The sequence below is a fragment of the Desertivirga arenae genome, from assembly GCF_017355785.1.
In the GTDB taxonomy this organism is placed as follows: Bacteria; Bacteroidota; Bacteroidia; order Sphingobacteriales; family Sphingobacteriaceae; genus Desertivirga; species Desertivirga arenae.
On the sequence record NZ_JAFEWE010000003.1, the window covers coordinates 173,014 to 403,699 of the forward strand.

214 protein-coding genes, 1 tRNA gene, 1 other RNA gene and 2 riboswitches are annotated in these 230,686 nt (G+C 40.0%); of the genes, 111 read left to right on the forward strand and 105 right to left on the reverse strand.

Features of this window, described 5'->3' with window-relative positions; translation table 11 throughout:
- Positions 1-82 precede the first annotated feature (82 nt).
- Genes J4N24_RS07725 through ligD form a run of 3 tightly spaced genes read left to right on the forward strand, consistent with a single transcriptional unit; the run spans position 83 to position 3,879 of the window.
- Positions 83-574, forward strand: a complete 492-nt coding sequence (locus J4N24_RS07725) for a PA2169 family four-helix-bundle protein (protein ID WP_207533099.1) — start codon at positions 83-85, stop codon at positions 572-574.
- The gene (gene ku / locus J4N24_RS07730; RefSeq protein ID WP_207533100.1) at positions 571-1,344 is read left to right on the forward strand and encodes a non-homologous end joining protein Ku; all 774 of its coding nucleotides are present in this window, start codon (positions 571-573) and stop codon (positions 1,342-1,344) included. The genes J4N24_RS07725 and ku overlap by 4 nt, the downstream gene beginning before the upstream one ends.
- Complete coding sequence (ligD, locus tag J4N24_RS07735; protein WP_207533101.1) at positions 1,345-3,879, forward strand: DNA ligase D; 2,535 nt, start codon at positions 1,345-1,347, stop codon at positions 3,877-3,879.
- 43 nt (positions 3,880-3,922) lie between these two features.
- Here the strand turns inward: ligD and J4N24_RS07740 are convergent, their stop codons facing one another.
- Together J4N24_RS07740 and J4N24_RS07745 are read right to left on the reverse strand one after the other, a co-directional pair.
- Complete coding sequence (locus tag J4N24_RS07740) at positions 3,923-5,197, reverse strand: M16 family metallopeptidase (protein WP_207533102.1); 1,275 nt, start codon at positions 5,195-5,197, stop codon at positions 3,923-3,925.
- Positions 5,197-6,432 (reverse strand): M16 family metallopeptidase, encoded by a 1,236-nt coding sequence (locus J4N24_RS07745; protein WP_207533103.1) that lies wholly within the window; start codon positions 6,430-6,432, stop codon positions 5,197-5,199. Before J4N24_RS07745 ends, J4N24_RS07740 begins: the two co-directional genes overlap by 1 nt.
- A gap of 273 nt (positions 6,433-6,705) precedes the next feature.
- Here J4N24_RS07745 and pyrG point away from each other — a divergent pair, with 273 nt between their 5' ends.
- The 3 genes from pyrG (at position 6,706) to J4N24_RS07760 (ending at position 10,516) form a co-directional block, all read left to right on the forward strand.
- Entirely contained in the window at positions 6,706-8,316 is a 1,611-nt protein-coding gene (pyrG, locus tag J4N24_RS07750) for a CTP synthase (RefSeq protein WP_207533104.1), read from the forward strand.
- Between the two features lie 39 nt (positions 8,317-8,355).
- Positions 8,356-10,158: a membrane protein insertase YidC gene (gene yidC, locus J4N24_RS07755; RefSeq protein ID WP_207533105.1), complete on the forward strand. Its 1,803-nt coding sequence runs from the start codon at positions 8,356-8,358 to the stop codon at positions 10,156-10,158.
- Positions 10,159-10,282: 124 nt separating this feature from the next.
- Complete coding sequence (locus J4N24_RS07760) at positions 10,283-10,516, forward strand: hypothetical protein (RefSeq protein ID WP_207533106.1); 234 nt, start codon at positions 10,283-10,285, stop codon at positions 10,514-10,516.
- Between the two features lie 36 nt (positions 10,517-10,552).
- Here the strand turns inward: J4N24_RS07760 and J4N24_RS07765 are convergent, their stop codons facing one another.
- The 6 genes from J4N24_RS07765 to J4N24_RS07790 all read right to left on the reverse strand — a co-directional run bounded on the left by J4N24_RS07765 (position 10,553) and on the right by J4N24_RS07790 (position 16,505).
- Positions 10,553-11,413, reverse strand: coding sequence for an ROK family protein (locus J4N24_RS07765; protein ID WP_207533107.1), 861 nt, complete (start codon positions 11,411-11,413; stop codon positions 10,553-10,555).
- Between the two features lie 208 nt (positions 11,414-11,621).
- Positions 11,622-12,503, reverse strand: coding sequence for a type IX secretion system ring subunit PorN/GldN (gene porN, locus J4N24_RS07770; protein ID WP_207533108.1), 882 nt, complete (start codon positions 12,501-12,503; stop codon positions 11,622-11,624).
- Between the two features lie 29 nt (positions 12,504-12,532).
- A complete protein-coding gene (porK, locus tag J4N24_RS07775) occupies positions 12,533-14,032 on the reverse strand; it encodes a T9SS ring complex lipoprotein PorK/GldK (RefSeq protein WP_207533109.1) in 1,500 nt (499 codons plus the stop codon).
- Positions 14,033-14,383: 351 nt separating this feature from the next.
- The gene (locus J4N24_RS07780) at positions 14,384-14,941 is read right to left on the reverse strand and encodes an acyl-CoA thioesterase (protein ID WP_207533110.1); all 558 of its coding nucleotides are present in this window, start codon (positions 14,939-14,941) and stop codon (positions 14,384-14,386) included.
- An 18-nt stretch (positions 14,942-14,959) separates the two neighbouring features.
- Complete coding sequence (locus J4N24_RS07785; protein WP_207533111.1) at positions 14,960-15,907, reverse strand: D-2-hydroxyacid dehydrogenase; 948 nt, start codon at positions 15,905-15,907, stop codon at positions 14,960-14,962.
- A gap of 157 nt (positions 15,908-16,064) precedes the next feature.
- Positions 16,065-16,505, reverse strand: coding sequence for a nuclear transport factor 2 family protein (locus J4N24_RS07790; protein WP_207533112.1), 441 nt, complete (start codon positions 16,503-16,505; stop codon positions 16,065-16,067).
- Positions 16,506-16,716: 211 nt separating this feature from the next.
- On the opposite strand from J4N24_RS07790, the gene J4N24_RS07795 reads away from it, so the two are divergent.
- Entirely contained in the window at positions 16,717-17,526 is an 810-nt protein-coding gene (locus J4N24_RS07795) for a glycosyltransferase family 2 protein (RefSeq protein WP_207533113.1), read from the forward strand.
- Between the two features lie 11 nt (positions 17,527-17,537).
- A complete protein-coding gene (pncA, locus tag J4N24_RS07800) occupies positions 17,538-18,143 on the forward strand; it encodes a bifunctional nicotinamidase/pyrazinamidase (protein ID WP_207533114.1) in 606 nt (201 codons plus the stop codon).
- An 18-nt stretch (positions 18,144-18,161) separates the two neighbouring features.
- On the opposite strand, the gene J4N24_RS25850 is transcribed toward pncA, so the two are convergent.
- The gene (locus J4N24_RS25850) at positions 18,162-19,040 is read right to left on the reverse strand and encodes a M23 family metallopeptidase (RefSeq protein WP_207533115.1); all 879 of its coding nucleotides are present in this window, start codon (positions 19,038-19,040) and stop codon (positions 18,162-18,164) included.
- 217 nt (positions 19,041-19,257) lie between these two features.
- Here J4N24_RS25850 and J4N24_RS07810 point away from each other — a divergent pair, with 217 nt between their 5' ends.
- The 4 genes from J4N24_RS07810 (at position 19,258) to J4N24_RS07825 (ending at position 23,383) form a co-directional block, all read left to right on the forward strand.
- Positions 19,258-20,631 (forward strand): DUF4142 domain-containing protein, encoded by a 1,374-nt coding sequence (locus J4N24_RS07810; RefSeq protein WP_207533116.1) that lies wholly within the window; start codon positions 19,258-19,260, stop codon positions 20,629-20,631.
- A 199-nt stretch (positions 20,632-20,830) separates the two neighbouring features.
- A complete protein-coding gene (locus J4N24_RS07815) occupies positions 20,831-21,625 on the forward strand; it encodes an MlaE family ABC transporter permease (protein ID WP_207533117.1) in 795 nt (264 codons plus the stop codon).
- Positions 21,626-21,634: 9 nt separating this feature from the next.
- On the forward strand, positions 21,635-22,396 hold the full coding sequence (locus J4N24_RS07820; protein WP_207533118.1) for an ABC transporter ATP-binding protein: 762 nt from the start codon (positions 21,635-21,637) through the stop codon (positions 22,394-22,396).
- Between the two features lie 3 nt (positions 22,397-22,399).
- The gene (locus J4N24_RS07825; protein ID WP_207533119.1) at positions 22,400-23,383 is read left to right on the forward strand and encodes an MlaD family protein; all 984 of its coding nucleotides are present in this window, start codon (positions 22,400-22,402) and stop codon (positions 23,381-23,383) included.
- Between the two features lie 249 nt (positions 23,384-23,632).
- On the opposite strand, the gene J4N24_RS07830 is transcribed toward J4N24_RS07825, so the two are convergent.
- The 3 genes from J4N24_RS07830 to J4N24_RS07840 all read right to left on the reverse strand — a co-directional run bounded on the left by J4N24_RS07830 (position 23,633) and on the right by J4N24_RS07840 (position 25,379).
- Positions 23,633-24,211 (reverse strand): helix-turn-helix domain-containing protein, encoded by a 579-nt coding sequence (locus J4N24_RS07830; RefSeq protein ID WP_207533120.1) that lies wholly within the window; start codon positions 24,209-24,211, stop codon positions 23,633-23,635.
- 91 nt (positions 24,212-24,302) lie between these two features.
- Complete coding sequence (locus J4N24_RS07835) at positions 24,303-24,773, reverse strand: DUF6252 domain-containing protein (RefSeq protein ID WP_207533121.1); 471 nt, start codon at positions 24,771-24,773, stop codon at positions 24,303-24,305.
- Between the two features lie 192 nt (positions 24,774-24,965).
- Positions 24,966-25,379, reverse strand: coding sequence for an EVE domain-containing protein (locus J4N24_RS07840; protein WP_207533122.1), 414 nt, complete (start codon positions 25,377-25,379; stop codon positions 24,966-24,968).
- 188 nt (positions 25,380-25,567) lie between these two features.
- Between J4N24_RS07840 and J4N24_RS07845 the strand changes: the two genes are divergently transcribed.
- A complete protein-coding gene (locus J4N24_RS07845) occupies positions 25,568-25,771 on the forward strand; it encodes a hypothetical protein (RefSeq protein WP_207533123.1) in 204 nt (67 codons plus the stop codon).
- Here J4N24_RS07845 and J4N24_RS25855 read toward each other — a convergent pair.
- On the reverse strand, positions 25,768-26,649 hold the full coding sequence (locus tag J4N24_RS25855) for a DMT family transporter (protein WP_207533124.1): 882 nt from the start codon (positions 26,647-26,649) through the stop codon (positions 25,768-25,770). The two genes, J4N24_RS07845 and J4N24_RS25855, sit on opposite strands and share 4 nt — an antisense overlap.
- A 119-nt stretch (positions 26,650-26,768) precedes the next feature.
- Between J4N24_RS25855 and J4N24_RS07855 the strand changes: the two genes are divergently transcribed.
- Positions 26,769-27,845, forward strand: a complete 1,077-nt coding sequence (locus J4N24_RS07855) for a PKD domain-containing protein (protein WP_207533125.1) — start codon at positions 26,769-26,771, stop codon at positions 27,843-27,845.
- Here J4N24_RS07855 and J4N24_RS07860 read toward each other — a convergent pair.
- The 13 genes from J4N24_RS07860 to porK (J4N24_RS07920) form a co-directional block, all read right to left on the reverse strand.
- Complete coding sequence (locus J4N24_RS07860; RefSeq protein WP_242691559.1) at positions 27,838-28,968, reverse strand: metallophosphoesterase family protein; 1,131 nt, start codon at positions 28,966-28,968, stop codon at positions 27,838-27,840. The two genes, J4N24_RS07855 and J4N24_RS07860, sit on opposite strands and share 8 nt — an antisense overlap.
- Positions 28,969-29,045: 77 nt before the next feature.
- The gene (locus tag J4N24_RS07865) at positions 29,046-30,887 is read right to left on the reverse strand and encodes a sialate O-acetylesterase (protein ID WP_242691560.1); all 1,842 of its coding nucleotides are present in this window, start codon (positions 30,885-30,887) and stop codon (positions 29,046-29,048) included.
- Between the two features lie 122 nt (positions 30,888-31,009).
- Complete coding sequence (locus J4N24_RS07870) at positions 31,010-33,868, reverse strand: glycosyl hydrolase 115 family protein (RefSeq protein WP_207533127.1); 2,859 nt, start codon at positions 33,866-33,868, stop codon at positions 31,010-31,012.
- Positions 33,868-34,968: an endo-1,4-beta-xylanase gene (locus tag J4N24_RS07875; RefSeq protein WP_207533128.1), complete on the reverse strand. Its 1,101-nt coding sequence runs from the start codon at positions 34,966-34,968 to the stop codon at positions 33,868-33,870. The genes J4N24_RS07870 and J4N24_RS07875 overlap by 1 nt, the downstream gene beginning before the upstream one ends.
- Positions 34,969-35,238: 270 nt before the next feature.
- The gene (locus J4N24_RS07880; protein WP_207533129.1) at positions 35,239-37,338 is read right to left on the reverse strand and encodes an alpha-glucuronidase; all 2,100 of its coding nucleotides are present in this window, start codon (positions 37,336-37,338) and stop codon (positions 35,239-35,241) included.
- The gene (locus tag J4N24_RS07885) at positions 37,335-39,953 is read right to left on the reverse strand and encodes a glycoside hydrolase family 3 C-terminal domain-containing protein (protein ID WP_207533130.1); all 2,619 of its coding nucleotides are present in this window, start codon (positions 39,951-39,953) and stop codon (positions 37,335-37,337) included. Before J4N24_RS07885 ends, J4N24_RS07880 begins: the two co-directional genes overlap by 4 nt.
- Before the next feature lie 30 nt (positions 39,954-39,983).
- Complete coding sequence (locus J4N24_RS07890; RefSeq protein ID WP_207533131.1) at positions 39,984-41,108, reverse strand: glycoside hydrolase family 43 protein; 1,125 nt, start codon at positions 41,106-41,108, stop codon at positions 39,984-39,986.
- A 613-nt stretch (positions 41,109-41,721) separates the two neighbouring features.
- The gene (locus J4N24_RS07895; RefSeq protein WP_207533132.1) at positions 41,722-44,115 is read right to left on the reverse strand and encodes a ribonucleoside-diphosphate reductase subunit alpha; all 2,394 of its coding nucleotides are present in this window, start codon (positions 44,113-44,115) and stop codon (positions 41,722-41,724) included.
- 39 nt (positions 44,116-44,154) lie between these two features.
- Positions 44,155-45,123 (reverse strand): ribonucleoside-diphosphate reductase small subunit, encoded by a 969-nt coding sequence (locus J4N24_RS07900; protein ID WP_207533133.1) that lies wholly within the window; start codon positions 45,121-45,123, stop codon positions 44,155-44,157.
- Positions 45,124-45,222: 99 nt separating this feature from the next.
- A riboswitch (cobalamin riboswitch) is annotated at positions 45,223-45,357 on the reverse strand.
- Between the two features lie 164 nt (positions 45,358-45,521).
- Positions 45,522-46,136, reverse strand: a complete 615-nt coding sequence (locus J4N24_RS07905) for a DUF305 domain-containing protein (protein ID WP_207533134.1) — start codon at positions 46,134-46,136, stop codon at positions 45,522-45,524.
- A gap of 115 nt (positions 46,137-46,251) precedes the next feature.
- Positions 46,252-47,175, reverse strand: a complete 924-nt coding sequence (locus tag J4N24_RS07910) for an alpha/beta hydrolase (RefSeq protein WP_207533135.1) — start codon at positions 47,173-47,175, stop codon at positions 46,252-46,254.
- A gap of 174 nt (positions 47,176-47,349) precedes the next feature.
- Positions 47,350-48,315, reverse strand: a complete 966-nt coding sequence (gene porN, locus J4N24_RS07915; protein ID WP_207533136.1) for a type IX secretion system ring subunit PorN/GldN — start codon at positions 48,313-48,315, stop codon at positions 47,350-47,352.
- Positions 48,316-48,341: 26 nt separating this feature from the next.
- Positions 48,342-49,760: a T9SS ring complex lipoprotein PorK/GldK gene (gene porK / locus J4N24_RS07920; RefSeq protein WP_207533137.1), complete on the reverse strand. Its 1,419-nt coding sequence runs from the start codon at positions 49,758-49,760 to the stop codon at positions 48,342-48,344.
- Positions 49,761-50,184: 424 nt separating this feature from the next.
- Between porK (J4N24_RS07920) and J4N24_RS07925 the strand changes: the two genes are divergently transcribed.
- The 4 genes from J4N24_RS07925 (at position 50,185) to mscL (ending at position 54,430) form a co-directional block, all read left to right on the forward strand.
- Positions 50,185-50,412 (forward strand): hypothetical protein, encoded by a 228-nt coding sequence (locus J4N24_RS07925; RefSeq protein WP_207533138.1) that lies wholly within the window; start codon positions 50,185-50,187, stop codon positions 50,410-50,412.
- Positions 50,413-50,760: 348 nt separating this feature from the next.
- Positions 50,761-52,497: a phospho-sugar mutase gene (locus J4N24_RS07930; protein WP_207533139.1), complete on the forward strand. Its 1,737-nt coding sequence runs from the start codon at positions 50,761-50,763 to the stop codon at positions 52,495-52,497.
- A 259-nt stretch (positions 52,498-52,756) separates the two neighbouring features.
- The gene (gene ruvB, locus J4N24_RS07935; RefSeq protein WP_207533469.1) at positions 52,757-53,779 is read left to right on the forward strand and encodes a Holliday junction branch migration DNA helicase RuvB; all 1,023 of its coding nucleotides are present in this window, start codon (positions 52,757-52,759) and stop codon (positions 53,777-53,779) included.
- A gap of 228 nt (positions 53,780-54,007) precedes the next feature.
- Positions 54,008-54,430 (forward strand): large-conductance mechanosensitive channel protein MscL, encoded by a 423-nt coding sequence (gene mscL / locus J4N24_RS07940; protein WP_207533140.1) that lies wholly within the window; start codon positions 54,008-54,010, stop codon positions 54,428-54,430.
- Here the strand turns inward: mscL and J4N24_RS07945 are convergent.
- Positions 54,427-55,329, reverse strand: coding sequence for a TIGR02757 family protein (locus J4N24_RS07945; RefSeq protein ID WP_207533141.1), 903 nt, complete (start codon positions 55,327-55,329; stop codon positions 54,427-54,429). The genes mscL and J4N24_RS07945 overlap by 4 nt on opposite strands.
- Positions 55,330-55,336: 7 nt before the next feature.
- Positions 55,337-56,476, reverse strand: coding sequence for a cystathionine gamma-synthase (locus J4N24_RS07950; protein WP_207533142.1), 1,140 nt, complete (start codon positions 56,474-56,476; stop codon positions 55,337-55,339).
- A gap of 105 nt (positions 56,477-56,581) precedes the next feature.
- On the opposite strand from J4N24_RS07950, the gene egtB reads away from it, so the two are divergent.
- The 18 genes from egtB (at position 56,582) to J4N24_RS08040 (ending at position 77,345) form a co-directional block, all read left to right on the forward strand.
- Positions 56,582-57,736 carry an ergothioneine biosynthesis protein EgtB gene (egtB, locus tag J4N24_RS07955; RefSeq protein WP_207533143.1) on the forward strand — a complete coding sequence of 385 codons (1,155 nt, stop codon included), beginning with the start codon at positions 56,582-56,584 and terminating at the stop codon, positions 57,734-57,736.
- A gap of 7 nt (positions 57,737-57,743) precedes the next feature.
- The gene (locus J4N24_RS07960) at positions 57,744-58,712 is read left to right on the forward strand and encodes an L-histidine N(alpha)-methyltransferase (RefSeq protein WP_207533144.1); all 969 of its coding nucleotides are present in this window, start codon (positions 57,744-57,746) and stop codon (positions 58,710-58,712) included.
- Positions 58,713-59,063: 351 nt separating this feature from the next.
- Complete coding sequence (locus J4N24_RS07965; RefSeq protein ID WP_207533145.1) at positions 59,064-59,654, forward strand: thermonuclease family protein; 591 nt, start codon at positions 59,064-59,066, stop codon at positions 59,652-59,654.
- A 228-nt stretch (positions 59,655-59,882) separates the two neighbouring features.
- Complete coding sequence (locus J4N24_RS07970) at positions 59,883-61,028, forward strand: hypothetical protein (RefSeq protein WP_207533146.1); 1,146 nt, start codon at positions 59,883-59,885, stop codon at positions 61,026-61,028.
- A gap of 264 nt (positions 61,029-61,292) precedes the next feature.
- Entirely contained in the window at positions 61,293-63,404 is a 2,112-nt protein-coding gene (locus tag J4N24_RS07975; protein ID WP_207533147.1) for a tail fiber domain-containing protein, read from the forward strand.
- A 169-nt stretch (positions 63,405-63,573) separates the two neighbouring features.
- Complete coding sequence (locus J4N24_RS07980) at positions 63,574-64,755, forward strand: XdhC family protein (protein ID WP_207533148.1); 1,182 nt, start codon at positions 63,574-63,576, stop codon at positions 64,753-64,755.
- Positions 64,745-65,350 carry a nucleotidyltransferase family protein gene (locus tag J4N24_RS07985; RefSeq protein ID WP_207533149.1) on the forward strand — a complete coding sequence of 202 codons (606 nt, stop codon included), beginning with the start codon at positions 64,745-64,747 and terminating at the stop codon, positions 65,348-65,350. Before J4N24_RS07980 ends, J4N24_RS07985 begins: the two co-directional genes overlap by 11 nt.
- A 9-nt stretch (positions 65,351-65,359) precedes the next feature.
- Positions 65,360-65,818, forward strand: coding sequence for a (2Fe-2S)-binding protein (locus tag J4N24_RS07990; RefSeq protein WP_242691561.1), 459 nt, complete (start codon positions 65,360-65,362; stop codon positions 65,816-65,818).
- 4 nt (positions 65,819-65,822) lie between these two features.
- The gene (locus J4N24_RS07995; protein WP_207533150.1) at positions 65,823-67,967 is read left to right on the forward strand and encodes a xanthine dehydrogenase family protein molybdopterin-binding subunit; all 2,145 of its coding nucleotides are present in this window, start codon (positions 65,823-65,825) and stop codon (positions 67,965-67,967) included.
- A gap of 151 nt (positions 67,968-68,118) precedes the next feature.
- The gene (lysS, locus tag J4N24_RS08000; RefSeq protein ID WP_207533151.1) at positions 68,119-69,840 is read left to right on the forward strand and encodes a lysine--tRNA ligase; all 1,722 of its coding nucleotides are present in this window, start codon (positions 68,119-68,121) and stop codon (positions 69,838-69,840) included.
- 180 nt (positions 69,841-70,020) lie between these two features.
- Positions 70,021-70,872, forward strand: coding sequence for a sigma-70 family RNA polymerase sigma factor (locus tag J4N24_RS08005; protein ID WP_207533152.1), 852 nt, complete (start codon positions 70,021-70,023; stop codon positions 70,870-70,872).
- 36 nt (positions 70,873-70,908) lie between these two features.
- Complete coding sequence (locus J4N24_RS08010) at positions 70,909-71,373, forward strand: carboxymuconolactone decarboxylase family protein (protein WP_207533153.1); 465 nt, start codon at positions 70,909-70,911, stop codon at positions 71,371-71,373.
- 251 nt (positions 71,374-71,624) lie between these two features.
- Positions 71,625-72,836 carry an IscS subfamily cysteine desulfurase gene (locus J4N24_RS08015; protein WP_207533154.1) on the forward strand — a complete coding sequence of 404 codons (1,212 nt, stop codon included), beginning with the start codon at positions 71,625-71,627 and terminating at the stop codon, positions 72,834-72,836.
- A 97-nt stretch (positions 72,837-72,933) separates the two neighbouring features.
- Positions 72,934-73,347: a Fe-S cluster assembly scaffold IscU gene (iscU, locus tag J4N24_RS08020; RefSeq protein WP_207420536.1), complete on the forward strand. Its 414-nt coding sequence runs from the start codon at positions 72,934-72,936 to the stop codon at positions 73,345-73,347.
- A 58-nt stretch (positions 73,348-73,405) separates the two neighbouring features.
- Entirely contained in the window at positions 73,406-73,732 is a 327-nt protein-coding gene (locus J4N24_RS08025) for a HesB/IscA family protein (protein ID WP_207533155.1), read from the forward strand.
- 92 nt (positions 73,733-73,824) lie between these two features.
- A complete protein-coding gene (locus J4N24_RS08030) occupies positions 73,825-75,738 on the forward strand; it encodes an AMP-dependent synthetase/ligase (RefSeq protein WP_207533471.1) in 1,914 nt (637 codons plus the stop codon).
- Between the two features lie 50 nt (positions 75,739-75,788).
- The gene (locus J4N24_RS08035) at positions 75,789-76,388 is read left to right on the forward strand and encodes a TMEM175 family protein (protein WP_207533156.1); all 600 of its coding nucleotides are present in this window, start codon (positions 75,789-75,791) and stop codon (positions 76,386-76,388) included.
- A gap of 81 nt (positions 76,389-76,469) precedes the next feature.
- Positions 76,470-77,345, forward strand: a complete 876-nt coding sequence (locus J4N24_RS08040) for a polyphosphate kinase 2 family protein (protein WP_207533157.1) — start codon at positions 76,470-76,472, stop codon at positions 77,343-77,345.
- Positions 77,346-77,416: 71 nt separating this feature from the next.
- On the opposite strand, the gene J4N24_RS08045 is transcribed toward J4N24_RS08040, so the two are convergent.
- The 9 genes from J4N24_RS08045 to J4N24_RS08085 form a co-directional block, all read right to left on the reverse strand.
- On the reverse strand, positions 77,417-78,313 hold the full coding sequence (locus J4N24_RS08045) for a polysaccharide deacetylase family protein (RefSeq protein WP_207533158.1): 897 nt from the start codon (positions 78,311-78,313) through the stop codon (positions 77,417-77,419).
- Between the two features lie 60 nt (positions 78,314-78,373).
- Entirely contained in the window at positions 78,374-79,201 is an 828-nt protein-coding gene (gene murI / locus J4N24_RS08050) for a glutamate racemase (RefSeq protein WP_207533159.1), read from the reverse strand.
- A gap of 129 nt (positions 79,202-79,330) precedes the next feature.
- The gene (prfH, locus tag J4N24_RS08055) at positions 79,331-79,945 is read right to left on the reverse strand and encodes a peptide chain release factor H (protein ID WP_207533160.1); all 615 of its coding nucleotides are present in this window, start codon (positions 79,943-79,945) and stop codon (positions 79,331-79,333) included.
- 5 nt (positions 79,946-79,950) lie between these two features.
- Complete coding sequence (locus tag J4N24_RS08060) at positions 79,951-81,354, reverse strand: RtcB family protein (protein WP_207533161.1); 1,404 nt, start codon at positions 81,352-81,354, stop codon at positions 79,951-79,953.
- Between the two features lie 287 nt (positions 81,355-81,641).
- Positions 81,642-82,364 (reverse strand): DUF3307 domain-containing protein, encoded by a 723-nt coding sequence (locus J4N24_RS08065; protein WP_207533162.1) that lies wholly within the window; start codon positions 82,362-82,364, stop codon positions 81,642-81,644.
- The gene (locus J4N24_RS08070; RefSeq protein ID WP_207533163.1) at positions 82,345-82,968 is read right to left on the reverse strand and encodes a hypothetical protein; all 624 of its coding nucleotides are present in this window, start codon (positions 82,966-82,968) and stop codon (positions 82,345-82,347) included. The genes J4N24_RS08065 and J4N24_RS08070 overlap by 20 nt, the downstream gene beginning before the upstream one ends.
- Before the next feature lie 87 nt (positions 82,969-83,055).
- Positions 83,056-84,525 (reverse strand): IMP dehydrogenase, encoded by a 1,470-nt coding sequence (guaB, locus tag J4N24_RS08075; RefSeq protein ID WP_207533164.1) that lies wholly within the window; start codon positions 84,523-84,525, stop codon positions 83,056-83,058.
- A 194-nt stretch (positions 84,526-84,719) separates the two neighbouring features.
- A complete protein-coding gene (locus tag J4N24_RS08080) occupies positions 84,720-85,199 on the reverse strand; it encodes a Dps family protein (RefSeq protein ID WP_207533165.1) in 480 nt (159 codons plus the stop codon).
- 49 nt (positions 85,200-85,248) lie between these two features.
- Positions 85,249-86,586, reverse strand: a complete 1,338-nt coding sequence (locus tag J4N24_RS08085; protein ID WP_207533166.1) for an NfeD family protein — start codon at positions 86,584-86,586, stop codon at positions 85,249-85,251.
- Here J4N24_RS08085 and J4N24_RS08090 point away from each other — a divergent pair.
- Genes J4N24_RS08090 through J4N24_RS08100 form a run of 3 tightly spaced genes read left to right on the forward strand, consistent with a single transcriptional unit; the run spans position 86,585 to position 88,983 of the window.
- Positions 86,585-87,376, forward strand: a complete 792-nt coding sequence (locus J4N24_RS08090; RefSeq protein ID WP_207533167.1) for a DUF4905 domain-containing protein — start codon at positions 86,585-86,587, stop codon at positions 87,374-87,376. The two genes, J4N24_RS08085 and J4N24_RS08090, sit on opposite strands and share 2 nt — an antisense overlap.
- 28 nt (positions 87,377-87,404) lie before the next feature.
- Positions 87,405-88,352 carry a septal ring lytic transglycosylase RlpA family protein gene (locus tag J4N24_RS08095; RefSeq protein ID WP_207533168.1) on the forward strand — a complete coding sequence of 316 codons (948 nt, stop codon included), beginning with the start codon at positions 87,405-87,407 and terminating at the stop codon, positions 88,350-88,352.
- A complete protein-coding gene (locus J4N24_RS08100) occupies positions 88,345-88,983 on the forward strand; it encodes a uridine kinase family protein (protein ID WP_242691563.1) in 639 nt (212 codons plus the stop codon). The genes J4N24_RS08095 and J4N24_RS08100 overlap by 8 nt, the downstream gene beginning before the upstream one ends.
- A 269-nt stretch (positions 88,984-89,252) precedes the next feature.
- Here J4N24_RS08100 and J4N24_RS08105 read toward each other — a convergent pair whose 3' ends face one another.
- The gene (locus tag J4N24_RS08105) at positions 89,253-90,050 is read right to left on the reverse strand and encodes a TIGR00266 family protein (protein ID WP_207533170.1); all 798 of its coding nucleotides are present in this window, start codon (positions 90,048-90,050) and stop codon (positions 89,253-89,255) included.
- Between the two features lie 233 nt (positions 90,051-90,283).
- On the opposite strand from J4N24_RS08105, the gene J4N24_RS08110 reads away from it, so the two are divergent.
- Both J4N24_RS08110 and J4N24_RS08115 read left to right on the forward strand, forming a co-directional pair.
- Positions 90,284-90,499 carry a hypothetical protein gene (locus J4N24_RS08110; protein WP_207420551.1) on the forward strand — a complete coding sequence of 72 codons (216 nt, stop codon included), beginning with the start codon at positions 90,284-90,286 and terminating at the stop codon, positions 90,497-90,499.
- A gap of 257 nt (positions 90,500-90,756) precedes the next feature.
- Positions 90,757-91,101 (forward strand): RNA recognition motif domain-containing protein, encoded by a 345-nt coding sequence (locus J4N24_RS08115; protein ID WP_207533171.1) that lies wholly within the window; start codon positions 90,757-90,759, stop codon positions 91,099-91,101.
- 102 nt (positions 91,102-91,203) lie between these two features.
- Here J4N24_RS08115 and J4N24_RS08120 read toward each other — a convergent pair whose 3' ends face one another.
- Positions 91,204-91,455 carry a hypothetical protein gene (locus J4N24_RS08120; protein ID WP_207533172.1) on the reverse strand — a complete coding sequence of 84 codons (252 nt, stop codon included), beginning with the start codon at positions 91,453-91,455 and terminating at the stop codon, positions 91,204-91,206.
- A gap of 337 nt (positions 91,456-91,792) precedes the next feature.
- Here J4N24_RS08120 and J4N24_RS08125 point away from each other — a divergent pair, with 337 nt between their 5' ends.
- Positions 91,793-92,536: an SRPBCC family protein gene (locus J4N24_RS08125; protein WP_207533173.1), complete on the forward strand. Its 744-nt coding sequence runs from the start codon at positions 91,793-91,795 to the stop codon at positions 92,534-92,536.
- 94 nt (positions 92,537-92,630) lie between these two features.
- Here the strand turns inward: J4N24_RS08125 and J4N24_RS08130 are convergent, their stop codons facing one another.
- The gene (locus J4N24_RS08130) at positions 92,631-94,103 is read right to left on the reverse strand and encodes a glutamate synthase subunit beta (RefSeq protein ID WP_207533174.1); all 1,473 of its coding nucleotides are present in this window, start codon (positions 94,101-94,103) and stop codon (positions 92,631-92,633) included.
- A 6-nt stretch (positions 94,104-94,109) separates the two neighbouring features.
- The gene (gene gltB / locus J4N24_RS08135) at positions 94,110-98,624 is read right to left on the reverse strand and encodes a glutamate synthase large subunit (protein ID WP_207533175.1); all 4,515 of its coding nucleotides are present in this window, start codon (positions 98,622-98,624) and stop codon (positions 94,110-94,112) included.
- 1,003 nt (positions 98,625-99,627) lie between these two features.
- Here gltB and ffs point away from each other — a divergent pair.
- From ffs to J4N24_RS08155, 4 genes are all read left to right on the forward strand, one after another.
- Positions 99,628-99,721: signal recognition particle sRNA small type (gene ffs, locus J4N24_RS08140), an RNA gene on the forward strand.
- An 87-nt stretch (positions 99,722-99,808) separates the two neighbouring features.
- The gene (gene fsa / locus J4N24_RS08145; RefSeq protein WP_207533176.1) at positions 99,809-100,468 is read left to right on the forward strand and encodes a fructose-6-phosphate aldolase; all 660 of its coding nucleotides are present in this window, start codon (positions 99,809-99,811) and stop codon (positions 100,466-100,468) included.
- A gap of 82 nt (positions 100,469-100,550) precedes the next feature.
- Positions 100,551-101,537 (forward strand): YpdA family putative bacillithiol disulfide reductase, encoded by a 987-nt coding sequence (locus J4N24_RS08150; RefSeq protein ID WP_207533177.1) that lies wholly within the window; start codon positions 100,551-100,553, stop codon positions 101,535-101,537.
- Positions 101,538-101,579: 42 nt separating this feature from the next.
- Positions 101,580-102,122, forward strand: a complete 543-nt coding sequence (locus J4N24_RS08155) for a DinB family protein (RefSeq protein WP_207533178.1) — start codon at positions 101,580-101,582, stop codon at positions 102,120-102,122.
- Positions 102,123-102,162: 40 nt separating this feature from the next.
- Here the strand turns inward: J4N24_RS08155 and J4N24_RS08160 are convergent, their stop codons facing one another.
- Positions 102,163-102,696 (reverse strand): hypothetical protein, encoded by a 534-nt coding sequence (locus tag J4N24_RS08160; protein ID WP_207533179.1) that lies wholly within the window; start codon positions 102,694-102,696, stop codon positions 102,163-102,165.
- A gap of 142 nt (positions 102,697-102,838) precedes the next feature.
- Between J4N24_RS08160 and J4N24_RS08165 the strand changes: the two genes are divergently transcribed.
- From J4N24_RS08165 to J4N24_RS08195, 7 genes are all read left to right on the forward strand, one after another.
- The gene (locus J4N24_RS08165) at positions 102,839-103,618 is read left to right on the forward strand and encodes an RMD1 family protein (protein WP_207533180.1); all 780 of its coding nucleotides are present in this window, start codon (positions 102,839-102,841) and stop codon (positions 103,616-103,618) included.
- A 91-nt stretch (positions 103,619-103,709) separates the two neighbouring features.
- Complete coding sequence (gene mqnC, locus J4N24_RS08170; protein WP_207533181.1) at positions 103,710-104,834, forward strand: cyclic dehypoxanthinyl futalosine synthase; 1,125 nt, start codon at positions 103,710-103,712, stop codon at positions 104,832-104,834.
- A gap of 59 nt (positions 104,835-104,893) precedes the next feature.
- A complete protein-coding gene (locus J4N24_RS08175) occupies positions 104,894-105,655 on the forward strand; it encodes a LytR/AlgR family response regulator transcription factor (RefSeq protein ID WP_207533182.1) in 762 nt (253 codons plus the stop codon).
- Between the two features lie 4 nt (positions 105,656-105,659).
- Entirely contained in the window at positions 105,660-108,548 is a 2,889-nt protein-coding gene (locus tag J4N24_RS08180) for a ligand-binding sensor domain-containing protein (protein ID WP_207533183.1), read from the forward strand.
- A gap of 250 nt (positions 108,549-108,798) precedes the next feature.
- Entirely contained in the window at positions 108,799-109,359 is a 561-nt protein-coding gene (gene scpB / locus J4N24_RS08185) for an SMC-Scp complex subunit ScpB (protein WP_256439363.1), read from the forward strand.
- A gap of 127 nt (positions 109,360-109,486) precedes the next feature.
- Positions 109,487-109,675 carry a hypothetical protein gene (locus tag J4N24_RS08190; RefSeq protein ID WP_207533184.1) on the forward strand — a complete coding sequence of 63 codons (189 nt, stop codon included), beginning with the start codon at positions 109,487-109,489 and terminating at the stop codon, positions 109,673-109,675.
- A gap of 64 nt (positions 109,676-109,739) precedes the next feature.
- A complete protein-coding gene (locus J4N24_RS08195) occupies positions 109,740-110,858 on the forward strand; it encodes a GNAT family N-acetyltransferase (protein ID WP_207533185.1) in 1,119 nt (372 codons plus the stop codon).
- 43 nt (positions 110,859-110,901) lie between these two features.
- Here J4N24_RS08195 and J4N24_RS08200 read toward each other — a convergent pair whose 3' ends face one another.
- The 6 genes from J4N24_RS08200 to J4N24_RS08225 form a co-directional block, all read right to left on the reverse strand.
- Positions 110,902-111,243, reverse strand: coding sequence for a helix-turn-helix domain-containing protein (locus tag J4N24_RS08200; RefSeq protein WP_207533186.1), 342 nt, complete (start codon positions 111,241-111,243; stop codon positions 110,902-110,904).
- Between the two features lie 13 nt (positions 111,244-111,256).
- Complete coding sequence (locus tag J4N24_RS08205) at positions 111,257-112,627, reverse strand: UDP-N-acetylmuramate--L-alanine ligase (RefSeq protein ID WP_207533187.1); 1,371 nt, start codon at positions 112,625-112,627, stop codon at positions 111,257-111,259.
- A 46-nt stretch (positions 112,628-112,673) separates the two neighbouring features.
- Complete coding sequence (prmA, locus tag J4N24_RS08210; protein ID WP_207533188.1) at positions 112,674-113,519, reverse strand: 50S ribosomal protein L11 methyltransferase; 846 nt, start codon at positions 113,517-113,519, stop codon at positions 112,674-112,676.
- A gap of 2 nt (positions 113,520-113,521) precedes the next feature.
- Positions 113,522-114,289, reverse strand: a complete 768-nt coding sequence (gene tpiA, locus J4N24_RS08215) for a triose-phosphate isomerase (protein ID WP_207533189.1) — start codon at positions 114,287-114,289, stop codon at positions 113,522-113,524.
- 13 nt (positions 114,290-114,302) lie between these two features.
- A complete protein-coding gene (locus J4N24_RS08220; RefSeq protein ID WP_207533190.1) occupies positions 114,303-115,475 on the reverse strand; it encodes a GlmU family protein in 1,173 nt (390 codons plus the stop codon).
- 69 nt (positions 115,476-115,544) lie between these two features.
- A complete protein-coding gene (locus tag J4N24_RS08225) occupies positions 115,545-115,793 on the reverse strand; it encodes a type B 50S ribosomal protein L31 (RefSeq protein WP_207533191.1) in 249 nt (82 codons plus the stop codon).
- A gap of 341 nt (positions 115,794-116,134) precedes the next feature.
- Here J4N24_RS08225 and allB point away from each other — a divergent pair, with 341 nt between their 5' ends.
- A complete protein-coding gene (allB, locus tag J4N24_RS08230; RefSeq protein ID WP_207533192.1) occupies positions 116,135-117,481 on the forward strand; it encodes an allantoinase AllB in 1,347 nt (448 codons plus the stop codon).
- A gap of 387 nt (positions 117,482-117,868) precedes the next feature.
- Here allB and J4N24_RS08235 read toward each other — a convergent pair whose 3' ends face one another.
- From J4N24_RS08235 to J4N24_RS08265, 7 genes are all read right to left on the reverse strand, one after another.
- Positions 117,869-119,002, reverse strand: a complete 1,134-nt coding sequence (locus J4N24_RS08235) for a glycosyltransferase family 9 protein (RefSeq protein ID WP_207533193.1) — start codon at positions 119,000-119,002, stop codon at positions 117,869-117,871.
- Positions 119,003-119,007: 5 nt separating this feature from the next.
- The gene (gene rfaE2 / locus J4N24_RS08240; protein WP_207533194.1) at positions 119,008-120,492 is read right to left on the reverse strand and encodes a D-glycero-beta-D-manno-heptose 1-phosphate adenylyltransferase; all 1,485 of its coding nucleotides are present in this window, start codon (positions 120,490-120,492) and stop codon (positions 119,008-119,010) included.
- 7 nt (positions 120,493-120,499) lie between these two features.
- A complete protein-coding gene (locus J4N24_RS08245; RefSeq protein WP_207533195.1) occupies positions 120,500-121,069 on the reverse strand; it encodes a D-glycero-alpha-D-manno-heptose-1,7-bisphosphate 7-phosphatase in 570 nt (189 codons plus the stop codon).
- An 8-nt stretch (positions 121,070-121,077) separates the two neighbouring features.
- Positions 121,078-121,806: an SDR family oxidoreductase gene (locus J4N24_RS08250; protein WP_207533196.1), complete on the reverse strand. Its 729-nt coding sequence runs from the start codon at positions 121,804-121,806 to the stop codon at positions 121,078-121,080.
- Positions 121,807-121,916: 110 nt separating this feature from the next.
- Positions 121,917-123,212, reverse strand: a complete 1,296-nt coding sequence (locus tag J4N24_RS08255; RefSeq protein ID WP_207533197.1) for a glycosyltransferase family 4 protein — start codon at positions 123,210-123,212, stop codon at positions 121,917-121,919.
- Between the two features lie 34 nt (positions 123,213-123,246).
- A complete protein-coding gene (locus J4N24_RS08260; RefSeq protein WP_207533198.1) occupies positions 123,247-124,260 on the reverse strand; it encodes a glycosyltransferase family 4 protein in 1,014 nt (337 codons plus the stop codon).
- Positions 124,261-124,439: 179 nt separating this feature from the next.
- The gene (locus J4N24_RS08265) at positions 124,440-126,251 is read right to left on the reverse strand and encodes a MutS-related protein (protein ID WP_207533199.1); all 1,812 of its coding nucleotides are present in this window, start codon (positions 126,249-126,251) and stop codon (positions 124,440-124,442) included.
- A gap of 132 nt (positions 126,252-126,383) precedes the next feature.
- Here J4N24_RS08265 and J4N24_RS08270 point away from each other — a divergent pair, with 132 nt between their 5' ends.
- Both J4N24_RS08270 and J4N24_RS08275 read left to right on the forward strand, forming a co-directional pair.
- Positions 126,384-127,328, forward strand: a complete 945-nt coding sequence (locus J4N24_RS08270; RefSeq protein WP_207533200.1) for a Smr/MutS family protein — start codon at positions 126,384-126,386, stop codon at positions 127,326-127,328.
- 92 nt (positions 127,329-127,420) lie between these two features.
- The gene (locus tag J4N24_RS08275) at positions 127,421-128,479 is read left to right on the forward strand and encodes a dipeptide epimerase (RefSeq protein ID WP_242691564.1); all 1,059 of its coding nucleotides are present in this window, start codon (positions 127,421-127,423) and stop codon (positions 128,477-128,479) included.
- A 4-nt stretch (positions 128,480-128,483) separates the two neighbouring features.
- On the opposite strand, the gene J4N24_RS08280 is transcribed toward J4N24_RS08275, so the two are convergent.
- Together J4N24_RS08280 and J4N24_RS08285 are read right to left on the reverse strand one after the other, a co-directional pair.
- Positions 128,484-128,714, reverse strand: a complete 231-nt coding sequence (locus tag J4N24_RS08280) for a hypothetical protein (protein WP_207533202.1) — start codon at positions 128,712-128,714, stop codon at positions 128,484-128,486.
- A gap of 151 nt (positions 128,715-128,865) precedes the next feature.
- On the reverse strand, positions 128,866-129,849 hold the full coding sequence (locus J4N24_RS08285) for a D-alanine--D-alanine ligase (protein ID WP_207533203.1): 984 nt from the start codon (positions 129,847-129,849) through the stop codon (positions 128,866-128,868).
- A 152-nt stretch (positions 129,850-130,001) separates the two neighbouring features.
- Between J4N24_RS08285 and J4N24_RS08290 the strand changes: the two genes are divergently transcribed.
- The 5 genes from J4N24_RS08290 (at position 130,002) to J4N24_RS08310 (ending at position 133,732) form a co-directional block, all read left to right on the forward strand.
- On the forward strand, positions 130,002-130,589 hold the full coding sequence (locus J4N24_RS08290) for an NADH-quinone oxidoreductase subunit A (protein WP_207533204.1): 588 nt from the start codon (positions 130,002-130,004) through the stop codon (positions 130,587-130,589).
- A gap of 4 nt (positions 130,590-130,593) precedes the next feature.
- Positions 130,594-131,079 carry an NADH-quinone oxidoreductase subunit B gene (locus J4N24_RS08295; RefSeq protein WP_207533205.1) on the forward strand — a complete coding sequence of 162 codons (486 nt, stop codon included), beginning with the start codon at positions 130,594-130,596 and terminating at the stop codon, positions 131,077-131,079.
- A gap of 57 nt (positions 131,080-131,136) precedes the next feature.
- Entirely contained in the window at positions 131,137-132,276 is a 1,140-nt protein-coding gene (locus J4N24_RS08300; protein WP_207533206.1) for a 5-(carboxyamino)imidazole ribonucleotide synthase, read from the forward strand.
- A gap of 18 nt (positions 132,277-132,294) precedes the next feature.
- The gene (purE, locus tag J4N24_RS08305; RefSeq protein ID WP_207533207.1) at positions 132,295-132,786 is read left to right on the forward strand and encodes a 5-(carboxyamino)imidazole ribonucleotide mutase; all 492 of its coding nucleotides are present in this window, start codon (positions 132,295-132,297) and stop codon (positions 132,784-132,786) included.
- Between the two features lie 253 nt (positions 132,787-133,039).
- Positions 133,040-133,732, forward strand: coding sequence for a DsbA family oxidoreductase (locus tag J4N24_RS08310; RefSeq protein WP_207533208.1), 693 nt, complete (start codon positions 133,040-133,042; stop codon positions 133,730-133,732).
- 66 nt (positions 133,733-133,798) lie between these two features.
- Here the strand turns inward: J4N24_RS08310 and J4N24_RS08315 are convergent, their stop codons facing one another.
- Positions 133,799-134,266 (reverse strand): XRE family transcriptional regulator, encoded by a 468-nt coding sequence (locus J4N24_RS08315; RefSeq protein ID WP_207533209.1) that lies wholly within the window; start codon positions 134,264-134,266, stop codon positions 133,799-133,801.
- Between the two features lie 216 nt (positions 134,267-134,482).
- Between J4N24_RS08315 and J4N24_RS08320 the strand changes: the two genes are divergently transcribed.
- Positions 134,483-136,921, forward strand: coding sequence for a PIG-L family deacetylase (locus J4N24_RS08320; RefSeq protein ID WP_207533210.1), 2,439 nt, complete (start codon positions 134,483-134,485; stop codon positions 136,919-136,921).
- Between the two features lie 120 nt (positions 136,922-137,041).
- The gene (locus J4N24_RS08325; RefSeq protein ID WP_207533211.1) at positions 137,042-138,712 is read left to right on the forward strand and encodes a sodium:solute symporter family protein; all 1,671 of its coding nucleotides are present in this window, start codon (positions 137,042-137,044) and stop codon (positions 138,710-138,712) included.
- Positions 138,713-138,740: 28 nt separating this feature from the next.
- On the opposite strand, the gene J4N24_RS08330 is transcribed toward J4N24_RS08325, so the two are convergent.
- The 4 genes from J4N24_RS08330 to J4N24_RS08345 all read right to left on the reverse strand — a co-directional run bounded on the left by J4N24_RS08330 (position 138,741) and on the right by J4N24_RS08345 (position 142,013).
- Entirely contained in the window at positions 138,741-139,586 is an 846-nt protein-coding gene (locus J4N24_RS08330) for a DUF2911 domain-containing protein (protein ID WP_207533212.1), read from the reverse strand.
- A 99-nt stretch (positions 139,587-139,685) separates the two neighbouring features.
- The gene (locus J4N24_RS08335; RefSeq protein WP_207533213.1) at positions 139,686-140,540 is read right to left on the reverse strand and encodes a CvfB family protein; all 855 of its coding nucleotides are present in this window, start codon (positions 140,538-140,540) and stop codon (positions 139,686-139,688) included.
- A gap of 80 nt (positions 140,541-140,620) precedes the next feature.
- Positions 140,621-140,851: a hypothetical protein gene (locus J4N24_RS08340; RefSeq protein WP_207533214.1), complete on the reverse strand. Its 231-nt coding sequence runs from the start codon at positions 140,849-140,851 to the stop codon at positions 140,621-140,623.
- Between the two features lie 64 nt (positions 140,852-140,915).
- Entirely contained in the window at positions 140,916-142,013 is a 1,098-nt protein-coding gene (locus J4N24_RS08345; RefSeq protein ID WP_207533215.1) for a spore photoproduct lyase family protein, read from the reverse strand.
- Positions 142,014-142,201: 188 nt separating this feature from the next.
- Here J4N24_RS08345 and J4N24_RS08350 point away from each other — a divergent pair, with 188 nt between their 5' ends.
- Positions 142,202-143,029: a universal stress protein gene (locus tag J4N24_RS08350; RefSeq protein ID WP_207533216.1), complete on the forward strand. Its 828-nt coding sequence runs from the start codon at positions 142,202-142,204 to the stop codon at positions 143,027-143,029.
- A gap of 69 nt (positions 143,030-143,098) precedes the next feature.
- On the opposite strand, the gene J4N24_RS08355 is transcribed toward J4N24_RS08350, so the two are convergent.
- The 5 genes from J4N24_RS08355 to J4N24_RS08375 all read right to left on the reverse strand — a co-directional run bounded on the left by J4N24_RS08355 (position 143,099) and on the right by J4N24_RS08375 (position 150,559).
- Complete coding sequence (locus J4N24_RS08355) at positions 143,099-145,771, reverse strand: carboxypeptidase-like regulatory domain-containing protein (protein WP_207533217.1); 2,673 nt, start codon at positions 145,769-145,771, stop codon at positions 143,099-143,101.
- A 343-nt stretch (positions 145,772-146,114) separates the two neighbouring features.
- A complete protein-coding gene (locus J4N24_RS08360; RefSeq protein WP_207533218.1) occupies positions 146,115-148,754 on the reverse strand; it encodes an outer membrane beta-barrel protein in 2,640 nt (879 codons plus the stop codon).
- Between the two features lie 203 nt (positions 148,755-148,957).
- Entirely contained in the window at positions 148,958-149,668 is a 711-nt protein-coding gene (locus J4N24_RS08365) for an ATP-dependent Clp protease proteolytic subunit (protein ID WP_207533219.1), read from the reverse strand.
- A 92-nt stretch (positions 149,669-149,760) separates the two neighbouring features.
- A complete protein-coding gene (locus J4N24_RS08370; RefSeq protein ID WP_207533220.1) occupies positions 149,761-150,033 on the reverse strand; it encodes a hypothetical protein in 273 nt (90 codons plus the stop codon).
- The gene (locus J4N24_RS08375; protein WP_207533221.1) at positions 150,014-150,559 is read right to left on the reverse strand and encodes an RNA polymerase sigma factor; all 546 of its coding nucleotides are present in this window, start codon (positions 150,557-150,559) and stop codon (positions 150,014-150,016) included. The genes J4N24_RS08370 and J4N24_RS08375 overlap by 20 nt, the downstream gene beginning before the upstream one ends.
- A 213-nt stretch (positions 150,560-150,772) precedes the next feature.
- Between J4N24_RS08375 and J4N24_RS08380 the strand changes: the two genes are divergently transcribed.
- The 4 genes from J4N24_RS08380 (at position 150,773) to J4N24_RS08395 (ending at position 153,286) form a co-directional block, all read left to right on the forward strand.
- Positions 150,773-151,084, forward strand: coding sequence for a hypothetical protein (locus J4N24_RS08380; protein ID WP_207533222.1), 312 nt, complete (start codon positions 150,773-150,775; stop codon positions 151,082-151,084).
- A gap of 133 nt (positions 151,085-151,217) precedes the next feature.
- Complete coding sequence (locus J4N24_RS08385; protein ID WP_207533223.1) at positions 151,218-151,721, forward strand: GNAT family N-acetyltransferase; 504 nt, start codon at positions 151,218-151,220, stop codon at positions 151,719-151,721.
- A 188-nt stretch (positions 151,722-151,909) separates the two neighbouring features.
- Complete coding sequence (locus J4N24_RS08390) at positions 151,910-152,278, forward strand: response regulator transcription factor (RefSeq protein WP_207533224.1); 369 nt, start codon at positions 151,910-151,912, stop codon at positions 152,276-152,278.
- Positions 152,279-152,377: 99 nt separating this feature from the next.
- On the forward strand, positions 152,378-153,286 hold the full coding sequence (locus J4N24_RS08395) for a DMT family transporter (protein WP_207533225.1): 909 nt from the start codon (positions 152,378-152,380) through the stop codon (positions 153,284-153,286).
- 70 nt (positions 153,287-153,356) lie between these two features.
- On the opposite strand, the gene J4N24_RS08400 is transcribed toward J4N24_RS08395, so the two are convergent.
- Positions 153,357-154,136 (reverse strand): PRC-barrel domain-containing protein, encoded by a 780-nt coding sequence (locus J4N24_RS08400; protein WP_207533226.1) that lies wholly within the window; start codon positions 154,134-154,136, stop codon positions 153,357-153,359.
- Between the two features lie 384 nt (positions 154,137-154,520).
- On the opposite strand from J4N24_RS08400, the gene J4N24_RS08405 reads away from it, so the two are divergent.
- The gene (locus J4N24_RS08405) at positions 154,521-154,748 is read left to right on the forward strand and encodes a DUF3072 domain-containing protein (RefSeq protein ID WP_207533227.1); all 228 of its coding nucleotides are present in this window, start codon (positions 154,521-154,523) and stop codon (positions 154,746-154,748) included.
- A 2-nt stretch (positions 154,749-154,750) separates the two neighbouring features.
- Here J4N24_RS08405 and J4N24_RS08410 read toward each other — a convergent pair whose 3' ends face one another.
- The gene (locus tag J4N24_RS08410; RefSeq protein ID WP_207533228.1) at positions 154,751-155,599 is read right to left on the reverse strand and encodes a hypothetical protein; all 849 of its coding nucleotides are present in this window, start codon (positions 155,597-155,599) and stop codon (positions 154,751-154,753) included.
- A 170-nt stretch (positions 155,600-155,769) separates the two neighbouring features.
- Here J4N24_RS08410 and J4N24_RS08415 point away from each other — a divergent pair, with 170 nt between their 5' ends.
- Positions 155,770-155,958, forward strand: a complete 189-nt coding sequence (locus tag J4N24_RS08415) for a hypothetical protein (RefSeq protein WP_242691565.1) — start codon at positions 155,770-155,772, stop codon at positions 155,956-155,958.
- A gap of 73 nt (positions 155,959-156,031) precedes the next feature.
- Here the strand turns inward: J4N24_RS08415 and J4N24_RS08420 are convergent, their stop codons facing one another.
- From J4N24_RS08420 to J4N24_RS08430, 3 genes are all read right to left on the reverse strand, one after another.
- The gene (locus tag J4N24_RS08420; protein ID WP_207533229.1) at positions 156,032-156,484 is read right to left on the reverse strand and encodes a carboxymuconolactone decarboxylase family protein; all 453 of its coding nucleotides are present in this window, start codon (positions 156,482-156,484) and stop codon (positions 156,032-156,034) included.
- A 66-nt stretch (positions 156,485-156,550) separates the two neighbouring features.
- On the reverse strand, positions 156,551-157,126 hold the full coding sequence (locus J4N24_RS08425; protein WP_207533230.1) for a Crp/Fnr family transcriptional regulator: 576 nt from the start codon (positions 157,124-157,126) through the stop codon (positions 156,551-156,553).
- A 179-nt stretch (positions 157,127-157,305) separates the two neighbouring features.
- Positions 157,306-157,881: an O-methyltransferase gene (locus tag J4N24_RS08430; RefSeq protein WP_207533231.1), complete on the reverse strand. Its 576-nt coding sequence runs from the start codon at positions 157,879-157,881 to the stop codon at positions 157,306-157,308.
- A gap of 272 nt (positions 157,882-158,153) precedes the next feature.
- On the opposite strand from J4N24_RS08430, the gene J4N24_RS08435 reads away from it, so the two are divergent.
- The 7 genes from J4N24_RS08435 (at position 158,154) to J4N24_RS08465 (ending at position 162,214) form a co-directional block, all read left to right on the forward strand.
- Positions 158,154-158,663 (forward strand): HPP family protein, encoded by a 510-nt coding sequence (locus J4N24_RS08435; protein ID WP_207533232.1) that lies wholly within the window; start codon positions 158,154-158,156, stop codon positions 158,661-158,663.
- Complete coding sequence (locus J4N24_RS08440) at positions 158,654-159,046, forward strand: DUF1801 domain-containing protein (RefSeq protein WP_242691566.1); 393 nt, start codon at positions 158,654-158,656, stop codon at positions 159,044-159,046. The genes J4N24_RS08435 and J4N24_RS08440 overlap by 10 nt, the downstream gene beginning before the upstream one ends.
- 185 nt (positions 159,047-159,231) lie before the next feature.
- Positions 159,232-159,744, forward strand: coding sequence for a hypothetical protein (locus J4N24_RS08445; protein ID WP_207533233.1), 513 nt, complete (start codon positions 159,232-159,234; stop codon positions 159,742-159,744).
- A 59-nt stretch (positions 159,745-159,803) separates the two neighbouring features.
- On the forward strand, positions 159,804-160,145 hold the full coding sequence (locus J4N24_RS08450) for a VOC family protein (protein ID WP_207533234.1): 342 nt from the start codon (positions 159,804-159,806) through the stop codon (positions 160,143-160,145).
- Between the two features lie 63 nt (positions 160,146-160,208).
- Positions 160,209-160,940: a YqjF family protein gene (locus J4N24_RS08455; protein WP_207533235.1), complete on the forward strand. Its 732-nt coding sequence runs from the start codon at positions 160,209-160,211 to the stop codon at positions 160,938-160,940.
- 109 nt (positions 160,941-161,049) lie between these two features.
- Complete coding sequence (locus tag J4N24_RS08460) at positions 161,050-161,457, forward strand: hypothetical protein (RefSeq protein ID WP_207533236.1); 408 nt, start codon at positions 161,050-161,052, stop codon at positions 161,455-161,457.
- Between the two features lie 232 nt (positions 161,458-161,689).
- Positions 161,690-162,214: a DUF4269 domain-containing protein gene (locus tag J4N24_RS08465; RefSeq protein WP_207533237.1), complete on the forward strand. Its 525-nt coding sequence runs from the start codon at positions 161,690-161,692 to the stop codon at positions 162,212-162,214.
- Between the two features lie 63 nt (positions 162,215-162,277).
- Here the strand turns inward: J4N24_RS08465 and J4N24_RS08470 are convergent, their stop codons facing one another.
- The 3 genes from J4N24_RS08470 to J4N24_RS08480 form a co-directional block, all read right to left on the reverse strand.
- A complete protein-coding gene (locus tag J4N24_RS08470) occupies positions 162,278-163,258 on the reverse strand; it encodes a BtrH N-terminal domain-containing protein (RefSeq protein WP_242691567.1) in 981 nt (326 codons plus the stop codon).
- A 77-nt stretch (positions 163,259-163,335) separates the two neighbouring features.
- The gene (locus J4N24_RS08475) at positions 163,336-164,082 is read right to left on the reverse strand and encodes an AAA family ATPase (protein ID WP_207533238.1); all 747 of its coding nucleotides are present in this window, start codon (positions 164,080-164,082) and stop codon (positions 163,336-163,338) included.
- Positions 164,083-164,192: 110 nt separating this feature from the next.
- Positions 164,193-165,866: a S8 family peptidase gene (locus tag J4N24_RS08480; protein WP_207533239.1), complete on the reverse strand. Its 1,674-nt coding sequence runs from the start codon at positions 165,864-165,866 to the stop codon at positions 164,193-164,195.
- 289 nt (positions 165,867-166,155) lie between these two features.
- Between J4N24_RS08480 and J4N24_RS08485 the strand changes: the two genes are divergently transcribed.
- The 3 genes from J4N24_RS08485 (at position 166,156) to J4N24_RS08495 (ending at position 169,850) form a co-directional block, all read left to right on the forward strand.
- Positions 166,156-166,419: a DUF2024 family protein gene (locus J4N24_RS08485; protein WP_207533240.1), complete on the forward strand. Its 264-nt coding sequence runs from the start codon at positions 166,156-166,158 to the stop codon at positions 166,417-166,419.
- Between the two features lie 102 nt (positions 166,420-166,521).
- Positions 166,522-167,118: a short chain dehydrogenase gene (locus J4N24_RS08490; protein ID WP_207533241.1), complete on the forward strand. Its 597-nt coding sequence runs from the start codon at positions 166,522-166,524 to the stop codon at positions 167,116-167,118.
- Positions 167,119-167,414: 296 nt separating this feature from the next.
- Complete coding sequence (locus J4N24_RS08495) at positions 167,415-169,850, forward strand: bifunctional YncE family protein/alkaline phosphatase family protein (RefSeq protein WP_207533242.1); 2,436 nt, start codon at positions 167,415-167,417, stop codon at positions 169,848-169,850.
- Positions 169,851-169,949: 99 nt separating this feature from the next.
- Here the strand turns inward: J4N24_RS08495 and J4N24_RS08500 are convergent, their stop codons facing one another.
- From J4N24_RS08500 to J4N24_RS08535, 8 genes are all read right to left on the reverse strand, one after another.
- Positions 169,950-170,570, reverse strand: a complete 621-nt coding sequence (locus J4N24_RS08500) for a hypothetical protein (RefSeq protein WP_207533243.1) — start codon at positions 170,568-170,570, stop codon at positions 169,950-169,952.
- A 205-nt stretch (positions 170,571-170,775) separates the two neighbouring features.
- On the reverse strand, positions 170,776-172,086 hold the full coding sequence (locus J4N24_RS08505) for a sensor histidine kinase (RefSeq protein ID WP_207533244.1): 1,311 nt from the start codon (positions 172,084-172,086) through the stop codon (positions 170,776-170,778).
- Entirely contained in the window at positions 172,070-173,446 is a 1,377-nt protein-coding gene (locus tag J4N24_RS08510; RefSeq protein ID WP_207533245.1) for a sigma-54-dependent transcriptional regulator, read from the reverse strand. The genes J4N24_RS08505 and J4N24_RS08510 overlap by 17 nt, the downstream gene beginning before the upstream one ends.
- A 5-nt stretch (positions 173,447-173,451) precedes the next feature.
- Complete coding sequence (locus tag J4N24_RS08515; protein WP_207533246.1) at positions 173,452-174,597, reverse strand: ABC transporter permease; 1,146 nt, start codon at positions 174,595-174,597, stop codon at positions 173,452-173,454.
- Between the two features lie 13 nt (positions 174,598-174,610).
- Complete coding sequence (locus tag J4N24_RS08520; protein ID WP_207533247.1) at positions 174,611-175,867, reverse strand: ABC transporter permease; 1,257 nt, start codon at positions 175,865-175,867, stop codon at positions 174,611-174,613.
- 15 nt (positions 175,868-175,882) lie between these two features.
- The gene (locus tag J4N24_RS08525) at positions 175,883-176,608 is read right to left on the reverse strand and encodes an ABC transporter ATP-binding protein (RefSeq protein ID WP_440131496.1); all 726 of its coding nucleotides are present in this window, start codon (positions 176,606-176,608) and stop codon (positions 175,883-175,885) included.
- Between the two features lie 14 nt (positions 176,609-176,622).
- Positions 176,623-178,095: a TolC family protein gene (locus J4N24_RS08530; protein ID WP_207533248.1), complete on the reverse strand. Its 1,473-nt coding sequence runs from the start codon at positions 178,093-178,095 to the stop codon at positions 176,623-176,625.
- 26 nt (positions 178,096-178,121) lie between these two features.
- Entirely contained in the window at positions 178,122-179,366 is a 1,245-nt protein-coding gene (locus J4N24_RS08535; RefSeq protein WP_207533249.1) for an efflux RND transporter periplasmic adaptor subunit, read from the reverse strand.
- Between the two features lie 227 nt (positions 179,367-179,593).
- Here J4N24_RS08535 and J4N24_RS08540 point away from each other — a divergent pair, with 227 nt between their 5' ends.
- Together J4N24_RS08540 and J4N24_RS08545 are read left to right on the forward strand one after the other, a co-directional pair.
- Entirely contained in the window at positions 179,594-180,004 is a 411-nt protein-coding gene (locus J4N24_RS08540; protein ID WP_207533250.1) for a hypothetical protein, read from the forward strand.
- A 153-nt stretch (positions 180,005-180,157) separates the two neighbouring features.
- Entirely contained in the window at positions 180,158-181,897 is a 1,740-nt protein-coding gene (locus J4N24_RS08545) for a DUF885 domain-containing protein (RefSeq protein WP_207533251.1), read from the forward strand.
- Here the strand turns inward: J4N24_RS08545 and J4N24_RS08550 are convergent.
- On the reverse strand, positions 181,863-182,846 hold the full coding sequence (locus J4N24_RS08550) for a hypothetical protein (protein ID WP_207533252.1): 984 nt from the start codon (positions 182,844-182,846) through the stop codon (positions 181,863-181,865). The genes J4N24_RS08545 and J4N24_RS08550 overlap by 35 nt on opposite strands.
- Before the next feature lie 419 nt (positions 182,847-183,265).
- Between J4N24_RS08550 and J4N24_RS08555 the strand changes: the two genes are divergently transcribed.
- Positions 183,266-183,508 carry a hypothetical protein gene (locus J4N24_RS08555; protein ID WP_207533253.1) on the forward strand — a complete coding sequence of 81 codons (243 nt, stop codon included), beginning with the start codon at positions 183,266-183,268 and terminating at the stop codon, positions 183,506-183,508.
- 79 nt (positions 183,509-183,587) lie between these two features.
- Here J4N24_RS08555 and J4N24_RS08560 read toward each other — a convergent pair whose 3' ends face one another.
- Positions 183,588-184,100 (reverse strand): hypothetical protein, encoded by a 513-nt coding sequence (locus J4N24_RS08560; protein WP_207533254.1) that lies wholly within the window; start codon positions 184,098-184,100, stop codon positions 183,588-183,590.
- Positions 184,101-184,203: 103 nt separating this feature from the next.
- Entirely contained in the window at positions 184,204-184,995 is a 792-nt protein-coding gene (locus tag J4N24_RS08565; protein ID WP_207533255.1) for an AraC family transcriptional regulator, read from the reverse strand.
- A 57-nt stretch (positions 184,996-185,052) separates the two neighbouring features.
- Between J4N24_RS08565 and J4N24_RS08570 the strand changes: the two genes are divergently transcribed.
- The 4 genes from J4N24_RS08570 to J4N24_RS08585 all read left to right on the forward strand — a co-directional run bounded on the left by J4N24_RS08570 (position 185,053) and on the right by J4N24_RS08585 (position 188,107).
- Positions 185,053-185,835 carry a class I SAM-dependent methyltransferase gene (locus tag J4N24_RS08570; RefSeq protein WP_207533256.1) on the forward strand — a complete coding sequence of 261 codons (783 nt, stop codon included), beginning with the start codon at positions 185,053-185,055 and terminating at the stop codon, positions 185,833-185,835.
- Between the two features lie 5 nt (positions 185,836-185,840).
- On the forward strand, positions 185,841-186,233 hold the full coding sequence (locus J4N24_RS08575) for a YybH family protein (protein ID WP_207533257.1): 393 nt from the start codon (positions 185,841-185,843) through the stop codon (positions 186,231-186,233).
- Positions 186,234-186,345: 112 nt separating this feature from the next.
- A complete protein-coding gene (locus J4N24_RS08580; protein WP_207533258.1) occupies positions 186,346-187,113 on the forward strand; it encodes an SDR family NAD(P)-dependent oxidoreductase in 768 nt (255 codons plus the stop codon).
- A gap of 76 nt (positions 187,114-187,189) precedes the next feature.
- Positions 187,190-188,107, forward strand: coding sequence for a helix-turn-helix domain-containing protein (locus J4N24_RS08585; RefSeq protein ID WP_207533259.1), 918 nt, complete (start codon positions 187,190-187,192; stop codon positions 188,105-188,107).
- A gap of 25 nt (positions 188,108-188,132) precedes the next feature.
- On the opposite strand, the gene J4N24_RS08590 is transcribed toward J4N24_RS08585, so the two are convergent.
- From J4N24_RS08590 to J4N24_RS08625, 8 genes are all read right to left on the reverse strand, one after another.
- The gene (locus J4N24_RS08590; protein ID WP_207533260.1) at positions 188,133-188,651 is read right to left on the reverse strand and encodes a hypothetical protein; all 519 of its coding nucleotides are present in this window, start codon (positions 188,649-188,651) and stop codon (positions 188,133-188,135) included.
- A 93-nt stretch (positions 188,652-188,744) separates the two neighbouring features.
- Positions 188,745-188,963 carry a DUF4287 domain-containing protein gene (locus J4N24_RS08595; protein ID WP_207533261.1) on the reverse strand — a complete coding sequence of 73 codons (219 nt, stop codon included), beginning with the start codon at positions 188,961-188,963 and terminating at the stop codon, positions 188,745-188,747.
- A gap of 159 nt (positions 188,964-189,122) precedes the next feature.
- On the reverse strand, positions 189,123-190,484 hold the full coding sequence (locus J4N24_RS08600) for a serine hydrolase domain-containing protein (RefSeq protein WP_207533262.1): 1,362 nt from the start codon (positions 190,482-190,484) through the stop codon (positions 189,123-189,125).
- Between the two features lie 69 nt (positions 190,485-190,553).
- Positions 190,554-192,794, reverse strand: coding sequence for a xanthine dehydrogenase family protein molybdopterin-binding subunit (locus tag J4N24_RS08605; RefSeq protein ID WP_207533263.1), 2,241 nt, complete (start codon positions 192,792-192,794; stop codon positions 190,554-190,556).
- A gap of 16 nt (positions 192,795-192,810) precedes the next feature.
- Entirely contained in the window at positions 192,811-193,830 is a 1,020-nt protein-coding gene (locus J4N24_RS08610; RefSeq protein WP_207533264.1) for an FAD binding domain-containing protein, read from the reverse strand.
- Positions 193,823-194,323 (reverse strand): (2Fe-2S)-binding protein, encoded by a 501-nt coding sequence (locus J4N24_RS08615; RefSeq protein WP_207533265.1) that lies wholly within the window; start codon positions 194,321-194,323, stop codon positions 193,823-193,825. Before J4N24_RS08615 ends, J4N24_RS08610 begins: the two co-directional genes overlap by 8 nt.
- A 68-nt stretch (positions 194,324-194,391) precedes the next feature.
- On the reverse strand, positions 194,392-195,981 hold the full coding sequence (locus tag J4N24_RS08620; RefSeq protein ID WP_207533266.1) for an ABC-F family ATP-binding cassette domain-containing protein: 1,590 nt from the start codon (positions 195,979-195,981) through the stop codon (positions 194,392-194,394).
- 276 nt (positions 195,982-196,257) lie between these two features.
- A tRNA-Pro gene (locus J4N24_RS08625) sits at positions 196,258-196,331 on the reverse strand.
- A 283-nt stretch (positions 196,332-196,614) separates the two neighbouring features.
- Between J4N24_RS08625 and J4N24_RS08630 the strand changes: the two genes are divergently transcribed.
- The 3 genes from J4N24_RS08630 (at position 196,615) to J4N24_RS25860 (ending at position 199,965) form a co-directional block, all read left to right on the forward strand.
- Positions 196,615-196,902: a hypothetical protein gene (locus J4N24_RS08630; RefSeq protein WP_207533267.1), complete on the forward strand. Its 288-nt coding sequence runs from the start codon at positions 196,615-196,617 to the stop codon at positions 196,900-196,902.
- Positions 196,868-198,055 (forward strand): App1 family protein phosphatidate phosphatase, encoded by a 1,188-nt coding sequence (locus tag J4N24_RS08635; protein ID WP_207533268.1) that lies wholly within the window; start codon positions 196,868-196,870, stop codon positions 198,053-198,055. Before J4N24_RS08630 ends, J4N24_RS08635 begins: the two co-directional genes overlap by 35 nt.
- 71 nt (positions 198,056-198,126) lie before the next feature.
- Positions 198,127-199,965, forward strand: coding sequence for an ATP-binding protein (locus J4N24_RS25860; RefSeq protein WP_369806207.1), 1,839 nt, complete (start codon positions 198,127-198,129; stop codon positions 199,963-199,965).
- Between the two features lie 54 nt (positions 199,966-200,019).
- Here J4N24_RS25860 and J4N24_RS08645 read toward each other — a convergent pair whose 3' ends face one another.
- From J4N24_RS08645 to J4N24_RS08655, 3 genes are all read right to left on the reverse strand, one after another.
- Positions 200,020-200,676 (reverse strand): hypothetical protein, encoded by a 657-nt coding sequence (locus J4N24_RS08645; RefSeq protein ID WP_207533270.1) that lies wholly within the window; start codon positions 200,674-200,676, stop codon positions 200,020-200,022.
- Positions 200,677-200,844: 168 nt separating this feature from the next.
- Positions 200,845-201,438, reverse strand: a complete 594-nt coding sequence (locus tag J4N24_RS08650; protein WP_207533271.1) for a DUF4230 domain-containing protein — start codon at positions 201,436-201,438, stop codon at positions 200,845-200,847.
- A gap of 61 nt (positions 201,439-201,499) precedes the next feature.
- Positions 201,500-202,084, reverse strand: a complete 585-nt coding sequence (locus tag J4N24_RS08655; RefSeq protein WP_207533272.1) for a riboflavin synthase — start codon at positions 202,082-202,084, stop codon at positions 201,500-201,502.
- A gap of 347 nt (positions 202,085-202,431) precedes the next feature.
- Here J4N24_RS08655 and rpoN point away from each other — a divergent pair, with 347 nt between their 5' ends.
- Positions 202,432-203,910 (forward strand): RNA polymerase factor sigma-54, encoded by a 1,479-nt coding sequence (gene rpoN, locus J4N24_RS08660; RefSeq protein ID WP_207533273.1) that lies wholly within the window; start codon positions 202,432-202,434, stop codon positions 203,908-203,910.
- Positions 203,911-204,036: 126 nt separating this feature from the next.
- Here rpoN and J4N24_RS08665 read toward each other — a convergent pair whose 3' ends face one another.
- The gene (locus J4N24_RS08665) at positions 204,037-204,501 is read right to left on the reverse strand and encodes a MaoC family dehydratase (RefSeq protein ID WP_207533274.1); all 465 of its coding nucleotides are present in this window, start codon (positions 204,499-204,501) and stop codon (positions 204,037-204,039) included.
- A gap of 183 nt (positions 204,502-204,684) precedes the next feature.
- Here J4N24_RS08665 and J4N24_RS08670 point away from each other — a divergent pair, with 183 nt between their 5' ends.
- Positions 204,685-204,882, forward strand: coding sequence for a hypothetical protein (locus J4N24_RS08670; protein WP_207533275.1), 198 nt, complete (start codon positions 204,685-204,687; stop codon positions 204,880-204,882).
- A 90-nt stretch (positions 204,883-204,972) separates the two neighbouring features.
- On the opposite strand, the gene J4N24_RS08675 is transcribed toward J4N24_RS08670, so the two are convergent.
- Positions 204,973-205,737: a dienelactone hydrolase family protein gene (locus J4N24_RS08675; protein ID WP_207533276.1), complete on the reverse strand. Its 765-nt coding sequence runs from the start codon at positions 205,735-205,737 to the stop codon at positions 204,973-204,975.
- Between the two features lie 266 nt (positions 205,738-206,003).
- Here J4N24_RS08675 and sufB point away from each other — a divergent pair, with 266 nt between their 5' ends.
- The 6 genes from sufB to J4N24_RS08705 are packed head-to-tail and all read left to right on the forward strand — an operon-like array spanning position 206,004 to position 211,650.
- Complete coding sequence (sufB, locus tag J4N24_RS08680; protein WP_207533277.1) at positions 206,004-207,446, forward strand: Fe-S cluster assembly protein SufB; 1,443 nt, start codon at positions 206,004-206,006, stop codon at positions 207,444-207,446.
- A 43-nt stretch (positions 207,447-207,489) separates the two neighbouring features.
- Positions 207,490-208,245, forward strand: coding sequence for a Fe-S cluster assembly ATPase SufC (gene sufC, locus J4N24_RS08685; protein WP_207533278.1), 756 nt, complete (start codon positions 207,490-207,492; stop codon positions 208,243-208,245).
- A gap of 39 nt (positions 208,246-208,284) precedes the next feature.
- On the forward strand, positions 208,285-209,607 hold the full coding sequence (gene sufD / locus J4N24_RS08690) for a Fe-S cluster assembly protein SufD (protein WP_207533279.1): 1,323 nt from the start codon (positions 208,285-208,287) through the stop codon (positions 209,605-209,607).
- A gap of 15 nt (positions 209,608-209,622) precedes the next feature.
- Positions 209,623-210,876, forward strand: a complete 1,254-nt coding sequence (locus tag J4N24_RS08695; RefSeq protein ID WP_207533280.1) for an aminotransferase class V-fold PLP-dependent enzyme — start codon at positions 209,623-209,625, stop codon at positions 210,874-210,876.
- 25 nt (positions 210,877-210,901) lie between these two features.
- Positions 210,902-211,333, forward strand: a complete 432-nt coding sequence (locus J4N24_RS08700) for a SufE family protein (RefSeq protein WP_207533281.1) — start codon at positions 210,902-210,904, stop codon at positions 211,331-211,333.
- Complete coding sequence (locus J4N24_RS08705; protein ID WP_207533282.1) at positions 211,330-211,650, forward strand: metal-sulfur cluster assembly factor; 321 nt, start codon at positions 211,330-211,332, stop codon at positions 211,648-211,650. The genes J4N24_RS08700 and J4N24_RS08705 overlap by 4 nt, the downstream gene beginning before the upstream one ends.
- A 7-nt stretch (positions 211,651-211,657) precedes the next feature.
- Here the strand turns inward: J4N24_RS08705 and J4N24_RS08710 are convergent, their stop codons facing one another.
- On the reverse strand, positions 211,658-212,386 hold the full coding sequence (locus tag J4N24_RS08710; RefSeq protein ID WP_207533283.1) for a (Fe-S)-binding protein: 729 nt from the start codon (positions 212,384-212,386) through the stop codon (positions 211,658-211,660).
- Between the two features lie 42 nt (positions 212,387-212,428).
- Positions 212,429-213,760 carry an MFS transporter gene (locus J4N24_RS08715; protein ID WP_207533284.1) on the reverse strand — a complete coding sequence of 444 codons (1,332 nt, stop codon included), beginning with the start codon at positions 213,758-213,760 and terminating at the stop codon, positions 212,429-212,431.
- Positions 213,761-213,868: 108 nt separating this feature from the next.
- Here J4N24_RS08715 and J4N24_RS08720 point away from each other — a divergent pair, with 108 nt between their 5' ends.
- Positions 213,869-214,411 (forward strand): DUF2059 domain-containing protein, encoded by a 543-nt coding sequence (locus J4N24_RS08720; RefSeq protein ID WP_207533285.1) that lies wholly within the window; start codon positions 213,869-213,871, stop codon positions 214,409-214,411.
- A gap of 8 nt (positions 214,412-214,419) precedes the next feature.
- Here J4N24_RS08720 and J4N24_RS08725 read toward each other — a convergent pair whose 3' ends face one another.
- Together J4N24_RS08725 and J4N24_RS08730 are read right to left on the reverse strand one after the other, a co-directional pair.
- A complete protein-coding gene (locus J4N24_RS08725) occupies positions 214,420-214,632 on the reverse strand; it encodes a DUF3820 family protein (RefSeq protein ID WP_207533286.1) in 213 nt (70 codons plus the stop codon).
- Positions 214,633-214,764: 132 nt separating this feature from the next.
- Positions 214,765-217,182 (reverse strand): glycosyl hydrolase family 28-related protein, encoded by a 2,418-nt coding sequence (locus J4N24_RS08730; RefSeq protein WP_207533287.1) that lies wholly within the window; start codon positions 217,180-217,182, stop codon positions 214,765-214,767.
- Between the two features lie 312 nt (positions 217,183-217,494).
- Positions 217,495-217,588: riboswitch (TPP riboswitch) on the forward strand.
- A 58-nt stretch (positions 217,589-217,646) separates the two neighbouring features.
- Here J4N24_RS08730 and thiS point away from each other — a divergent pair.
- From thiS to moeB, 8 genes are all read left to right on the forward strand, one after another.
- Complete coding sequence (gene thiS / locus J4N24_RS08735) at positions 217,647-217,850, forward strand: sulfur carrier protein ThiS (protein ID WP_207533288.1); 204 nt, start codon at positions 217,647-217,649, stop codon at positions 217,848-217,850.
- 89 nt (positions 217,851-217,939) lie between these two features.
- The gene (thiC, locus tag J4N24_RS08740) at positions 217,940-219,823 is read left to right on the forward strand and encodes a phosphomethylpyrimidine synthase ThiC (RefSeq protein ID WP_207533289.1); all 1,884 of its coding nucleotides are present in this window, start codon (positions 217,940-217,942) and stop codon (positions 219,821-219,823) included.
- Between the two features lie 3 nt (positions 219,824-219,826).
- Positions 219,827-220,426, forward strand: a complete 600-nt coding sequence (locus J4N24_RS08745; protein WP_207533290.1) for a thiamine phosphate synthase — start codon at positions 219,827-219,829, stop codon at positions 220,424-220,426.
- Entirely contained in the window at positions 220,416-221,153 is a 738-nt protein-coding gene (locus J4N24_RS08750) for a hydroxymethylpyrimidine/phosphomethylpyrimidine kinase (RefSeq protein WP_207533291.1), read from the forward strand. The genes J4N24_RS08745 and J4N24_RS08750 overlap by 11 nt, the downstream gene beginning before the upstream one ends.
- Entirely contained in the window at positions 221,150-221,788 is a 639-nt protein-coding gene (locus J4N24_RS08755; protein ID WP_207533292.1) for a thiamine phosphate synthase, read from the forward strand. The genes J4N24_RS08750 and J4N24_RS08755 overlap by 4 nt, the downstream gene beginning before the upstream one ends.
- A gap of 43 nt (positions 221,789-221,831) precedes the next feature.
- A complete protein-coding gene (locus tag J4N24_RS08760) occupies positions 221,832-222,596 on the forward strand; it encodes a thiazole synthase (protein ID WP_207533293.1) in 765 nt (254 codons plus the stop codon).
- On the forward strand, positions 222,589-223,701 hold the full coding sequence (gene thiH, locus J4N24_RS08765; protein ID WP_207533294.1) for a 2-iminoacetate synthase ThiH: 1,113 nt from the start codon (positions 222,589-222,591) through the stop codon (positions 223,699-223,701). Before J4N24_RS08760 ends, thiH begins: the two co-directional genes overlap by 8 nt.
- A 44-nt stretch (positions 223,702-223,745) precedes the next feature.
- Entirely contained in the window at positions 223,746-224,807 is a 1,062-nt protein-coding gene (gene moeB / locus J4N24_RS08770) for a HesA/MoeB/ThiF family protein (RefSeq protein ID WP_207533295.1), read from the forward strand.
- A gap of 62 nt (positions 224,808-224,869) precedes the next feature.
- Here the strand turns inward: moeB and pnp are convergent, their stop codons facing one another.
- Both pnp and rpsO read right to left on the reverse strand, forming a co-directional pair.
- A complete protein-coding gene (gene pnp, locus J4N24_RS08775) occupies positions 224,870-227,050 on the reverse strand; it encodes a polyribonucleotide nucleotidyltransferase (protein WP_207533296.1) in 2,181 nt (726 codons plus the stop codon).
- Between the two features lie 207 nt (positions 227,051-227,257).
- Positions 227,258-227,536: a 30S ribosomal protein S15 gene (rpsO, locus tag J4N24_RS08780; RefSeq protein ID WP_207533297.1), complete on the reverse strand. Its 279-nt coding sequence runs from the start codon at positions 227,534-227,536 to the stop codon at positions 227,258-227,260.
- Positions 227,537-227,678: 142 nt separating this feature from the next.
- On the opposite strand from rpsO, the gene J4N24_RS08785 reads away from it, so the two are divergent.
- From J4N24_RS08785 to J4N24_RS08800, 4 genes are all read left to right on the forward strand, one after another.
- Entirely contained in the window at positions 227,679-228,101 is a 423-nt protein-coding gene (locus tag J4N24_RS08785; protein ID WP_207533298.1) for an acyl-CoA thioesterase, read from the forward strand.
- A gap of 35 nt (positions 228,102-228,136) precedes the next feature.
- A complete protein-coding gene (locus tag J4N24_RS08790; protein ID WP_207533299.1) occupies positions 228,137-228,751 on the forward strand; it encodes a YigZ family protein in 615 nt (204 codons plus the stop codon).
- Positions 228,748-229,620 (forward strand): nucleoside phosphorylase, encoded by an 873-nt coding sequence (locus J4N24_RS08795; RefSeq protein ID WP_207533300.1) that lies wholly within the window; start codon positions 228,748-228,750, stop codon positions 229,618-229,620. Before J4N24_RS08790 ends, J4N24_RS08795 begins: the two co-directional genes overlap by 4 nt.
- 72 nt (positions 229,621-229,692) lie before the next feature.
- Complete coding sequence (locus tag J4N24_RS08800) at positions 229,693-230,679, forward strand: c-type cytochrome (protein ID WP_207533301.1); 987 nt, start codon at positions 229,693-229,695, stop codon at positions 230,677-230,679.
- The last annotated feature ends 7 nt before the right edge of the window (positions 230,680-230,686 follow it).

The following is a 230,686-nucleotide window of genomic DNA, read 5'->3' on the forward strand; positions in this document are numbered from 1 at the left end:
AACTTTATTGGGGGAAGTGCTTAAATAAAAACCATTTATATCCATAGGCGTTTTAAACTATATCAAGCTTGAATTTAAACCTATGAAAACTACAACATATCCGGAAAACCATACCAGGCAACTGCAGCGCTTGTTAGGTTTAGTTTCAGACAGTCGCAAGCATTTTCAGGAAGCTATTGAAAAAGTTAAAGATACAAATTTTAAAAATTTTCTTAATCAACTGCTAATTGAACGTGAAGCTCTGCAGATCGAACTTAAGAATAGAATTATAAGATTAGGTGGAAATCCGGATGCGAATAACGTGGGATTTCTCTCCAATCTTGAACGTTCTTGGCAGATAATCAAAGCCAAGGCTTCAGGAAGTGGTGATCAGGAAATAATAGAAAGCTGTAGAAATGCTGAGCAGATTGTCCTTGATGGTTATGATGACGTCTTGCAAGGTACAATTCTAGAAGATGAAGAACTTAAATATTTCATTACCTCTCAGCGTTTTACCATTAATCAATCTTTTCTCGAACTAGATCAGATGTACTTTAACATGTTCAAAACTGACAATACAATTGATGGCTTATGAGATCTATCTGGAAAGGTTCTATTGGCTTTGGATTGGTTAATATACCAATCAAATTATATTCTGCGGTACAAAATAGTTCATTGGGACTTGATATGCTCGATGGACGGGATCATTCCAGAATACGATTCCAGCGCATAAATGAAAAAACCAGAAAGGAAGTTCCTTACGACCAAATTGTTAAAGGGTATCCCTACAATGAGAACTATGTAATTCTTGAAGATAAGGATTTTGAAGAAGCTGCACCGGAGAAGAGCAAAATGATTGAGATTGAGAACTTTGTTAATATGGATGAAGTAAATCCAATCTATTACGAAACTGCCTACTACGCAGAACCTGAGACACAAGGAAGAAAAGCTTATGCTTTGTTACATAAAGCTCTACAAAAATCGAAGAAGGCTGGATTAGGACGTTTTGTACTTCGCACGAGTGAGAACCTATGTATCCTCCACCCTCTTGAAAAAGTAATTGTTATCTCCAAGATTCGCTTTGCAGAAGAAGTTCGTTCATCTGAAGAGATATTAACTCCCGATAATGTTGAAGTTAGCAAAAAGGAATTAGATATGGGATTAGCTCTCATCAACCAGTATAGTTCCAAGTTGGAGATTGAGAAATTCAAGGACGAATATCACCATGAGCTTCTCAGGATTATAGAGTTAAAAGCAAAAGGAAAACAACCTACAATTAAAAAATTAAAACCTAAAAAAGCATCAGACGATAATTTGTATGATATGCTGATGCAAAGCCTTGACACATCCCGGAAAGGAGCATAAATGGGATTACAAGAATATAAAAAGAAAAGAAATTTCAATGAAACCACAGAGCCTGACAGTGGCACAAAATCTTCAACGGACACGCTAAAGTTCGTAGTCCAACGGCACCATGCGTCGAGGCTTCACTACGATTTTAGACTTGAGTTAGAGGGCGTTCTAAAAAGTTGGGCGGTACCTAAAGGCCCTTCTCTTAATCCCAAAGACAAGCGCCTCGCTATGATGGTTGAGGATCACCCCTACGACTACCGAACATTCGAAGGTGTAATTCCTGAAGGAAATTATGGCGCCGGAGTAGTTAGTATCTTCGACGAAGGTACCTATGAGGCACTGGAAGGAACAGGCGAAGGTGAATTAAAAAAAGGCCTGTATAATGGAAATTTAAAGTTTAGGCTGCAAGGAAAAATCCTTAAAGGAGAGTTCGCCCTAGTAAAAATTAAAAATAGTGAAGATAATTCCTGGCTACTTATTAAGCACAAAGACGAGTTTGCGGTGACTGAAAAGTTCGATGCGGAAGATCTGATACCCGAGCGGGAGAAGAAACGAGGTGAAGATCGGAAAAAGCTCGCGAAGGCCGAGAAGGCAAATGCAAAGCCAAAGGTGAAGCAAAAATCTGCTGAAAAAAAACTTGAGATAGAAAACTTTAAACCCATGTTAGCTAAATTGGAAGCTGAAGTTTTTGACGATGAAAAATGGATCTACGAAAGGAAACTAGACGGTTATAGGATATTGGCTTCAACGGGTAAAGAAGTAAAATTACTTTCAAGAAACGGGCTAGATTATACAACAAAATATAAAACGGTTACGAAGGCGCTTGCTTCTATCAAAGACCTGGCTATCATTGATGGGGAGCTTGTAGTTGAGGATAAAAATGGAAGAGCTATATTTCAAAAATTGCAAAATTACGACCCGAAGGATAAAGAAACTCAGTTAAAATTTTATGCCTTTGACCTGCTTGCTTTGAATGGACATGACATTAGACAGCTGGAGCTTATGAAGAGAAAAGAGCTCCTGGCGGCCTTGTTAAGAAATAGCGTAGAAAATTCGTTGATCTTTAGCAGGCATAATATGGGCAAAGGCAAGAAACTATTTGCAGAGGCTGTAGAAAATGGTTGGGAAGGAATTATTGCAAAAGATAGTTCGAGCAGATATGAAAGTGATAAAAGAACAGGTAAATGGCTAAAATTTAAGGTCCAAAATTCACAAGAGGCTGTAATAGTCGGGTTTACTAGACCCCAAGGAAGCAGAGCGTATTTTGGATCACTGGTTTTAGGAATGATCGATCAGGGAGAATTGAAGTATATTGGAAATGTAGGCACCGGTTTTAATGAAGAAGGACTTAGATCTTTGTACGACCTACTGTTGCCATTGATAGATAAAAAAAAACCAGTTTCAGCAAAAGTAAAACAGGAAAAAAGTGTAACGTGGGTTAAACCTGAATTGGTTTGTGAAGTGACTTTTTCTGAGTGGACAGATGACAATATGTTAAGGCATCCAGTATTCAAAGGCTTGAGAGAGGATAAAGCTGCAAAAGAAGTTGCAGCAGAGTATACCGATAAAAAAAATGAGAGCTCCTCTCCTGCCGCTAACTTAAAAAAAGGTGGCATCAACTTGGTAACTGAATCAGCAAATGAACAAGAGGAAAGATTTGGAAAAAAGGAACTTAAGTTAACTAACCTCAACAAAATTTACTGGCCAGACGAAGGTATTACAAAAGGAAATTTAATAGCGTATTACAGAAGTATAAGCGATTATATCCTTCCCTATCTAAAAGACCGACCACTTTCTTTAAATCGTCATCCTAATGGTATCAAAGGAAGCAATTTTTTCCAAAAAGACCTGGATACAGATCAGATACCATCTTGGATAAAATCGCAACCAATACATTCTGAAAGTAACGATAAGAACATAGACTATTTGATATGCAATGATCTCCCTACTCTTTTATGGATGGCAAATTTGGGATGCATAGAGATTAATCCATGGCTCAGTACCTATAAAAAACCTGAAAATCCAATCTTTGCTGTAATGGACCTAGATCCTAATGACGTTGACGATTTTACAGAAGTTGTACGCGTTGCCCAAACAACCAAAGAAATCCTGGATCAAATGAAAGTACGTTCTTTTATTAAAACTTCGGGATCAAGAGGTCTTCACATCTTTATTCATGTAGGTGCAAAGTATGATTATGACATAATCAAGAACTTTGTGCAATACCTGGGAAAGCTAATTTTAGAACAGCATCCAGATACAACCAGTCTTGAAAGAAGTCCCTCCAAACGAAAAAAGAAGATATACCTTGATTTTTTACAGAATAGGCGCGGGCAAACCATTGCTGCTCCATACTCTGTAAGACCTAAACCCGGAGCAACAGTTTCAACACCTTTATTATGGGAAGAAGTAAATGAAGATCTTGACATAAAGGCCTTTACCATTTTTAATACCCTTGATAGAATTAAGGAAAAAGGTGATCTATGGCAAGATATAACAAAGGAATCTACAGATCTTAAAGCAGCACTAGAAAGGCTGAATGAATAAGAGCAAGCGCCGGACAAACCTCAAACGCTTGCTCTTAAATAAACTATTTTTTACCAACTATTACTTTTTCGAAGGAATCGAAATTGAAGTAGAATTGTGCTAATTCAAGAAGCTTGTCTGAAGTGATCGATTTTACAGTCTCTATATAGTTTGAATAGTAGCTATAGTCGAGCCCTGAGAAGTATATATTTTTGAACTTGTCGGCATGTGAAAACGCATTTTCCAACCCACCAAGGAAAGAACCAAGCATGTAGTTTTTTACCAGTGATAATTCTCCTTCGGAAATCCGTTCTGTTCTAAGTAAGTCTATCTCCTTTTTGATCTCCTCTACAGCTGAGGTACAAACATCAGCACCTACTTCCGACGCTATAAAGAAATACCCCATGTTTTTAAATGATACCAGGGCTGACCCTATACCATACGTATATCCTTTATCCTCACGAATATTTGCCATCAAACGTGAGCCGAAGTAGCCTCCAAGAACTGTATTTAATACCTGTAGAGCAGCAAAATCTGGATGATTTCGGTTGATAGACAAATTTCCGATCCTTATAGCTGATTGTAAAGCGCCTTCCCGCTCAAAATAGTTCTCTGAACCACTTCTTACCGGAATGGTAAATGTATTCTGATGCAAGCTAACTCCTTTATCCCAATCTCTACCAAAATGATCATTAATTGAAGATATCGTTGCTTCATCTACTTTTCCAGAGACCACTATGGTGCAATTACCAGGCCGGTAAGCAAGGTTGAAATACTCAACAAGTTGATCTCTATCTAATTTATCATAATCTTCTGAAGTAGAACTAAAACCGTAAATAGTGTTACCAAATAGTGCCTTATTAAAAATGCGACGACTCAGGAAATCATTTTTCTCGAGATTAATACTTAACTTCTGCTTCTGATTCCGTTTAAACGTTGCGAGTTCCTCTTCAGGGAATACAGAGTCAGTAAGGATCTGTTTCACTACAGGCAAAGTTGAATTGAGGTGCTTAGTTAAGGTATAAAGCGTGACAATGGATTGGTCATAATTATAATCCGTTTGAAGAAATGCCCCGTAATAGTCTATTTCCTCGGCTATTTCGTGAGAACGAAGGGTTCTAGTCCCCTCGACCAGCATCGAATTTACTACATAAGCCTGTAAAGGCTTTTCGGGGTTCCAATTCACGTTATTGAATATAAGTTCAATACGTACTAAGTCCTGCGATCCTGCATTTATTGAGAATAGGTTGATACCATTGTCAAGACTGTATGATTCAGCCTTTATAAGTTCTATATTTTCAACCTGTCTGAATGCAGGTGCTTGTGTTCTTTCTATCATTAATTAGCTAAATATAGAAGGGTTGATGAATTCTGTTTGGTAAATACTTTGTTAGCCACGTTTTGCAGATCCTGCTGGGTGACTAAAAGGTATTTTTGAGTTTCGTTGTTTAGTTCGGCTGCATTTCCCATCAATTCAAAAAATGCCAGATTCATAGCTTTATCAAGAAGGCTCATCTCGGCGAAAACCATTGTAGATTCTACCTTATTTTTAACCTTAGTTAGTTCCCGCTCAGGAATTAGTTCATTTTTCAAAATATCTATTTCATTCCAAATAGCTGCTTCTGCTAATTGCGGATCAATACCCTCTGTTAATTTTCCTTCGATTACAAATAGGCCGGGGTCGGAACTTGAAGTTATATAAGCGCTAATCTCAGAAAACAGCTTTTGCTCTTTAACAAGGCTCATATACAATCGAGAAGCATTTCCTCTAGAGAGGATATCTGAAATAAGATCGCACTCGTAATAACCATTATCCTGTCTACCTGGCATATGGAAGGCCATGTAAATAGCGTTCAATGGAACATCAGCTGTTACCACTTCCCTTCTGGCCTCCAATTGTACTGGTTCTTTGGGTAAATTCCTTATGGGCTTTTCTCCCCTTGGAATCGATCCAAACCATTTCTCTGCCAATTCTTTTACTTGGGATGTATAAACAGATCCTCCAACCACCAAAATGGCATTAGAAGGATTGTAGTGCTTAGCAAAGAATCCCTTTACATCACCTATTGTAGCTTCCTCTATGTGAGACAATTCCTTTCCTATTGTTGCCCATCGATATGGATGTTCTTTATACGCCAGCGGACGCAATTTCAACCAAACATCTCCATAAGGTTGGTTCAAGTATCTCTGTTTAAATTCCTCACTAACAACGTTTTTCTGAACTTCCAAACTTTTCTGAGAAAATGCAAGACTTAACATCCTGTCGCTCTCTAACCAAAAGGCCGTTTCAAGATTTGCAGCAGGAAGGGTAATGTAATAATTCGTTATATCATTGCTGGTGAATGCATTGTTTTCTCCTCCTACGCGTTGAAGAGGCTCATCGTAAGAAGGAACATTAATAGACCCACCAAACATAAGATGTTCGAAAAGATGTGCGAATCCTGTTTTCTCAGGGTCTTCATCTCTTGCTCCCACATCGTATAAAACATTAACAACAGCCATTGGATTAGTGAAGTCTTCATGTACTAATACCTTAAGTCCGTTGCTTAAAACAAATCGATTGAAATCTACCATTTTTTCAAAGTATAAATTCAAAGTTAAAATCCAAAATGAGAAACATTAACACCCACTTCTGTGGAATAATTTCAACTTTTAATGAAGGTCAAATGTAAATGTTTTTTAATTGGTCAAAACACCCTGTCCAACTACAATTTGAGATAAACTCTTATCAACATAATTCTGTTTTCAACAATCTGGCAGGAGTCGATTATTTTCGTAACTTTGCATCCCGTACAAAAACAATTGATTTCAATAAAAAAGAGGAAGTCGATTAAAAAATCTTGTTAAATGACCAAATATATTTTTGTTACGGGTGGCGTTACCTCGTCTTTAGGAAAAGGTATTATTTCCGCATCTTTAGCTAAGCTTCTTCAGGCCCGCGACTATCGCGTAACCATTCAAAAATTTGACCCCTACATCAACATTGACCCGGGAACTTTAAATCCCTATGAGCATGGTGAGTGTTTTGTTACTGAAGATGGTGCTGAAACGGATCTAGACCTTGGTCATTACGAACGTTTTCTAAATGTCCCAACATCTCAATCAAATAACGTTACCACCGGCCGTATTTACCAAAATGTTATTAATAAGGAACGCGAAGGGGCTTACCTTGGTAAAACAGTTCAAGTAGTACCTCACATTACGGATGAAATTAAAAGGAACATCCGTATTCTCGGCGAAAGCGGAGAGTACGATATCGTAATCACAGAATTAGGGGGTACAGTGGGTGACATAGAGTCGTTACCGTTTATTGAAGCCGTTCGCCAGTTCCGTTGGGAGGTTGGGTACAGTAACTCTCTGGTGATCCATCTTACACTAATTCCTTTCCTTGCAGCAGCTAAAGAGCTAAAAACAAAGCCAACTCAGCACTCTGTAAAGATGTTACTAGAATACGGTATTCAACCCGATGTATTAGTTTGCCGCACTGAACATCATATTACTCAAGATATACGTCGTAAGATTGCCCAATTCTGTAACGTCAATATAAATGCAGTAATTGAATCAATTGATGCATCTACAATTTACGACGTTCCATTGTTGATGCTTAAAGAACAGCTGGATAAAACAGTTTTAACTAAGCTTAAACTTCCACTAAAACATGAACCTAATCTTGAAAGCTGGAAAGACTTCCTTGGCAGATTGAAAAATCCAACAGCTGAAGTTAATATAGGTCTTATAGGTAAATACGTCGAATTACAGGACGCTTACAAATCCATTATTGAATCTTTTATTCATGCCGGTGCAAGAAACGAATGCAAAGTTGAAATACATTCAATACACTCTGAAAGCATTACCGAAGAAAACGTAGCTGAAAAACTAGCGGGACTTGATGGTGTTTTAGTGGCACCTGGTTTTGGCAGCCGCGGAATTGAAGGAAAAATTTCTGCAATTAAATACGTACGTGAGAAACATATTCCGTTTTTTGGAATCTGTTTAGGTATGCAATGTGCAGTTATTGAATTTGGACGTAATGTTCTTGGCCTTGAGGATGCTCATAGTACTGAGATGAACGAGGATACGCATAACGCGGTGATCTCAATGATGGAAGAGCAAAAGAGGATCAAGAACAAAGGTGGTACTATGCGTTTAGGGTCTTATATATGTGATTTGAAGAAAGGAACTAAAGCTGCAGCCATCTATGGTAAAACACGTATTACAGAACGTCACAGACACCGCTACGAGTTCAATAACGAGTATTTAACGAAATACGAAGAAGCTGGTATGTTAGCATCAGGAATTAATCCGGACAACAACCTTGTTGAAATAGTTGAATTGAAAAACCATCCGTTTTTTGTAGGTGGTCAGTTCCACCCTGAATTAAAATCAACAGTTGCCAATCCACATCCTCTTTTTGTTAGCTTTGTCGCAGCCGCACTTGCAAGTAAAAGAAAAAAATAACATTAATAATAAAGCAAAAAGATAAGGAAATATCACATAATGGATAGAAATACATTCACGGGATTTTTTCTGATTTTAGTTATCCTTTTTGGGGCCACTTATTTAATGAAGCCTTCTGAAGAAGAAATTAAAAGAGAAAAGATTGTTCAGGATTCTATAAAACATGCTCAGGAAACGAAATTAGGCCGGGCAAAACCAGTCCAAGCCGCCACTGCACCGGCAGTAGTAGACTCCAATCTGTTAAAAGGTCCTTTCGGAAGTGCCAGAGTGGGAAAGGCACAAACTGTAGTACTTGAAAACGAAGATTTAAAAGTAAATATCAGTACCAAAGGAGGAAGAGTTGAAAGTGTTGAATTAAAAAAATTCAAAACCTACGATCAAAAACCCCTTGTTCTTTTTACCGGGGAGGAAAGCAATTTCAATCTTGCACTAAAAGTTAATGGCTCAACTGTAAACACCAGAGACTTATTCTTTACTCCATCCTCTCCTGCTTTAAAAGTTACTCAAAAGGATTCATCTTCTGTAACCTTTACAGCAAACTACGGCGCTAATCAGGCTCTTCAATATGTGTATTCGCTTAAAGGGGAAGGTTTTAAACTTGGATTCGACATAATATCCAACGGGCTTGACCAGGCATTCACTGCAGCACCTGTTTTGAATTGGGACGCGGTTTTAAGGCAAAAAGAGAAGGACATTAAGAGTGAACACAGGTATTCAGGCGCTTACTACCAATTGGGAGAAGAAGTTGAACGAATCGGACTGACAAAAGATGAGAAGAAAGACCTTGGAGAAGAGGAAAAAGTTAAATGGGTGTCTTTTAAACAACACTTTTTCTCTAATGTACTGATAGCAAAAGATGGTTTTGATAAGGCTTCTCTAGCGGTAACTACTTCGGCTGAACCTGGTGTTGTGAAGTCATTCACAGCTACCCTTACGCTCCCAGCAAAAAGGACATCTTATCCCATGGAGTTTTATTTCGGACCTAACAGATATAACACGCTAAAGGTTCAGGGCAACAATCTCGAGAAATTGATTGATTTAGGTTGGGGGCCATTAAAGTGGGTCAATCGGTTTGCTGTAATACCAATTTTTAATACGCTTGAGAAATTTAACTGGGGTTATGGATTAATCATTTTGGTGCTTACCTTAATTTTGAAATTAGTTCTGTCTCCCCTAACCTATAAATCATATTTATCCATGGCTAAAATGCGTGTTTTAAAGCCTGAAATGGATGAAATTAAGACAAAAGTTGGAGAAGATAATCCTACATTATTACAGCAGGAATACCTTAAACTATACAAGAAAGCTGGCGTAAACCCATTGGGTGGCTGCATCCCGATGCTATTGCAGATGCCTATTGTAATGGCATTCTTTTTCTTCTTCCCTAATCTTTTTGAATTAAGAGGTGAAAGCTTTTTATGGATGAAGGATCTTTCGACTTACGATTCTTTCATAAATTTCGGATTTGAAATTCCATTCCTGGGAGATCACTTGAGTTTAATGTGTATTTTAATGACTATTTCTACGTTAATCTACACTTACTTTAATAATCAAACTTCAGGAGCTACCGGGCAGATGAAATATATCGGTTACATTACCCCTATAATATTTCTGGGTGTTTTGAACAGCTATCCTGCAGGGTTGAACTATTATTATTTCCTGGCAAATATGTTAACTTTCGGACAACAGTTCCTAATCAGACAATTTGTAAACGACAATAAGATCCACGCGCAAATTCAGGAGAATAAAAAGAAACCTGAAGGTGAGAAGAAACAGTCTAGCTTCCAACGACGCATGGAAGAATATATGCGTCAACAACAGGCTAAGCAGCCAAAGAAGTAAAAATAAAAAATATCACAAAACGGCCCATCAAGGGCCGTTTTTATTTCTACCTTATACATCCCACCCTATCCTTTCAATTCAAACAAAAGGAGGCTTTATTTGATATATCTTCAAAAGCTAGTCTATGCAAACAATCGAGATAAAACTATTTATAAATAACGTTGAACAAACGCTACAAGCACAGGAAGACAAAGTTCCAGGCAATTTTGTGATCACACAAAATTTGAAATTTATAGCAAGGATTTTTAAAGATGTAGATGGAAGGTGGAAGTCAGTGGAAATTTCAGATTTGTCCCCATCCGTCATTGATTCTATCGGGACTGAAATCGAAGCAACTGGAATAACAGGTAATTCCTGAAAGAAGAAAAGCGCCTGAGGCGCTTTTTCCTTTTATCTAATCCCAAAGTGCTGCGGCTCCTATCAAGGTAGCAGAAGGCCCTAAAATGGCCGACACAATGGGGATCTTTATATCCTTGTCCCCGAGACGATCGCTCACATGTCCTATAAAAAGTTCCCAGGCATTGTTGTGACCACCAATAAGTAGGGCATCCGGATTGAAAGATCCAATATATTGAAGCAAGAACTTAACAAAGTTTTCGCCATACTCATTGAAAACCAAGTGGCCAATGCCTTCATCCTCGGATGCTAAGTCTGTGAGTTCTGCAACATCCTTAGCCCGAATTCCGGTAAAATCCTCATAACGCTGGATCAACCAACCTATCCCAATGTAGTCCTCTGCTATTCCATCTTTAAATGGCTTATTCCACATGTTAGCATCTTCGGAAACTCCATCTACAACTCTTGCTGATCCGAGACCATAATTCAGAGTAAATCCAAGTATGTTATTATAACCTTTTACAGCCCCTACCATTTGCTCAGCTTTTACTAAACGTGGAGCTGGATTGTCCATACGAATATTCAATGGAGAAATTCCTAATCTTTCCGCAAGTAAGTTCTTCACGTTCTGTTGATACAAGGACTCAAACTTCTTCTGGTTATGCATTAATGATATACCGTTTTCGTAATCAAATGGGCCAGGAATAGTTATAGCAAATTTAGAGATTGGTATCCCTCTCATAGAATGAACATGTGTAATAACGTGTGTCCATCTGTCTAAAAAATTTTCTAACGTCTCATCAGCGTCTATTTCTTCAAAAAACTCAGTACCCGGCACTACTGTCCTGGTTTCGTTGTCCACAATTGCCGCTCTTATGCCTGGGATATTAATATCGACGGCTACGATCTGATTGCTCATAATGTTTGGTTGGTAACCTAGGTTTTAATTGTTTGCAGGCCAAATTAAAGCTTAAAATTTCAAAATGACAATTATTTCTGACGTAATAATTGTATTACTCCTGTATTTTAAGAACTTAGGATAAAAGCTTGTTTAAATATACTACCAGCAGAAAACAAAAAAGGGCAACCTGAAAGATTGCCCTTTAAAATATCCCTATGGATAACTATTATTCTTTGACTTTTGCTGTTTCCTTTGACTTGTCAGGAGGTGTAACAGACCAAATTCGCTTTTTGTAATCCTGAATACCTTGCTCTATTCTTTGAGCCTCTTTCTGCTGCGCTTCTGCATCTTTTGCATAGTCAGCAATACGAAGGCCTGCAGGATTAGAATCTCTGATGATAATACTAGAGAATTTCCTTTGAACAAAATAATCATCTAAACTCATTTCCTGGATTCCGTTATCCGGATCTGAAATATCTTTTGAAGCGATAAGGTAACGGCAATGAGGAAAATAAAGCCAGAAAGCAGGTACCGTTTGATTTGAATCAAGACCGGCAACATCTAAACGCATCAGAGGTGCAATACCAACTATACGTGTCTCTACTTTCGAACGTTGCTTATCATAGAAAACATCTTCCTTGATTCTGAACTTAATAATCTTATCAGGATTGAAATCATTAACCATTTTGGTCCATTCTATAGCGTTACCCTGATCATCAAATTTAGTAGGAACGGTTACGCTATCTCCTTTAAGTCTCTTCTCACCTTCTTCGCTAGAAAGTCTTTTCTTAAAGGCATCGTCAGATGGATCATATACTCCAATTTTACGCGCCTTGATTCCAGTTAATAACAAATTGATCAATTCCGAGCCAGGTGTCGCAAGCACTTTGTTCTCAGGTAATCTAAGATCAATATCTCTCCAAATCCTTTTGTAAAATTTAACGTTAGCCGGATCAACTTTCGGATAATCAAAAGGAACAGCCTTTTCCAGAATACTGATACCTTGAAATCCGTCCATAACCGGAGGCAAAGAATCAACAGGCTCTTGCGCTTTCACAGAAGCCGCTCCCATAACAACAAAAAGCAGTGGTAAAAATTTCTTTATCATAGTAATTTCTTTATCTGTGCTCAGCCCAATTAAGCTGATTTTTTATCTGAAGACCCTTTTTTAGACTTTTTAGGCTCTGAGGATTTTGAATCTTTAGAACCTTTCTTACTCTTTTCTACCAACTCTTTCGTCTTACGGGTTCTTACCTGATCGGTTATTACCTCTACAGCTGGCATCACACATCTAAAGCCAATGTAAGAGTGTGATCTGTCTTGTAACTCGTAGTTTCTAGATTCAATATCTAATGTCTGTCCACTGTCTTTCCAGGAACCACCCCTAACCACCTTTCTTTTCATAGCCGCAGGAGCTTTATCGTCTGCATCATATTGAAGAACAGGATTTAAGTCGTGCACAAATTCGATAGCCGAAGGACTGAATGCATCTAGAGTCCACTCAGCAACGTTTCCGTTCATATTATACAACCCAAATGAGTTAGGAGCATAAGATTTAACAGGTAAAGTGAAGGTTGAACCATCATCAGTATAATTGCCTTCACCCTGCTTATAATTTACAAGCAATTTTTCTTTCTTAGACTTTTTGTCTTTGTAAGTAAGAAGGGTATTCTTTCTTATTGCTTCCTTATCTGTTGGATCAACCCCACCAGTAGCGGCATACTGCCATTGTGATTCTGTTGGTAAACTGAAGTTAAGGGCAGAATTACGTAAAGAATTATTTGTTTTATTAACTAATAAAGCAGAAGTTTTTGTTCTCCAATTGGAATATGCTCTGGCTTGCATCCAACTTACCCCAACTACCGGATAATGATCAAAAGCTTTTGTTTGATAGTAGTTTTCAGTCATCAATTCCACCTGAGAGTTAGGAAAATCATTAATCCAAACGTCAGTTTCTGGAACAACACTGATATTTTCTTTTACATATTTATCAGCATTTGGCCCGGCAGCATGGCGGAAAAAGTAGCCATACTTCACCATCTCCTTATTAAGGCTGTTCCTTCCGTTGATTTCGACAACTAGCTTAGCCTCTTGTAATTTCGACTGAATTTCAGCATCGCGATTCTGCCATAAAGGAGTTTTGCTTCCATGAGGTCTAACTTTATCCCAATCGATAGACTTGATTAAGGCAACAGATGAAGAAGATGTTGATGCTCCTTTACCTTTTTTTGACTTAACTGCCGGTTTAGATTTTTTGGAAGAAATGAAATACTTTTCGTCCTTAAGGATGTCGACAACTGCAATTGAATCTGCCACCCAGTTCACAAATTCGCGATACTGGTAATTTGTAACTTCAGTTGCATCCATAAAAAATGGACTTAAACTCACTTTTCTGTCCCCCTCAGCGGAACTCTTGTAGATAACAGTACCAGCAGGTACATAAACCATTCCCGGAGGAGGAAAAACTGTTTTTCCTCTTGAACTGTAAACCGGTTTAGCTTCATAAAAATCTACAGATTTACAGGAAGTAATCGTCTCTGCGATTAATAATGCCGCCAAAACTGAAATTTTTGAAATTAATTTCGTTCTCGACACCCCGTTCCTCTTCGATTTCAACGATAGATCGAACTCATTCATACTTTAAAATATACCAAACTTTACTGAAAATTTCCCAAACCCTTTTCTTGCAGAGAATCTGCCGTGTAAAAGTATTTAATTTATTACAAACTAAAAAAATATCTGTAAATATTAATAATATGGCAATAATAAGATTAAAAAATAGAAAATCGAAAAAAAGTAACCAATAAAATAACGTTTTTTCAAAAATGCCTATTTACAAAAACAATTCTTTTATTGTCCATCCCCTTGAATTGTGATATTAAAAAAACATAAGGTTAAAACATGCGCAAAACTATAAAAATACATTTATGTTCAGGTATGTGTTCTATAATTTATTCGAAAGTTTTTTCTACTGCATTTTCGTTGGAACTAAAATGAGATTTTACAACGCTCGTCGGTAAGTAGAATCTTATCCGCTTCACATTGTACCGAGGTAAGAACTTGCTTTACAACTTCCTTGTGCTGAATCTTTAGTTCCTTCCGGCGTTTCCCCTCAACAAATCGCCTTAACTGTTCTTCGTTTTCAAGTATTAAACCTGGAACTTTTAAAGGTCTATGATCCTCATCGATGGCAACCATTGTAAAGTAACTTGTATTGGTATGCTTTACTGTATGATTTTTAACGTTCTCAGAAATCACCCTGATACCAACAACCATCGAGCTGGAGCCGACGTAATTTACAGATGCCATTAGTGTTACTAATTCCCCTACTTCAACAGGTTGCCTAAAATCAACTGTGTCTATAGATGCTGTGACACAGTAGGCAGAAGCATGTTTTGTTGCGCATACATAAGCAACTTTATCCATTAGTGAAAGAATGAGTCCTCCGTGGATCTTTCCACCGAAATTAGCATAGGATGGGATCATCAACTCAGCCAGAACTGTTTCAGAATGTTTAACAGGAAGATAATCAGAGAGAGAATTCATTAATTTAATTATATAAGTTTAACTTACTACATTGATAGGTTCATTAGCAACAAAAGAACGTATATTCCTATAGGTTGTCTCCATTATACGCTCACGCGCCTCCCTACTCATCCAGGCGTTATGAGGTGTTATAAAGCAATTTTTAGCGCTGAGCAATGGGTTATTTGGTGGAGGTGGCTCTACTGAAAGCACATCTATTCCAGCACCTGCTATTCTATCTGAATTTAGAGCATCTGCCAGGTCTTGTTCATTTACTAAAGGTCCTCTGGCTGTATTAATGAAGAAGGCATTTCTCTTCATTCTTGAGATAAGATCGCCGTTTACAAATCCTTTGTTATCAGCCTTTAATGGTAAATGAAGAGAAATAAAATCGCTCTCCGAAAAAAGCTCTTCTAAACCAACGTGTCGGGCATAAGCTGTATCTTTAATTGTTGGGGTGTGATATAATACTTCCATCCCAAAAGCCTGTGCTATTTCGGCAACTTTACGCCCTATGTTGCCAAATCCTACCAAACCTAATGTTTTGCCAGCTATTTCAAAAATTGGGGATAAAGAGTAGCTGAAATCCGCACAGTTACTCCAATCACCTTTATGGACCGACGCTGAATGTAAACCAACCTGAGTTGCAAATTCAAGAATAAACGCAAAGGTATGTTGAGCTACAGACAAAGAACTATAATCCGGAACATTACATACAATGATACCTCTTTCTGCAGCAGCCTTAGTGTCGATAATATTATATCCGGTAGCTAGCACACATATAAGCCGTAGCTTTGGAAGCTGGTTCAGGATCTCGCTGGGAAAAGCTACTTTATTTGTAAGAATGATCTCAGCAGAGGAACATCTGGAAATTATTTCTTCAGGCCCTGTCCTGTCAAAAACCTTTAGATCTCCAAGATTATGTATCTCGTCCCAATTTAAATCCCCAGGGTTAAGGGCAAAGCCATCAGTTGCAACAATCTTCATAAAGAGTAGGAATTGCAGCAAAGCTATTAATCTTTCTTCAACTTCATATGACAAAAGTTGTAAAGCCGTGATCAGTAGCAGGAGAAATGTTAGATTAAAAATACCGAGCACAAAAAAACCCGCGGCAGCGGGTTTAAATTTACTATAATAAAGGTCATTAGGATGCTGCCGGAGGTCTGACAGCTTGCCTTGCTAACAGTTTCCATTTTCCATGCTCCTTAGCGAAAACAAGCAGGATTGATAGATTAACGCTACCAGGCTTGCCACTATCATTAGTTTGTGCATTCAATTTGTGACGTACAATAGCAGTCTTGCCCGAAATTTTAATAGTTTGTTCGGTAAGGTCTATAGTCACAAAATCAGATTTTCCGCTTGAAATTGCCTCTACGAATGCTGTTTTATCCTCTACCTTACCACCCGAATGTCCGTAACTTAGATATTCTGAAGCTATAGCCTCCAGGTCTTCCTTTTTTCCATCAACCATCGCCTTTTTTAGCTGCTCCACAGCAGATGCCACCTGCTTTTCTGCTTTTGTTTGTGCTTTTGCATTTAACACTAAAAGGCTCAACATTAGAACCGAATAAAAAAGTTTTTTCATTTCTTTTAAAACTAATTGGTTTCTTTCCGTAAACAGGAATAATTCTTTTGGCTAAGGTATTAATAACACAGCAAAATAGAAATGCTTTAAAACTGATAATTCTAAAGCAGAATTATTCAGGAAGGTAAAGTTTAAACTATATTAGCAGACCTTATTCGATAAGATTTAGAAAATATTAAGAACCACCATTTAATCGAACTACGAAATTTTAATGAGGCCTGTCTCCATCCCCGCTTACGTTCTAAAATATTGGAACGCAAATAAAAACTCCTCTCAAGTATTTGAAGAAACGAGAAACGCTTACACTCGACTTAATAAAGGCATTGAGCCCGAAGTATCAATTGTAATGCCTGCATATAACGAAGAGGATAATATTGTTCAAACCCTTGCCTCTCTTTGTAACAATAAGACAACAAGGGCGGTTGAAATTATCGTAGTTAATAATAATTCTAAAGACAAAACAGAGGAATTAGTTAAAAAATGCGGCGTTAATTGTGTGCTTCAATCGGTTCAAGGCATCACCCCTGCCAGGAACATGGGCCTCTCTGTAGCAAAAGGAAAATATATTTTAAATGCAGACGCGGATACAATATATCCTGAAGATTGGATCGAAGAGATGGTCAAGCCACTTGATAATAGCAATGTTGCTGCTGTATATGGTCGTTTCTCTTTTATTCCTATTGGAAGTACCGGGCGAATGACCTATTTTTTCTATGAATATTTTGCTGATCTTACCCGGAAACTAAACAAATACGTTAAGGATGAAGCCGTAAATGTTTATGGTTTCAATTCGGGTTTCCGAAGATTGCAAGGATTAGAGGTAGACAGCTTTAATCATCCTCCTGGCACTAATGAAGACGGATGGATGGCTTTGAAACTCCGGAATAGGGGATTTGGAAAACTTTATTATGTAAATAACATTAAGGCTTTAGTATGGACTACTGACCGGCGGATTCAAATAGACGGAGGTCTTTGGAAAGGAACTGTTAAACGACTTAAGCGGGTAGTATTAAGAAACTAAACTATATACCTATGAAGGCTCTCCTGATCATCGACGTTCAAAATGATTTTCTTCCCGGGGGAGCACTTGCTGTTCCTTTTGGCAACGAAATTATTCCGATTATCAATAGTATTCAGGACAAATTTGATCTCGTAGTTGCTACTCAGGACTGGCATCCTTTGAATCATAAAAGTTTCGCCTCTAATCATGATCAAAAAACACCTTTTGACGTGATAGAGCTTAATGGAATACAACAAGAGTTATGGCCAGACCACTGTATTCAAACTACTTTTGGAGCCCAGCTTTCCTCTGAAATGGATTGGAGAAGATCAGAAGCAATTATTCGAAAAGGTACCAATCCTGACATAGATAGTTACAGCGCTTTCTATGATAACGGACACCTTAAGCCTACAGGTTTAACAGGCTTGCTTAGAAATAGAAGTGTAACGGAGGTTTATGTTGCAGGTTTAGCTGCCGACTACTGCGTTTACTTTACTGCTCTTGATGCAATTACAGAAGGTTTTCGTACGTATTATATTCAAGATGCTACCAGGGCAATTAATCAACAAGGCTTTGAAAAGGCAAAGAAGCAGTTAAGTGATCAAGGATGTGAAGTTATTAACAGTATTGATCTTTAAGCTATTACAGTGTGTTAACTACGGCTTCCTACTTAGTACGCTGAATAATGAATTCTGTTTTTGCTCCCAGTTAAAACTTATTGCCTTATTCTTATCTGTATCGATAGTTGGTTGAATAATTTCGAAATGCAAGTGGGGACCATTTGAAAATCCAGTGTTTCCTGAATATCCAATTATCTGCCCCTTTTTAACTAGTTGCCCTTCTTTTACTACAGATCCATCTTTGTTCAAATGGATATAATTAGCTATAGTTCCATCAGCATGATATATCGAAATAAAATTGGCCTCATCAATAAACTCTTTACCAGGACCGCCAATACCTGAATCTGTCTTTACTGAAGCAACTATCCCATCGCGTGCTGCCGTAATTGGAGTACCTATAGGCATAACGAAATCATAAGCGAACAAATCCTGATGACTAAATACTCCACCGGGGCCCTGAGAAATTTTATAAGATCTTTCTTTTGCATAAGGTAAAGCATACAAATAACCCTGGTCTGGTCTTTTATTTACGTCGCCTAATACTACTTTCCAGCGGTAGTAGCACTGATATTCCCTGGTGGGATCTTTACGTTTGAAAACGCTTAAATTAAAACCGACGGCCTTTGCTGGAACAACAGCGAATATTTCGCGTTTAAGAGGAGCCTGGAGATTTTCAAGTTCTACAGATAATTTAATTGTGACGGGTACTTCAAAGTCATTGTCAAATTTTAATAGCAATGAGTCTGCCCCAGCTTCTTTCATGTAAATCTTGGTACGTTCCTTTATTTTATAGGGGGACGCATTAACAAAAACGCCAAAAAAGAAGAATTGGAATACAAGACAAATTAAAGTCTTTACACTTACACCATAATTTCCAAATGAATTCCCCTCATTGGAAAGCTTAACTTTTTTCACTCTAAAACTCACCAATTAATTAAACGTACTGCAGAAGCGAAAGATACATTTTTTTTGATTTTTCACCACCAAATTTTAGACGGGTAATTAACTCATTTCCAGCTCACAGTAATACTGTTTATTCATTTCTGCAATCATAAGGTACTGGAACATTATTTGCAGCAGTAAGATCAATGAAAACATGAAACTAAAAACTTAACATCTAACATCAAAACCTATGAAAACATTAAAAAATCTAACGTTAGCAATCTTAGCTGCTGGAACGTTGGCTGCTTGTTCAACAACACGAACCGGAACCGGATCTGGCGGTTCTTCTGGAACTACCGGAACAGGAACAGACAGTGCGTCAACAGGAACAAGCGGTACATCGGGGACTGGATCTGGTGGTTCAACAACTAGTAGTACTGGCACAACGGGTGTTGACAATAGTATCTCTGGCTCCACTAATCCAGGTAGTTCCTTAGGAAATTATTCTAACAATTCGGGAGTATCAGGTACCTCAACAACATCAACGGTAAATTCCTCGGGCTCGGTTACATCAACCGGCAATACTAACGGAACGATGACCGGAGCAACAGGAGTTTCGGGTACTCAGGGAGCCGGAGCAGGAAGTTCAAGCACCTTATCAGGGAGTGGTACTAATTCAATCAGTGGAAACGGTATTTCTACTGACAAATCCTTAAGCAACCGTAACAGTAGTAGCCCCTCTACTTACGGAAGCAATATCGGTAACGGAATTACTTCTAGCTACGGAACAAACAAAACCTTAGGATCCACTAAAAATACTTCTTGGAATTCATCTGCAGCGGACACAACTTCAGCCAGCAGTTTTATTTCAACTGCAGCACAATCTGGAATGAAAGAAATAGAGCTTAGCCGTCTTGCTCAAACCAAAGCAACCAATCCTGAGGTCAGGTCGTTCGCAATGATGATGGTAAAAGATCACTCTATGCACCACCAACAATTAGCATCACTAGCCAGAACAAAAGGAGTATCAGTTTCGGGAGGAATGACAGCAGTTGGAGCAGGGTCAAACAATATGGGAAGTATGTCAGGATCCGGAACGCTTAGTGGTCAGAAAACAGGGGTTTCTAGTGGTAGTTTAAATACAAACGGTAGCACTACCGGCAGTATTTCAGGAACAACAGGGAATCAGGGCTCAGGAAGTACAGTAAACATAACAACAGGTTCAGGTATTACAGGTAGTCAAACTCCTGGAAATACAAGTTCAAGTACCAGCAATACTGGTAATACCAATACTACTAATAACTCTGTTAACAACATGGGAACAACGGGTAATAACATGGAAACCTCCGGGGTTCATGACATGAGCACTCAGGGTGCAGTTGGTTCAACAGTTAGCAGTAATTATTCAGCAGATGCAAACGGCCTTCAGAACCTTTCAGGGAATGAGTTCGACAGAAAATACATGCAGATGATGGTTCAGGATCATGAGCAAGCTGTTAGCTTGTTTACCAGTGCTTCCCAGTCGCGCGACCCGCAGGTTAAAGCATTCGCAATTAAAAGCCTACCAAAATTAAGAGCACATCTTTATGATGCCAGGCAAATAAGTAACAGATTGACTATGTAGAACATGTTTTCTGTTTTAGAAGCGGCTGGAATTATATTCCGGCCGTTTTTGTTATAAGCTTTCTTACTCAACCTAATTCCCCTGTAAATTATGCGTTTTTGAATCACCGACAACATTTAGAGTGTTACGTGGTTTAATGTGCAGTATTTCAGTTAGCGATCTCTGCAATACAACCCTTAAGATTCTTTCAAGCGCATTAATGGAAAAAAACACTTCTAGTAAAACAAACGGTCCGGGAAAGATAAGCCGCATGTTTTTAACGTTATATGATGTAGGTGCATTTGTGACCCGCTTCTTTAAAGAAGCTTTTCTCCCACCCTACGAGATAAAAGAGCTCGTTAATCAATGCTATAATATCGGGTATCAGTCCTTAATACTTATATCTACCACTGGTTTTATAACAGGTGTTGTCTTCACTAAACAATCCAGACCGTCCCTGGCTGAATTTGGAGCTACATCATGGCTTCCCTCCCTCGTGGCCATTGCATTATTACGAACTTTAGCTCCCCTTCTTACTGCCCTTATAGCGGCAGGTAAGGTGGGTTCAAGCATCGGTGCAGAACTTGGGTCTATGCGTGTTACCGAACAGATCGATGCCATGGAGGTGTCCGCAACTAATCCCTTTAAATTTTTAGTTTCTACCCGAGTTATGGCAACTACTATAACCATTCCCATATTATCCTTCTATACAGCTTTAGTAGGAATGCTTGGAGCATTGCTGAATGTCTCGCTTAGTGAAGGTACAAGTGCGAAGGCCTTTTTCTTATCAGCCCTTGAATCCATAACCTTTCTTGATATAACAGCCTCCACTATCCGATCCATAATCTATGGCTTTACAATAGGTATTGTTGGATGTTATCAGGGCTATAACTCTTCAAAGGGTACTGAAGGTGTGGGTAAAGCCGCCAACTCCGCAGTTGTTATTGGAATGTTTTTAGTTTTTCTTGAAGAAGTAATAACGGTCCAATTCTTTTCATTATTCAGAACGGTATAAAGGGGAATCATGGAAAATATTAAATCAAAAGAAAAGGTTATTGAAATAAGAGGGCTAAGTAAATCTTTTGGTAAACTGGATGTTCTAAAGGAAGCTAATCTAGATCTTTACCGGGGAGAAAACCTGGTGGTGTTGGGCAAGTCGGGAACAGGAAAGTCCGTATTGATTAAAATTATAGTTGGCTTATTAAAGCCCGACCAGGGCTCTGTTCGCGTTCTCGGAAATATTGTAGATCAGATCACTTATAAAGAACTATTAGCCCTTCGGTTGAAGGTGGGCTTTTCCTTTCAAAATAGTGCACTCTATGATAGCATGACGGTACGTCAAAATCTTGAATTTCCTTTGGTAAGGAATCAAAGAAGACTCACCAAGGGCGAAGTTAACAGAGCAGTTGAAGAAGTGCTTGATGCGGTAGGCCTAATGCAGACAATAGATCAGATGCCCTCTGAACTTTCAGGTGGCCAAAGAAAACGCATCGGGATAGCCAGAACCTTGATCCTTCAACCTGAGATAATGCTGTATGACGAACCCACGGCGGGTTTAGATCCAATTACTTCAGAAGATATTAATGATTTAATAAAAGAGGTACAGGAAAAATATCATACAAGTTCCATTGTCATTACTCACGACTTGACTTGTGCTAAAGCAGTAAGCGACAGGGTCACCATTCTGCTTGACGGCAAATTTGAAAGGCAAGGCACATTTAATGAAGTTTTCGATACAACAGATACACGGGTAAGACCTTTTTACGATTACAATTTTATTCAATAAGAAATGGAAGCAACAGACACTCGACGTAAGATAACAGTTGGTATATTTATATTTATTGGACTACTCATATTTGTTCTGGGTGTTTTTACCTTGGGTAGCCAAAAAAAGGCATTCGTTAAAAGCTTTTTAGTGAAAGTAGTTTTTGATGATATCCAAGGTTTAAAAGCGGGTGACAATGTCTGGTTTTCCGGAGTGAAGATAGGCACAATTAAAAAAATTCAATTCTATGGAACTTCTCAGGTAGAGGTGACCATGAATATTGAAGAAAATGCACACCAATACATCCGAAAGGATGCTGCTGCCAGTATTGGTTCAGACGGACTTATAGGAAATAAAATAATAGTGATAGATGGAGGAAACCCAAAAGTTCCAGCAATAGAAGATGGAGATCGTATTCGCGTAAATAAAACGCTTTCTACTGATGAAATGATGAAGACCTTGCAGGTGAACAACCGGAACCTGGTTGATATTACTACTGATTTCAAGACGATCTCTTCTAACCTGGCATCCGGTAAAGGAACTGCTGGCGCACTTCTTTCCGACGAAGAAATGGCTGGAAATATAAAGAGCATTGTAGCTAATCTTCAAAGTACAACTATTGCTACCAATAAGATGGCTGCAGAGCTCAGAACATTTAGCCACTCATTAAATAATAAACAGGGCCTTGTAAATAATCTTGTAAGCGATACGGTGATCTTCAACCGTCTTAAAAGCTCATCCTATGATTTTCAGCGGGCAGCTCAGTCAGCTAATGCTATAACCGCAAACTTAAATACAGCCTCCGCTAAATTAAATGACACGAACGCTCCAGCAGGATTGTTGTTAAATGATCAGCAAACAACGGAGCAATTACGAAGAATAATTGAAAATCTTGAAAGCAGCAGCTACAATTTAAATGAAGATCTGAAGGCCCTGCAAAGCAATTTCTTGTTCAGAGGTTATTTTAAGAGGAAAGCACGGGAAGCCGGAGATCAGAATAAAAAATAGGTACAAATTGCCGAAAATTTCTACAGGCAGAATGGGTCGTTAAAGCTTGAGTGTTAAAGCCGTATACAGGAAATACATCAATTACTACAAAAAAACGAATGTGGCATCAGATTTCTAGATAGTTATCCGGGTGCGATGAGTATAGAACCTTGGAAAGCAAGAAAGAATCTATGTTTAAAGTGTATTTGTAATTTAGATTTGATGTATGCCCTGTTCGATCTCATATTGATCAGGGCTTTTTTACCTCCCCTAATCATTGACAGAATCAAGAGGCTTCCGCTGTAAATTAGCAGTTGTTGATGATTTAAATTTGGAAGGCGTTTGGCCTGTAACCTGTTTAAATTGCGTAGAAAGATATTGTACACTACTATAACCCAAATTAAATGCTATTTCACTCAAGGTAAGCTCATTGTATAAAAGTAACTCCTTAGCCTTTTCAACTCGCTGACGGATAATAAAATGCTCGATTGTAAATCCTTCTACAGAGGAAAACAAGGCGCTGAGATAATTATAGTCAAGATGTAATTCATTAGATATTATCTGCGACCAATTTACCTTTAGATCCAGTGGCCCGGTGTGATGAACTCTTGATATGATAGTATTTTTGATTCTTTCTATCAATCGGGATTTAGCCGAGTCAAGCAACTCGAAACCAAGCTCCCCCAGTCTCATGTTAAGTGCTTCCAATTTTTCAGGAGAAAGCTCCTTCTCCCTGAGCTTCACGATCCCAAGCTCTATAGACAAGGAATGCAGACCCTGCTCAGACAACACTTGTTCAACTGTTATCACGCAGCGCCTGCATACCATGTTTTTTATGTAAAGTTCCATTCACTTCGCTTAGTTAGCAAAAATACAGTGGAACTGCTTTATGGCTGTCATCTGCTTGTAATGACAACAATAGCTAATTGAAATTCTTGGATTACTGAATCTCTGCTTCGAAAGCCCCTTGAGTAATGTTCTTTATAGAACCACCAGAGCTGGCACTATTAAACTCGAAGGTTCCTTTAAGGCCATTCTTTTGATAAGTAGTTATCTTGATAGTTCCCGAGCTTGCAGAGTGATTATTTGCGGAAGGAATCATTCCATTGATGTAGGTAGCCTCTGCACTTCCTGGTATCGGAAACTGGCCTTTTCCTCTTATTCCTGGGATCACTAAGGTAACAATTTCGTTTGTAGCTTTAAGCTGGGCTGTAATAGTCAAGGTATTCACCTCTCCCATTTTGGCATAGACATTATCCGCACCAACAGCAGATTTGGCTGTACCATTTACAAGGAAACTTATACTTGGATTCTGGACTTCCAGCTGCTCTTCTTTTTTGCAAGAAACAAGGCCAAAAAAGATTAGGAAAAGAAATTTTACAGAGGCCGATTGTGTATTGTGTGTTCTCATAAAAATTAGGTTTATTTAACTATAGAAGGCTTTTTTCACACATTTTGTTCAGAAAAAGCACAATTTCACACTGGTCTAAATAGTCCCTGAGCTGAAGTCTGAATAAGGGTTATTTAGATCAAACCGGCGCCTAGATTGAGGCACAGAGGTGGTCTGGTTAACCGATAAAAATATGAGGACAAAGCCCTCATATTAAGCCTGTTTACTAGACAACTCCAAAATACGGTCAAATTCTTCTTTTTTCATTGTCATCACAGAAAGCCTGCCTTGTTTTACAAGACCGATGTTGGCAAGCCTTTCGTCTGCCTTGATTTCCTCCAGGGTGACCGGCCGGTTTAAGGTCTCCACAGGTGCAAGATCTACAACCACCCAATTCGGATCCTCAGTAGTTGGGTCCTGATAAAATTCTTTTACTACCTTAGCCACTCCCACTACAGCCTTACCTTCATTACTATGGTAAAATAATACCAGATCGCCTTCTTTCATTGCTTTCAAGTTATTTCTGGCCTGGTAGTTCCTCACCCCATCCCAAAAGGTACGACCATCTTCATTAAATTTTTCCCAGCTATATTTGAAGGGCTCTGACTTGACTAAGAAGTAGTTCATTTGATCTTTTATTAGTAGAGGTTTTTCAAATCCTCTTTATAGTATTTTAATATAAACGACGCAAAACTAATAAATCAGAAATAATTAGCTCTTCTTCCCATAACCAAAAGTAATCTCGCATCAGAATTAGTGATTTGAACCGCCCTTAGCTTATTCTCAAATTTGCCTTAACTCAAAAGACATCAAAAATGGGACTACTAAATAGAATTTTCATCAGAACTAATAAAAGCAAGTCAGATCCTTTAACTATTACTGGCAATTATAGTACCGGTAGCGACATCAGGCATTCAAAAAACATTACCAGGAGAAGCAGATGTTTTCTTCCTCAACTACCGTTTTTGGGATTCAATTTGAATAATGTTCCTGAAGAGTACTTTCACCTCTTTATTTAGCTGGATTTTTTCTTCCATCCACTTCTTTGTCCCAAATACAAGCTTAGAATGACAAGAAAGGTACCGGCAATTGTAAAAACGGTTATGGGTTCGTGCATAAGCCACCATGCGTAAAAGAAGCCAAACACCGGGCAAAGGAATAACCATAGCGAGGCTTTAACCGTATCTATGCGAAGCAGATGGAACCAGCATATTAAGCCGACTATAGAGACTGCAATACTTAGCCACAGTATTGATGACAAAAAGTTATAATCGAGACGCACGGTCGAAAAGTCGCTCAAGCCGAGGGTAAAAGGAAGTAATAATATACCGGCAATAAAGACCTGCCAACCGTTTATCAATAGATTGGGTAATTTCCATTTTACAGTAGCATAATAAACACTGGCAACAGACACTGCAATCATACTGGAAATGAGAAGAACCAGACCACCAAGGGTTGTATGGCTGTCCTGTAATAAAGGATAGGAAGCTATTCCTATTCCGGTCATACCTAATAGGACACAAAACACTTCAGTTCCTGATGGTTTCCTCCCAAGCCATAAGGCAGAGAAGACAACGATCAGTAAGGGGTTGGTAGATACAGCAAGACTTCCTATTCCAGCGGCAGTATACTTCATCGCAAAAACGTATAAACTCAGGTATAGCGTTGTGTTTAAAAAACCAAATAGAGTAAGCTGCTTAAACTCTTCTTTTGTTGGTATCCGATATTCTTCACCGCGACTAAAAGAATAGGTTAAACCGAGGAGGATTATTCCAGCTATAAAAAAACGAACATTGGCCAAAACCAGGGGTGGTGCAGATAAAACACCAAATTTGGTTGCAACAGATGCAGAGGCCCAGAGCATGGCAAATAATAAGCCTATTAATACCTTTTTCACGCATGCAAAGCTAAAAATACCCTCGCTAAGTTTATTCTAAATTAAATAATAGCCAGACACTACAGGACGCATAATAGTAAGCGTTTTCATAATTTGGCAAAACCAATTCTATAAAGCTAATGCAAATTAAAAACATTCTGACCATCTGCATTGCAGGTCTTATCGGCCTTGTTGCCAGTGCACAGGAAGACCGGGGCTATAAGATCTATCAGTTTCCTCCCAACATGATTCCTAAGATTGATGGTAAGACTGATGATTGGGATTCGTTTCCGAAAGAATATATTGTTGGTACTGACCAACTTTGGGATGATTCGGGCCGGTACCCGAAGGTGGATCCCAAAAACCTAGACGTCAAAGTAAAGGTTGCCTGGGTTAAAGGATTAAATCGCTTATACTTCTTGTATGAAGCATATGACAATTACTGGGATTTCAGTCAGGCAGGTTTGCATAACGATACTTTTGAAATTGTAGTGGATGGTGACCTTTCGGGAGGACCATTAATACAGGAACAACACCCTAATCAGAGCCTGGATAAAATGGAAACCTATTTTTCATATCATGGCGTGCATGCGCAGAACTATCATATTTTCACACCGGCAGTAGGAAAAGATTGGGCTTTGGCCTGGGGAGCTCAGCCCTGGGTAAAAAATCTTCCCTATTCCAACATTGTCTATAACTATAACTTCAAGCCGGGAGAACCTGGAAAATTGGTCGCTGAGTTCTGGATCACTCCTTTTGACTATGCAGGAACAGAAGGACCGGTCAGGGCGGTTGAGTCTGTGCTTTATGATAATAAAAAAATAGGCCTAACCTGGGCTATTATTGATTACGATGATGTGAATGACGAGAAGGTTAAAGGTTTCTGGAACTTGTCCAAGAATCATAAAATGTATGGCAATTCCAGCTTAGGAACAGTATTTACCTTACAGCCCCTTAATGAAAAATACCTGAAGCCTTTTGAAGCAAAGTGGAGTTTTATTGTTACGGATATGGCCAAAAGAGAGGTGACCTTTAAAGATCAAAGCCGCGGTAAGATCAACAAATGGCAATGGGATTTTGGAGATGGTTCAACTTCCACCGAGCAGAACCCGGTTCATCACTATAAAGAACCAGGTAAATACCTGGTTGTGCTTGAAGTTGAAGGCCCTGGGGGTAAGTCGCGCTGGGCCAATCAATGGGATGTAGCTGTTAAATAGCTACGCCCTCTTTTGCCAAAAGTTTAAAGGTATCAACAACGCTTGTTTGAAATGCTTCACCCTCAACTTTTTGCAAAATTGCATGGTATTCTCCGCCTATCTCTATGCCAGCCTCTGTTCTCTCCACTTTTACTTTCAGAAAACCATGCTGCGAGTCGCAGTAATTTATTAAACGAACGCCCTCAAAAAACGGGTGGTCTGCTGTGAAGTTTTCATCATCCCTATTCACTATCGAATGCAGCTGATCATAGCCGCCTCCACCCGCTACAATAAATGACGTTTTCTCACCATCCTCATATTCTTTTTCAAAGCGCTGATAGTTGTGGACATGGCCACTAAAAACAACGTCTGGTTTTACCTGGGCCTCAGCAAACGATGATTCCAAAACCTCTATCATTTTTAAACTTGCACCATGATTGATATCCGCCGAATAAGGGGCATGATGAATACAAACAATAATCGCTTTTTCAGGCCTTTGGGTAGCCGCTAATTTCAACTCTTCAACAAACCAGGCCTTCTGTTCTTCTGTAATTATTCCAAACTTAGGAACATTACTTTGTAAACCTATAAAGTTGGCAACTGGAGTTTCAAGTGTCCAAAACACGTTGGGTTGGATCATGCTAGTCCAATTCGTATCGCCACTAAAGCTCACCCTTCTACGTTCCGTATCGCAGAATACAGCCATAAAAGGTTCAAGGCTACTATAAGAAACAGGGCTTTCCATGTTAACATCGCAATCATGGTTACCAGGAATAGCAAAGATTGGACGCGGATACTTGCTATAAGGAGCAAAAAACTGCTCGTAATAACGAGAAGCTTCTCCATGGTTGTAAACCACATCTCCTAAATGAAATAAAAAATCCGGATGATCCTCTCCCTTCTCAAATTGCCTGAGCATGGCCCCCACTACCTTTTCCTGAAAAGCAAGTCCCCTGATACTACCAGTATCTCCTACCATATGGAAAACTATTTTATTAGCATCAGCCGGAGCGATAGCGTCGAGAGAAAGATGGTAAGGATAAGCACCGGAGGGCTTTGGCAGTGGCTGGAATTTAAAGCTATCGTCTGGCAGATTTAACTTAATAACAGGGCTATTATGTTTTTCAGGTTTCTTAAGGATCATTAACAAAAATAACGATCAAACGTTAACAATTTGTCAACAAAACTTAAGAAGATTTAACAATACCACCAATATTCCCTCTAATTATCTGTTCTAAACGGCGATGCTGGCAGCCTTTCAGCATTATATAAATTGGGGTCTACAGGATTGTCTGACCATGCATAGCGGACGTATTTAGGTTCTTTAACCTCATCTGACCATACTTCAACTTCCTTTCCAACAATTTTGGCCCTTGCCCAAACAAACTTTTTATCCTCGCCAGCAATGGCAAACTGAGAAAGTTCTTCACCGTCAATACTAATTAATCCCCCTCCAACATTGCTGAAGCTAACTTTGACCTTATTTCCGGTTATTACGGATGATTGATACAGAGGACCGCTATATACCAGGTTTTTCTCCCCGTAATTAAAACGTCGCGCTATCAGAGACAGCCGTTCCCCTACATCTTTTTTATTATCCGGATGAATATCATTCCATTCTCCCAGATCTATGGTTACCGCCATCCCAGTATTAGGCACTTTGAGGCTTTGCAAGGACGCTTCTCTAAGGGTTGCCCAGCTACTTTCAGCTGGCAGATAATTAGCATCGCCAAAGTTGGGCAGTTGAACATAGTAGAACGGCAAATGAGGTTGCGCGAACTTTTGTCGCCAATCTCTTATTAACGCTGGTAATAGCTGTTTATATTCCTGAGGTTTTCCGGTATTACTTTCACCCTGGTACCAAAGAACACCTTTGATGTTATAATTAATAAAAGGAGCAATCATCGCGTTATATAATGCAGTGGGTTGATTTTGTTCTGCAATGGGTCCCAGTTCAAACTTTCCTTCCCGTGGACGGAACACTTGACCCACTTTATATTGCCAATCCCCTTTCAGATCTATTTTTTCCTCCCCCGCTTGAAGGAAGTAAGGTTTATCAGGAACAAAACCGCCCTTTCCTGCTGTGTTTTGAACTCTGATCACTAAAACATTTTTTCCAGGCTTTAAAAGTCCGGATGGTACCTTGTATCTCCTTTGAGGATACATATAACTGGTTGTTCCTACCTGCTTTCCGTTTATGAAAGCTATATCCGCATCAATGATTCTTCCCATAAAAAGCTTGGCCTCTTTACCAGTCATTGAGGAGGGTACTTCGATTTCTTTCCGGTACCAAACTATCCCATTCAAATCTCTAACTCCCTGATCTTCCCAATAACCCGGAATATTTATACTATGCCAGTTTTTAGGGATATAATTAGTGTCAAACCATTTAACCACTTCGGTCATTCCCCTATCCGGATTTAGTTCCTGTCCAGTTTGTACTGAAGCCGGCCTTGCTTGTCTGCTTTTAACATAGGCTGTATCCTTATTTTTCTCAACAATACTTAATAACGAGCTGAAATCTTTAAGACCGTCCTCACTTGTCCATGCTTCAATGGGAGTTCCACCGTAACTCGAATTTATGATTCCAATTGGTACATGGTGTTTTCGGTAGACATCCCTGGCAAAAAAGTAAGCTACAGCAGAAAAATCGTTAATATTTGAAGGATTAGCCCATTTCCATGAACTTTTCTGAACATCCTCCTTAACTCCGCCAAGGCTTGCGACGTTCGGCACCCAAAACTGCCTTATTTCAGGGTAATTTGCTTCAGATATATCTTTGGCGTAACTCACATTATGTATACCCATTTGATGAACCATATTTGATTGCCCTGCACACAACCAAACATCTCCAAGTAGTATGCCCTTAAGGTTAATTGAATTTTTACCTTTTAAAAGCATTTCATAAGGACCGCCAGCTTTCATTGAAGGCAAAGTTACCTGCCATTTTCCATTAGCACCGGTAGTAGTAGAAACCGCCTTTTTATTGAAACTGACACTTACTTTCTCACCTGGAGTAGCCCATCCCCAGATCTTTAAAGGCATATCCCGTTGAAGGATCATACTATCTGCTATTAAATAAGGTAGTCTTATTTGAGCATTTATTCTAAAAGATGAAAGGCAAGAAATCAAAAAAATGGAAAATGTGAAAGCTCTGAACATATGCTATTAAGGTTCCTTTAGTATTATTTAGAATCAGTTATTAACCTATCGGCCTTTTGGCCTGCGGGAGGACCAAGATAGCTTGGTTCCAGACCGCCACTATTCAATATCAGTCTTTGCAAAACCACTCCAGGATCAATCCTCCAAAAACTGAGAATATGTTTACCTGAAGAAGAAATCTTGAACTTTATTCTCTGCTGGCGTATGTTATTAGCAACGGACCGTTCCCAGGTTCCCATACCCTCATTATCATGAATATTAATTATTTCCGGTTTATTACCATCTATTGATAGGGCGTATTTCAAGCCACCCTTGTTCATGAAATCCAGTGAAGGGGAAACGTGAACATTCACTTCAACAGTTCCAGTATCTTGTAAGGTGAATTCGTATTGTAAGTGCGCCGAACTACCAGAAAGCTGAGTAGGTGGAGCAGTGACTGGGATTGACATAATACCCGACCTAGTCCTGCCGTAACCAGGCAGCACATCCCATGCTGCAGCTGGTACCGCCCTGGTATAATCGTCTGCTTCCAGTGCCAGGAATGACTTTTTCGGAAGAAAGTTCTTACTAGCCTCCATTGCGGTTGAACCTTTGTTCACAATTGCAAAAACAGTGACCGTTTTTCCTGTACCGTTAATAGTTACAGGCACCCTGTGATCGCCAGCTGGTACTTTTTCCCATTCAACATCCACCCAAATTCTTGTCTCCTGATCAATAGTTCCTGAAAGAGAACTTAGCTTCAGCCATTTCGAATCCGTTTTTATAGAAAAGCTATAGCTCTCATTTCCTCTGTTGAACAATTCAAAGTAACGGTGTCGTCTATTTTTATCAAAAACTAAATCTCCACTGGTTTCCGTGGGTTTAGTCTCTCCTTCCAATACCAGGCCCATTTCAGCCTCCGTATTAGCTTGTATGGCTTTTAGCTCCGGAAGAACGTCTTCTTTAGGATCTCTCCAGGAAACATAACCAATATGAGTTTGATCCATCATATGGTTCCATTTTCCATTTGCCAGTTCTTTATTGTACCGGTAGGAGATGGCTTTATCTCGTTCAAACAATTGCTTTGCCCTTTCAGCAAGACTATTGGTGGCAGATCGACCCTGAGTTGCGTAAAGACGATTTTTGGCAACGGCGTAGTACAATTCGTTTAGGTTTGCACAAGCCAGAACGGGATGTAGAACAAGTTGAAAGTACGCGTCCCTATACTTAGCCGGCAGGTCTTTTTCTATTTTTTCTGCTTTCAAAACCAAACCATTATAGTCTTTCACAATCCGTTCAAACTCCGTATAATTGGTAAGACTGTAAGTGTCGGGCGATAGAAGTTCCGGCTTTCTTCTGCCATTATACCGGGTATATGTAGAAATAATATCAGCTATTTCAGAGGCATATTTAGCTCCAAATTGTGCCTTTGCCCATTGTTCGGTATAGGCCTGTAAACGTTGAGCCGGCCACTTTTCTGGTTCCCTGGCATAATCGAGAAAGAACTCGATAGGGAATTCCATTGGCTTAAGGTCTCCAACATTTACAATCCAGATCCTGTCTGCACCGTACTTGTGAGCAAGGTGCATTTGTTCCCATACTTTTGAGATCGGATTCGTATTAAGCCATTTGTAATTCCTTGGTCCGCCAACGTAATCATAGTGATAATAAATGCCGTATCCTCCAATTCTTGGCCTGTCTTTCAAGGATGGTAATTTCCTGATATTTCCCCAGTTATCATCGCAAAGCAAGAGAGTAACATCGTCAGGCACTCGCATACCCTTATCATAATAATCCTGCACTTCTTTGTATAAGGCCCATAATTGCGGTACTTCTGCAGCCTTTTTACCACTAACTTCTTCTATGATCTCTCGTTGGTCTTTAACAATTTTTTCAAGTAGAGCAATGTTGCTGCCTTCGGTCATTGGCTCATCGCCATCGCCTCTCATCGCTATAGTAACAATACTCTCTTTGGAGCCCATATTTTTAATACCGTTTCTCCAAAAGTCACGCAATACAGAATCATTAGTTTGATAGTTCCATTCGCCTTTTCCAAAGCGTTTCCATTCTGTTTGCGAACGAACCATTGGTTCGTGATGAGAGGTACCCATAACGATACCATATTCATCCGCCAGCACTGGATTTAACTTATCATCATCATTGAAAGCACTACCCCACATTGCTGGCCAAAGATAATTACCCTTTAAACGCAGGATAAGCTCAAATACGTGTTCATAGAACTTGTGATTTAAGCCACCAAATTTCTCGCTCGCCCAGCCTGTTAAAGCGGGAGCCTCGTCATTCAAAAATATTCCTCTGTACTTAACAGCGGGCTCCTTGAAGACGTGTCTTCCTCGGGTAACATAGATATCTTTTCTTTTTTCTACAGGTACATCAGCCCACCAATACCACGGAGACACCCCTATTTGAGCGGATAGTGTATAAATGCCATATATCGTTCCTCGCTTATCGCTTCCTGCTATCACCAATGCCTGTTCTACCCCTGGAAATGGATTGCTAACCATCTGCGTAACAGAATACTCCCATTTCCCTTTCACTTGGCTAACATCCAATTTCTTAGCCTTTACCAATTGATCAATAAGCTGGTTATGGCCAACAGTGCCGGCTAGGACAATCGTTTTACTCCCCTTCCCAGGAACCGAAAACCAAAGCGGCTTTGAACCGGTAACCATCTGTAGATCTTTCGAAAAACTTTTGAATGCCCTAATAACCCCAGGCCACTCATTTTCGCTACAAACCAGGCTGGTAACTTTTCCTTCCGAGCTTAGAGGAAAACTTGCCGGAGTTTTTTTAAAGGACACATATATTTCTGATTCAACTGCTTTTACGCTCGATGACACCAGAAGCAAAATGGCGAGAATTTGCTTTTTTATTCCAAACATTATTTTTTCTTAAAATTCACCACTTCCCAAAATGCCTTCTTTGGCTTAAGATTCGTATCAAATAAGAGGGGGTAATTTTTTCGTCCCGGGACCGGGTAAGTATCTAACCAGGTGTACTGGTCTGAAATATTCCAGAAGGTAACGCTTGTAATCTTATCCCAATTTTCTCTGAAGATCCTGAATACTTTGGAATACTGTTCTACCTGTTTTTGCTCTAGCTCTGGAGTAAGGACATCTGACTCTCCCGGCCTTTTTTCCCTTCTTTCTTTCTCCCAGGGATAGACAGACATATCCAATTCCGTTATTTGAACTTCGAGTCCTAATGATGAAAACTTACTGATAGTATTCCTTAATTCACTTTCCGATGGCTCATAGATGGACCAGTGAGCTTGCAGACCAACCCCATGAACAGGAACTTTAGCATCTACGAGTTTTTTCATTAACCGGAACACCCTTTCCATTTTTTCAGGTCGCTCCGTGTTATAATCATTATAGAACAATTTTGCTTTTGGGTCTGCTTCATGTGCATACTCAAAAGCTTTGACAATAAAATCTTCACCACAGATCTGGTACCAGGGAGAATTGCGAAGGAATTTAGTGCTATCATCGTCAATAGCTTCATTAACAACATCCCACACATAGATCTTTCCCTCATATCGCTTAACCACACTAAAAATATGTTCTTTAAGGCGTTGAAGTAATAGCTCTTTTGAAACGGTCTTTCCCTCTGCATCTTTGAACATCCATGCCGCAGTTTGCTCATGCCAGCAAAGGTTGTGTCCCCTAACCCGCAACCCATTCCTTTGGGCAAAACTGACAATAGAATCTGCGTCTCGCCATGCGTAATATTTTTCGGAAGGATGAATAACACCCATCTTCATTGCATTTTCAGGTGTAAGGCTGTTAAAATGAGTTTTAATGAAAGAGGCAGTCTCTCCCGACAGATCTTTCGGGCCGACAGCTACTCCCACCGGAAAATAAGATCTGTAATAATCCTTCAGCCCTTTTTCAGAGTCAGAGGAATTTCCCTTTCGGCTTGCACAGCCTGCATACAATAATGCAGTAATAGAAAAAATTAATGATAATTTGCTTTTGTACATCTGTACTTCTTAAAATATTAAATCCCGGCTTTGAAGGGCCCAGGGAACGGTCTATAATGCTTAGTGTTGTCTAAAAGACAAGTGTAAAAGTAGGCTTGGGAGGATGCTAAGATGTGTTTAGATTGTTCTAAATGCTAGCACAAATGTTTAAAATAGGTTTTTAGCAAGTATTTAACAAAAGGTCTGGCGGAGGGAACGAAAATAAAATCTAAAAAATAGACCCGGGATTAGAATGCCGGGTCTATGAAATTACGAAAATGACAACCCTAATTACTTCATCCACTCCTCGCCGGAAGGTTTGCCGGTCAGTTGCATTGGATTTACTGATTTCAGAAAGTCGAGTTCGTAAACCGGCCTCTCCAGTTCATAAGGAATCCTCCTTTTACTGAATTGCTGAAAGTATAATAAGCAGCCATCCTTCCAAACCTGTGCATCACGTGTTTGTACCTTTAAGCGGCTTTGAACGTGGGCAAAGCGTTCAGTGTCAACAAATTGTTCTGCTTTATCCCAAACCTTTTGGAATTCACGTACCTGATTCACTCCGATATCGTATTTGTTGCAAAGTTCATCCCAAAGTGTTCTGCCACTTTTCATCTTATAGTCCCATGGGACATGATGAAACCAAAGCAGATAAATTTCGGGGCACGATTTGATATCATTAAGCTGAGAAGCCAAAGGTTCAGCATACTGACCAACAGAATTACTTCCGCTTTTAGTGCGATCGAACCCAATTCCATTACTTTCTGCCTGGTGATAGTATGGAGGAGTCCAGTCTACCCTCACATTTGCAGGAGCCCACCATGGACCAGGTCCATAATGATGATTAGCAGAGAAAATATGATGTAAGCCAAGCGGCATGGAATAGTTCACAGCCGCTTCTCTACTTTCCAGCATCATCTTTCTTATCGGTTCAATAAATCCATTTTCCCAGTTAACCGCGCTTTTAGCTGGTTTGAAAGTAAGACGTATCCATTCGTTGGCAATTTTTTCACTACCCAACGTATTATCCCATGCTAGCCGACCGAAAGCATACCAATTCGCTTGAGCAAAGTGATGGCCAGTCCAGTTTGAGTCGAGCCCTATATTGGCCACACCGGCTACCGCTGTGTGCTTCTGATTAAAAATGCTTCCATCAGTGCATCGCGCTACTGTACTGCCCTTACCTTCCTGGTAGGTATCGCTCTTTAAGCACTCCTCCCACATGGTGGATAGAAAAACAAGATGATTAGAATGCCCTAAATACTCCTGTGTAACCTGAAACTCGGGCATGACAGAAGTTTTCTTCAGTGCACCAAATAAGGGACTGAAAGGCTCCCTTGGTTGAAAGTCTATAGGACCATTCTTTACCTGTATAATAACATTATCTCTGAATTGCCCATCTAGCGGTTTAAATTCTGAGTAAGCCTGACGGGCACGATCTTTATCAGTAGAACTATAAACAAAGGCACGCCACATCACTATGCCGTTAAACGGCTTCAGAATGTCTGCTAACATATTTGCTCCCTCAGCATGGGTACGACCGAAGTCCTGAGGACCAGGCTGGCCTTCGCTATTAGCTTTTACAAGAAAACCTCCAAAATCTGGCACCAGCTTGTAGATTTCACTCGCTTTATTTTTCCACCATTTAATCACCTCCTGATCCAATGGGTCTGATGTTTTTAATCCACCGAGCGCTGCCGGAGAGGAGAAATTAACGGAAAGATAAGTTCGTACACCATAAGGTCGCAGCGCATCAGCAATAGCTTTTACCCGTTTAAGGTTCTCAGGAGCCAACATACGAGGCGATGAATTAACATTATTCAAAACGCTTCCATTTATTCCAATGGAAGCGTTTGCACGTGCATACTGTTGCCATAACTCCAGATCTTTTGAGCTTACATTTAGGTCTTTTTCTCCTCTCCAAAAAATAGATCTTCCAGCATATCCTCTTTCTATTGAACCGTTCAAGTTGTCCCAATGGTTAAGAACACGCAGCTCATAAGAAGGATTAGACACAAAACGGTTATCAGAAAGATTCAAGGATTGTCTGCGTAAGAGTTCGAATGCTCCATACAGGATCCCAGCTTCAGTTCTTGAGTATATTCCCTCCTTTTCTAACCTGAAACCATCTCCTTTTAAGGTTTTATCATCTGTAACTGCCAGCACGAGCTTTGCTCCCTTCTTTCCTTGCCAACCGTCCTGTAATTCTTTAATAGCGTTGGAAAGTATTGGAGATTTCCTCTTACAAACGATCTCAACGGAAGTAGGAGATGCTTTACTTAGCCAAAGTTCGTGACCGTTATTAGCACGAGCCACTGTAATAGTTATGAAAACCAGAACCAAAGTAAAGAGGAGGATGAACTTTCCTGAAAATGGTGCTTTTAATATCATTGGATAAACAGAGTAGTTGAAATAATATTACTAGTTTTTGCATTTGCTTCATCAGGCTGACACCCTCCGATGCTCAAACCTATTTTGCCTTTAATCTGAGTACTTGCACCTCCTTTAGACTCATCTATGTGAGAAAGGTCCTCCGGAGTAAGTTTAAATCTCAGAATCCTGCTTTCTCCAGCTTTCAGATAAAAGCGTTGAAAACCTTTTAAAGATTTAAGTGCTGCTTTAACTGAAGGATTCTGATTAGAGACATAGAGTTGAGCAACCTCATCCCCGGCCATTTTTCCTGTGTTGGTAACTCTCACAGTAATAGTGACGTCTTTACCTTTACTGACTGTTTTAGGCATACTTAGCTGGTCGTAACGAAAACTGGTATAACTCAGCCCGTACCCAAATCCAAACAACGGTTTTCCTTTAAAGTACCTATAGGTACGATTATCCATGCTATAATCAGTAAAAGAAGCAAGATCTTTATCACCCTGATAAAAGGTAACAGGAAGCCGCCCTGCAGGATTATAGTCCCCAAAGATTACATCTGCAATAGCATTCCCGGCAGCTTGTCCTCCGTACCACCCATTCAGAATTGCAGGTATGTTCTCTGCCTCCCAGGGTGTGGCAATAGCACTTCCCGTCATCATAACGAATACCACAGGCTTGCCTGTTGTCTTTAAAGCTTTCATTAGTTCAGTCTGAACTGTAGGTAGCATAATAGAAGTTCGGTCGCCACCGTCAAACCCCGGGTAGTTTACTTTCATCTCCTCACCCTCTAGCTGAGGAGAAATTCCTCCAGCAAAAACAAATGCATCTGCTCCCTTTATCCTATTAATAAGATCAGCGAAATCAGTGCGACGATAATTTCCGGTACTTAGGCGCACATTTCCTTTACCCTCTCCCTGCCAATACTCTAGTACTAATTTATATATAGAATCCTTTCTTGTTTCTAATCTGTAAGTGCGGGCTCCCCAACGATTACGTGTCCATGCATTAATCACTTCTTTTCCGTTTACAAGGAACCTATAACCGTCATCCCCTTCCACCTCAAACATCAGTGAACCGTCCTTGTCTGCTTTGAAGTCTGTAGTATATCTCGCTGAGAAATTATTAGCGCGGAGCCCATTGGTGATTAGCTCCCCCTCCTGCCAGAAGTGGTTTACCTGCGCATCCTTCTGAACCAACACAGCCTTACCCTCCAGATCTTTATTGTTAAAATATTCTGCTTTGAATCCCTGGGCACCGTCGATAGAATACTGGCTTTTAAGATCCTCGTATACCAGAAGTGTATCATTGGTAAAATTAATGGCTTTTTCATAAACCACTTCAGTATTCTGTCCCACTTTATCTTTAATTCCCTGAAGCACAGTAGAGAGCTTTGAAGGGATACCATTGTAATTGCCAAGGATAGAAATGGAATTATCCGCGTTAGGACCCAGAACCACAATTTTTCGTAGGTTCTTCTTTAATGGTAAGGTTTGGTTTTGATTACGTAGAAGAACTATGGATTGATGAGCCATTTTTAAGGCGTGATCCTGATGCTCTGCTCTTTCTAGTACAGAAAAAGGCGTTTGGGCATATTTAACTATTGATGCAGGATCAAACATTCCTAATCTAAAGCGGATCATATACAAGCGTTTTACAGAAACGTCAATTTGTTTTTCCGTTATTTTGCCTTGCTTTACGGCCTGCACGAGAGCTTTATAGGCATCCGTTCCGCAGTCTATATCTGTACCATGAAACACAGCATCGGCAGAGGCTGAAGCAGCGTCGGGATGGGTTTTGTGGTTTTTAAAAAAATCATCAATCGCCCAGCAGTCTGAGGTTACATACCCATCAAATTTCCATTGCTTTCGTAGAATATCAGTCATCAAGACATCACTGGCACAGCAAGGTTGAGTTCTGAAAGCATTATAGGCGCACATTACACCTGCTACTTTAGAATCCACAACCAACTTACGGAAAGCTGGGAGATAGGTATCCCAAAGATCGTAAGTACTTACGTCAACATTGAATACATGGCGGAGGGGCTCCGGACCACTGTGAACAGCATAATGCTTGGCACAAGCAGCAGCCAATAGGTATTTGGAGTCATTCCCTTGTAATCCTCGTACAAAAGCGTCTCCTAAATTGGCTGTAAGAAAAGGGTCTTCCCCATAAGTTTCCTGTCCCCTTCCCCATCTTGGGTCTCTGAAAATATTGATATTAGGAGTCCAATAAGTTAATCCCAGATAGCGCTCATTAGTACGTCCTGTCTCTACCGCTTTATTGTAGATCGCCCTTCCCTCTAAGGCACTGTATTCTGCCATTTTAAATAAAGAACCTGGGTCGAAAGTAGCAGCCATCCCAATTGCCTGAGGATATACCGTAACCTTAAATGGGGTTCTTGCCACACCATGTAGTGTTTCATTCCACCAATCATAAGCTGGTATGCCTAAGCGCGGAATGGCTGGAGATGAATTAAGCATCTGAGATACCTTCTCCTCCAGTGTAAGACGAGAGACCAGGTCATCCACTCTTTTTTCAAAAGGTAAATGATAGTCATTGAAAGGATACTTTTCCTGAGCAAGGACTGATGAAAAAAATAAGACTGAAATAGATAAAAAGCTGATTATCCTCATAAATAAATGTACCAATTCAATTGCTTAAACTTAGTTGCCTGCATTAGAAATAGTATACGGATCAATTGTAGCAATTTTGCCATCAGCAGTATACTTCAGCTCCGTTACTTTCACATTACGAAGATGTGTCTTGCCTTTTGAAAGCTCTGTGTCATGATAGAACAGGTACCATTTACCTTTAAACTCTACTATTGAATGGTGTGTAGTCCATCCTATTACAGGTTTAAGAATAACTCCCTGATAAGTAAATGGCCCGTATGGATTATCGCCGATAGCGTAACAAAGCAAATGGGTATCCCCTGTTGAGTAAGAGAAATAATACTTGCCCTTATATTTATGTACCCATGAGGCTTCAAAAAAGCGGCGGTCATGATCACCACCCTTCAAGGCATTTCCATTCTCATCAAGGATAATAACATCTTTAGGCTTCTCTGCAAACTCCATCATATCTCCGTTCATTTTAGCTACTTTAGCTGTCAGCGCGGGCTTATCATCCTGATTCAGATCAGTGGCAGAACCCTTAGCGTCGAACTTGCCCGAAGACCATTTCTGCAACTGACCTCCCCAAATTCCTCCAAAGTACATGTAACTTTGCCCATCTTCGTCAGTAAATACTGCAGGATCTATGCTAAAGCTGTATTTAATAGGCTCTGGATTAGGCTTAAAGGGGCCTTCAGGTTTATTACTTATCGCAGCTCCTATCCTGAATACTCCTTCTTTATCCCGAACGGGAAAATACAGATAATACTTGCCATTTTTGTAGGCCGCATCTGGAGCCCATAACTGCTTGCTAGCCCAGGGAATATCGCTTACACTTAAAGCCACTCCATGATCAGTGACTTTCCCACCCACACTGTCCATGGAATAGATGTAAAAATCTTTCATGGCAAAATGATCTCCATTGTCATTTTCAGGAATTCCTGCATCGTAATCATGAGAAGGATAAACAAATATTTTTCCATTAAAAACATGGGCAGAGGGATCAGCACTGAAACGCTGGCTCACAAGTGGTTTAGATATTGAATTAACGAATGAAGCTGAATCTGTTGATACTTCCGGATTGGCAGTCTCCTTACTTTCCTTACCTTTTTTTTCCTGAGCGCAGGATGAAGCAAATAAAATAACAGTGGATAACACTAGGGTCTCTAATTTCATATAGTCCTTCTTCTATTTAAGTTTAAATGTTGTAAAACCTGATCTTCCGGATATGGACAGGGGAATAAAGTCCTAATAACCTCTTTGCTATTATTTAATTTAAGGAATTCCTACAGAGCAAACATTCTGGATCTGAAATACCTGGTTCTAATAATTCAGGGAGGCTTTTTTACGGTTAATCTGTGAGTAAAAGTAATCCAGGAAAAATCGACAGGATGGTACAATTGTTAAAACTTCTTATTCGAATGTTTAAATTGTGTATCTCCGACCTTAATAAACCACTTTTCAATACCCATTCGTAACAATTAAAGTATCTGAGTGACTTATAAAACTACAATTATTACATGATACGAGAGGTTTAGCATTTTCTGGTAAATAGGGGAAATTACCAGTTTAAACAAATTTGACATTTAATAGCACATTTATGCTATCGCGATACAGGCAGCTAAGCGATATTTGAACTATCAAAAAAATAAATCATCGGGATATTGATCTCATATTAAGTCCCTCTTAAATTTTATTGGTTATAAAAATGGTTTAATTAAACTGCCCCTCCATAGGGGCAGTTCCTTTTTTGGCCTATTGTCAAGTGTTCGTTTTCTTAAGCCTTGATTTAGGAGCCGCACGTAAGGCAGCCTTCTTCCATACTACAACTTAATCCATCCACTGGCAGAGCATCAATTCCTGACAGATCAGATCCCGGGGCTTCGGTACTCTTTGGGATTAGGGGATCCATACTTTTTCCACCCTGCTTTTCAACCGTGAACTGAACGGCCTGACTAGCTGCCTGGGTACGCAGGTAGTACATACCTGTTTTTAATCCTTTTTTCCAGGCATAAAAATGCATAGAGGTTAGCTTGGGGGTGGAGGGTTGATCCACAAAGAGGTTGAGGGATTGCGATTGACAGATAAAAGCTCCCCTGTCGGCAGCCATATCTATCAAGCTTCGCTGTTTTATTTCCCACACCGTCTTATATAACTCCTTAATCTCTAATGGAATTTCAGGAATCTGTTGAATTGAACCATTAGCAGAAATAATTTTATTTTTCATGGTATTATCCCATAATCCTAGTCGCACCAAATCCTTCAATAAATGCTTGTTAACGATAATAAACTCGCCACTAAGAACCCTTCTGGTATAGATGTTCGAAGTATAGGGCTCGAAGCATTCGTTATTCCCCAAAACCTGAGAGGTGGACGCAGTAGGCATTGGGGCTACAAGCAAAGAATTACGTGTACCGTACTTTTTAACCTCCGCTCTTAACGATTCCCAGTCGTACCGGTTGGAGGGCTTTACATTCCAAAGGTCAAATTGAAATAAACCTTCAGAAAGAGGAGAACCAGTAAAAGTTTCATAAGCGCCAAATTCCTTTGCAAGGTCTTTACTAGCAGTCATAGCAGCGAAATAGATGGTCTCAAAAATATCTCTGTTCAATGCCCTGGCCAGATCACTTTCGAAAGGAAGACGTAAAAGTATAAAGGTATCTGCTAGTCCTTGTACACCTAAACCAATAGGCCGGTGACGCATGTTCGATGTTTCTGCTTCCTTTACAGGATAATAATTATTGTCTATGATGCGGTTGAGGTTCCTTGTTGCATGGTAAGTGATCTCGTAGAGTTTTGCGAAATCAAATTTACCATCCTCCACGAACCGGGGCAATGCAATGGAAGCAAGGTTACATACTGCCACTTCATCAGCACAGGTGTACTCCATGATCTCGGTACACAGGTTGCTGCTTTTAATAGTTCCCAGATTCTTCTGGTTACTTTTACTGTTAGCTGCGTCTTTATAAAGAAGATAAGGAGTACCTGTTTCAATCTGCGCCTGAAGTACGGCAAACCACAGGTCTTGTGCATTAATTGTTTTTCTTGCCCGCCCCTCACGTTCATATTTGTGGTAAAGTTCTTCAAACTTTTCACCAAAGCAATCATGTAAGCCGGGAGCTTCATGGGGACAAAATAGACTCCAGTCTTCATTTGCCTCTACCCTTTTCATAAACAAATCGGGAATCCATAAAGCGTAAAAAAGATCACGCGCCCGCAATTCTTCCTTCCCATGGTTCTTACGCAAGTCAAGGAATTCAAAAACATCGGCATGCCATGGCTCTAAATAAATAGCAAAAGCACCCTTTCGCTTACCTCCCCCCTGGTCAACATATCTGGCTGTATCATTAAATACCCTAAGCATGGGTATGATCCCGTTACTCGTTCCATTTGTGCCACCGATATAGGTTCCGGTTGCCCGTACATTGTGAATAGCTAAGCCAATACCACCAGCACTTTGAGAAATTTTAGCCGTTTGCTTTAATGTATCATAGATCCCGTCAATACTATCATCCTTCATGGCCAGCAAAAAACATGAAGACATTTGAGGTTTCGTGGTTCCTGCGTTAAACAAGGTGGGTGTGGCATGAGTAAACCAACGTTCACTCATCAGATGATATGTTTTTATAGCACTCTCTATATCCTCCTTGTGAATTCCGATAGCTACGCGCATGTACATATGTTGCGGTCGTTCTGCAACCTCTCCATCTAGTCGAAGAAGGTACGATTTCTCCAGTGTTTTAAAGCCGAAATAATCGAAACCAAAATCACGATCGTAGATGATGGAGCTATCCAGCAGTTCTGCGTTATCCTCAACAATTCTAATTATATCATCTGCAATCAGAGGCATTTTCCTTCCTGAAAGAGTATCAGTGTAATTGTACAGCTTCAGCATGGTTTCTGTAAAAGATTTAGCTGTATTTTTGTGAAGATTACTTACAGCAATCCTACTGGCCAGAAGAGCATAGTCAGGATGTTTAGTGGTAAGGGAGGCTGCGGTTTCAGCAGCAAGATTATCCAGTTCAGTAGTGGTCACGCCATCAAATATTCCCTCGATTACTTTTTTAGCAACGTCTATGGCGTCGACAAGGGGACTTAACCCGTAAGATAATTTCTGTATGCGGGCGGTGATCTTGTCGAACTTAACGCTTTCCTTCCGTCCGTTTCTCTTTATTACTAGCATTTTTATGTTTTTAAGATGAAAATATATCTTGTCTTGGGACTAAAAGTCCTCGTCAAGGGAGAAGCTTTGCGTATCCTTTCCGGTAAGTACCCCCGCCTTTTGATAGTCTCCCACACGTTTTTCGAAGAAATTAGTTTTACCTTGTAGAGAGATCATCTCCATAAAGTCGAAAGGGTTCTGCGCGTTAAAGATCTTATCATACCCCAATTCGTTCAGCCAACGATCAGCCACGAACTCAATGTACTGCTTCATCAGTTTTGCATTCATCCCTATAAGATCTGCAGGAAGGGCTTCGGTTATAAACTCCTTTTCAATTTCAACCGCTTCAGAAATTATATCATACACCAGCTTCTGCGAGAGCTTATTATTCAGCATACTGTATAAGAGACAGGCGAACTCGCAGTGTAAGCCTTCATCACGACTAATCAGCTCATTACTAAAGGTCAGACCTGGCATAAGTCCCCTTTTCTTTAACCAGAATATGGAACAAAAACTTCCACTGAAGAAGATCCCTTCTACTGCTGCAAAAGCAACCAGTCTTTCTGCAAAGCTGCCATTCTCTATCCATCGTAAGGCCCATTCCGCTTTTTTCTTTACTGCAGGTACAGTATCTATAGCGTGAAACAAATAATCTTTTTCGCGGCTATCTTTAATGTAGGTATCAATGAGTAGTGCATAAGTCTCCGAATGAATGTTCTCCATCATGATTTGAAATCCATAGAAACAACGGGCTTCGGGTACCTGGACCTCGCTCATGAAGTTTACAGCCAGATTTTCGTTTACAATTCCATCACTAGCCGCAAAGAAGGCAAGTACATGTGAAATGAAGTGTTTTTCTCCAGGATTTAACAATTCCCAGTCCTTCAAATCTCCGGTGAGATCAATCTCTTCAGCTGTCCAGAAACTGGCTTCGTGTTTCTTGTACATTTCCCAGATCTTGGGATAGTTAATAGGCAGGATCACGAAACGATCCTTGTTCTCTTTTAATAATACTTCTTCCTGTTGCATATTCTTATTGTTTTTGATACAAACAGGAATTGACAAAAGGCAGCAGACCCGGGGATAAATGGGTGCGAAGACTTTCGTCAAAACCTTATTCGTGAAAGTTTTGACAAAAACTATCTGGCAGGTGTCTGGCTTACCGCTTTTGCGGATCACAGTTGCACGTCAGCCCGTGAATTGAACACGGTTCCCTTTTAATCATCCGTACTCCCGGATGAACCAATATAGTCATTGAAATAATGAGCGGTAAAGATAGGACAAGACTTGGCGCAAAGGAAAAGTAGTTTTAAACAGAAGGGTGTTTTTTCAACAAATAAGGTCGGGTGCCTTTAGAATATTCAGGCGAATGTTCCAATGAAAGTAAGGCCGTAAGTAATCACGGCCTTAAAATATCTATTTTACTATTAATCAGGATTCTGTGAGCCAAGTAACCAAGATTTAAGATATTGGTTCTGTTGCCGGCGTTTTTCGATAATGCCTGCTCCGAAATTTTTCAAAGGAAGACTTGTTCCAAAAAGAGCCTGTAATCTGAAATTTTCCATGGCTCCCTCGTTTTGGAGAATCATGAAATTTGCAAAATCGCGGTCTATATCGCCTGTCCCAATCTGAGCATTTGCACTCTTTTCAGTTCGTTCAATATTAAGTAGAACTTGCTCCTTGAACTGGGGAACTGCTAAACCGATCTGATGTCCTTTTAAAAGCTGTTCAATTTCTTCGTTCTCTTTCTTAAGGTCTAAAATCACTTCTCTAGCAACTTTCTGCATCCTGGAACTTCGCCCCGACTCCAATTCCTTGTTTGCAATAGACGTGGCAGCATCATTATGAATTAACATTACAGTTGCAAAATCCTTGTCGGGATCCGATGATAATACTGTTGACCGAATTTTTTCTGCCATGGAGATCTGAATCCCAGACAACTCACTTATCGGAATTTTAACATCTTCCTTACTGCATGCCTGCATAATTAGCAGGAGAGTTAAAGTTCCAATAGCCTTACCCACGTATTTCATATTTCTCATTAAGTATTGTCGAGCTTGAATTTTCTTATACTGCAATATCTACTGAAGAGTTATTGAAAATATAAAAAAAGACTTGTAAACCAAAGGCTATTAACAGAATAAAGAAAAATTAGCTCTAATTCTGTTTCGAGGTCAAAAATTTATTAAGATCCAACCAATTCAGTGTACGATCAAACCATTGGTCTTTTTCCTGCTTATTGTACATTCCGAAACCATGACCGCCTTGCTGATAAAGGTACATCTCCGCTTTAACTCCATTTTTAAGGGCCTGCTCGTAAAAAGACAAGCTATTTTGTACAGGAACGGCAGCATCATCCTGAGCATGGATCAGAAAAACAGGAGGAGTTGTTCTCTTCACCTGCTTTTGGTTTGAAAAATTATCTATCTGTTGGGAACCAGCATCTTTCCCTATCAAATTAGTCTTTGACCCCATATGCGTGAATTGCCCCATATCAATAACCGGGTACACCAGTATCATAAAATTAGGTCTGAGATTAACCTGCTTTTTGTTTTCTATATAGGCGTGGTCGTAGTGGGTGCCAAGAGTTGAGGCAAGGTGCCCCCCGGCAGAGAATCCTATTACGCCAATTCTTCCTGTATCTAATTTCCACTCATTTGCCCGTTCCCTCACCATTTGAATAGCTCTTTGAGCATCCTGAACAGGCCCTACGGAACGATCTTTCATTATACGATCGTCGGGTAATCTATATTTCAGTAAAAATGCAGAAACGCCTGATTCTGCAAATTTTTTAGCCACATCAATTCCTTCATGATTATTAGCTATACCTGCATACCCGCCTCCTGGGATTACAATTACAGCCGCTCCATTTGCTTTACCAGCCTCCGGAAGATAGGGTGTAATAGTGGGTTGGGATACTTTCGTTATCCAACCATTCGAGCCGGTACTTTCTGTATAATCAGCAGGAACTGGTTTACTATTAGGGATATCCTTGTAAAGAGAAATAGGGTTTTGGCTAAATGCATTGAAAGCAGGACTAAACATTGAAAGGACGAAAATTGACTTCAGCAAGTATTTCATTTTAGGACGCTAATTGGTAGTTAGTATGCTAAGATATTGATTATTTTTAAAATTTTAATTTACTTGAATGAACATGCTTCAGAAAGTGTCGAGTGGAGATCAAGAACTAAAAGTAATTTCATAAAAAAAGCCGGAAATTCATCCGGCTTTTCGACTTATTAATGTAAATGCTTCTTATTGCTTAGCATTCGTTGTATTATTATATCCCCAAACTTTTTTCTTGTATTCAGCAATCCCTGATTCAATACGAAGGGCTTCTTTCTCCTGTTCGGTTAAATCTTTAGTGTAATCAACAATACGTTGACCAGTAGTATTTGATTCACGAATTATCTTGCTTGTAAATCTGCGCTGAAGGAAAATATCATCCATACTCATATCAAACATTCTCTTTTCAGGATCAGAAACATCTTTCTTAACGAATACATTTCTGCATTCAGGAAAATGTAGCCAGAATACAGGTGTTTCTGCAGCAACTGTGGTATCGCCTGTAGAGATCTTAACTAAAGGTGCTATTCCAATGATACGTGTTTCAACTTTAGCTCTTTGCTTATCAAAAAAGATATCTTCTTTAATCCTGAACTTAGTTATTTTCTCGGGATTAAACTCGTTCAACTGCATTTTCGCATCAATTTGGTTTCCCTTATCATCAAAAACAGGAACCAATACGCTGTCTACAAGCTTAGCCATTGCTTGTTGAGGAGTTAGCCGGAATTTGAAAGAATCATCAACAGGATCGTAAGCTGTTATTTGTCCTTTCTTTATTCCATCAAGTACGGTCTCAATCAACGTATTTCCTGGTATGGCCAACACTTGATTTTTAGGTTCTGTAACGTCGATATCTCTCCATAGCCTTTTGTAAAAACGAACGTTAACCGGATTTATATAAGGGTAGTTAAAGGGCGTTGCAGCTCCAAGAATGGTGTAGTTATAAAATCCGTCAACTGGTGCAACTGAATCTTTTTTCGCCGGCGCAGCTGAACTTGCAGGTACCGTTGAATTTGTTGCCAGTGCCGGTTGGGCAAAAGCTGAATCTTTTTTTGTTGGTATTGCAGACGCAGTTAAATCGCCATTAACCTGCGCCTGAGCGACTACTTCCAGTCCACTTGCCGTTAGCAAAATAGCTACTAATAAATTTTTCATGGTAGAATCTTAAAGTGTGTGTGTATTTATTTCTCTGCTTTTTGAGTACTTACGGGTGTCTCAGAGCGTGTATTACGTGTTGCTCTTCCCTCTGATTGCTTAACCAGGGATGCTTTACGGGTGCGAACCTGATCGCTTAACAACTCAGGTGCAGGCATTACACATCTGAAGCCAATATAAGAGTGAGCCACATCCTGCATCTCATAACTGCGAGTGTCTTTATTAAGCAATTCCCCGTTATCTTTCCAGGATCCGCCTCTTACAACTTTACGTTTCATTACATCCGCGTCATTCTCTGAAGCGTCATAAAGTAATACAGGGTTCAAATCGTGTACAAATTCAACGGCAGAAGGACTGAAAGCATCAAGTGTCCATTCGGCAACATTTCCAGAAGTGTTAAATAAACCAAAAGCATTTGGACTATAAGACTTTACGGGAAGAGTAAAAGTTGAACCGTCCATGGTATAATTTCCTTCGCCCTGCTTAAAGTTTACAAAAAGCTTTTCTTTTCCATCTTTTCCTTTCTTACTGCTTGATGCAACCGCATTTGTTACCACAGCTTCGTCCGGATTACGCATCCCAGATGATGCATACTGCCACTGTGCCTCAGTAGGAAGATTGAATGTTAACTGATACGCTTTTAAATAGGCATTCTTATGTAGGGAATTAGCGGCAGATTTACCTCTCCAATCAGCAAAAGAACGGGCTTGTTTCCAGGTCACTCCCACAACAGGATAGTTGTCATAGGATTTATGATCATAATAATTAGCCGACATGAAACCCATCTGCGAGTTAGGGAAGTCGGCGCTCCACACACTCTTATTAGGTATCACCGGAACATTTTCTGTAATAAATTCGTTTGCATTAGCACCTCCACTTTTTTGGTAGGTAAATGCATATTTTACTAGTTCTTTATTTAGTACGCGTCTTCCATTCTCCTCCAGCACTATCGTTCCCAATATTTTTGATGAAATGTTTTGATCAGCACTTTGCCATAATGCATATTTATCATGGTCAATTTTACTCCAGTCTATCTGTCTGGCTACATATTCCCCTTTATTCTTTTCATTTTTCTTGAAGTAGCTTTCATCTTTAAGATAGTCGGTAATAATAATAGAATCCGCAACCCAGTTAACAAATTCTCTGTATTGGCGGTTGGTCACCTCCGTTGCATCAACAAAAAATGGACTCAGACTTACTCTCCTTGTTAAACCATCATCTTCTGTAGAACTTTTGTACATGATGGTACCTGAAGGGACATAAACCATTCCGGGAGGTGGAATTATTCCTCTTCCCTTAAATCCGTACACTGTGGGTGCCTCGTTAATGTTCTGAGATGCACAAGAACTTAATGCAGCGACCAGGGCAAAGGAAGCTCCTGCTGCTAGCGATTTTCTTAAACTAATTTTTTTCCAGCTGTGGGTAAAGCTATAAATAGATTTCATAGATATATCTGTTAGGTAAAATAAGATAGATTGTCACACTACTTTCAAGAATAGTGCCATTGTTAAATTTTAAGCAATTTCAATTGGAACATGGAAATGATTTTGGGAAATATTTTAACCTTTATAAAGGGAAACCCTCTATAATTCAAAATTTTGCAATCGGATAAATCCAAGGATCTTTAATAGGATCTTTAATTGCACAGCAGGTGTACGCTTTATTGGTCAAAAAATTAGAAAGAATTCGAATTCGCGGATTATGAATAGAGAATTAGGGCAATGGCTTAGAAATTGCACGGGAAATAATCTATGTTATTTTAATGTACCTGCAATGTTAACACACCCTTCACTATTTCAATTACGGGATTTGAAATTTTCTTATAGCTCTCAAAGTAGTTTTTCTTTTAGAGAGCCGGTCTTTAAGAGTATGCCTAATAATGAAAAGCTAGACAGGAACAACCGTTATGAGGTAATTCTCTTTATAAATTCATTGCAGATGTTATGGAATCTCTACGACACGGAGGAGTGTCAAAAAATTGAATACTTGATAAAGGAAAAAATGCCGGAAGAAATAGAAAGGCAATTGGAAGTGGCCGATTGGCTGGTATTGAACTGGAATACGTTCAACCTTTCAGAATTTGCAAAAGCTGTTTAAGTAAGCTTTTGCAATTAACTAAAAGTGTATGTTTTAATTAATGAAATACTAACATTCTTACTATAGCCATATAGATAAGAGCACTTATACTTAAAATTATTAAGTTAAAAAGGCGAGGGTTTTTCTGAATAAAGGTAAATAACATAATAAGTCCCGTTTTCTAAGTTGCTACAAAAATACAATTTTTTCAATTCCTTCCTATTTTTTCTTACAAGTCCGTAATAAAAAATATTTTTCTCTAACAATTTCCCATTCTTTTTGTTCTTTGGCTGAATTTAAAATTTCTGTTATTTCTTTTTACTTTATTATACTTGCAATAATTAACTCTAAAAATAATTTAATTCGCCCATGCAACAATTAGAACCTTCTGTTTTAGAACGCGTTAACACATGGCTCCAAGGTAACTACGACCCTGAGACCAAACAACAAATTCAAAACCTGGTAGACGAGCAATCGTTTACAGAATTAACCGATTCATTTTACAAAGACCTGGAATTCGGAACTGGCGGTTTAAGAGGTATCATGGGTCCCGGATCTAACCGTATAAATAAATATACTATTGGAGCTGCAACACAGGGACTGGCGAATTTTCTTAAAAACACCTACCCTGGAGAAAAAATCAAAGTTGCAATTGCTCACGACAGCCGTAACAACTCTGATTACTTTGCAAAAATTACTGCAGAAGTTTTTTCTGCAAATGATATACACGTATACTTTTTCAGTGAGCTGCGCCCTACACCAGAGTTGTCTTTTGCAGTTCGTCAATTAGGTTGCAAAAGCGGTGTAATGCTAACCGCTTCACACAATCCTAAAGAATATAACGGATACAAAGCATACGGTGCTGATGGTGGACAATTTGTGTCTCCTGATGACAAAAAGGTAATGGAAGAAGTTGCAAAGGTAACTTCAGTAGACGATGTTAAGTTTACCGCCGTTGAAGCAAACATCGAGTATTTGGGTGAAGAGATCGACGAAAAATATTTGAGCAGCATCACTCAGCTTTCGGTTTCCCCAGATGCCATTCAGCGTCAAAAGGACCTTAAAATCGTCTTCTCTCCCATCCATGGAACAGGGATTACACTTGTTCCTAAAGCACTGGAAAGGTTCGGCTTTACCAATGTTACCCTTGTTGAGGAGCAGATTAAGCCAGACGGAAATTTCCCTACAGTAGTTTATCCAAATCCTGAAGAGAAAGAAGCCCTTACACTCGCACTTAAAAAAGGACAAGAGATTGACGCCGATCTGATCCTGGCAACAGACCCGGATGCTGACCGTGTTGGTATCGCTGTTAAAAACAATGAAGGCGAGTTCGTTTTATTGAATGGAAACCAAACCGGAAGCTTACTTATCAATTACCTGCTAACTGCATGGGAAGAAAAAGGTAAGTTAACCGGCAATGAGTATATCGTAAAGACTATTGTAACTTCTTATATCATAGACGCTATTGCAGCTTCTAAGAATGTTGAATGTTATAATACCCTTACTGGATTTAAGTACATTGGAGAACTGATGACGAAATTCGAAGGTAAGAAAACCTTTATAGGAGGTGGAGAAGAAAGTTACGGATACTTGATCGGCGAGTTTGTAAGGGACAAAGATGCTGTTGTTTCTGCAGCTTTCATTGCTGAAATGACTGCATTCTATAAAGATAAAGGAAGTAGCTTATTTGAAGCATTGTTGGAAATGTATCAGAAATACGGCTTCTATAAAGAAAAATTAGTGTCTGTAACTAAGAAAGGTAAATCCGGAGCTGAAGAGATAAAGGCAATGATGGAGCGTTTCAGAAACAATCCTCCAGCAAGCCTTGGAGGTTCAAAAGTCGCGAAGCTTAAAGATTATGAGCTAAGAAAAGAAACAGATATCGCTTCAGGAACAGTTTCAGAAATTGATCTTCCAAAATCAGACGTACTGCAATTTGTTACCGAAGACGGTAGTATTATTTCTGCTCGCCCATCCGGAACAGAACCAAAAATCAAGTTTTACTGCAGTGTTAAAGGCACGTTGCCAAGTGTAAGCGCCTTCAAAACAGCAGATCAGGAACTAGAGGAAAAAGTTAACGCCATAATGAGCGACCTTGAAGTTTAATAACATTTTTTAAGGCCGACAGGCCTAAGCTGAATGCCCGTTATGGTTGAATCATTCAAACAGCAACGGGCATTTTAGTTTCCTTTCTTTCATCCTTCACTCACTCACTCACTCACTGGTTCATTCTTTCATTCACTCCTTCCTTCATTCATTCATTCATTCATTCATTCACTCATTCACTCATTCACTCATTCACTCATTCACTCATTAACCTCCTCCCCCTGACAATTCTTCAAAAATTCTCTATTTTAGCACCATGCTGAATGAGAATCTTGACCCCAGTGCCGAAAGACTGTCTTCGACAGAACGTGATATAGAAAAAGTTCTTCGCCCCCAAGCATTTGAAGACTTTACCGGTCAATATAAAATCCTTGAAAACTTAAGAATATTTGTACAAGCCGCTAAGCTTCGTGGTGAAGCACTTGACCACGTACTTTTACATGGGCCTCCTGGGTTAGGTAAAACTACCCTATCACACATCATTGCAAATGAAATGGGTGTGGGAATAAAAATAACCTCAGGACCGGTACTCGATAAACCTGGAGATTTGGCTGGTCTACTTACCAACCTTGAAGCCGGTGACATATTGTTTATTGACGAGATACATCGTTTAAGTCCCCTTGTAGAAGAGTACCTGTACTCGGCAATGGAGGACTTTAAGATCGATATCATGCTGGAAAGCGGACCAAATGCCCGTTCTGTACAAATCTCTTTAAATCCCTTTACCCTCGTAGGTGCAACAACCCGTTCCGGCTTGCTTACCGCTCCTCTAAGGGCACGTTTTGGTATTAATGCAAGACTTGAATATTACGACGCTAAGCTTCTCACCACCATCGTCTTACGTTCAGCTTCTATACTTAACACTCCTATATCCGATGAAGGAGCCTATGAGATTGCACGCCGAAGTCGCGGTACCCCTCGAATTGCGAATGCTTTACTAAGACGTACCCGCGATTTTGCTCAGATAAAAGGAAACGGAACAATAGATACAGACATAGCACAATATGCATTAAATGCATTAAATGTTGATAGTCATGGCCTGGACGAAATGGACAATAAGATCCTGACAACCATCATCGATAAATTTAAGGGTGGTCCTGTTGGTTTAAAAACAATTGCAACGGCGGTTGGGGAAGACGAAGGAACTATTGAAGAAGTTTACGAACCTTTTCTGATTCAGGAAGGCTTTATGATGAGAACATCCCGGGGTCGTGAAGTAACAGAAACAGCATATAAACACTTAGGGAGACTAAAACCAGGAGGAACACAAACCCTTTTTTAGAGGGAATTGACACGAATACCAGAAGGCGTTGACTGAATTATAACCTCTTACGATAGGCAATTCGTGTCCATTTCGTTTAATTCGTTTAATTCGTGCTATTCGTGTAATTTGTGTAATTCGTGTTACTCATCTAATTCGTATTTCTCATTTAATTCGTGTTCATTTCATTAACTGTAAAGAACTTTATTTAACAGTACTTGTTTAAGTCAAGTAAATAAACTTGTTGTTATGGGGATCATAAAAGAATTCAAGGAATTTGCCATTAAAGGCAATTTAGTAGACATTGCCATCGGCTTAATCATTGGAGCTGCCTTTGGAAAAGTCGTGACCTCTCTGGTGGATAACGTCATAATGCCACCGATTGGATTATTGATTGGCGGTGTAGATTTTTCTGACCTGGCAATTCAGCTTAAAGCTGCAGGTACAGAAAATGGAAAGGAAATACCTGCAGTGGTTTTAAAATATGGTCAATTCATTCAGGACATCCTCGACTTTCTAATAGTTGCTCTTGCTGTATTCTCAGTAGTTAAAGTGATGAACACTATAAAAAAGAAAGAGCAGGAACAACCAGCCAAGCCAGCTCCAGATGTACTTACTAAAGATCAGATATTGCTTACCGAGATTAGAGATAGTTTAAAGAATAGAGCTTAAAATCCAAACTTTTCCTCTATTCCTAATCCGAATAAAGCGAAATCATACTTAACAGGGTCGGTTGGATCCAGGTCTCTCAAATGTTGTGTTAATTCAACTGCTGTGGTCCAATCGACTTGTTTTCTTGATATTAATCCGAGTTTCCTTGCAACTCTTTCCACATGAAGATCGCAGGGACAAATCAAATTAGCGGGTTTTAGCCGTTTCCATATTCCAAAGTCTACACCTTTGTTATCTTCCCTCACCATCCATCTTAAGAACATATTCAAACGCTTGCAGGTCGACTTCTGAGCTGGAGAACTAACGTGCTTCACTGTACGTCGTGGTGCATCCGGTAAACTAAAAAAGTAGGACCTAAAGTGATTTAAGGCTACCTCCACCTGCTCCCCATTGGTACTTAAATGAGGTAGATAGCAAGCAGGAGAACTTAGTTCTACCTCAGGCCCCGTAAACTCATCCAAAAACTCCTCCCGGAAGGGACTTTCCGTTCCTGCCCCGCTAACTGATGGTAAGAATGCATCTTCCAACGAGTCAAATTTTGCGTAATGGTTTTTAAAGAAATGAACAAAATAAAGGAGATCGGTATCATTAAAGGTCCTGTGCTTAAACCCTAAAAGTCCTTTCAGATCGTCCTCTTGATGATTCTTTATAAACTCAAAAGGCCGACGGTCCATCCTGCTTACCAGTTCCCGGCATTTGTTAATAATAGTTTTTCGTTGTCCCCAAGCCAGTATCGAAGCAAAGAACCCCATTATTTCTATGTCCTGTTTTAGCCTGAACTCATGGGGAATTACAATAGGATCATTGGGGATGAAGTCTAAACAATTATACTGCTCAGCCTTCGCATCCAGAAAACCTTTAAGTCCTTCCCGGTTATTTTGAAAATTTATATCAGCCATTTGAAGTTTAACGAAGTGCTTGTTCCAGATCTTCCAAAAGATCCTCTATGTCCTCCACTCCTACGCTCAAGCGTAACAGATTATCCACTACCCCTACTGCTTCCCTGGCTTCCTTCGGTATAGATGCATGGGTCATAGATACGGGATGATTGATCAAAGACTCTACACCTCCTAACGATTCAGCTAGTGTGAAAACCTTAAATTTAGAGGCAGTCTCGAAGGTTTCCTTTAGTGCGGCACCCTTTAATGTAAAGGATATCATTCCCCCGAAATCCCTCATTTGTTTTTTAGCAACGAGATGATTGGGATGGTCATTAAAACCCGGCCAATAAACCTTATCCACTCTAAAGTGAGCTTTAAGGAAGCTTGCTACTTTTTCACCATTTTCACAATGGGCCTTCATCCTTAAATGAAGTGTTTTAATTCCCCTCAAAACCAGAAAGCTGTCCATTGGGCCCGGGGTGGCACCGCAGGCATTATAGATGAACCATAACTTTTTATAAAGGTCCTCATCGTTAAGCATTACTGCTCCCATTACTACATCAGAGTGCCCTCCCAGGTATTTAGTTGCAGAATGCATTACAATATCAGCCCCAAGATCTATCGGATTCTGAAGATATGGTGAAGCAAAGGTATTATCTACAGTTAGCAAGACATTATGCGCTTTGGCAATTTTCGACACCCCAGCAATATCTACAATTTGCATGGTAGGATTTGTAGGAGTTTCCAGCCAGATAAGCTTTGTTTTTGTATTGAGATAAGGAACAATGTTTTCAGGAGAAGAAAGATCTATGAAATGAAAGTTGATTCCGTAGGCTGCAAAGATCCTGGTGAACATCCGGTAAGAGCCGCCATAAAGGTCGCTGCCAGTTATTACTTCATCTCCAGGTTTCAATAGCTTCATGATGGCATCCGTAGCGGCCATTCCACTGGAAAAAGCAAGACCAAAGGTAGCATTTTCTAATGCAGCCAGACATTCTTCCAAGGCTTTCCTGGTAGGATTAGTTCCCCTTGAATATTCGAAGCCTTTATGTTCTCCAGGACTTTTCTGCCAATAGGTGGAGGTTTGATAGATCGGCGTCATCACGGCGCCTGTCGAAGGATCAGGCTCCTGCCCTGCATGAATAGCTTTCGTTGCGAACCTCATAGTCTAAATTTAAAATTGCCTAAAGATATTGACTATGATGTTAAGAAAACCTACCATCGCAAACAATTTTGCCTTGTAGCGCCTTTACACTGCAACTTTACTATCATGCCTTCAAGTAGCTATCGTGACATAAGAAAACATACAGAAGAACTCTGTCGCCCCCTTCAAACCGAGGACTACGTAGTGCAACCAATCGTAGATGTAAGTCCCCCCAAATGGCACTTAGGACATACAACCTGGTTCTTTGAAACATTTATTCTCAAAGACCATCTGAAGGGATATCAGGTATTCAACGAGAACTTCAATTATGTTTTTAACAGCTATTATGAAAGTGTTGGCGCAAGGGTAATCAGAACCAACCGTGGAAATTTAAGCAGACCTACAGTGGATGAAGTCTATCAGTACCGTCAGTATGTGGATGCGGCTATGGAAGAATTGTTCGAAGACATTGAGCTTACTGCAAGCATTACTGATCTGCTACAAATAGGTCTTAATCATGAACAGCAACACCAGGAGCTGTTGCTTACTGATATTAAATATATCCTGGGCCATAATCCACTGTTTCCTCCTTATCAAACCAAAGGCTTAATTGAAAACAGAACAGGAGCTCCTGGCACATTTGCAACAATCTCTATTCCTGAGGGCCTCTATGAAATTGGTTACAAAGGAGAAGGTTTCTGCTTTGACAATGAATTAAACGCTCATGTAGTGTTCCTTAATGAATTTCTAATCTCTCAAAATCTTATCACGAATGGTGAGTACCTCGAGTTTATAAATCACGGAGGTTATTCCAACTTCAAGCATTGGCATTCGGAAGGCTGGGAATGGGCTAAAAATCAGCTGAACCCTGCTCCTCTCTATTGGCATTTTATAGAGGGTGAATGGTTGCATTATACGTTACAAGGTTTGAAGCCTCTGGAACTTGACGCTCCTTTATGCCACATTAACTATTATGAGGCCCATGCTTTCGCCGATTGGAGGGGTAAACGTCTTCCAACCGAATTCGAGTGGGAAGTGGCAGCCGATCAATTAGGCTGGGGTGAGCGATGGGAATGGACTGAAAGCGCTTATTTACCCTACCCTGGCTATAAAAAAGCAGAAGGAGCTTTAGGGGAATACAATGGAAAATTTATGGTAAATCAAATGGTGTTAAGAGGAGGTTCTGTAGCTACCCCTGCAAATCATAGCAGGAAAACATACCGGAACTTTTTTCATCCTAATCTGAAATGGCAATTCACGGGCATCCGGTTAGCCGAATAAATTTAAAATGGTGACTTTTACAGAACTAGAAGAAAAGCAAAAGCAATTTAAAGAAGACGTCCTAATGGGGTTGAATTCTTCGCCAAAGTACCTTTTGCCGAAATATTTTTATGATGGTTTTGGCGACAAGCTGTTCCAGCAAATAATGGCCCTTCCTGAATATTATCTTACCGATGCGGAAATGGAGATCTTCAAAACGCGCTGCAAGGAGATGATGTTGCTGGTAAGCGAATTCAAAGATGGGTTCGATTTAATCGAACTGGGCTCTGGTGACGCTTTAAAATCATCGCAACTCCTAAAATGCCTCTCGGACAATAAGGTAAATTATACCTACTATCCTATTGATATTTCCGGAGACGTCCTTGAGCTCATCAGCAAAACACTTCCTAAAGCTATCCCGACAATTGAAATTCAAGCGAAACAGGGTGAGTATTTGGAAGCACTTAAAGAGGTAACGAGAATTTCTACCCGGCCAAAACTTATACTATTTCTTGGAGCTAACATTGGAAACATGTATCCACAGGAAGCTGAAAGTTTTTTATTAGAATTGAATGATCTCCTTAACCCAACCGATCTATTAATGATCGGCTTTGATCTTAAAAAGAATCCATGGACTATTTTTAATGCTTATAACGATTCCCAGGGAGTTACCAAGGAGTTTAACTTGAACCTTTTGAAAAGGATAAACAGGGAACTGGATGGAGATTTTAACACGGAGTTGTTTGAACACTACGAAAGCTATGATCCCTGTTCCGGAGCCTGCAAAAGTTACCTTATAAGCCTTGCCGACCAAACGGTCAGTATAGGTTCTGAGGTGTTGAAGTTTGAGGAGAACGAATGCGTCTTCATGGAGATCTCGCAGAAATACACACTGAAAGAAATAGATGCATTAGCTGGAAAAGGAAGCTTTATGGTAGAAAGGCACCTTTTTGATTCAAGGAAATTATTCAGCGACGTGATTCTGAAAAGGAAATGATACCATATCCTTTTATAACTTAATCATAGTGCAATACACCTTGAAGCAGACAAGTTCGTACCAACAACGCTACAGCAGCGCTTTGCTCCCGATATGGCGCGTATATGACGCGCATATCCTGCGGAAATGACGCGCGAGATGCTGCCAGAGCCCGCCACAACGGGAGCTAAGCGCACGAATAGCGAAGCAGACTGGTAGCAGGCCTGACCTTGCCCCTGTAACAACCAGGATCTAAAAAACTTTCGTACTTTAGGATACCCACTTACTTACTACCTTTGTGCGCTGGGAATACTACAAAGGAAACAGTTTCCATTCTACTAATTTTTCTCAACCCTCAGACAAGTTTTAATAATGAATTTCATAATTGCTATTGTTTTTTCTCTTCTTTCTTTAAACCTTAATCCCCCTAAACTTATAAAAGGTAAAGTGGTCTCTATCGCAGATGGAGATACTTTTACTATTCTTACAGAGGATAAAGAGCAAGTTAAGATCAGACTGTATGGTGTTGACTGCCCTGAAAAAAAGCAGGACTTTGGAACAAAAGCAAAACAATTTACATCAAACCTCTGCTTCGGCAAAGCGGTCAATGCGCAGGTAAAAAATAACGACCGCTACGGAAGGAAAATCGCATTAGTAATTTTGCCAGATGGCCGGATAGTAAATAAGGAACTTCTAACTGCTGGTATGGCCTGGCATTATAAACATTACGACAAGTCAGAAGAGTTTGCCTTACTTGAATTAAAAGCAAAAAAAAGCAAGATCGGCATCTGGAGTGCACCAAACCCGGTAGCGCCATGGGATTTCAGGAAGGATGGCAAAACGGCAAAGACGTCAAATTATAAAAAAAAGATAGTTCAACGTTGCTCTGGGACTACCGCTGCAGGAAGTCCCTGTAAACATAATGCTACTCAGGGAGGTCGCTGCTGGCAGCATCGAATGTAATTTTATTATTTTTTTCGCTTAATTTTATTTCAGCTTCTTTGCATTAATAACAATTTTGTTACTTCATTCTTATTAATTCAATACCCACTTGCTCCTCCTGATCAAATATTCTTAAATGTCATTTTTCCTATAGGACCTTCGTTGAAACTTCCTGTCTTTCAGTCGTAAAAGAGTTAATTGGCAACATGCCATAAGGGGAAATTTGACTAACCATTTTTAGGTAAAAGTATGAGGAGATTATTTGCCGCAATCTTAATTGTGGCTCTGGCGGCTTGTAAAAAAGATCATGTAGCAGAAAAGCAAGCAGAAGTAATTGACCAGAAACAGGAAGTTTCAAACGATGATGATGATGTTCTGAGCTCTGAACCAGGGGTAAAGATCTTAAGTTTAAATTTAGGGGCAGTAAACTTCAATCCTTCTAATTCAGCATTGGTTTTCAACTCTGTGGCTGTTGGAAAAAAAGATGCGAGTGGAACAGAAAGCAAAATTACCCTTTCCTACTCGGGGTGGACACATCCCAGTATGATGCGTTTTGAGAAAAAGTGGAACGGATACAATTATTGGGCAGCGGTTACTCCTTATCCAAATACTGACAGTCAATATGAAAATCCCCACATTTTCTGTTCAAATGATGGGGTATTATGGTTAGAACCTAAAGGAATATCAAATCCGATCGAGCATGCGCCCGAAGGAATAGGATATCACTCCGATGTAAATCTAATGTTTGATAACGGAACGATGTATTGTTATTGGAGATCAAATATCGAAAGTATCAGGTCGCTTTGGGTTACTAAAAGTACAGATGGAGTGCACTGGAGTAAAAAGGAAAAGATCTGTGAATGGCCGGCTACTGCGATAGATGTAATCTCACCATCGTTTATCAAAGATAATAACCTGTACTACTGCTACGGTATCAGCAATTACGAGACAAGCCCGGGCAACTATTACAACTCGATCTGCATCCGAAGGATGATATCTACTGATCCAATCAAAGGGTTCGAGGCAGACAGGAACAAAGGCTATGATATCGTTAAAATAAATAACCGGCCTTGGGGAGCAGGACAAGATCCTTGGCATATGGAAGTGAAAAAGCTTAACAATATTTGGTTGATGCTGATCACTACAACAAATCACGGCGGTTATGGTAGCGGTGGAAGACTATTTCTGGGTTACTCTTCAGATGGAGTCAGTTTCACCTTCAATAGCTCCCCTATTTGCAATATAAGCGGTACATATAAAAGTTCCTTTAACCCGGTCATCAGCACTAAAGGAAAATGTATAAAAATTGAAATGTGGAGGGCTATGATGTCTAACGGCTGGGCAGTTTTTCACGATAGGTTTAGTGTTCCGATGGAGTATTCACCTGGAATTTAAAGTCTTTTTAGTTTTAGTTTAGTTTTTGAAGGGATAAATGTTTATCCCTTTTTTTGTTTTATTATCGTTTTCGGCATTGTTTATAGGAGATTTTGTCCCTTTTAAACCCCTTCCTACACTATCAGTTTAGAAATTTACCTTAAATCGTAGCAGTTTTATTTTTTTTATTAATTTTAGAGCTCTTTGTGATGATGAGTTTTTCCTAAGCAATCAGTGCTATAGGACTTTTAAAATAATTTTCTAAACGATTACAGTTGATAAAATATGATCAAATTTTACGCTCTTTTTAAAAGCCGTGTCCTAAACAGACGAGCCCTCACAATTCTTGGCCTTCTGGCATGCTCCGGCACTGCTTTTTCTCAAAATGTTGGCATAAATGCTACGGGTAACGCACCTCATTCATCTGCTGGCCTTGATGTAAGCTTTACAGATAAGGGGTTGCTTATTCCAAGAGTTAAGTTAAAGTCTACTCGTGATACAGAAACTATTTCGTCTCCTGAAGTATCTTTATTAATCTACAATACAGAGGCGGTAGAGGACGTAACTCCCGGATATTATTATTTTGATGGGTCTGCTTGGCAAAGGCTTGCAGCCAATAGTTCTTCAAGTAATTGGAACTTTTCAAATGGAACCGCATATTTTTCTGGGAATTTAGGTATTGGAGTTTCGAATCCGGCTTATAGACTGCATGTTGACGGAGCTGACAATCCATTGTTTCTGCGTCGCGTACAACAAGGCACAACATCTGATAGTGTTCTAACTATAGCGGATGGGATTGTTCGAAAATTGCCATTCGGATCAGTAGCTACGTCTCAATGGAACACTTCTGGTTCTGATATTAGTTTTAGTAATGGGAATGTTGGTATAGGTGTTAGTACTAACCTCACTTCTAAATTACAAATTGAATCCTCAAACAATTCTCCTTTAAACATTAAAGGACTTGCGAGTGGTAATACAGGTGACGAAATATTAACCATTACTTCTGGAGGGGTTGTTAGAAAGCTTCCTCAAAAAAGTTTAGCAGGAAGCAGTCAATGGACAACCTTAGGGACTGATATAACCTATTCCAATGGTAACGTTGGAATAGGAACAACCGAGCCGACTCACCCCCTTCATCTAGTATCGGACACGGAACCTTTAAAAATAGAGGGTTTAAGTGAAGGAACAAGTTCAGATGCAATTTTAACAATTACAGATGAGGGAGTTGTGCAACAACTTCCATTCAGTACGATCTCCCCATGGTCAGTAGCAGCTGGACCTAAGATTTTCTACACCGCCGGAAGCGTAGGTATTGGGACATCATCACCGAGCTCAAGCTATAAATTAAGTGTAAGGTCTCCAAAAGACCCGGTTTTTCTTTGGGGATTACAAGAAGGAAATGCTGCAGTTGACAGCACTTTGACCATTTCTTCCGGCATTATTAAAAAGGTAGGTCCATCCTGGAATTTGAATGGCAATACGGTTTCATCCCAGTCATCCTTTTTGGGAACAAAAAATGAACAGCCCTTAATATTTAAAACTAATGACTTACAAGCTATGGTAATAGATAGCGACGGAAGTGTAGGAATTGGCTCAAGTCCTACATTTTCATCAGGTACTGAGAAGGAAAAAGTATTGATAGACATAGGACCAATTACAACCACTTCTAGTTCTACATTTGGAGCAACTGGACTTGCTCTTAAAGGTAATATCAATAGCTTTATGCAGCTTAACGTTCAGAACATTCATTCTGGATCAAAGGCAAGTACAGACATTGTTGCAACTTCCAATTTATCTACGGGCGAAAATTATATCGATATGGGTATCAATAGTACAACCAATGGTCAAAATAAATGGGGAAGTAAGTCCGATGGATATTTATTTGTAAATAGGGGCGATTTATTACTTGGTACAAATACTGCAGATAAAAATATATACTTCCTAGCGGGAACTGAAAAGAAAGCAAATGCTAACATGATTATTTCAAATGATGGAGGTACAGTAGCAATCGGAACAGCCACTATCGATACTACTGTGAAGCTCCAGGTTAATGGCCATGCAGTTTTCACCACTTATTCAACCTCTTCAGACAGAAGACTTAAGAGAAATATACAACCATTAAAACATGGATTAAACGCAATTCAGAAGCTAGAACCAGTAAGCTATAATTGGATTGATCCAAAACAATCTACCAAGACACAAATTGGCTTAATCGCCCAGGACGCCAGAAAGGTAATCCCAGAAATCGTATTAGGAGATGAAGATAAAGGTAAACTTAGCATCAACTACACGGAATTAATCCCCGTCCTTATCAACGCCATTAAAGAGCAACAACAAAAGATCGATTCACAGCAGAAGCAGATCGATGAGCTTAAGGAATTGATCAAACAGAAATAAGATAACACACACTAATTCTTAAGGCCTGGGCAACCGGGCCTTTTTTATTTTATATCAATAATGACCCACATCCCCCATCTCATAATTAAACTCTCTTAACCACACAAAAATTTTACAGCTTAAATCCACTTAAATATCTATTTTTAGTTTCGCTACCCGCGCATCCTATATGAGAGAAATTGGCGAAATTGTTAGGGCTTTCAACCAGGCCCGTCATGAAAATAAACTAACTGCCCTTGCTACTGTAGTAAAAGTGGAAGGATCAGCTTATCGGCGACCAGGAGCGAGAATGCTTGTAACAGAAGACGGAGTTCTTACTGGTGCAATCAGCGGAGGATGCCTTGAGGGTGATGCTCTAAAGAAGGCCTTACTAGTGATGCATCAGAAAGAGGCGATGCTGGTAAAGTATGATACGAGTGATGATGACGACGCAAAACTGGGTGTAGGTTTAGGCTGTAACGGTATAATTCATATCCTTATTGAACCTATAGATCCTGATTCCGAAAATGCTGTTACTTGCCTCGAAAAGTGCTTGAAAAAGCGTGAGCATACGGTCTTTGTAACGCTGTTTAATGAAGAGGAACGAAAGCAACGGCAAACCGGCAGCTGCCTATTCATCATTGATGACAAAACAATCCAGCTCTCAGCACTTCAGGCCGACCTTGAAAATGAAATTATTTCAGAGTCAAGAGAGGCTTTAACTTCGCAGATTTCAAGAATTAGCCATTTTATCGATCCGGATTCTGCTGGAAATCTTACCGCATTCATTGAGGTGATTCCGCCAGCCGTGGTTTTAAATATCATCGGAGCTGGAAACGATGTGATCCCACTCGCTAAAATGGGTTCATTGCTAGGTTGGAACGTTAACGTTATCGACGGGCGTGCTAACCTATTATCCAAAGAGCGCTTTCCGACAGCAAAACGCTTGATCACCTCAAGATCAGATGAGATCCTTTCGCATCTTGAACCTGACAGGTATACTGTTTTCGCTCTCCTGTCTCATAATTACATTTACGATTTGAATGTTATTAAAGCAATACTTCCTCTTAGCATTCCTTACATTGGGGTTCTGGGCCCGAAGAAAAAGCTCAACAGGATATTGCAGGAATTGAAAGATGAAGGTCTGGAATATTCGGCGGATGATCTAGCTAAAGTATATGGACCTGCTGGTTTAGATATCTATGCGGAAACGTCTGAAGAAATTGCGCTTTCTATTCTTTCAGAGATCAAGGCGGTACTTTCAAAAAAGATGGGCACTTTCCTTAGAGATAAGCAAGGCCCTATTCATGACTCTAATCTTCCAGGGTACGAGGAGAAAAGGAAAATTAACTTTACCAGTCATGTTAGATAAGGTCGGTATAATAATCCTTGCAGCCGGCAACTCATCGCGACTAGGGCAAAGTAAACAACTACTTCGCTATAAAAATAAAACTCTTTTAAGACATGTTGTAGAGGAAGCAATAGAATCAAGGGCCTCAACTGTATTAGTTGTATTAGGAGCAAACGGTGAAGAGCATAAGAGAGAATTAACAGATCTCCCCATACTGATAGCCGAAAATGGCAATTGGGAAAAAGGTATGGGAACTTCGATAGCAGCAGGCTGTAAGGAGATATTAAAGCAAGCTCCATTAACAGATGCGGTAATTCTATGTGTTTGTGATCAACCTCACTTAGGAACCGCGATAATAGACAAATTAATAGAACTTGGAGAAACCTCAAGCAAAGGACTTGCAGCATGTAAATATGCTGATGCTATAGGAACTCCAGCTTTATTTAAAGTCAAGTATTTCATTGCATTACAAGATCTTGAAGGTAATCAGGGAGCTAAAGTAATACTTCAAGCTTATAGGCAAGATCTGGAGCTGTTAGACTTTCCTGAAGGAGCTATAGATATAGACACAAAGACCGATTATACTAACTTATTAAACACACAACTAACAGACTAAATTAAGAAAATGGCTATTTACAAATTACAGATCAACGGCCAGACTAAGCAGGTTAATGTAGATCCTGACACCCCCTTACTTTGGGTATTGCGCGATCATTTGGGTTTGGTGGGAACCAAATACGGTTGCGGAATATCTGCTTGCGGCGCTTGCACTGTTCATATGAACGGACAAGCTATCCGTTCCTGCTCCATTCCTGTTGCGGCGGTAGGTCCGGCAAAAGTTATCACGATTGAAGGCCTTTCAGAGAAAGGAGATCATCCGGTTCAGATAGCATGGGATGAAGTAGACGTGGCCCAATGCGGGTATTGCCAGGCTGGTCAAATTATGACAGCAGCAGCTTTCCTGAAAACCAATCCCAAGCCGACTGATGATCAGATAGCTATTGCTATGAACGGAAATATTTGTCGCTGCGGCGCCTATCATCGTATTCGTGAGGCTGTAAAACTGGCAAGTACTAAAGCTTAGAAACATGAAAAGTACAACAAGCAGACGTAGTTTCTTAAAAAAAGCAGCTACCATAGGTGGAGGACTAGTTCTTGGTTTTGATTGGTTTAGTACCGAAGCTCAAACGGTATTAAGCTCGCTTTCTAAAGCCGAACTCTTAGAAAGCACCAGTTTAAATGCCTACCTGTCTATCGCACCTGATAATACCATCACTATCTTATCCCCTAATCCTGAAGTTGGTCAAAATATAAAAACATCTTTTCCAACTATTATCGCGGAAGAGCTCGATGCTGATTGGACAAAAGTTAGAGTAGTTCAAGCTCCCTTCGATAACAGTCGTTTTGAAAGACAGGTAACTGGCGGAAGTGGAGCTACGCCTCATTCCTATAAAAAGCTAAGAAAGGTTGGTGCTACAGCGCGACAAATGCTAATTGAAGCTGCGTCAAAACAATGGAATGTGCCGGTAACTGAGTGTAATACTGAAAGCGGCTTTGTAGTTCACACTTCCGGAAAGAAATTAAGTTATGGAGAACTTTCTATAGAGGCCTCTAAAATAGCTGTTCCACAAGAGGTTAAACTTAAAGATCGAAAAGACTTTAAGCTGATTGGCAAAAGGGTAAAAAATGTAGAAAATAAGAATATCGTAACTGGAAAACCTTTGTATGGTATGGATTTCTACCGGGAAGGAATGCTGTATGCCGTGATCCAACGTCCTGAAGGTTTTGGCATGAAGCTCAAATCGGTTGACGCTGCCGCTGTTAAATCCATGCCTGGTATCGTTGATGTGGTAACCTTTAAGAACAACGTGGCAATTGTAGGCAAGTCGACATGGCAACTGCTAAAGGCACGAAAAGCGTTAAAAGTTATTTATGAGAACGCGCAGGGACTGGAATCTACAGAGGATCACAATAAGATTTTTTCAGAATTAATGGCAAAGCCGGAAGCTACTGTAAGACGGAAGAATGGAGATCCGGAAGCCGCTTTTAAAAACGCCGCGAAAGTTATTAAGAGCGAATATCAGTGCCCCTTTTTGCCACATAACCCTATGGAACCCATGAACTTTTTTGCCCATGTAAAAGAAGATAGTGTGGAACTGGTAGGACCAACGCAGAATCCTGGATCAGCCAGAAGTTCAGTATCAAAATTAGTAGGCATTCCTGAGAGTAAGATCTCCTTAGAAATAACACGTATAGGAGGAGGTTTCGGAAGACGATTAATGGATGACTTCGTAGTGGAAGCTGCCGAACTTTCAAGTATCCTTAAAGCACCGGTAAAGGTGATATGGTCCAGAGAGGATGATATGACCGGAGGGTATTACAGACCAGCTGTACGGTATCGCTTTGAAGCTGCATTAGATACCGCAAATAATTTAATAGGCTATCGCTTGCGCGGTGTCGGAATTAACGCCGGTAATCCAACCAGGGAGAATAACTTTCCTTCAGGAGCTGTAGAAAATCTCCTGATAGAGTCAACAGAACACAGATCACCAATAAGTACCGCACCCTGGCGGGCTCCTATAACAAACTTTTTGGCTTTCGCAGAACAGAGCTTTCTTGACGAGGTTGCGTCAGCAACAGGAAAAGACCCTGTAGAGTTCCGGTTGGGGTTGCTCAATAAAGCTAAAACAGCACCAGCAGGTCCCGTTCGATATGATATAGACAGAATGATCGGCGTGATTAAATTGGCAGCTGAAAAATCTGGCTGGGGAACGAAAAAAGAAGTTTCCCAGGGCTTTAGCGTCTATTTCTCACATGCTTCTTATGTAGCAATAGTTGCTGAAGCTAGTTTGAAAAACAACAAACCGCAGGTAAGTAAAATATATGCTGCTGTAGACTGTGGAGAAGTTGTTAGTCCGATGGGGGCCAGACAGCAAGTCATAGGCGGTATCGTAGACGGCTTTGGGCACGCGATGTTTGGGAAGCTATCCTTCAAAAATGGCGTTCCTGAACAGAACAATTACCACAAATACAGGTTGATCCGTATGCGGGAAGTACCTGAAGTGGAAGCGCATTTTGTAGATAATGGTTTAGATCCTACCGGATTAGGCGAACCATCCTTACCTCCTACTTCAGGAGCAGTAGCGAATGCTATCTACAAAGCAACAGGCACGCGAGTAAGGAATCAGCCATTTATGGATGAAGCCCCTTTCAAAATTAAGGCAAGTGTATAAGTAATTAAACAAAAGTCTTCCGTAAAACCAGAAGGCTTTTGTTTAGCTAAGCATCCTCCGATAAATCAAGCCTTGTTTCTTCTCTGTGAAATAGTACTTTTGCAGAAATTATGTCAATCAGACATATCTTTAAATAAATTAAATCAAGATCATGAGTATCGGACTGTCGGAACAGGAAATTTTACGCCGCGAGGCATTAAAACAACTGCGAGATCTGGGTATTGAACCCTATCCTGCTGAAGCATTTGAGGTAAACGTAACAGCACAAGACATAAAGGAAAACTACGAGCGTGATAAAACCAATTACAAGAACGTAAGTTTTGCCGGCCGGATCATGAGTCGCCGGATCATGGGAAGTGCTTCCTTTGTTGAACTACAAGATTCAACAGGTCGTATTCAGGCTTACCTAAAGCGCGATGATCTTTGCCCTGGTGAGGATAAAACCTTATATAATACTGTATTTAAAAAGCTTTTAGATATTGGTGATTTCGTTGGTGTAAAAGGTTATGTATTCACAACTCAAACTGGCGAGATTTCTATACATGCCTCTGAATTCATTATCCTTGCGAAATCTCTCAAACCACTTCCGATCGTTAAGAGAGACGACGAAGGTCATGTGTACGACGGTTTCACCGATCCAGAATTGCGTTACCGCCAACGCTATGTTGATTTAACGGTTAATCCTAATTTAAAGCAGATCTTCATTAACCGCTCAAGGGTTATCAATACGATGCGTAACTACTTCGATAACCAGGGATGGATGGAAGTTGAAACGCCAATTCTTCAGCCCGTACATGGCGGTGCTGCTGCCCGTCCGTTTAAAACTCACCACAATACTTTAGATATGCCTTTATATCTGCGTATTGCTAATGAGCTTTATTTGAAACGGCTCATCGTTGCAGGTTTTGATGGTGTTTATGAATTCGGCAAAATGTTCCGTAATGAAGGGATGGACAGGACACATAATCCTGAATTCACTTCTATGGAGATTTACGTAGCTTATAAAGACTATGTATGGATGATGAAAATGGTGGAGGAGTGCCTTGAGAAAGTTGCTACTGCTATCCATGGAAATACTGTTGTTCCTGTTGGTCAGCATCAAATAGATTTTGCAGGTCCTTATGAACGACTTTCTATGTTCGAATCGATCCAGAAATATACTGGTATTGATGTCTCTGAACTGAACGAAGAAGGTCTGAGGAAAGTTTGTGCCGACTTAGAAATCAGCGTTGATCCAACCATGGGTAAAGGGAAACTGATCGATGAAATATTTGGTGCAAAAGTTGAAGCCAATCTGATACAACCAACGTTCATCACCGACTACCCTGTCGAGATGACTCCTCTTGCAAAGAAACACAGAAGTAATGAAGGCCTTGTTGAGCGTTTTGAACTCTTTGTAAACGGAAAAGAGATTGCAAATGCCTACTCAGAGCTCAACGATCCGATCGATCAACGTGAGCGTTTTGAAGACCAGTTAACGCTGGCTAATCGTGGGGATGAAGAGGCTATGGCTATGGACGAAGACTTCCTGCGTTCATTGGAATATGGTATGCCTCCTACTGCCGGTTTGGGTATTGGAATTGACCGCCTGGTGATGTTAATGACGAATCAGAGCACGATTCAGGAAGTATTGTTCTTCCCGCAAATGCGACCTGAGAAAAAATTAAAAGTAGCATCTATTGATGATTTTAAAGCGATTGGTGTACCTCAGGAATGGGTTCCAGTGCTAATTAAGATGGGCTTCAATACCATTGAAGACCTGAAAGCTGCCAATCCGAATAAAGTATTTAATGACCTGGGAGGAATGAGAAAGAAGCTGAAGCTTGACATAACTGTTCCTACCAAAGAAGAGGTAACTCAATGGTTTGAATAGAACCGGTTTAAAATATAAGAAGCCCGCCAATGTAGCGGGCTTTTTTGTTGTAATTCTCCCGTACAAAGAACAGCTTTGGTAAATTCATCCTCTAATACATCCATGTATTTGATAACCTTATTTTAAATAATCGTATTTTTCTTGTCACGTATTCTAACCCGCAATTGTCAATAGAAATTGATGGAAACTTTACGACCTTTACTAACTACTTATGCCTATAACATCCTCGGCTCTTATGACGACGCTAAAGATGTGGTGCAGGATTCTTATCTTAAATTCATAGAGCTGGACCGGTCGCAATTAGAAAATCCGGAAGCCTACTTGAAAAGGATGGTTATAAATATGGCTATTAACCAAAAGAAACGACTGAATAAGTTGGTTCGCGATTATCCGGGCGAATGGCTTCCTGAACCTATATCAAATGAAGGTTCTGATAGTTCAATTATAAAAAAAGAGGTCCTATCCTATTCCCTGATGGTTTTGATGGAGAGGCTTAACCCAAAACAGCGGGCAGTATTTATCCTTAAGGAAGCATTTGACTATGACCATTCCGAGATTAGTGAATTGATCGGACTTACTGAAGAAAATTCAAGACAACTCCTAAGCAGGGCAAAGAAACAGGTAAAAAGTGCTGTTCCTGTTCCCAATAACAATACTTCAAATAGCTTCTTACTAAGATACCTTCAAGTGTTGCAACGTGCAGATACCGAGGGACTAAAAGCTTTGTTAAGGGAAGAAATAAGAGTAATTTCAGACGGCGGAGGGAAAGTTAGTGCGAGCGTTAATCCTATTCTGGGTAAAGAAAATTCCTTAGCTATGCTTCAGGGAATATACCGTAAGTTTTATTTTAATCGTACAGCAGAATTGAGATTGATGAATCACCAACCTGCCCTTTTCTATTACGAAAATGATTCTCTTACATCTTGCATCATCTTCTCAGTTATAAATGAAACGATCTCCGATGTTTATATCGTACGAAATCCAGATAAGCTAAAAAATCTTGAAAAAATAGGTATACCTGTCACGTTCTGATAGCCGCACTTGTCATTAGTGCAAAATTTAATAATTATGGAACGTATATCTTTCAGCAAACTACCCGCAGGTATTTATGAGGCAATGACTCATGTACAAAATGTAATAGACAACTACGGTTTAGACTTTAAACTTCTTGAATTGATGAGAATGCGGGTGTCTCAAATAAACGGCTGTGCTTATTGTTTGGATATGCATTACAAAGAAGCCGTTCATGCAGGAGAAGAACCGTTACGACTTATGTCAATATCAGCATGGAGAGAAGCACCCTATTATTCAGCAGCAGAGCAAGCTGTACTTGCTTTTGCGGAACGCCTTACTAAGATGCCTGATGGGGAGCATAATGATGATATTCACGAGGAACTTGACAAATATTTCAGCAAAGACGACATCGCTATTTTATCCCTTGCTGTTGCCCAAATCAATTCCTGGAATAGACTTGTTAAGTCCTACGGACCGGTACCCGGAAAATATAAAGTGAGGGTTGCTGAAGCTGTATAGCATTAAAAGCCTCTTTACTCCCCAGTATTCAAAAGCGCATCTAGTATGTGCTTTTTTTATTTCATAAGTTTACATTACTCCATTTCCCTATGCTAATAGGAGATCTTAAGCCATTGTATCCGGAGAAAAAATGATTGAAATCACACTTTTGTCATTATCTTCAAAAATGCATAGTAATCTATGCCGTATAGAGATTATTGATGTCGCCCGGGAGAAAGTTTTATTATATTTGTAATAATTTTAAATAAGATATGAATCTCCCAATATACTTAGACAATAATGCAACCACTCCCATGGATCCGAGGGTTTTGGAAGCTATGATTCCTTATTTTACTCAAAAATTCGGAAACTCAGCAAGCCGCAATCACGCTTTTGGATGGGCTGCTGAAGAGGCAATTGATTATGGCCGCGAACAAGTGGCTAAACTAATTGGAGCGAATGAGAAAGAGATCATCTTCACCTCTGGAGCTACTGAAGCTGATAACCTTGCTATCAAAGGTGTATTCGAGATGTACAAAGACAAAGGTAACCACATCATTACCTGCGTTACTGAGCACAAAGCTGTTTTAGATACTTGTAAACATCTTGAAAAACAAGGTGCTTCTATAACTTACCTTCCTGTAAAAGAAGATGGGCTAATAGACCTTGAAGAATTAGAAAAAGCATTCACAGATAAGACTATCCTTGTTACTATCATGTATGGTAATAATGAAATCGGTGTTATCCAACCTATAAAAGAAATCTCTGCAATTACCCACAAACATGGCGCTTTGTTCTTTACAGATGCAACTCAGGCTTGTGGTAAGATCCCTGTTGATGTAAATGCTGATGGAATCGACCTTTTGGCTTTTTCAGCCCACAAGATGTACGGTCCTAAGGGCGTAGGTGCATTATACGTTCGGCGTAAAAATCCAAGGGTTAAAGTGACGGCACAGATGGACGGTGGAGGTCACGAGCGTGGCATGCGTTCTGGTACTTTGAATGTTCCTGGTATCGTTGGTTTCGGTAAAGCTTGCGAGTTAGCTCGATTAGAGATGGCTGATGAAGCAGTACGTCTTTCAGCTTTACGTGATAAATTAGAGTCTTCATTAAAAACACTTGAAGAAAGCTATGTAAACGGAAACGTTGAAAACAGACTTCCTCATGTTGCTAATATTTCCTTCAAATATGTTGAAGGTGAAGGACTAATGATGGCGATGAAAGACATGGCAGTTTCTTCTGGATCTGCTTGTACCTCAGCTTCACTGGAGCCATCTTATGTATTGAAAGCCTTGGGTCTTTCTGATGATTTGGCACACTCTTCGATACGTTTTGGTTTAGGAAGATTTACAACTGAAGAAGAAGTAGATTTTGCTATTGAACAAACCAAGAAAGCGGTTAATCACCTTCGCGATCTTTCTCCTCTTTGGGAAATGTTTAAAGAGGGAATTGACCTTAGCAAGGTTGAGTGGGTTGAGCATTAGTCCCAGCCGTCAAATAAACTTTCTTGTCGCGTTCGACTAAATAAAATGAGCGACAAAAACGTAAATCGTAAATAAAAGAATTATAAATAAACAAGCTATGGCTTATTCAGATAAAGTTATTGATCATTACACCAACCCTCGTAACGTTGGTACTTTAGATAAAAGCAGCACTAAAGTTGGAACTGGTTTAGTTGGAGCACCAGAATGTGGTGACGTTATGCGTTTACAAATAGAAGTGAACGAGGAAAACGTGATCACTGATGCTAAATTCAAAACATTCGGCTGTGGTTCCGCAATCGCATCTTCATCTTTAGCTACAGAGTGGTTAAAAGGAAAAACTATTGATGAGGCAATGAGCATCGATAATATGGATATTGTAGAAGAACTTGCTTTACCTCCGGTAAAAATCCACTGTTCTGTTCTTGCAGAAGATGCTATCAAAGCTGCTATTAATGATTATCGCACTAAGAACGGTTTAGAACCGATCGAAAGCGAGAAATCTCACCATTAATTGGATTCAGGATACGCGACTATAACATCTCACGTCTCAAATCTTAATTCTTAAAATCATGGTAACAGTAACAGATAAAGCGAAAGAGAAAATAGAGAATTTGATCCAGGATTCCGGATTAGATAGCACCTATTTCTTAAGGGTTTCGGTAAAAGGTGGCGGCTGTTCCGGTCTATCGTACAATCTTGATTTCGACAACGAGGAACAACCAGGCGACCAGTTTTTCGAAGATAAAGGAGTTAGAATGGCTTTAGATATGAAGTCCTTCCTGTATCTTGCCGGAACTGAACTTGACTTCTCAGACGGGTTAAACGGAAAAGGATTTAATTTCCTTAATCCAAACGCTAGTCGCACTTGTGGCTGCGGAGAGAGTTTCTCGGTATAAAAAATTTAAATAAAAAAACAACAAAAGGGGCTTTATGCCCCTTTTGTTGTATAATAGCCTAAAGTTGTTGTAATTTTAGCCGGTAAACCGAGATTATTTTGAAAGCGAAGGTCGATACAATTCCTAAATTGCTGCGAAATGTTGTCAGCAACATTCATTCACCGCAAACCACATTCCTGCTTCATAAGAATAAGAACGAATGGGAAGAGATAAGTTACAAGCAAACCCTTGATGCGGCAGATGCAATATCAGCTTACCTTCTCTCCATTGGAATTACAAAAGGTGACCGTCTTGGCTTTATCATTGAAAATTCTCCTCAATACATTTTCTACGATCAGGGATTGCAACAGATCGGAGCGGTAAATGTTAGCATCTATCCCACCCTTTCTGAACAAGAGATTGAATATATTGTGAACGATGCTGGCGTTAAAACTATCTTGGTTGGAACCCCATTTCTCTTTAAAAAGATCCTTAAGATCGCCAATCATTGTCCTTCCCTCGTCCGAATTGTTCCAGCTTTCGAAAACTTCCTGAAGCATGCAGAAAGTTTCAGTCCTAATGCTGAAATAATCGGTTTTGATGAGGTGATTGTGGAAGGTAAGAAGCAGCTTAATGAATACGCAAACGAGATTGATGAAATTCGCGAGGCTATCTTGCCTTCAGATATTTCGTCCCTGATTTATACCTCGGGAACAACAGGAATCCCTAAAGGAGTTATGTTAACCCATAACAATTTTGTTATGAACGCCGGCAGGAGCCTTGAACAGATTCCTGTTGTTACTAAGGATGACAAATTCCTTTCCTTCCTGCCTTTATCGCACGTTTTCGAACGCACCGCTACTTATTATGTTAGTTGTACTGCCGGATGCAGGATAGCTTTCTCACAGAGTCTTGAGCTTCTTGCGCGAAATATGGAAGAAGTTAAACCAACGATAATGAGCTGTGTCCCACGATTACTTGAAAGGATACACGACCGCGCCATGAAAAATGGAACACAAGCCGGAGGTTTTAAATCTAAAATATTCCTTTGGGCGCTGGCTACAGGAAAAAAATACCGGGAGGTACGAGAGTCAGGAAGAACGCCTAATGTTATTCTTTCATGGCAGCAAAAACTGGCGGATAAGTTGGTATTTTCTAAAATTAAGGAAAAGACAGGTGGACAACTTAAGTTTATGCTATCTGGCGGAGCAGCCTTACCTCAGAATGTAGGTGAGTTTTTTGGAAATCTTGGAATCAAGATCCTGGAAGGCTACGGCTTAACTGAAACTTCCCCGGTAATGGCGGTTACAGAATATCACCGGCAGGTCTATGGGACTGTAGGTCGAATTATTCCCGGTATTGAAGTAGGGATTCAGGATGTAGAAACCAAAAAGATCATAACGGTACAAACACACAACTCCTTTGATCCTGAGCTTGATTGCGAAGAAGGAGAAATAATTACCAGAGGACATTGTGTGATGAAAGGCTACTGGAATAAGCCGGAAGAAACAAGTCAAATCATTGATAATGAAGGCTGGCTCCATACGGGCGATATTGGAAGATTTCACAAAGGAAACCTTAAGATCACCGACCGTCTGAAAAATATGCTGGTAAATTCATTCGGTAAAAATGTTTACCCTACCCCTGTCGAAAACATTTACTTGAAAAGCCCTAAGATCGAGCAGATCTTCCTCATTGGCGACAAGCGGGAATACATTACAGCTATTATAATTCCGCCGAAAGATACCTTGATGGAAACCTTTGGTCTTAAGGAAGACTTTTTCGAAAAAGAAGAACGTTTTGTAGATGATCCCGAAATCATAAAGTGGATAGGAGAAGATATCAAAAGGCTATCCAACGAACTAGCCAAATTTGAAAGGATAAAGAACTTCATTGTCAAACGAAATCCCTTCTCGTTAGAAGAAGGAGAAATGACTCCTTCGCTTAAGGCTAAACGTAAAGTAATTGAGAAGAAGTACGCCGATGTAATAGATAAGATGTACCTGGATGAGGTTGAAGCGGGATAAGGACTTGACCACGCGGGAGAATTAATTATATTGCAGCGAAATTTTTACTTATGACCAAAAGCCGTTTGGAAGCCTTCAGTGATGGAGTGATCGCCATAATAATAACAATTATGGTTCTTGAACTTAGAGTGCCTCACGGAGGGGAAATAGCCTCTCTCAGACCACTTTTCCCTGTACTGATAAGTTACATATTAAGTTTTATTTACGTAGCCATCTACTGGAACAATCATCATCATATGATGCAGGCTGTGCGTTCGGTGAACGGAAAGATCCTTTGGGCAAATACTCATCTTCTTTTCTGGCTATCGTTGGTACCATTTGCCACAGCCTGGATGGGAGAAAATCATTTCAGTAAATGGCCTTCAATAGTTTATGGCATTGTCTTATTAATGAATGCCGTAGCTTACACGCTGCTTGCCCGATGTCTTGTCTCTCACCACGGGAAAGATTCTACCCTTGCATTGGCACTTGGAAGTGATGGTAAAGGAAAATTATCCCTTGTATTATATGGCTCGGCGATATTAATTGCCTTCTTTAATGCCTGGGTGAGTTTCGGCATATATATTCTTGTAGCTATAATTTGGCTGGTGCCGGATAAGCGGATCGAGAAGAGAATTGAGGAAGAGGAGGAAGTGGAAGAGCATAAATAGATTAAATTTCTAATGTCGCTCCCGTAACAAAATTTCAACCCTGGTTTCAAACAAATTACCAGGTATTGAATTTATGAGTATATGGGGATCGACACATCGGCATTTAAAATTGCAGAAAGGGCCGAAATTGACTTGGGAAGTTTTGACACCAAACAAGACGGTGGATTATCAAAAGAAACTGCAAGTGATACGCTTCGCGCACTTAAGGAGCAGTTATCCGAATTGCAAGACAAGCTTTATGCAGACAATAGCAAATCTTTACTGATTATTTTCCAGGCGATGGATGCGGCTGGTAAAGACAGTGCTATAAAGCACGTGATGAGCGGCGTTAACCCTCAGGGTTGCCAGGTTTATAGCTTTAAGCAACCAACATCCGAAGAGCTGGACCATGATTTTTTATGGCGTCATTACAAAGCTCTACCGGAACGAGGCCGTATAGGCATTCATAACCGTTCTCATTATGAAAACGTTCTTGTCTGTAAAGTGCACCCCAAGTTTGCCGCTAACGAAAGCAAGCTTCCCCTGATGTATATTAATGAGAAGTTTTGGAATAACAGGTACCGCAGTATCAGAAATTTCGAGGAGCATCTGACTGATAGTGGCACAACTGTAATAAAGTTCTTCCTTCATGTTTCTAAAGAAGAACAAAAAGAGCGTTTCTTGAAACGGATTGATGATCCCTCGAAGAATTGGAAATTCTCCGCCGCTGATATTGACGAACGGGAGATGTGGGATCATTATATGAAAGCCTATCAGGATGTTTTCAGGGAAACCAGTACTGAAGCCTGTCCCTGGCACATCATTCCTTCAGACAGGAAATGGTTTGCACGAATATTAATCTGTCAAGTTATTGTAGACACGCTCAGATCAATGGATTTAAAATACCCTGTTCTGCCTGAAAGTGATTATCTCCGACTTGCCGAAAGTAAAAAGCGGCTACAGGAAGAAAAGGTTTAATCTTAAATTTTTTATAAAATAAGAGAGCCCGCAGGTATACCTACAGGCTCTCTTATTTTATAAGAAGCATTTTAAAAACTGTTCTTCATGCTATTGTTGAGTGTTTTAGCACTCCAGTAGCCGCTTGCGATAATTCTTCTGATCGTAAATAGCGGATCATTTTCATCCCTTTTTGTAGACAATATATAGGCAGCTTTAAATCCTCGCTTTTTCAATTCAGGTATTGCCTCTTTATTCCAAAGGCCAAACGGAAATGCAAAGTAATCCATTTTCTTGCCTGTGATCTCTTCTAAGCGTTTAGTTGGCTTCTCAATCTGTTGTACCCAATCTTCTGCCTGATACTTCTTCACGTTCTTATGATCGTACGTATGACTTCCAATCGTATTTCCCTCATCTGAAAGCTGTTTGATCTGTTCACTATCCATGTATTTAAACCTTCCCCTGCGACCAATAGAAACAGTCATGATAAAATATACACCCTTGAATTTATACTTCTTAAGCTCCTCATTTCCAATTGTAAACTGGTCAAGATCTGTGTCATCAAAAGTGATCATAACGGGCTTGGAAGGAAGCGCGTCTCCGTAAACCAGGTAATTATATAGTTGCTCAGGTAATACTGTATGGTATCCACTATCGGCAAGCATTTTCATATGCGACTTGAAGGTGGCAACAGGAGTTATATAGTCTTTTGCTGTTTGAGAATCAGAACTTCTCCAATCACGGATCTGGTGATAGCAAAGAATAGGAACTTGTTTACGGGCAAGAATAGTTTTTGCATCCGCGGCAACCCTTTCCTTCGAAGCACCAGCTTGTTGTTGTTCTGAACCTGAGCCTTCTGTAGTAGCAGTTGCAGGGTTTTCAGTTGCAGCTGCGGTAGCCTGACTTGATTTTTTACTTTCGCCACAAGAAGCGATTAAAATAGTAGCAGGAAGAGCAAGGGATAAAATACGTTTGGTCAATTGTTTCATAAGTTCGAAATACGTTCGGAAATGATCTTTGTTCTATATTTAAATGTTCTGTCTAATTTGCTATAGGGGCAGATGTTTTGAAAGCACTTTATGCCCTAGAAAGATTGCTGCCTTCTCATTGAAGCTCTCTGTCGACTCTGTGGTATAAAACTCGCTGTTCCCTCCTTTAGAACACAGCGCTTCTATTTCAGGATGTCTTTGCAGATAGTCCTTTAAGCTTGCTGCCACTAACTCACCTTGTGAAATCACTTGAACGTGCTCAGGCAAAAACTGTTTTAGTTTCTGAATTAAAAGAGGATAATGGGTACAGGCCAAAATCAGCGCGTCAATATTAGGTGCCTTTCCCAAAACGCTTTTAAGGTTCTTTTGCAGGAAATAGTCTGCCCCTTCAGAATTAAATTCATTATTCTCTACCAGAGGTACCCACATAGGGCAAGCCTCCTGAACCACATGAATATCCGGAAAAAATTTACCGATTTCAAGTACATAAGAATCTGAGCTTACCGTTCCTTGAGTTGCCAGCACCCCTACATTGCGGGTTTTGGTCAATTCTCCAACGACTTCAGCTGTTGGCCGTATAACCCCAAGAACTCTTCTTAGATCGGGCAGATTAGGAATATCATTCTGTTGAATACTTCTTAATGCTTTGGCTGACGCCGTATTGCAAGCAAGTATCACCAATCGGCAGCCCATTTGGAACAAGTGCTGGACACATTCCCAGGTATATTTATAAACGGTTTCAAAACTTCGGGTTCCATAGGGTACCCTTGCATTATCGCCTAAGTATAAGTAATCATACTCGGGCAGCTCTTTCACTATTTCTTTAAAAACGGTTAAACCACCATAACCAGAATCAAATACACCAATGGGCCCTTTATTGTCAGACATCATGCGAAATTAGGAAATCTTTGGTAACAGTACTTAAACAGTTTGAGATAATGTAATTCATCACTATGAGCTTTATTTAACGAGCCAGTTACCAGATAAAAAAGCGGCAAGGCTACCGCTTTTTTAAAATCAAAGTTTCATTCGAATTACCTTTACTGGATTTCCGCGTTTCAAACAGTTATGTTCATCCCACCTGCTTTTCTGCAATCGTATAAATTCATCCTCTTGCAGGCCTTTTATCTTCCGCTCTAATCGTTCCAAACAGAGCTTCTTATTCTGAAGCTGGGAATTGGTATCCATCGCCATCACCTGGATACCCGTGGGAATATGAATTCCTCGTACGGCAGTCTCTACCTTGTTTACATTCTGCCCTCCAGGCCCCGAAGACCTTGCTGTTTCAAATTCTACTTCAGCAGGATCCCAGACAACTTGCTTCTGTTTATCGAAGACTTCTACTCCTACGAACCAGTTCTTTCGTTTATGGGTTGGCCGGTAGGGACTTTGAGCTATCCACTGAATAGTTCCTTTCCATTCCTCCGTTAATGCAGTTAAAGAATCTCCTCTTAGGAAGAAGGAAGCTGATAATAAGGTTCCTCGTACGTTGCCCTGCTCCTGTTCTATAATCTCCACCTGCAGGCCTTTTTTCTTGGCCTGATCCAGCATAAATTCTAAAACCCTCGCAACTACTCGGCAACATTCTACGGGCCCTCTTCCTGAGGTTATTTGAATAATCTTTTCTTCCATCACCATTACTCCTTATTCATTCTTACAACAACAGGCCTGAACTTACCCTCTACCTCAACCAGGTCCTTCTGTGCCATCATTACCTTTTCTATCTCTTTGTAGGCAGTAGGGTTCTCTTCAACGCTTCCTCCTACAAGCGTAACTCCTGCCGCCGAAAGAACTTTTTTCATAGCAGATACCGTCATACTGTCTTTCGCCGCTTGCCTGCTCATTGCCCGACCGGCGCCATGTGCTGCAGAGAACAAAGCACTTTCGTTGCCTTTGCCTCTAACAAGGAATGCCGGTGCAGTCATACTTCCCGGGATAATTCCATATTCACCTTCATGGGCAGGGGTGGCACCTTTTCGATGAATAATAACATCTCCATAGTCTTTCATCTGATCTCTCCATGCGAAATTGTGATGATTCTCTACCTTATAAAGGATCTCAAGTCCCAGCTCTTTTACCAGATTAGTATGAATTTGATCGTGGCAAGCCTTTGCATAATCACCTGCCAGGTTCATGCACCTCCAATACTCCTCGCCTGCCTCCGAATGCATATCCAGCCAGGCCAACTGTTGTGCCTGCCGTGGAAGCTTACAAGTATTCATAGCGATATTGGTATAATGCTTTGCGATATTTGCCCCTAGTCCACGACTTCCCGAATGAGAAAGGATTGCGGAGTATTTACCTGGAGTGAGACCTAAAGTATTATGCTCAAATAATTCTATCTCACCAAATTCCACAAAATGATTGCCACTGCCCGAAGAGCCCAATTGCCTTATTGCTTTTCCATGCAATTGCTTTAATAGTGGCATGGCTCTGAAAAGTGGGTTGTCTAAAACCTCATGCTCCTGCCTGAAGTCGAGCCCGCCCTCCATTCCAAAATGCGTGCACTTCTTCAGTGCTTCCTTTATCTGGAAACTATAGCGTTTTAAATAGCTTTCGCTAGCGTTAATGATAGAGAGCGACATTTTGCAGCCAATATCCATCCCTACAGCATAAGGGATCACAGCGTCTTTTGTAGCAAGTACTCCCCCAATTGGCAAGCCGTAACCCATATGGGCATCCGGCATTAATGCGGCAGCTATGCTTACTGGTAAAGTTGCGGCCAGCTCTATCTGTCTCCTGGCCAGCGCTTCAATTTCTTTTCCGCCATATATTTTAAGTGGAACAGAACTTTCCCGAAGTGCATGAACTGAAAATTGAACTTCCTTTGTCTTTCCCGTCAATACTTCTGCCAGTTTTCCTAATACATCATCTTCCAGGAAATCTTCCGGTCTATCCATCAGAGAGCTTAGCGTATGTAATTGCTCTGCTTTTGTATGGTACTTGAAATGCTTATTAAAAATGTTTATTGCAAGGCTTCTTGCCTTATCGTTAGTGTAACCTATTTTACTTAGATCTTTTGTTCTTAGTGAATTGCCCATTTAGCATGTTCAGTTTTGCTGATCCGGCTAATGCCGGACAGCGAATAAATTATTTCTGAAATTTGAAATAGGTGATTCGTCCCGGGTAGGGATATACCCTTTCGGCAATGCCTGGCACTACAAGATGTTTATATGAAATTTAATAGAATACAGAGCACCGCTGTTAAGCGAACATCGAAAGGGGCGATATGTGAATATGCTCAGTCATGATTCCTGCTAGTTAATATGAAAGGAATTATTGCAAAAGTATAAAATTTTTAGAAAAATCCGCTCAGGATTAAAAATTATTAGAGCAGCCCTACTATTAACTGAGCTACAACAATAGCAATACCGAAACTTAATAAGGTGCCTATAAGGATATACTCTGTAAATTTAAGATCGTTCCCCTCCTTCAAATCGCCAAAACGAAAGATTGACTTAGCAGCAATTAGAAAACCGACAGCTTCATAGTGTCCGGTGGTAATAAATAGAAAAGTAAGCAATCGCTCAAGGATACCTATATATTTCCCGGCACTTTCAAGTGATCCTATACCTGTTAAGTTACTGGCGGGTAAAGGTGCGTTAGGTGTCCATTTTGCAATTAGGGTTCTGATAATAATGGAAGTAGGATAGGTAAGGAAAAGCAGCGCAAGTGCAAGGATCCAGAAAGAATCAGACCTGAAATAGTTTAAATTAATTGTTGGAGCCTTGTAACTATACCAAACTAAAACAAGTGTAAGGATATGTAAGATTTGATCAGCAAAGAACCATCTCCTCTTTGTTTCGGGCTTTTGAAAGCTTAGCTTAATACCATCAACAATACCGTGAATGAACATGATCAGCAAAGCTGGCACAAGGAAATCCAGGTCCCACACCAATAAAAGAGTAAGGATGCCGTGTATGAGAGTATGATAGTAAAGCTTTGGAGATCTCAACTTCCTGGCCTCCTTTTCAATTACCCACCTGTCTGGCTGTAAAAAGAAGTCACCGATAAAATGAGCGATAAGGAGTTTAATCAGAAGCAGGTTCATTGGCAGTGAATGTGTCTTTTATTTTTTTCTTGTATAAAGAATTCAGCTCCAATATCTCAAAAAAATTGGCGCGCGACAAGGCTTCACTAACAGATGATTGAGTTTTATTAATAAGTTCGGCTAATTCTGATTGTGATGCACCTTGATTTTCCAGTGCCAGCTTAACCATTTCTGCTGCGGCCGGTGTCCATTTGTCTATTGCGATTAGCGCTAGCTTCAAAGCGATATTGAATTCATAGTCAAAATCAGCAAAAGCTGACTTAACGGAAAGACTTACTTTCTCTTTTTTTAACAACTCAAACTTCTCACCTGAAAAAATGAAAGCCTCCCCATTCGATTCACTTAGTTTTTCTGCAGTATATCCCTCCCTTCCAATGCCAATGGCTATACGTACATCAATATTTTTTAGGGTTTTAATACAGGCTTTGAGGTACACAGCTTTTAAAAATGCTTCCTCCACTTCTGTTTTTAACTGAAAGCTGTCTCCTCTGAATATTTCCCAATTTTCTTTACTTCCCAGTCCCTCTTTTAATACAGAAAGCCACTCCTCAGTTGAAGTGGCTTTCCTTGAATTTATAATATCACCAGTAAGTATAGCTACCATTATACAATTATCGGTAAAACAACCGATAATTCAAATTATCGGCTAATTAACCGATATTTATAATTATCGGCTAATTAGCCGATAATACTATCTTGTATAATTTGGAGCTTCTTTAGTAATAGTTACATCATGAGGATGGCTTTCGCGCATACCTGCTGCTGTAATTCGTACAAATCTGGCTTTTTGAAGATCCTCAACAGTGGCAGCACCACAATAATGCATACCTGCTCTTAATCCTCCTACATACTGGAAAATAATTTCAGCCAAAGTTCCTTTATAAGGAACACGCCCAACAATACCTTCAGGAACAAGCTTGGTAACAGAATCAGCTTCGCTTTGGAAATACCGGTCTTTAGAGCCTTTAGACATAGCCTCAACTGAACCCATACCACGATAGGATTTAAACTTCCTTCCTTCGTAAATAATAGTCTCGCCGGGCGACTCCTCAACTCCTGCAAATAAAGACCCTGCCATGATTGAGCTTGCACCTGCAGCAATTGCTTTTACAATATCACCCGTTTGCTTGATACCACCATCGGCAATAACCGGCACTTTTCTCTCTCTTAGCGCCTTAGCACACTCATATACTGCATATAACTGAGGAACACCAACACCAGCAATGATACGGGTAGTACAAATGGAACCCGGACCGATACCAACTTTAACAGCATCTGCACCAGCATCTGCCAAAGCAATAGCAGCATCTGCAGTAGCAATATTTCCGGCAATAACCTGTAGATCCGGAAATTGAGCTTTAACACTCTTTACCATATCTATTACGCCTTTAGAATGGCCGTGAGCTGTATCAATAGTAATCACATCTACACCTGCTGCAACCAAAGCAGCAACCCTTTCCATATTATCTGCAGCAACACCGACAGCAGCCCCTACCCGTAAACGACCGTGTTCGTCTTTACAGGCCGTTGGGAAGTTCTTGAATTTCTGAATATCTTTGAAAGTGATTAAGCCGATAAGAATACCATTATCATCAACAACCGGAAGTTTCTCAATTTTATAATCCTGAAGTATCTCTTCTGCCTTCACCAGATCGGTACCTTTGGGTGCAGTAACTAAATTGTCTTTAGTCATCACTTCAGAGATCGGCCTGTTTACATCTTTTTGGAAACGCAGATCTCTATTGGTAATGATACCAACCAGTCTGTTATCAGAATCGACAACAGGAATACCACCAATGCGGTATTCTTTCATCATCTGAAAAGCAGCACCAACCAGTGCATCTTTATGCAAAGTAACCGGATCCATGATCATTCCGCTCTCAGAACGTTTCACCTTTCTTACCTCATCAGCCTGCTGCTGAATGGTCATATTCTTATGAAGAATACCGATACCTCCAGCCTGAGCAATGGCAATAGCCAGTTCGGCTTCAGTAACTGTATCCATTGCTGCAGATACGATCGGTACGTTCAAACGAATTTTTTTCGTTAGATACGAACGGGTATCAACATCACGAGGAAGAACTTCAGAATATGCGGGGATTAATAATACGTCGTCATAAGTTAAACCTTCAGCGACGAACTTTTCAGGATCGAGATGCATGCAAATAAAATTTATTATTTGCCGGGCAAAGATAATGTTTTTTTCCTAACTGCAACTATAGCTAACAGGAAAACATGCTAGATTGCAGAATAACAGATAATTTAATATTAAGATTACGTAGGGCAGACTTTATCATAACATCAAAATGAGAAAGAAAAAAAGGAAGGCAGTAAATACTACCCTCCATTATAAATTTAGTTTTTACCGCAAAAAGCACGCAGCATCCATGTATTCTTTTCCTTAAACTGCATAAAACGGTTGATCATATCATTTGTACCATCATCACCAGAATCAGCAGTAAGTTCCATGATCTCCCTTTCCATCTCGATAAGAGCTGAAAAATCATCAAGGATAGATGAAACTAATTGTACATCTTCTACACCTTCAGTAGGGATTTCCTTAATCTTAGAAACAGCCAGATAATCCTGATAGGTGCTTAAAGGCGCTTTACCAAGAGTTAAAATACGCTCAGCAAGCTCGTCTATAGTAGCAATTGCATTAGTATATAATTCTTCAAACTTTGCATGTAATGTAAAGAAACTCTTTCCTTTAACATTCCAATGACAGCCTCTTAGCTTTTGATAATGAATATGATAATTAGCTAGTAAATCATTCAAATGATCTACGATAGGTTTAACTTTAACTTCTTCAAGTCCAATTTTTTCTGCGTCCATAAAATAATGTAATTTTTTGCAATTCAAACCTGCAATATAAGTAAAGGTTTTAAGAGTTTATTTTTCTAACGAACACATTATAATTTTCCTGCTTTACCACCAAAACCTCACTTCCCTGATTAATAAAACCATCCAGCGAAACACCATCATACCATTTTCCATCAATTACTATTTTGCCTGAAGGTCGTAGATCTGTTTTAGCTACTCCGGTTTTATCGATCAATGCTCCCACCTGCCTTCCTGATACGTAGCCCTGCTGAGACCGTTGCTCGTCCTGAAGCACAAGCCTTTGAAATACGGGAGAACGCATGAGAGATTTACCAAAAATTACCGATACAATTATTGCTGCCACCATAGCACCGATAACGGTTAACACGGCAGTAGTTAGTTTCTCAGGTCCGGTAACAGTAAAGTCAAACCAGTCATTCAGCACCAAACTTAGAGCAAGTCCGGCAATCAAACAAACAATTCCCAGTATTCCAGCTACCCCAAATCCTGGTATCACAAAAACCTCCAGAAGTAATAAGATTATACCCAGCAAGAAAAGACCTATCTCCCAATGCTCTGCAAGACCTTCAAGATAAAGCGGAGCAAAGTAAAGCAATGAGGCAACAACGGAGACCAATAAAGCGAATCCGATACCTGGGGCCTGCATCTCGAAATAGATCCCTCCTATTATTAAAATGATCAAAAGACCGCTGATTGCCGGACTGATCAAAAACGACAGAACTTTATCAAGAAGACTTACCTGATGATTAATAATGGTAGAGCCTCCTAAGTCCTCTGCTTTAATTACAGCATCAATACCTGCTACTTCTGCATCGCAATACCCAACCTTTAAGGCTTCTGTTGCGGTTAGTGTTAGCACCTTGCCTTTAGGTTTTAAGCCCGGTATTTCAACCTCCGGATCAACAAAACCTTCTGCTATCAATGGATTTCGTTTTGTAGCCTCTGCCGTAGCACGCATTCTTCCTCGCATGTACGACTGGTATTTTTCAGGCAACACCTCCCCTTTTTCATTCACTACACTGGCAGCTCCTATATTCGCGGAAGGCGACATATAAATTTTATCGCAAGCAATTGAAATAAGCGCCCCGGCGGAAGCTGCATTATTTTCAATAAAAACAATGGTTCTGATAGGGGAATTCAAAATTTTAGTTCGAATAGAGTCAGCATACTCTACCATTCCCCCATAGGTATTCATATCAATAATGATGGCCTCTGCGCCAGACTCCTTAGCCTTTGCAAATGCTTTCTGTGTTAGGCGCCAGGCAGCCGGCCCGATCTCATCTTTCATCTCAAAAACATAAACAGTTTGTTTCTGAGCCAGTAAAGGCAGTGACAGCGACAGCAGGAAGATTAGTAATAATTGTTTTAGGTATTGCATGAGTATTTATTTTTCTTTGCGAATGCTTTCTGATAGTAAATATATAAAACCATCTCTGAACGAAAAGTTCGAAGGAATTATTTGGAAGATTGAAATAGATGATAAATTTCCAGTGGTCGCTATTGAAAGTAGACAGGCAGATAGGCATAACACCAGCTTCTCTGCCTTCAATTTCGAAACTGGAGAATGCCTTTTCAAGGAAATAACGGTAGAAGATAGCTGGAAATGGAGTCTGGACCGTGTTAGTAATAATCTAGTTTTCATTCATAGTTATCTTTCTGAAGAGACACCGGAACATCAGGGAATAATTGCACTGGATCAGAGAGGGACGATCAAGTGGCAGCAACATAATAAAGCCCTGCATACCATAGCCGAAGAAGGATTAATAATAACGGATCCTAAAGTTCAGGGAAAATGGTTTGACATTCTCAACGCTGAAAATGGAGTTCTATTAAAAAGCTTCGCCTCTAACTATACTCCTGTTCCTCGTGATATTATTGTACCCGACTTTATTTACGACAAGGCATTACTTCCAATCCCTTTACCAGAAAATACCATTGGCGAAATAGCCTTTAAGGCACACAACAACAAAATCATTGCTTGTTATCATGTTGCTAATGGAAATTCCTTCACACAGAAACTACTTATCAGCCAAAAGGATGAACTGCTTTTGGAAGACAATCTTGCCCATAACATACTAAAAAGAAACCCTGAAGCGTTTTTCATCAGTCACAATCATTTGTTTTGCATTCGTGATGAGAAAAGGGAAATTGTTTCCTATTTAGTATAATTGCAAATTCAAAAATGGAGATTTATAAATGCGGTCTTTAATAGCAGCTCTTTGTACTTTTTTTTCAGTTCAGGCTTTTGCATCAACTGTAGATTCTATAGGAGTTGAAAATAATAACGGACATCAGGTTATACTACATAAAGTAGCAGCAAAAGAAACTTATTATTCTATAGGCCGCTTGTATAATGTGCCACCGAAAGAGATTATAAGTTATAATAACAACATTAGCCTTGGGATCGGAACGATGTTGAAAGTACCTACTCAACGAGCTTATGGAACCCAAACTGCTAAAGCTACAAAACCACCAGAGACGAAACAAGCAAAAGCAGAACCTGCCAAAAAAGAACCTGTTAAAAGTTCTCCTGTGGTAGAGCCTTCATCAGAAATCATTGAGTATAAAGTTGGTCCTAAAGAAACATTATTTGCTATTGCGAGAAAATTCGGGACTACTATAGGAGAAATCAAGCAATTAAATAACTTGTCGGGATATAGCCTTAGCGTAGGACAAGTACTTAAAATAAAGCAGAGTAACAGCTCGGATCAGACGGTTACGACCACTGCAAACTCCGAAACCACATCCCCAGCCAAATCTTCAAATACTCCTGCAACGGAAGAAACAGAAAACGGAATGGAGGTACCAGAATCTACTGCAAAACCAGAAAAAACCAAGAGTAAAACTGGGCGATTGGGCGTAACAGAACGTAACGAGCGCGGTATTGCAGTGTGGTTCGAAGATGAATCTCTTGACAGCACCAAAATGCTTGCATTGCACCGTTCAGCTCCTATTGGCACCATCATCAAAATTACCAATCCAATGACAGACCGGACTACTTTTGTTAAAGTAGTAGGAAAATTCACAGATAATGAAACCACAAGAGATGCAATTATCGTATTAACCAAAGCTACTGCAGATTTACTTGGAGCTCTGGACAAACGTTTTTTAGTTAGCATTGATTATGGAATGCCGAATGAATAGGCCTTATGTTATTGGTATCGCTGGAGGAAGTGGATCTGGCAAAACTTTCTTTTTAAATTGCTTCTTAAACCACTTCAAAGACCACGAGATCACCCTTATATCTCAGGATGATTACTATAAACCAATGGAAGTTCAACCATTGGATGAAAACGGTTGGATCAATTTTGATCTGCCGGTATGTATAGAAGAATCTCAGCTATTAACTGATCTAAAAACCCTTTTAGGCGGAGGCTCTGTTACAAAAAAAGAGTACACGTTTAATGTGGCTGAGGAACAAGCAAAGTTGCTTACCTTAAAATCTGCTCCGATCATTATAGTTGAGGGTCTGTTTGTATTTCATTATAAAGAAATTGCAAGCTTATTTGATATGCGGATCTTCCTGGATGCGGAGGAAGAAATTACTCTTAACAGAAGGATAAAAAGGGATACTGCAGAACGTGGATATACAAGAGATATGATCATGTACCAGTGGGAGAACCACGTTCTTCCAGCCTACAAAAACTATCTTCTTCCCTACAAAGATACAGCAGACAAGATTATCACTAATAATTCTCATGTGGCTGATGATATTATAGCTGTTTCAAATGAATTATCTAAGCAATTAAGGGAAAAAGTCCTGCAGCTAGATTAGCGTCTCTATACTAATTTTTCTTTTTTTATTTAGATCTAGTCTTAATAGCTATCTTTGTGTTACTATGGAAGATTTAGTGAAAGAGGTGCAACATGAACAGAGAGCGATTATTCCAACAGATCCTGAATTTTCGAAAGGTCTCGGTTGTATTTTCTCCTGCTGCGATTTTAAAAAGTGTTGCAAAAAATATAAGAAAGGAAAAAGATGCAAGAAATGTCCCGATAGATAGAATGAAGAGGTTTGATTAGTCATCAAACCCCTGATAATATTTATCTGTATCCGTCGCCGTCTAGTAAGTTGCCTAAACCTCCTAAAATGCTTCCCTCTTCTTTTCGGTTTCCTGGGGCTGCATAAGAAAGTACTCTGCTAGCTAAGCGGCTAATGGGCAATGTTTGTATCCAAACCTTCCCTGGTCCTCTTAAAGTGGCAAAGAAAACTCCTTCTCCACCAAACAAGGTATTTTTAATTCCTCCTACAAATTGAATATCGTAGCTCACATTTTGAGTAAATCCAACAATACAACCAGTATCCACTTTTAATACTTCTCCGGCTTGTAGTACTTTCTCTGCAACGTGACCGCCAGCATGAACAAAGGCAAGACCATCGCCCTCAAGCTTTTGCATTATAAATCCTTCTCCACCAAATAGCCCCGTTCCTAGTTTCTTCTGAAATTCTATACTTACGCTCACACCTTTGGCTGCGCATAAAAAAGCATCCTTTTGACAGGTAACTCGTCCTCCAAGTTCGGCAAGATCAAGAGGAATTATTTTTCCAGGATAAGGAGAAGCAAAACTAACTCTTTTCTTGCCATAACTAACATTAGTATAGGCAGTCATAAACAAGCTCTCACCCGTAAGGAGCCTCTTACCTGCACTAAACAGTTTTCCCAATATTCCACTTTGCTGCTGACTTCCATCTCCAAAGATCGTATCCATCTGGATACCATCGTCCATCATCATAAAAGCTCCAGCCTCTGCAACAGCTGTCTCGTTCGGATCCAGCTCTACTTCTACATATTGCATTTCCTCACCGTGAATGCGATAGTCTATTTCGTGATTTCTGATCATAGTTTATGTGTATAAGACCCAAGTTAAAATAATTTGTTACAAAATCTCAAAATTAGAAACTATTCTCTATCTATTTTACGTATACACCTTAGACTAACCACCTGAATAGTTCGTTTTCAAAACATTAAGTAGCGCTTAAATAATATCATTTTAAAATAGAGAAGATATTGGCAGCAAAATTGCTATTGGGACACTGATTGATTATTGGGCGGGCGGTGATTTAAAATAATATTATGGAAAAGATTTTATCAGAGGCAGAGGCTCAGAGTGTAATAGAAAGTTTATCTGAAGTTGAAATAGAAGAAATAAAGCGCGATAAAGTAAGATTCGGAGAGTTTTTCGTTGGTCTTGAAAATAACAGATATTATAGAGTGAATCCTATAAATGTTATTTATGTAGACGGGAAATTTAAATCAATTACTCCTTTTTCTGCTTCCGCCGGTATATAATTGCAACGCAATTTTTTTATTTTAGGCTGATTTCTTAATTGTTATGCGTAGCTTTGTAGAAGAAGCAGCTGTAATAGTTAAGTTCTTTCTTAATTCATTTAATCTTTATCTGGCCTTCATCTCCTTCGGCCGTTTTAATCATTCTTGAAAAAGAGAAATTTAACAGAACACTACGGGCTGTTGAATGCTTATGTATATGGTGATACACTTATCACATCTACTTATTGCTCACTTATAAATATTATACTATACAATAAATGAAAATTTTTATTAAAGGATTACCCTTACAAGTTGGGGAATCTGAATTAAGAGAAGTCTTTGGTGACTTTGGAAAAGTTAACTCTCTTAGAATTATAAAAGACAGAGAAACCGGAAAAAGCAGAGGTTTTGGTTTCGTAGAAATGCCCAATGAGCTTGAAGCTAAAGATGCGATCAAAAGCATGAACGGAGGAGATTACTACGGACACAAAATATTTGTTACCGAAGCGAAAGAAGACGGAGCTCCTCAAGGTGGCGGTGGCGGCGGCCGTGGAAACGGTGGCGGCGGTTTTAATCGTGGCGGCGGTTCCTATGGAAATAACAGAGGTTCTCATAGCAGATAATCTATATCGTCTGGCTTTTTTAAGCATTTAAGACTTATCAATAAACTAAAAGCCTGTCTTTTTTTAAGGACAGGCTTTTGTTTATTAGCATAAATGGCAAAATCAAGCTAATTTATCTTTACTATAGATGCTGTTTTCAGCATCTTGAATAGTTATAAAGGTGTAAGTATCTAATACTTCTTCAAAATCATCATCGTCGTCCCATACAGACAGTATGTTTTTCAGATGATTAAGGGTTAAAAAAGCATTTATAGCTGGTACCTGACCTGTCTCTATCTGAGGAATCCCATTTACTGACCTTCCCGCTTTGACAGCAGTTTGAGTATCGTGTGATATGAAAAATAATTGCTTCATTTACGTTCTAATAGTTTCTTACCTTCTATTATATCAATTGAAATGCCAACTCAGGTAATATTCAAATTGTATACTCCTGTACACTTTATTACTTAATAGGTGCATAACATTTTCTCATCTTGCTTGTTGTTAAATGCATGAGAGAACAAAGCGTTTACACTACAGTACGATTTAAAGATAAAAACACAAACGAATTGATCCATCAATTAACACTAAGAAATCACTCAAAAACAATAGAAAGCATTAAACGTACTTTACAAGAATTAACAGAAAAATTTTGTCTACCAGAACAAGATATTCTTATAGAGAATAATTAATCACTTAAACTAAGAAAAACATGCTCGAAGAACTAACTAACAGGGTAAATAAATCAGTTAAAGGAACTGTTTTAGAACCCGGAGGAATAGAAAATGTAAATCCAACTGAACGCATCATTTCTGCTGCAGCTGGAAGCTACATGTTATTTAAAGGAATTACTCAACTTTTCCGTAATCCTATTTTGGGACTCCAAGAGACTGCCTTAGGTGGGTACCTGCTTTATCGTGGAGCTACTGGTTTTTGTCCTCTTTATGACAAATTAGGTAAGGACACTACAGATCTTCCAGCTATAAGGATTACTGAGACTTTTATTGTAAATAGTCCTCGAGAGGAAGTATTCCGTTTCTGGAGAAATTTGGAGAACCTTCCAAAGTTCATGAAGCACTTGAAGTCGGTAACAGAGATCGATCAGACGTATTCACATTGGAAAGCTAACGTTCCTGGAGAATTGGTTACCATTGATTGGACTGCTCAGATTACTAAGGAAGAAGAAAACAGGTATATCGGATGGCAGTCTATTGAAGGCGCAAATGTAGATAACGCCGGGAAAGTAGAGTTTAAAGATGCAGTAAGCGGTGTTGGAACTGAACTAAACGTAGAGATTAACTACTTCCCTCCTGCTGGAGCAATCGGTCATGGCATTGCAAAGTTGATGAACGGAGTATTTGAAAACATGGTGAGAGAAGACATCAGGAATTTCAAACACTATGTGGAGGGAGACGAATATAAAACTTATACTTCCGGATCGTCTGTTAATGCTTAAGTATAAAAATAACTAACACAACAGCACGGACGTTTGCTAAAAACAAAAAATCCCGCCAAGAGCGGGATTTTTTATTACCATATCTGATTATCAATTAGAAAGCATACATGCTTTCAGCATCCTTACTTTCAAGAGCTGTACTACCCATCAAGAATAAGTCTACACGTCTTGCAGCTTCGCGGCCTTCTGATATAGCCCAAACAACCAAAGACTGACCTCTTCTCATATCACCGGCAGCAAAAACTTTATCAACGCTGGTTTGGTATTGGCCTTCTTTAGCCTTTACGTTACCACGCTCGTCAAACTCTACTCCTAACTGCTCTAACAAGCCTTGCTTTTGTGGATGTAAGAATCCCATAGCAAGATAAGCACGCTGTGCAGGTAATTCACGCTCAGAACCTTCAACTTCTTTAAATTTAACCGGACGGCCAAATACATCAGTTTCCCATTCTACGTCAACTACTTTTAAAGCTCTTAGCTCGCCATTAGCATCACCTAAGAATTCTTTAGTGTTTACACCCCACATACGAGTACAGCCTTCTTCATGAGATGTTGTTGTTTTTAACAACATAGGGTAAGTTGGCCAAGGCATTGCTTCTGTACGATCTTTCGGAGGTTGAGGCATTAACTCAAACTGAGTGATAGATTTTGCTCTATGACGGTTTGAAGTGCCCACACAGTCAGAACCTGTATCACCACCACCGATCACGATGACGTCTTTATCAGTGGATAGGATGTCTTCCTCTGTATAAGGAATACCACTTACGCGTTTGTTATTCTGTTTTAAGAATTCCATCGCAAAGTAAACACCCTTAAGCTCACGACCAGGGATGTTCAAGTTACGCGGAATAGTAGAACCACCCGCTAATACCACTGCATCGAAAGATTTCATTAATTCATCAGCCAGGATATCTTTACCAACCTCTACGCCGGTTTTAATGATGATACCTGCTTCTTCCATTAATTTCACACGACGCTCAACCACCCATTTCTCTAATTTAAAATCAGGGATACCAAAGCGTAAAAGACCGCCGATCTTCTCATCTCTTTCAAAAAGAGTTACGGTATGTCCAGCTTTGTTTAATTGAGATGCAGCTGCCATACCAGCAGGACCACCGCCGATCACAGCTACAGTTTTACCTGTACGAATTAAAGGTGCCTTTTCTACAACCAAACCTTTCTTGTAAGCAATCTCGATGATATGTTTCTCTATCTCTTCAATGGCTACTGCTGGCTTGTTAATACCCAATACACATGCAGACTCGCATGGTGCAGGGCAGATCCTCCCTGTAAACTCAGGGAAGTTGTTTGTTGAAGAGAGAATGCGGTAAGCATCCTCCCATTTTTCTTTATATACTGCGTCGTTAAATTCAGGAATGATATTTCCCAGCGGACAACCGTTGTGGCAGAAAGGAACACCACAGTTCATACAACGAGCTGACTGCTGGTTTAATTTCTCCTCTGAATATAATCCTACAAATTCTTTATAATCATTAACACGCTCTTCAACTGGCCTTTTACCGGGCAGTTCTCTCGCGTATTCTTTAAATCCTGTTACTTTTCCCATTGTTAATTAGCTGGCTTGAAATTGTGCGCGTTGTAAAACTTTTTTGTACTCTTTAGGGAATACTTTGATAAACTTACCTGATTCCTGGTTCCAGTTGCTCAGTAAGAACAATGCTAAATGACTTTGTGTCAATTGCATGTGCTTGCGAAGCAATGCAGTGATCTGCTCTTCGTCTTCTCCTGTAAGCGGATCAAGATCCACCATTTCAGGATTGCAGTTTTCAGCAAAAGTACCATCTGCATCATAGATCCATGCGATACCACCGCTCATACCTGCAGCGAAGTTTCTACCGGTTTTACCAAGGATTAAAGCTCTACCACCAGTCATATACTCACAACCGTGATCACCCACTCCTTCTACAACCGCAGTTGCACCAGAGTTACGTACAGCAAAACGCTCACCTGCTTGTCCTCTTACATATAGCTCACCAGAAGTTGCACCGTAAAGGGCTACGTTACCGATGATGATGTTATCTTCAGGAACCAGGGAACTATCAGTTGAAGGATAAACCGCCAATCTTGCTCCTGATAAACCTTTACCTACGTAGTCATTTCCTTCTCCTTCCAGTTCAAAAGAAAGTCCTTTTGTAGCGAACGCTCCAAAGCTTTGTCCAGCAGAACCAACAAACTTATAGTTGATAGTATTGTCTGGTAAGCCAGCAGCCTTATAGATCTTGGTCACTTCGTTAGATAATACAGTACCAATTGTACGGTCGGTATTTTTAACGTTGAATGAACCAAATACTGGTGTTTTGCTTTCTAATGCCTGTTTAGCATGTTCTACCAATTGCCAGTCAAGGATATTAGACATTCCGTGATCCTGAGACTCGCTGTTATAAAGCGTTTGTGCTTTATTAGGGTTAGTTACAGGATAAAGTAATGCAGATAGATCTAAAGTTCTTGTTTTCCAGTGTAAGTTGTTCTCTCTTACTTTCAGGAATTGAGCCTTACCAACCATCTCGTTAATTGTTCTGAAACCAAGGTCGGCCATGATCTCACGAAGTTCCTGTGCAAGGAAGTTGAACAGGTTAACGATATGCTCAGGTTTACCACTGAATAACTTACGTAACTCAGGATCCTGAGTAGCAACCCCTACCGGACAAGTATTTAAGTGGCACTTACGCATCATGATACAACCACCTGCAACAAGCGCTGCAGTTGCAACACCCCATTCTTCAGCACCTAACAAAGTAGCGATAGCGATATCGCGACCAGTCTTCAACTGACCATCTGTTTGAAGGACAACACGGCTTCTTAGCTGGTTGCGTACTAATGTTTGATGCGCTTCAGCTAAACCAAGCTCCCATGGTAAACCAGCGTGCTTGATAGAACTTATTGGAGAGGCACCAGTACCACCATCGTAACCTGCAATCAGAATTACATCAGCGTGAGCCTTAGCAACACCGGCAGCAATGGTACCAACACCTGCTTTAGAAACCAACTTAACGTTGATACGTGCAGCGCGGTTAGCATTCTTCAAGTCGAAGATCAGCTGGGCTAAATCCTCAATTGAATAGATATCGTGGTGAGGAGGAGGAGAAATTAAACCTACTCCAGGAGTTGAGTGACGAACTTTTGCAATCCATGGATCTACCTTATCACCCGGTAACTGACCACCCTCACCTGGTTTAGCACCCTGAGCCATCTTGATCTGAAGCTCGTCTGCATTGGTCAGGTAATAAGAAGTTACACCGAAACGGCCAGAAGCAACCTGTTTGATGGATGAACGCATGGAATCTCCGTTAGGAAGCAATTCATAACGCATCTCATCTTCACCACCTTCACCTGTATTACTTCTACCACCAATACGGTTCATTGCGATAGCAAGTGTACTGTGAGCTTCGTGAGAGATAGAACCGAAAGACATTGCACCAGTAGCAAAACGCTTCATGATGTCAGAAGCAGGTTCTACTTCGTCAATTGATATCGGCTCGCGGTGATGAGCGAAATCAAATAAACCACGCAGGGTGTACTTTCTTTCATCTTGCTCATTGATTAAACGTGCGTAGCTCTTGTAAACATTATAATCTGCTGTTCTGGTTGCTTGTTGTAACAAGTGAACAGTTTGTGGATTGAATAAGTGAGCTTCTCCACGACGTTTCCATTGGTAAATACCACCTTCAGCAAGAAGCAAAGGAGCTTTACTAATAAAACCGTTTTTATGTTTGAATAACGTTTCTTTAGCAATTTCATCAAGGCCGAGACCTTCGATCCTGGTAACAGCACCAGTGAAGTACTTATCTACTACTGCCCTGTTAATACCCAGTATTTCAAATATTTGAGCACCCTGGTATGATTGAAGAGTTGAAATACCCATTTTAGAGAATATCTTCAACAATCCATCACAAACAGATTTAACGTAGTTCTTAGAAAGGTATTTGAATTCTAAAGAAGTTTCAAGGTTTCCTTCTTCCTTCAATGCGTGAATAGTTTCAAGCGCAAGGTATGGGTTAATAGCAGTTGCGCCAAAACCTAACAGACAAGCGAAATGATGAACTTCCCAAACATCTCCAGCTTCAACCACAATACCCACTTGTCCACGGTAACCTTTTCTGATCAAGTGGTGGTGAACTGCCGATACAGCTAAAAGTGAAGGGATCGGAGCATGTTGAGAATCAACCGCCCTGTCTGATAAGATGATCACTTCAAAACCATCGTTAACCGCATCTTCAGCATAACGGCAAAGCCTGTCTAAGCCTTGCTGTAATGAGCCAGCCTGACCATCAGCCTTGAAGTAAGTTTGAAGGGTTTTAGCATTGAACATACCCGTATCAATACTTCTTAATTTCTCTAGTTCAGTATTGCTAAGGATCGGCTGCTGCAACGCAACACAATGACAATGCATTTTATCTTCATCAAACAAGTTGCCATTGCTACCGATAAACGTAGCAAGACTCATTACCATACGCTCACGGATCGGGTCGATCGGTGGATTGGTTACCTGAGCGAAGAATTGTTTAAAGTAACTTGAAAGATGCTGAGGACGATCTGACAATACTGCCAAAGGAACGTCAGTACCCATAGATCCGATAGGCTCTTTACCATCAACCGCCATTGGCTTAATGATCGTTTCAATATCCTCGCGGGTGTATCCGAATACCTGGTGATACTTGTGAACTGCATCTTTTGAAAGATTCGTAAATGCAACCCTAGGCTCAGGTAATTCTTCAATCTTGATCTTATAATTTTCAAGCCATTCAGCATAAGGCTGACTGCTTGCAATTTTAGTTTTGATTTCCTCGTCGGTGATGATCTTACCCTCAACAATGTCCATCAGCAACATTTTACCTGGCTGTAAACGACCTTTCTGAGTGATCAATTTCTCATCAACTGGAAGAGCTCCAGCTTCTGAGGCTACAATTACACGACCATCACTGGTAGTTGCGTAACGTAAGGGACGAAGACCATTTCTGTCTAATAAAGCACCGATTTGTTTACCGTCTGTAAAGGTAAGCGCAGCAGGACCATCCCACGGCTCCATCATTGTTGCATGGAATTCATAGAACGCTTTCTTCAACGGCTCCATATGCTCGTTACCATCCCAAGCTTCAGGAACTAGCATCATCATTACATGAGGTAACGAACGACCAGTATGAACCAGAACTTCAACAACGTTATCCAGACAAGCGGAATCCGACTGGTTTTTATCAATCACAGGAAGAACGATCTCCAATTCTTCAGCTGAGAAATAAGAAGACGCGTATGATCTTAAACCAGCATAGAACCAGTTTAAGTTACCTGTTAACGTGTTAATCTCACCGTTATGCGCCATGAAACGGAACGGTTGAGCTAACTTCCATGAAGGGAAAGTATTGGTAGAAAAACGGCTGTGTACCATACCAAAAGCAGAAGTCAAACGCTCATCCTGAAGGTCAAGATAATATTGACGTAATTGGTACGTTGTAAGCTGTCCCTTATACCCCATAACACGGGCAGAAAGTGATGTAATATAAAAATCACTTCCGTTGGCTACGGTTTCATTAACAGACTTGGTAATCAAGCGTCTTAACACATAAAGCTTTCTTTCGAAATCTTCAACGCTAACAATGTTGGCAGGACGGCCAATAAACACTTGCTCTACATCTGGCTCAACTGCTAGAGCTGTTGGGCCCACTACACTCGGGTTTACAGGAACTTTACGGAAGCCTAAAAAAGGAAGGCCAAGCTTTTCAGCAGAATTAATAATTACTGATCTGCAAGCCTCTTTAGCAGTAATTTCTTTAGGGAAGAAAAAGTTACCTGCGCCATAATGGCCAGGTTCTGCAAGGTGGATATCCAGGGCAATACACTCTTCCATAAGGAATTCGTGAGGTAATTGCATCAGAATACCGGCACCATCTCCTGTCTCAGGATCACAGCCACACGCACCTCTATGCTCCATACTCTCCAGAATTGTTAAAGCATCTGAAACAGTTTGGTGTGATTTATGGCCATTAATGTTCGTAATAAAACCCACTCCACATGAGTCGTGTTCAAATTCAGGGCGATATAATCCCTGTTGGTCATTTCCGGTTTGCTTCATCAGAATTATAATGGTAATCCACGAAAATACAGTTTTTGGCCGAAATTTCACTATCTGGCAATAACTTTTGCGTTTTCTTTAAAACAAAAAGGAGGTTTTTACACTTAATTAACATTTCATCAAATTTAACGTTCATTTATTGAAATATTAACAATAGGACTTGTGAACATTTCGACAAAAGCGCATTTATTTAGCTTTTTTTGAAAACAATTTGATGACAATCGCACTTATTTACAGTTATTTGTATTACCTGGATCATATTATTTTTGCAACCGTTCACACGGATTTCTGAAGAAAATGGCTAAAATGAAGAGTCAGGATTTAACGCTGTCTTAATATGGAAATCTTGCTTCTTGAAAAATCTAGCCTTGTTCAACAGTAGAACTATAATTCGCTAAATTTTCCTTTTAGATCTTAAACCATCAAAATAGCTGCTCACCTGCTCCATACCAGGTAGGGACCAAGTTCGAGGCAAGTTCGGGAAGCCCGGCCAAAATTTCGAACCAGCCACGAACATGGTACACTAAGTGCCCGTGAAATAATAGCAAAAGTGCATTTTGGAGATCTAAACAAAGAATGGGTCAAGCCTCTTGTTTCTGCCAGGAAACCGAAATCGTTTAATTTGACTTTTTGACCATTTAGGTTTTCTTCGGAAGGTGTTCGGAAATTTTTTCCAGAGTTGACTAAAATAGGGACTTAGTGTACCGAATAATCAGAAGGAAGGAAATTAGTTGAAAGCTTGAGGTAAGCGCAGCAGCCTATCCCCCAGATTAAAAATCTTTCTATATAGACTTTTGCAGGTAATGGATAACATATACTCAAGTTGCAACAGTTGAAATCGCTGCCAGTAGTGTAAAGATACAAAATAATTTAATATTTGAAGAACGGATAAGATGGTCTAAATCAGCTCAATCAAGGCGTAAAACCATTATAAAGGGGACTACAGGGCAGAAATATTTTCAAAAAAATTATAGAGATATCAAAAAGTTCTTACTTTTGCGGCGGGTTAGTCTTCTACGACCAGCTCCTCTTGAACTCCCCCAGGTTGGGAACAAAGCAAGGGTAGAGAGTCGTAGCGGTGCGATAGAAGGTGCTAGCCCACTTTTTTCTTCTTCCAATTAAAATCTAAATACACAGGATCACAAGACTTCACTGAATTTTAATTTTTAACTTTTATTACCACCATGAAATTTTTTATCGATACTGCGAATTTAGCTCAAATCAAAGAAGCACATGATTTAGGTGTTCTAGATGGCGTTACTACTAACCCAAGCTTGATGGCTAAAGAAGGAATTACAGGTGAAGAGAATGTAATTAATCATTATAAAGCTATATGCGAAATAACTGATGGGGATGTAAGTGCTGAAGTCATTTCTACAACCTTTGAAGAGATGATCGCTGAAGGTGAAGCTTTGGCTAAACTTCACGAACGCATTGTGGTAAAAGTTCCAATGTTAAAAGATGGGGTAAAAGCGATTAAGTATTTTACAGAAAAGGGTATTAAAACGAATTGTACGTTGATCTTCTCTGCTGGTCAGGCTCTTTTAGCTGCAAAAGCAGGTGCAACTTATGTTTCCCCTTTTATTGGTCGTTTAGATGATATTTCTACAGACGGACTAACATTGATCGAAGACATTCGCACAATATTCGATAATTACGGATATACTACTCAAATTCTAGCAGCATCTGCCCGTCACCCAATGCATATTATTAATTGCGCTAAACTTGGTGCAGACGTAGTTACAGCTCCTTTAGCCCCAATATTGGCTTTATTAAAGCATCCATTAACTGATAATGGCTTAGCTCAATTCTTAGCAGATCACGCGAAAGCGGCTGGTAAATAAGAATCATGATACTATTTGAAGGCTGCTTTTTATAAAAGCGGCCTTTTTTTATTTTAAAAAAAAAACACTCATATTGCTACAAATGCTTAGCAAAAACGTGACTTTAGATTTTGATCTATTAATTATTGGGGGCGGACCAATTGGTCTCGCCTGTGCTATTGAAGCAAAAAAAGCAGGCTTATCCTACCTTATTCTCGAAAAGGGCACGTTAGTGAACTCTCTTTATAATTACCCAGTTAACATGACCTTCTTCTCTACCTCAGAGCGACTGGAAATTGGAGGTCTCCCCTTTCCTTCTATCAACCCCAAACCTACACGCGCAGAGGCTTTGGAGTATTATAGAAGAGCAGCACTTCAATACCAATTGAATATCAAGTTGTTCGAGCCGGTCGAGACGGTAAGCAAACAAGCTGAAACCTTTGTAGTAACAAGTACCAGGGCCAGTTATACTTCGCGTTATATTGTAGTTGCCACTGGTTTTTATGACGTTCCTAATTATATAGATGTACCGGGGGAAAAGCTCGAAAAGGTCTATCATTACTATAAAGATCCTCATTTCTTCACCATGCAGAAAGTTGCCGTAATTGGTGCAAGTAACTCCTCAGTAGATGTTGCTTTAGAGACATTCAGAAAGGGAGCTGAAGTAACTATGATTATACGGGGAGATACAATTGGCAAAAGTGTGAAATATTGGGTTAGGCCAGATATAGAAAATCGGATAAAAGAAGGAAGTATAACAGCCTACTTCAATTCAGAAATAACAGAGATCAGGGAACGTGAAATAGATATTATAACACCTGAGGGACCCTTAACGATTGAAAACGATTTCGTGCTGGCAATGACCGGTTATCTTCCAAACTTTGATTTCCTTAATAACATAGGAATCGAATGTACCGTGGATGAAAACAGGATCCCTATCTATTCAAATAGTATGGAAACTAATATTAAGAACTTATATTTAGCGGGGGTAGTTTGCGGAGGCATGAATACACATACTCTTTTCATTGAGAATTCAAGAATTCATGCGGTAAAGATCATTGAGGACATTATGTCTAAAGTTAAAAAATAGCAACAAAAGCTTAAGAACATAGAAAGCATATCAAAATAGTTAATGATGGAAAATCTTGCCGGTATCGACAGCCTGAAATTTCCTATCGGGCCTTTTATAAAAAAGGAAAGTTATTCTTTAGAAGAAATAACCTTTCTCATTTCAGAGATTGAAAAATTACCTGCCCAATATAGAGGGATATTAGAGGTATTAACCGAGGATGACTTAAGTAAAACTTACCGCCCTGATGCATGGAACATCAGGCAATTAGTGCATCATGTGGCCGATATACAATTGCTGCATTTCTTCCGCATGAAGAAGGTTCTAACGGAAAAAGATTATTCAGATGTAACCCTCATAAACATGGATGGTTGGGCAAACACTCCGGATAGCTTAACGGAACCTGTTGAAGATTCTATTCTTGCATTGGAAGGTTTAACAAAGAGATACGTTTTCCTTATGCGATCGCTCACTGAAAAGGACCTGGAACTAGAATACTTTCATCCAGTCAGGAAAGTGAAGTTCAACCAGGCACAGGCAATAGCCATTTCTAACTGGCACCTTAAGCATCATCTTGAACATATTAAAATAGCCTTAGGATCTTAGTAAAGATCCTAAGGAACAGAGTTAATTGCCGGCGGTTAGCTTAGTTATCTACTTTAGATAAGAGGTCGTAAAACACTTGAAACAACTGTCTTAGAAGTCTTACTTCGCTAATATAACCATTAACCTTTAACTCTAGAAATGGAACCTTACCTTCTTCATTTTCAGTAAGGTATTCAACAATTTCCAGGCAAAGTTCAGGTACTGATGTCAGTAGATCTCTTACCCTTTCATCAGCAAAAAGTAATTGCACTTTACTTTCTTGATTGGTTTTGATGATGAATTTATCATCAAACTCCTTATAGCCTAACACAACATCCTGCATTCCAAAAATTTTCCCAATTTCATCGATAACACCCTGAGGGTGGATTGCAAAACGGAATTCGTTCTGGTTATAAATTATAGCGCTAAAGACCGTGCTCTGCTTATTTCCGTCTACATCGAGTAGGATCCTTCGTTGATCTTTCTCGAACTCAAAATGAGAAACAGCAAGGCCTTCGGTCGTTTTAAATGCTTGTTCAATTTTTAACCAAACTTCATTTTGGTTTTCGGTTGTAATAATTATCGGCTCTTCCATAGTTGATATATGCAGATAAAACTTAAAGTGCTGCGTTTGGTTTTTGCCTTTCAAAGTTCGCAGCCTGGCGTCCTTCACAAACAAAATCGCTTCCTAAATCCTTTATTTATACACAGCTCTCTCTGGCAAACAAACTTTAAAAATGGCTCAAAGGATTCTGTCTTATCAAATTGCAGATAGTATTGATATTAAACAATTCAGGGTTGACTTTAAGGGGGAACTATACTACGGTGATTCTGACGAACTTTTCTATAAAATGGATACAGAAGAGTTCATCTACATCTTCAAATATGGCGTGGTCTGTTTTCTAAATTTCGACGCCATCAGGATATCCCAATTCCTCCGTTTAATAACCAATTATTGTAAAAATAGGTTCACTGAAGAACTCTCGGAAGAATTTGATATAGAAACCAATGCTACAGAAAATAAGATTGGCTACAATACAATAGCCATTAAAGGAATTGATACAGAGAAGATCCGTTTAGTTATGCTTAACGTTTCTCAATCCGTTGCACTGGATTACTATTACGAGCAGACCTCAACCCTTTTGGAAGAGACTAATCAGCACACGCAAATGCTTGAAAATAAAGGCAGACTTAGTATTTCAGGTACAAAACTTAAAAAATTCATCGGAAAAACTTTACTACTGAAGAATAGAATAGCCGAGAACCTTTACATATTCGACTCGCCACCAGAAACATGGGAAGACGAACAATTGAATCAAATAGATACAGAGCTTAAGCGTACTTTCGATCTTCAGGAACGATTCAGAAACATTCAGGAGGGCTTAACCATCATAAAGGACAATTTAGAGCTCTTCAGGGATCTTCTTCAATACCGCCATAGCAATATGCTCGAGTGGATTGTTATTATACTAATTTTGGTAGAAGTTATTAATCTCTTCATCGAAAAATTTGCTTAACGCCGGTCTCTTATCATCTTTTTTAGAATATTGACCTCATTATTGCTTTTTTAGATTAGATCACTCAAGTGGACTACGTATCTTTGCAAAGATGAATACGCAGGACTTATTGCAAAGGGCTCTAACATTTGACTTTCTATCGCAGGAAGAAGGGGTTTATCTATTTAAGAGTGCCAATACGGCCGACTTAATGTATGTAGCTAACGAACTGCGAAAGAAACAGGTACCTCATGGTAAAGTAACGTGGCAAATAGATCGCAACGTGAACACCACAAATGTGTGCATTGCAAATTGCAAGTTCTGCAATTTTTTCAGAAGACCTGGCCATGCCGACAGCTATATTACGGATATAGAAACTTATAAAAAGAAGATAGAGGAAACCTTTCGTTTTGGCGGTGACCAACTTCTTTTACAGGGAGGGCATCACCCCGACCTTGGACTGTCCTTCTATGCAGATTTATTTAAACAACTGAAGGAGCTCTACCCTACACTGAAACTGCATTCTTTAGGTCCTCCCGAAATCGCCCATATTTCCAAATTAGACGGACTCTCGCATTATGAAGTATTAAAGACCTTAAAGGAAGCTGGCCTAGATTCCTTACCTGGCGCGGGTGCAGAAATCCTGAATGATCGCGTTAGACGTCTAATTTCTAAAGGAAAATGTGGGGGACAAGAATGGCTTGATGTCATGCGTGCAGCACATCAATTAAACCTTCCAACTTCGGCTACAATGATGTTCGGGCATGTGGAAACTTTGGAAGAACGTTTTGAGCATTTAGTCTGGATCAGACAAGTTCAAGCAGAAAAACCAGAAGGATCGTATGGTTTTACTGCGTTTATTCCCTGGCCTTTCCAGGATGACGGTACTTTATTGAAAAAAGTTCGTGGTATTAGTAATCAGGTAACGGCAGATGAGTATATACGAATGATTGCCTTAAGTCGCATAATGCTTCCAAACGTAAAAAATATTCAGGCTTCCTGGTTAACGGTTGGAAAACAAGTAGCACAAATCTGTTTACATGCAGGAGCTAATGATTTCGGTTCAATTATGTTAGAGGAAAATGTGGTAAGTGCAGCAGGTGCCCCTCACCGTTTTACTTCAGATGCCATTCAAAATTCTATCCGCGAAGCCGGCTTTGAGCCACAGTTACGCAATCAGAAATATGAATTCAGGGAGTTGCCGGAAAACATGGAGCAGCAGACAATTAACTATTAGAAAGTTTTGCAGCCTCTTTTATCATAAAGGTTTTTCGGTAAATTGAACCCGAATTACAGATGGTACTGAACGCACTTATAGTTGATGATGAAGAATACAGCCGGAAATCGTTGTATTTCTTATTACAGGAAAACTGCCCGGAAGTTACAATTGGAGCTATCGCTAAATCAGTAGCAGAAGCCAGAAACCTTATTGAAGAACAACAATTTCAATTGGTATTCCTGGATATAGCAATGCCTAAGGAAAACGGCTTCGAGCTCCTTCCTACGCTACAGAAGAGGAATATTATGGTGATCTTTACTACAGCATACGATCAGTATGCCTTAAAGGCACTGAAGGCAGAGGCTGTTGACTATTTACTAAAACCTATTGATATAGTTGAACTTAAAACGGCTGTTGCTAAAGCTGTAGATTGGGCAGAGCTAATTGCTCAAAAGGACAACGATCAGGTACGGAACGAAGCTATCAGGAAAGAGGAGAAATCCAGTAGAAAACTGAGTATTCCAAGTACTCACGGGTTTAACGTACTCGAAACTGACGACATCATCTACCTCGAGGCCGACAGCAACTACACGAACTTTCATCTTAAAAATGGCGAAAAAGTAATTATTTCAAAACCTTTAAAGGAGTTTGAAGATAGCTTATCTAACGTTGACTTTATAAGGATACATAAGTCTGTAATGGTTAATTTCAAGTTCGTTCAGGGATATTCGAACAAAAATGGACTTCAGATTTTCCTTACAAATAATGTAAATCTTCCTGTTTCCAGACGCCGTTCAAGCGACTTTCTTGACCGGGCAAAACAGTATTTTAACAGATAGAATTTTGCTAAGGAAACTCTTATATATATTCCTCCTACCCCTTTTCTCGACTGCAATAGGGCAAACATTGGTTTTCAAGAACTATTCTGTAAACCATGGTCTGGCTTCGTCTACAGTGTATTCTATCCTTCAGGATTCAAAAGGTTTTATTTGGTTTGCTACAGAAAACGGTGTGAATCGTTTTGACGGAAAAACCTTCGAATTATTTACCATAGATAATGGATTATCAGATAATGAGGTTCTCCAAATTAGTGAAGATTCAAAAGGACGTATCTGGTTCCTAACCCTGAACGGGAAACTCTCCTACTATCTTAACAAACGCTTTTATAATACCGTTACAGATCCGCTTTTAAAAAAGACTCTTAGTACGGCAAGTTTTACTTCCTTTTACGAAGATTCTAAGCATCGTCTCTGGTTCTCTACCAATCAAAAAAAAGTATTGCTGATCGACGGAGAGAACGCCAGGTTTTATTCTTCGGATCACTTGCTGTCGGGGATAACCTTATTCGAGGATACGGGGGGTACATTATTTGGAATTACCAAGGGAAGGTTTTTCAGGCTTTCAAATGAAAAATTTGTACAGGTCCCAATAACAGAGCTACCTGTATCAGCAAAAGCTATCTCCTATAACCCGAGTACCAAATCCCTTAAATACATTTCAGAAACGGGGCTGATCAGTTTAAAGAATAATTATACGAATGTTTTACGCTACTTTCCCGAACAAATAAATCCTGCTTCAATAGCCAGGTTCATAATTGATAACAGGAATAATTTGTGGCTTACCACTATGGGTGATGGCGTCTATCTCTTTAAGTCAGACGGAAGTTCGCCAAAGCACTACCTGAAGGATAATCTTCTTAGCGATATAAAACAGGATCAGCAGGGGAATATCTGGATCTCCACTATTGGAAATGGCGTTTACATGCTTCCTTTTTATTCTCAATTTTCTGCCAATTATACTACATCAGATGGCCTAAGCTCGAATTCAGTTCAAAGTGTACTGAAATTGGAGAACAAGATTGTGCTTGGATTAAGGTCTGGTAAGATTGATGTTATTTCGAATTCTTCAATAACTTCGTATCTGGATGAAAAAGAATACAATCCAATAAAAAGGCTATATCATGATAAGAAGAATAATTCGATATGGTTCGCCTCAGATAACGAGTTAGGAGAATTCTCCGCCAATTCTAAAAAGAGCTCCATCCTACAGGAGATCTGCGGAGGCTCCTATGCATTGAAAAGCTTTAGCATCAACAGCCAGAACAGGATTGCCCTGGCGCTTGCTTCTGGTGTTTATGAAATAAACAAGCAGAAGCCTTTGGTATTTAACTCAAAGAATGCTCTTGCTAACAATCCTCAATTCAGAACACGGTCTTTTACCGTCTACTACGACTCTTCCAACCGCTTATGGATTGCAAACATCAATGGCTTGTTCTGCTACTACAACAACAAAATACTTTACCAAAGTAAGGAAATCCGCAGTCAGCGAATTACAGATATTAAAGAATTGCCTGATAAGAGTATAGCCTGTACCACCGTAGGCTTCGGTGTGCTAATAGTAAAGGATCTGAAGAAACAAAACACTATTACGAAAGCTGACGGATTACCGAGTAATATCTGCAAAAAGATCTTTATAAAGGACCGCGACTCCTGGGTTGTTACGGGTAAAGGTATTAGCCGGATTAATCTGGATAAAGGAGTTTCAATAAAAAATTACAGCACAGAAAACGGATTAATTACGACCGAGATTAACGATCTGTACGTAGAGGACGACTCCATCTACGCGGCGACCAACAGTGGTCTGTCCATCATAAATGTGAACACCTTCCCCGACGATAAAGACAGCCCTCCGTTATACCTAACTCAGTTCCTATCAAACAAGAAAGCACTTAATGTTAATAGGGACCTTACACTGCCTTATAAGGGCAATAATATCACAGTTAACTATATTGCGCTTGACTTTGAGCATCCTCAATCTGTAAAATACAGCTATAGATTAAATCGGGAGCTTAAATGGATTGAGACAAGCGCAAACTCCCTCGAATTCGCCTCGCTGCAGCCTGGAAGTTATGAACTTCAAATAAGGTCTAAGTGCCTAAACAGCACCTGGAGTGAACCAATAGAAATACCCTTTAATATCAAGCCACCCTTCTGGCGCACCTGGTGGTTCATTGTACTACTGCTACTGGCTTTGGGGCTACTGCTGTTCTATGCAATCAGCAAATATTATAAATTCAAAAGAGCTAAAGAAAATGAGCGTCTGATAACCCAAACCCGGATCATATCTCTTGAACAACAGGCACTGCAGGCTATGATGAATCCGCACTTCGTTTTTAATGTGATGAACTCTATTCAATACTTTATCAATACGAAGGATAATGCTATGGCCAATCAAGCTCTGACAGGATTCGCCCGGCTGTTGAGAAAAAACCTGGAAAACTGTAATAAGAGTTATATTACATTAGAAGAAGAAGTAAGTTATTTAACACTGTATCTCTCTCTGGAGAAAATGCGTTTTGGTGATAGAATGAACTATAGGATAAGTGTAGGTCCGGATATCAATAAAGACAGTACCTTAATTCCATCAATGCTACTTCAGCCATATGTAGAAAATGCTATTTGGCATGGGTTGATGCCGAAGGATGCAGACGGGAACCTATGGATAAACATTACCCTTATGGCTCCTTCCATACTTCAAATCGAAATAATAGATGACGGTGTAGGAATAGAGAATTCGTTAAATGATAAGCCTGAAGGCCATATCAGCCGGGGAATGCAATTAACCAAAGAAAGAATCAATTTACTGAATAAATTTAAGAACCGGGGGATCCTTGTGGAGGTTAAACAAATAGCTCCAGAAGGCACTTGTGTAAGGCTCCAAATCCCCTTTTAACCGTTTACTCAATCAAAGATACCGCTTACTCATTACTACATAAAACATTTTTAGTTTCTTTCTATTATTGTATTAGAAAATCGACATTAAAAGTTCGAAAGAACTATTAAATATAATTTTATCTAAGTGTGTGTTTAGCGGCTGGAACTCCCCAAAGTTTCACCGCTTTTTTGTTTTATAGCGATTTTGTTTGCGCTACTTTAGTGTACTAAACCATCTTCTTTTTTAGATTTGCAAAAATTATCAGATTTTGAATTCAACAACCTTAAATATTGAAGCTCTTATCTTCTCATCGGAACAAAGTGTAACTATGTTTGAAATAATGCAGGTATTGCAGGCGGCCGGAGAAGAAAATGTAACAGAAGATAGTGTGAAAGAACATATAGACGCTATCCAGCAAAAATACAATAATCCAGACTTTGCTATTGCCCTGGTTGAGATCAATAAAGGATATCAGTTTCTAACGAAGAAAGATCATTACCAACTTGTTAATCAGTTGCAAATACAGAGATCTAAAAAACGCTTGAGTCAATCAGCTCTTGAGACCCTTGCTATCATTGCCTATAAACAACCCATAACAAAATTGGAGGTTGAACAAATAAGAGGTGTAAACTGCGATTATTCTATCCAGAAATTATTGGAAAAAGAGTTAATTACGATCGCTGGCAAGGCCGAAACAATCGGAAAACCACTCTTATATAGCACCAGCACTCTCTTTATGGATTATTTCGGAATTAGCAACAAATCACAATTACCTCAATTAAAAGACATTGCAGCAGAGCAAAATGAGATAGGAGAAAAACCAGAATAATTCGTCGTGCAGGTTTTGCTGAAATCGTTTTTATTTTATTTTTGCCACATACAGAAATCAAGAAATTTCGATAAATTAGTACTTAGATAACAGTATTATTTGACAAAACGCTTACCCAATCATTAGTATGAAAACGCCGAAAAACAATGTCACTATTAGTGGCAACACGACAAACGACGCCCTGAGGTCAAATACTAAGCTCGCTGAAACTAAAGCGACAAAAAAGTTTGACGATGATGAGGACGATGATTTTAACGACATCGACGATCTAGGTTTTGAAGAGCTTGGCACTTTCGACGATGATGATGATTATTAACGATATTTTTTAAGACACAAAGGAAGCATTCAGCACTCTGAATGCTTTTTTTATATATTGCTTTATGATTATAACGGAAGTTCGGGATAGGAAAACACGGAAAGAGTTTTTGGATGTAGCACGAGTTCTATATAAAAATGATCCGGTATGGGTTTGTCCATTAGATGTTGATGTGGAAAAGGTTTTTGATCCTGCACAAAATAACTTTCATCAACATGGTACCATCACTCGTTGGATCGCTAAAAATGAAAGAGGTGAATTAATAGGACGTATTGCTGCCTTTATTAATTACAAGAAAGCACTTAACTATGAGCAGCCTACAGGCGGGGTTGGTTTTTTTGAATGTATAAATGATCAGACAGTAGCCAATCAACTTTTCGATACCGCCCGGAACTGGCTTATTCAAAAAGAAATGAAAGCGATGGACGGGCCAATCAATTTTGGTGAAAATGATACATTCTGGGGGCTGCTGGTAGATGGCTTTACGCATCCCTCCTATGGAATGAATTATAATCATCCGTACTACAAAAACCTTTTTGAAACGTACGGCTTTGAATCTTTATATGAGCAAATCACCAACCACTTAAGTGTTCACAAGCCCTTCCCTGAGCGCTTTACCAAAATTGCAGAGTGGGTAGCCAAAAAGCCGGGATATAGATTTGAACATCTTAAGGTCAAAGAAATTGACAGGTTCGCTTCAGACTTTATGGAGATCTATAACGATGCATGGAAGGACTTCGAAAACTTTGTTCCGATCAACAAGGAAACCATTATTGAGAGTTTTCAAAAGATGAAGGCCATTATGGACGAGAATTTAATATGGTTCTCCTATGTTAATGATGAACCGGCCTCCTTTATAATTATCCTTCCGGATGCGAACCAAATTATAAAACCTCTAAAGGGAAAACTAGGAATTCTGGAGAAGTTGAAATTTGCTTACTACCGCTGGAGAGGCGTTACCAGGATGCGCGCTGTGGTGATGGGAACTAAACAAGCGTATCAGAAACATGGATTGGAATCCGCTATGTTCATTAAATTAAAAGAATATGTTCTGCCCCTTAATCAGTATGAGGAACTAGAATTATCGTGGGTGGGAGATTTTAATAATAAGATGCTTGCTATTCACGAAGCTACGGGTGCTACATTCGGAAAGAGGCATTTAACTATGAGAAAAATATTTTAACAATGATGCCCCGGAACTACCGGGGCATTTTTGTTATGACTGGTTAAGCCAGTACTTTGTTTCTTCTTATTTCTTCAAATAAGTCGATAATCTTTTTTTGAAGTTCAATTACTTCTGTTTCTCTTTCCTGTAAACGTTTAGTAATAGTTTCTAGTTCAGACACATATTTCTCTTGCTGTTCGCTATCGTTGAATGTAAGTAATTGTACTACTGTCATATCAAATAACTTAGAAATCTGCTCTAAACGAGAAAGATTAATATCTGTAATACCAGTTTCGATTTTAGAGAATGCAGGAATTGAAATATCTAATCGCTTTGCAACATCCTCCTGGCTCCATCCCTTCTGGTGCCTAAGCAGCCTTATCTTTTTTCCTAATGTTTTCATTTTCCTTTACAATTTAATATATACTCTTGCTGATTAAAGCCTTATCTGAAAGTAGGTTTAGGTCAGTTCCTCCAAAGTTTCCTGAACTCATGAGAAGCAAGTTTTTACCTTTATAATTAATAGAACTCAAAAATTCTACCATTATTTCAGGATCATTGAAAAAAATTAACTTTCCGTTACCAAATGCTTGTTTTACTAAAACATCATCGTAAGGTTTCAACTTTTTTTGTTCAAAAGTCAATTTATTAATGAATACCACGGGAACATCAGCTTTATCCATGCTACCATTGTATTCATTTAAAAAATCCTTATTTAAGCTACTGAAAGTGTGTAATTCTATCACTGCCACTAATTCACGTTCAGGATATTGTTCCTTTACAGCCTCAATAGTGGCGGTTAACTTTGAGGGTGAGTGAGCAAAATCTTTATATACGGCAGTAGAAATATTTTTTCCGAGAAGCTCCAATCTTTTAGCTGCACCTTTAAACGTACTGATCGCTGAATAAAACTTATCATCACTTATCCCAATTTTAGTACAGGCATTATGTGCCGCCTCAATATTTTGAAGATTGTGTCTTCCAAAGACCTCAAGTGGATAAATTTTTCCCTTCACCTTCAAATGCGTCACACCTTCCGCGGTATAATTCTCCACCGTTTTGTAGCCTATTTTAGCCAATCCGATCCCCGATCCTTCAACCAGTTCTTTTACAACAGCGTCTTCGGCATTATAAATAATTGTTCCATCAGGCTCAATGGTATCAAGAAAAAGTCTGAATTGTTCGAGGTAATTATCAAACGTAGGAAATACGTTGATATGATCCCAGGCAATTCCACTTATAATACCTACGTTAGCTTTATACAAATGAAATTTGGGTCTTCTGTCAATTGGAGAGGCCAGGTATTCATCTCCTTCAATAACAATGATAGGAGCATCACTCAACTGAACCATTGTCTCAAAACCTTCTAACTGTGCTCCCACGAGGTAATCGAATTCCTTGCCACAGGTTTTAAGCACATGAAGGATCATGGAGGTTATAGTTGTTTTACCGTGACTTCCACCTATAACTACCCGTAACTTATCTTTGGATTGCTCATAAACATATTCTGGGTACGAATAAACTTTCAACCCTAACTCCTGTGCTTTTTTCAACTCGGGATTATCTTCACGGGCATGCATACCTAAAATAACTGCATCAATTTCCGGAGTAATATTCTCAGGGAACCAACCCATCTCGACGGGAAGTATTCCATATTTCTCTAAACGAGAACGAGACGGTTCGTAAATTGCGTCATCCGATCCCGAAACCTGATGACCTTTTTTGGATAATGCTATGGCTAAATTATGCATAGCAGCACCACCTACAGCAATTAAATGTATACGCATTAAGAATTAATTCTTCGGAGTTAACAAAGACAAAGATAAAAAGAAGTTATTTTAATTTTTGTTTTACAAATTTTACAGACACCCAGTTATTCAGCGACTTAAAATTTACAAGGCTTAAATTGTGACGTTCGCACTCCTCAGAAATCATAGGAATATCCTCCTGATAAAATCCACTCATTAACAAAATCCCTCCCGGTATCAGTACTTCTGAATAACGATGTATCTGATCTAAAAGTATGTTCCGGTTAATATTTGCCAGAATTATATTAAATTCTTTATCAGGTATAACCTCTTTAGAGCCACAGATTGCAGAAATGTTTGAGCAATGATTAAGCTTGGCGTTTTCTAACGTACTTTCGTAACAAACCGGATCGTAGTCGATGGCAACTAATTCTGCTGCGCCTTGCTTTTCCGCTAATATGGCAAGAATACCAGTTCCGCAGCCCATATCTAAGACAGGGAGACCTGTTATCTCCTCTTCTAAGATGTACTCCATCATCATTGTAGTAGTTTGATGGTGCCCGGTACCGAAGGCCATTTTAGGATCAATTACAATTTCCAGGGGGTATTCAGGATGAGCCGGATGGAAGGTTGCCCTGACATAACATTGGTCTTTTATAACCAATGGCTCAAAATTACTTTCCCAAACCTCATTCCAATTCTTCTGGGGGATCAGCTCCTTCTCAAAAGAGAAATCGAACATATCAATGTAAGGACTTAAAACGCCGTCGAACACATCCTGATTGAATTCCTGAGCAGGAATATAGGCATTAAATCCATTAGGGGTTTCCTCAAAAGTATCAAAACCTGCTTCAGCCAAGGCGTTGATAAGCAGGTCTTGATAAAAATCTTCTTCTGTATTAACAGAAAAACTGAATTCGTAGTAATTCAATGTTATTTATTAAATTTTGTAATGATGTCTGTAAAGTCTCTTGATTTAAGAGAAGCTCCACCTATTAAGCCACCATCGATATCTTTTTGTGCAAATAAATCCGCAGCATTTTTAGGATTACAACTTCCGCCATATAGAATTGTTGTATCCTCTGCAACCTCTTCTCCATATTTAGCTGCAACTTCTTTACGAATAAATTCGTGAACTTCCTGCGCTTGCTCAGGGCTTGCTGTAACTCCGGTGCCAATAGCCCAAACAGGCTCGTATGCCAGAACAACTTTAGCAAATTCCTCAGCAGAGAGATGGAACACACCTTCTGCTAGTTGATCTTTTATTAACTGAAAATGGATATTCTGATTACGCTCTTCCAGAGTCTCACCGATACAAAAAATAGGTTTCAAACCATTTTTAAGAACTGCATCAGTTTTTTTTGCAAGAAGTTCATTAGTTTCTCCAAAATACTGGCGACGCTCTGAATGGCCGAGGATTACGTACTGTGCCCCTACAGATTTGATTTGAGAAGCAGAAATTTCGCCGGTGAATGCGCCCGACTCAGCCTCGTGACAATTTTGAGCTCCGACACTCACCTTTGGATTTCCTTTAGCAAGCTGTGCAACGCTGTAAACAAGTACTGCTGGAGGGCATACAATCACCTCCTGATCACCTCTGACTTCATCGTTAACCATATTTAATACTTCAGATATTAAACTCATTCCTGATGTATAATCAAGGTTCATTTTCCAGTTACCTGCAACAATCTTTTTTCTCATGATTTATTAAGATTTAAAAATTTCTATACTGCTTAGTTAGTTCAAATACGTTTTGAAGAATTTCCTTTTCAACGGAATCGAAATTGGAGTCACGACGTTCATAAACCCGTTCGGCCGTCTCAAACACTTTATTTATGGCATACACCTCGTAGCCCTGGGCTCCTCCCCATGAAAAATCTGGAATGAAGTTTCGTGGAAAACCCGCACCGAAAATATTAGCACTTACCCCAACAACAGTTCCGGTGTTAAACATAGTATTTATTCCACACTTTGAGTGATCTCCCATAATAAGACCGCAGAATTGCAAGCCTGTTTTGCGGAAGCGCTCCTTGTTATAATCCCAAAGCTTTACCTCGGCATAGTTATTCTTTAAGTTGGAGTTGTTGCTATCCGCTCCAATATTACACCATTCACCTAATACAGAATTGCCTAAATAACCATCATGTCCTTTACTGGAATTTTCGTATAATACTGCGTTATTGATCTCTCCTCCCACTTTGCAGTAAGGCCCCACAGTAGTTTTTCCATAGATCTTAGCGGCAAGCTTAACAAGCGCATGTTCACCCAAGGAAAAAGAGCCACGGATAACAGAACCTTCTAGAACTGTAGAATTTTTACCAAGATAAATAGGTCCGGTTGTTGTGTTAAAAATCGCACATTCTGCAGATACCCCCTCCTCCACGAAAATATTCTCACCCAGCACCGTGTTGGTACTGCTTAATTGAGCTGAAGTGCGCCCTTGAGTTAGGAGTTTAAAATCCAGTACTATTTCGGCATGATTGTAGGAAAATATGTGTTCAGGATAAACAATACGTGTAAAAGAGCCTGTGAATTCTTTCTGCTCTACATGCTGTTTCGAGGTGAAGAAATCTTTACCTACTCCCTTTACTGCAATTAAAACATCCTTCTGCACCAGAGCCTCCCCTTTTCCTAACTTGTCAATAGCCTCGAGCAGTAAAGGATTAGGACATACAGATCCATTAATGAAAATGCTATTGTCGGAAGGTTTGAAAGGAAATTTTACAGAAAGATAATCTGCTGTTAAATAAGAAGCTTCTGCGTTAAGGTATTTCTCCCATTTCTCGGCAATTGTTAATATGCCTATTCGCAAGGAAGCTACAGGACGAGTGAAAGTTAAGGGTAAAAGACTTTCTCGCGTTGAATCATCAAAGAGAACGATATTCATATCAGGGGCAAAAATAAAAAAAGTCCCGGCTGTTTAACCGGGACTTTAATATATTTTAAATAATATAAATTATTTTTTAGCGTAGCGGCTACGGAACTTATCAATACGTCCTGCAGTGTCTACTAACTTCATTTTACCAGTATAAAACGGGTGAGAAGTATGAGAGATCTCTAATTTAATTAATGGGTATTCATTTCCGTCTTCCCATTTAATTGATTCTTTAGTTTCGATACAAGACTGGGTTAAGAAAGCATAGTCGTTAGACATGTCTTTAAAAACTACCAATCTATAACTTTTTGGGTGCAAATCAGCCTTCATTGTTTCAATCCTTTTTAAGAGGCGCAAATATAGTGATTAACTTCAAAAATAAAAACACAAGGAAATATTTTTTGAAATTTATCTAAAAAACGGCGACCAGGTTTAATCAATAGCAAAAGGAAAGAATTGAATAATATTTGTAAAAGCCAACATAAATTCATCATGAAATAGAGAAAAACAACCTTCCGCTTAACAATATCGAACAATCGAGCGTATAAATATACATTTTTAACAAAATAAAGTCATTAAAATTAGATATATGGTTTAAAAAAGGTCCTTTTATTTAAAAAAAGAAAAAATATGCGCATCTTTCGAGTGGAATTAAACAGTTTCTCAAGAGAATGGCGCATCTGGCAGTAAGAAGCAAAAGGGTTATAACACCTGAAGGAGTAAAAGAGGCTACAATATTTATCCATGGCTCTACGATAAAAGCAGTATTGCCTCATAATGCTGAAGTAGATTGTCCGGTAAATGATGTTGGAAATAGATTAGTTATGCCGGGTGTTATTGATACTCATGTTCATATTAATGAACCTGGCAGAACTAGTTGGGAAGGATTTAATACTGCAACAAAAGCCGCTATTGCTGGTGGAATAACTTCACTGGTGGATATGCCTTTAAATTCCTCACCTACGACGACCACAGTACAGGCATTACAAAAGAAGTTTGCCAAAGCGAGTCAACAGATACATGCTAATTGCGGTTTCTGGGGAGGGGTAATTCCTGGGAACATCGATGAAATTGAACCTTTAATACAGCAGGGAGTTCTTGGATTTAAAGCTTTTCTTTCACACTCTGGTATAAAGGAATTCCCAAATGTAACAGAACGAGACTTACGAAAAGCGATGCCAATACTGGCAAAGTATAATTTGCCACTGCTAGTTAATTGCGAATTAATAGATGAAGCGACAGGCCTTAAAAAGCAGAGACCGCAATCATACGCCGATTATTTACTTACACGTCCGCAGAAGTGGGAAGATGATGCGATCGCATTGGTTATCCGCCTTTGTGAAGAATTTAATTGCAGAACACATATTGTAACACTTTCTTCATCCAACTCTCTTGAACAAATAGCGCTAGCTAAAGGTAAAGGAATACCCTTAAGTACAGAAACAGCTCAGCACTATTTATCATTTAATGCTGAGGACATTAAGGATGGGCAGACGCAGTTTAAGTGCACTCCTCCTATTCGTGGAAAAGAAAATAATGATCAGCTTTGGGATGCTCTTTCAACCGGGGCTATAGACTTTGTTGCTTCAGGCCATTCACCTGCTCCTCCCGAATTTAAAAGATTAGAAAGCGGTGATTTTATAAAAGCTTGGGCAGGTATTACATCTCTTCAATTTTCTCTTCCCGCTTTATGGACAGCAGCAAAAAAAAGATCCTTTAGTGTGTTGGATATTGCAAAATGGCTGTGTGAAAATCCTGCGAAATTAGCAGGACTTGAAAGTAAAAAAGGCAAGATATCGGCTGGTTTTGATGCAGATCTGGTGGTCTGGGATGAAAAAAAATCCTTTAAAGTTAGAGAAGCAATGATACATCACAAACACAAAACTACACCATACTTTTTAAGGGAACTATACGGGTTGGTGGAACAAACTTATATAGGGGGTACAAAAACTTACGATAGTGGTACATTCATGAGACTTAATGAAGGAAAGTTAATTTTAATGGACACAGGCGATTAAGCTACCCTGGAATCTAAACTCAGCTTAGATCTTACCGCAAACTTTTCCAAGATAATCCCGTTTCAATACAGGAAAGGGGTTTCGGATTATATTAGATGATCAGTGTGCCCCTCTTTGGATCGAGTTTTTCGAACGGATTAATATAAAGTTTTTAATTTTACAGCCACACTAACCCTAACTAGATGTATTTAGAGGATTTACGGTGCAGAAAATGTCATACGATTTATCACTATCAAATCCACCGATGGAGCTGGTTTAAAAAGTTCCTGGGATTTATTCCTCTTAGAGTTTTCTTTTGTGCGAAATGCTCAACTAAAAGATTCGTGTTAGTAAGTCCTAAACTAAGGAATAAACCTAAGTCTTCAGAACTATAAAGAACTAAAATTGCTAAGCTATGGATTGCGTAGCGTTTTTAAGAGCAGGAGGCATCTCTTCTATCGGTTTATTATTTCCCGCTATGATCTGCTGCACCTCCCCAATAATGTCCTGAGGAGAAACGATCCTTTCTTGTGCAGGAATGTAAAGATCATTCACATATCGGATAATCTCATTCTTGCTTCTTAAATCTTCAGCAATATCATATAGTAAAACAGCACCGGTCGAGTTCCAGGGGAAGTGCTGGGGATTTGAAAAGGCATATAACACGACTAAAGGAGTACTTGTAGCTGCTGCTATATGAATGGTGCCTGTGTTTACAGACACTACCACCCGGGCATTATCTATCAAAAGAATGAATTCTTTCAGATTAACCTTTCCCGCAAGGGAAAATGCATTACTCCCGATACCTAACTTTATTTCTTCGGTAAGGTTTCTTTCTGAAGGTCCTCCCGTTATTAATAACTGATAATCCTGTGCTAACAATTTCCCGGTTTCTATCCATTTTTCCGGAGCATACTCTCTTTTCTTTTCACTCACTCCAGGATGCAGGATAAGGTAAGGCTTTTGGATATCTACCCCTTCTCCTTCCAGTTTACCTTGTAACTCAGAAGATACAGCTTGATCAACCTTCAATGATAGGGATAAGTTTCTTGTTGATGCCCCTACTAAAGCAACAAGATCAAGGTCTCTCCTCACCTGGTGTTTAATCAGCGTGAATGGCTCAGGATCAGGAAACCAGTCCGTTAATAATCCGTAAGGATTCTCCCTACAGTACGCAAGACGCCTCGGAATTCCAGCTAAAAAGGCGAGCATAGCTGTTGGCAAGGGGTTTTGACTATACACTGTAAAAATTACGGCAGCATCAAAGGCTTTATCTTTAATAAGGGAAATGATCTCAGAAAAAGAGTCTTCAGTAACAAGGTTGTTTGACTTAACCCAAGGAACGTCATATACCAAAATCTCATCAATTTCCGGTATCATCTTAGCAATACCGGCAGCCATCGAAGAGGTAAGAACCGTAATGCTTGCATTAAAACTCTCCTTTAACGCCCTGATTGCTGGTGAAGACATCAGGAGGTCGCCCATGTTATCCGGGCGTATTACTAAAATATTCCTGCAAAGGCTCCAGTCACTTGTACTCATAGGATTTATGCTGGCTGCCTTAATTGTCCACCATTATTTATACGATGAATGATCCGGGTAGTAGAATGATCAGGAACAAAGGAAACAAATTCGATCTTTCCTCCCAATTCTTCAACAAGGCTTGCTTCAGGAAGTGTCTCTTTTGTATAATCCCCTCCCTTTGCATAAATATCGGGTCGTGCCGCTTTAATCAGCTCTACGGGTGAATCCTCATTGTGATGTCCAAAAGAAATTACATGATCAATTGAGCTTAATCCTGATAAGACTTCAATACGGTCATCAAGAGGATTAATTGGGCGGTCAGGTCCTTTCAATCGTTGCACGCTCTCATCGCAGTTCAAGGCTACAATAAGTACATCTCCCAGCTCCTTGGATCTGTTCAGATAACTCACGTGCCCGCTATGCAGAATGTCAAAGCAACCATTAGTAAACACAATCTTCTTTCCTTGAGAGCGATAAATATCTGCTATCTGCTTCAGTTCTTCAGTATCGGTAACCATTTTGCTATTTGAGGTAAAGAACGCCTTAAGCTCAGAATTATAGCATGGCGCGGTATCGTCCTTCTGAATAGCAACAGTTGCTGCTGCAATAGCTAGCTCAGTAGCAGAACCAATATCAGCGTTATTTAATAATGATAGAGTAAAAGCACTGATAAAGGTATCTCCTGCACCCACAACATTTGGAGCAGGAACATTATAAGCATCTGCGCGATAGGAAAGTTCACCCTCCTCAAAAATCAGTGCACCTTCGGCATCCAGGCTAAGTGCAATTATTTCAGCTCCGGTTTTTTCAAACAAAGCTTTCCCGGTAATTTCTGCCTGGCTTACCCTGGATGAGGACTGGTACTCCAATCCCGCGAGTTTCATTGCCTCAAAATAGTTAGGCTTTACTAAAGTTGGACGAAGATCTCTAAATGCAGTTAACTCCTTAGAATCTACAGATAGTAGCTTAGGGCTGCTCTGCTGCAGTTTCTGAAGTACCGAAACTATGTATGGAGTTAGAATGCCCTGATAATAATCACCGATCACAACAGCCTCAAAGTCGTCAAATCGTTCCAGAAGAACCTTCTCAAGCTTTTTTTGCGTATCAAGCTGTATAGCCTGTTGTGTCCCCTGATCAAATCTGGCAAGGATCTGGGCTTTTGCCATAACCCGGGTTTTAACAGTCGTCCGTCTTCCTTCTTCCTTAACGATAAAATCAGTACCAATACCCTTTTCTTTGAGTATGTCTATTGCCCGCTGTCCCTCTTCATCAGATCCTACTGCAGACAAGAAAGTAACTTCAGCCCCTAATGCACAAAGGTTAAGCGCAATATTAGCTGCTCCACCAACTGCCTCCTCTTTTGTTAAAACATTAACCACCGGAACAGGTGCTTCTGGAGACAGTCTTGTGCTATCGCCTTTTAGGTAGGAATCTAAAATTACATCGCCAATAACCAGTACCTTACTGCTATTGAATTTATTGATTATATGTTGATAGGAAGATTTCATATTTTTTTCAGGATAGATTTTTAGCAATATATAGAATGTGATTCGCGGCATCGTTTATATTATTGGCCATATAATCGGGCTTTCGAAATTCATTCATATACCATTCCGTTTCATTACCGTTATCAATCAGGATGCTCTTACACCCTGCACTATTTCCAGCTTCTACATCATGAAGAATATCACCTATCATCCATGATTTGCTTAAATCGATATCGAAATCTTTTGCTGCTTTAAGGAACATACCCGCCTTTGGTTTGCGACAGTTACAATCCATGGCATATTCTTTTACTGTACCGTCGGGGTGGTGCGGGCAGAAGTAGAAACCGTCCAGTTTAACTCCTTTCGACTGCAATAGTTGCCCAAGCTTTTCTTTTACTAAATCTAAAGCTTCTACTTTAAACAGGCCTCTGGCTACTCCGGCTTGATTGGAAATTATAATAAGCAAGTAGCCTTTTGCCTGTAATTTCTTAAGACCTTCAATTGTGTTGTCTTGTAAAACAATTAATTCCGGATCTACATTGTAGGGTACATCCGGAATTAAAGTACCGTCTTTATCTAAAAAAACCGCAGAGTTCATGTTAGATATTATGGCCAGGATGTTTCCAAAGCAGGAATCACCATCAGCTCAGGTACTACACTGTCGGTGTTATTTTGCAATAACTGTTTAATTTGGATAGCCACGTTCTTTGGATCCTGAAGCACCTCAGGGTTAATATCCGGAAAACGATCCAATAAGAAAGGAGTGCGCATTCCACCTGCAATTAAACCGGTAACTCTAACCCCAACTTTACGAGCTTCTGTAAACAGCGCTTGTGTAAAGCCTCTTAGGCCCCATTTACTTGCGTGATAAACAGAAGCTTCTGTCCACGCTCTTAAAGCTGCTGTAGATATAATATTAATAATATACCCACTTTTTTGTTCGCCCATTACGGCTAAACCAAACTTTGATGTTAAAAACGGACCTCGTAAGTTAACTTTCATTGCCGCGTCCCACTCGGATACTTCAAGTTCTGTAATTGCTTTTGTGAAATCGATCCCCGCATTATTGATCAATACATCAAAGGAGCCATATTCCTGTTTAATCTCGTTGATCACCTGCTCGACACTTTTTTCGTCGCTTAGGTCTAAACGCTTAAACGCAACCTTTTGACCAGCTTTTGTAAGTTCAGCAGCCAGTGATTCTGCCTTTTCAGCCTGAATATCACCAATTACTACAGTCGCACCCGCTTCTGCCAGGGTTGTTGTTATTTCTTTTCCGAGGCCTTGTGCACCTCCGGTTACTAATACAGTTTTTCCTTCTAATGTGTTGTTCATAGTTTTTGCTAATTGCGAAAGCCTCCTGCTTACGCTTTTTTATTTTTTAAAGTATCGGGTTGTTAATATTAGTTGTTTTTGAATGAGTTCCAATTCAGATTCTAGGCAGACTAGGCCGCCTGACTTTTCTTACTAATTTTGATCTTAGGTTGCAGATCGAGGCTGGATTGGTAGTTAGCCATCAGTACGCGTTCGTAAAGGTTACCTGTCATCCTTGCAATGTTCTCCCAGGTGAACATTGAATTCACACGTTTCAGAGAATTAACCTTCATGCTTTGAAGCAATTCTCTGCTTGAAAGTATTTTCTCAGCTTTTTTCGCCAGCGAAGCAGGATCGTTGGGAGCCACAAGGAAGCCGGTTTTACCATCAACAACGCTGTATTTAATACCACCAACTTCAGAACCGATTACAGGAGTTCCGCAGGCCATTGATTCTAACGGAGTAATTCCAAAAGGCTCATACCAGGGAGTGGTTATGAAAATATCAGCTGCAGCATAAAAATACTTCAAAACATTCCTGTTCTTGCGGCCTACAAACGTTACGTTTGCAGCTACACCTTTTTTCTCAGCTAGAGCTTGCAAGCGAGCAATTTCAGGGCAAGCCAGGGGATCAGGCGCATCAGTTTCCCCTCCTACAATAACAAGCCTTACATTTTCTGTAGTACTACAAAGGTATTCCAGCGAGCTGATAACATTGTCTACGCCTTTTCTAGGCACCATTCTTCCTAACTGAAGAAGTATCTTCTCGTTAACATCGAGATTAAGGAACTTACGAGCTGCGATCTTATCCACCGGATAGAATTCCTGCGGACTAAAACCACAAGGTATTACAGTGATCTTCTCGGCTAGTGCCCCGTAAAGGTTAATAAGGTCTTCTCTATCCTGAGGGCATTCAGCAATAATTTTGTCAGCTTTTTGAATGGCCTCTTCTTCAATGAAGAGACGTTCGATGGGGAATTTATCCTGATCTTTCTGATGGATCTTTCTAACTTGTCCAAGGGCATGAAAGGTTACTACAAATGGAATTTCAAGAATTTCTTTAAGCTCCATAGCAACCTTCGCCGACATGAAAAAATTAGCGTGGATGAGGTCGTAAGTGTTCCTCTCAGCGACCATAAATTCAAGCATGCTATTTCTGAATTCAGGCATGTACTGGAGTAGCTCCTCCTTTGCCACAAACGCAACAGGGCCAGCTTTAACATGGATCACCCTGATTCCAGGCAGCCAGTTTACTACTTCCGGTAACTCCGCATTATCCCAGCGGGTGAAAATATCAACGAGATGATCTGTCTTTGCAAGGAATTTAGCTAATTCGGCCACATATACATTTTGTCCTCCACTATCTACTCCCCCCAGCGTCGCCAAAGGAGATGCATGCTCACTAATAAAAGCAATTTTCTTCTTCATGTTTTTCAATATTTAGATCAACACCTGAAATCCTCTAGGCTTCGGATTCGATGTATACAGGTCTTTTTTGTGAAGCTGTGCGGCTTATTACCTGATTAAAAGTTTCTTCCCAGTCGCGGGCAAACCGGCTTATATTAAATCGGTCTTGCGCAATCTTCTGTCCTTCCGCACCTAATTGTTTTGCCAAACCCGGGTTTTTCAAAAGCTCATTCATTTTATCAGCCAAATAATTTATATCTGTATGAACATATCCTGAAACACCGTTTTGAATCACAGTTACCAATTCCGTTGTTGCCAACCCTACTACAGGTATACCCATGGTCATAGCTTCGCAAATTGAAAGTCCAAGACTTGTGTACCGTATCGGGTTAAAGAAAAAGCGGTATTGACTTATAAATTCCGGCAGTTGCTGATGTTTAACTTCTCCAAGGCCAAGTTCTTCAGCTCCCATCCCTACTAAATCAAGCGGAACTCTTTTCTTGAGCTCTAGAAAAACATCCAGACCCAAGCGGCGACCTCGTTTTTGTATATTGTTGATTACTACTATCCCTTTCTCCAACTCACCCGTATAAGTAGCTTTCGGAGCAACTACACCGTGGTCTATAACTCTCGTAGGTGTGCGATTGTTTTCCCACATTAAATTATTAAAGTGAGTTACGTGAACAATAAGCATATTGGGATCATCAACAGGATGCTTAGTATCAGTCGGAACTTCACGTGGAGGATCATGCTCCAGGTATATTTTAGGTAGTTCTCTTTGCTCTGCAGTGAAAATCTCGAACTGATCTTTAAGGTAGTTTTTGTGGGATTGAAATAGTATACAATCGAATTGAAGGTTTTTTACTTCCTCAACAGGAACTTCATGGACATTTTCCCCAAAAGGAAAAGTTGTTCCTTTGCCGTAATACCCTTCTGATTTATCTTCTTTAGTTGGAATATACAGATCGTAATTCCCTTGTGATAAGTAATATAAATAGGTTCCGTGAATGTGCCAGGTGAATATCTTTGGACGTTTTTCTCTAGAATTATTGATCAGTGTGTTTTGCATAAGTATCTGTTGATAGTACACTCATAACACTACTGTGGCTTTAAGAGTTTAAAAAATGAAGCAATTTTTCTTCACAATGCAAAATTTATGAACAAAAAAGAGTATAAATACTGGTTCGCATTACCTTAAAAAGACGTTTATAATTAAAAAAATAAAGGCTCTTGAAAGAAAAAGTCCTTCTAAATTTCTTCAAATTTAATTCCTAACTCTTTCAACAGAATTGAGGCATTGAACGTTTTACACTCACCTTTCTTAATCTTATAATCGAAAAGCATTTCATTGTTCCTTACCTGAATATCGAAATAGAAATTTCTAATATAGCCCGGGTACTCATCTTCCAGTCTTGCAATCTGAAGGTCGTGGGTGGCCACTACACCCACAGCCTTTTCAGAAACCAGACGTTCTATTATGGCTTTTGATCCAAGATACTTGTCTACAGAATTTGTCCCTCTTAACATCTCATCTATCATAAAATAGACTTTGGAATTATTGCTGAGTGTTTCCAATAAAAGTCTCAGTCTATCTAACTCCGCCTTAAAGGTCGAAGTACTTTCATTTAAGGAATCTTTAATTCTCATGTAGGTGAAGATTAACACATTACTCACTGTGACCTTCCTGGCACATACAGGTGCACCTGCTAAAGCTAATACACTATTTATACCGAGCGTTCTCAAAAAGGTGCTTTTCCCTGCCATATTTGACCCAGTGATTATATCTATCTTGAATTCATCATCCAATTGAAAATCATTTAAAACGCGTTTACTTTCCTCAAGCAAAGGATGTCCCAAGTCCTGTGCGCAATACGTATAACCATCGCCGTCGCTAATAACAGGAAAACTCCAATCAGGATAATTCAGATGAAGGCCAGCAATTGAGACTAAGGCCTCTAACGTAGCAAGGTCATCAAAAACCTGTTCTACGCTTTCGCGATTATCACGCTTCCACTTTTCAATAGCTATAATTTGCCTTAGGTCCCAGGCAAAAAGAAAATTCAGTACCGGACCTACAAATATGTTAAAGCGATATTCCAGCTTCCCAGCTAACCCAGAAAGTTCTCTAAACCTTTTATGAAAAACTCTTTCCTTATTAGCCTTCAAACTTAAGGTTCTTATATATTCTGTATTAAACGTCTCTTCCTCTACTCTTTCAAAAGCTTCAGCGTAATGGTACAATACCTTTCCTGCCTTCCCCACCAGTTGATCCGCACGATTTACCTTTGTCGCATTTAATAAAACTAACGTAATATTTATAAGTCCGGAAAGAATAGCGAGTGTTGTAAAAACAGGATGAAAATAAGCAGCAAGAATAAAAGTGGAAGTGGCCCACCCCGTAATTGCAATATAATTAATAATAAATGGTGAAATTGGTTCCAGGGGAGTATTAAGATAAACCAGCAACTTAGCAACCTCATTATCCTTATCCTCTCGGGCAAATATCAACTTCGCCTTAAACTCCTGCATCCACTCTTTCTTTGATGCAAGCTCCTTCAGTGCTTCTTGTCTTAAAAGTATTTCACTTGTTGAAGCCCTCTCCTTCAGCCAGTTGGAGAGCTTGCTATTTCCCGGGATGGTTGCACAACGATTTAAGAGATTATAAAGAGAGGCTTTTCCAAATATATCAAGGTCTGAAGTGTAAACGTGGAAATCATCAACAAAGGTCGCTCCGTCACTATAGATATTTTTTTGATTGATAACACACTCCACCTCATTCTGATTAACAATCTTCAAATTCAAATAGAAAGCCTTCATCTTTTCGAACCTGGCCTGTCTGCTTACGAGAAATGCAAAAGCAATTATCCCTGACAGCAATGAAAGCTCGGTCAGAACTACACTTTCGGCCTGGACAGATTCATATATTGCAGCAATGACCCCGGCAATGACAAAAAGCCGGAGAAATGAATAAGTATTAACCAATTTTGCAAAGTGTAGAGCACTCTTTTCTGCCTTATCTATTTGCTCCTTATAAAAATTAATAGAAGATGTTGAATTCATGTTCACGTATCAGGGATAGTGCCGCTACAAATGTCTAATTTATTACAGAAAATCTGCGCTGAATATTTTACTACTGTTTACCTTCGCTAAATATCGTCTCGTTTCGGCGGGCGTAATAGACGAAAGTAACATATGGAATATAGATTAGGAGAATTTGTACGGTTTGTTGAAGAAAAACGCGAGGGTTATATTACACGTATCATAAACGATGAAATGATAGGCGTAACCGGAGATGATGATTTTGAAATTCCGGTTTTAGCGAGTAAAGTTACTCGTGTTTATGGACGGATGGAAGAAGGTGTGGAAAGCCAGGTGGTTGCAGAAAAACCCATCAAGCCTGAAGATTTCATAGCAAAAGGTATTCACCTCGCAGTGGTCACAGATCCTAATAAAGGCTCTGTAGTTCATTTCCATGTAATAAATGAAACCTCATATCAACTTCTTTTATCCTTTAGCACGGAGAAAGATGCAAAACAGAGGGGCTTCTACGCAGGTATTCTTCAAGGGTATTCAACTGTAAAGGTGTATACGGCAAGCTTACCGGAGCTCAGCAATTGGCCTGGCTTTCAGTTCCAGGTAAGTTACTATAGCACCCAGGAAACAACGCTTCCAAAGCCACTGGTAATTAAAGAAAAATTTAATGCTAAAGACTTTTCAGGGAGCAAAAAGCAGGTACCTCTTATGAAACAACAAGGTTGGATGATAAGGCTTGACGAAGAGGAATTAATAGTAGATGCAGAAAAACTTAAAGAAAGTTTCTTTAAGCCATCGGTAGAAAAAAAGGAAATAGCCAAGCCTGCAAAAGAAGTTGATCTGCACATTGAAAAATTACGTGAAGATTATCAGTTTTTAAGTAATCGAGAAATGTTGAAAGTACAAATGGATCACTTTAAAAAAGCTTTAGACGCAGCTATTGTTCATAAACTTCCTTCTATAATCTTTATTCATGGCGTTGGCAATGGCACTCTTCGGCATGAAATTCAGAAGGTGGTCAGTAAACATCAGCAGGTAAAAACGTTTATGGATGCACATAAGGAAAAGTTTGGGTATGGTGCCACAGAAGTTGTTTTGAAGTAGACCGCGTTATTAATAATTACAGTTTCACCATCTATAAATTTAATTAATCTGTGAAAATATCCTCAGTAGAAATTTATCGCTTCAGCATACCTATGGTTCCATTTTCAATCGCTACGGGAACCATGGATTATGCTCAAAACATTTTTATTCGGGTACAAACAGACAAAAACATTTATGGAGTTGGTGAGTGTTCTGCCTTCCCTATGATAGTTGGCGAAACACAGGATACCTGCCTTGCTATGGCTAAAGAGTTTTCAGGTCTATGGATAGGAAAAGACCCTTTAGACATTAAAGAGCGTCTACTAGAGTTAGATTTATTTACAGCAAAAAACTCGACTATAAAAAGTGCCTTTGATATGGCACTTTATGATTTGGCAGCCAAGGATGCAGGAAAGCCGCTTTATCAGTATTTAGGAGGAACTCCCAGAAAAGTAGAGACAGACATAACCATAGGTATAGATACACCCGGGCATATGGCGAAACAGGCTTTGAATTTTGTATCGAATGGAGCCAGGATCCTAAAGGTGAAGCTAGGGAAGAATGCTGAGGAAGACATTTTAAGGATCAAAAGCATACGAGAAGCAATAGGTTCTGGAATAATGATCAGGATTGATGCGAACCAGGGATGGGAACCGGCAGAGGTAAAGCATATCTTACAGGAATTAGCAGTTTATAACATAGAATTTTGTGAACAACCACTGCGAAGCTGGTATGACGACCTTCTGCCCGAACTTGTAGCAACCTCTCCTATCGCTATAATGGTTGATGAAAGCTGTTATAATCATCATGACGCAAGAAGACTAATGAAACAGAAAGCTTGTAATTCCATCAACATTAAATTTTCTAAATCAGGCGGCATCTCTGAAGCAATGGAGATCTATAACCTTGCCACAGAAATGAGTGTACCTTGTATGATTGGAGGCATGCTCGAAAGCAGGATAGCCTTAAGTGCTAAACTCCATTTTGCTTATGCCTGTCCTCAAATTAACTATTTTGATCTGGATACCTGCTTACTCGGTCATTTGGAAGATCCTTGTATCGGAGGAGCTGTATATAGCAATTACCACCTTAGTATTAATGACAATCCAGGAATAGGCGCAGATGCATCCGAAACCTTTTTGAAAAACTGTGAATTAGTTAAAATTTGCTAGAAAGCTACGATGCAGAAGGATTTAAACGGGGAGAATGGCGAAGTACAGATCGGATCGAACGGACTTTCTCTGTGAGGAATGACGAGCCCTTCTCTTTAAAATCCCGCACATCTTCTGCACTTAGCTTATAGGTAACTTCAGATAAAGATCCCTGTCCATTCACTATGAACAGATACAGTGAGCCTTTACGTTCATAAAGGATAAACTCCCAATTTTCTCTTAGAACTTCTACCATCTAGCGGAATAAAGAAATGTGTTAAGCGAGGATGACAAGCCAATCCATTAATACGATTAAAGGGAACATTTGTTACAAAACGGAGCTTTACAAAAAAGGCCCGAAATATTTCGAGCCTTAAAAATTCATTTATAAACTGAGTATGAACAGCTTACCCCAAACTAACTTCAAGTAATTCTGAATAAAAATCTTTAATAGTTCTACCTATTGCCCTTACTTGTTGAGGAATAATACTATTCTCGGTTTGACCAGGAACCGTGTTCACCTCAATAAAATAAAAGTCATTTGTTCCTTCCTCTAGAATATAATCAATGCGTACTACTCCGTTGCAATTCAGCTTTTTGTAAGCTCCTTCAACAATCCGCTCTACTCGCGCCTTCTCGTCATCAGACATGCGTCCCGGTGTAATTTCTTCAGAAACCCCTGTAGTATATTTTGCTTCAAAGTCAAAGAACTCTTTAGAACTAATAATCTCTGTAGCAGGTAGCACCTTTATTCCATCTCTGCCTTTATAAATCCCGATAGTAAACTCTCTTCCTTTAATAAACTCTTCTACAAGCACTTGAGAATCTTCGGCAAAAGCTTTATTTAAGGCTTCAGGCAACTCCTCGGCTGTCTTAACCTTGCTCATACCAATACTACTACCACCATTATTAGGCTTTACAAATACAGGTAACTTTAGATTGGAAAGTACCTCCTCAGCCGCCTGTGGATTATTCCCGAAAAGCTGTACGGACTTCGCAATGTTTAATTCAGGTACACCATTTACAACCGCTTTGGTGTACCCTTTATTCATGGTTATGGCAGAAGTTAAGGCATCACAAGTATTATAAGGAATATTTAAAAGATCAAAATAGCCCTGGAGTTTTCCATCCTCGCCCGGAGAACCATGAAGTCCAATAAATACCCCGTCAAATGTAGTTCTGCTTCCGTTTATATTGATTGAGAAATCATTTTTATCAACAAAAGTCCGACCTGTTTCATCCTCATAATACCAGCCGTCTTTGTCAACTATAATTTTATAAACGTTAAATTTATCTCTATCTAAATTCTTATCAATAACAGCTGCACTTTTTAAAGAGATCACCGACTCGTTGGTAAGTCCGCCTGTTACAAGAGCTATTGTTTTCTTCATAATGGCAAAGATACTGGAATTTGTGACTTAAGAATTATGATTTACGATTGCATCGAGCTGCCAACTTCCAGCTAAAATCCAAACAATATATTCTGACCTCCCAACAACAAGTCGAACACTACAACTCTAAACTTATTTATTAATTTTGCATTATGGATCAAACGTCTCAGCTAACTGAGTTTGGTAAGATTTTTATCTTTTTATTAATTGGGATACTTCTGGTGTGCGGTACCCTCTTCTTGTCAAAGGTGCTTGCCCCAGACAAACCGACACCACTTAAACTTACGTCTTACGAATGTGGAGAAGAACCTACGGGTAACTCCTGGGTTCAGTTCAACTCACGTTTCTATGTGATAGCGCTTATATTTCTTCTGTTCGATGTGGAGATGATATTCATTTTCCCATGGACAACCGTATTCGGGCAGAAATCATTGCTGGCTGCAGAGCCAATGTGGGGTTGGTTAACTCTAATTGAAATGTTCGTTTTTGTAGGAATCCTTATTATTGGATTGGTATATGTTTGGAAAAGAGGAGATCTGGACTGGATTAAACCCGAACAAAAAATTCCGCATGTTGATGTAGCAATACCGAGGTCGGTTTACGATCGTATTAATAACGAAAAATACCCAGTGAAAGCCTTTAGCCTGGAGGTCCCAAAAACAGAACCTGAAGAAGATACTTCAGCAGTAGCAACAACTAATCCGAAACCGGGTTTCAAACCAACTTTCAGAAAAGGATAAGAATATGAGTCTCGACAATATGCAACAAGATGGCGGAGTGATCGTCACTAAGGTGGACGACCTGTTGAACTGGGCTCGTCTCTCTTCTCTTTGGCCTGTAAGTTTTGGTATTGCCTGTTGTGCTATCGAAATGATGGGCTCAATGGCATCGACCTACGACCTGGACCGCTTTGGTGTTTTTCCTCGTCCCTCTCCGCGTCAGTCTGACGTGATTATTATCGCCGGAACAGTTACATTCAAAATGGCCGAGAGGATTAAAAGATTATATGAGCAGATGCCGGAACCAAAGTATGTAATATCAATGGGCTCCTGCTCTAATTGTGGTGGACCTTACTGGCAGCACGGATACCATGTGGTTAAAGGAGTTGACCGTATAATCCCGGTCGATGTGTATGTACAGGGCTGCCCTCCGCGTCCTGAGGCCCTTATAGGGAGTATCCTGGAACTTCAAAAAAAGATTCAGGAAGAAAGCATTTTGACTTCCAAGTAAGTGTCCATTATCTCATTCGATTCGTATTTTTCACAGATTTAGGCTAAACTTGCAGCTATGAAAGCTTTTTATGGCGACTTACGTGTAGGTGTTCTGGGTGGTGGTCAACTTGGCCGGATGCTGATTCAGCAGGCTATCAACTACAATGTAAATATTCGCGTCTTGGATCCCGATCCTGAAGCTCCGTGCAAAAAGATGTGCGAGAAGTTTGTTCAGGGATCTTTAACTGATTTTGATACAGTTTATAATTTTGGTAAGCAATGTGACCTTATAACCATTGAGATTGAAAAGGTTAACGTTGATGCATTACAAAAACTGGAAGATGAAGGTGTTATTGTTTACCCACAGCCTCGTATCCTTCGTTTAATTCAGGATAAAGGGTTGCAAAAAGAATTCTTCAAACAAAACAATATCCCAACAGCTCCCTTCCAGCTAGTATCAAATAAAGAAGCACTTAAAAATGCTACTTTAAATTTCCCCTACATCCAGAAACTGCGTAAGGATGGTTATGATGGAAAAGGTGTATTTAAAGTAAGATCAGAAGCAGATTTCGAAAACGCTTTTGAAGCTCCAAGCCTTATCGAAGAATGGGTTGACTTCGAAAAAGAAGTTTCGGTGATCGTGGCACGTAATGAAAAGGGCGATATAAAAACATTCCCGCTGGTGGAAATGGAGTTTAATCCTGAAGCAAATCTGGTCGAGTTCCTTATTTCGCCATCTACTCTTCCTATTGAGATTCAGAAACAGGCCGAACAGCTTGCAATTCAAATAGCAGAGACTTTTAAAATATGCGGACTGCTAGCGGTTGAAATGTTCCTAACAAAGGATGGACAACTGTTAGTGAATGAACTGGCGCCGCGCCCACACAACAGCGGACATCAAACGATAGAGGGAAATCGGGTTTCTCAGTTTGAACAGCATATGAGGGCTGTATTCAACCTTCCTCTTGGTGATACTTCTCCAATTGGAAATGCAGTGATGATTAATCTGCTTGGAGAAAAAGGTTACGAAGGCTTAGCTGATTATGAAGGCATGGGCGAAATCCTCAAGCATGAAGGTGTATATGTTCACCTCTATGGGAAGAAGTTCACTAAGCCATTCAGAAAAATGGGACACGTAACAGTGGTAGCTGAAGATCGGGAGCAAGCTATTTCTAAAGCCCGATTTGTTCAGCAAACCTTAAAGGTTAAAGTATAGCAGAAATTAACAAGATACATGAAAGTAGGCATAATAATGGGCAGCAAATCAGATTTACCTGTAATGCAGGATGCTGCTGATGCATTAAAAGAATTAGGTGTTGATTACGAAATAACAGTTGTTTCAGCTCATCGTACACCTGAAAGGATGTTTGAATATGCAAAGACAGCGGCAGACAGAGGGCTTAAGGTGATCATTGCAGGTGCCGGTGGCGCAGCTCATCTGCCTGGAATGGTAGCCTCTATTACTCATTTACCAGTAATTGGGGTTCCTGTCAAATCATCTAATTCAATCGATGGCTGGGATTCTATTCTATCCATCCTACAAATGCCTAACGGTATACCTGTTGCTACCGTTGCTCTGAACGCAGCAAAAAATGCTGGTCTTTTAGCAGCGCAAATCCTTGGAACATCCAATGAGGCTTTAGCTCAGCGATTGAAAGATTACAAGGAGTCTTTGAAGAAAAAGATTGAGGAAACAGCAAAAGAACTGGAAGCCCAGGCGAAATAGATTAAAAGGGCCAAACTGAAATAGAGATAAGCCGGACAGAGACTATAGTGATCTTTGTCCGGCTTTTATAATTTTTATCACTCCTTACTTTTCCATGATTGTTATCTGACCAGAGCGTCTTACATTAACAACACTTATAATAGAATTAACAAGAATGATCGTAGCAATAATTGGAGCAACCCGATTGGTAGGATCAGCTATTGTTAAAATCTATAATGCGTACTATTTTTTGACAAAATAAACTGAAATAGACATGAAGGTAGAAATATGGTCTGATGTAGTGTGTCCGTTCTGCTACATCGGTAAAAGAAAGTTTGAACAGGCACTTGACAATTTCGCTGGTAAAGATAACGTGGAGATCATTTGGAAAAGCTTTCAATTAGATCCTACTACTAAATCCGCTCCCGGCGTTTCTGTGATTGAGAACCTGGCTGAGAAAAAGGGGATCAGCTTTGAGCATTCAGAAAAGATGCACGAGAATGTAACACAATCTGCTGCTGAAGTCGGACTTGAGTATAACTTCGATAAGGCCATAATAGCGAATACGATAAAAGCACATCAACTTACTCATTTCGCCGCTAAATATTACTTACAAGATGCTGCAGAGGAAGCGCTCTTCAAAGCCTACTTCACTGAAGGAAAAGATATTGGTGATATTGAAACACTGGTAGCTTTAGCAGAGGAGCTTGGTCTGAACAAAGAGGAAGCGAGGAAAGCCCTGGATAATAATAATTATATCACTGATGTTAAGAAAGACCTGGAAGAAGCGCAACAATTAGGTGTAAGAGGAGTTCCTTTCTTTGTTTTTAACAGACAATTTGCTGTTTCAGGCGCACAACCCACCGAGGTATTTGCTGACGTTCTTGCAAAAGTAGCACAGGAAGAATCTCAGCTTAAAGAGGTAATAACCGGGGACAGCTGTGACGTTGACGGCAGCTGTGATTAAAAAATCAAATGGTCTTAACTAGCAGGGCTCAGTTTTCGAACTAAGCCCTGCTAGTTTATTAATAGTCTATCTACTATTGAAGTAATAGTAGAACAAAGCCTTCACAATTTGCGACATAGGCTTTATTCCATTTATCCATGCAGATATATCCGACTTATTAATCCCAGTATCAAAGGCTATTTGCTTTATCCTTACCTCTTTATCCAACATCTGCTGTTCAATCCATTGAGGTGTTACTTTAGCCGTAGGAGATTCAAAATATTCCTGCGCCTTAACATTAAGCTTTATTGAACCAGGAACTACCTTATCGAATACTTCATGGGCCCTCTTTATAAGAGTTCGCTGATTAGCGTAATTTCCAGAAGAATTTTGCTCTTGCTCCACTAAAACCGCAAGCTCTCCTTCATCGGCTTGTTCAATCTCAAAGACGATGTTTGAGAATTTTTTATGCGTGTTTGCAGCTTTATTCAATTGTGATATTTCCTGGTCTGATATAATTCCTTGTAATCTTTCTATACCTTTAATTGCTGTCATACTTAATTTTTCGTTTAAAAGATCTTACCAATAAGTGTCATAAAGGGTTTTTCAGTGAGTTTAATCATCCTTCCCTCTCAATTAATACCTGGCCGCACAAAATAGTTTGAAAATCCATCAAGATCATTTGTGTAACAATTTACAATTCCTTTACAGGACTAGAATTATATATCCGAAACACTATCTAAATTAGCCATTTAAAACTTACCCTCAGGAATGAAAATCAAACACTCTTTATTTGCTCTGCTCCTTTTATCCTCATCCATAAATGCCCAAACTTCCATTCAGCTTTCTTCTTCTGAAATAAAGTTACAATTGGAAAAATTGAATGTGACTGGCAGCGTACTTTACATTGCTGCTCACCCAGACGATGAAAATACACGTCTCTTATCCTATCTATCATCGGAAAGAAAAGTAAGAACTGGTTATTTATCTCTTACCAGGGGCGATGGCGGCCAGAACCTGATCGGATCAGAGCAGGCGGAACAACTAGGACTTATTCGCACCCAGGAACTTTTAGCAGCCAGGCGAATTGATGGCGCAGAACAGTTCTTTACAAGGGCAAATGATTTTGGATTTTCCAAAACATCAGAAGAAACGTTTAAGATCTGGAATAAAGAGCAAATACTGGCAGACGTAGTTTGGGTAATCAGAAAGTTTCAGCCAGACGTTATCATTACGAGGTTTCCGGGTGATGCAAGAGCGGGGCACGGGCATCATGCAGCGTCTTCTCTTTTAGCACAGGAGGCATTCCTGGCTGCAGCAGATCCTAAACGATTCCCTGAGCAATTGAAAAACGTTCAGCCCTGGAAAACAAAGAGGATCTACTGGAACACCTTCAATTTCGGCGGAAACAATACTACCGGCGAAGACCAGTTAAAGATTGATGTAGGCGGGTATAATGCCCTGTTGGGGAAATCGTATGGTGAAATTGCCTCCGAAAGTCGTTCCCAGCATAAATCTCAAGGTTTTGGTGTAGCTAAGCAAAGAGGTGAAGCTTATGAATATTTTTCATTATTAAATGGACAATCTGCACAAAAAGATATTCTAGAAGACGTTGATCTAACATGGGGAAGAATTAAGAACGGCAGGGAGATTAGCGATCTGATAAATAAGATCAATCAAAACTACAATATTCAAGCGCCCCAACAATCAGTCCCTGATTTGATAAAACTTCAGTCTTTGCTAACAACAATTAACGATACCAACTTAAAAGACAGAAAGCTAAAGGAGATCACTAATCTCATCCTTGCCGCAGCGGGTATTTGGGTGGAGGCCTACTCTGCACAGCCTTCTGTTTCTATTGGAGAAGATGTTCCGGTACGGGTTCAGGCTATTTCCCGGTTTGATTTAAATCCATCTTTGAGTGTCTCTTTCGATGGGAAAGCAGAGCAAAGTGTCAAACTTGCTGCTAACAAACAGGAAACTACAGAAGGTTTACTTAAGGCCCTGGAACTTAGTCAACCCTATTGGTTAGCCGAAAAACATCCTATCGGAGAATATGTTATTCGCGATAGAGATCTGGTTGGAAATCCCGAGAATCCTAAACCTCTTACCTTAAGTTTTACTTTAAACATCCTAGGTAAAGAGCTTTCATTTCAACGCCCAGTGGTTTATAAGTTTACTGATCCTATTCGAGGTGAAATATATCGCAACTTAGAGGTAAGCCCTCCTGTGATATCAGAAATCCAAAATTCACAATACTTATTTTCTGATAATAAATCCAGAGAGGTTGCTATAAAGTTAAGAGCCTTCAAAGACAATGTCGGGGGAACTCTAATGCCTTCTATTCCAAAAGGATGGGAAATTCAACCTTCCTCTGCTACCTTCAAGCTTGCCAATAAAGGTGATGAAGAAACATTTAGCTTTACTTTGAGTCCTGAAGCAAAGGCAGAATCAGGAAAATTAAGAGCAGAAGTTAAAATTGGCGAGAGCTCTTACAGTAAAACTCTTCATAGTATTCAATACAATCACATACCCACGATCACGTGGTTTCCAGAATCTGAAGCAAACCTAATTAAACTTGACATTAAAACAGAAGGTAAAAACCTGGCTTATATTCCTGGTGCCGGTGATCTCGTTGCTGATGCCCTAAGGCAGATTGGATATACAGTTACTACCTTTACGGTTGCCCAGGCCGCAGCAGCAGACTTGAGCAATTTTGATGCAATTATAACCGGTGTTCGTCTTTATAACATCGAGCCTGAGATGAAACATCTGAATGGTAAACTTTTGAAGTATGTAGAGAACGGCGGTATTTTACTTGTTCAGTATAACGTTAACCAGCCACTAGTAATGAACGCAATTGGCCCATACCCTTTTGCAATTTCAAGGGACAGGGTTACTGAGGAAAATGCTAAGGTGACTATGCTGGATCCTTCGAATAGAATTTTTAACTTTCCAAATAAGATTACGGAAGCAGACTTTCAAAACTGGATTCAGGAAAGGGGTATCTATTATACCACCAACGTTAATGAGAAATACCAATCTTTACTGTCGATGAAAGACACAGGAGAAAAAGAGACAACAGGATCATTAATTGTTACTGGATATGGAAAAGGCCGGTTTGTGTATACAGGTCTCGCCTTCTTCCGTCAACTACCAGCTGGAGTACCAGGGGCCTATCGCTTATTTGTAAACCTGATATCTAAATAAAATGGAAAATAAGGAGGGCTTACCATCATTCATAAGATCATGGAAGCATTTTTACTGGTTCATTATCCTATGGTTGATATTCCTGATCTTTAGCTTTTCAGTGATAACAAAGATCTACTCATGAGTACACTTGACTGGCTTGTTTTAGGCGCCACACTTTTACTCATTGTTATTTACGGTATCTATAAGAGTCGAGGCAGTAAGAACCTTGACTCTTACTTTCTGGGGGGCCAATCTCTTCCCTGGTATCATGTAGGCCTTTCTGTTATGGCTACCCAGGCAAGTGCCATTACTTTTCTTTCTGCACCTGGCCAGGCTTATTCAGACGGCATGCGATTCGTGCAGTTCTATTTTGGGCTCCCCCTGGCCATGATTGTGCTTTGTATTACGTTCGTGCCCATATTTCATAAGCTCCGAGTGTTCACTGCTTATGAATTCCTTGAGCAACGATTCGATTTAAAAACCCGCGTATTCACCGCTTTTTTGTTTTTGATACAAAGAGGCTTATCAACTGGAATCTCTATCTACGCTCCCGCACTGATCCTGTCCGAAATCCTGCATCTGAACCCCACGTACACTACCCTTTTCATGGGTGGACTGGTTATCGTATATACTGTTTATGGAGGAACAAAAGCAGTTTCTTATACGCAATTGCTGCAAATGAGCGTCATCTTTAGCGGACTATTCATCGCTGGTGTAGTAGTAGTTTATTTGCTTCCAGATAGTGTTGGCTTGGGTAAGTCCCTGCACATCGCGGGTAGTATGGGGCGCATGAACGTGATCGATTGGAAGTTTGACTGGGAAAATCGCTATAATGTTTGGAGTGGGATCATTGGGGGCTTTTTCTTACAGCTCTCCTATTTCGGTACGGATCAGTCACAAGTTGGAAGGTACCTTACAGGAAGCTCAGTAAATCAAAGCCGACTGGGCTTGATTATGAATGCTCTCATCAAAATTCCTATGCAATTCCTGATACTTTTGATTGGAGTTCTGGTATTTACATTCTACCAATACCATCGCCCTCCGATTTTTTTCAACAGTTACGAGGTAAACAGAATATATCAATCTCCCTATTCCAAAGAATTTAAGGCTCTTGAAACTCAATATAAGGTTGCATTCGAACAAAGACGCAAATTGGTATCGGCCTTTGATAAAGATATTACCAATACTTCACTTAATGCTCAGGTTAAAGTGGCTGATTTGCAAATGAAAGCTGTGAGAGATGAGGCTTTGAAGTTAATGGAGAAAAACAGCTCTTTAGCAAATACCAATGATACAAATTATGTTTTCCTAACCTTCGTTACACAATATCTTCCCAAAGGTCTTGTGGGGCTCCTGATTGCTATTATCTTTCTTGCCTCCATGGGTTCAATAGCCAGTGCTTTCAATTCGCTGGCCTCAACAACCTCAATAGATATTTATAAACGCCTTATTAATCCGAATGCTCATGAATTGCAGTACTATCGTTTTTCAAGAGCATGTACAGTACTTTGGGGACTCCTAAGTATCGCTATGGCTTTGTATGCCGGAAAAATGGGAAATTTGATTGAGGCCGTAAATATTCTTGGATCTCTCTTTTATGGAACAATCCTAGGAATATTTATCGTAGCGTTCTATTTCAAAAACATCAGAGGGAAGGCGGTTTTTTATGCAGCAATACTAACTGAAGTTTTGGTTTGTCTGGCTTACTATTTCGAAGTGATGGCTTATTTGTGGCTAAACGTGCTGGGTTGCGTCTTAGTGATTGTGATTGGTTGGATTTTGGAAAAACTACAAAAGCCGGGAACTTAAATTCCCGGCTTCACTATCTCATTGAAGATTATCTGTTTGCTTCTGCTATAAGCTTTTTATTTAACGCTACATAGTCGGGATTTTTTTGTGCCTCAGCCTTTTTCATAGAGCTTTCTGCAGTTGCAATCGCCGCCTTTTTATCGCCTTTCTTCAAAAGGATCTTGGCTTTCAAATGTTCGATATAATATGCATCGGGTTGAGCTTTCACAGCTTCATTTACCCATGTTAGGGCTTTGTTTAAGTCTAAGCCTTTTTCGTAATAATAGCTTGCTGCCTGGAAATAAGGCTTCTTTTCTCCCTGCATAGCAGCGTCAACATTAGCCCGGATCTTATTATCAATATCTGCTTTTACATTAAATCCTACAGCAACATTAGACCATAATAGCTGAACATCAACAGTATTGGATGTTTGAGCTCCAAACATTACGGTAAAGGACTCCACTGCGAAAGGTAATGTTTGTGGTTTTGCAGTAAAACGAAGTAAATCGTCTCCCTGGTTATATCCCATCGCTCCCCACAATTTCAAATTTTTACTAAGGATAAAAGTCCATTCAGATTGACCAGGAATAGTATACAACGCGTATTCTCCAGCAGGTACTGCTTTACCATCAATACTTACGTCCTCACCGAATTTGATCTTTGTAGGCGAGTTTGCTCCGGTTCTCCAAACCTGGCCATAAGGCACAAGGTCTCCGAAGATCGTCCTTCCTTTCATGCTTGGACGGGAATAATTAATAGAGATGTTTGACAGTGCAAAATCCTGACTGATAGTTTGTGTGGGACTAGGAGCTGGAAGTTTAAGATCCTGAGCATAACTACTAACCGTTAGAGCAACAGCTAAAAAAGTAGATGCCAATCCTTTTTTTAAATTCATGCTTTATTTGTGTTTGGTGATTTCCTCAAAGTTAAAAACACATTTGGAAAAGTACTACCAGTCTATTGAATATGTGAAAGCAATGAGAAAGCCAGGAAACTAGTCGCCCTGCTCTTCTTCTGTTTTATCTTCATTCAGACGAATCTCATAATCAGCAATAGTTATAAGTCGCTGTTTATACAAACCACCAACCGCTTGCTTAAATGCCTTCTTACTCATTTTAAGGTGGTGCCTGATATCTTCCGGCGCACTTTTATCCCCTAACTTAAGTACTCCTCCATTCGCTTTAAGGATGTCAAGCAGCGTATCTCTAGATTCAAGGATAAAATCAAATCCTATGGGGCGTAAGCTTAAATCTATTTTCTTATTCTCCCTGATCTTTCGGATAAATCCAACCCTTGACTCACCTAGTTCCACATCCTCATACACTTCATTCCTGTACAATAAGCCAATGTATTTATTATTAATGATGCAGGTGAAGCCCAATTCGCTACTTTCAGCTACTAATAAACTAACCTCTTCTCCCTCCTCCAACTCCTCAGGCTCAATCTCTACAAACTCTTCCAAGTAAGAACTGGCCACAATACGTTCATCCATCTCATCTCGAAACACGTGAACAACATAGCTTTCACCACTATGCATGGGCCTTCTCTGCTCGCGCTTGGGCACAAATATATCCTTATCTATGCCTATATCAAGGAATACTCCTTTTTCATTTTCTCCAACTACTTTCAAGTAGGCAAAATCTCCTACGCATGCCAGAGGCCGGTCTAAAGTTGCAACAAGCTTGCCTTCTTTATTGTGATACACAAAAACGAAAAGAGATTCTCCAATTGCGATATCTTCTTTTACCTGGTGAAAAGGCAGCAGGGCTGTATCTGTTCCATCTGAAAGAACCAGACCTTCTGCATTTTTACCCAAAACACTTAAATTATTATATAAACCAATTTGCATTTTCTTTAGCTACGTTTATCGCAAAGCTAAACATTGCAATCGGGAACAGGTTGGAAAATTTAATTTGGTTCTTAAAAGCCTTACAGTTTCAGAAGCTCATCAAGCTTCTCACCAACAGCTTTTAGTAATCCAAGACTTAACTCAAATTTGCTGATATGGTTATTCCATTTACCTGTATTTTTATCTTTCCAAATGGCGTAAACAGTACCATACATAATAACTTTCACTTCAACACGCTCTGGCGTTACCTCACTGCTTTCTAAAAATGTGGTGTAAAAACGATTTTCAAATTCAACCTTAAAATCTGTCATAGCAAGGGCAAATATAGAATTAAGGACATTTTCGATGGAATGATTTTTTCCACTCCTTAGCAAGTTAGGTCCAGTAGAGTATATTGGATTGAGGAAAGCGGCTTGGAATCTCATTATAAAAAAACTCCTTCAATTCCTTCATCATCTCTTTGGGGTAGACATACTTTGTACCACCAAACTTGTTCTTTTTCACAATCCTTAGCCCCTCATCCATCTCGAGAGTTGTATTAGGATACCACTTTAAGAGAATATCTTTCGAGCCCGGAGTAAACCGGTGGGTAATTAGCTCAAATGTTAGGTCACAGGCAAAATCAATGGAAGCCTGAAGATGATCTAATAAACTTGTATATTCTTCTTTCCAATTTGGGATAGGCATAATAGGTGCCAATACTACTCCAACGGGATATCCTCCACCCCCATCTATCTTTGGTAAGGCTAGCTTCCTCAGTGCATTAATCCTTGCTGCGATATTAGGAGTACCACTTTCAAGTTTTCGTGCTACAGAAGTGGCATTCAAGCTTATCCGTGCACGGGTGTTTCCATTATGGGAAAGAGATAAAAGCGGATCTACAGCATCAAATTTTGTCACAAACCTCAGCTGGACATTACTTATGCCTCCGAAAAAGTTGATGGTCCTGGCAAGTCCTCCGGTAAGATGCTCGAGACTCAAAGGATCGGTATAGCAACTTGCTTCAAATGTTGTAAGCTTTTCAGGATCAATATAATTCCTCAGATTCTCCAAGATATCAGGAAGGTTTGCAAACACCCTTATCGCAGGCGGACCAGAAAGGCTTCCTGCCAGGTAGCAGTATTGGCAATGAGCAGGACATCCTTCTGCTAAATGAAATTGCCAGTCGGCAGAAGGTGGTATTGGCCGTAATCTAAAGGCACTTGGGGGAGCAACAACTACCGCCATTGTAGACTTGGCTATCTGGTAAGTCTCTCTTTCGGTTTTTCCCTTCAAGCCAGTAACACGATTGTTCTTACTTATGTCTACCTTTAAATGAAGGTCATCGATTCGCTGTAACAATTCTTTACCATAAGGAAGTTGCAGTGTCTCAGCGTTGAATACTACTCTTCGGGGTTTCCAAAGCTTGAATGGTTTTACCTCAGCCCCCGGCTCTGTTTCCGGTAATTCAATCATTCCTATCCTGTCTTCCATGCCCTAACATCTCAAATAACAAGCCATAGCTGGTTTTAGACCTGAAGGATTAAAGGAATATTAACGGGATAAATAGGATTGATTAAAGTAATTAATCACATATTTGCACAAAAACTTGTGCACTCAATTGTACTACCTCCTTTGGAACAAAGCGTATGGCGTACTGTTAAATAGATATTTCTTATTAAATGAAAACCATTCTCATCCCTTTTGATTCTTCTTCAACTTCAAGAAACACAATAGAATACGCCTGCCATTTATTGAAGCAGATGAAGACTGAAAAGGTGTTTATATTACAGGCATTAGAGCTGACCATATTTGATTCATTTTCTCAAACCAATACAGATGAACCTGTTGAACAGCACCATAATGCTGAGCTGGAGCTTCAGGAAATAGCTGAAAAACTGCAGGCCTTTGCCGGTCCTGATACCGTTGTAAAGTATGCTACGAGTAATTTTTCGTTATTGAGGGCTGTCCACCAAGCAATTGTAACAGTACAACCCGATGTAATTATTGCCGGAAGTGACAGTGAAGATGAAGAAAGTCCTATTGGTGATGAAGTAATATCTATCGCAAAATCCAGCCCTGTTCCGGTATTGGTTGTCCCGTCGGCTTGTAAGTACCAAACCATAAAGAACGTGCTTGTTCCCTGCAATTTTAAGGATCTTTCTAATTTGGAGTTACTTAGTGGATTGCAAGCAATTGAAAGTCAGGAAGAGGTAAAGCTTGAACTACTGAATGTAAGCTCGAAACCAATTCAACCAGGCAGCAAGGAAGAGATCGAGGCTAGCATAGAGGAATTATTGAAGGATCATGATTACAATCTCAATTACTCCTCAAACGATAATATAGTTGACGGTATCCTGGAATTTGCTGAAAGCAATCCGGTTCAGGTCGTAATCGCCTTACCTGGAAAACACAGCTTTTTCTATCGTTTAACCCATAGCAGCATTACTCAGGCGCTAACACAAAACTCAAGCAAACCTGTGTTATTGCTAAAAGAGACCGAGGAATAAACGGCGCCAGGTCCTTGCTCCAATTCAAGATTAAGTAAGAAAAGCAATGTGATCATCAGAATGCTTTTTCTACTTGACGACATTGATCACGGCTCGACCTATTCCTATTTTTCCGTTCATGTCAGAGCCTTCAATAATGATGGAATAACGACCAATATTATCAGAGGTATAGAAAGATACCTGAGCCTCGCCGTTCTGATTAGTAATTATATTTGGAGCCCAAAAAACAGTAGAGCGAATATCGGTCATATCAGGATTTGAAACCGGAGAATATTTAGGAGAATAAAAAGATTTGGGCTGAATAAATGCCAGGGGCTTGTACAAAAAGGTGCCGGTAGTTTTTTTGAGAAAAGGACCTACACCTCCACGGGTTGTTATTTCCACGAACGATTGAGCAAAGGGGTCTACTAATGGGTGTAAAAAAGCGCTTGAATATTTCATTTGATAGCCGCCACTGCTCATTACCTCAATACCTTTGATTTCAGAAGCATCGTAGTAATCAAAATACTGCTTGAAGAATTCATAGATAGGCTCAGCCCCGGAATAAAAAAATTCTGTGTTTACTCCATCAATAATCACATGAAGGAAATTACCATTAATTGCAAAGAAACGATCTCCTGTTTTTGTAGTTCTAACTGAGAATCCCTTCACATTTTTTTCCAACAACTGCAGCAGAGTTGTTCTACCCTGATTTTCCAATTCTTTTTCATCAATAATAACGTCAGCTTCCCCCGGGCCATTTAAGTTCTTAGAGTCTTTAACTACCTTTTTTGCTTTTATAACAACTTCTTTTAGCAGCTTATTTCCAGTCTTCAGGCCTTCGTTGCGCAACTGGACCTGCTTTCTTGCCGCCTCCATTTTAATGGAATCTATATTTAGAAACCATGGCATCTTTGAAGAACTGTTTGAGGTAAATACAGGTGGAACAAAAGATTCTACTTCGATTTCTGCGGCTGAGTTTTTACCTTTCTTATTTTTAACTTGAATGAAATATGCTGCCGAATCTGCATGAGTTATCCCGCGAAAGGTAAAGCTACCCAGGTTATTGGTTAAGGTATCTTTAAAGACGAAAGGCTTCTTCGAGACCAGTAAAACATTAGCACCTTGTACTGGCTTATTAACCAGGTTCGTGATTCTCCCTTTTACTGTAAATTCTGGTTCTGCTGCAAATTTAGGTATAGTTGGAGGTTGAAAAGCTTTAGTCCAGTCGTATGAACCCCAGCCCTGCGTAAGTAACAACAGATCAAGCTCTTTCCACCTCTGCAGATCGAAGCTTCCCACTAAGTAATAGCCGGGCTCTTCTAAATGACCTTTCAATTCAGACTCCAGCAGTATATGTGAAATCATCGAGGCTTGCGACTTTTCCTGCTGATACAAAACATCGTCTGTTACAGCTAGTGAGAAACTCCCAACCAGGGGCGCACCTCCTTTGTCGACCGCTTTTATCGCAAGGGTGACACTGTCTCGCTGCTTGAAGACTTTCTTACTTGTCTCAATATTAAAAGTAATATTGTCTTTATGATCCGCGAATATTAGCCTTTGATTCAGAACAGTCTTATCTGCCCCTGCCAAAGTAAATCGAACGATACCCTGCGGAAAATTCTTTTTATCAATTTGAAATTTCGAACTGGTTTTATTAAGAATGAAGGATGAGGCATAACAAATTATTCCCCGAGCTTCTCCCATCAGATAGTATCGTGCATTTGCCTCCACTAATTCCGCACTGGCATTGATGCTTATTGAGCACGTATCGCTTTCAAGAGGATTATCTACACTAAAATTAATGCCCTTTACCTCAACTCCAGGTAACATAAACTTCTTAGCTAAGCCTTCAGGCTTGTCAACCTTTGCCCAATAAATTTCGCCAGCTTCCGGTGTCAATTGAAATACCCCCATCCCCTTCGGTGATCCATTTATTATTGCAACTTCCCGTGATTTACTATCATATATTATGCCTTTTACAACAACCCCCAATCCTTCTTGAGATACAGCTTTAAAAGCAACACGGCCTGGTAATCCTGCCACCAGCTTCCCTCCTTCAGGTAAGAATTGTAAATCTATATCATTTCCTTTTCCAATACGTAAAGGGATTATTAGCTTCCTGTTTCCCTCTCCCTTTCGCAGGTCTTCAATTGTCACTGCTAGCTTTCCAGCTTCAGCTTTTGCATCCAGATCAAAAGTAAGATCTAACTCCCCCTCTGCATTGGTTTGCACTTTACGCTTTGCAACAGTCTTGTTCTTATTACTCAAACTAAGTTGTAATTCTCGTAATCCTACCGGTACCCTGTCAAGCTGATCTATTTTAAACTGAAGTTGTAATTTTTCTTTTTGAAGCCCTTCATCTGTTCTTGTTCTTAAATTAATGGACCAGACTTTCGCCGAGATTGTACTTACATAAAACGGCTTAGAGTAGATAGCGCTCTCGCTAAAATTCCTCATCCAATTGGTATAGGCCCTTAAGGTGTACCATCCTTGTGGAAATTCATTTTCAGACAGGGGAATCTGCCCCACCGAAAGTCCCAGATAAACAGGAAGCATGATTCGTTTCACCACCCTGTTGCTATCATTGGCAATTTCCATGTACATAATTCCACTCTTGCTTGTGGACGAAAGGAATGCAGCATTAAACAGGTAGGTCTTGCACCATAAGGTATCATTCGTATTATAACTTTCTTTATCTGTGTGAACATACAATTTCTCCGCAGCTTGCTCTTCTGTAAAACGATTTACAATCTCTACCATCTGTCTTAAACTTGCAGTGTCTGCGTTTTGAGCTTTAACTAATCCTAAACCGCAGATCTGAGGCAAAATGTAAAACAGGAAAAACACTACTTTACAGGAAGCTCTGTTGTGGTGCCGACAGACGTTAACACAGATGTTATTCAGGGAAGACATGGAGCAGGTTTAATAATTATTGTTAGTATTAAATTAAGAAAAACTTTATTAATTAGTTTTATCAAAGTCGATAAAGATCAAGACTTTGACCTTCTTTTTCCGAATTAAGCAAAGGCCCAATAACAAGAAAGGCTGCCCTTGTCAAACGGCAGCCCTCTATAATTTAAAGTCGTTTTAATAAATCAGCCCGCTAGCCGAACTTCCTAACTCTTAGTACAAACGACATTAGGAAATATCTTCCAAGCCTGTTACTACGGCTGTCAATTATTTCATCACCAAATACATCCCTGCTAATACCTGTATTCTCATTGAACAAATCAAAGGCATAGAATCTTAACGCACCCATATTCCCTTTAAGAAAGCGATATTCCGTATAAAGGTTAAGGATAGATGGATTAGGATTTCCAGAGCTAAACCCTTTATTGATTGTTTTATTGATCGAATAACCCAGGGTCAGGTCTTTGAAAAAATAATTCCTTCCTTCTATGCTAAAATTATAACGGTTAGTGGTCCGGTCATCGAGATTAGGTAAAGAGTACTCTGTTGTATTGAACGAATAATTGGTATTAAATTCAGTATCCATTATATCTTTAATATCCAATCTGAATTTGATTCCCTGATCAGCAACATAGTTTTTCGCAATATTCTTCAGGCCGTTATTGAAGCCAACATTATTACTAAAATTTCCACCTCCATAAAAAGTGACTGTATATTTCCTTTCATCAAAAGGGATGGCGTAAGAGTAATTTCCACGAAGAGAGTAAAACCCATCAGTATTTACATAAGTGGTATACTGCCTCAAGCTGGTGGGATCAAAAGTACGTGTGTTTACTATTTTATTGTCAATCTGGTTGTAGTTAAAGTTTGCGAAGAACATATTACCTTTCTTCCAGTCAGACTGATTGTACTCCACATTAACAGTATGATTAAATTCAGGATCCAGCTGACTATTTCCAACTACTATATTATTGCGATTAGTACTGTCTACAATAGGTTGTAATTGATTAAAACCAGGCTGACTACTCCGACCGAAATAATTCGCTGTTAATGATTTCTGTTTCGTGAACTTATAAACGAAACGACCAGAAGGTATCCAATTAAACGTTTCTTTCGATGTTCTAATATTTCGTGTGAGGTCGTTTCCTTTTAATGTTACAGGTTGGGCGTTAACTCCAATTGAATAATTGTATTTCTGCTTAACGTGCCTTAAATTGAAACCAATCCTGTTAGTAATAAACTGGTAGTTGTAATTATTACTTTGCTGTTCATTGAAAACTTTTTCTTCTGTAGAAGGATTAATATCACTTAAGTCGCGACCATTCTTAGTATTTGAATAATTGTAAAAATACCTCAGATCAAGAAAAGTTGCTTTAGATAATGGCTCCGAATAAGTTACATTAGCATTAACTCTAAAGTTATCATTGAAATTCTCTATGTATTGATATTGTCTGGCATAAGAGACAAAACCAAGGGAATCTTTTACATCATCATTCCTTGAATCGCGGTCGTTATCTCCTTTATTATAAGCCGCGCTTGCCCAAAAACTAACATTTCGGCCAGGCTTCAGAAACTTGTGGTTGAAGAAGAAATTGGAGCCAATATTTCGCGAAAAAGAATTTGCAGCCTGATTAAACGTCCTTCTTATGCTGATGGTATCTCTATTATTAATGGTGTTATTATTCCCTCCATTGGAATTATCTCCGTTATTGAAGCTCACAAATGGCGATACCTTCAAGTAGTTTAGTGTATCGAATTTTAATTCAACATTCCCCGAGAATTCGTGATTACGGTTGATCGTGTTATTGTTATTATTTGCATCAACTATTCTTGTAAATCCACTATAAAAAGTCTGCTGATAACTTGAAGAAATCGTGTTATTATCACTATTATTAAAACGGTAACTCCAATCGGCATTTACCTTCTTACCCCACTCGTTCTTATAATTAAGACCGACACTTCTGTTATTGGTTATCCCATTACCATTTCCGCCTCTTATGTTGGTGTTGTTCAATGAAAGGTCATAAGAAACTTGCCTTTCACCCTTAAACGCATTTCCCCTAACACTGGCAATGTACCTTCCTTCATTACCCATTCCACCCGTTCCTCTTGCGAAATATCCTTTCTTTTTGTCAGGCTGTATATTGATATTTAAGATCTTCTCAGGCTCATCTGCTTTTATTCCGGTCACTTTAGCCTGATCACCATAGTCGTCAATTACCTGTAAGTTCTGAACAATATCAGCGGGTAAGTTCTGTATGGCAGTAGCAACGTCAGAGCCAAAAAAATCCTTACCATTTACACGGATCTTGGTTATGGGTTTTCCCTGAGCTGTTACCTTTCCATCCTTGTCAACAGTAAGTCCAGGAAGTTTTTTAATCATCTCCTCTACAGCGTCGCCATCCCTTACTTTAAATGCTTTTGCATCAAACTGAACAGTGTCTTCTTTAATCCTTATGGGCGGAGTTCCGGAAATCACGACTTCCCTAAGCGTATTAGAATTCTCTCTCAATTTTATAGTCGGGATAACAAGCACTTTTTCTCCCTTAGTGTTATTCACCGGTCGTGTGGTATTTTTAAAACCAATATAAGCTGCCTTTAGTTGAAAGCTTAAGAACTTGACGTTATTTAACACGAATCCACCATTAAGATCAGTAGAGGTAGATACACTGTCTTTACCATTAATGAGACGAATAATTGCTCCTGGTAAAGAGTTCCCCGCGGTATCCTGAACAACGCCTTTAACAGTATAAGCAGACTGTGCAAAGGTTGTTCCCGAAAGAAAAAGCAATAGGAATACAGAAAACTGAAATTTTAGTACAGTCTTTTTCATTGAAAGCTAGTTTTGAGGCAATGAAAGCAATCTTGTGAGCAAGATTTAAGTTTGCTTCAGTGTGTGTATGTTTACACAAGCTGCTTTCATTTAGCCACAAAACTACAACTATGCTTTTATTTTAATCCCGCAGTAATCATGATGTTACACTGGAAAAATTTCAAAGACAAATGCCTGGGTATTGAAAACTTGTAACAGATGGACTAGGATGCCACAATAGCGTCCTCTATTCCTCCAAGAACCTCATCTATTAAGCCGAAATCTTTAGCTTCCCGGGCAATCATCCAATAATCGCGATCTGCGGCATCATGAATGGTCTGGTAATCCAAACCGGTGTGTTTTACATAGATTTGATAAAGTTCCTGCTTCAGCTTTAGAACCTCTCTTGCCGTGATTTCAATATCCGATGCCTGTCCCTGCACACCTCCAAGTGGTTGATGAATCATAACCCGGGCATGGGGAAGAGCAGCTCTTTTTCCAGGAGCCCCCGCACATAATAAGATAGATCCCATAGAAAGCGCTGTGCCCGTACAAATTGTAGCTACATCTGGCGTAATATATTGCATGGTATCATAGATACCCAGCCCTGCGTAAACAACACCACCTGGCGAGTTGATGTAGATCTGAATATCTCGCTTGGTGTCAATTGATTGAAGAAATAGCAGTTGAGCTTGTATTATATTGGCTACTCTATCATCTATGGCATCGCCAAGAAATATTATACGGTCTATCATAAGCCTGGAAAACACATCCATTTGTGCTACATTCAATTGGCGCTCCTCCACTATGTAAGGTGTCATTCCAACTGCCAACCGGCTTTTCTCAACTCGGGAAATAAAACTATCTACGGTCAGGCTATTAATACGATGGTGCTTAAGAGCATAATTTCTAAATTCTTCTTTTTCTGTTTTCATAATCTATTGCTATTGATACTTTTCGGTAATAAAAGGACATACCACGGCCAGGCGAAAAATTTCGCATTTTAAGAAATGGAAATAATGGGATATTATCTTTTTGGGAATAAAGAGGAGATCAAGCTCCGGAAGCCACTGTGTTCTTTTTCAGTAAATAATTTCTGGTGAATAGATTCTATTTCCTGTCGCAGCATTTTTCTTCCATATTCCCGGATCAGGTGATGACTATTTTGCTGCGCTACCACATTTGAGGCAAAAGAATGATCAATGATTTTCCTTACCTCTAGAAGAAGTTCTTCCTCGACTGCCAACTTTCCCTGAAGATGGTCATCAATATACTTTATTTCATTCAAGGAAGTCCTCATATTGTAATGCTTTTTCCTTAACTGTATCTCTTACCTTTTCAAGACACTTATATTTTTGTACGGTAGCTGATCGTTCCGTTTTAAATCCAAAGGTTTGGGCGACTTCTAACATGCTAAACCTATCGTAATAGAATGACTTCAGAAGCTGTAAACACTTTTGTCCGGAATACTCCAACAGAGCCAACAGGCGCCCCGAAGAAAAGCTTTCATCCTGAAAGTCTTCAATTTCTGGAAACAAGTCAGTCTTAAGATCTGAGTTAAAACCATTGGACCCAAAGGCTCTAAGCCATAAATGCTTTGCTATCCCAAACACGTACGCCTTGTCAGAAATAAGCTTTCCCTCGTTACAGGCGGCTTTTTCATACCATATTACAAGTGCGTCCTGAAAAATATCTTTTGCCTGATCAAAACCACCTCCCCTCCTGCTAATAAACTTTGCTACCATAGGAAATGCCTCTTTGTATAAAGCTAAAAGTCTATTTTCCCGGACGTCTATGGCGTGCTTCTGATTTACAAATTCCTCCATTTTGCTTCGAGTTTTCTTATAAGTGCAAGTTCAAGATAAATTATCACCTCTCATCAGAAAAATTTTTATTAAAAGGTGATTTATCTATGAAATTCCAAAAAGGTGCAGTAGGTAGAAATCTGCCTAACAGAGAATAACTGTTGAACATATAAAAGGTCCTTTTAGAAACCTAACCTCTGCCTGTCAGTTATATATCATTAAAGAATCTTCATTATGGAAACAAGCTATACGCCCGTTGAATGGGTTTACCGGGAAGTAATTGAGGAAGAAATAATAAAAGAAACTTCGGGAAGCATTTTTTATTTCTGCGATGATAGTTCCGTTTGCTCCGAAAAGGGTATTATTAAAACCCTCTCCGAATCTGGTTCCGGCGTGTTTATAACACTCCATTCAGGAGTCCTGATAAGAGTTGACCGTATAATTACTTTATTCGGTAAACCAGGTGCTGCTTATGAAGCATATGATGCATTTTCTAATGCCTGCCTGGACTGTACAGGAGGATACGATATGGATTCATTAGATTAGAGGAACATATCAATAAAACAACCACCGATACATTACTAAAAATTCAATAAACAATATCATTTAATATAAATTAAGTAGATTTTTTGTCTTTTTTTATGTACTTTAGTACAAAACAAGAACAAAACAAGACAAAATGATTGAAGAAAAGGTGAATTTTCACAAAAGCACCCAGACGGAACTAGAAACAACAACAGAATTCCTTAGAACAACAGGAAAAGACAAAAAATTCAGCGATTTAATCAAGGAGCTTGATGAAAACCTCCAAGCTATTTACAATCACCAGGGATACAGATACGATATAGATATTTCGGTGGCAGAACTTGATACGGTTGTGCTCGCTTCTATTGGAGGGATAACTATCGGAGGAGGTTGTTTCAAATTAATTAATGACGCTACGGCGGAAGTTAAGCGAGTATTTGTAAGTCCCTATTTCAGAGGCTTAAATGTTGGCTCGGGATTGATGGAAGAAATAATTGAATGGGCAAAAGAGCTGAATTTAGAAGCATTGGTATTAGAAACGGGAGAGCTTCAGCATCAGGCACTTCAATTATTCAGAAAATACGGATTTGCAAAAATTGAAAATTTTGGGCCCTACATCGGAATGAAAGGCAGTATATGCATGGGCAGACGCCTTTAGTTACCACTACCTACTATCAACACTGGATTTGGTTTTCGTACCAAATCCAGATTTTCATCTACCACATTCATCATCAAATTGTATGGTAACATTCCCTTATTCGGGATAAAAGACTAGTAAAACCTGACCAACTATTAGGATTGTTCAGTACAGGCATGTAAATTGCTTCATCTTATCTATTGAAAAACATGAGTGCGAGAATTTTAATTGTAGCCGAGGATTTGGCGATGAGGGAGTCGCTGGACCTATTTTTAACGTTTGAAGGTTACGAAACCTTTACCTGTACACGATATTCAGATATCCACAATTTCATACATAATTTTACACCTCACCTTATTTTGCTACATATTTCCAATTGGAGATTGCGAAACCGGGAAACACTGGAGTATTTGAAATTAAGTACCTATCAGAAATCGGTGCCGATCATCCTTGTCTCGGATATGGATTCAAACAAGGAGCGAGTCCTGAACCATCTTATCGTTACACCTTTTGACGAAAAGAAAATTCTTGACAAGATCCATGTGCAATTAGCGAAACAAGGTTTTGTTGAAGGCTAATACTGTTTATAGAAATCCTGTTAAAAGCTTAAACCTGAATTGGAATATTACCTTTGCTATCAACCTACCTTTGCAGGTTTTAGAAACAGGGAATATTAAATGAACAATAAGGAACCTTTAACACTAACAGGATTTCTGATTGCTTTTGTCGGTGCAGTTTTATTCTCGACAAAAGCAATAATGGTGAAGCTCGCTTTTAATCATATAAAGGTTGATGCGCTTTCACTCCTTACCTTACGGATGGTGTTCTCTCTTCCATTTTATGCCATTGCTGCCTTTCTGATTAACAAGCAAAAATCAAATACTCAGTTGAGCTCCAGACAGTGGTGCTATCTTGTAATCCTGGGAATCTTTGGGTATTACCTCAGCAGCTTGTTCGATTTCATCGGACTTCAATACATTTCAGCTGGCCTTGAAAGGCTTATTTTATTTCTCTATCCCACGTTTATTGTTCTTATAAATGGTCTTTTTTTCAAGCAGAAAATTAATCGAAACCAGAAGATTGCACTCCTGCTTACGTATATCGGAGTAGTGTTTGCTTACTTTGCGGAGTTAAAGGTGGATACAACAAATCCTAACTTCCTTTGGGGTAGCTTTCTGATTTTTGTCTGTTCAATCACTTATTCTATTTACATAGTTGGTAGTGGCCGGATTATTCCTCAAATAGGAGCACCCAGGTTCACAGCCTATGCGATGATAGCAGCTACCGCTGGAATCTTTATTCATTACCTTATAAGAGGCAACTATACTATACTGCAACAGAATGGCGATTTATGGGGGTATGGTTTGGCTTTAGGCGTTATTGCAACTGTAATACCATCCTTTATGCTTTCTGCAGCGATTAAAAGGATCGGATCTAACAATGTCGCTATTATTTCAAGCATCGGCCCTGTCTCCACTATCATTCAGGCACATTATTTCCTAGGTGAAAAGTTTCTAACAGAACAGGTGATAGGAACAACCCTTGTGGTGATAGGAGTACTTTTACTCAGCCGGAAAAAAGAATAGAATAGAGAAAACAGGCAACTCGTAAAATAACAGAAAAGGGGCAAGTAGTTGTTCGCCCCTCTTAGTAGCCTTAGTAATTACTGCCGGAGTTACTTTCGGGATTAGAATTGGCGTTTTCATATGTTGAGATGAAATCCTCCCTATCAAGCTGATCATAATCAAATTCAGGAGCATTTCTTAAAGACGCGGTAGATTTCAAATAATTTACCGACATACCCTCCCACTCTACTCTGTCAACAAATTTGGTAGGCGCTAGAAGCTTGTCTCCAGAATACCAGTTTCCTGCTTCAATAACCATATACGGAATACTCCAATCGTTATCATTTAGCAGAAAGTCGTGAAGCTCGCCAATGTTATCTTCAGAAGTCCTAACGCTGAAATCTGTTAAATGCTTAAAGCTTCGAAGATGCCTGGGGCTTTCTTCCCGAGTTTCACCCCTATGTGCTTCCATAGCAATCCGTTCCTCAAATGGAATATCGGGAGCAATTACACCTCCAACCATCCCTGTTGTCAGGAACCCTATTCCTCCGCGATCCAGGGGCCATGAATAGTGATTGTGCAAATCCGTTTCCTGCTCTCTTGTAACAGGCTTTTCAGTGTCTATATCGGGACTGTGCTTAACCTGATCTGTTGTAAGATCAACAGGAAAAGTGCGATTGTCCCAATCTGGAGCATGAAGTGCAGCGGTTGATATAAGAACCTTTCTACCCATTAACCAGTTGCCTGTTTCAACTACTAAATAACGCAAGGTCCAGGCCTGATCATCGAAGTAAAAGTCTTTAACCTTACCAATCTCGCCGTCTGTAGCCCGTATGGAGAAATTGCGCAAACTGAGAATACTACGTAACATATTGACCTCCTTTTTTATCATAAAACCCTTTTAACTCAGGAATAGTTTTAGTGATTATTCCTAACAGCCAGGGTGTTGGTGGTCAACCATTACTATTAATAGGCCTTGCCAGTTTTAATAAAATGAATTACAAAGCAAATGGCAAAAAGAAAATATAGTACTAATACAGCTCCTGAAAAGTTAGTCTTGGTTTTCATAACAACTCCTTTTTTGATACTACTAAAGTAAGGTGGCAGTCTAATTAAAAGATTGATCTTCATCACTGCTGGCAGAGATTTACATCAAGTGAAGGCTTTAAGAATAAAGGGTGAATCTTATATAATTTGGATACGATAGGCAAACAATTGGGCCAACACCAAGTTGTTTTTGAAAACGAATAGAAAGATGGAAGAGAATAAAAAAGAAAACCAGAAGGCATCCAATACCATAAAAGATCCAGATGATTGGACAACTGGAAATGAACCCTTAACAGGAGCCCAGGAATCTTACTTAAAGACTCTTGCAGCAGAGGCTGGAGAAGAACTGGAAGATGACCTGACAAAAGCGGAAGCCTCAAAAAAAATTGATGAACTACAACATAAAACAGGACGAGGTCTGGAAAAGGAGGATTAGTATTACTTTCCTCCAACCAGTCTTTGTTTCGTTACATTAAATCTCGCATTGACCCCTATTGCGAAAATAAAATTGTCTTGAGGGTATTCAGAATAGGTGAGATTTATTGATCGTGTTAACTGCATTTTTACCTTTATTGGCAACCAACCCAACTCTGCTACCAACCCTGGCTCCCACATTAAGCTTTTCGGATGGGCCTGTACAAATTGCAAATCGTTCAAGTCACTCTCAAGACTTGGGTACCCCCTCGAGCTTCCCTTGAAACCTATATCAACAAAGCTTAATTTTCCTGAAAACGCCAGGTCAAAAACTTTGCTCTTGTATCCCAGGCTAGGTTGTACAAAAACTTTCGTAAAAGAGTTTTCTATTGTTCGATACAGACCAAAGCTATTAGTGACATTCCCTTTTCCAACCCCGCCGTAAATTTCGAACACGCCTTTCCTGTAAGACTCTCCCTTAGTTAATGCGGTAAAATATCCAAACGCCCCTTCGTAGTACGTCCCATCGCCCCAGTCTTTGCTTTCATTGCCTTCAGTAGTATTCGACGTTTCAACTGTCCCCTCTTCTGCGGTTGCGCTAAAGATACTCGCCATAACAGCAGTATGTTTTCCAAACGCCCAGGCTCCTTGAAATTCACCGCCCGCATGTTCCCACCCAAGACTATCATGCAGATTGAAACTCAGCTCGTCCTTTTCAGTGAATAAAGGTGTAAAATTTGAACTCGGAGCATAGTAGTAATGATTGCAGCCGCTTGAAAACAAAATAAAAGCAAAACCAATGAATGCAAGATATGAGCCGGAAAAGATTTGCCCTATTTTATCAGAGATAAAATTTGTTTTGGAATTAACCATTGTGATAAGTAAAATTCGGTATCTAATATAATAAATTAATTTTTATACTCATGAGCTTGTAAATGTTTATGTGTTAGAACTTTAAGCTACACATCAGTGAAATATGAAAACAAGGAGCAAATGAAAACAAATCATGTAAGTTTCTAAGTGATATTCCCTAACCGCTTTACATGGTACATTATCCGCTTGTTTATTTTTACGTAGCCTGGATCAGTAATAATAAAGGAATCACCCTGCTGCAAGCCTCGCCCTATGCATTACTAATTCTAATAGGCTCGGTTGTGTTAGCGTACGCCGCATTTAAATGGTACGATGAACCTGTTCGTAAATGGTTAAAGAAGAGGTCTCTGTTTGGCTAAAGCAAAAAACACATATCATCTTTCTTGCAAAAGAGATCGCAAGTTAGACCACTTGCGATCTCTTTTAAGTAGCTTAAGCAAGGCTTTCCCCTATTAATAAGTGTGTGCTTAGCACAATCCTGTTCCAGAGATTGATGGTAGTAACTGCCATTATAATATCAGCAATCTGGGTTTCGCTAAAAAACTGTAAGGCCTTTGTGTAGGTCTCCTCTGTTAATCCTTTTTGATGGATCAACGTTATCTCTTCCGTTATTGCCAACACAACCTTTTCCTCTTCCGTAAAAACACCCTCAACTTCTTTCCAGGCATTTAGCAAGAAAATACGTTGGTTAGTTTCGCCACTTTTAATTGCGTCTTGCGTGTGAATATTAATACAAAACGCACAACCATTTATTTGGGAAGCACGGATTTTAATGAGTTCCTTAGTTGTTTTAGAGATAGAACACTGTGAAAGATAGGTTTCTAAACCAATCATTGCTTTCAGAGCATTTGGAGCTACTGCTTTAATGTTAAATCGTTTTTGCATTTTATTTCTTTTTGAATTGTTGAATACAAAATTGAAAAATGCTAAAACGGAAAAACTTAAACTGGTTTAAGAAATATACCTCTTACGGATCTCGCTTAAATACTCTGGTGTGAATCCCAGATAGGAGGCGATTAAGTACTGGGGAACACGTTGTACAAATTCGGGATGATTTCTAACAGCCTGGGCATAAAACTCTTCTTTCGAAAACGAAAAAAGATATTGGATTCGTCTTTGAGCCGCTGCAAAAGCCCGCTGGTATACAAACCGGAAATACCGTTCCATTATCGGAAATGCCTTTAGTAGTTTTTCCTGATTGTCTTGTGTTATATAAAGTATCGTAGATTGCTCTACAGCTTGAATATAAAAATCTGAGGGCATTTTGTTTTCGTAGGCAAAGTTGTCGGTAAGCCACCAGGTTTCAATCGCAAATTCAGTGGTTTGTTCTGTCCCTTTTTCGTTGATAAAAAACTTCCGCAGCAAGCCTGTTAATACAAAGTAATGATGTTTGCAAATTTGGCCTTCCTCTAGTAAGTTTTCTTTTTTACCTACTTGCTTGGTATCAAAGAACTTTTTTATTTCGTCAAATTCATCATCAGAAACGTGTACGAACTTTTCTATATGTTTTTTAAGAATATCCAACATTTGGGTTAAAAGAGTTTTAAGGTTGCAGGTAAGGAGTAGCCTAAGCCTATCTGCTGTTACCTGCTCGAATATAGCATATTTACGTAATGCGTAAATGTGGTTTTAACGATAGAACATGGGAGTTCAGATGGTTATGACTCGGGGGCTTTAAGAAGCCATTTAGTACTCTCCTATTTGGGTTATATTTTGACAACGATGATTAGGCCCGTCGACCAATTCATTTTGGTTAATCTAATATCGTCTCGGCCTGCCAGGTAGGACACTAAACGATCAACGTTTTTTTGGTGCCCCTCAGGCCAGTTTGATTGCGGAAGCATATCATCAATAACATATATTCCACCAGTCTTCAGTAATTCTATAGTTTCGTCTAACATTTCATATTTCCCTGGCCAGGCGTCGGCAAATATGAGATCAAACTTCTTATCCTGATTGTTCTTAATCCAACTGTTTCCATCTTCGCAAACGATGCATACCCGGGAATCATTTTGAAAATGCTTTTTTGCTATCGCCAAATAAACTTCGCTATTGTCAATTGATGTTACACGAGAATTTTTATCCATTGCCTCCACTATCCAGGAAAGAGAAAGGCCAGTCCCCGTACCAAGTTCTAGAAATTGCCCATTCGGCTTACTAGTCACTAATGTTCGTAGCAAACTTCCTGTTTGTAGATCAGAAGGCATTGAGAAATTGATACTCGTTGATTCTTTGTGTATCAATTCGTAGCCGTCAGGTAGGGTAATAAGATTGTCGTTCATTTCCTTGTGATAATGGTAATGTTTAAATTTAAGAATACTGGAATTTCCTTTGTTTGCTCGAATCTATGAAGATTATTTGTAAGTTGAAAATACGGTGATGCAGTTGTGATGAAAGGTTTTGGACTTAGAAACGTGTCTGGGAAAATGTAGGTCACCTGATAAAAAATCCCTGAATAGTACCATTGGATCCGTCAAACCTACCATAAGCGATATACCAAAGACAGTAGTTTTGCAGCAGGACGCACCTTTTTAATTATTCCATTCCAATAAGTATGAAAAATTACCTTTTAAAGTTTAAAACAGCGGACAAAAGTCCGGCACGTAACACTCTGGAGTTTTCGTTTTACTCAGGTCTCGGAGGATTGCTAGCAATTTCTATTATAGCAGTATTATCCGAAAGGACATCGATTCCGCTTATTATGGCTCCCTTTGGTGCATCCTGTGTACTTGCGTTCGGAGTTCCGGATAGTCCCCTGGCACAACCAAGAAATATTCTAGGTGGACACCTTATATCAAGCTTAATAGGTGTTTTATGCTATTCCATTTTGGGTAATTCCTGGTATTCCCTGGCTATCGGAGTTGGTCTTGCCATTTTTATCATGCAACTAACCCAAACAACTCATCCTCCCGCTGGAGCAGATCCATTAGTAATTATTTTGGCTGGAGCATCTTGGAAGTTTCTAATAAATCCCGTATTATCTGGTTCATTAATTTTAGTTGTTGTAGCTTTAATTTTTAACAACATTCATTCTAAACGTAAATATCCTAAGTATTGGAAGTAGTTAGCAATAAAATGGTGGAGGAACTTCATAATTACTATCTGAATAAAGAAGAGCCAAACAAGAGCAGCTTACTTGCGTTACGAAGTATTATTCTTGGCCAAGACACAAATATTACCGAAACGCAGAAGTGGGGAATGCCTTGCTTCTGCTATAAGAAAAAAATGTTTTGCTATTTGTGGATCGATAAAAAGACGGACGAGCCGTATATTCTTATGGTAGAAGGAAAATATCTTGACTACCCCGAATTGGAAGAAGGTGCGCGTTCACGAATGAAAATTCTTAGAGTTAATCCAAACCAAGATTTGCCTATAAAGACAATTGAAAACATTTTGCAAAAAGCTTTAGACTTATATAAGAGCGGAACAATAAAAATTAAACAATGACCGATTGAAAAGCACATAGGCGTAATTGCATCATGCAAAGATACTTATCGACCAACATCCTAATCACCAGCAGTCTTTAATAACCTTTTTACTACCTTTAAGAAAGTTTTGTATAATGACTTCGCATAAAACACTTTAAAGTTAGCTCTGATAGTGATAACCCGACACATTTACTAAAGACCGACATGAACAAGGAAGTATTATTTACCGAACGACAAAGATTTAATCAATGGTGGCTATGGTTAATTCTGTTAGGAATTAATGGATTATTCATTTTCGGAGTATATAAGCAAGTTCTAGGTGGACAACAATTTGGTGACAAGCCAATGAGCAACGAGGGCCTATTATTTGCAACTGGCTTAACTATTATGCTTACTGTTCTGTTTATCAATTTCCGCCTCGAAACTCAGATAAAAAGGGATGGAATCTATGTAAGATTCTTTCCTTTTCATTTTTCTTATAAACATTTCACATGGGACAAAATCTCAAAATCCTTTGTAAGAAAATATCGGCCCCTAAGCGAATATGGTGGCTGGGGCCTACGACTAGGACTTTTTGGAAAAGGTAAAGCATATAACGTGTCAGGCGACAAGGGTTTACAACTTGAGTTTACTGACCATAATAGATTGCTGATCGGAACAAATAAGCCAGAGGAACTGACGGCAACACTTGAGGAAATAGGACAACTGCGGACGTAAGAATCATATTCAGCTAACAGGTGTTGCAAAAATGGCAGGTAAAGCATTTTAATTACGATATGAAGAACAATCAAATTAACTACGTTGAATTCAAAGCTAAAGACCTTGGCGAAGTAAAGGAATTTTATACAAGGGTGTTTAATTGGACTTTTACTGACTATGGTCCAGATTACATAGCCTTTTCAGAAAGCGGATTAGAAGGAGGTTTTGAAAAGTTCGACGGTGAAGTACTGAACGGCGCTTTAATTGTCCTTTATCATGAGAATTTAGATGAAATTAAAGAGGAAGTTATTCGGGCCGGGGGAAAGATCTCAAGAGATATTTTTTCTTTCCCGGGTGGCAGGCGATTTCATTTTATAGACCCTTCTGAAAACGAGCTTGCGATTTGGTCTGACAAGTAGTACCCGGGTTGAGTTTGCTATTTGTAGTACATTTCGATGCGCCTTAATTTAAATGCATTTCAAATGTCTTTTATTACCGACACTTTAACGTCCATAGCTCATCGTCCCTGGGCTCTGCCGAAGGGACGATGGAGCTATTATCAAGAATGGAACAATGCACTTTTCTTACACTATGTTGTTCCTGTCGAGATCTTGAGGTCTTTGGTTCCTGGTATGCTTGAACTGGACACTTATCAAGGTCAGGCGTGGGTGTCTGTGGTCGCTTTCAAAATGGAAAATATAAGGCCCCGAAGGTTTCCGGCTCTTTCTTTTCTCTCAAACTTTTGGGAAATAAATGTGAGGACCTATGTGATCAAAGGCAATAAAAGAGGCGTTTATTTTTTAAATATTGAGGCGGAAAAACTTCTATCCGCTTTTATCTCACGAAATCTTTCTGGGCTCCCTTATGAAAAGTCAAACATCTCTGTCTCTACTTCCAGCAGTTCCAACTTATTTATAGCCTCTAATATCGCTAAGGACTTTAAATTGAAGGCTGATTTTGAAGTTCAGGAGAAGATAATAGCTAAAAGTAACTTAGACAACTGGCTTACTGAGAGATACTGTTTATACTTACCACGGGAAAATAAATTATTTAGGTATGAGATTCACCATGAGGAATGGGAAATAGCAAAAGTCCTTTTGAAGCGACTTGACATAAACTATAAAATAGAGAAACTGGAAATATCATCCACCCCAGATTTAGTTCACTATTCAAAAGGTGTTCGGGTATTAGCCTGGCAACGAAGTGAGTGCTAAAATTACACGTCATATAACAGATCACCCTCCAGAAATGTAGGGTGATCTGTCACAAAGAACAATAGTATTCTCCACTCAACACTTAAACTTTAAAGAAAACTTAGTACATATGATGCCATTAAACCGACGCTACATGCACTTCAACTTCATAGCGGGTGACAATTTTGAATTGAATAGTTTGAACGACATAGAGAAGTTTCTAGAAACCTACCCAGACTTTCAGACTGTTGTTCTTGCTAATGAAGATGAACTCAACGTATTGTTGGAATTAATGGGGATAAATGAATTCTTGAACCATGACTTAGAAAGTAAGGAGTTTTCGAAATACTGGAATCTATCGGACTTCAGACTTCCCGAATTTAATGATCAACAATTTGAACAGTTCTACAAAAAGTGGCTCACTATCTCCAGAAGAGACAATAATATGGACGAGTATTGTAGTCTAATCTTTCTTCAAGGATTAAGTAAAAAATGGAACATCCTTAAGTATCGACTGGTTCTTTTGAGTAGAATCTAACATCACTCGACCCAAGTCCTATTACTTAAAAAATTCTCCGGCTTCCTTCACTATGGATTCCATGAGTTCCTTAGCGCTGGTATGTTTTAAAACAGGTGCGATTTGCCCGCCCCAGAATAGGATCATAGAGCGATGAAGGTAATTTAAACTCCAGAGGATTAAGCCCTCTCAAAAAGAATCTTTAAAATTGACTTTTATAATTTTAACTTTCGAAAGGTAATGAAATTGCGATATGAATTTTGAGAATATTGATTATTTACAATTCGGTACTGCCCGTCAACGGAAAGCAGATTCAGTGTTAGTGAATAACAACGTTTTCTCAAAGCTTAAGAGGTTTGATCCTATCCTGGCAGGTACAATTCCTATCAACATTGATATTGAAAACAGCGACCTTGATATTATTTGCTACTTTTTAGACAAGCAAGAGTTTCAAGAAACCATAGTCGATAATTTTGGAACCGAAAAGAACTTTATAATTAGAGAGCGGCTGATTTCTGGCACCCTATCTATTGTTGCCAATTGTTTTATAGAGGAGTTTGAGATTGAGATTTTCGGACAAAATATACCGACCAAGCAGCAGTTTGCATATAGGCATTTAGTAGTCGAACATAATTTGCTTATGAAACACGGCGACAAGCTTAGACAGCAGATAATTGAATTAAAACGACAAGGATATAAGACAGAACCAGCGTTTGCCTTAGCCCTTGGTTTAACTGGCGACCCGTATATTGAACTGCTAAAATTTGAAAGCCAATAACAGAATCCTGAACAACCAAGAGCACTTAAATGAAGGTATTTTTTAACTCCCCTCCTATTAAAGTTAAAGTTTTGACAATAACTCCATGGCCTTTTTTTCTTTTTCGGCTAAGCTCCTTAAAATAGCTGAGGCTTGTTCAATGTAAACGAAATCCTTTGTTCGGCTAACTTGCTCGAAAAGATTGGCAATTGAAGTCCAAAGTGCTGCAATTTCTACGAAATCCTCATATGCTAATCTTAGTGTGTCAAGTCCAAGCAGTTGGTAACTTTCTTTCAAAAAGTCCCTGTAAAGATTCCTGAATAAAGCTCCTCCTGTTCCAGCTTTTTCCATCATCATCCCTGAGATTCGAAATTCACTTTCAATGTTGTTACTTGTTTTGTACCATTTGATTATTTCACTGCTTGTTTTTTCTATTCCTTTATAACCAACATTCGCAATAGGCGGGTTCAGGAAGTCAATAGCATTATTTCGGATTGCTGTAATAATTGCGGAGCTAAGTTCGAAACTTCTGCCAGACCTATTTATGGTATAGTGCAAACTTTTGGAAGACATTGGCCCTTTTTCAGCTCTAGCTTTTGTTAGATTTTCAAGACTGGCTTTTACTCGTACGCCTTGCTGGACGGTATCAATCAGGTAAGCACTTTCCTCATCGTAGCCATAAATTGCCACGTAATGTCCAGCAAAGTGAATTGGATTAGAAAAATAATCCAGGTGAAAACAGTCTAACTTGAGGCCAACCACCTCTCCTTGGTCAAGATGCTGCTTTACATTATCCCAGGCCTTTTGCTTTGACGAAGTTTCTTTAACACTTAAATTAAGATTTAAATTTTTCGCAATGTTCTGAGTCAAAAGATCCGTCTTTACTCGCCCTCCAATAAAAGGAAAACTCATTGTTTTCATCTTCCAAAAGATGAACCCAAGTCCTTCGCCTAAGCCAAAAAGCATAGGTTCAGAAAGTTCAATATCAAGTTGTTTCAGTAAAGTACCGGTAGCAGTGGTCTCGCAATGCTCACCATGAAATGCTTCTATGCTTAAAGTCATCATTTGTATTGCATCAAACTTATGGAAGCTGTGTGACAGCAGTATGTCAGCAGGTATAATTTCATATAGTCAAAATACACCTACTCCTCCTCAGCAAGGATATGATCGATGTGCCTTCTGTAATTGTTTAAGAAATCTCTGGTAATTTTAAAATGCTGAGTATCCTCATATCTTGTGCGACGTAATTCACCCTGATCTATTTCATAAATTGTAGCATTGGGGTACGACAGAAGTATGGGAGAATGGGTTGCAATGATGAATTGGGAATGGCGTTCTACCAATTGGTGAATAATGGATAGGGCTGACATTTGACGGTTTGGGGAAAGAGCGGCCTCTGGCTCATCAAATATATAGAGCCCCTTCCCTCTCAAACGGTTCGATAGTAGGTTTAAAAATGATTCTCCATGAGAGCATTCGTGTAAAGACTCCACTCCATATTGTTTAACAAAATTGTCCCTGTCCGGGTAAGCATCCTCCAAAAAAGTAGCCACGTTATAGAAGCTTTCAGCTCTTAGAAAAAAATAATCCCTCGGCTTGCTGTAACTCTTGATTGTTTTGAAATAGTTATAGAGTGCAGATGCATTGGAATGGGTACTGAATTGAGTATTCTTACTTCCTCCTTCAATGGTAAACCCCAGGCTTAATGCAATCGCCTCAATTAATGTTGATTTCCCTGCCCCATTTTCACCTATTATAAAGGTTACATCGGCATCAAATTTTATTGAAGACAAGTTTGACACCAGCGGTAAATTAAAGGGGTAAATGTTAAACGAAGGAACCTCTTCTCTCTTAAATAGGATCTCTTTTAAATAGGGTTTGGCTTGCATTGATTAAAGTTAGCAATAATAAAACAAGTTAGGTCTAATTCCCCCGGCATGAGCAGTTCAAAATGAGAAAGGCGCCTCTTCAAACTACCGTGATCATATTCCCTCTCCATTTACTTTGATCCGACTTTAGCTTTTGCCAGCTCAATAGCAGTTTTCATATCTGGAATGCCGTAACCATAAGGAAGCGTAGGATTGCTGGCCCGATTGCCAGATTTACGGATGATTTCCATTAAATCTCTATTAGTTAAGGCGGGGTAGGCTTGCCATAAGCAGGCAACCAGTCCGCAAATGATCGGACTAGCATACGATGTGCCGCTTCTCATTTCAGGGCTGCCATAAGTATTAATTACACTAGCACCTCCACCCAGGGCCATTACATCAGGTTTAATACGTCCATCAGCAGTCATTCCCCAGGATGTAAAGAAGTCCTGATTGCCTTTGCTATTAACCGAACCTACTGCGAGTACTCCCGGCGAATCTGCCGGTGTACCCACCCATTTTTGTTCATTTCCGGCACAGTTTACAATAAAGATTCCCTTTTTAAAGGCCATATTTGCTGCTCTGGTGGCAAAAGCGGTTTGACCGTCCATATCAGCAGCAACGTACCCTTTCGTGTTATAATAAGACTGGAAGTCGCTATAAGATAAAGAAGAGTTAACCAAATCTACCCCGGCACTGTCTGCAAATTCAATAGCACTCGTCCAATAATCCTCCTCTATAGGATATTCGGTGGCACTATCTTCTGTACGAAGCAACCAATAGCTTGCTTCAGGTGCCGTACCAACATAGGTTCCTGGTTTGTTTACCGCCATACATGAGGTTACCCATATCCCATGAGAATCGATACTATAGGGATCATCATTTTCAAACACGAAAGATTTGGCCGCTTTAATGTGGATATTGCTAAAGGCCGGATTATTTTTCAAATTCACGAAACCGGCGTCAATCACAGCGATATCTATTCCCGCACCTTTAAAGCCCTTCTGATGCAATGCTTCTCCGGCTACCATATTGATATTTAGTGCAGCGGAGCCGTAGTCAATGACTGTGCCTAAATTGCCAAGACTTCCTGCTTGCGAAACATCAACATATCTAGCCTCATTCGAGTTTTTTTTCCTTTTGCCCACATACACCAATTTCACCTCTTTCACAAATGGCAAGGCCTTGTATTTGTCAATCAGAAACTGGTCTTGGACGTTCACCGTAACTGTATTTAGCCATTTACTTTGAGTAACAATGGTACCTCCTATACCGGCTATCGCCTTCAGGTATTGTTTCGATATAGGTAAGTCGCTTTCTTCAATAGAAATCCCTCTCTTACGGCGCCTTTCAATGGCCTTTGCTGATAAGAAGGCTTCAGGTCGACCTACCGAAAATTCAGATTCTCCCTTATCTGTTAAAACAAGTCTGAATTTGAAGTCATTCTCATCAGTAACGATGATCTTGCACCTGGCTTCAGCCTTTCCAGCTGCCAACTTAGCAAAAACATAGGTAGTGCCGGCCGCTTTAGGCCATAAAAGTCCCGTGGGAGTAATCTCGGCAATAAGTGGATTTTCTATACGCCATTCTACATTATCAGAAGTGGCTTCCGGAATATTTTCAAAGATGAGATCAAGGCGCCGACCAATAAAAGGTATGTTCTCTATAATCAAACTATCTGTAATGAAGTGAATGGATGGTTCCGGCTTTTCCGGTAATTCTGGTACTTCTTTTTTCTTACATGCAGTCAAATAAAGAAGCGATACAAACAGAGCTGTGATCAGGTTTCGGATAGATAATTTCATTATAAGATGTAGTTATGCTTTGATAAAGTTTCAGGATATAAAGGTAAGATTATAATGTTGGGGAAGATTCTATTTCTTAACAAAACGTCAATTTTCTAACGCTTGTAATTGCTCAGCTCTCCCTCGTGTGGCCCTTTCATAAGCAACCAGTTTACGAAGATATATGTTAAAACTGGACCAGAGTAATAAAGAGTAACCTCAACATATTTGTATCAATCTATTCAATAACAATAAATACAATGGAAAAATAAAAGGTTGATATTATGCCAGCCTTCCTTTATCTAAAATTATGAAAGTAACTGTTTGGGACACGTACGTCCAGAAAAAGAATGGAACAACTATGCATTTTGATATCGTTGTTCCAGATGATATTACCGAAGAAAATGTTGTTTATGAAATGGGGAAGAAGTACCTCCTAAGTAAAGGCCAGGAAGGTCAACCCCTGAGTTCAAAAGAATGTCTTTACTGCCACCAGGAATCTGCAACGGATGAAATGATAGAAAGTATATCAGAAAAAGGATTCTATATTATTGAAATGGAAGGATGTGATTAATATTTCGAACTTGAAATACGTCCTATCTAACTATACATTCGTCCTACTGGCTCACTTCTTTCTCATCCTACTTTTGTTTCAATAGAAAAAAAGATAATCATCATGAAAATAATAATGGTAGGTGCTTCAGGAACAATGGGAAAGTTTATTTCTACTGTCTTAGAAAAAGAACATGAGATAATTAAGGTAGGCTCGACAAGTGGGGATATCGTTGCCAATATTAATTCTGTAGAATCTATTGAGGAGATGTACGAGCAGATCGGTTCATTTGATGCTCTTATTTGTACTGCCGGCCCAACCTACGTTGGGCCTTGGAACACATTAACCGATAAGGAATTCAGAAAAGGTATTGAAGGAAAAATGATGGGGCAAATTAACCTGGTTCTGATTGGTCAGCATTATATAAGCCCCACTGGCTCCTTTACCCTAATTACGGGGGCAGCAACTCATGAACCTCAACGAAATTTTGCTAACGCATCGGCAGCTAATGGCGCAGTAGAAGCTTTTGTTCGCGCGGCCGCTATAGAACTTAAACCTGGAATTCGGATTAATGCGGTTAGTCCAACTGTTATTGAAGATTCTCCGCAATATTTCCCTTACTTCCCCGGAGAGGTTCCGACAACAATGAGGGCCCTGGAGTATGCCTTTCGCAAGAGTGTTTTCGGTTATGGGACAGGTCAGGTAATTACTCCGCATTAACTGTTTTCAAGGGGGGCAAGAATTTTCAAGCGTTAAATAAAAGTTAGAGTGTATCCCAATATTGCTATGCCGAAAGTAATAAAGGCAGTATTAAGCTTTTTGAAGTAAAAGGTTCCACTCACTTGTTTAAGCCATTGCTCCATTCAGCGAATCCTTCGCCGCTTTATTTTATTCGGACATATCACTCGGTGTTATCTTACTGAATTCGTTAATCATTTCACATCCTTTCCTTAATATTTTCTTTATATAGGTTCCCATAACTTTGCCTACTATTTCGGATACTACAATCTTTAGGCATGAAACAACCTTGCAAGATTCTTACACCGCTTATTTTCGCTTTAAGCATAGCTCATTCTTTTGCTCAAGTACCAGGGAAAGTTAATAACACTCAAAGGGTGTTACTTCCCAATGGTTGGTCTTTAAGTCCCGCTGGCCGTTCCTTACCTCTTGGAGACCTGCCTCTTAATATTCAGCTTTCCAGAAATGAAAAATTTCTTGCAGTAACCAATAACGGACAAAGTACCCAATCTATAAAGCTAATAGATGTAAACACGGAGAAGGTACTTGATGAAAAAGTGGTTGGCAAATCCTGGTATGGTCTGCAATTCGGTGATAAGGATGATAAACTTTATGTTTCTGGAGGTAATGATAATATTATCCTGGTTTACCCAATATCTCATAAAAAGTTAAGTAACCCAGATACGGTTAAGCTGGGCAAACCTTGGCCTGTGAAGATTAGTCCTGCTGGTCTTGCAGTAGACGAAGTATCACAACGCCTTTATGTGGTCACCAAAGAAGATAATAGCCTTTATACTATAGATCTTAAAAGCAGGAAAACGATCCACAAGCAACGGCTTGAATCGGAAGCCTATTCATGTATCCTCTCTCCTGATAAAAACATTTTGTATATATCTCTTTGGGGAGCTAACAAACTGGCCGTTTATAATATTAAGCAGGAATCAATTCTTGAAACAATTACTACCCAATATGCTCCTAACGAGCTTTTGTTAAATAAAAACGGATCAATCTTGTATGTAGCCAATGGTGGTGATAACTCAGTGTCAGTGATTAATACCTCTACCCGAAAAGTTATTGAAGTTATCGGATCATCAGTGCACCCAACTCATTTAACAGGTTCTACTACTAACGGATTGGCCCTATCTGATAACGGAGATCATCTTTTTATTGCTAATGCCGATAATAATTGCCTTGCAGTATTCAATGTGTCAGAACCGGGACATAGCGTTAGCGAGGGTTTTATTCCGACTGGCTGGTACCCAACTAGCGTAAAGTATACTAAAAATAGAATCTGGGTGGCTAACGGAAAGGGGTTTACCAGTTTCGCAAATCCAAAAGGGCCACAGCCTTTGAAAAATAAGGACGACGATAGCGACCTGCATGAGGGGTCGACCGCAAACAAGAAGCTGCAATATATTGGAGGTCTATTTAAGGGGACTCTCTCTATTATAGATTACCCTAATCAGAATGAACTGAAAAACTACACGCAACAAGTTTATACTAACACTCCGTTCAACCGGAGGCTGGCAATTGAACAAAAGAATAATCCGATTCCTTTTAAAAAAGCCGATGTCAGTCCGATAAAATATGTTTTTTATATTATCAAGGAAAACAGGACCTATGATCAGGTACTTGGTGATGTAAAGAAAGGAAATGGGGATCCCAGCCTGTGTTTGTTCCCTGAAAAGGTTACACCCAACATCCACGCGCTAGCCAACCAGTTTGTTCTTTTAGATAACTTTTATGTTGATGCAGAAGTAAGTGCTGATGGTCATAATTGGAGTATGGGTGCCTACGCTAATGATTATACTGAAAAAACGTGGCCGACGCAGTACGGAAAGCGTGGAGGTAGTGGAGACTATGGAGGTAAACGGAAGATCACTTATCCGAGAGATGGCTTTATTTGGGACTATTGTAAAAGAGCCGGCATCTCTTATCGCTCATACGGAGAGTTTACTGATGGCAAGACTGTGGTAACCCCGGTATTAGATGGGCATTTCTGTCCTGGATACCCGTCCTTCGACTTCGAAATAAAAGATACTACACGATTCAGCATTTGGAAAAGGGACTTTGAGGATTTGCTTGCAAAAGATATGGTGCCGAGATTTAACACGATTAAATTTCCCAACGATCACACCAGCGGGCAGAAAAAAGGAAAGATCTCTCCGACTGCTGCAGTGGCTGATAATGACCTTGCTGTAGGCTTATTTGTTGATCATTTATCGCACAGTAAAATTTGGAAAGAGTCGGCAATCTTTATTCTGGAAGATGATGCACAAAACGGCCCCGACCATGTGGATGCACATCGGTCACCTGCCTTGGTTATTAGTCCTTATACTAAACGAAATGAAGTAGTAAATACCATGTATAGCACTTCGGGCTTCTTGCGAACCATGGAACTTATTCTTGGGCTCCCTCCTATGAGTCAGTACGACGCTGCAGCCACCCCATTGTACAATTGCTTTACAAATAAGCCCGATTTCAGCCCCTACAATTATAAAAATCCCGGGGTTGACCTGGAAGAACGCAACCTGATGTCTAATGAAAGTTCTAAAGTATCAGAGTCATTTAACCTTGCCCGGGAAGATGCCGCACCAGATAAAGAATTAAACGAGGTTGTTTGGAAGTCGGTAAAAGGAGAAAGTTCCGTAATGCCGGCACCAAGACGAAGCGCCTTCGTTTTTTATTCGGGCGAAAAGGACGACGATGATTAAAAGAGCTAATGCAGTTTTATTGATCGAACCCGAAAGGGTATGAAATAATTCGGAGAAAAACGAAAGGGCTAATATATGTTAGTAGCCCTTCTTAATGGTCTACTCCATTGATACTTTAACAACTTCTTTAAGTGGAAAATACGCTTTTGCAGACGGGACATAGGCTTCGATTTCGGTCCAACTAATCGATACCTTCTTTCCAACCAGGTCGCCGGGGTTTCCTGCAAACTTATCAGCACCATCAAACTGTCTCAACCATATAAAAGTCTTCTCTTTACCACTTTGATCCGTAATTACAATATGGTTAAATTCTTTAGTCTCAATACGTTTGATCTTTCCGCTTGTCGTTCCTGCTTTGTCAGTCTCTCCTTTATCAATCTCCTCCTTGGCCATGACCATAGAAAGAGTCATAAATGCCTGACAATTTTGGTTAAGAAGGTTCTTACCTACATCTATTCCTACTTCTCGCATAGCAGCTTTATCTGTAATTTCCACCTTTCTTTCGGTAGCTAAAGGGATTAATAATGATGCTTGTCTCGAAAAGCAATTCATGAAGGCGTTAGTGGCCTCGTCCTTTGTCTTAATCTGCGACATATCTATTTTATTGAGACATGCACAAATAGAATCCGTTACTTTTTGTTCAATCGGGCCAATCTTATTCTGGGATTTAACAACAGAAATAGAAAGAAATAATGCAAGTGATAATGCCAGGTGTTTCATTGAAGTATTTTCAGCAAATATAACAACTAGCAAGTTTCACAAAAGTCTTCCATGTGATAATTTAAGTTCAATAAATAAGAATATTTAACAAAGTTTCTTCCAGCCCTGACCTATTCACCCGTCCTTATCCACTTTTCTCTGTCACTATAAGCCTCTATTTTTTCGCAGCCTACCAGGGTAAGTATATAAAGGTAATCGGGGCCAATCAAGCACCAGTAATGGGTTGCCTAAAAATTAATTTGAACTCAGTCCAATCACCACTACTCTCTAAGGAAAATCTAAATTGATGGTTTATAAGGATCTCTTTTGTTAACATCAGGCCAACGCCCTGACCATCCTTCTTTGTGCTAAAGAATGGGGAGAAGAGCTGTTCAGATACTTCAGGAGGTATGTTGGTTCCTGTATTTGATATCATCAAACAGTTTGTGGTAGTGGAGATCCTAATGGTTCCTCTATTGGGACTTGCTTCAATAGCATTCTTTATCACGTTGATAAAAACTTGTTCCATTTGCCGGCTGTCTGCATGCACCGAGAGCTTTTCCTGTTCTAACTCCCATAGCCAGTTAAGTTCTTTCTTTTGGATTTCAGTTTCCATCAGAGTTTGAACTGAGTGTAGAGTGGAAAGCAGATCCAGATCCTGCAATTCCGGCTCGGGCACTTTCACCACCTTTGCAAAGTTTGACATCAGACTACTCAGGTTTTTGTTCCTTGCTATGGAGATTTGTAGTGCATTCGAATAGTCATTTTGGTCGTCCTCCTGTAACTGATCCTGGTAATTCAAGCAGGAGTTTAGTATAGAGTTAATTGCACCTATTGAATTGTTCACTTCGTGCGACATCATTTTAACTACCCTCTCGTATGCTGCTTTCTCCCGGGCATAAATTTCTTTGGTTAGTTCTTCTATAGTATAAAATGACCTTGTAAATCCCCTGTCGCTAAATGTAGCATGTTGGCACTTGAACGACTGTATTCCATTGAGGATAACTACTTTTGATCCATTTACCTCTAGTAGGGCTAAACTTGATGCCAGCTTTCCAGGAAGGGAAGCTATAACTCTTCCCTGTACCTCCTCGGGATGAACATTCATTATACTCCTGGCTGTTGGATTTATAGACGATATCCTTCCATCAAAATCAAGAATAATGATTCCTGTGGGAGAAGCTTCGATCAGCTTCTCTAAGAACAAGCTCTTTTCCATTTGCTTGAGCCTTTCCTCCCGGAGCTGATCCATCATCAGATTATAAACCGAAATCAATCCATCCATCTCTTCATGGCCTACCTTGTTCAACTTAGTACTAAAATCCTTGTCTTTTAGCGACTCTATCCCAGAGGATATAAGATCAAAGGGCTTGCTAATGAACTGGTACATCCAAACCGAAAAAGCTAAGAAGATTAACAGTGAGGCTTCGCAGAGCAAAAAAAGATCGCGGTTAACCGGATAAATTCTTATTAAAAGAAAAATGAACAAGACATGCACTCCCAGGCTAAACCAAAGGAATTTAGTTTTGAGCTTCATAGGGAATCTTATACTTTTCGAGTTTACGGTATAACGTGCCGCGACTTAAACCTAATGCTTTCGCTACCCGGCTGATATTATTCTGGTAAAACTCCATCGCCTGCTTGATCATGGCCAATTCCATCTCGTCAATTGAAAAACTACCTACCGCTAATCCTCCTTTTGGAGATGAAGAGCCTTGTCTTTTCTCCAAATGTTCTTCAAAATGCTTCACTTCCAGCGTATCGCTCTCAGTGAGCAGCACCGTACGTTCTACGAGGTTCTTCAACTCCCTGATATTACCCGGTAAAGGCAAAGATTTCAACCAGGTATAGGCCTTCTTCTCAATCTCTAATCGCGGCCGCTTATAGATCTCTTTAAGATTTTTTAGAAAATGGTTTGCCAGTAAAGGAATATCCTCTGCCCGCTCCCGCAATGCGGGAAGTTTGATAATGATCAGATTTATGCGGTAGTAAAGATCTTCCCTGAATTTACCCTCGGCAACCATTGCTTTTAAGTCACGATTAGTGGCACATACCACACGTGTATCTACTGTCCGGGTGCGACTATCGCCCAAAACTTCATAGCTCTTGTCCTGCAGAACGCGTAGCAACTTCACCTGACTACCAGGATCGAGGTCGCCAATTTCGTCGAGAAAGATTGTCCCTTTGTTCGCCATTTCAAAACGACCGATCCTGTCGTTCCGTGCATCCGTGAAAGCTCCGCGCTTATGCCCGAACATTTCACTTTCAAAAAGTGTAGAGGAGATACCGCCAAGGTTCACTTTTACAAATGATTTGTTCTTACGGTGACTGTTGTTATGTATGGCCTCTGCTATGAGTTCTTTCCCAGTGCCGCTTTCACCAGTAATAAGCACAGAGGCATCTGTAGCACTCACGCGGGCAATCGTTTGTAATACGTCCAATAGTTGAGGATCTTCACCTACGATATCCTCGAACCCGTATTTCTCATTTAACCTCCGGCGGTTAAGCGAGGAAACAAATTCCTGCCCTACCGCCAAATTTAAAGCGGTTCTTAATGATTGAATTACATGGGCATTTTCCCAGGGCTTATTAATAAAATCAGCAGCTCCCGCCTTCATCCCCTCCACTGCGAGACCGATTGAGCCCCAGCCGGTCATCAGGATAACCGGGAGGTTTGGCTTCATCTTCTTTATCTCCTGAAGCGTATTTAAACCATCCCTGCCACTTGTTTCCCTTGAAAAGTTCATATCTAGCAGCACCGCTTGGATCGCCTTCTCCTTTAGGGTATTAAACGCCTCATCCGGATCTTCGGCCGTTACCGACTTGAAGCCCTCCTGCTTTAGAAGTAGACTTAAAGAAGTACGCACCGCAATATCATCGTCAATTATTAAGATCATAATGGCTAGTCTTCATGAAGAACATAAGCAGGCTGAATTCTGGAAGCTTTTAAACTGGGATAAACAGCACAACTAAGCATGAGTAAATATAGAAATAAAGCCGAGATGAGGATACCAAGCGTTCCGTAATAGACATCCATGTAAGGTTCAAAGTACCTCAAGGCGATAAGATTTATGGCAATGAGCAGTCCAGGAAAAATACCGAGAGTAGTAACTACCATTGTTTCTCCCAGAAACTGTTTTAGAATATCTATGGCATTGGCTCCCATGGCCACCCTTAAGCCAACCTCGGCTTTTCGTTGCGCAATATTGTAGCTAAACATTCCTGATACTCCCAAAAACACATTGATCACCAGAAAAACAAATACCACGAAAGCTACGGCTAATTGCATATAGTCTAATTTATGCGCGTACTTTTTAAGAAGACTTAAGGAAATACTTTGCTTGATCTGAATAAGGTCGGGAGAAACAGCCATTACTGCTTTTCTCACTTTCTCGTCCATTAGCTGAATATCTTCGGCCTTTGACGATTTGATTAAGAACTCGGTTGCCACCCCTTCCCGCGGAATAAAAAACCCTGGCTCTGCGAAAGCTGATACATTTTCCCTAAAGGTTTCGCTTATACCTATTACCATTGCAGGTTTGCCTTCTATCAGAATTTTACGACCTAGCGGATCTATATCCTTGAATTGCTGGATGGCGAGGTCTTTAGTAATAACAACAGGCTTTGTATAAAGGCTGGAGTCTGATCTATTAAACCATCTCCCCTTCAACATTTCAAGTCCCATTACTTTCTCATATTCCTCATCAACCGCAAAGGCCCTCACTTTTGTCACTTGTTTATTGTATTCAATCTTCTGCTCGTCTCCCCAATTATGAAAGGGGACTGCATTGGTTTCGCTGATGCCTTCGATCTCTTTCACATTTTTAAGTTGCTGCTTTACCAGGTTACTGAACTTCAGTCGTTGGTCGTCGGGCACTTTGGTAAGATCAAGATCTAAAACCCAGATCTTCTCGTAATTATAATGGAGTGGTTTAAAATAGTGACTGAATTTCTTCAGGTTCATCCCCACAAAGAAGAACAAGGCCAGAAAGGATATAAAGAGTTGAAGAAGCAGGAAAGAGTTCTTCCTTTTCCTATTTGCCATCATTTTAAAAAGGTGCTTAATCATTGTTCTGTCCTCCTTTCAATGCAAATACAGGATCTAATTTCGACATTTTCCATGCTGGATATACTCCACTCAACAGGCCGAAGATCAGGCAGCTGAAAATACTCAGACCAACTACTCTCCAATTAATCGCCAAGGTATCTGAAGGCATTTTAAACAAGGGATCAAAGGTATTGATGATCTCGACCAGAACGTTTGCCGCGTAAACTGCTAAAGCTAAACCTAATAATCCACCTGCGAGCGTTAGAATTACATTCTCGACCACAAATTGCCCCACTAAAGTACTGGATGTAGCGCCGAAAGATTTGCGTACGCCGATTTCTTCTGCCCGCTCACCAATCCTGCTCATGTTTAAGTTTATCAGACTTATGGCTGGTATTAACATGAATAGCAATAAGATAACAAAGATCATGATGGCAGTCTTTCCATATTCTGGCTCCTGGTCGTCATAGGAACTTGATTTAGCAAATTGTTCAAGAGGTGTAAAGGCATACACCTTTACCGAATCGGCCCCCGAGATCTTATTGTTCAACAATCTCATTCGCGAGCGCAACTCCTTCCGTACCTCCTGCAGATCACTAGACCTGGCAAGCAGCATAGCACTGTAATTTCCCGTGATACTTCCCATTGTGGCGTTCGGGTTGGCATCCAACGAAAGAGGAAAATACATATCTCCATAAGCCATACTGAAAGGAGCTGCCGCTCCAACAACTCCGATCACTTTGAAATGCTTACCGTAAATGGTCAACTCTTTTCCTGTGGCATCACTATCGCCGAAAAAATGCTCTTTCGTTTTTATATTGATCACCACTACCCTCGATGCATTTTCTACTTCTTTGGCCCTGAATGGCCTGCCTTCTTCGAAATTGAATTTGGTGATATCCCAGAAGTTTTGATCTGCATAAACTACCATATGTCCGGTTGGCTTCTGATTTTGAAATGAAACATAGCTATTCTTAGCAATAAAGGAAATCAACTCAGTGCTTTGCAGGCTTTTTAAATGCTCCTTCAAAAAGTGAATACTGGCGCCCCCGCTTTCCGCTTTTCCCTTATTGTATGCCGTTACTTTATCAAGGATAAGGGTATGTGTTCGGTTAGGTTCAGCTGAATTTTCGCCGATGATCTGATCAATAAAAGAGGTAAAGACGGTAATGATCATTATGGTGAAGCTCACACCTAAAAGCGAAAGGATGGTGTAATACTTCTTCCGCATCATTACCTTGACAGCCAATTTGATATAGTTCTTTAACATAAATTTAATTAACCTTTAATTGATCTGTTGACCGTCGAAAAAACGGATGATACGTTTAGTTTTGCTTGCCATATGCTCGTCATGAGTAACCATCACTATGGTGGTCCCCTCGGTCTTATTCAGGTTAAGCATAATGTTCATCACTTCTTCCCCCATCTGGCTATCCAGATTTCCGGTGGGTTCATCTGCAAGAATGATTTCAGGCTTGCCGACAATGGCCCGGGCGATGGCTACGCGCTGCCTTTGACCGCCTGAGAGCTGGCTTGGGTAATGCTTTGTACGCGCACGTAAGCCAACTTTTTCCAGTGCTTCCAGAGCTCGCTTTCTCCTTTCCGAACCAGATACTCCCTCCCGATAAAGCAATGGGAGCTCAACATTATCTACCACGGAGAGATCGTTGATCAGATGAAAGCTTTGAAAAATAAAGCCCAGTTTGAAATTTCTGAAAGCAGCAAGCTTTTTATTATTAAAAGAGTTCAGCTGCTGACCACCAATACTCAATTCACCAGAAGTGGGTGAATCCAAAAGCCCGATGATATTGAGCAGCGTACTTTTCCCACAACCAGAGGGCCCCATTACGGCTACAAACTCGCCCCGCTCTATCTCAAGATTAACTTTATTCAGAGCTATGGTTTCAATGGTTTTAGTGCGATATATCTTATCAATATTGGTTAGCTGTATCATAGGACGAGCGTTTAGATCAGGATTGCCAGCCTTGAAGATAGTGATTTGCGTTTTCATGTCGATTAATTTTGTTATTGCATGTTTTTTAAGAACGAGAGCTTCTTGCCTTGTTCGAAATCATAAAGGGTTAATACCCGTAGGTTGTAATAAGAAGTCCAGAAGCTTTTGAGTGAAAGAATGTAATCCCGTCTGGCCTGATCTTTTTCCTGCAGGGCAATATTAAGGTCTGTTATGCTGAGATCTGCTAGCAGGTAACGTTTTTTGGCGATCTCGAATCTTTCGGCAGCGGTTTGGTCAGCATCCTTATTGGTTTCCATCTGTTCTTTGATCACGTTTAGCTGTTTCACCTGGGTGATGATCTCCTGGTCGAAGTCAAGCTTTGCCTGTTCTACCCCAGCTTTTACCAGTTTTTTATTAGCCTGTGCCGTTTTTACTTTTGAAGCACCCTTCCCCCAGTCGGCAATAGGAAGCGAAAAGCCCAGTCTTATCACCTGTTGATCCTTGGCGTTGCGGAATAGTCCGGCCGCATCACCAGCAGCATTGGTTAATCCGAAGGAGCCATAAAGATTAGCTTTCAGCCCCGCCTCTCCTTTTGCTTTCAAAATTTCTTTGTCGGCTTCTAAAAGAGATCGGGTAAACTCTACTGATTGTTGTCTGTTCTCCCGGGCCTCCTTTAATGCCTGAGTTTCTGGTATGTCAACTTTCGGCAGGGTTTCGGGCAATAGCAGTTTCAAGGGATTCAGGGAAGAAAAACCCATAAACGATTTTAGCTGCAGGGCGCTGGTTTCTGCATTTACCTGGGCTTGAGCTACTGCTTTCCGGGCGTTCAGATAACCTAGCTTCAATCGAAGAAGTTCATCTTTCGAGAGTCTGCCAAGCTTAGCTTTAACCTCCCCGATCTTGTAGAGGGTTTCGTGGTTTACTAAGTTCTTTGTTGCTATTTCGGCATTGATCTGCGCCAGGAGTTGATTAAAGAACAGCTCTGTACTTCCTCTGGAAATGCTCTCCAGATCTTCAGCATACCTGCGCTGCGACTCTTCGTACCGGAGAGGTTCGATCTTTTTATCCCATGAAAACGGGTTGAAGGCGAACAGGGGCTGATTAAAGCCAATAACAAGGGGATTACCATTATAGCGGGTTTGACCACGCTCGAAATCTCTAAAGCGAAGCATATTAGACCCGAGGAAAAGCTGACCGCCTGTTAAACCGATATTCTGGGTTAGGCCTAAATTAAGTTGGGAATTATCGTTAACTACGGGTTTAAACTCTACTGTTCCTTCAGGCTGTACGACAGGGATATTTGTCTTACTAAATTGGGGTAAGAAGCCTTCCAGATTAAACTGGGGATTATAGTTGGCCTTGAAAGTTTTATACTGCCAATATTGACTTTCAGCCAGAGTTGCCGCTTTTACTACGGCCGTTGATCTTTCCCGGGCTATGCTAATTACCTCCTTCAAGCTTAAATTCACTGTATCAGAATACGCTTGTGAAAGTGCTGAAAATGGAAGCGCCACTATTGCAAAAGCGATGAGATCGCATTTCATACTTATAAGATTAAGATTTGACGGCCTTATTTTATTTGGATGGCATTTAAGTGCATAAATTCCTGCATATCAGAAGTTATTACCCTTTCACCTTCTTTAATTCCTGAAAGGATTTCAACATATTCAGAATTGCTTTCACCCATTTTTACCCTCCGGGCAGAAGCAGTGCTCCCCTGTAAAATGAATACTATCTGCTCTTGAGATCCGCTAAAAGCCGGACCGTTTTGAACTCTAATAGCGTTGTTTTTAAAGGAAGTGATGACAAATACATCTCCCTTAAGATTCGGCCGTAGTTGTTTTGCATCCTTCTTTTTAAGACCAATGGAAAATTTTATAGTTCCATTCTCTATGGCAGGTTGGACATTGATTATACTGCCTCTCAGATTTGTATTCCCTAGTCTGACGATCACATCCTTTCCCGGTCTCACCTCGCTGCCGTAATTATCAGAAATACTAGCTTCTACTTTGTAACTACCTAGATCCGCTATTCGCACCAACTCTGCACCCTGGTTCACCTCGGCGCCAACCTTATCATTGATCCAGGTGATCACGCCCTTTCGGGGAGAATTAATCGCTGTTTGTCGGATCTTGGATTGAAGCTCTCTGATGTCTTTATCCCGTATGTTTATTTCATAGCCCAAACTTTTCAGATCTGCCTTCATTATGGCCTTTTGATTCGCCATCTGATTAATTAACTGCCTCAGCTCTAGTCGCGCTACTTTTAGGTTTAGTTGAGCTTGTTTAAGGCTTTCCTCTGTCCCACCACCAATACTTAGCAAAGATTGTTCATGTGCCACTGCGGTTTCCAGGCTTTTAATCCGGACTTCTTTTATCGAACACTGAGTCTCTAATTCGTTAAGACTCTTTTGCAGACTTAGTTCCAGCTGGTTAATCTTATTTCGGTTAACCTGCTGCTCTTCGTTTAATTTCTCAAAGGCAATGAGGGAAGATTCTTTGCTTAACTGGAGAATAGGTTCGTAGGCTAATACGGTTTCACCAACGCTATGTAATACCTTTTCGATTTTGGAACTTACGGGACTGGTAATTAAGACTTCGTATTCAGGAAGTACTACTCCGGACGCTGCTATGGTTGCCTCCATCGCTCCTCTTTCGGCAACAGAAACCCTCAGCGCTGCTCTTTTTATAGAAGGCTTCACCAAGTTTTTGAATTGTGTGAAAGCAAAGATTATTATGGTTATAATAATAGCTGTGACAAGATAAGTTTTAAGCTTTTGCCGGTTAAGCTGGTTTGATGTGATTGCACGATCCATAGTATCAGAGTTTGACACTATAGTTTCAATTGCAATACCAGACTTAAGTTGCTATGAATTAGAATCTTAATAAAAGACACTGAATATAAACTGTTCAATTATGGACAGTCTGTTACGATATGAGACGGTATTTTTTAACAGTATGAAATCGCGTAAATATAGAAGTTGCATAACGAATTTTTAATCCTATTTTCCTTGGTATTTTCCGACTCTTAACTTCGCCCATAATGAAAAAGATTACCCTCATATTCCTTGTTGCAATACTATTTTGCCTAACCGCCTGTGATCCTGTACATAGCTTTGCAGTTTACAACGCTTCTGCGAAAGAGAGAAAATTACAAGTTATAGGTATTTCAAAAGACTCTATTCTAATTCAAGAACAAACTTCAAAAGGCAATTTCGGAAAATCTACAATGATTGCTGTTGACTTTAAAACTGAAGAAAAACCTTCATTTGAATTTATATTGCCACCAAATAAACAAGCGCATTTGGAGTTTGGGTTTGGCATAAAGCCGGTAACCAAATTAATCATCGTCGACCAAAGCGATACTATTAGGGTCAAACAACGGATTGGAAGATTGAAGAAAAAGCCTTTTTATAGGATTGGCGGAAACTTCCGACTTACCCTCAAAGACTAACCCATTGGATGAGTTATAATTTTCAAGAGTTTTCGCTCTTTCAGTTTTCTTTAAAGAAGTTCTTAGTGCTTGGTAAAAGTCCTAGCTTTGTAGTCCCAGTTGATTTTTATGTTTTGGCCTTTCCTTAGATCTCTGAGCATTTTATTGTTCGTTTTGCAGTTTACTCACATCAATACCTACGCACAAATTGCCCGGAATACTTCTCTTTATGAAGACTTTGAAGCTTTTCAAAAAGAAAAGAACCGTCTTTACTATTCAGGCATCCAATACGAAAGTCAGTTGCTACTTCGAGAAGGAACTAAAGCTTTTGTTAAGGAGGAAATGGAATTCTATTTAAGTTGGCAGCGTCGACTTGCACATTATGAAAGTGGTCATCTAAGCATGGAAGACCAGTTGTCATTAATTGCTTTAAAAGATCTTATAAGTCGCGAGCTTGCAATCAAGCAATGCAGACCTGAATTACTACCTGTGAACCAGTACAGCTCCTGGATGCTTAAGCTGCCTGAAATGGCTCAAGGAAACCACCAGTCTTTCAAAACAATTACCGACTATCAGTTATGGTTGAATAAAATGCTAGCCTTCAAACCATGGACGAAAACAGCAATGGAAAATATGCGGGAAGGAATAAAGCTGGGTATTGTACTTCCGAAAGTAATTGTTTTAAAGGTTATCGCGCAAATAGATAGCATAACGAATTTCCAAACCAGTGTATTTTATGCCCCATTGTCTCGGATTCCGGGAAATTTCCCTGAAGATGTCAAGCTTAAGCTGAAGCAAGATTACGATAATGCTATAAGAAAAACTATTTTGCCTTCTTACCGAAAGTTCAGGGTATTTTTATCAGAAGAATACCTACCGGCAGCAAGCCTATATCCAGGCCTTTCAGGAGTAAAAGATGGGCGAGCTATGTATCCAAAATACATGTATTATTACACCGGGTTGGAGCTGAAGCCTGAAGGGATCTATGAAATAGGACTGAACGAGTTTAAGAGGATTACAGGCGAACTTTCTTCATTAAGAGAAAAAGCAGGATTTGAGGGAAGTAATCAGGAAATGTTCTTGTATATGAAGAGGAATCCCCAATTCACGCCTTTTAAAACAGTACAAGAGGTCTTACTCTCCTATAAAGCAATTTCAGATAAGGTAATTAATAAACTGCCTGTTTACTTCACAGAGTATGAAAATATAAACAATGATCTGAAAATTAAAGGAATTCCATCCTACCGTCTAGGTTCAGCGCCGCCATATTATGATAACAACACTTTTTATGTTCCTTTAGGAAAACCTGAGGAAATAAATACAACGGGCTGGCCTATGGAAGCCCTTTTTCTGCATGAAGCGATTCCTGGTCATCATTTTCAATTATCCCTTCAAACAGGAAATAAAGAGCTTCCTTCATTTCGTCGTTATGGCAGGTTGCCAATATTTGTTGAAGGCTGGGGCCTATATTCGGAATCGCTGGGCGACAGCCTGGGTTGCTACCAGGATATCTGGCAAAAAATTGGCGCTAAAGGTTTTGAGCTTCACCGTGCTATTCGTTTGCTTGTTGATGTGGGACTGCATACTGGAAAAATGACTAGAGAACACGCCATTAAACTAATTAGTGATAATGAAGCTTTGCCTGCCGATATAGCAGAATTGGAAGTTGACCGGTACATGGTATTGCCAGGGCAAGCCTTGAGTTATAAATTAGGTGAAATGAAGATCATCGAATTAAGAAACAAATACCAGAAGCTTTTAGGCGGTAAATTCAAACTATCTGATTTTCACTATCAGCTTTTGAAAAATGGCTCGATTCCTTTTAGTGCTGTTGAGTTAAGTATGGATGATTGGGCAAAGAAATTGATTGACGCTCCATTTACCGGTTATAAGGCTCTTCGCTCACCCAATTAAATGGTCTTTCAATCAACTGAAAGTGTTGCTTTACCAACTTCACCTTTAAGCTTTGGTCAAAATATACTCCTTTCAAATTCAAGTGTTCAGGGTCTCTTAGCGTATACTGGAAGCAATGAAAGGTACCAGGTTCATCTTTAAATGCTATACTTATTTCATGCCTTGTGGTATCAACTTTCATGTCACAAAACTCCAGTTGCTCACCCGTCAACCTGATAGCTGAATAGTCTTGCCGCTGTATTACAAGCTGTTTCCAATTCGTTAACGGCCGCTCTGATTCAAAAGTTTCCACCTCGTACACCCCGTACAAAGGCAATTTTGGTGCACTGTCTCCATAGTACTTTCTTTGTTTATTGATTGAGAAAAGAGAATAAGCAATTGGCAGGATTATAATAACATATTTTGATAGAACCATTGCTCTGTTTGCCCACTTTCTGGTTAATAAAGGTCTTTCAATTTCGTTTAGTCGGACAGCTTCTTTAGTGATGAAGAATTTATACAATTGTGTCAAATTTGGCGTAAGCAAAAAGAGGCTCATTACAAATAGCGCTGTAGAAAGGATTTTAACCGGTACATCAAAGAAGTAGTTAATAGCCATTACATTAGCAGAAACAGCAAGACAGATGAGAGCTCCAAGCGTTGTAGTCTTCCTGAAAAACAGCAAAGCGGCAAGTAACTCGAGAATTCCCATAAAAAAATTATAGCCTGATGAAAAACCAAGAAAGGTCCATGCTAACCCCATAGGTGAGGAATTCCCATAAGTAGAGAGTAATCGAATCAGGTCTGGCGATGAGAATTGAGGTTTAATAACTTTTATCAATCCATAATGAATAAAAGTAAATGCCAGATAATACCTTAGCCCGACAAGCAACCAGTAATATAAACTATAATAATGCTGCTTTGATCTTTCCAAAAGCGACCAAATAGTTGCTCCTGATAGAGATATCATAAAAATTAATAATAGCAACACGTAATGATAGGTAGTGTCACCGCTGCCCCCTCGACGTATTGTTGGAAGGATATAATTTAAGTTTAATACACTATTAGATATCCGAATAACTGCAGCTGAGATGATCTTATTGAAAACTGCAGGTAATGGTATTAATTGGTTAAACAGTAAAATAAAACAGCTAAAAAAGATGAATGAGAAGCGAAAGCTAACTTTTTCAATCAGGCTCCAGCTTCGTTGTGTAGGTTGTGGCATCTCGTATAATTCGGATTAATATACCAATATTTGTAGAGAAAGGAAAGCCCTGCACTGTGGAAAATATGAAAAATGCAACCGAGAATAGAAAAAACCAAGGCTGAACTGAAGTTATAATTGACAGTGATTGCGGCTTCAACAAATTCTATTTTGTTGCTGAACTATTGAGAAAAGAGTTGGATGTGAACTATACAAAATTTGGGGACTTTGATTCCTTATATTGGGACTTCAACTACCGGGACGGCCGATTAACCCTTCATTATAACATTTATACTGGGGTTAGTCTTTTTCCTACGGTGTTCGAAGATGCTAAAGAAGCAGAGAATGAGCTTGTAATACAAGTTGGAGCATTGCTTCTTAAAAAGCTTTCAGAATTTGATGGACTTTTGGACGAAATAATACAATGATGCGTATCTTAATAAAGAAGGCTAATATGAAAATAAGAAACCTTACAGCTCTTGAAATAGATAGAGAGGCCTTGTCTTACTAATCGAGATCATTTGCTTTCTCAAACATAATTCTCGCCTTACTCCTGTTTACCTCCACCTCTCCGAGACAGCGATGGATTTTCAACCGACTTCTTGCCAGGTTAGCAATTTCAGTTATGGCCTGCTCTGATTTTTCCGACTTGCCTTTTAGATGTATCGCCTCTAACTGAGCTTCGAGAATATCAACATTTTTCAATTCAAGCAGTCCTTTATAGTACTCCAAACTACTTCTCTTGAGGGCTTCTGCATTCTCAATCGTGCTAATATCCGCCTGATGAACTTTATTTATGGCTGCACGAAGCCGATCAGCTTGGGTCTTACCAATTTGTAGGGCTATTTCGGGATTCTTATCGATTAAGGCTTGTAGTCTCCTGCTTTCCGTACTGTCGGCTGATAGAATCAAGAAAATTTCTCGTTCTGTGGAATCCAGGAGAGCCTCAAATTCCTTCGCTTTTCCTGACTGGCAGGAAGTGAAAACGAAAGCAATAACTGCTAAAAACAACCATTTCATAAGTAACAATAACTTGGTAAACACGTCTAAGTAAGGATTGTTGTATTTACGAGAAAGCCCGCATTCTTCATTTTCGGCTTTGGCAACCGATATACCATTAACTTTACAAGTTGGAGCCAAGAGAACCAGGTGTAACCTTAAAGTATTTTTTAAATGTATAGATAAATGAGCTGGGATTCTCATAGCCTAGTTTAAAGGCGATCTCTTTAACCGTATAGCCCTCTCCTAATAACTTTACTGCTTCTATTAATCTATATCTTAAAGTCCACTCGGAGAATGAGAGGTCCGTTTCCTTTTTAAATAATCTGGTGAGGGTCTTGCTGCTTATACAACATAAGTCGGCATAATAGTTTATCGAATGACTGAATTCTTGAGTTCTCTCAATTGCTTCTTTAACTTTTTTTATTGTGGGATGAATGCTTAAGGGTAAAAAAGTTACACTGGGTTTAGCGAAAGAAAGTTCATCAAGGAAAACACGTTCTATGCGTTCCTGCTGGACACTGAGTGGAAAGACATTGTTGAAGGAGGTGATTTTTAAGATCAGACTTTTGCAAAAATCAGGGATGTCAAAAGCAAAGCAGGCTGAAGCCAATTCAGATGCAAGAGAAGGAGTTATGAAAATAGAATTTACACTGGCCTGCTCAGGAAAATAAACCTGGTGAATTACGTCACTGGGAATCCACATTGCTTGCAACGATCCAACAACCCATATTCCCTCCGGTACCTCGACCTTCATCATTCCTTTGTTGCAATAGAGTAATTGAGCCCGGGGGTGCTGGTGGGCGGAGGCGCATTGTGCATTCGCAACCTCCTTCGAGAATGATATCAGGGGACGAGAGGAATCTGTATTGAACCCCGCATCAACCTCTAAGATTGTCCTCTTATCATTATTCATTGGCTAAATATCGACACTCTGTAGCTTTTGAATGTCGGAATTTTGAAAAAAAAAGAGATGGAAAGAAATATCGAGATTCACCACCAGGAAATTAAGGAGCAATTTAAGAAGCAGGCCGAAGGCTACAGTTCTCTTAGCGCCCACAAGCAGCATCTGGATCAGCTAGTCCGATTGGCATGCCCATTAGCAACGGATAAGGTTCTTGATGTAGCTTGCGGTTCGGGTATTGTTGCTACGGCATTTGCAGAATGTGCGGCCCACGTAACAGGGGTCGATCTTACCCCGGAAATGCTTGAACAGGCATATCGGTTAAAGAAAAATAAGGGCTTAACTAACATTGAATTTGTTATCGGTGACGTGAACCTGCTACCTTTCGAGGGTGGCGTTTTCGATATTGTTGTAACAAGGTTCAGCTTTCATCATATGATATCAACCAACCAGGTACTATCAGAGATGATAAGAGTTTGTAAACCTGGGGGAACTATTCTGGTTGCAGATGTTGCTATTCCGGAAGATAAAAGAGATCAATATGATCAAATGGAATTATTAAGAGATCCCTCTCATGTCTCTGCTCTAACTCCAAATGAGTTCAGAAACCTCTTTGCTACCCAAGGCCTGTCTGAAATATTTGAGGATCATTACCTAATGGAAATCGATCTGGAGGAGCAATTAAATGCATCGTCTTCTGAAGCAGAGGAACAATTACGACTCATGATTACAAAAGACATTGGAATAGACTCACTTGGAATAAAGGCAACACAACAAAAGGATTCTGTAAAAATATATTACCCCATCCATATCTTCACGGCAAAGAACCTTGCTGCTTTTGATCTTAAATAAAGTTTATGATACAAGATTTTGATAGAACTGCTCCAGAAGGAGCCGTTGCATATTTCCGGCATTGCATAGTAACCGGACACCTTGAGGGAGCATTAAGCTGTTTCGATAAGCATGCAGTATACATTGAAAGAGACGGTCAGGAAATAAGAGGTTTAGAGAATATCAAAAAATCACTTGAACACCTTTGTTCCTGGAGACCATCTATAAAAGGCAGTAAACATAAACTGACCATTGTAGAAAATCTGGCGATATGGGTTGATCAGTGGACGTTAGAAGCTACAAGTCCTACTGGAGATGCAATTACTATGAATGGGGCCACTGCTTGCATGATGAAAAGAAATGAAGGTGGACTGTGGCTTTGGTTGGTAGACAACCCATTTGCTGCTGATATCTTTTGATAGAGACCAAAAATCATCTAAAGGGACTTTGGTTACAAGTCTCCTTGATTCGGTTACAGATGGATAATGTTGAGTGCAGACCTTTGCCCTATAACATTTTATATAACATCTGATGAATAACCAAACTATGTCTTCAAATCCATCCATTGCATTGGTAACTGGAGCAAATCAGGGAGTGGGTAATGAGATTGCCAAAGCCCTTGCAGCTAAAGGGTACGTGGTATATTTAGGGTCTCGTAAGCTAGAAAACGGTGAAAAGGCGGCGGCTGCTATCGGGGAAAATGCTAAAGCAATTCAACTCGATGTAACGCAGCAAGAGAGCATTGATGCAGCAGTAGGAAGAATCCAAAATGAATATGGTCGTTTGGATCTTCTGGTGAATAATGCAGGAATATCCCATGGCGGCACAGCACCAAAAAGTCCGGAGGAACTTATGGCCACCGGGCGTGCTGTAAACGTATCAATTGATGAAGTGCGCACTGTTTGGGAAACTAATGTCTTCGCCGTTATCGCCGTCACACAAGCTGCCCTCCCCCTGCTTCGCAAGTCGCCAGCGGCCCGAATTGTAAATGTTTCCAGCGGTCTAGGTTCTTTAACCTGGATCTCTGACCCGGAATGCTGGGCCAGAGAGCACTTTGGCATTGTGTACGCTGCTTCTAAAACAGCACTGAATGCCGTAACGCTAGCTTTTGCAATTGAGCTGGAAAAAGAAAACATTAAAGTTAATGCCACGAGTCCTGGCTATACAGCTACAGCCTTAAATAATTTTCAGGGTACAGACAGCCTCGAAGTGGGATCGCGTGAACCGGTAAGGGTAGCACTGGAAACCGATGGCCCTACAGGTAGTTTTACTGGCCCTGAAGGTCCAATGCCCTGGTAGGATCCCCAAAAAATATTTTTATTTGAATACTAACCGGTGACCGGTAAGGTCGCTGGTTATCTTATTATCTTTAATTATGAAAAGCCAGGCACCGAAAATTGTTAAATTGGAGTCCATTACAGAGATACACCGTTTGCTGGAACTTCCGGGCCCTTCTCATCCGCTTATTACATTGTTAGATACCCGGGAGGAACGCGTTAACCTTAGTCGTCTCCCTGTTAGCTATGTAACAACACTCTATAAGATTTCTTTTATTAGTAAGTTGGGTGGCAAGTTCAGGTACGGACAGGGCTTTTATGATTTTGATGAAGGAAGTATGGTATTTACGGCTCCCAATCAAATTGTTGGCAGCACAGAAATTTATAAGGGGAACGAGGGTTATTCCCTTATTTTTCACCAGGATTTTTTGCATGGCTACCCTCTCGCAGCTAAGATCAAACAATACGGCTTTTTCTCTTACGCCTCGAACGAAGCACTGCATCTCTCTGAGCAAGAAAGAACGACAATTTCCTCTGTCTTTAACATTATTCGTGAAGAGCTTGACAGCCGGATAGATGACTTTAGCCAGGAGGTAGTTATTGCGCAAATAGAATTGCTATTGAGCTACGCTAAGCGTTTTTATAAGCGACAGTTCCTAACCAGACAAGCAGCTTCAAGCGATCTGCTACAGCAAGTGGAAGAAGTGCTCAGCGCTTACTTCAAAGAAGGAAAGACCCTTGAACTAGGGTTACCTACAGTCCAATTTTTGGCGGAGCAATTAAACTATACCGCTAACTATCTAAGTGATATGCTCCGATCACTCACCGGACTTAGCGCACAGCAGCATATTCATGAGAAGTTGATTGAGAAGTCGAAGGAATTACTATCTACAAGCTCATTGACGGTTAGTGAAATAGCATATCAGTTGGGCTTTGAGCACTCCCAATCCTTTAGCAGGTTATTCAAAAACGTGACCAGACAGTCTCCTGTGCAGTTTAGAACCTCGTTTAATTGATCGGATTGGTTATTGAAAAATACCCTTAATTATTCAAGTTAAGATACATGGACTGCTCGTTTCTGTCGATCTTGTCAATTTTACCAAGATAGTTATAGGAAACCTTGGCAAGGCTAATCTTTTCAACTCTGCCACGAATGTCGTAGGATACTTTTTGCTCTCCCACACTTTCAACTCTGCCATGGATATCATAGCTTATTTTCGTGTCACCTATTTCGCTTAAACGGTCCTGGATATCATAAGAAATACGCTCGTTATCAATTTTGTCAATTCTGCCATGAAGGTCATAAGAGACTACTACGTTGCCTACTTTGTCGATTCGCCCCTGAAGGTCGTATGATATTGTCCCGTTTGCAAGAATGCTATAACCTGTGATTTCTCCTCCTTTTGATAAACAGACAAAAAATGAGGTCTTTTCAACTTTGAAACTCAACTCATTCTTCTGTCCTGAGATAAAAGCTGAAACTTTATTCTGGGCCTTTAGTGCTTTAGGAATTGAAATAAATGAAAGAGATAGAAAAATAAGCAGTACCGAAGTTTTCATAATATCTAAATAAGTGTGTGTGTGTGTTGAGGGATTAATTTAATCTATTATATGGTTGATTTACTGAATGCAGCAGCAAAAACCTCAAAATATCTATTCCGTCTTTCCTTTAAATGTCGCATAAATTGCCATTGCATGTCCGTGTCCTAATTCAAATTCCTCTTTTAGCCAATTTGTAATCTCGGTGGCTTTTGTTTTAGGGTTAAGTTTTCCTTCGATAATAAACCCTTTTTCCTCTGCAAGCTTTTTAAAATCCTCTGGTGTTTTACCTGTTTTAGCTTTAATGTTTTCGATGTAGGCTTGAAATGACATATTCTGGTATTAAAGGTTATAATAGTGCTGTTTTTTTCTCTTAAATTAATCAAACTATTTCTATCTCTCTCCATTTCCCACCATTCTTGTTGCTTCCAGTTCGTTACCGTTTTGATATAGTATTAGCTTATTAACTGCTCCGGATTCGTCCATGATAAACTAGAGCTCTGCAACTGCAGTATAAAAAAATTTAGTTTCCGACTCAGGGTATATTTCAACTTTGGCCTGACCTGTTAATTGGGCGTATACCTGTCCCTGATTAAACGTAATGCTAAACTTTTTACCAGGCAACATCGCTAAGGAATACTCTCCTTCAAGTACTTTTATTTGTGCGGGAGCAAGAACGGCGCTTTTTCTAAAGCGCATTATTTTAGGAATGGTGAAAGGTTTATCAAATAAGATATTTTCAATACTCTCAGCCAGATGATACATACTAATAACATTGTACGAATTACTCAGCACGATTACTGTTTTGTTCTTTTCCGGATATCTTACGATAATGCTTGCATACCCTGGATAGCCACCCGTGTGCATATACCATTTTCCTGAAAAATGTCTGTTGGGCATTATAAGCCAACCAAAACCGTAAGCCAGCCCCCCTAGCTTTGCGTTTTTTCCATTAATGAGCTGTGAAGGTTGATAAGCCCGGCTCAGCGCTTCTTTACTAACTAATTTTTCGGTGTACAAAGCCTGGTCCCATTTAAATAGGTCCTCTGTTGTGCTACTTATGCCATAAGGCCCTGCTACCCCATCGAAGTAATATTCGTACTTGTTGGAAAGCATTTCATCGTTAATAACAAAGGTTCCTTTTCCCGCATCGTAAACATACCCGTTGGCATAATCTCTAATTTTAGACTTAGCCGCTCTTTGAGCATAAACTCTGGTATGATTCATCCCAAGGGGAACAAATATTTTTTCCTGTATGTATTTACTGAACGCCATTCCAGAAACCTTTTCAACAATTAGAGCGAGCAGAACATAGTTGGTATTTGAATAAGAAAGCTGTTCTCCTGGTTTAAAATTTAGAGCCTGAGGACTTTTCTCGATACTTGCCAGAATATCTTTGTTATAATTAATTTGATTGATATTTATCCTCTTCTCATCCCAGCCTAAAAACTCAGGTATACCAGATGTATGATTTAAAAGATTTTGGATAGTAACACCGGGGTAAGCAATTTTAGGAAAGTACTTTTGCAAACTATCAGAATACTCGAGCTTTTTCTTATCGTGTAATTGCATGATAGCCATTGCAGTAAACTGCTTTGAAACTGATGCTAATTCAAACATCGTTTGGCTTGAAACCGCTTGCTTTGTTGCTAAATTGGCATACCCCATGGTTTTCTGATAAATGGGAAGCCCGTCTTCTGCTACTAATACCGAACCGCTAAAGGTACTGTCCGCACAAATTGTATTAAATAGAGAATCGAGTTTCTTTACCTTCTGGGCATTTGCCCTCAAGCTACACTGAAATAATAAAAAATAAAGCAGAAGACTGAAGATGTGAATAGGTTTATTATTCATAGGATAAAATTCTTGCGACTAACAAGTGTACTGAATTTTACTCCACAAAACAAGCACCCAAATGCCCTTTTACTCTAACAATTCGTCAAAATGAATAGGCAACTTAGTGATGCGCTTACCTGTAGCGTGAAATACAGCATTGGCAATAGCAGCAGGCATAGCTACCAGGCCAATCTCTCCTACTCCTTTCACGCCTAATTCATTTATCAACTCATCTTTTTCATCTGCAAAGATCACTTCCAATTGATTAACATCGGCATGCGTTGGAATATGGTATTCTCCCAGATTGGGATTTACATACTTCCCTAAGGTCTCATCAACGATCGACTCTTCATGTAAGGCCTTACTTATTCCCCAGATCATTGACCCACTTATCTGGCTCCGGGCCGTCTTTGGATTAATAATTTTACCTGCAGCTACGGCTGTCACTGCTCGCGTTACTGTAATTATTTTCAACTCTTTATCCACCTCCACTTCTACAAAAGAGGCACTATGAGTCATCTTGCTATATTTCCTTAATTTCAAAGCATGCGGCTTCCCCATATTGGTGGTCTTTATAGCCTGACCTTTGTTAGCTGCAACGATAGCTTCAAAACTGATAAAGACAGAAGGATCAGATCGTAAGGAGATACGTCCGTTTGCAAATACTACCTCCTTTTCAGAGGCTGCTGCAAGTGGAGATCCCTTAATTCCCTTTGCTTTCTTTAACATTTTTTCCTTTAAGGCCTTTGCTGCTATAACGATAGCTACCCCAGTTGAGGAGGTCATGGATGAGCCGCCCTGAAACATGGAGAAGGGCTTTTTGCTATCGCCGTAATTGAATGTTACATCTTCAATGGATAATCCGAATTCATCGGCAGCAATTTGTGTCATTACGGTAAATGTTCCTGTACCAATATCTGTAACCGCATTGTTTACTACCAGTTTACCTTCTGCAGTGATCATTGCTTCAACGCGGGAAGGAAACTGGTAAGCATCCCATACTCCGGTTGCCATACCATACCCCACCAGCTTATTACCACGGGGCATGCTCGCAGGTTGGGGATTTCGCTTATTCCAGCCAAATCGCTCTGCTGCCTGCTGATAGCATTCTCTTAGCGCCTTGCTGGTAAAGGGCTTTTTAGTTGAAGGATCAATTTCCGCATAATTGCGTAACCGCAATTCCAGGGGATCTACATTCAGCTTATAAGCCAGCTGGTCCATGGTGCACTCAATGGCATGCATAGCAGTGGAACCGCCGGGGGCACGCATATCTATTGGTGTAGACAGGTCAAGCGGAACTACTTTATATTCAAAAAGCGTATTTTTTGAAGGATATAGACGGTGGCTCCAGGAGGAGATCACTTCGGTATAATCCTCATAAGAAGATGTTTCAACAAAGGCGGAATGTTGCATTGCTGTAAGTTGCCCGCTTTCATTTGCAGCAAACTTCAACCGTTGAATATTCTGAGGCCGGTGCCCCAAAGAAAACATCTGCTGCCTGTCAAGGGTAACGCGAACATTCCTCTTCAGATGAAGTGCAGCCATTACTGAGAGAAAAAGCTGGTATTGCGGTCTTAAGCCTGAGCCAAAAGCCCCTCCAACGAAAGGAGCTAATACCCGGACGTTCTTATATTGAAGCCCAAATACATTAGCGATAAAAACTTGGTTATTAATTGTCCCCTGCGTTTTATCGTAAATAGTAAGCTTTCCTTCGCCTTCGAATACCGTAGTGGTTGCAAAGAGCTCGATGGGATTATGGTGCTCGGGACTATGACGGTACTCAGTATCAACTTTAAAAGGCGCTGCTTCATACGCCTTTTTAAAGTCACCCTCCGGCTTAGGTGGAGGCGGTTTTAATACAGTCGCCAAACCTTTTTTTGCGTCTCTGGCCTTGTGCAAGCTATTATTAATACACGTTTCGAAACCCTCCTGTTGATAGTCGACCTTTATAAGGGTAGCGGCATATCGCGCCGTCTCAAAGTCTGTTGCAACAACCAAGGCTATCGGTTGACCGTTGAATTTTATTTCATCATCATGCAAGGGTTTGAAGACAGTCCCCGGAGGGGCATCCATATCTGCATATTGAAGATCGAACCAAGCCAGCTTAGGCCTGTTTTGATGTGTTAACACCTCTACAACACCTTCCAATGCCTTTGCACCTGATATATCAATATTTAGAATTTTGCCTTTAGGAATAGTGCTGCTGACTACATAGCCGTATAGCAGTCCGGGTACATTATATTCTGCTGCATATTTCGCAGTACCGGTTACCTTTTGCCGGCCCTCTAAGCGGCTTACTGGCTGCCCTACGCTTGGTTTAACTGACATAGATTATCCTCTTATCTTAAAGTGATGGCTGAGCTCCAGGACGTTGAGTTGACGGATCTAAGGCCATCATACAATTTCTAACAATAGCCCTTTTGGCAAGCTCTATCTTAAACTGATTATATTTATATCCCTTGGCTCCCTGCAGTATAAGATCGGCTGCCTGAGCGAAATTTTCTGGTGTTACGGCCTTGCCTCTTAGCAGGTCTTCCGCTTCAGGAACACGCCAGGGCTTATGTGATACGCCGCCTAGAGCAATCCGAGCATCCTTAATTATCTCTCCTTCGAGTTCCAGACCTGTGGCCACAGACACTAAAGCAAAAGCATAAGAATGGCGATCGCGTAACTTCAGGTATGAATAATTTTTTTCAAATCCCTTTGCAGGTAGATCGATAGATGTAATAAGTTCACCTTTTTTCAAAGTGTTATCTATATCAGGACGATCACCTGGTAAGCGATGAAAATCTGCAAAAGGTATTCTTCTATCGCCATTAGGCCCTACAATATTGATCACCGCCCCCAGCGCTGCGAGTCCCACACACATATCTGAGGGGAAAACTGCTATACATTCTTCGCTTGCACCTAAAATAGCATGGATACGATTATAACCTTTCAGGGCAGAGCATCCTGAGCCGGGCGATCTTTTATTACAAGGTGAATTAGCATCATAAAAGTAATAACAACGGGTTCGCTGCAATAAATTCCCCCCATTCGTAGCCATATTGCGGATTTGAGCAGAAGCACCTGCAAGTATGGCTTTTGATAACAATGGATAACGACTTTCAATTACTGGATGATAAGCAGTGTCAGCATTACTTAACAATGCACCTAATCTGACGCCACCTGTACCTGTTGATTTGAGCGCCTTTAGGTCATCGACTTGATTCAAATCTATCAGCAGATCAGGATGGCTTAAATCATATTTCCACAGATCGATAAGGTTAGTACCCCCTGCAATAAAAGAAGCACCACTATCCGCTGCAACGGCATTCAATGCTTCTCTGGTTGAATTGACGCGTAAGTATGAAAAGCTATTCATTTGGGGTTTCTCCTTCCATAACTTCCATAATTGCATCTATAATTCCAATGCTGGCACCGCATCGACAAAGGTTTCCGCTCATTAGTTCCTTAACTTCTTCCCGGGTTTTCGCTTTACCTTCCTTTAATAATCCAACAGCGCTGCAGATCTGCCCTGGCGTACAATACCCGCATTGAAAGGCATCATGATCTATAAAAGCTTGTTGTATTGGGTGTAGATCTTCTCCTTCAGCAATCCCTTCAATGGTAGTGATCGCAGCCCCATCTTTCATAACTGCAAGCGTAAGACAGCTTAAGACGCGCTTTCCGTCGCATAAAACGGTACAAGCTCCGCATTGTCCATGATCACAGCCTTTTTTGGTGCCGGTTAGATCAAGCCTTTCCCGGATTGCATCGAGCAGGCTGACCCATGGTAGCAGACTAAGTTCGTGGCTCTTCCCATTTATATTCAAACGGATAAGTTGTAGACCAGTTGATTGATGAGTATGTTGCATAGCAGAAATCTTAGGTAAGTAACAGTGCGTCTAACCATATGTTCGGGTTCAATTGATTTAACAAGCAATTAAATTAACTCAATTACCCGGGTGATTTTGATTTGTTCCTGGAAATGCTCGTCGTGAGAGACGACAATTAATGAGCCTTCATATTCCTGAATTGCTGCTACCAAAATATCAATATTCTGTATATCAAGGTTGTTCGTTGGTTCGTCTAAAATGATGACATCGGGTGCTTGTTCGCTGATAGTGAGACAGCATAGAACCAGCCGCAATCTTTCACCGCCGCTTAACAAGGTGCAAAGCTTGTTCCAACTGTCTTTGCCGAATAAAAACCTGTTAAGTCTTATCTTAACTTCGTGCTCTTGAAGTCCCGTCTCATTGAACAACTGGGCTTGCTCGTACAGACTCACATTATCATCAATTAAAGAATAGTCCTGATCGATATATATTGCTCTATTTTGCTGACGTTTAAGTGTTCCCTTCTGAGGTTCGAGTTGACCAAGAATAATTTTAATCAGGGTAGTTTTGCCGGTACCATTGGCTCCCTTTAACAATACTCTTTCACCGCTTCGTAACTCAACATCCAGCTCATTTCTCCAGATTGGCTTTTGATTATAGGAAAAATTCATACCCTCTGCGCTGAACAAGAGCTTTCCCTTATGGATGTGAGACCCATCAAATTCAAACTTCATTTTATCGATTTCAGGGATCTGTGAGCGCAATTCTTGAAACTCCTGGCGGATGCCGTTGATCTTTTCTGTATGAACTCCCTTTAACTTCGCGGTACTGTTTTCGGCATTATTCCTTAACGTGTTCATCATGATCCGTGCAACTCCTGCTTTCTCTTGTTTTTTCTTACCACGCGAGTCAAGCTTATTCTGGCGTTCTAAGGCTTCCCTTTCTTTTTCCTTCGCCTGCTTCAAGGCCTTTTCTTTGCTTTTCAGATCCTGGTTCAAGGCTAGTAACTCAATCTCTTTTTGCTCCTTATAGAAGTCATAATTTCCCCCATATATCGAGATATTGTTTGTACTTAGCTCGAAAGTAGTATTTAAAAGGTTGAGAAGTTTGCGGTCGTGACTTACTACCAATAAGGTTGTCTTGGTAGATCTGATAAATTCATAGAGCAATTGCCGGGCCTGAAGGTCGAGATGATTACTGGGCTCATCGAGCAAAACAAAGTCCGACTGATGAATACGGATCCCGGCAAGAAAAACCTTGGTCTTTTGTCCGCCGCTTAGGCTTTCAAGCCTCTGCCCCACATCTATATCATTTAACTGCCAATAGCTTAAAGCGTCCTGGCAACGTTCTTCGATGGTCCAATCATCATCGAGCTTATAAAAATTTTCTTCAGTAGCATTTCCACTAATGATTTCCTTTAAAGCTATAAGCTTCGTATCAATTTTTAAAGCCTCAGCAACTGTTAAATGATCAAACTGCCCGAATATTTGAGGGACATAGTAAGGTACGGCATCGGCCTTCAACTGTCCGGTATAGGGAGTTAATTCTCCTGCAATGATCTTTAATAATGTTGATTTTCCAGAGCCATTATTGCCAATTAAAGCAACTTTATTATGAGTGTTAATAGTAAGATGAATATTACTAAATAACAGCTCTTTATCAGGATGTATATAAGTGAGTTCGTGTAGAGTAAGCATAAGAATTTCTTTGAGAATAAATAAAATCGAGAAGCCCTCAGGCTAGTTCGGTACTTATTGTCTGAAAGAAATTAATCACATGCTTTTAAAATTTTGGTGCTGCAAATATAGGGAAAGCACAATAAATAGTTACCCAAAAACCAGCTATTTACACAGTTTATGAACTGACGGTTTCGTAGCCGGCAATAAAATTTGCAGTTTATGAGACAGTAAAGAAGCAAAAAAGCCCTTAATCTTTCGATTAAGGGCTTTTTCTTGAGATCTTATCTCTTTAAGTCGGGGTGGCAGGATTCGAACCTACGACCTCCACATCCCAAATGTGGCGCGATACCGGGCTACGCTACACCCCGATTGGTGGTATCACCTTTTGTTTTTGGTGATGCAAATATAGAGTTTTTAAGGCTTTGTCAAAAATCTAAAACAAAGAAAATAGGTCTTTATAGTCTCCAGCACTGCATAGCTCTGATTAACAAGGGAATATTTTTTTGACAGAAGCCTAATTTCTATGATCACAAACCATCTGACTACAAAATTGTCTTTTTGGTAGAACCCAAAATACAAGAAGCACGCGAAAGTTCTGCTTTGGTTTACGGGTTTTATTGTCAATTATATAAATAGACTTCAAAAAACACTATGCCTGGATTTAAAACACATTTTCCGATTAAAGGAGTAAGAACTGACGTGACTATTACTCCTCTCGAAGACAATATCTTTTCTATTGCTCTTGAAAGTACTGATGCCTTCGACGAGGATACTAACCCCAGGAGCGAAACAGTAGCTAGCAGGAATGTACCCAACCTTCTAGTGCAAAAAACTAAAAACGGATGGGCTATTATGGATGAGGGTACCTTCGATCTTAACAGTGAAGATCTGAAAGCCCTTGGAAATGCTATCGAAAATCAAAACAGCCGATTTTCATAATATGGCTTTTAAGGAGTTTTTGAATAAGCATCTGCTGCAGCTGGAGGATAAATTTGATGATTTTTTTTCGGCCTTAAAAACCCGGCTTGGCTTGAACGATCCTATACAGATAGTTCCTTATCGTACCTATGGTACAACCAACCGCCTTTTTATTAAAGGCCGGGTACTTCAGGATAAGCTACTTAAATCCTCCACCTCTCAGGATACGATATTTACCAACTTGGTAAATATGTACAAGCGTTTTGAAAGCGACGAAGTACCCCATGCTGTAATCCGTGTTAAACACCAACATAAAGATCACTTTATCACTACCGATCATGAGGGCTATTTCGAGCTGAACATCTCTCCTGACGATATAATTGATCTTAATGAACTTTGGCAAACCGTTGAATTGGAACTTCATCAGGCTCCTTTTCCTGTTGAAGGAAAAAGTTTGGCTAGCTCCGAAATACTGATTCCCCCTTACGACTCGGAGTTTGGAGTGATCAGCGACATAGACGATACTATCGTTCAAACCTCTGCTACCAATGTGCTGTCCATGGCCAGTACAGTTTTTTTGCGAAATGCACATACTCGACTCCCCTTTCCGGGTGTTTCTGCATTTTACCGGGCCCTTCAACTTGGTCGAAATGGCAAGAGGAATAATCCCTTCTTTTATGTATCTAGCAGTCCCTGGAATATGTACGACCTTTTGAGGGAGTATATGGACTTGAATGATATTCCGCAGGGGCCTCTCCTTCTCAGGGATTTCGGTTTCAACGGTTTGCAGTTTAGTGGAAGCGGAAACCACCAGGATCATAAGCTGAAACAAATAGATAATATCCTGACCACTTATCCCTTATTGAACTTTGTACTGATCGGAGATAGTGGGCAGGACGACCCGGTAATATATAAAGAAGTTGTAAAACGGTTCCCCGGCCGTGTTCTTGCCATCTATATTCGGGACGTACAGAACTTGCGAAAGGAAAAGGCAGCCTCTGCCATAGCAGAAGAAATAAGCCTTGCTGGTGTGGATATGTTGGTAATAGATACTGCAAAAGAGGCGGCAGACCATGCGTCTGAAAAGGGATTAATCCTTACGGAGGAGCTCCCCGCGATTAAAGTAGATAAGGATATGGATACCGGCGTTGCTCCTGGGAAGGCCGAGCTTTAAAAGAAAATGAACATAGGTTTTTTATTTGTAGCTGAATAAACTCTACATTTACGAGCTCCTATCAGTATACCGTGCAGAAATCACTCAAAATTATTCTTCCTTTAATTTTATTATTGGCAACTACCTGGTTTAAACTTCAGTTTCCCCAGATATTGGGAAGTGCCACTCCTTTTCTGCTATATACGGCCGTAATCGTTTTTTCAACGGTGTACTCGGGTTGGATTATTGGTATCTTAATGGTTGCCTTGTCCTTACTCCCTATTATATATTACTTCCTCCCCCCGGAGAACTCCTTTGTTCTACAACCGCAGCATTACATTCAAATATTCTTTTATATAATACAAGATGGAATTGTGATAGCGATGAGTTACGCATTACAAAAGGCGAGGAAAAAAAACGCCCTGGTGGAAAACAGGTTCAAGGTACTTACTGAAAAAGCTGCAGATCTGCTTGTGCTGCGCGATGTAAACAATAAGGCATTCTACGTAAGTCCTAAGGTTGAAACAGTCTACGGCTACTCTCCTGAAGAGTATGCGGATATGGCGATCGAAAAGATGGTCAGCCCCGATTACCTGCAATACTTCCTGCAAAATTTAAAAGAAATAAAAGAAGTGCCTAATTCCCACCGTATCGTACGGATACAAGCATACCGAAAGGATGGCGAAATAAGATGGATGGAAGGGGACGTTTATAACTTCCTGGAACAGCCCGGTATTAATGCCATTGTATCGTACATAAAGGATATAACAGACAGGGTCAACCTGGAGCGGCAAAAAGACGATTTTATAGGTATTGCTAGTCACGAACTTAAAACTCCTCTGGCTAATATAAAAGGTTTTGTTAGTCTAGCTGAGAAATCAGCACAAGACAAGCCTGAAAATATAAAATCATTCCTGGGCAAAGCCCAGCACAACATAATAAGGCTGCAAAGAATTGTAAACGACCTTTTAGATATATCTAAGATAAACACTGGTCAGCTGCCCTACTCCCTGGAAGTATTTAACTTTTCTGAACTTCTGCAGGATACTGTTAAAAGTCTCCGGATGCATCAGAAAAAGCACGAGTTCATTCTTTCTGCCCCGGAAAAAGTAATGATGAATGGGGATCGGTATCGACTCGAGCAGGTATTAATCAATTTACTGGAGAATGCTGTAAAATATTCACCGGAAGCAGATAAAGTATTGGTTAGTGCTGAACTTTCTAACAACTATCTAATTGTTTCTATCCGGGACTTCGGCATTGGTATATCAGAAGAACATGTTTCAAAAATCTTTAACAGGTTTTATAGAGTAGATAACACGTCGACTAAATACCAGGGATTGGGCCTGGGCCTGTTTATAGCTTCAGAAATCCTCAAAAAGCATAATGGAAGTTTCTGGCTTGATAGCAAGCTAGGAGAAGGATCTACTTTCTCATTCCTGCTGCCTTACGAATTGGAAGCAAAGACCAATACTTACACAGATAATCAAACTTATTTCCGGACGGACTATATCGACATTGCCTATAACAAAGAGCAGAACTGGCTTGAGGCCGACTGGATTGGTTATCAGACCAAACAAACGGTGCAAGAAGGCTGTATGCATATGCTGGACCTCGTAAAATCGACTAGGGTAGAGAAGGTATTAAATAACAACTCAAAAGTAAAAGGTAACTGGTCCGAAGCGTCGGACTGGGGAAGTACTTTTTGGTTCCCTCTGATGCAGGAAGCGGGTATCGAGTACTTTGCGTGGATACAATCGCCTGACATTTTCAGTCAGCTTTCAGCGTTGAAAAGCATTGAAATGAAGAACGGAAAGATTAATATCCACTTCTTTGAGGAAATGAGCGCAGCTGTTGAATGGCTTGAAGGCGTTAAAAGTGAAGCAGAAATTTCCCAATCTAAAATGATTCGAGATGACGGTAGTCAATAAACACTATCGTCATCTTTATAGAGGAAGAACTTCAAGGAACGGAACCTAAAAGCTCTATTTCTTCTTTTGGTCTTTGTCTGCTTCCTTCTTATCCTCGTCTTTGATCTCTTTTACGTTGAAGTTATTACCTCGCAGTGAGTACTGCAATAGCTTTTTGCCGGTCGGATTTACGCCAGCAGTATCAGCTTCTTCGAATATTGGAAACTCTCTGAATAACTCACCATCCTTAACAAAAACAGAGTCTTTACCCCTGTAAGATTTCCTGGTTGAAGAGGTCAGGTCGGGAAAACGTAACTGCTGTTGCGAACCGCTTTCGGTGAACTCGTAAATATACATCTTCAAATAGCTGTCCTTATCCTGTCCTTTTGCCTGAATAAACAGTTCCGGGTTTCCGTCAGAATCCATGTCCATATTCCATACATCAGTGATTTCACCTTCAAGCTCACCATTAATGGACTTGTATGCTGCCCGTGCAGAATCAGAACGAAGGATCATATAAGCTCCAACATACTCAGCTCCTCTTCCCCAGCTAAGAACATCAAAAGTTAGACCTGGCTTAACTTCAATGGCTTTGTGAAAACGAAAGGGTTCTGTTAATTTATTTGATTTTACAGTCGGTGCTGCTGGCTGTTTTGGTGCATCTTCAGAACTACATGAACTTGCTGCCAGAGCTAACGAAAATGCTGCGATTGAGTAAAATATCTTCATCATTGTGTTGCTGATCTAAGAAAGAACCTTAGCGGGATAAATGTGTGTATTTTTGTTCCGTCTGCAAAATATCAATAAATCCCCGAAAAGCAAACCATGGGAACATATCCTGAAAAGCCGTGTACGAGCCATATGCCCATACTGCGGCAATTTGACCCTTAATACAGATAGCTATTTGAATTTTATAACTACTTTTTTTCCTGCAATGTTCTCCAGTAAAGGTTTGAAGATCAACTGAGCATTCTCTTGGGTTTTACCCAGGATGTTCTGTTCCCGCGCATTAGCCTGGATTCGTTGCTCAGCCAGTTTATAAATATCTTCGATCATTTCTTGTCGGTCTTGAGGCATAAAAACACCGCTTAGGTCGTACACTTTAGATCGTTGATGGTCTAACTTTACATAACAGATCTCCGGTTTAGGAAGGAAAATGGTAATAGAATCCCCTATGGCTTTTATGTCGTCCTTTACGACTCTGGTCAGATCAATACAACCTGTTACTTCTCCTGCTGCCACAAACAGTATCCTTTTATCAGGCAAGATTGGCCTGCTGATCTTCTTCTCAATCACATCCTTCATGGTATACTTTACCAGTTCCAACTTACCAATATTAGCGATCTTTTCAATAATAACGTCTTCGCTCACTTCTGTCCTCGTTTTTAGGAACTCCTTTTTAACGAATACAAAAAGAAAAACGAGAAATGCCAGAATTATGGTAACAAGAATCAGCAGTACAGCCGTCCTCCTTCTCAAGAGAGTACTTATCATTTTTCTATAACGTTACGAATCTTAATATCGTTTTCTCCGGATCATTATTAATAAATCCTGATTAGCGACTCATAAGTTTTGCCACGTATTTACCTATGATATCAAACTCGAGGTTGACGACAGTACCGGATTTCACATGCTGAAGATTAGTATGCTCATAGGTATATGGGATAATAGCCACTGAAAAACGATCCTCACGAGAATTAACAACGGTTAAACTTATCCCGTTCACACAGATAGAACCTTTTTCCACCGTTACATTACCTTTGGAGGTATCATATTTGAAGGTATACTCCCAGCTCCCCTCAAGCTTGTTCAAAGCGATACATTCTGCCGTCTGGTCGACATGTCCCTGCACGATATGCCCGTCAAGCCGACCGTTCATTTGCATGCATCTCTCAAGGTTAACCAGGTCACCTTTGGCAATGGTACCCAAATTAGTTTTAGCAAGCGTTTCTTCTACCGCAGTTACGGTATGGGTTCCCTCTCCTAATTCTACTACGGTGAGGCAAATACCATTATGTGCAACAGATTGGTCTACCTTTAATTCAGATGAAATCGGCGAAGCAATGGTTAGCTGAAGATTTCCTTTATCATAATCAGCGGAAATAACATTTCCAAGGGTTTCAATAATACCTGTAAACATGCCCCGAATGTACGAAAGATCATTTTAAGTCGCACAGCCGCCGAAGCCTATGAAAAAATCTTAACAATTCGCTTAGAATTGCCAGTCACCAAATTTTCCCTGTCTGTAATCATCATAGGGATGGTTGATCTCTTCCTGGTTGTTCATTAGGATCATAAAATTTCTATATGTTCCTTCGCTTGCAATTTAAATGCTTCAATATAAAAGAGATAGACCTGCAAATCAGTTTTATTAAAATTTGACAAAATCTTTTTTTTCAATTTTATGTTAACAGTGTACCAATTAACAGTGTAAACGTCTGTTTCCCCTATTTTTAATTGATAATATGTATTTTTGGGGCACTATATATGCTTAAACAAAATTTACAACAGAAGCTACTTCAGAAATTATCGCCGCAGCAGATACAGTTTATCAAGCTGCTGCAAGTGCCTACTGTTGCATTAGATACTCGTATAAAAGAAGAGTTGGAGGAAAATCCGGCTTTGGAAGACCTTAGTTTGGCTAACCTTAACGACCCCGTAGAACAGTATCCAGACAAAGACCCTGACGATTCGAACTATGAAAATGAAGAAAGTTCAGGGGACGAGATGGACGAGTTCAACATCGACGATTACCTGCAGGAAGACAATCTTAATGATTATGGTTCGAAATATGACCAGAACGGGGATGATGAAGATGACCGGAAAGAGATTCCAATTGCGGTACAGAGCACTTTTTATGAGAGCTTGCAACAACAGCTGGATCTGGTTCCTCTATCTGACAAAGATTTCCAGATTGGCCAACAAATCATTGGCAGCATTGACGAGGATGGGTACTTAAGAAGACCAATTACATCACTTATCGATGATCTTGCCTTTTCTCAGAATGTGTTTGCTGAAGAACCAGAGGTAGAGGAAATGCTTAGACTGATACAAAGCTTTGAACCAGCAGGTATCGGTGCCCGTGATTTGAAAGAATGCTTATTGATCCAGTTACGTAAAAAGGACATCAATAATCCTCTCATTGTTAAAGCAATCCGTATTGTGGAGAACTATCTTGACGAGTTCACCCGTAAACATTACGATAAACTGGAGAAGGTGTTGAATGTAAGCCCTGAGGAGTTAAAGGAGATAGTTAATGAGATCCTTAAACTGAACCCAAAGCCAGGTGATTCAAATGAGGTTAGCACCAAGCACCTTCAGATTATTCCGGACTTCCATATCAGCAATAATTCTGGCACCTTGGTACTTACTTTAAATGCACAAAACGCTCCGGAGCTTCGTGTGAGTCGCTCCTATCAGGATATGTTTGAGCATTACGATAAAGCCTCTCAAAAAGATAAAAAGCTTAAGGAAGCAGTTCAGTTTGTAAAACAGAAACTAGACTCGGCAAAATGGTTTATAGATGCAATTAAGCAAAGACAGCAGACATTGCTTAAGACCATGAATGCGATAATGCACTATCAGTATGATTATTTCCTCACGGGAGATGAGCGTAACCTGAGGCCGATGATCCTTAAAGATATTGCCGACAAGATCGGAATGGACATATCTACAGTTTCGCGGGTGGCAAATTCCAAATATGTTCAGACAGAGTTTGGTACATTCTTATTGAAATCATTCTTCTCGGAGGCGATCCAAACCGAAAGCGGCGAAGAAGTATCTAATAAGGAGGTTAAAAAGATTCTTGAAGAGTGTATTGGCAATGAAGATAAAAGGCACCCTTTAGCAGATGAGAAACTTGCTGAGATCCTAAAAGAGAAGGGATATAACATTGCCAGGCGAACTGTAGCCAAATACCGTGAAGCGATGAATATTCCGGTTGCCCGCTTAAGGAAGGAACTTTAGGTTAATAATTTAACAAGAAAGGTCAGCACTGAATTACTTAGTGCTGACCTTTCTTGTTTTAAAAAAACTAAAAGACATTAATCCTTCTTGAGTAAGGTTTGCTCCTGATGTTTTTTATATAACTTCTTATTCCTTATTAAAGTGATACAGGAATACCGTATTACCCGTATAGGCAGGCTTCTTTTGATCTTTTATCTCTAGTTCGACCCTTATCGTTGCTTTTGTAACTCCTCTCAGGTCTGCTATTTCTGCTAATTTTGCTTTTAGCCTCACCTCACTGTTCACTACCACAGCCTGACCAAACCTGAATTCTTCTATACCGTAATTGATCTCCATCTTCAGGTTCTGAATATCTGCGATCTGCTTCCAAAGGTAGGGTATTAAGGAAAGAGTAAGATAACCGTGAGCAATAGTTGCTTTAAACGGACTATCCATACTTGCTTTATCTGCGTCGGTGTGGATCCACTGATGATCCTGGGTGGCATCTGCAAACTTGTTAATCTGTTCTTGCGTGATCTTATGCCACTCAGATACACCTAACTCTTTTCCCGAATATTCTTCGAACTCCTTGTAATTCCTAATAACCAGCATGCATTAAAGTTTTATTGCCCGATAATACAACAATAAAGGAAGTTTAAATCATCTTTTTTAAAATACTATTGCTGATTTGCTTATAATTTTTCTCTTAGTGTTGTCAATCAAGCAGGGTTATGACTTGAGTCAATTTTTAACCCCATTATTCATGCTAGATTTGTACAAGCAAAAACAAATAATATGAATAACGGACATAGCTGCAAAAGAGTAAACGTATCAGATTTCAAATGCAATATCTGTAATGGTCCTTTGAACTACATACAATTGTTGAACGACAGTATTCGTATCCAGGAAGATTTCTTCGAGTGTGACCATTGCGGAACTAGAATAGAAAGTAAATTTTTAAGAGAAGAAGACATCCCTGAGTTCTATGACTAAAAGACTTAGTGGATGGTATTTAAAAAATGCTACATGAATCAGAATTTGGTTTCCTGCTCATGTAGCATTTCACATTTTTAGCGCTCGTGATTACTTAGCGAATATTTCTGTGAAGAATAGTTTCATATGAGCCCAGGAGCGCCTGGCTGCTGCCTCATTATAAGCCGCTCCTTTTGACTTATCTGTACCCGCCTTTGGTTCTGTAAAAGAATGAACAGCATCTGCATAATAAACCATTTGCCAGTCAGCCTTGGCTGCGCGCATCTCATTCTGAAAGGCATCAGCCTGCTCCTTCGGAACAAAAGGATCATCAGCACCGTGCAACACCAATACTTTAGGTTTAACCAAAGAAGTTTCTTCAGGTCCTTTATCTAAACCACCGTGAAAAGAGACAACACCTTTAACTGGAAAATTAGCCCTGGCTGCTTCTAATGCTCCCGTGCCACCAAAACAATAACCTATCACTGCAATTTTTTCAGGGTCGGCTCCCGCTTTAATTACCTGATCTATGGCTGCCTTTATCCTTGCCCGGTATATGTTCCTGTTTAATTTGTAATAGCCCGACAACTTACCCGCATCCTGTACAGTCTTAGGAGCCTCGTTTTCACCATAGGCGTCGGCAGCAAGGGCTACATAACCTAATTTGCCCAACTCTTCTGCAGATTCTCTCTCGTGATCTGTCAGTCCCATCCAGGCGTGCAGGATAACAACTCCAGGAGCCTTAACTCTCAGTCCTTTCGGCTTCACCAGGTATCCTTTCAGTTTTGTTGTTCCCTCATTGTAATGTAGGTCAGTGCCCTGTCCAAAAACAGAACTTGCCATTAACGTTAAAATCAGAATAGTAAATAGTTTCATTTTCATCTCCCTTTATAATTTCGGAGGACAAAAATAAATCACTAAGGTTGAAAATACCACTCTTTTGATGGTACTCCTATTCTTGACATTCACCTTGCAATAAAGCGACTTTAACGTGAATTAAGGAACGGCTATTGCAGTCAAGAATGCGTAGATTAGAATCATTCCAGAAACAAGCGGTTTAATCGCAGATTGAAGCAGAGCAAGTTTCTTTCTTATCTGCAACAATTTGCGGATCAAACACTTTAATAAAAAAAGGGAACGACATGAGCAAAGATGATAACTTGTTAGAAAGCCTTGCTGATAACGAGTATGAATATGGGTTTACGACAGATATAGAGATGGACGTAGCGCCGAAAGGCTTAAATGAAGACACCGTTCGTTTTATATCGGCGAAGAAAAATGAGCCTGAATGGCTGTTAGAGTGGCGACTTAAAGCCTTCAGGTATTTTCTGCAGATGAAGATGCCCCAGTGGCAAAACTTCGAGATGCCTGAGTTTGACTTTCAGGATATCTCCTACTACGCAGCACCGAAAAAGAAAACGTTGAAGAGCCTTGATGAGGTCGATCCGGAGTTGTTGGACACTTTCAACAAGCTGGGAATACCTCTCGACGAACAGAAATTACTTTCAGGAGTGGCGGTTGATGCTGTATTTGACAGTGTTTCTGTGGCTACTACTTTTCGTGAGAAACTAGCTGAGCAAGGAGTTATTTTCTGCTCATTTGGCGAAGCGGTAAAGGAACATCCGGACCTGGTAAAGAAGTATCTGGGGACAGTAGTCCCACCAGGAGATAACATTTTCGCAGCTCTCAATGCTGCTGTTTTTTCTGACGGATCCTTCGCATATATTCCAAAAGGTGTAAGATGCCCTATGGAGCTTTCTACTTATTTCCGTATTAACGCAAAGAACACCGGCCAGTTTGAACGGACATTGCTTGTTGCCGACGAGGGAAGTTACGTAAGCTACCTTGAAGGGTGTACGGCACCAATGCGCGACGAAAATCAGTTACATGCTGCAGTGGTAGAACTTGTGGCGATGGACAATGCAGAGATAAAATACTCCACTGTACAAAATTGGTATCCTGGCGATAAAGATGGAAAAGGAGGAGTTTACAACTTTGTTACAAAGAGAGGTATTTGTAAAGGTAATGGAGCTAAAATATCATGGACACAGGTAGAAACAGGCTCATCTATCACATGGAAATACCCAAGTGTAATTCTTAAAGGTGATAACTCTGTTGGGGAATTCTATTCGGTTGCCCTTACACGAAACAAGCAAATAGCTGATACCGGAACCAAGATGATACATCTTGGAAAAAACACCAAAAGCAGGATCATCTCTAAAGGTATTTCTGCAGGGAATAGTCAGAACAGCTACAGAGGCCAGGTAAGTATTCATGGGAACTCCTCGGGCTCAAGGAATTTCACCCAGTGCGACTCCCTTCTTATCGGCGACCGTTGTGGAGCACATACCTTCCCCTATATCGAAAACCGCAACAGTTCATCTGTAGTAGAACATGAGGCAACAACATCTAAAATAGCTGAAGATCAAATATTTTATCTTAATCAAAGAGGTATTGATACTGAGAAAGCTGTAGCGCTGATCGTTAATGGTTACGCGAGTGAAGTATTGAATAAGTTGCCAATGGAATTTGCGAGTGAAGCCCGGAAATTACTGGCCATCTCCCTCGATGGAAGCGTGGGCTAAGGCAGGGATAAGTTAAAAATGAATAATAATTAAAACGACATACATGCTACAAATCAAAGATCTGCAAGCAAGAGTTGAAGATAAAGAGATTTTAAAAGGAATAAATCTAGAAATTAAGCCGGGAGAGGTTCACGCGATCATGGGCCCTAATGGCTCAGGAAAAAGCACTCTGGCTTCTGTTCTGGCAGGTCATCCTGGTTTTGAGGTTACCGGAGGACAAGTTCTTTTTGAAGGTCAGGACCTGCTTGACCTTAAGCCAGAGGAAAGGGCGAGAGAAGGTCTGTTCCTCGCGTTTCAATACCCTGTAGAAATCCCGGGAGTTTCCAATATGACCTTTTTGAAAACTGCATTGGAGGAAATCAGAGCACACAATGGCCTCCCTGCCTTTTCTGCTAAGGAGTTTATGAAACTACTTAGGGAGAAACAGGATCTGGTAGAATTTAATACCTCCCTGGTAAATCGTTCAGTGAATGAGGGCTTTTCAGGAGGAGAGAAAAAACGTAACGAAATTCTGCAACTGGCCATGTTAAATCCAAAGCTTGCTATCCTGGATGAAACGGATTCAGGCCTGGATATTGACGCACTAAGGATCGTTGCAGGTGGAGTGAATAAGCTTCGCTCATCTGAAAATGCTTTCCTTGTTATTACTCACTATCAACGCCTACTGGATTATATAGTTCCTGATGTTGTGCATATTTTATCAGGGGGTAAAATTATCAAATCGGGGCCAAAAGAACTTGCTCTGGAACTGGAAGAAAAAGGATATGACTGGCTTCGGGAAGTTGAAACAACTGAATAAGGTATAACCTTTTTCTGATCGATCATTTGACTTAATGAAATGGAATTAGGAATTTTTAATAATACATATAGTTATTTATCGGAGGCTTTTGAGAAAGAACATTTGAAGGAAAGGTCGTTTGAGTCGCAGAGTTTATTGGCAAAGCGGGCAGAAGCCTTCCAATTGTTCAATCTTAAAGGATTTCCCTCTGTCAAGAATGAGGATTGGAGATTCACTAATCTCAATAAAGTGTTTAAAGAGGACTACCAGTTCCGCAAACAAGAGCCAGCTTTTAGTTCTTCTACAGGAACTATACCAGGTCTGAAAGCTTGTAAGATTGTTCTGGTGAATGGAAAGGTATCTCCGGAGCTATCTGATCCGCTGCCAGAGGGAGTTAGCTTCCTGAGTACTGAAGCAGCTCTGGCAGAAGAAGCTTATTCTGGTAGGATTGGAGCCATCGCTGTTCAGGGAGAAAATGCTATCTTAGGGTTTAACACCGCATTCTTTAAGGACTTCTATGTATTACATGTCCGCGCCAAAAAATTGATAGAAACCCCAATTCATATCAGTCACCATTTTACAGGAAACACGGAAGCAGCTCTTATAGCTTATCGTCTGCTTGTACTTGCTGAAGAACTGTCTGAATCTACTTTAATAGAAACTTTTCACAGTGACTTGCAAGCGCCTGTTTTTCTGAGCTATGTAAGTGAATTCTCCTTAGCAGAATCAGCAGTACTTCATACGCATTGGGTTAACTCTGCATCAGAAGATCTGCATTTGGTACATCATAGGGAAGTAGAGCAATTTAGGAACAGTATTTTTAATAACAGTAACCTTTCGCTGGGAAATGCTGCTTTTATCAGAAATAATTTGAATTGCAGACTGAAAGGTTCAGGAACAGAGACCAATCTGTTAGGTTCTTATGTGGTTAACGGAAGCCAGCATGTTGACAACCATACTATCGTAGATCATCAAAAGCCCAACTCTAATAGCATGGAGCTTTACAAAGGCATTATGCTCGATAAGTCCCACGCCGTTTTCAACGGGAAGATCTTTGTGCAAATAGATGCGCAGAAGACGAATGCCTTTCAAAAGAATAATAACATCCTTCTGAGTGATCAGGCAACGATAAACAGCAAACCTCAGTTGGAAATCTTTGCTGATGATGTTAAATGTTCTCACGGCTCTACTGTTGGCCAGTTTGATGAAGGTGCGATGTTTTATTTAAGAACCCGGGGAATAAGCGAGGAAGCAGCAAAGCGTATGCTAATCCAGGCGTTCGTAGCTGAAGTGCATTCTAAGATTAATATTTCGGCTTTACGGGATTACGTTTCCCAACTTTTACAGACCAAGCTTGAAAGAGATAATTTAATTATTGCCTGATATTTAGGAAAATAAATGGAATTAAAATCAGAAGACGTACAAGAATATCTGAGCTACCAGGGCAATCCGGTAAGGGAGCAATTCCCATCCCTGAACCAAATGGTTTACGGTAAGCCACTTATTTATCTGGACAATGCCGCGACAACTCAGAAGCCCTGGAAGGTGATCAATGCGGTTCAGGAGTATTATACTACGATCAATAGCAATATTCATCGCGGGGTCCACTACCTGAGTCAGAAGGCCACCGACGCTTACGAGCTGAGCCGGACTACAATAGCAACCTTCATCAATGCAAAGAATTCCCGTGAGGTGATTTTCACTAAGGGAACCACAGAGGGCATTAATTTGGTTGCAGATTGTTTCAGCAGGTATGGAATTACAGATAAAGATTCAGTGATAATATCCTCATTCGAACATCATTCTAATATCGTCCCCTGGCAGATGCTATGTGACAAAACAGGTGCAAGGTTGAAGGTGATCCCCATGAATGAAGATGGAGAACTATTGATGGACGATTACAAAGCCTTATTGGATGATACCGTAAAGATCGTGGCAATCAGTTACGTGTCCAATACTTTAGGTACCATCAACCCTATAAAAGAGATCATCGACCTGGCGCATCAAATTGGAAGCGCTGTTTTAGTTGATGCAGCACAAGCCGTTCAACATTTGGCAATTGATGTTAAGGATCTGGATTGTGACTTTTTAGTTTTCTCAGGACATAAGATGTATGGTCCAACAGGGATCGGGATTTTGTACGGTAAGGAAGAATGGCTGGAAAAGCTTCCGCCCTATCAGGGTGGCGGAGACATGATCAAGACCGTGAGCTTCGTAAAGACAGAATACAATGAGCTACCTTTTAAGTTCGAAGCAGGAACACCGCATATTGAAGGAGCCATTAATCTGAAAGTGGCCATCGATTTTATTAATGAAATTGGACTGGAGCAGATCGCTGCTTTTGAACAAGGCTTAATGAGTTATGCAACAACAGCTGTTCAGGAGATTCCCGGTGTCAATATTATCGGGAGAGCGAAAGCTAAGACGGGCTCATTATCTCTTTCAGTAACTGGTGCGCATCCTTACGATATTGGAGTCTTATTAGACAAGATGGGGATAGCAGTCAGGACAGGTCATCACTGTACACAACCTATTATGGACTTCTACTGCATACCAGGGACTGTGCGTGCCTCCTTTGCCCTATACAACTCCACTTTAGACGTTGACAGATTTGCAGAGGGATTAAAAAGGGCTGTGAACATGTTGGTTTAATGAGAATAGGATTTACAAACGAGGTATGACGATTAACGAAAAACAAGACGAATTAGTAGAGGAGTTTGAGTTTCTAAGCGACTGGATGGATAAGTATGAACACATCATCGGAGAAGCTAAAGAGCTGCCCGAAATGCAGGAAGACCTCAAACAGGATAAATATATTATTAAGGGCTGTCAATCTAAAGTTTGGCTGTATCCGGAATATAAAGACGGGAAACTATATTTTAAGGCCGATAGCGATGCAATTATTTCAAAAGGCTTGGTAGGCCTTATTGTTAGGGTTCTTTCAGGTTATACTCCGGAAGAAATACAGACGGCAGACCTTTATTTTATCGACAAAATCGGACTTAAAGAACATTTGTCTCCTACCCGGTCGAATGGCTTACTTGCTATGGTAAAACAAATAAAACTTTATGCTCTGGCATTAAGCACGGCAAACAAAGTACAACAATGATTATAAGCGATAAATTAGGGATTAAAGATCAGGTAATAGACAAACTAAAAGAAGTGTTTGACCCTGAAATTCCGGTAGATATTTATGAACTGGGGCTTGCCTACGAATTGTATATAGATACACCAGGAATTGTTAAAGTAGTAATGACTTTAACTGCCCCTGGCTGCCCGGCTGCTGATCAAATATTAAGAGACGTTCAGGCGAAGGTATCAGAAATACCGGGAGTAAATGAGGTTAGGGTTGAGATAACCTTCGATCCTCCCTGGGACAGGGAAATGATGAGTGAGGAGGCTAAACTGGAACTAGGCTTTTTATAAGCTCCCCTTAGACATTTCCCCAACCCATAGCCAGCACGTCTGCTATATGTAGTGTCCTGATTGGAATATTATTTTTATCAATATACCCTTGAAGGTGAAGCAAACAGGAAGCATCTGTTGATATGATGTATTCCGCGTCCATAGCGAGAGCATTATCAACTTTTTGTTGCGCCATCGCGCTTGAAATAGCGTTGAACTTTACTGCGAATGTTCCGCCAAAACCGCAACAGGTATCCGTATCCTTCATTTCTACCAGGTCAAGCCCATGAACTTTTGACAACAACTGCCTTGGTTCGTCCTTGATCTTACACTCACGCAGTCCTGCGCAGGAGTCGTGATAGACAGCTCTTCCCTCCAACTCGGCGCCAAAGTAATCTTTCTTCAGCACGTTAACCAGAAAGTCCGAAAGTTCGTAGATATTACTCTGGATATTACGGCATTTGTTATGGACAGCCGTGTTGGTAAAAAGATCATTGTAATAATTTTTTACCATTCCAGTACAAGAAGCTGAAGGAGCTACGATATAATTACTTTCCGAAAAGTCTTCAAGGAATTTAGACCCCACAGCCTTAGCCTCGTCCCAAAAACCCGCATTAAATGCCGGCTGTCCGCAGCAGGTTTGCTGAGGATTAAACTTCACTTTGCAGCCCGCCTTCTCAAGGATCTTTACAGTATTAAAAGCAGTTTCAGGATATATTTGATCTACAAAACAAGGCACGAATAGTTCAACTGTCATACAAGTTCCAAAGGTATAAGCATATGCTAAAAGAGCATAATCTTATTTCAATTCTTTTGATTGGTATTTCTGCAATACAAATAGCAAAATAAGCCCTATAAGGAAGAAAATACTAAGACCCAATGCAGAGTTACGAATATTATCTGATTGCTCTTCTATAAACGCAAAAGTTGCAAGACCTATTACAATAGCTACCTTTTCGGTAACGTCATAAAAGCTAAAAAATGAAGCCGTATCGGTAGTATTTTCAGGAAGGAACTTGGAGTAAGTAGACCTCGATAAGGATTGGATCCCCCCCATTATAAGTCCAACTACCGCTGCCAGCGTATAAAACTGGTATTCGTTAGCAATGAAATAAGCTGCAATACATACCCCTATCCATACAAAGACCACTAAAATTAACACTTTAGTATTTCCGATAATCCTGGATAAGCGAGACATAACGTATGCACCTACAATGGCAACCAACTGAATGATAAGGATTGTAGCAATAAGCTTAGAAGTTCCTAAGTGAAGCACTTTTTCTCCAAAACTCGCCGCAACCAGCATGATGGTCTGTACCCCAATGGAGTAGAAAAAGAATGCATATAAAAACCGCTTCAGCACTTCCATCTGTTTCAACTGATTCCATACCTTTTGCAACTCGTGGTAGCCACTGCCAACCGAACGCTTTTGGTTTTCCCGTACATTTGAAATGCCTTTCGGTAAAACACTAAAAGGGATCTGAGCGAACCCGATCCACCATAAACCTACTAAAAGGAAAGACAAACGAGCGGGGAAAGAACCGTCAGTAATACCGAACAGTTCAGGTTTGAGAACAAAAACGAAGCAAATGATCTGCAGGAGGACGCTTCCTACATATCCGTAAGCAAAGCCCTGAGCACTCACCTTATCCTGCTGATCCACAGAAGCTATTTCGGGAAGGTAGGAGTTACTAAACATAACACCACCTATATATCCCATCGCCGCAACGGCAGAACAGATGATCCCAAGCTCTAAAACTCCCGGATTAAAACTATGGGTAGATGGATCTGTGCGAAAGAAAAACAGTCCCATACATGCTAATGAGCCAAGGTAGGTGAAGGCTTTCATGAACGACTTCTTATTGCCCCTATAGTCAGCGGTTGACGATAGCAGAGGTAATAAGGCGGCCATAATCAGGTATGCAACGGCTAGAGAGTAATTTGCCAGAGCCGTATTTACAAAATTAAACCCAAAGAAATTCACCCTATCGCCATGTTCTTTTGTAGTGGTGATTATAGTATAATAGGCCGGAAAAATTGTTGAAGTGATCACCAGGTTATAAGCCGAATTAGCCCAATCGAACATTGCCCAGGACCGGACGATCTTCTTGTCGTTTTTTATAGACTGCATTCCCGAAAGTATAGAAAAACTGAGAATTAAGAAAATTTTGAGGTTTTGAAGAAAACCTGCTTAAATCATTATGCTATAACTACCTTTGTTGAATTAAAAAACCTAATCATGTTAAAAAGAACAATCTTATCCCTTGTCTTTATCGCAATTGCATTTTCTGACAGCTACGCGCAAAGCAAAAAAGAATCGATCAAAGAGCTTTTCCACCTTATGCAAACAGATTCTCTAATGGACAAAACCTTTAGTGCAATCCTTCCTTCGATCAAACAAAGTATGGAAGCTCAAGCTCCTAACGCTGCTGCGAGAGAGAAGTCAACTCAAGCCTTTACAACTGTGATGACCATTGCAAAAGACATTTGCAAAAGAATGATCAACGAGGATATGGTTGATATTTACGACCGAAATTTCTCTGAGGATGAGATCCGTGAATTTACTGCTTTCTATAGAACACCTGCCGGACAGAAGATGCTCCAGGTATTGCCCGAAATTCAAAAGGAAATTATGACGTTGATGATGCAAAAGTACATGCCTGAAATGCAGACAAGAATTAAGGCAGAAATGGAAAAGATTCAACCAGCGGCACCAGAAGCTCCGGCTAAACCAGCAGCTCCTACACAAAAGAACCCCCTGAATTCAGGAAGGAAGAAGTAAAGACAAGGTCAAACCTTCTTTAATGGGGTTAATAGATACTCCAGACCATTCAATTTTATCTCGTACATAGTATGGAGTAGCATACCTAGCTTTCCTTCTGGAAAGCCCTTAGAATGATACCAAACCAGGTAAGGCTCAGGAAGATTACAAAGAATTACGCCTTTATACTTTCCGTAGGGCATTCTCATTGTGACTAACTCCTGTAAGGATTGAGTATTCATGCTGTAAAGATTGCTTATTTCAAGGAGAATCCAAGGATTATGAATAAAAATGCATGGATAGACTGTGAAAGAAAAAAGCCGATGACAATTCCTTGTACACCGGCTTCCTTAAAAAATCTATATCTGATATTTCTATCTCGAACTATATGAAGCTGATTTGTTGCTCAATTCGTTAATGTTCCCTTCAGATACAATATTACTAATCGTATTGGTTATTACACCTAACCAGGTGTAACCAGCTTTAAAGTGATTGCGGTAAACATAAACGTTCCTGCTGCCAGCAGAAGCTTGTACTCTGATACAGTGTGCATTTGTATATATGGTGTTGCCTTCGATAGTAATTTCAGATACCGCACGGGTTGCATTGTAAGTACCTAATACAATGGCAGATGAGTTTCCTGATGAGGCCCTTGTATCAATTGTATTTTTCAGGATCTTGATATTGTTAAGATTAAACTTTCCTCCACCAAGTTGAATACCGCCAACATTTGGATTCTTAGTTTTAATAACGTTATTACTGATCACTACTCCTGTACCATCTTCGGTAAAGCCGGGAGAAATTGCAACACAGCCTGCATTAATAGTATTACCGGTAATAGTATTATTAGAACCGAAGACTTCGTAGCCGCTACGGTGATTTCCGTTTCCTCCATTCATTACATTTCCGCTGAATACTGTTCCTCTATAATAACCCGATATCCCGTTTCCTCCTAATCCGGGAGCGTCGTTTATTTTATTATCAGAGATCTTAGCATTCACAACATAAGCCGCAGCGCTTTCGATAGCAAACTGTTTGCCATGTGTATTTTCGAAAGTATTTCCGCTGATGCGAATGTTTATATTATCCTGACTCTGTAACTGCAATGATGGTGAAGCTGGAGTTACAAGTCCCCAACGGGTAAAGTGACAGTTGGCGACAACGGCGTCTTTCGTGCCTCTAACTTCAAGAGAGGTGCGACCACCATCCGTGAAGCGGCAGTTAACTAAGCTTAAATTTACTATCGGATAAGCATTAAGTCCTTTAGCCTGAACAACACCACCGTCACGACCGCCAGAGAAAGTTACGTTTTCCGCTGATACATTCCGTGTATTATCTGTTACATAAAAAGAAACAAGGTTTGCTCCTGTATTTGACGCAAAGTTTGCGTTCAATTTTAGGTTCCTGATCTTTATGTTACTCATCCTTGTAGGAATCCTGAAAACTCTGCGATTTGAGCCGCTTCCGTTGCTTAAGATGATCTCTGTTGCATCTCCAGCTCCTTCAATGCTAATGTTTGAAGGAAGGATGATCTCATTTGAAATCACAAACTTCCCAGCTGGAAGTACAAGGGCCTGGTTTCTGGAAGCATAGGAATTTATAAGACTCTGTAATTGAGCTCTGTTATCTGTTAACCCATCTCCTCTCAGACCACTTGCATTTGGAACAGAGGGGTTTGAAGGACTTGTTGGGTTTGTAGGCAATGGAGCCGGCAACTCGATAGGTGCAGAAGGTGTTTGAGCAGCAGGAGTTTCAATGGGCTTGGTAACAACCCCCGTTACAGGGAAAGCGTTGTCAGAAAACTCATTAGGATCAGTATCGTTATTGGTTCCCTTAACATCTAAACCTGAAAACTTTTTACCATCACCGCCACCAAATTTATTATTAATAATTGCAGTATAGCTAAAAGTACCTCCAATACCGTTTCCTCCAATATGTTTTGGATCGTTAAAAACGTTAGATTCTATTTTGCCGTTCTTTGTAGTTGAAGCTGTCGATTCGATAGCATACTGAGTTCCCATACTATTGCTAAATACATTATTAGTAATAGTTGTTTCAATATTATCCTGACTTTGCAACTGAAGGGCAGGACTTGAACTTACCTGAGATCCCCAACTCTGGAAAGTACAATTACTGACAATAGTGTTTCTGGTACCTCGTAGTTCTAGAAGAGTACGACCCGATTCAATGAATGAACATTTTATGAACTTAAGGTCTTTCACAGGATAATCATTTAAACCTTTCACCTGTACAGAACCACCATCTCTTCCTCCGGCAAAAGTTACATCCTCTGCAGAAATATTAGTGGTGTTATCTGTAACGTAAAAAGCTACCAGCTTTCCACCTTTGTTTTCATCCTGATTTGCATCAATTTTCAGGCTTTTAATGCTTACATTAGCAGTACGTGTAGGAACACGCAATACATTTCTGCCTGACCCGGATCCAGCGTTCAAAACGATTTCAGTTTGCGAACCTTGTCCTTTTAAACTAGTATTTTCAGGCAATATAAGTTCGTCTGAAACTAAGAATTTCCCGGCAGGAAGTTCCAATGTTTGTTGTTTTGAAGCCGCAACATTGATAAGATTTTGCAGAGTTGATCTGTTATCGGTCTTGCCATCACCCGCCAAACCAATAGCTGGTAAAGTTGAACTTCCGTTACTTGCTGTGGAAGCACTAAGCTTGTCTCTAATGCTCAGTTTTTCTTCAGCAAACAGCTCTTCCTGCTCATCCTTTTGACAAGAGCTGGTAAAGACAACAGCATAGAACAATGCCGTCCAATAGAATTTTCTCATAGGTCACTTACACTTTGGTTCTGCAAGGCGCAGAAAAATTAAAACACTATATAAACACTCGTCGTCCTTCACAGCAAAACAGTGCCAGAACAATAATACGAGTGTATTTTGTGCAATTTATAGGGGAAGTTTTTAATCTTTAAAGAAAAGGTGAGAAAAAAAGTAGGGAAAAATTCTACAGACTGTGGCATCCAGTTGGGGTAGAACGACATTATATTGCGTCTTCCTTCATTTTTAAATTACTGATTATCACGAACTGCAATGCTGATGAAATTTCTTTTGCATTTGCCGAAAACTTTTCCATAAGTTTGTGTCGTGCTTTAGGGGTGTCCGAAAAAGGACTGAGATTATACCCTTTGAACCTGATGCAGTTAGTACTGCCGAAGGGAAAAGTGAGGCCATCACCATGGCCATGCTATGACCTATTCTATAGGACATTCCTGAGCGCCCCAATATTAACAGGAATGGAAATTACAATCAATCAACAACAGCACCGTATCCCTGATAATTACTCAGTTGAAGAATTATTGGCTTTCCTTATGCCTGAGGCAGATAAAGGAATTGCGGTAGCCATTAATCAGCAGATTATTCCTAAATCTACATGGGCTAACCATAAACTTAATTCCAATGATAATGTGATGCTTATCCGGGCAACACAGGGTGGCTGATCCAATCTCCCCTAAATTGGAACTCCATAACGCATAGAAAAAACAACAGAATTCTTTATATCCCATCCGGGTTTAAACGACCAAAGATTATGAAAACAGAAAAAATTCCTTCCCAACAAACCATTACACGTGAACCGTTCCCTGGATCAAGGAAGATTTACGTAAAAGGCGAGCTTCACGACATTACCGTAGCTATGCGTGAAATCAGTTTAACTGATACAAAGCTGTATGGAAAGCTTGGAGAAACAGAGCTAAATGCTCCTGTTACCGTTTATGATACAAGCGGGCCTTACACTGATCCTAACGTAGAAATTGATGTTAAAAAAGGACTGCCTAAACTACGTCAGCAATGGATACTCGACAGGAACGACGTAGAACAATTGCCCTCCATCTCTTCTGAATACGGCAAGCAGCGTTTAGACGACTTAAGTCTTAACTCTTTACGATTTGAACACAACAGCAAGCCTTTGAGAGCAAAGAGCGGAGCGAATGTTTCGCAGATGCATTATGCCAAAAAAGGCATCATTACTCCTGAAATGGAATACATTGCGATCCGCGAGAACCAGCGGATTGATTTACTCAAAGAGCAGCTGAATGGATCGTACGATAGTCTTGCGAAACAACACGCGGGTCAGAGCTTTGGTGCAAATACTCCTTTAAAATATATTACGCCGGAATTTGTAAGACAGGAAGTAGCATTAGGAAGGGCCGTAATTCCTTCAAATATTAATCACCCGGAATTAGAACCAATGATCATTGGTCGCAACTTCCTGGTTAAGATCAACGCCAATATTGGTAACTCTGCGGTGACTTCAACAATAGAGGAGGAAGTGGAAAAAGCAGTGTGGGCCTGCCGTTGGGGCGCCGATACCATAATGGATCTTTCTACTGGTAAAAACATCCACGAAACCCGCGAATGGATAATCCGGAATTCACCTGTGCCAATTGGAACAGTACCGATTTATCAGGCTCTTGAAAAAGTAAATGGAAAGGCTGAGGATTTAACCTGGGAACTTTTCCGCGATACGCTGATCGAACAGGCAGAGCAAGGAGTGGATTATTTCACTATCCATGCGGGGGTACTTTTACGTTATGTTCCTCTAACAGCTAAACGTTTAACTGGTATCGTTTCAAGAGGCGGGTCTATCATGGCCAAGTGGTGCCTGGCCCATCACAAAGAGAATTTCCTTTACACACATTTCGAGGAGATCTGTGAAATCATGAAGGCTTATGATGTTGCTTTTTCCTTGGGTGATGGCTTACGTCCGGGCAGTATAGCAGATGCTAATGATGCTGCTCAATTTGGCGAATTGGAAACCTTAGGCGAGCTAACTAAGATAGCCTGGAAACACGATGTGCAAACCATTATTGAAGGCCCGGGGCATATTCCAATGCACTTGATTAAGGAGAATATGGACAAGCAATTACAACATTGCCAGGAGGCACCATTCTACACCTTAGGTCCTTTGACAACAGACATTGCACCAGGTTACGACCATATTACTTCGGCTATTGGAGCAGCGATGATAGGTTGGTTTGGAACATCCATGCTATGCTATGTAACTCCAAAAGAACACCTTGGTCTGCCAAATAAAAAAGACGTTAAGGATGGGGTGATTGCTTATAAAATAGCTGCTCATGCTGCAGACTTGGCGAAAGGTCATCCAGGTGCACAATATCGTGACAATGCCTTGAGCAAAGCACGTTTTGAGTTCCGCTGGGAAGACCAATTCAATCTATCTCTGGACCCTGATACCGCCCGAGAATTCCACGATGAAACACTGCCAGCTGAAGGTGCTAAAGTGGCCCATTTTTGTTCCATGTGCGGCCCGAACTTCTGTTCAATGAAGATCACTCAGGACGTTAGAAAATATGCTGATGAAACAGGTGCCAATGAAGAGGAAGCCTTGCAAAAAGGAATGGAAGAAAAGGCAAAAGAATTCGTTCAAAAGGGTAGCGAGATCTATTTTTAGAATATGCAGTTGATGGTGGTGAGTAGCGAGCTCTTTCTCAAGGATGAAAGCGATATTGTGAACCAGCTTTTCGAAGAGGGATTGGAATACTATCACTTGCGAAAACCGGCAGCATCAGAAGAAGAAATTTCATCTTTTATAAATGGAATTTCTTCAAATTTCAGGAGGAAAATATCACTGCATAGCCATCATCATTTAGCTTCATCTTTCGGTATTGAACGACTACATATGAAAGAAGGATTCCGGATTAGTTTAGGCGAAAATCTAGTTGAATCGATTTCCAACAGCGACTACAAATTCAGCACTTCTTTACATTCAGTTGAAGACTTAAAAATCTTACCAAATCAATTTGAATATGCATTTCTAAGTCCGGTTTTCGATAGCATTTCTAAAACTAATTATGAGGGATTTGCTAAGTCGGATTTTAAGTTAGCAGACGAATGGAAGAGAACCAGTATAATAGGATTAGGAGGTATTGATGAATCAAATATCAGTCAATTAAAAGACATGAATTTCGATGGAGCGGCTGTACTAGGATACATTTGGAGAAGGCCGGAACTTGCTGTCAAGAGCTTCATTAAATTAAGAAGAAATGCAGAATGAGCGTCCCATTGCACTCAGTATAGCAGGGCTTGACCCTAGTGCAGGAGCAGGACTCCTGGCTGACATCAAAACTTTTGAACAACACAAAGTTGTTGGGTTTGGGGCATGTTCAGCTTTGACTTGCCAAAATGACAGTGAGTTTTTAAGCATTGATTGGCTGGACGCAGAAGGTGTGATCAGGCAATTAGAACCTCTTTTTAACAAATTCGCAATATCGACAGTTAAAGTAGGACTTGTCAAGGACTTAGAAAATCTTAACGAAGTAATTGTTTATATAAAAAAAGCTAGTTTAAAGGTAAAAATCGTCTGGGACCCAGTTTTAAAAGCGTCCGCAGGATTTAGCTTTCATGAACATTGGGATCGTAATTTATTTAAAGATATACTTCACAAAATATTCCTTATAACGCCCAATTACAACGAGTTACAAAATCTAAATAAAGTTCTTGGAGATGATTTGGTAAAATTTGCGAGTGTTTTGTTAAAAGGAGGCCACAATCCAGAGCTGCTGGGGATAGATGTATTATACGAGGACCACTTGCCCCAGGAAATACCATCAGGGGTAAAAGGAATCCATCAAAAACACGGGTCAGGCTGTGTATTATCATCTGCAATTACCGCCCGGTTAGCGAAGGGCTTTTCCCTACTCGAATCATGCAGGCTTGCAAAGACCTACACAGAGACTTTTTTAAACAGTAATCCAACTTTATTAGGTTACCATAATTTATGATAAACAGACTACATTATATATCGCAACAACAAGACGAAATAAGCCATCTGGACGCAATAACAAATGCATTGGAAGGAGGATGTGAATGGATCCAACTCCGTGTTAAAAACCAACCGGAAGATATTGTAAAAAGCTACGCAATAGAGGCAAAAAAACTTTGTGATCGTTATAATGCAAAGTTAATTATAAACGACTTTCCTGACGTCGCTAAAGCGGTTAAAGCTGACGGTGTTCACCTTGGTTTATTAGATATGCCAGTGGCAAAGGCGAGGGAAATAGTGGGACCAGAAGTGATTATCGGAGGAACAGCAAATACGTTTGAAGATGTTCTTCTTAGAGTTTCTGAAGGCGCAGATTATGTCGGTTTAGGTCCGTTCAGATTCACAAAAACTAAAGATAAATTAAGTCCTATTTTAGGCATCGAAGGGTATAGAAAAATTCTAACAAAAATTCAGGAGTCTAATATCAGTATCCCCGTCATTGCCATTGGTGGAATTGAGTTGGAAGACGTAAGTTCTATCATGGATACCGGGGTATTCGGAGTGGCTATTTCAGGGGCTATTACACTTGCTAAGGACCAAAGAAAAGTAGTTGAAGAGCTTTACTCAAAATTAACTTTAAGTCATCAACTCTGAGCCTCTCCCCTACTCACTAAGATAATTAAATTAGCTTCACAATATGTTAAAGATAGCAGACAAAACATTCTCTTCCCGACTGTTTACAGGAACAGGAAAATTCAGCTCATCCGATCTGATGGAAGAAGCATTACTCGCATCGGGAAGCGAGCTGGTAACCGTCGCTTTGAAAAGGGTGGATATCAATAATCGCAAGGATGATATCCTTATTCACCTGAAGCATCCGCATATTAATCTTCTACCCAATACATCCGGGGTAAGAACAGCAAAGGAAGCTGTGTTCGCAGCCCAACTGGCTCGTGAAGCGCTTGAAACGAATTGGGTAAAACTGGAGATCCATCCAGATCCAAAGTACTTAATGCCCGATCCTATTGAGACTTTACAGGCTACTGAAGAGCTGGCAAAGCAAGGCTTTATAGTACTCCCTTACATTCATGCTGATCCGGTTTTATGTAAACGTTTAGAGGAGGTTGGAGCCTCGGCTGTTATGCCTCTAGGCTCTCCAATAGGTAGCAATAAAGGTCTAAAAACAATAGACTTCCTGGAAATTATTATAGAGCAAAGTAAAGTACCGGTAGTGGTCGATGCTGGTATTGGGGCACCTTCAGATGCTGCGAAAGCCTTCGAGCTTGGAGCGGATGCTGTGCTCGTAAATACGGCCATTGCTGTTTCTGATAATCCTGTTCAAATGGCCCATGCCTTTAAGCTGGCATGTGAGGCAGGGAGAATTGCATATGAAGCAAGGCTCGCAAAACCGGTAAGCCATGCCATTGCAAGTAGTCCATTAACTGCATTTTTAGATGAATAACTTCATAGAAATTTTTGAGCAATACCACTGGGATGAAGTGAAAGCCAGGATCTACAGCAAAACAAGTGAGGATGTAGAACGGGCCCTTAATGTCTCCAAAAGAACAGTAGAGGATTTTATGGCCCTTGTATCCCCTGCTGCTGCTGCTTACCTTGAGCCGATGGCACATTTAAGCCAGCAGATCACCCAAAAGCGCTTTGGTAAGATAATTCAAATGTATATTCCGCTTTATCTTTCTAACGAGTGTAATAACATTTGCACCTACTGTGGTTTCAGTTTGGACAATAAAGTGAAGCGGAGAACGCTCACACCAATGGAAATTATGCAGGAAGCTGCTGCTATAAAAGAAATGGGTTACGATCATGTACTTTTAGTAACAGGTGAAGCAAATCAAACGGTACACGTTAACTATTTTAAGAAAGCCCTCGAACTGCTGAAACCGCATTTCTCTCATGTATCCATGGAAGTTCAACCGCTGGATGAAGAGGATTACACAGAGTTGATTCCTTATGGACTGAATACCGTTCTCATCTACCAGGAAACGTACCATAAAGACGATTACCGGAAGCATCATCCTAAGGGAAAGAAATCAAACTTCCAGTACCGGATAGAAACACCAGATCGCTTAGGGCGTGCTGGAATTCATAAAATGGGATTAGGAGTATTGATAGGCCTGGAGGATTGGCGAACAGACTCCTTTTTCACCGCCCTTCATCTCAGCTATTTGGAGAAAACTTATTGGAAAACCAAGTATAGTTTATCCTTCCCCCGTTTAAGGCCCTTTTCAGGAGGACTTGAACCCAAGGTTGAAATGAGTGACCGCGAGTTGGTGCAGCTAATTTGTGCCTACAGGATATTTGACGAAGAGGTAGAAATTTCCTTATCAACCAGAGAATCTGAGAAATTCCGAAATAATGTTATAAAACTGGGAATCACTTCTATTAGTGCTGGTTCCAAAACCAACCCTGGAGGATATGTTGTGGAACCTGGATCACTGGAACAATTCGAGATATCAGATGAAAGAAGTCCCGAACATATTGCAAAAGTGATCAGGGAACAAGGTTATGAACCCGTTTGGAAAGACTGGGATCGCATTCTTTATTGACAGTGAATGTATAAAAGGGTTTTAAGAAGTGTTTATCTTTGAATATGGCTATTAATCACACACGCTTAAGCACTGACGAGCTTAAGCGCTATAACCGTCAGCTCATCTTATCGGAAATAGGAATTGAGGGTCAGCAGAGATTGAAGTCAGCGAAGGTTCTGGTTATTGGAGCCGGGGGACTAGCCTGCCCTATCTTACAATACTTGGTGGCCGCCGGAGTAGGTACCATAGGTATTATCGACGATGATAAGGTAGATATAAGTAACCTTCATCGCCAGATCCTCTACTCTACTATTGATACGGGCAGGAATAAAGCAGAATGTGCGGCCGAAAAGTTGAAAGTATTGAATCCGGAAGTTAGGTTTTTAACCTTTCCTGTTCGCCTCGATCCCAACAATGCAACAGCAACGATTGGAGCATTCGATATCATATTAGATGGCTCTGATAACTTCGAAACCCGTTACCTGGTAAATGATATATGTGTTGGATTAGCAAAGCCTTTAGTTTTCGGTTCAATCTTTGGGTTTGAAGGGCAGCTCTCGGTATTCAACTACCAGAATGGCCCTACCTATCGCTGCGTGTTTCCTGAACCGGGAGAAGCCCCTAATTGTGCCCTGAATGGAGTTCTAGGAGTGCTCCCAGGAATTATAGGGACCTATATGGCAAACGAAGCATTGAAATTAATTCTGGGGATTGGAGAAACCTTATCGGGAAGACTTCTGGTGGTGAATGTCCTGGAGAATACATTTCATTCATTTAAAGTAACACGAGTTGCGCCTATATCTCAGGCTTCCACAAAATCCACGTATGATGCAGAGCGGGATAAGTTTCCGCAAATTGAATTTCAATTAAGTAAAGAACAACTGGAAGTTCTTTTGGAAAAAGAAGAGCAATCAATACTCCTGGTTGATGTTAGAGAGCCTAACGAATTTGAAGCAAATAACTTAGGAGGGATAAACATTCCTCTTTCTGAGGTATTGGATGAAATCTCTACCCTGGAGGCAGACAGGACAGTCGTATTCTATTGCAATACAGGAAGAAGAAGTAAGCAAGCTTTTGATCTTGTTAAGGCAGCTGGCTTTAAGGGAGAGTCTTACTGGGTGTAGATTAATTTACGACTCCATACGTTATTTAATAAAAAAGCCCCTTATCGGGGCTTTTCCTATTCCTATTCAGCATCAGGTGCTGAAGGTGTATTATTTTCAGCAGGAGCCTTTTCTTTACCCTCTGGTTTCGGAGGACGAGGAAGAAGCGCTTTACGGGATAATTTCAATTTACCTTGTTTATCAACGTCAAGTAATTTAACTCTAACCTCGTCACCAACTTTGAAAATACCTTCCATAGTCTCATAACGTTTCCAATCAATTTCAGAAATGTGAAGGAGACCGTCTTTACCCGGAAGAATTTCAACGAATGCACCAAATGGCATGATTGATTTTACCTTTCCTTCGTAGATCTCTCCTACTTCTGGCTTAGCAACAATAGCACGGATACGAGCTCTTGCTTTGCTGATAGCTTCGCCATTTGGAGCGAAGATACTAACGATACCCTGGTTATCTTTTTCTTCGATGGTAATGGTAGCGCCAGTTTCACGCTGCATTTCCTGAATGATCTTACCACCTGGGCCGATAACAGCACCGATAAATTCTTTATCGATCTTGATCACTTCGATACGTGGAGCATGAGATTTCAGTTCAGCTGCAGGCTCTGCAAGCGTTTTCTTCATCTCATTCAGGATATGAAGACGTCCTTCTTTAGCCTGCTCTAAGGCAGCACGAAGTACTTCCCAACGAAGACCGTTGATCTTTAAGTCCATCTGGCACCCAACGATACCATTCTCGGTACCAGTCACCTTAAAGTCCATATCACCTAAGTGGTCTTCATCACCTAAGATATCAGAAAGAACTGCGTATTTACCAGTTTTCTCGTCAGTGATCAATCCCATTGCTATACCGGATACAGGAGCTTTGATCTTAACACCAGCATCCATTAAAGCTAAGGTACCTGCACAAACAGTGGCCATAGAAGACGAACCATTTGATTCAAGGATATCAGAAACGATACGCAAAGTGTAAGGATTCTCCTCTTCGGAAGGTAGTACTTGTTTTAAAGAACGCTGAGCAAGGTTACCGTGACCAACTTCACGACGACCAGGACCGCGGTTAGGACGAACCTCACCTGTTGAAAACGCAGGGAAGTTATAATGTAAGATGAACTTTTCATATCCATTGATGAAAGCTCCATCAATCATTTGCTCATCCAGTTTAGTTCCTAAAGTTACCGTGGTTAGGGATTGCGTTTCACCACGAGTGAATACTGCAGAACCATGTGCAGCAGGAAGATATCCAACTTCACTCCAGATAGGACGAACAGTACGTACGTCACGGCCATCCAAACGAATTCCTTCTTCAAGGATCAGATTACGAACAGCGTCGTACTGAACATCGTGGAAATATTTCTTTGCAAGGAACTTTGTTGTATCATCGGCCTCTTCACCTAAAGCGGCAAGTACCTCGGTTTCTATTTCCTTAAATTTATCAGAACGCTCGTGTTTAGCTGATCCTGATTTAGCAATATCATAAACTCTTTGATAAGTATCAGCAAAGATCTTCTCTCTTAGTTCTGGATTGCTCTGCTCATGAGAATACTCACGTTTAACTTTCCCAACTTCAGCAGAAAGTTCTTTCTGAGCCTGAACCTGAATTTTAATTGCCTGATGAGCAAATTCGATTGCCTCTACCATTTCATCTTCTGAAATTTCGTGACACTCCCCTTCTACCATCACAATATCGTTCTCAGAACCCGCAACGATAAATTCAAGACTTGCTTTTTCTAATTCATCACGGTAAGGGTTGATCACCAGCTTGCCATCGATCTTAGCTACACGAACCTCTGAAATCGGACCATTGAATGGAATATCAGAAACTGCGATAGCTGCTGAAGCAGCAAGACCTGCTAATGAATCAGGCATGATATTTTTATCCGCAGAGATCAGAGAGATCAATACTTGCGTATCTGCGTGATAATCATCTGGGAAAAGCGGACGAAGCGCCCTGTCAACCAAACGTGAAATTAAAACCTCATAATCTGATAAGCGAGCTTCGCGGCGAAGGAATCCACCTGGGATACGTCCGGTAGCTGCATACTTTTCCTGGTAGTCTACAGAAAGGGGTAGGAAATCAATTCCCTCTTTTGCTTCTTTAGAAGAAACAATTGTTGCGAGTAACATCGTGTCACCCTGTTTTACCACTACAGATCCGTCAGCCTGTTTAGCTAACTTACCTGTTTCGATTTCGACAATACGCCCATCGCCTATGTCGAAACTCTTTTTAATTGCGTTATAACTCATTTTTTGTTCATTGTTGCATGCTTTTCCTCTTTAAATAGCATGCCGAAATTTGTACTAAATTTTCCGGGCTAATTTAAAATAAAAAAAGCCATCCCCAAGAAAGAATGAATTTAATTTTTAACAGCACTTCCCTGGGGATTTTGCAGGATATAAAAACAAAAAAGCCGCTCCCTTACAGGAGCGGCTTTTTTGATTAAAGCTTTTGAATTATTTGATGATATCTCTTAATTCTAATGCTTTGATAATAGCACGGTATCTATTGATATCCTTTTTATAAAGATATGCTAATAATGCACGACGTTTACCAACTAGTTTTTGAAGAGCTAACTGAGTAGAGAAATCCTTCTTGTTTTTCTTCAAATGCCCTGTTAAATGAGCAATACGAGATGTAAATAAAGCTACCTGTCCTTCTGTAGAACCTGTATCTGTAGCGCTTTTACCATGTTTGGCAAAAATATCTGCCTTGTACTCTTTACTTAAATACATTACTAAAATAATATTAAAGCTTAAAAATTTTGTTAATTGAGGCGCAAAGATAGAATTTATTCCGCTAAAACCAAATTATTGCATACCAGTTTATAAAACATTTAATAAGTAACTTTGCAACCAACATCAAGGCAAGCATTTAATGGACCCCGAAAAAACATTTAGCAGATTCACCAGCGAACTTAAGGTAAGACCAGATGATATAGATATGTTCAATCACGTTCATAACAGCAAATACTTCGATTATGTACTTGCAGCAAGATATGAACAAATGGAAACCTGCTACGGAATGTCAATGGAACAGTTTATGGAGTTGGGTTATGGCTGGGTGGTTAAAACTGCTCACATTGAATTCAAACGGCCTTTAACCCTGGGCGAAAGCTTCAAGGTAACCACGGGTATTGTAAGTATGAATGAAAGAAGCAGCAAAGTCTCCTTTGAAATTGTCAGTGCAAAAACAGGAAAGATCTGTAGTGATGGTTGGTTTGATTACGTGCTTATCGATATTAAAACCGGTAGAGGAATGAAAATTACGCGGGAGATGATAGACAAGTATTCTATTTAGAAGCATTTTTTAAAACCTAAGCCCTATCATTGCATATGCTTTTCGATGATAGATACAAAACAATAAAAACTACCAGTGAGGGAATTTTCAGAGATAAGGGGAGTAAATTTATTGCCTATTGTTATCCTATTAAAACTGAAACTGAAAGTAAAGCTTTACTGGCTCAGCTGAAAGCAGAACATCCCAAAGCCCGTCATCATTGCTGGGCACTAAGATTAAGTCCTGACCGTAGCATATTCCGTATTAATGACGACGGCGAGCCTTCAGGAACTGCCGGTCGGCCCATACTTAACGTTTTGTTATCTCATGATCTTACAAACATTTTTGTAGTTGTTGTCAGATATTTCGGAGGAACCTTACTTGGAGTTCCAGGATTAATAAATGCCTACAAAACGGCTACAGCAGAAGCGATCCAAAGCGCAGAGATCATCGAAAAAACTGTAAACGACATTTACCAACTGAATTTCGAATATTTGCAGATGAACGAAGTAATGCGAATTTTAAAAGACAGCAATATTGCAATCCTGAAACAGGATTATGAGATTAATTGTATCTTAGAAATCGAAATACCAAAATCTAAATTAAACGACGCTCTCCTCAAATTAGACAAAATAGACCACTTAAATTACACTTACTTACAAACTGTATGAGCCAGTACTCTGATGCGGATTTAATTTTAAATCCAGATGGAAGCGTTTATCATTTAAACTTATTACCGGAAGACATTGCAGATACAATAATCACTGTCGGAGACCCTGACAGGGTATCGGAAGTTTCCGCATTTTTTGACAAGCTGGAATTACAAAAAGGCAAACGGGAATTCATTACTCATACTGGTTATATAGGCAAAAAAAGGCTTTCTGTTATTTCTACAGGAATAGGAACAGACAATATAGATATCGTCATTAACGAATTGGACGCTTTGGTTAATATTGACCTTAAGACAAGAAAGGATAAACCCAAAAAGAAAAGTCTTGAAATAGTAAGGATAGGTACATCTGGAACTCTACAGGATGATATCCCGGTAGATACTATTCTTGTTTCAGAGTTCGCGATAGGACTCGATGCGCTTATGCCCTATTATTCAAGAGAGTATTCCACTCAGGAACAGCGTTTGGAAAATGCTATTGAAAAACACCTTAGTGATATTAAAGGTCTCTCTCCGTATGCTGTAGAACCCGACCTCGGTCTTTTAACTAATGTTGGAGATGGTGCAGCGAAAGGAATAACCATAACTGCTCCCGGATTTTATGCCCCTCAGGGTAGAGCGTTAAGGGCTAAGCAAGCGGTTCCCTTTCTTTTGGAAAGACTACAAAAATTTAATTTTGAAGATAAGAGGATTACGAACTTTGAAATGGAAACAGCCGGAATTTATGCTCTGGCAAAGGTTCTCGGCCATAAAGCCTTATCTGTTAATGCTATCCTGGCTAACAGGAAAAAGGGCAGTTTCAGCACCAAACCGCAAAAAGTAATCATGGCCTCTATAACTTTCGCTTTAAAAAACATTATTAAACTGTAGCGATAATTGTAAAGCCTTCGTATTCTTTGAATGTCTATCTTGCAAAAGATAAATCACAATTAATTCATAGAGATGAAGAAAGCTGGTAAAATTATCATTTATGCTGTCATAGCATTAGTTATTGTTGTTGGAGGGTTATTAAGTTACGTAAAATTTGGATTACCGAATGTTGGTAAAGCACCTGAGTTAAAAGTAGAACTTACACCACAGAGAATTGCCCGCGGCAAATATCTCGCGAATAATGTAACCGTTTGTATAGACTGTCATTCTACACGTGATTGGTCTAAGCTGGCAGGCCCTCTTGATTCAACCGGAATAGGCATTGGAGGAGAAAAGTTTGACGATAACGTAGGCTTCCCAGGAGAGGTAGAGGTTCCCAACATCACTCCGTTCAATTTGAAAAACTGGACAGATGGCGAACTCTTCCGGGCCATTACCTGTGGAGTGAAGAAGGATGGTTCCGCCATCTTCCCGATAATGCCTTATACTTCATACAGCAAAATGGATAAAGAGGATATTTATTCGATAATTGCCTATATACGTACCCTGCCTTCCAAAGTAAGTAAACCAAATGAGAGGAAGCTTGATTTTCCACTTAATTTCCTGGTTAATACTATGCCGGTTAAGACAGCTTCTCAACCTGTACCTGCAGTATCAGATCAGCTGGCTTATGGCGCTTATCTTGTTAATTCTGCGGCCTGCAGAGACTGTCATACTCAGGAAGAAAAAGGAAAGTTTATAGAAGGTATGGACTTCGCAGGAGGAAGACCCTTCAAAATTCCAGGTGCCACTATATCATCAGCAAATATAACTCCTGACGTCGAGTCTGGGATCGGTAAATGGACTAAGGAAGCTTTTATTGCGAGATTTAAGGCATTTGAGAAAAGCCATGAATTACCAAAAGTTAAACAGGGAGAATTTCAAACGATTATGCCCTGGAATATGTATGCTGGGATGAAGACCACGGATCTGGAGGCAATTTTTGCTTATTTGAAAACCCTGAAACCCGTAAAGAACCAGGTTACTAAATTTGCGCCACTCGTAGCTGCTAATCAATAAAATTTAC

Coding starts and splice junctions, on each gene's coding strand:
- J4N24_RS07725 (WP_207533099.1), top strand. CDS start 83: ATGAAAACTACAACATATCCGGAAAACCATACCAGGCAACTGCAGCGC.
- ku (WP_207533100.1), top strand. CDS start 571: ATGAGATCTATCTGGAAAGGTTCTATTGGCTTTGGATTGGTTAATATA.
- ligD (WP_207533101.1), top strand. CDS start 1,345: ATGGGATTACAAGAATATAAAAAGAAAAGAAATTTCAATGAAACCACA.
- J4N24_RS07740 (WP_207533102.1), bottom strand. CDS start 5,197: ATGATAGAAAGAACACAAGCACCTGCATTCAGACAGGTTGAAAATATA.
- J4N24_RS07745 (WP_207533103.1), bottom strand. CDS start 6,432: ATGGTAGATTTCAATCGATTTGTTTTAAGCAACGGACTTAAGGTATTA.
- pyrG (WP_207533104.1), top strand. CDS start 6,706: ATGACCAAATATATTTTTGTTACGGGTGGCGTTACCTCGTCTTTAGGA.
- yidC (WP_207533105.1), top strand. CDS start 8,356: ATGGATAGAAATACATTCACGGGATTTTTTCTGATTTTAGTTATCCTT.
- J4N24_RS07760 (WP_207533106.1), top strand. CDS start 10,283: ATGCAAACAATCGAGATAAAACTATTTATAAATAACGTTGAACAAACG.
- J4N24_RS07765 (WP_207533107.1), bottom strand. CDS start 11,413: ATGAGCAATCAGATCGTAGCCGTCGATATTAATATCCCAGGCATAAGA.
- porN (WP_207533108.1), bottom strand. CDS start 12,503: ATGATAAAGAAATTTTTACCACTGCTTTTTGTTGTTATGGGAGCGGCT.
- porK (WP_207533109.1), bottom strand. CDS start 14,032: ATGAATGAGTTCGATCTATCGTTGAAATCGAAGAGGAACGGGGTGTCG.
- J4N24_RS07780 (WP_207533110.1), bottom strand. CDS start 14,941: ATGAATTCTCTCTCTGATTATCTTCCTGTTAAACATTCTGAAACAGTT.
- J4N24_RS07785 (WP_207533111.1), bottom strand. CDS start 15,907: ATGAAGATTGTTGCAACTGATGGCTTTGCCCTTAACCCTGGGGATTTA.
- J4N24_RS07790 (WP_207533112.1), bottom strand. CDS start 16,505: ATGAAAAAACTTTTTTATTCGGTTCTAATGTTGAGCCTTTTAGTGTTA.
- J4N24_RS07795 (WP_207533113.1), top strand. CDS start 16,717: ATGAGGCCTGTCTCCATCCCCGCTTACGTTCTAAAATATTGGAACGCA.
- pncA (WP_207533114.1), top strand. CDS start 17,538: ATGAAGGCTCTCCTGATCATCGACGTTCAAAATGATTTTCTTCCCGGG.
- J4N24_RS07810 (WP_207533116.1), top strand. CDS start 19,258: ATGAAAACATTAAAAAATCTAACGTTAGCAATCTTAGCTGCTGGAACG.
- J4N24_RS07815 (WP_207533117.1), top strand. CDS start 20,831: ATGGAAAAAAACACTTCTAGTAAAACAAACGGTCCGGGAAAGATAAGC.
- J4N24_RS07820 (WP_207533118.1), top strand. CDS start 21,635: ATGGAAAATATTAAATCAAAAGAAAAGGTTATTGAAATAAGAGGGCTA.
- J4N24_RS07825 (WP_207533119.1), top strand. CDS start 22,400: ATGGAAGCAACAGACACTCGACGTAAGATAACAGTTGGTATATTTATA.
- J4N24_RS07830 (WP_207533120.1), bottom strand. CDS start 24,211: ATGGAACTTTACATAAAAAACATGGTATGCAGGCGCTGCGTGATAACA.
- J4N24_RS07835 (WP_207533121.1), bottom strand. CDS start 24,773: ATGAGAACACACAATACACAATCGGCCTCTGTAAAATTTCTTTTCCTA.
- J4N24_RS07840 (WP_207533122.1), bottom strand. CDS start 25,379: ATGAACTACTTCTTAGTCAAGTCAGAGCCCTTCAAATATAGCTGGGAA.
- J4N24_RS07845 (WP_207533123.1), top strand. CDS start 25,568: ATGGGACTACTAAATAGAATTTTCATCAGAACTAATAAAAGCAAGTCA.
- J4N24_RS07855 (WP_207533125.1), top strand. CDS start 26,769: ATGCAAATTAAAAACATTCTGACCATCTGCATTGCAGGTCTTATCGGC.
- J4N24_RS07860 (WP_242691559.1), bottom strand. CDS start 28,968: ATGATCCTTAAGAAACCTGAAAAACATAATAGCCCTGTTATTAAGTTA.
- J4N24_RS07865 (WP_242691560.1), bottom strand. CDS start 30,887: ATGATCCTTCAACGGGATATGCCTTTAAAGATCTGGGGATGGGCTACT.
- J4N24_RS07870 (WP_207533127.1), bottom strand. CDS start 33,868: ATGTTTGGAATAAAAAAGCAAATTCTCGCCATTTTGCTTCTGGTGTCA.
- J4N24_RS07875 (WP_207533128.1), bottom strand. CDS start 34,968: ATGTACAAAAGCAAATTATCATTAATTTTTTCTATTACTGCATTATTG.
- J4N24_RS07880 (WP_207533129.1), bottom strand. CDS start 37,338: ATGATATTAAAAGCACCATTTTCAGGAAAGTTCATCCTCCTCTTTACT.
- J4N24_RS07885 (WP_207533130.1), bottom strand. CDS start 39,953: ATGAGGATAATCAGCTTTTTATCTATTTCAGTCTTATTTTTTTCATCA.
- J4N24_RS07890 (WP_207533131.1), bottom strand. CDS start 41,108: ATGAAATTAGAGACCCTAGTGTTATCCACTGTTATTTTATTTGCTTCA.
- J4N24_RS07895 (WP_207533132.1), bottom strand. CDS start 44,115: ATGCTAGTAATAAAGAGAAACGGACGGAAGGAAAGCGTTAAGTTCGAC.
- J4N24_RS07900 (WP_207533133.1), bottom strand. CDS start 45,123: ATGCAACAGGAAGAAGTATTATTAAAAGAGAACAAGGATCGTTTCGTG.
- J4N24_RS07905 (WP_207533134.1), bottom strand. CDS start 46,136: ATGAGAAATATGAAATACGTGGGTAAGGCTATTGGAACTTTAACTCTC.
- J4N24_RS07910 (WP_207533135.1), bottom strand. CDS start 47,175: ATGAAATACTTGCTGAAGTCAATTTTCGTCCTTTCAATGTTTAGTCCT.
- porN (WP_207533136.1), bottom strand. CDS start 48,315: ATGAAAAATTTATTAGTAGCTATTTTGCTAACGGCAAGTGGACTGGAA.
- porK (WP_207533137.1), bottom strand. CDS start 49,760: ATGAAATCTATTTATAGCTTTACCCACAGCTGGAAAAAAATTAGTTTA.
- J4N24_RS07925 (WP_207533138.1), top strand. CDS start 50,185: ATGCCTAATAATGAAAAGCTAGACAGGAACAACCGTTATGAGGTAATT.
- J4N24_RS07930 (WP_207533139.1), top strand. CDS start 50,761: ATGCAACAATTAGAACCTTCTGTTTTAGAACGCGTTAACACATGGCTC.
- mscL (WP_207533140.1), top strand. CDS start 54,008: ATGGGGATCATAAAAGAATTCAAGGAATTTGCCATTAAAGGCAATTTA.
- J4N24_RS07945 (WP_207533141.1), bottom strand. CDS start 55,329: ATGGCTGATATAAATTTTCAAAATAACCGGGAAGGACTTAAAGGTTTT.
- J4N24_RS07950 (WP_207533142.1), bottom strand. CDS start 56,476: ATGAGGTTCGCAACGAAAGCTATTCATGCAGGGCAGGAGCCTGATCCT.
- egtB (WP_207533143.1), top strand. CDS start 56,582: ATGCCTTCAAGTAGCTATCGTGACATAAGAAAACATACAGAAGAACTC.
- J4N24_RS07960 (WP_207533144.1), top strand. CDS start 57,744: ATGGTGACTTTTACAGAACTAGAAGAAAAGCAAAAGCAATTTAAAGAA.
- J4N24_RS07965 (WP_207533145.1), top strand. CDS start 59,064: ATGAATTTCATAATTGCTATTGTTTTTTCTCTTCTTTCTTTAAACCTT.
- J4N24_RS07970 (WP_207533146.1), top strand. CDS start 59,883: ATGAGGAGATTATTTGCCGCAATCTTAATTGTGGCTCTGGCGGCTTGT.
- J4N24_RS07975 (WP_207533147.1), top strand. CDS start 61,293: ATGATCAAATTTTACGCTCTTTTTAAAAGCCGTGTCCTAAACAGACGA.
- J4N24_RS07980 (WP_207533148.1), top strand. CDS start 63,574: ATGAGAGAAATTGGCGAAATTGTTAGGGCTTTCAACCAGGCCCGTCAT.
- J4N24_RS07985 (WP_207533149.1), top strand. CDS start 64,745: ATGTTAGATAAGGTCGGTATAATAATCCTTGCAGCCGGCAACTCATCG.
- J4N24_RS07990 (WP_242691561.1), top strand. CDS start 65,360: ATGGCTATTTACAAATTACAGATCAACGGCCAGACTAAGCAGGTTAAT.
- J4N24_RS07995 (WP_207533150.1), top strand. CDS start 65,823: ATGAAAAGTACAACAAGCAGACGTAGTTTCTTAAAAAAAGCAGCTACC.
- lysS (WP_207533151.1), top strand. CDS start 68,119: ATGAGTATCGGACTGTCGGAACAGGAAATTTTACGCCGCGAGGCATTA.
- J4N24_RS08005 (WP_207533152.1), top strand. CDS start 70,021: ATGGAAACTTTACGACCTTTACTAACTACTTATGCCTATAACATCCTC.
- J4N24_RS08010 (WP_207533153.1), top strand. CDS start 70,909: ATGGAACGTATATCTTTCAGCAAACTACCCGCAGGTATTTATGAGGCA.
- J4N24_RS08015 (WP_207533154.1), top strand. CDS start 71,625: ATGAATCTCCCAATATACTTAGACAATAATGCAACCACTCCCATGGAT.
- iscU (WP_207420536.1), top strand. CDS start 72,934: ATGGCTTATTCAGATAAAGTTATTGATCATTACACCAACCCTCGTAAC.
- J4N24_RS08025 (WP_207533155.1), top strand. CDS start 73,406: ATGGTAACAGTAACAGATAAAGCGAAAGAGAAAATAGAGAATTTGATC.
- J4N24_RS08035 (WP_207533156.1), top strand. CDS start 75,789: ATGACCAAAAGCCGTTTGGAAGCCTTCAGTGATGGAGTGATCGCCATA.
- J4N24_RS08040 (WP_207533157.1), top strand. CDS start 76,470: ATGGGGATCGACACATCGGCATTTAAAATTGCAGAAAGGGCCGAAATT.
- J4N24_RS08045 (WP_207533158.1), bottom strand. CDS start 78,313: ATGAAACAATTGACCAAACGTATTTTATCCCTTGCTCTTCCTGCTACT.
- murI (WP_207533159.1), bottom strand. CDS start 79,201: ATGTCTGACAATAAAGGGCCCATTGGTGTATTTGATTCTGGTTATGGT.
- prfH (WP_207533160.1), bottom strand. CDS start 79,945: ATGGAAGAAAAGATTATTCAAATAACCTCAGGAAGAGGGCCCGTAGAA.
- J4N24_RS08060 (WP_207533161.1), bottom strand. CDS start 81,354: ATGGGCAATTCACTAAGAACAAAAGATCTAAGTAAAATAGGTTACACT.
- J4N24_RS08065 (WP_207533162.1), bottom strand. CDS start 82,364: ATGAACCTGCTTCTGATTAAACTCCTTATCGCTCATTTTATCGGTGAC.
- J4N24_RS08070 (WP_207533163.1), bottom strand. CDS start 82,968: ATGGTAGCTATACTTACTGGTGATATTATAAATTCAAGGAAAGCCACT.
- guaB (WP_207533164.1), bottom strand. CDS start 84,525: ATGCATCTCGATCCTGAAAAGTTCGTCGCTGAAGGTTTAACTTATGAC.
- J4N24_RS08080 (WP_207533165.1), bottom strand. CDS start 85,199: ATGGACGCAGAAAAAATTGGACTTGAAGAAGTTAAAGTTAAACCTATC.
- J4N24_RS08090 (WP_207533167.1), top strand. CDS start 86,585: ATGAGTATTTATTTTTCTTTGCGAATGCTTTCTGATAGTAAATATATA.
- J4N24_RS08085 (WP_207533166.1), bottom strand. CDS start 86,586: ATGCAATACCTAAAACAATTATTACTAATCTTCCTGCTGTCGCTGTCA.
- J4N24_RS08095 (WP_207533168.1), top strand. CDS start 87,405: ATGCGGTCTTTAATAGCAGCTCTTTGTACTTTTTTTTCAGTTCAGGCT.
- J4N24_RS08100 (WP_242691563.1), top strand. CDS start 88,345: ATGAATAGGCCTTATGTTATTGGTATCGCTGGAGGAAGTGGATCTGGC.
- J4N24_RS08105 (WP_207533170.1), bottom strand. CDS start 90,050: ATGATCAGAAATCACGAAATAGACTATCGCATTCACGGTGAGGAAATG.
- J4N24_RS08110 (WP_207420551.1), top strand. CDS start 90,284: ATGGAAAAGATTTTATCAGAGGCAGAGGCTCAGAGTGTAATAGAAAGT.
- J4N24_RS08115 (WP_207533171.1), top strand. CDS start 90,757: ATGAAAATTTTTATTAAAGGATTACCCTTACAAGTTGGGGAATCTGAA.
- J4N24_RS08120 (WP_207533172.1), bottom strand. CDS start 91,455: ATGAAGCAATTATTTTTCATATCACACGATACTCAAACTGCTGTCAAA.
- J4N24_RS08125 (WP_207533173.1), top strand. CDS start 91,793: ATGCTCGAAGAACTAACTAACAGGGTAAATAAATCAGTTAAAGGAACT.
- J4N24_RS08130 (WP_207533174.1), bottom strand. CDS start 94,103: ATGGGAAAAGTAACAGGATTTAAAGAATACGCGAGAGAACTGCCCGGT.
- gltB (WP_207533175.1), bottom strand. CDS start 98,624: ATGAAGCAAACCGGAAATGACCAACAGGGATTATATCGCCCTGAATTT.
- fsa (WP_207533176.1), top strand. CDS start 99,809: ATGAAATTTTTTATCGATACTGCGAATTTAGCTCAAATCAAAGAAGCA.
- J4N24_RS08150 (WP_207533177.1), top strand. CDS start 100,551: ATGCTTAGCAAAAACGTGACTTTAGATTTTGATCTATTAATTATTGGG.
- J4N24_RS08155 (WP_207533178.1), top strand. CDS start 101,580: ATGATGGAAAATCTTGCCGGTATCGACAGCCTGAAATTTCCTATCGGG.
- J4N24_RS08160 (WP_207533179.1), bottom strand. CDS start 102,696: ATGGAAGAGCCGATAATTATTACAACCGAAAACCAAAATGAAGTTTGG.
- J4N24_RS08165 (WP_207533180.1), top strand. CDS start 102,839: ATGGCTCAAAGGATTCTGTCTTATCAAATTGCAGATAGTATTGATATT.
- mqnC (WP_207533181.1), top strand. CDS start 103,710: ATGAATACGCAGGACTTATTGCAAAGGGCTCTAACATTTGACTTTCTA.
- J4N24_RS08175 (WP_207533182.1), top strand. CDS start 104,894: ATGGTACTGAACGCACTTATAGTTGATGATGAAGAATACAGCCGGAAA.
- J4N24_RS08190 (WP_207533184.1), top strand. CDS start 109,487: ATGAAAACGCCGAAAAACAATGTCACTATTAGTGGCAACACGACAAAC.
- J4N24_RS08195 (WP_207533185.1), top strand. CDS start 109,740: ATGATTATAACGGAAGTTCGGGATAGGAAAACACGGAAAGAGTTTTTG.
- J4N24_RS08200 (WP_207533186.1), bottom strand. CDS start 111,243: ATGAAAACATTAGGAAAAAAGATAAGGCTGCTTAGGCACCAGAAGGGA.
- J4N24_RS08205 (WP_207533187.1), bottom strand. CDS start 112,627: ATGCGTATACATTTAATTGCTGTAGGTGGTGCTGCTATGCATAATTTA.
- tpiA (WP_207533189.1), bottom strand. CDS start 114,289: ATGAGAAAAAAGATTGTTGCAGGTAACTGGAAAATGAACCTTGATTAT.
- J4N24_RS08220 (WP_207533190.1), bottom strand. CDS start 115,475: ATGAATATCGTTCTCTTTGATGATTCAACGCGAGAAAGTCTTTTACCC.
- J4N24_RS08225 (WP_207533191.1), bottom strand. CDS start 115,793: ATGAAGGCTGATTTGCACCCAAAAAGTTATAGATTGGTAGTTTTTAAA.
- allB (WP_207533192.1), top strand. CDS start 116,135: ATGGCGCATCTGGCAGTAAGAAGCAAAAGGGTTATAACACCTGAAGGA.
- J4N24_RS08235 (WP_207533193.1), bottom strand. CDS start 119,002: ATGAGTACAAGTGACTGGAGCCTTTGCAGGAATATTTTAGTAATACGC.
- rfaE2 (WP_207533194.1), bottom strand. CDS start 120,492: ATGAAATCTTCCTATCAACATATAATCAATAAATTCAATAGCAGTAAG.
- J4N24_RS08245 (WP_207533195.1), bottom strand. CDS start 121,069: ATGAACTCTGCGGTTTTTTTAGATAAAGACGGTACTTTAATTCCGGAT.
- J4N24_RS08250 (WP_207533196.1), bottom strand. CDS start 121,806: ATGAACAACACATTAGAAGGAAAAACTGTATTAGTAACCGGAGGTGCA.
- J4N24_RS08255 (WP_207533197.1), bottom strand. CDS start 123,212: ATGAAGAAGAAAATTGCTTTTATTAGTGAGCATGCATCTCCTTTGGCG.
- J4N24_RS08260 (WP_207533198.1), bottom strand. CDS start 124,260: ATGCAAAACACACTGATCAATAATTCTAGAGAAAAACGTCCAAAGATA.
- J4N24_RS08265 (WP_207533199.1), bottom strand. CDS start 126,251: ATGAATTCAACATCTTCTATTAATTTTTATAAGGAGCAAATAGATAAG.
- J4N24_RS08270 (WP_207533200.1), top strand. CDS start 126,384: ATGGAATATAGATTAGGAGAATTTGTACGGTTTGTTGAAGAAAAACGC.
- J4N24_RS08275 (WP_242691564.1), top strand. CDS start 127,421: ATGGTTCCATTTTCAATCGCTACGGGAACCATGGATTATGCTCAAAAC.
- J4N24_RS08280 (WP_207533202.1), bottom strand. CDS start 128,714: ATGGTAGAAGTTCTAAGAGAAAATTGGGAGTTTATCCTTTATGAACGT.
- J4N24_RS08285 (WP_207533203.1), bottom strand. CDS start 129,849: ATGAAGAAAACAATAGCTCTTGTAACAGGCGGACTTACCAACGAGTCG.
- J4N24_RS08290 (WP_207533204.1), top strand. CDS start 130,002: ATGGATCAAACGTCTCAGCTAACTGAGTTTGGTAAGATTTTTATCTTT.
- J4N24_RS08295 (WP_207533205.1), top strand. CDS start 130,594: ATGAGTCTCGACAATATGCAACAAGATGGCGGAGTGATCGTCACTAAG.
- J4N24_RS08300 (WP_207533206.1), top strand. CDS start 131,137: ATGAAAGCTTTTTATGGCGACTTACGTGTAGGTGTTCTGGGTGGTGGT.
- purE (WP_207533207.1), top strand. CDS start 132,295: ATGAAAGTAGGCATAATAATGGGCAGCAAATCAGATTTACCTGTAATG.
- J4N24_RS08310 (WP_207533208.1), top strand. CDS start 133,040: ATGAAGGTAGAAATATGGTCTGATGTAGTGTGTCCGTTCTGCTACATC.
- J4N24_RS08315 (WP_207533209.1), bottom strand. CDS start 134,266: ATGACAGCAATTAAAGGTATAGAAAGATTACAAGGAATTATATCAGAC.
- J4N24_RS08320 (WP_207533210.1), top strand. CDS start 134,483: ATGAAAATCAAACACTCTTTATTTGCTCTGCTCCTTTTATCCTCATCC.
- J4N24_RS08325 (WP_207533211.1), top strand. CDS start 137,042: ATGAGTACACTTGACTGGCTTGTTTTAGGCGCCACACTTTTACTCATT.
- J4N24_RS08330 (WP_207533212.1), bottom strand. CDS start 139,586: ATGAATTTAAAAAAAGGATTGGCATCTACTTTTTTAGCTGTTGCTCTA.
- J4N24_RS08335 (WP_207533213.1), bottom strand. CDS start 140,540: ATGCAAATTGGTTTATATAATAATTTAAGTGTTTTGGGTAAAAATGCA.
- J4N24_RS08340 (WP_207533214.1), bottom strand. CDS start 140,851: ATGACAGATTTTAAGGTTGAATTTGAAAATCGTTTTTACACCACATTT.
- J4N24_RS08345 (WP_207533215.1), bottom strand. CDS start 142,013: ATGGAAGACAGGATAGGAATGATTGAATTACCGGAAACAGAGCCGGGG.
- J4N24_RS08350 (WP_207533216.1), top strand. CDS start 142,202: ATGAAAACCATTCTCATCCCTTTTGATTCTTCTTCAACTTCAAGAAAC.
- J4N24_RS08355 (WP_207533217.1), bottom strand. CDS start 145,771: ATGGTAGAGATTGTAAATCGTTTTACAGAAGAGCAAGCTGCGGAGAAA.
- J4N24_RS08360 (WP_207533218.1), bottom strand. CDS start 148,754: ATGAAAAAGACTGTACTAAAATTTCAGTTTTCTGTATTCCTATTGCTT.
- J4N24_RS08365 (WP_207533219.1), bottom strand. CDS start 149,668: ATGAAAACAGAAAAAGAAGAATTTAGAAATTATGCTCTTAAGCACCAT.
- J4N24_RS08370 (WP_207533220.1), bottom strand. CDS start 150,033: ATGAGGACTTCCTTGAATGAAATAAAGTATATTGATGACCATCTTCAG.
- J4N24_RS08375 (WP_207533221.1), bottom strand. CDS start 150,559: ATGGAGGAATTTGTAAATCAGAAGCACGCCATAGACGTCCGGGAAAAT.
- J4N24_RS08380 (WP_207533222.1), top strand. CDS start 150,773: ATGGAAACAAGCTATACGCCCGTTGAATGGGTTTACCGGGAAGTAATT.
- J4N24_RS08385 (WP_207533223.1), top strand. CDS start 151,218: ATGATTGAAGAAAAGGTGAATTTTCACAAAAGCACCCAGACGGAACTA.
- J4N24_RS08390 (WP_207533224.1), top strand. CDS start 151,910: ATGAGTGCGAGAATTTTAATTGTAGCCGAGGATTTGGCGATGAGGGAG.
- J4N24_RS08395 (WP_207533225.1), top strand. CDS start 152,378: ATGAACAATAAGGAACCTTTAACACTAACAGGATTTCTGATTGCTTTT.
- J4N24_RS08400 (WP_207533226.1), bottom strand. CDS start 154,136: ATGTTACGTAGTATTCTCAGTTTGCGCAATTTCTCCATACGGGCTACA.
- J4N24_RS08405 (WP_207533227.1), top strand. CDS start 154,521: ATGGAAGAGAATAAAAAAGAAAACCAGAAGGCATCCAATACCATAAAA.
- J4N24_RS08410 (WP_207533228.1), bottom strand. CDS start 155,599: ATGGTTAATTCCAAAACAAATTTTATCTCTGATAAAATAGGGCAAATC.
- J4N24_RS08415 (WP_242691565.1), top strand. CDS start 155,770: ATGGTACATTATCCGCTTGTTTATTTTTACGTAGCCTGGATCAGTAAT.
- J4N24_RS08420 (WP_207533229.1), bottom strand. CDS start 156,484: ATGCAAAAACGATTTAACATTAAAGCAGTAGCTCCAAATGCTCTGAAA.
- J4N24_RS08425 (WP_207533230.1), bottom strand. CDS start 157,126: ATGTTGGATATTCTTAAAAAACATATAGAAAAGTTCGTACACGTTTCT.
- J4N24_RS08430 (WP_207533231.1), bottom strand. CDS start 157,881: ATGAACGACAATCTTATTACCCTACCTGACGGCTACGAATTGATACAC.
- J4N24_RS08435 (WP_207533232.1), top strand. CDS start 158,154: ATGAAAAATTACCTTTTAAAGTTTAAAACAGCGGACAAAAGTCCGGCA.
- J4N24_RS08445 (WP_207533233.1), top strand. CDS start 159,232: ATGAACAAGGAAGTATTATTTACCGAACGACAAAGATTTAATCAATGG.
- J4N24_RS08450 (WP_207533234.1), top strand. CDS start 159,804: ATGAAGAACAATCAAATTAACTACGTTGAATTCAAAGCTAAAGACCTT.
- J4N24_RS08455 (WP_207533235.1), top strand. CDS start 160,209: ATGTCTTTTATTACCGACACTTTAACGTCCATAGCTCATCGTCCCTGG.
- J4N24_RS08460 (WP_207533236.1), top strand. CDS start 161,050: ATGATGCCATTAAACCGACGCTACATGCACTTCAACTTCATAGCGGGT.
- J4N24_RS08465 (WP_207533237.1), top strand. CDS start 161,690: ATGAATTTTGAGAATATTGATTATTTACAATTCGGTACTGCCCGTCAA.
- J4N24_RS08470 (WP_242691567.1), bottom strand. CDS start 163,258: ATGATGACTTTAAGCATAGAAGCATTTCATGGTGAGCATTGCGAGACC.
- J4N24_RS08475 (WP_207533238.1), bottom strand. CDS start 164,082: ATGCAAGCCAAACCCTATTTAAAAGAGATCCTATTTAAGAGAGAAGAG.
- J4N24_RS08480 (WP_207533239.1), bottom strand. CDS start 165,866: ATGAAATTATCTATCCGAAACCTGATCACAGCTCTGTTTGTATCGCTT.
- J4N24_RS08485 (WP_207533240.1), top strand. CDS start 166,156: ATGAAAGTAACTGTTTGGGACACGTACGTCCAGAAAAAGAATGGAACA.
- J4N24_RS08490 (WP_207533241.1), top strand. CDS start 166,522: ATGAAAATAATAATGGTAGGTGCTTCAGGAACAATGGGAAAGTTTATT.
- J4N24_RS08495 (WP_207533242.1), top strand. CDS start 167,415: ATGAAACAACCTTGCAAGATTCTTACACCGCTTATTTTCGCTTTAAGC.
- J4N24_RS08500 (WP_207533243.1), bottom strand. CDS start 170,570: ATGAAACACCTGGCATTATCACTTGCATTATTTCTTTCTATTTCTGTT.
- J4N24_RS08505 (WP_207533244.1), bottom strand. CDS start 172,086: ATGAAGCTCAAAACTAAATTCCTTTGGTTTAGCCTGGGAGTGCATGTC.
- J4N24_RS08510 (WP_207533245.1), bottom strand. CDS start 173,446: ATGATCTTAATAATTGACGATGATATTGCGGTGCGTACTTCTTTAAGT.
- J4N24_RS08515 (WP_207533246.1), bottom strand. CDS start 174,597: ATGATGGCAAATAGGAAAAGGAAGAACTCTTTCCTGCTTCTTCAACTC.
- J4N24_RS08520 (WP_207533247.1), bottom strand. CDS start 175,867: ATGTTAAAGAACTATATCAAATTGGCTGTCAAGGTAATGATGCGGAAG.
- J4N24_RS08525 (WP_440131496.1), bottom strand. CDS start 176,608: ATGAAAACGCAAATCACTATCTTCAAGGCTGGCAATCCTGATCTAAAC.
- J4N24_RS08530 (WP_207533248.1), bottom strand. CDS start 178,095: ATGAAATGCGATCTCATCGCTTTTGCAATAGTGGCGCTTCCATTTTCA.
- J4N24_RS08535 (WP_207533249.1), bottom strand. CDS start 179,366: ATGGATCGTGCAATCACATCAAACCAGCTTAACCGGCAAAAGCTTAAA.
- J4N24_RS08540 (WP_207533250.1), top strand. CDS start 179,594: ATGAAAAAGATTACCCTCATATTCCTTGTTGCAATACTATTTTGCCTA.
- J4N24_RS08550 (WP_207533252.1), bottom strand. CDS start 182,846: ATGATATCTCTATCAGGAGCAACTATTTGGTCGCTTTTGGAAAGATCA.
- J4N24_RS08560 (WP_207533254.1), bottom strand. CDS start 184,100: ATGAAATGGTTGTTTTTAGCAGTTATTGCTTTCGTTTTCACTTCCTGC.
- J4N24_RS08565 (WP_207533255.1), bottom strand. CDS start 184,995: ATGAATAATGATAAGAGGACAATCTTAGAGGTTGATGCGGGGTTCAAT.
- J4N24_RS08570 (WP_207533256.1), top strand. CDS start 185,053: ATGGAAAGAAATATCGAGATTCACCACCAGGAAATTAAGGAGCAATTT.
- J4N24_RS08575 (WP_207533257.1), top strand. CDS start 185,841: ATGATACAAGATTTTGATAGAACTGCTCCAGAAGGAGCCGTTGCATAT.
- J4N24_RS08580 (WP_207533258.1), top strand. CDS start 186,346: ATGAATAACCAAACTATGTCTTCAAATCCATCCATTGCATTGGTAACT.
- J4N24_RS08585 (WP_207533259.1), top strand. CDS start 187,190: ATGAAAAGCCAGGCACCGAAAATTGTTAAATTGGAGTCCATTACAGAG.
- J4N24_RS08590 (WP_207533260.1), bottom strand. CDS start 188,651: ATGAAAACTTCGGTACTGCTTATTTTTCTATCTCTTTCATTTATTTCA.
- J4N24_RS08595 (WP_207533261.1), bottom strand. CDS start 188,963: ATGTCATTTCAAGCCTACATCGAAAACATTAAAGCTAAAACAGGTAAA.
- J4N24_RS08600 (WP_207533262.1), bottom strand. CDS start 190,484: ATGAATAATAAACCTATTCACATCTTCAGTCTTCTGCTTTATTTTTTA.
- J4N24_RS08605 (WP_207533263.1), bottom strand. CDS start 192,794: ATGTCAGTTAAACCAAGCGTAGGGCAGCCAGTAAGCCGCTTAGAGGGC.
- J4N24_RS08610 (WP_207533264.1), bottom strand. CDS start 193,830: ATGAATAGCTTTTCATACTTACGCGTCAATTCAACCAGAGAAGCATTG.
- J4N24_RS08615 (WP_207533265.1), bottom strand. CDS start 194,323: ATGCAACATACTCATCAATCAACTGGTCTACAACTTATCCGTTTGAAT.
- J4N24_RS08620 (WP_207533266.1), bottom strand. CDS start 195,981: ATGCTTACTCTACACGAACTCACTTATATACATCCTGATAAAGAGCTG.
- J4N24_RS08630 (WP_207533267.1), top strand. CDS start 196,615: ATGCCTGGATTTAAAACACATTTTCCGATTAAAGGAGTAAGAACTGAC.
- J4N24_RS08635 (WP_207533268.1), top strand. CDS start 196,868: ATGCTATCGAAAATCAAAACAGCCGATTTTCATAATATGGCTTTTAAG.
- J4N24_RS08645 (WP_207533270.1), bottom strand. CDS start 200,676: ATGATGAAGATATTTTACTCAATCGCAGCATTTTCGTTAGCTCTGGCA.
- J4N24_RS08650 (WP_207533271.1), bottom strand. CDS start 201,438: ATGATAAGTACTCTCTTGAGAAGGAGGACGGCTGTACTGCTGATTCTT.
- J4N24_RS08655 (WP_207533272.1), bottom strand. CDS start 202,084: ATGTTTACAGGTATTATTGAAACCCTTGGAAATGTTATTTCCGCTGAT.
- rpoN (WP_207533273.1), top strand. CDS start 202,432: ATGCTTAAACAAAATTTACAACAGAAGCTACTTCAGAAATTATCGCCG.
- J4N24_RS08665 (WP_207533274.1), bottom strand. CDS start 204,501: ATGCTGGTTATTAGGAATTACAAGGAGTTCGAAGAATATTCGGGAAAA.
- J4N24_RS08670 (WP_207533275.1), top strand. CDS start 204,685: ATGAATAACGGACATAGCTGCAAAAGAGTAAACGTATCAGATTTCAAA.
- J4N24_RS08675 (WP_207533276.1), bottom strand. CDS start 205,737: ATGAAACTATTTACTATTCTGATTTTAACGTTAATGGCAAGTTCTGTT.
- sufB (WP_207533277.1), top strand. CDS start 206,004: ATGAGCAAAGATGATAACTTGTTAGAAAGCCTTGCTGATAACGAGTAT.
- sufC (WP_207533278.1), top strand. CDS start 207,490: ATGCTACAAATCAAAGATCTGCAAGCAAGAGTTGAAGATAAAGAGATT.
- sufD (WP_207533279.1), top strand. CDS start 208,285: ATGGAATTAGGAATTTTTAATAATACATATAGTTATTTATCGGAGGCT.
- J4N24_RS08695 (WP_207533280.1), top strand. CDS start 209,623: ATGGAATTAAAATCAGAAGACGTACAAGAATATCTGAGCTACCAGGGC.
- J4N24_RS08700 (WP_207533281.1), top strand. CDS start 210,902: ATGACGATTAACGAAAAACAAGACGAATTAGTAGAGGAGTTTGAGTTT.
- J4N24_RS08705 (WP_207533282.1), top strand. CDS start 211,330: ATGATTATAAGCGATAAATTAGGGATTAAAGATCAGGTAATAGACAAA.
- J4N24_RS08710 (WP_207533283.1), bottom strand. CDS start 212,386: ATGACAGTTGAACTATTCGTGCCTTGTTTTGTAGATCAAATATATCCT.
- J4N24_RS08715 (WP_207533284.1), bottom strand. CDS start 213,760: ATGCAGTCTATAAAAAACGACAAGAAGATCGTCCGGTCCTGGGCAATG.
- J4N24_RS08720 (WP_207533285.1), top strand. CDS start 213,869: ATGTTAAAAAGAACAATCTTATCCCTTGTCTTTATCGCAATTGCATTT.
- J4N24_RS08725 (WP_207533286.1), bottom strand. CDS start 214,632: ATGAATACTCAATCCTTACAGGAGTTAGTCACAATGAGAATGCCCTAC.
- J4N24_RS08730 (WP_207533287.1), bottom strand. CDS start 217,182: ATGAGAAAATTCTATTGGACGGCATTGTTCTATGCTGTTGTCTTTACC.
- thiS (WP_207533288.1), top strand. CDS start 217,647: ATGGAAATTACAATCAATCAACAACAGCACCGTATCCCTGATAATTAC.
- thiC (WP_207533289.1), top strand. CDS start 217,940: ATGAAAACAGAAAAAATTCCTTCCCAACAAACCATTACACGTGAACCG.
- J4N24_RS08745 (WP_207533290.1), top strand. CDS start 219,827: ATGCAGTTGATGGTGGTGAGTAGCGAGCTCTTTCTCAAGGATGAAAGC.
- J4N24_RS08750 (WP_207533291.1), top strand. CDS start 220,416: ATGCAGAATGAGCGTCCCATTGCACTCAGTATAGCAGGGCTTGACCCT.
- J4N24_RS08755 (WP_207533292.1), top strand. CDS start 221,150: ATGATAAACAGACTACATTATATATCGCAACAACAAGACGAAATAAGC.
- J4N24_RS08760 (WP_207533293.1), top strand. CDS start 221,832: ATGTTAAAGATAGCAGACAAAACATTCTCTTCCCGACTGTTTACAGGA.
- thiH (WP_207533294.1), top strand. CDS start 222,589: ATGAATAACTTCATAGAAATTTTTGAGCAATACCACTGGGATGAAGTG.
- moeB (WP_207533295.1), top strand. CDS start 223,746: ATGGCTATTAATCACACACGCTTAAGCACTGACGAGCTTAAGCGCTAT.
- pnp (WP_207533296.1), bottom strand. CDS start 227,050: ATGAGTTATAACGCAATTAAAAAGAGTTTCGACATAGGCGATGGGCGT.
- rpsO (WP_207533297.1), bottom strand. CDS start 227,536: ATGTATTTAAGTAAAGAGTACAAGGCAGATATTTTTGCCAAACATGGT.
- J4N24_RS08785 (WP_207533298.1), top strand. CDS start 227,679: ATGGACCCCGAAAAAACATTTAGCAGATTCACCAGCGAACTTAAGGTA.
- J4N24_RS08790 (WP_207533299.1), top strand. CDS start 228,137: ATGCTTTTCGATGATAGATACAAAACAATAAAAACTACCAGTGAGGGA.
- J4N24_RS08795 (WP_207533300.1), top strand. CDS start 228,748: ATGAGCCAGTACTCTGATGCGGATTTAATTTTAAATCCAGATGGAAGC.
- J4N24_RS08800 (WP_207533301.1), top strand. CDS start 229,693: ATGAAGAAAGCTGGTAAAATTATCATTTATGCTGTCATAGCATTAGTT.